Below are 230,686 nucleotides of genomic sequence, written 5' to 3' on the forward strand. Positions count from 1 at the left end.
TTTGAGCGGTAAGCCAATTGAAAAATATTAACTGGAATACATAAAAGTGGTCGGTGATAGAGGATTCGAACCTCTGACCCTCTCGTCCCAAACGAGATGCGCTACCGGGCTGCGCTAATCACCGAAAATAAAGCTGTAAATTGAATGGGGTGACTGATGGGGCTCGAACCCACGACAACCGGAATCACAATCCGGGACTCTACCAACTGAGCTACAATCACCACTGACTTTCAATTCTACTAACCAATACGACAGAAACAGTACATGCCGAATGGTGCGCCCAGAAGGATTCGAACCTTCGGCCTTACCCTCCGGAGGGGTACGCTCTATCCAGCTGAGCTATGGGCGCTCGCCTTGGTTAGCGACGCATATATTAGGGATAAAACACCGCCACGTCTAGCCCTGATTTGCTTTTTTTAACTGACTGATTAACTTTTGACTCATTTTCGCTAACTATTTGCTCACTTCTTACTTATTCACACTCATTTACGAGACTTCTTAACTTTATACTGACATTAATTTAGCTTGGATCACATTTGTATTTATGGTAATTATAATGGTTGTTCAACAATAATTTGTTCGCATAATTAATAGGATAACGGTCAACAAGGGTATGGATACTGCAATAAGTCACTCAATAGCTTCTCCACGAGTCGAGCATCTGCAAAAAAGGATAGCTCGCTTAAAGCGTTTGGCTAAAAAATATAAGCGTTCTGAAATTATTCAAAATGCTTTACTGGGTATATCCAATATTGCGACCCAGGTCACTTCTCTTGATGATTTTTATCAGCGAGTACACTTACATCTGCAGCAACTTATCCCTGCGGAGAACTTTTTTATTGCCTCTCAAGACCCTAAAACCGGACTGACAAGTTTACCTTTTTTTGCCGACCAACAAGATTCTCACCCAACGGAACTCTACCCAGACCAAGAAATATCGGCATTACTCAATAGTGGCTTAACAGGTTATGTGCTCCGTAATGGCACACCTTTATTATGCGACGATATTAAGTTTAATGAATTGATCGCAAGTGGCGATATTAAAAGCCTAGGCTCTCCAAGTCACCAATGGCTCGGCGTACCCATCAAGAACCAGGAAATCGTCAGTGGTGTACTTGTTGTGCAAAGCTATAACGAAGCCAATACTTACGGTGAACTTGAATTAGAATTAATGGGTTTCATTTGTCATCATATTTCTGGGGTTATGGAACGGCTTGAGCATCATGAACAGCTAGAACAAGCTATTGTTGAACGTACTAAAGAACTCAGCCAGGCTTATGAAAAAGTCAAAAAAGAAATAACTGAGCGCGTTAAAGCCGAAAAATTACAAAAAGCTTTATTCGAAATTGCCGATCTATCTGCATCAAATGTACTCCAACAAGACTTCTATTTACGACTTCACACTATTATGAGTCAATTAATACCGGCTGATAACTGCTTTATCTCATTAATAAACGATAACAATATGTTGTCATTTCCTTTTTATGTTTCGCAGATGACAACCGAATATCCAGCCTCTCGTCCTATGCAGGACGGGCTAACAGAATACATTCTAGAACATAAGTTGCCTCGGCTCTTATCCTCTAAAGATATCGCTGATATGGTTGCTAATGGCGAAATATATGCAAAATCACCAGAATTGAACAAAACCGATAGAATGCATCAATGGATAGGCATTCCGCTGATCATTAATGGTGATATTGCTGGTGCGTTAACGATTTATAGCTTGGATGACGCTCATATTTATCAATTGAAAGATCTAGAGCTACTGACATTCGTATCCCAACATATGGCCAACGCTATTGAGCGTAAATTGGCGACTGAATCGCTCAAAAACAGCCATGAGCAGCTAGAAGATAAGGTGGTTAAACGCACTAAAGCACTCGCTGAACTGAACAACAATCTTCAACAAGAAATCAATCAGCGCCGTAAGATTGAAAATCAGCTCTTACACGATGCTCAGCATGATGGGCTGACTGGTTTACCCAATCGCAGCTATTTAATGGAACGATTATCACAAGCATTAAAACACTTGCGCCGGCATGGATTAGATCAGTTTGCATTATTATTTATCGATCTTGATCGGTTCAAAGTGATCAATGATTCTTTTGGTCATCTCGAAGGCGATCGCTTTTTAATTGAAACCGCACAACGTATCAAGTCATGTGTACGAGAAAACGACACACTAGCAAGAATGGGCGGTGATGAATTTGTTATTTTGCTGGATTCTATTAACGCCACGGAAGATGCTATCGAGGTAAGTGATCGTATTTTACAAGCGTTGTCGATGCCCTATCAGCTCGCCAAACAAGAGTTCATCTCAGGTGCCAGTATCGGAATTGCATTTAGTGGACGCAATAAATTAGTCACCAGTGAGTCACTACTACGCGATGCTGACGCTGCCATGTATCAAGCTAAAGCCAATGGTAAAGGTTGTTATGTTATTTTTGACGACAAACTCAGCGCACAATCTAAGCTACAACATGAATTGGAAATTGATTTTAAAAAGGCCTTAGACCAACAAGAATTTGAAATTAACTACGTTGAAGTGGTCGATTTTACTACTGGTGAAATCATTGCCATTGAACCTCACATTGAGTGGCATCATCCCGAGCAAGGCTTAATTGAACATGGCAAGATGAAGCAGCTTGCCGCACAATACCAGCTCACACTTAATATAGACGGTTATATATTTTCTCACTTAAGTGAGCAATATCAATTTCTTAAATCAAAATATGGACCGTCTGTATACTTACATCTATCCATTAGCAGCCAGCACATCAAAAATAAATTCGTATTACGCAATCTCAAGCAAACCATTAAAAGTAGTCACATCCATCTTGAGAAATTAATATTATTCTTTAACGAAAAAGCACTAGTGCAAGACACTGAAAATCACATCAATGGCTTCGAGCTTATCTCGCAACTGGGCGTGCAAATCGGTATCGATGGCTATGGCACAGGTTACAGCTCACTCAGTTGCCTGAGTTTTTTACCGATTAAGGCATTAAAGCTAGATGATGACATCAGTAAGCATTTACTCAATGACAAACAGTTACAATTAGTCAAAGCTTACCAACTGACGGCACAAACACTTAATTTCGATATGTACGCCACCACAGTAGACACACAACAACAAGTAAGGCAGTTTTTAGAACTTGGCTATGTACGTGGCCAAGGCCGAGCAATCAGTAAATTATTTAACGAAAAAAAAAAGCCACATAAGGCCTGTGCCTAATCAATAAGACCAACCCAATTAGCACTATTTTTTAAACATATCGCGTATGTTGGCGATGTGACTTTTACTGGTTTCGACACGCTGCTCTTCTGTTTGAACAGGCTTACGGTTTTCCCAAATTAAATCATCTTGAGGCAACTCAAGTAAAAAACGGCTCGGCTCACATCGCATCGTTTCACCAAACTGGCGACGTTCACGGCATATTACAAACCACAATTCACGTTGTGCACGGGTAATACCCACGTACGCCAGACGTCGTTCTTCATCAACATTGTCTTCGTCAATACTCGACTGATGCGGCAAAATGCGCTCTTCAACGCCCACCATAAATACAAAGGGATATTCCAGTCCTTTAGAGGCATGTAACGTCATTAACTGAACTTGATCGCCACCCTCATCCTCGCTGTTGCGTTCCATCATGTCGCGCAGGGTTAATCGAGTAACCACTTCTGGCAAGGTCATAGGTTCATCTAACTCATCACCTTCGAGCATTTCGGTAACCCAGCGGTATAATTCCGAAATATTCTTCATCCTCATTTCAGCCGCTTTAGCGCTGGTACTCGTTTCGTACAGATAATCTTCGTAATTAATTTTACGAATAAGCTGTTTAATCGCTTCAACAGGCTCACCCCGCGAGGCGACTTCACCGGTATCAACAATAAACTTACCAAACTGATATAAAGAGTTAACCGCTGCAGGCGCTAAATGATGATTGAGTTCAACATCAAAAATAGCTTCAAATAATGATATATGCTTTTGATTGGCAAAATTACCTAAACGCTCCAGCGACGCAGGGCCAATACCACGCTTAGGTAAGTTAACCACCCGCAAAAAAGCATTGTCATCGTCCGGGTTAACCACTAAACGCAAATACCCCATGATATCTTTAATTTCTGCACGAGAGAAAAATGAAGTACCGCCACTAAGCTTATAAGGAATACGGTTGGTCATAAGCGATCGTTCGAGTAAACGAGATTGATGATTACCTCGATATAAAATGGCGTAATCACCAAACTTAGTTCGGCCAACAAACTTATGTCGAATTATCTCCGCCACCACTCGCTCAGCTTCTTGCTCTTCGTTAGCGGCAATTAATACTCTTAATGGCTCACCATAAGCTAACTCACTAAATAACGCTTTGTCGTACACGTGAGGGTTGTTAGCAATCAGAATATTGGCTGCTCGGAGAATTCGTTGGCTTGAACGATAGTTTTGCTCTAATTTGATCAGTTTAAGTCTTGGAAAATCAGTTCCTAATAACACTAGGTTCTGTGGCTTTGCACCACGCCAAGAGTAAATGGACTGATCATCATCACCTACCACCGTAAAACGTGCACGCTCACCCACCAGTAACTTAACTAACTCATATTGGCTGGTATTGGTATCTTGATACTCATCCACCAGCAAGTACTGAATTTTAGTTTGCCAACGGGTGCGCACTTCTTCATTCATTCGCAACAATAATGTTGGAATTAAGATTAGGTCATCAAAATCGAGCGCATTATAGGACTTCATATGCTGAGCATACCTGGCATATAACATGGCAAATAATTGGCTTTGCTCGTCTTTTGCCATACTTTTTGCTTGCTGAGGGATCACTAATCCCCCTTTCCAATTCGATATCGCTGATGCCAAAGATTTAATCAGGTCTTTATCATCATCTAACTCATCTTCGGTCAGTTCTTTTAATAACGCGAAAGTGTCTTGATCATCAAACAATGAAAAACCCGCTTTAAGCCCAAGCACTTTATGTTCGCGCTTAATAATTTCGAGCCCTAATGTATGAAAAGTAGAAATCCATAATCCGCGCGCTTCTTTGCGGCCCATCGACTGAGCAACACGTTCTTTCATTTCACGGGCGGCTTTGTTGGTAAAGGTTACTGCGGCAATATTGCGAGCTTTATAGCCACATTTTTCAACTAAGTAAGCAATTTTATTAATGATTACACGTGTTTTACCACTCCCCGCGCCAGCGAGCACTAAGCATGGACCCGATACATAATGTACGGCTTCATTTTGCCCTGGATTGAGTTTCATTAATCATTACACCTTGCTTAGCCTTAAACGAAGGCGGATCATAGCAGAATCAACTGGTGACGGTTAACGAAAAATCACAGTTAGGGTTTGGAAAAGCGCTTACCTCGGTTACAATTAAATCAATGTCTCAGTAGGGAATCATCATGATTAATCCAAAGAAAATAGAAGAACTCGCTAAGCAGCTAAGCGATAACTTACCCAGCGGTGTTAAGCAATTTGCCGGTGAGTTTGAAGAACGCAGCAAGCAGATATTACAAAACCAATTGATGAAACTGGACGTGGTATCGCGCGAAGAGTTTGAGGTGCAGCAACACGTGTTGCTTAAAACTCGCGAAAAGCTTGAAGTATTGCAAGCGCAAGTGAATGAGTTAGAAAAAAAGTTTGCTGAGTAACTAACCTGAACGAGGGATAACGATTGATACTTTTGACTCTATAATCGTTTTTACTCAGTTTACAGACATAAAAAATGACGCTATTAGCGTCATTTTTTTTACATCCACTAAGTTTGTTAACCTCAGTTCTGGTTAAGAGACTCTTCTAGTGCATGTAAGCAAAGGGAGACGTTTTCACGACGGGCACCATAGCCCATTAAGCCGATGCGCCATGCTTTACCCGCTAAAGCGCCTAAGCCTGCACCAATTTCTAAATTATATTCTTCCAATAAATGCTTACGCACTGCAGCGTCATCAACACCATCTGGAATATAAACGGTATTAAGTTGCGGTAAACGAGACGCTTCTTCAACCACAAATTTCAATCCAAGTTTGGTTAATCCATCGCGTAATAACAGATGCATTTTACGGTGTCTTGCCCAGGCATTTTCGAGCCCTTCATTGGCTAACAAACGTAAAGACTCATGTAAGGCATATAATGCATTAACTGGTGCAGTATGATGATAGCTGCGCTTAGCGCCATTGCCATTACCCCAATAACCCATCACTAAGGTTTGATCTAAAAACCAACTTTGCACCTGGGTGGTACGAGCTTTTAGTTTAGCAACGGCTTTAGGCGAAAATGACACCGGAGATAAACCAGGTACACAAGATAAGCACTTTTGGCTGCCTGAATAAATGGCATCAATGCCCCACTCATCCACCAGCAATTCAACGCCACCCAATGAAGTCACCGCATCAACAATACTGATACAGTCATGTAATTGCGCCAAGGTGCATAATGTTTTGGCATCCGACAGCGCACCCGTTGAGGTTTCTGCATGTACAAAGGCTAAAAATTTGGCATCAGGATGTGCGACAAGTGCAGCTTCAACTTTATCTGGGCATACAGGTTCGCCCCATTCATTGTCGACGACTACCGCAACACCGCCAACGCGCTCAACGTTTTGGCGCATGCGCTCACCAAATACCCCATTACGACACACGATTACCTTTTCACCAGGTTCAACTAAATTGACAAAACAGGTTTCCATGCCAGCACTGCCTGGAGCAGATACAGCTAAGGTCATTTCGTTTTTGGTTTGAAAAGCATATTGAATTAAGCTTTTTAGCTCATCCATCATGCCAACAAATAATGGGTCAAGGTGGCCAATAGTCGGCCTTGATTGTGCCGCAAGCACTTCGGGATACACGTCAGATGGGCCTGGACCCATTAAGATTCGGCGCGGTGGCATAAAAGCTTGAATTGTTGGTACGGGTAACATCAAAGTCTCCTTAAAATGAGGTCGAAAATTCATAACTATGTATGAATTTGGAAAAATTTACCCTACATATAAAGCAAACTATACCAATCAGTTGCTGCAAAATACATTAACATCAACTTATTAGTGGTCGTTGGTAATAGTTTCTACAAACCCACGAATATTTTTTCGTTTTAGGCGAACTGACAATACCACATTGAGGCACTAAATCACCTCAGAATGGTAGTCAACCTGAACTCGGGATAACAAACGCCTCTCAAACAGCTCTTTGTCTTACTAACGGTGTTGAATTAACTTGCAATAGACCCGCTATTGACGCGTCAATTCGCCTTGTTAGTAAAACAAATGACAAGTTTGATAGTGATAAACGTCTAAGTCTATGATCTTTATTATCATATCTTCGTCTCTTACCCCTAGTTCAGGTCAGTTAAAAATGACTTACGATTTTGCTTTAGCGCTATTTAAAAAGAGCTTATATGCCGGACTGTGGGTTTCTTCTTGATAAACGAAACCTAGCTCCGTTAAAAACTGTGCGAACGCCACATCGTCTTTAAACGGAACTTCAAACCCCGTTAACACCCTACCAAAGGCTGCACCATGGTTACGGTAGTGAAATAAACTGATATTCCATTTACTCTGTAAAGTGGTTAAAAACTTCAATAATGCCCCAGGATGTTCAGGAAATTCAAAACTAAACAAGCGCTCCTCTAGTGGTTCAAGTGGGTGACCGCCGACCATATAACGCACATGTAATTTAGCCGTTTCATCTTGGGATAAATCTTGAACTTCAAAGCCTTCCGACTCAAGTTTAGCAATAATCTCGCTTAGCTCTGCTTGGCCACCGGTAAGACGAATGCCGGCAAACACCACTGCAATGTCACGGCTACTAAAGCGATAGTTAAATTCGGTCATCACCCGTTTATCTAATAACTCGCAAAAACGTAAAAAACTGCCAGGCTTTTCAGGGATTTTCACCGCTAAAACCGCTTCTTTTTGCTCCGCTAATTCACAGCGTTCAGACACATAACGTAAACTATGAAAATTCACATTGGCGCCACTCAATATAGCTGCGACTTTTTTCGGCGCGTCGATGGAGTCACCTTGTTGCGCCATGTACTTTTTAAGCCCAGCAATTGACAAGGCCCCTGCAGGTTCTGCTATTGCACGGGTATCTTCAAAAATATCTTTAACCGCTGCGCAAATTTCATCAGAAGTAACCGTAATCACTTCATCAACATATTCACGCGCTAACCTAAATGGCTCAGTACCAATGCGTTTAACCGCTACGCCGTCAGCAAACAAACCGACTTGGGCCAGCGTCACAGGTTCATCGGCTTCTAATGCCGCCTTTAAACAAGCAGCGTCTTCGGGTTCAACCCCAATGATCTTAACTTGTGGCATCACCGCTTTGTAATAGGCCGCAATACCGGCAATTAAGCCTCCACCGCCAACAGGCACAAACACGATTTCAATATCGCGTTGTTGTTGTACCATTTCTTGAGCAATAGTGCCTTGTCCGGCAATAACCGCTTCGTCATCAAATGGGGCGATATACACCCGTCCTTCTGTTGCCGAGAGGTTTTTGGCATAGTCATTGGCTTGATCAAACGCCTGCCCATGAAGGACCACATTGCCACCTAAGCGTTTCACCGCATCAATCTTAATATCTGGCGTGGTACTAGGCATTACAATTACGGCATCAATACCGCGACTGGCAGCAGACATCGCTACTCCTTGAGCGTGATTGCCCGCAGATGCGCACACCACACCTCTATCGCACTCATCTTGAGTTAACGCTGCGATACGGTTGTAGGCACCACGTATTTTAAACGAATGCACTGGCTGCATATCTTCACGCTTTAAATACACCTGACAACCAAAGCGAGCAGACAATTTATTCATGCTCGACAATGGCGTCACTTTAGCCACATCATAAACAGACGACAGCAAAATTTTCTGTAAATAATAATGCGCTAAATCTAATTGAGTTTGAGACGCCAAAGCCAACATATTACCCCTCCAGCTTAGCGCGATCGCGAACGGCACCTTTATCAGCACTGGTGGCCAATAATGCATACGCCTTAAGCGCTAATGACACATAACGTTCACGAGCAACCGGCTTCCAACCTAGCGGACCTTTGGCATCCATCGCAGTGCGACGCTGAGCAAGCTCTTTATCGCTGACATTAAGTTGAATGCTACGCTTGGGAATGTCGATGGCAATTTGATCGCCGTTCTCGATAAGTGCAATGGTGCCACCTGACGCCGCTTCTGGTGACACATGACCAATCGATAAACCTGAAGTACCACCGGAAAAACGCCCATCAGTAATTAACGCACATTTAGTGCCTAAACCACGTGATTTTAAGTAGGTTGTTGGATAGAGCATTTCTTGCATACCCGGACCACCTTTAGGGCCTTCGTAGCGAATAACCACTACATCACCTTCAACGACTTCGCCACCGAGAATACCGGCTACCGCATCGTCTTGGCTTTCATATACTCGAGCGCTACCAACAAAGGTTAAGTTAGACTCGTCTACCCCTGCGGTTTTCACAATACAACCATCAACGGCCACATTACCTGACAATACGGCTAAGCCCCCTTCTTGGCTAAAGGCAAACTCACGCGAACGAATACAGCCATTTTCACGATCATCATCAACACTGTCCCAACGACAATTTTGGCTGAATGCTTTCGTGGTGGGAATACCAGCAGGGCCGGCACTAAAAAAGCGGATTACATCTGGATCGTTAGTTTGTTTAATGTCGTACTTAGCTAAGACTGATTTTAAATCGCCACCATTGTCTGCGGCCACATGCGGTACATCGTTATGGATTAAACCTGCTCTATCTAACTCGCCTAAAATCCCCATTACCCCACCAGCACGGTGAACATCTTCCATATGATATTTAGGCGTTGATGGTGCAACCTTACATAGATGAGGCACTAAGCGCGATATGCGATCAATGTCCGCCATGGTAAAGTCAATTTCCGCCTCTTGCGCTGCGGCGACTAAATGCAACACAGTATTAGATGAACCTCCCATGGCAACATCGAGTACCATGGCATTTTCAAATGATTTAAATGACGCAATATTACGTGGCAAGGCAGTTTCATCGTCATGCTTGTAATAACGTTCTGCCAACATCATTACACGGCGACCGGCTTCTAAAAATAATTCACGACGGTCTTCATGAGTTGCAAGCATTGAACCGTTACCTGGTAATGACAATCCTAAGGCTTCGGTTAAACAATTCATTGAATTAGCAGTAAACATACCCGAGCACGACCCACAAGTAGGACAAGCACTGCGTTCGATTTGCTTGCTGTCTTCATCACTGACATTAGAGTCTGCACCGGCAATCATGGCATCGACTAAATCAAGTTTAATAATTTGATCAGATAACTTGGTTTTACCTGCTTCCATTGGGCCACCAGACACAAATACCACAGGGATATTTAATCGTAGCGCTGCCATTAACATGCCTGGGGTAATTTTATCGCAGTTAGAAATGCACACTAATGCATCGGCACAATGAGCGTTGACCATATATTCAACACTGTCTGCAATTAACTCGCGCGACGGTAAGCTGTACAACATGCCGCCATGACCCATGGCGATACCATCATCAACGGCAATAGTATTGAACTCTTTGGCAATACCGCCCGCCTCTTCAATCGCGCCGGCAACCAATGAACCCATATTCTTTAAATGCACATGACCCGGTACAAACTGGGTGAACGAATTGGCAATGGCAATAATGGGCTTACCAAAATCATTTTCTTTTACGCCAGTGGCACGCCATAGTGCGCGGGCGCCTGCCATGTTGCGGCCTTCGGTACTGGTTGCTGAACGTAATTTTGGCATTGCAAATATCCTTGTTTAATGTGGAGCTCGTTACCGATTTGATCACGGATAACGTTCTAATAATGAGTGATAAAAAAGCTTAACTGTTTGCTGCTTGATCCAGTGACACTGCTGGCAAAACTTTACAATGCATCACATCAATGAGTTTATCTAACTGGGTACTTAACAATTCAATGGCGCGTTCGGCCTCAACCCATAAGTCGACCGCCATACTGGTGTCGTCGTTGATGCGCACCTGCATTTGAGTGACTTTAAATCCACGATGGCGAGTCACACGGAGCACGCGTTCAAGTACCTCGGGGCGTTGCTGAACGGTTATTTCTAATGCATGCATCATGTTTGCTTCTCCATTTGGTCCATCATGTCACTATTACTCGCACCTGGCGGTACTAAAGGCCATACGTTAAAAATATCATCAATCGATACATGCAGCATGTAAGGACCGCTACTGTTCAACATCTCGTCTAATCCTTGCTCAACTTGATCTGCTCGCGTTATCGTTCGACCTGGAATATCAAATGCTGATGCCATCAGGACAAAGTTAGGATTGTCAGATAAGTCTGTTTCACTGTAACGCTCTTCAAAAAATAACTGTTGCCATTGCTTAACCATACCCAGTTTTTGATTATCAATCAGTAAGATTTTTACCGGCAATTTACGACGCTTAATGGTGGTCAATTCTTGAACATTCATCATAAACGAACCATCACCAGAGACCGTGACCACCGTCGCATCAGGTCGGGCAACTTGTGCGCCAATAGCGGCAGGTAAGCCGAAACCCATAGTACCTAAGCCAGCACTGGATAAATGATCTTCAGGACGGCGGAACCACATGTGCTGCGCCACCCACATTTGATGCTGGCCAACATCACAAGCAACAACACTGTCTTCAGGAAGTTTATTGGCTAAACGGCGTAACATCGCTGGCGCATAAATTAAATCGCCCGGGTGTTGGTAATTCCATTGGTGCTTACGGGATAACTCCTCCACATCAACTTGCCATTGAGCAATATCCAGTTTTCCAGCAACGGCGGCCGTTAGTGCGGGTAAAACAATGCTAAGTTCAGCAGCTATCGCCACGTCAGCTTGACGTAATTTACCAATTTCGGCGGCATCGATATCTAAATGCAACACTTTGGCATTACTAGCAAAACTCGCTAGCCGACCGGTAACGCGGTCATCAAAACGTGCGCCAACCACCATCAATAAATCACATTCTTGCACTGCAAGGTTTGCCCCTTTGCCACCGTGCATACCCAACATGCCTAAATAACCTTTAGTGCCATGTGCAATACTGCCCAAACCTTTTAACGTTGCCACTGATGGAATGCCTGTGGTGTCGATAAACTGACGTAAATGCGCAACGGCGCCAGCCATACCCACACCACCACCAACATACAACATAGGCTTCTTAGCGTGTTTAATTAACTCTGCGGCGGCATCTAAGTCAGCCACCAGAGGCTGTAATTCATCATTAACACTTTGAAGGGGGGTTTTGTATTCTAATGCTGCAAGTTGAATGTCTTTGGGAATATCAACTAAAACCGGACCAGGACGTCCTTCTGCTGCAATTTCAAAAGCGCGATATAAGGTGGGAATAAGCTCATTGATGTCGGTGACCATAAAACTGTGTTTGGTGCATGACAACGACATACCTAATACATCTATCTCTTGGAATGCATCGGTACCGATAACACTAGTAGACACTTGGCCCGTTATGGCAACTAGTGGAACCGAGTCAAGTAAAGCGTCGGCAAGTGAGGTGATTAAGTTAGTGGCCCCTGGGCCTGATGTTGCAAAGCACACCCCGGTTTTACCACTAGCACGGGCATATCCTACGGCAGCAAACGCGGCACCTTGTTCATGACGGCTAAGCAAGTGCTCTACAGGACCGCCATAAAGGGCATCATAGATTGGCATAATCGCCCCACCAGGATAACCAAATACGGTTGTCACACCATGTGCTGCTAGTACTTTGATTACTGCATCCGCGCCGCGCATTTTCTGTCCTGCTTCCATATGTTGCTCTCTACTTCGTCAATGGTTCTGCTGCTCTACTGTGTAATATTGGGTCTGTGGTTTTACTTAAGCCTAAAACTAAAAAACCCCCGGTCCTTTCGGAGCGGGGGTTTTTGCAATCTGTTTGACTCTTAGGTCAGTCTAGTTGCCAAAACGCCACCCCCGCTGTGACTTAATAATCACTACGGTAATAATTTCGAGAATGAGAATGGCTGTGTGGTTTAACATGTTTTAGACAGTATCCTAAGTTTCTAAATAATTCGTTTGGTTATGTTCAAATAACGTTACGGTATAACTAACAAGTACCATAAAAGATTTACCGAACACAACTAAAAAATTGCCTTTGTAAAAAAAATTCAGCTTCCCTGCCGAGACAATGCAAACAACAACAAAAACTTAACCCATGAGTTCTACTAATAATTAATTAGAACTCAATCTAATATTTGTTTTTTCAGCGTCCCAATCAATAAGATTAGGACGTTTCGATTGATGCCTGTCCGACAACGGCAACATAAACATGCTGCAAAAAACACTGAACAGGTACTTCACCAGTGACCTTATACGTTAGCTCGCTTCAACAATACTTTTCATATCGGTCATGTAACCACGTAACTCAGCGCCGATATACTCAACCTCTGTATTACGAATTTGTTCATTGACGTCGATTAAGCGAAGGTTATCAACACCTGTTGCTTGCTCTTTAAGCCCAGCACCTAAATACTCAGATGGCATAGCGTTAACATAATCACGTAACATAGGTACCGCTGCATGGTTGAATAAGTAACAACCGTATTCAGCCGTATCTGAAATAACCACGTTCATTTCATATAAACGCTTACGTGCAATTGTATTGGCAATCAACGGTGTTTCATGTAGCGATTCATAATAAGCCGACTCTTCAACAATGCCTGCTGCAACCATGGTATCAAATGCAAGTTCAACACCCGCTTTGATCATTGCCACTAAGAAAATACCTTTGTCGAAATAGGTTTGTTCATCGATATGTTCAGATGACACAGGCGCATTTTCAAATGCGGTTTCGTTGGTTTCAGCTCTCCAACGCAACAAGTTAGTGTCATCATTAGCCCAATCTTCCATCATAGTGCGAGAGAACTCACCGCTGATAATGTCGTCCATGTGCTTTTCAAATAATGGCTTAAGGATAACTTTCAACTCTTCAGCCATATCAAATGCTTTGATTTTAGCTGGGTTTGATAAGCGGTCCATCATGTTGGTAATGCCGCCGTGCTTAAGCGCTTCGGTAACGGTTTCCCAACCTTGTTGAATTAACTTGCCGGCATAACCAGGCTCAACACCATCAGCGACCATTTTCTCGTAACCTAAAATGGCACCCGTTTGTAACATGCCACATAAAATGGTCTGCTCGCCCATCAAATCTGACTTAACTTCAGCCACAAACGATGACATTAATACACCGGCGCGGTCGCCACCGGTAGCACTGGCATAAGCTTTAGCAATCGCTAAGCCATCACCATTTGGATCATTTTCTGGATGCACTGCAATCAATGTTGGCACACCAAATCCACGCTTGTATTCTTCACGGACTTCCGTAGCAGGGCATTTTGGCGCAACCATAACCACAGTAATGTCTGGACGAACTTGCATGCCTTCTTCAACGATATTGAAACCATGTGAATAAGATAACGTAGCACCTTGCTTCATTAATGGCATAACCGCATTTACAACATTAGTATGTTGCTTGTCTGGTGTAAGGTTTAACACTAAATCAGCTGCAGGAATAAGTTCTTCAAAGGTGCCGACTTTAAAGCCGTTATCGGTGGCTTTTTGCCATGAAGCACGCTTTTCAGCAATGGCTTGTGGACGTAAGGCAAAAGAAATGTTTAGGCCTGAGTCACGCATGTTTAAACCTTGGTTAAGGCCTTGGGCGCCACAACCTAAAATCACGACATTCCAATCTTTAATATATTGGCAACCGTCACTGAATTCAGTACGGTCCATAAAGCGGCATTGTGCTAATTGAGCTAATTGTTGACGTAAATTCAGAGAGTTAAAATAGTTAGCCATCTGATACCACCTATAAAATTTAGTAATTTGGGACTCAACATCTTATAAGTCAGCGACCTTAAGCGTTGTGATTGAAGTCACTATAGCGCATGCATATGATTGCTTAAAATGATATATTCGGGACATGACGTTGCAATTAATGCAACATGGAATGCTTAACCTAATATTTAACTTACACTCAACTTAATGCGTACTTGAAGGTGCTGTGATGGATATCCGTTCACTTAAAATGTATTTACACTTATGCGATAGCCTGCATTTTGCCAAAACGGCGGAGCAATCGCATGTCAGCCCATCAACCTTAAGCCGTGCGTTGCAGCGTTTAGAAGAAGAAGTGGGCAGTAAATTATTTGACCGTGACAATCGAAGCGTCACTATTACCCACGCGGGCGTTGAATTTAAACGTTTTGCAGAACAGACATTATCTGAATGGACCCAGCTGCGCAGTCGTATTGACCCAAGCCAGCAATTTTTACGCGGCAATATTAATTTGTACTGCTCAGTTACCGCAGCTTATAGCCATTTACCGGCACTGTTAGATCGGTTTAGACGTGAGCATCCCCATGTCGATATTAATCTCAACACCGGAGATCCAGCTAATGCGGTAAACCAAATTCAAAAAAATCGCGCCGATATCGCGATTATTGCATTGCCGGAAGCTTTCCCTGCCAGTCTGCATTTTACCCCGATTGATAAAGTACCGATTTCCGTCATTGCGCCCACAATACAATGCCAAGTTCAGCAATGGGTAAGCCAAGCAAAAATTGACTGGGCTAAACTGCCCTATATCGTACCGGACCATGGTCCCGGCAGAAAAAGGATTGATTTGTGGTTTAAGCAAATGGGCATAAAACCCAATATTTATGCCCAAGTCTCCGGTCAGGAAGCGATTGTCTCCATGGTCGCGCTCGGCTGTGGTGTTGGTATAAGCCCAGAAGCGGTGATCCACAATAGTCCGGTACGCGATCGTATCCAAACTCTAGCTTCGCCAATCCCGATCCCACCATTTGAATTAGGTTGTTGCTGTAAAGAAAAACGCACCAATGATCCTATCATTCGTGCGTTCTTAGACATCATTTAATGGTGTCGGTTAGATTTTTTATGCTAATTGACTTAAGGCAGAGGCGGCATCTCAATGTCTAGCCGAGTAACCAGTAGTTGGTCGACTTTGTATGAATCAATATCGACTACCTCAAATTTGTAACCCGCATAATTGACAAAATCAGTACGTTTAGGAATTTTGCGCAACATATACATCATAAAACCTGCAATGGTTTCGTAGTTTTGATTATGCGGAAACACTTCAATATTAAATGCTCGCATTACATCAGTAATCGGCGTCACTCCATCGACTAACCAGGAATTACCATCACGGGCAACAATTTGTTCTTCACTTTCATGTAATGACCACGCGCCCATAACGGCACTTTGTAAATCGTTGGTGGTCACAATGCCGACAACCAATGCATATTCGTTCATCACCACCGCAAAGTCGGAACGATTATTCTTAAAATATTCCATCGATTCTGACAGAGTCAACGTATCAGGAATAATAAGGCAGTTATGTACTAACGTACTGCCTTTTAAGGTGATGTTCTCGCCGTTAATCACCCTAATCAGCAACTCTTTCGCATCAACAAAACCTTTGATCATGTCCAGTTGGCCATCACAAACGAGAAACTTATTATGCGGATTTTTAGCAATTTTCTGTTTAATGTCATCTTCACTGTCTTGCAGTAAAAAATACACTAAACTTTCACGCGCCGTCATTGCAGAGGTTACCGAAACAGACTGCATTTCAAACACGTTTTCCATCATTTGTTGTTCGCCTTTATCCATCACCCCAGCTTCAGTACCTGCTGTCATCATGGCGTAAATATCATCATGGGTGACTTGGTCGTTACGTGCTGTAGGAACTTGCAACAATTTAAAAATTGCATTGGCCAAGCCATTAAAAATCCACACAAACGGCTTTAACACTTTAATACACAAAATAATTGGCATTACAAAAGTGACCGCGACTTGCTCTGGGATCACCATCGCAATTCGTTTAGGCATCAAATCAGCAAATAAAATAAACAACGAGGTAACCGTCACAAATGAACAAATAAAACTCAGCTGTAAACCCCACTCATTGCCCAATAAAGGCAACAGTAACTGCTCAAAATGGGGTCTAAAGGCCGATTCACCCACAATACCGCCCATAATCGCGACCGCATTGAGTCCGATTTGTACCACGGTAAAAAAGCTGCCTGGATGGGCCTGAAGTTTAAGCACTTTTGCGGCGCGCAAATCGCCCTCATCAGCCATTAATTGCAAACGCATTTTTCGTGATGCCGCAAGGGCAATTTCAGACATAGAAAAAAAACAACTAATGCCGATCAGGCACAAGATGATCAATAAATTATCAGAGAGGCTCATAGTTTACCTTTACCCGAATACTAGCCAAAATATCAGGAATGTATGTACATATCTTTGTTGCAAAATGGGCAAATGCAAGACCTCAGCCATTTATTAACATTCAAATTAATAAGGCTAATGATTCAATGCAGATAGAAATAACGAGTGATGGAATATCATTATAGTGTTTCACGACAACAGACCTATTTATACTTGGTCCTTGCGAACTATAAAGCGACGGTATTCTACTCAACATCAGTCATTTAAACTAGCTTACAAGCACAACTTTATCTCACTTATTTAGCCTTTATCACGCAAAAAAACACATCGCTGCTAGACTGTAACCACCCATTCATTTGTATATTATTCAAACAAAAGGAATTGTTGATGGCGATAGCCTGTGTATTTACTCGAGCAAGTTGCGGTGTAGAAGCGCCAAGAGTCACTGTTGAAGTTCATTTAAGCAACGGTTTACCCGCATTTAATCTAGTGGGGCTTCCGGAAACCTCAGTTAAAGAAGCCAAAGAGCGTGTCAGAAGTGCGTTGATTAATGCAGGATTTGAATTCCCTCAGAAAAGAATTACCGTCAACCTAGCCCCAGCAGATTTACCCAAACAAGGTGGCCGCTATGATTTGCCTATTGCAGTCGGTATTCTCGCCGCATCAAATCAAGTTCCAGCTAAAGCATTGCACCAATGCGAATTTGTGGGTGAGCTGGCTCTTTCTGGGCAAATTCGCCCTTGCAGTGGATTATTACCAGCCATTATTGCCGCGCGCAATGATCAGCACCATTTTTTTATGCCCATCGAAAACCGCCATGAAGCAGAGCTCGTTGGCTATAAGCACAGTTATTTTGTCGCCCACTTACAAAACTTAGCGGCATTTTTGCACGGCCAAGCACAATTACCGTTACTCGATACCTTGCCCGAATGGATTGAAGAAGAACCTTTGGTGCAATCATCGCTGTGCATGAGCGATGTTATTGGCCAATATCAGGCCAAACACGGGCTTGAAATCGCCGCGGCCGGAGGACATAACATGTTGTTTATTGGCCCTCCAGGGACGGGGAAAAGTATGTTAGCCAATCGAATTATTCCATTACTGCCAAAACTCACCTACGACGAAGCCATTGAAGTAGCCGCCATTCATTCTGTCGCTGGATTACATGTAAAACCGCAAAACTTCCTTAATCGCCCTTTTCGCTCGCCGCACCATACATCATCATCTATTGCACTGATTGGTGGCGGCAGCCATCCCAAACCAGGTGAGATATCATTAGCGCATCGTGGGATATTATTTCTTGATGAAATAGCAGAATTTCCTCGTAAGGTACTGGATTGTCTACGTGAGCCTATAGAAACTGGTCAAGTTGAGATTTCTCGAGCCGCAGCAAAATTGACCTTTTTAAGTCGATTTCAACTCATTGCCGCCATGAACCCAAGCCCTTGCGGTGATACGGAGCGAGCACGTTCGACCCCAGATCAAATTCAGCGTTACTTATCGCGCTTATCGGGGCCTTTTTTAGACCGCTTCGATTTAACCGTTGATGTTCCCAAACTTCCTGCAGGTACGTTAACCCAACAACACCAGCCCAGTGAGTCTAGCGTTGAAATAGCTAAGCGAGTCAAGCAAGCACGCGATCTACAACTCAGCCGTTCTGGGGTATTAAACAGTGAGTTAACCCCAAAACAACTCAAACAAGATGGCGCGATTACTCAGCCAGATCTGGCTTTTTTGGAACAAAGTGTCGTGAGCTTAGGGTTGTCAGTACGTAGTTTTCATCGTATTCAACGGGTATCACGCACCATTGCCGACTTGCAGCAATCCCCTACTACCGAGCGCAGTCACATTGCTCAAGCCCTTGGTTATCGGGCCATGGACCGATTACTGGCAAAATTGAATCAGCAATAAACGTAATTTAACCTATCGTATAGATTGAGCAAAACTGCGACTACGAGTAACATAGCCCTCCGTTTAATAGGAGAGAAAAATGTCGCTGCTTTCGAAAATCAAAGGTTCAATCGCATTCTTATGCTATTTATTTAATACCATTTTTTGGACCATCCCTATCTTGGCGTTCAGTATTGTTAAATTGATCCCGATTGGCATTTGTCAAAAAATCTGTAGCTATATTCTCGATAATTGCGCTACGGCATGGATCAGTGTCAATACGATAGTGGAATCTATTTTTCATCCAATGCGTATTCATGTCACAGGCGATCAATCTTTTTCTGAACAAGAATGGTATATGGTTATTGCTAACCATCAATCATGGGTCGACATCCTCATTTTACAGCGAGTATTTAACCGCAAAATTCCCTTTTTAAAGTTTTTCCTCAAACAAGAGCTTATTTTTGTCCCGGTACTCGGCCTCGCTTGGTGGGCATTAGATTTTCCATTTATGCGCCGTTACAGCACATCACAGTTACGAAAAAATCCCAAGTTGAAAGGTAAAGACATTGAAATTACTCGCAAAGCCTGTGAGAAATTTAAAACGAAACCTGTGAGTATTATGAACTTTGTTGAAGGTACACGTTTTACGGAAGCTAAACATGATAAACAAGGGTCACCTTTTCAGCACCTTTTAAAACCTAAGGCTGGAGGAATGGCATTCGCACTCTCCGCTATGGGAGAGCACATTAATAAACTGGTTAATGTCACCATATATTATCCTGATACCGTACCGACTTATTGGCACTATATTTGTGGTGGATTATCCGAAGTAAGAGTTGATATTAAAATCACTGATATCCCTCAGCGTATGCGTGGCGATTATCTAAAAGATCGCGAATTTAAAATTGAGTTTCAAGAGCAGCTCAATCAAATATGGCTAGAAAAAGACCTGCAATTACAGAATTTTGCTTCACAAGCAAAACAAGAGGATTAACGACATATGCTGGCTTTTTTACCTGGTCCGATACTGTTTATTATCAGCCTGTCGCTATTAATCATTAATACTGTTGTGTGGAGCACATTATTAACGATTGGTGGGGTAGCAAAATTATTACTGCCTTTCTTGCCTGCACGCCAACTACTAACTCGAATAATGAACCGTTTTATGTGGTCTTGGGCCACATGTAACGGCGGTATTTTATATTTAATATCTAATATTGAATGGGATGTAAAAGGGTTAGAGAAACTCGACCCAAACGGTTGGTATTTACTGATCAGTAATCATGTCAGCGGCTTTGATATTGCAGCCCAAACATATTTATTGCGTAACCATATCCCAATGTTGAAGTTTTTTTTGAAAAAAGAATTACTTTATGTACCAATAATGGGGCTAGGTTGCTGGGCGCTCGACATGCCGTTTATGGATCGTACTAGCGCAGCTAAGCTGAAAAAAAATCCTAAATTGAAAGGCAAAGATCTGCAAACAACCCGCAAAGCTTGCGAACGTTTTAAGCACATGCCAACCTCGATTATTAATTATGTTGAAGGCAGTCGGTTTACCGAAGAAAAACGACTGCGTCAGAATTCACCTTACCGCCATTTATTACGTCCTAAAGCCAGTGGGATAGCTTTTACACTCTCAGCAATGGGCGAACAGTTTACCGGCTTATTAAATATCACCTTGGTTTATCCTGAAACGTCGGAAAAAGTGCTGACTAATGTCATGCATGGACGCACTAAAAAAGTTGTGGTTCGTATTGAAACTCTGCCTGTGCCAAAAGTGGATTCAGAAGTTTACTTTTCAAGCCCAGAAACTCGTGTTGAATTTCAACGTTGGTTGAATCAGCTTTGGGTCGAAAAAGATCAGCAAATTGATGACATAATAAAAGCTTACCAACAGCAATAACTGCATTAAAGAGATTAAACTGTCATAAAACCGACAAATGACGATTTTCTGTTGCGTTGAAGGTATAAAACTGTCAGTTTTATAAGGAAAAAGAGTTTATCGATAACTAAATTGATAAAATGAATTAACAATTAAATGTGCAAGACTTAATGTAGCATTTTATTGTTTATATAATTGAAATTTGTCACAGCCTTCCCAATGAATTTTTTATAGGTGAAATTTGAATTTTCGTGCATTCACGCTTTTAACACACTGGCTAATTTTAGTCATAACATTGAGTTTTTCAGTGTCTGTTTCAGCGCAAAAAAATGATCCTTATGACAGCCTAACCGAAGTAAAGTTTGATCACTTCAGTACCGAGGGAGACCTTAATCAAAACTCAATTACTCGTCTGTTTATGGACAGTTCTGGCATGTTATGGATAGGAACTCAAGACGGTCTACACAGCTATAATGGTGTTGAGTTTGATTTATACTTAAAACAGTCAAAAAATATCAACTCTATCTCAGGCAATTTTATCACAGATATTTTGCAGTCACCTGACGGCGATTTATGGATAGGCACCTTCAACAATGGACTCAATAGACTCAACCTCACTACAGGGGAATTCACTGCGTTTAAACAACCTCAAGGCTTAACTGAGCTTCAGGTAACCCATCTTGCTGTGATTGGAGATACCTTATGGGTGGGAACGCGTTCGGGTCTGTACATATTATCCTTAAAAACCGAAAAAATTATTCCTGTCAGTTTAGGCAATAATATCACTCCAAATATAACCAGCATTGCCAATATTGACGATAAATATATTGTCATAGGCACTCAATCACATGGCACATTTGCCATTGATAGTAATACCATTATTCGGCTTGATATCCCGGTCAATATGACGGTAAACCAAATCAAATCCAGCTCTGTTTATTCCGTCTGGCTAGCCATCGACAACCAAATTTGGCGTTACAATCTCGATACTCATAAAAAAGAATTAATATGGTCGCATGACAATGGTTTGGGTAATAACCGTAAAATTATTGATTTTGTCGTGGTGAATGCCAATCAGATATTTGCTATTGGCAACAATACAGGCTTATTCAAACTCGATTTTATGGGTGGTAAGTGGCACAGCACGCTTTATAAGCATAATCCGCAAAAACTCAATACCATCAGTGCTAATACCCTGCAAAACCTAATGCTAGATCAAAACGGCACCCTATGGATTGGTACAGGTTATTCGGGCATCGATAAACTGAATCTCAGCCATCAATATTTTAGCCACTTTTACGACTACCAAACTAATGCTCCAGGCATGGCAAACATGATCCGCGTGATTTTGCGGGATACACAGCAACGCCTATGGATAGGTACCGATGGTGCGGGGCTTAAGTATTTGGCCCCCAATGATAACCAATATCACTATATCAACGATTTATTTGCAAAAAAATTAGCAATACCAACAGAACAATTATCGTTGATAGTGCATGATATTAAACAAGATAAACAAGGTGTACTGTGGTTTGCCACCAATGTAGGGCTGTTTACCTTAGATAAGAGTAATACCCTGCAGCAAATTAAACCGGCAAACGGACAATTTCATACCGATACCCAGATCCGCAGCTTAGCCTTTGATGACAAAGACCGTTTATGGATAGCCAGCTCACAAGGTTTGTATTTTATCTCTGAATATACAAATCGTATGATGGCTTATAACTTTGGCTTTCAGGCTGATTTCTCACCATTCAAATACCAAATTATTAGGCTCTATTTTAGCCAGGGTTATTTATGGCTCGGCACAATGGGCGGAGTGGTTAGGCTTTCAGCTGAAGAACGAAAACTAGATTTTTTAAGCCATGACTCAGAAAATCCTTACAGTCTTAGTGACAATCGTGTGAGAGACTTTTTACAGGCAGAAAATGGCGATTTTTGGGTGGCCACTCATGGTGGTATAGACAAGCTAACAGTTGAATATGGTACGTTTAAATTTGAACGAATGGACGTCAATGCTGATAACAGCAGTAATACGGTTTATGCCATTTTAGAAGACGATAAGCATGATTTGTGGCTAAGTACTAACTCGGGGGTTTCACGTTTTACTCCTAGTACTCGAAGCTTTATTTCCTATAATAAATTCGAAGGTTTGCAAGCCAATGAGTTTAATGGTGCAGCCAAGTTTAAAGAGCTTAACGGTACCTTATGGTTTGGTGGTATTCGAGGCCTTAACCAGTTTAATCCAAGCACTATTCCAAGCCAAAGAGCTGAAAACAAACTGGCACTGACAAAATACACTATTGGTGAAACCCAACACCCTATTCGCGACTTAAGCCATGCTCCGCGCATTATCATGCCTTATGAACAACAACTCATCAGCTTTGAGATTGGCTCACTCAATTTTAGTTACCCTGGATTAAGCCGTTTTAGCTACTTTTTAGACGGTTATGATAACGATTGGCGTGAACTATCCCATGGTAACGAAATCACTTATACCAACTTACCACCGGGTGAATACAAATTAGCGGTTCGCCATGCGCTAGGAACGAATAGATACAGTGAATACACCCTCAATGTGAATGTGTCAGTAGTGCCACCAATGTATATGACCAGCACAGCCTATATACTGTATGTGACAGTCGGGTTATTGATTATTATTTGGTTTTTTTATGCAAGACAGAAAAAAGTGGCCAAGCAGCGCGAATTTGATAACAGTATTCGCGCCTCTGAAGAGCGACTAAAACTGGCACTTTGGGCCTCTGGCGACGGAATGTGGGACTGGAACATTAAAGACGATAAAGTCTATCGCACCAACATGGTCGAGCCGATGAGTTTTTCGTTAAAAGATCAATTATTGATTAAAAACATTGATCCGGAAGACAGACCAAGAGTTCAAAAATTGCTTAACGATCACCTCAATGGTGAAAGTGAGTTTTTTGAAGCAGAGTATCGCGTTGAAACTAAACCCGGACAATGGGCTTGGGTGCTCGACCGTGGCCAAATTGTTGAACGTGATAGCAATAATATTCCAGTGCGAATGGCCGGAACTCATAAAGACATTACTAGCCGAAAGATCACAGAAAACGAACTTAAGCTATCATCACAAGTACTGTTTAGCATGAACGAAGCCGTTGTCGTCGGTGAACTGGACTATCAAATACGCTCAATAAATCCAGCATTTAGCCGCATTACTGGCTTTAAACACCGTGATGTTGTCGGTAAGCATTTCTTGTTTTTAACCATGGGGAAACAGTCGCGCGAGTTTTATAACTCAGTTGAAACCCAACTATTAAGACACAAACATTGGACCGGTGAAATTCACATTAGAACCCGCAACCGTCGCGGCATTCTTGCATGGCTAGAAATCAACCAAGTTATCGATAATAAAGGTGAAACAAGTCACTTTGTGGCAGTATTCACCGATATTACTGCACGTAAAAAAGCCGAAGAAGATTTACGAGTATTGGCTAACTTCGATCCACTGACAGGACTGCCTAACCGCACTTTATTCCAGGACCGGCTCAATCAAGCCGTGACTAAGGCACACCGTGCAAATAGCATCGTGGCATTGTTATTTTTAGACCTTGACCGATTTAAACATATCAATGATTCAATGGGGCACCACATCGGTGACTTACTGCTTAAAGCCGTCGCACATCGCCTGCAAAATGCAGTTCGAGATGGTGATACGGTTGCACGCTTAGGTGGGGATGAATTTACCATTATTTTAGAAGGCGTTGCCAAAACGAAAGCCGCCACCATTATTGCCGAAAAAGTGTTACATGCTTTTCAAACACCTTTTTTACTTGATGATAAAATACTGACTATCTCACCGTCTATTGGTATCAGTTTGTACCCAGAAGATGCAGATGATACCACCTCATTAATTAAGTATGCTGATACCGCCATGTATCACGCAAAATCACTGGGACGCAATAACTTCCAATTTTATACCGAGCAATTAAACCAATATGCAACACGTCATGTTCAGTTAGAGGCTGGTCTTAAAAAAGCGATTCAAGACAATGAGCTATATTTGGTTTATCAACCTAAATATGATGTAAAAACTGAAAAAATTATCGGACTGGAAGCGTTAATGCGCTGGGAAAGCCCAGAACTTGGTTTTATTTCACCGGTTGAGTTTATTCCGCTAGCAGAAGAAACAGGCATCATTAATCAGATTGGTCATTGGGCTATTCAACAAGCCTGTAACCAACTGGCGCAATGGCACCAACAAGGGTTTGAGCATATCCCTATTGCCGTTAACCTTTCAGCCAGACAATTGAAGGCCGATATCATTTCGACTATAGAAGTCGCATTAGCGGTATCTGGATTACCGGCAAGTGCTCTAGAACTCGAATTAACCGAGTCAATGATTATGGGTAACCCACAAGATTCAGTGACCGTGTTATCGCAGCTCAAAGCCTTAGGTTTGACCATTGCTATTGATGACTTTGGTACCGGATACTCAAGCTTAAGCTATTTGAAACGCTTCCCAATTGATACCTTGAAGATTGATCGTGAGTTTGTGCGTGATATAACTGAAGATCCTGACGATGCTGCCATCACTAGCGCCATTATAACCTTGGCCCACAGTTTAGAGCTTAACGTTGTGGCTGAAGGCGTTGAAACCCAAGCGCAATTGAATTTCTTACGTGAGGGAGGTTGTGATCAAGTGCAAGGCTTCTTGCTCAGTAAACCACTGAGTGCGGTTGATTGCCTGGCATTATTAACGCAAGACAAATCAGAGGTTAGCCATTCATAAGGCAAAATAAAAGCTCCATTTAGGAGCTTTTAAGTGTATTTTATTGATTAAATAAACTACGGAGCAACACGTTCAACGCGTTTTACCCAGCCTTGCGGTGCAGCAACGTTGCCTTTTTGTAGATCAGTAAACAGCTTATAAATACGCTGAATATTGGGACCTACTTTACCGTTGCCAACCGTCAAAATTCGGCCATCTTCGAAGATATATGAGCTTACAGGCGATACCACTGCAGCTGTACCAAATCCACCCGCTTCAATAATTTCACCCGCTTCAATATCAGCAATGAACTTATCTAACATCACCGTCTCTTGTCTCACCTCACAACCCAGCATATTCCCAAGTTCCATAATGGACTGAGAGGTAATGGATTTTAAAATGGTATCAGTGAACGTTGGAATAATCACAGTGCCATCTTTTAAAATGTGGAAGTGATTCATCGCGCCAGCTTCTTCAATTTGAGTATTGGTTGAATCTAAATACAATACCTGCGATGCGCCATATTCTACAGCCGCTTTACCTGCACGCAGTGAGGCTGCATAGTTACCAGCAGCTTTTGAAGCTCCAGTACCACCAGATACTGCACGGTGGTACTTAGTACTGATTAACAAGCGAATACCATTATTAACCCCAGAGGCATAATACGCTCCAGATGGGCTTAGCATTACGCAGAATGTATATTGTTGACTAGGGCTAACAGACAAACGATCTTCTGTTGCAAAAATAAAAGGTCGAATGTATAAACACGCGCCTTGTTGCTGTGGGAACCATAAACGGTCAACATCAATAAGGGCATTGATAGCCTTTACTTGCATGCTTTCATCGATATTGGGAATACACACGATATCGGCAGAACGGTTCATGCGCTCAGCATTTTTGTTTAAGCGGAAGGTGTAAATCTCGCCGTCTTCGTGCATAAAGGCTTTAGCGCCTTCAAAAATCGATTGGCCATAATGCAATGACATTGCACCTGGTGCCATTTCAAACGGACCGTAAGGGACTATGCGCGGATCGCACCATTGACCATCACGATAATCCATCAAAAACATGTGATCAGTACGAAGCTTACCGAAACCTACATCGCCTTCTGGCTTAAATGGTTCTGTGCGGCGCTCTGACGCTGATTTTAAATTATATTTTATGTCCATTGCATACCACCTTAAAAACTGAGCTTGCAGACTATGGAGGCTAGAGATTAATGTCAAGTCGCAGCCCTAGATCCTAAATCAAAATACGTCAATTGAACGTAACAAGCATCAATATATTTATTCATACTGCAACAGACAAACTGTCAGTGCATCTATCATTTTATCTCAAGCCAATCACAATGGATCAATCAAAATAAATCAGTCTATTGTCATCAGGATGATTAACCATTAATGGCTAACTTACCACTGCCGCTATTACCGATATTTCAACCAAATATTCTGGCTCGGCAATCGCTGCTTGCACACAAGCTCTTGCAGGTGCATGCCCCTTAGGCAACCAGCTGTCCCACACTTGATTCATAGCATCGTAATCGGCCATGTCTTTAAGGTAAATAGTGGCTGATAAAATATGATCGCGTCGACTACCAGATTGTGCGAGTAAGCTTTCGACCTCTTCTAGCATGGTAATAGTTTGGGTATTAATGTCGGTGAACTTGTCTTTAGCCACCTGCCCACACAGATAAACGGTATTATTGTGGATCACAATACTGCTCATACGAGTGTTAACATCGAGTCGGGTAATTGTCATAAAAAGGTCTTTTACTGTCTTGGTTAGCAGATGAAAATAGCGCGATCTCAGATAAAGCACAATATAGTACGATTTATTGAATATATTTTAGCCACTTAGTTTTAAAGGCTATTCCTATAGGCCTTGTCACTGCTAGAATCGGGATTCCATCCAGAAACGTATAGGACTCCCCATGAGCCTCGAATTATTGTCCCAACTGGAAACCAAAATCCAGGCAACTCTCGAAAATATTGAGCTACTAAAAATGGAGCTTGATGAAGAGAAGCAAAAGAACGAAGCGTTGCTTTCACAGCAACAAGAATTGACACAAAAAAACCAACAATTGCAGCAAGACCTAAACTCTTGGAGTGATAAGGTCAACGGCCTTGTTGGTTTATTGAATAACGAAATCTAAATGGATTAATGCTGTTTTGATTGTATTTCAATCAAAGCATTTAATTCGCTGATAGCCTGCTTAACTTCCGGCAGGCTTTTTTTCGTCTGCAAAAAACGCCCCTTATCAAACTCGATCAACCCTAAGTCTTTTACCCAAATAACGCCACTCAAAAAAATCCTGGCATGCTTAACTATCAGTTTAGGTGCATAAACAGGGAACATTCTCATACGACTTCCTCCAAGAAAATAACATGCACTGAGGTGCAATGAAATAACGACGATAAGCCATGTATAAATAAGAAATGTAAATGTCCAAAGCAGATATAAAACCACTATTCACTTTCTTGTTAAGCACAACTTCAATGTCATCGAATTTGACCACCCGAAGCCAAAAGAGTTTCATTAATAGGTTATTTTTATTGTTCAGATCCATCGAACAAAATAAAAATGACAGTTTAATGCCACTTGCCAATATTTTGACGCCATGTTAAGATCTTTGACGTTACTCAGGGTAAAAAAGAGTCACTTGACTCATCTCCGTATTGTCTTTTATAGACATACGGTTTTTTTTTGCCTGCGATAAACTTCCACTGCGCGCTAATCAACAATCCGCCTAAATAACAGCGTCGCCTCTTTTTCATAAGTGTCAGTACTCTTCAATACCCTTTGTTAAAATTTGGACAACAAAAAAGGAGCCGAAGCTCCTCATTTAACAAACATAAGTTGTGTAGATTACTTTTTGTTCATTGATGTTAAGTAAAATGCGATATCAATTAATTCGTCATAAGACTTAATCGAGCTGGTTTCTACGCGATATTTACCGTTAACCACTAATGTTGGTACACCAGAAATTTTAGCATTTTCAGTATCACGCTTCATTTTCGACATCTGAGCGTTCACCATAAATGAACTTGCCGCTGCATCATAAGCTTTACCATCTACGCCATTAGCGATAAATATTGCTCTGATATCGTCTGGGCGAGTAAATTGCTGACGCTTGTCGTGGATAGCAGTAAATAGAGCTGCATCCATTTTTTTCTCAACATTTAACTGCTGAGCGACCGCAAAGGCACGAGACATTTCTACGCCCATATCACGACCAATAAACTCAACGTGCGACTGATTAAATGCCACACCTTCAGGTAAGTTCGCTTCAATTTTAGGTACTACTGTTTTAGAAAAATTAAAACAATGCGGACAATAGAATGAGAAAAACTCAGTAATTTCTGGCTTGGCTGTTTCAGGGCCGTCATTAATCACAGTGTAATGTACACCTTCTTTATAATCGGCAGCCATCGCAGCCATCGGCGCTAGCAGTAGTGCAGCAGCCATCAGTAATGCTTTTTTCATTTTACTTCCTTCTAAATAGGCAAAAATATAAATACGCTGGCTCTATCATAGTCTAGCGTTAGCCTGTAACTCAATCGCTAGCCAATTGTATTTGTAACTAAATACGATTAGGTAGTGATTATGAAATAATGTTAATTAAAACTAGGTAAACTCAATGGCGGCTCATTAAGCGCAGATAACTGCTCTTTAAACGCCAGTGTTTGTTGCTCCCAATACTTAATATCGCCAAACCATGGGAAATTCATCGGGAATGCAGGGTCATCCCAGCGCTTGGCTAACCACGCATTATAGTGCACCATCCTGAATGCCCTTAACGGCTCAATGAGTGCCAACTGTTTCGCATCAAAATCACAAAACTCTTGATATCCCTCTAATAAAATATCAATTTGTAATAATTGCTGCTGACGATCGCCAGTCAACATCATCCATAAATCTTGTACTGCGGGCCCTTGCCTGGCATCGTCTAAGTCAACAAATCCAGGTCCGTCTGGTGTCCATAAAATATTACTAGGGTGTAAGTCTCCGTGCAGGCGTATAGAGGTAAAATTGTGCTGTTGCCATATCTGCTTGGCTTTCTCTAAAACTTGCTCTACAACGGTAAAAAAAGCCGTTTGCATCGAACTGGCAACAATACCACTTTCACGTAAATAGCGATAAGACTCATCTCCCAAAATGGCAGGGGTCAGCGATTCACGATATTTAAAAGGCTGCATTGCGCCATATTGATGAATTCGGCCAATAAAGCGGCCAACCGATTCAAGTTGTTCAAGATTGTCTACTTCAAATGCCCGCCCGCCAATAGACGGAAAAAGACCAAAACGATAACCTTGATACTCAAATAAGGTTTTACCTTCAATAACCACAGGAACAGCAATAGGAATATCTTCTGCCGCCAATGCCAAGGCATAATCGTGCTCTTCTTGGATTTGTTCATTACTCCAACGATGTGGTCGATAAAACTTCACCACATAACGAATGCCTTGATCGCAGCGGAATTGGTACACCCGATTTTCGTAACTGTTTAATGCTAATAGCCCTGTCTCAGGGAAGACGCCGATGCTTTCGATGGCATCTAAAATGAGATCGGGTCTCAATGCCTGAAAATGAAACTCTGCGCCTGTACCGTTGTCCATGTATACCTTCTTAAGCAGTTTGAATATGTGGGGCAAGTAGCGTTAATAAAAACGCTAATACGTCTAACTCGTTTGCGCTATCGGTGGAAATCCAACAAATATCACCATAAAACTCATAATGTAACCATAAAGGGCTGCCTTCAAAATTCAGTAACCATTGGTGACGATCTGCGCCCCATTGGCGCTCACGAATGTCACAATCAAGTGCAGCCGCTAGCGGTTCTGCAAATTGTTCAAATTGCTCAAAATCCACTTCAGCTTGAATAACAATACTTAATGCTGCTGGATCTAATTTGGCTGACAATAATTTCATAATCGACTCAGATAAAATACATCAATTAACTGCTACAAGACATAATTAAGCCTTGTCCCCATTGGGGTGGGCGTTTGGCAAAATCTTCCATCTCGGGTTGTTCGTCAAAAGGACGACGTAAAAGTTGTTGAAGTTGCAATAATTTGCTGTTGTCGCCATTTTCTTCAATCGCGATAATGGCTTCTTGGGCGAGGTAATTGCGCAAAATATATTTAGGGTTGGCACTATTACGCTCACATTGCCATGCATTCACATCCGCCACTTCACCTACTCGGCTTTGATAAGCTTGATACCAAGTATCAAAACCAGCAAGGTCGACCATATCGTCCCGTAAACTAGAATGCGCACTACTCGGGTCCAGCTGGCCAAAACGGCGTAAACTATTGGTATAATCAAGCTGATTAGTTTCAAGTAATCCGGTTAATTGCCCCACAAGCTGCAAATCTTTATTACCGAGCTCAGCCTGTTCCTCTGCGTTAATAGCATTTGGGCTTTGATTAGGTTGAGAAAGCCCTAACTTAGCGCGCATGAGTAATAAATACTGCTGAACTAATTCAAATTGATACGTATTTAGCGCTGCGATTAAATCGTCAGACTCGATAATAGGCGTTAATGTTTGTGCCAAACGCTTGAGGTTCCATAATCCAATGCCCGGTTGCTGGCCAAATGCATAACGCCCCTCGTGATCGGAGTGATTACAGATAAAGCCTTCTTTAAAAGTGTCTAAGAAAGCAAATGGGCCAAAATCGAAAGTATCACCGAGTATCGACATATTGTCGGTATTCATCACCCCGTGAGCAAAACCAACAGACTGCCAATGGGCAATCATTTTAGCGGTAGACTGCACTACCTCATAAAACCATTGTTTGTAACCTGCGGCATCGGTTGATAAATGTGGAAAATGCTGTTGAATGGTAAAATTAACTAATTGAGTCAGTTTGGCTGCATCACCTTGCTCGCTATGAAAAAAATATTCAAAATGGCCAAACCGAATGTGGCTTTTAGCCAAGCGTACCGTTATAGCGGCAGTTTCTTGGCTTTCGCGCCATACGGGCAAATCGGAACCAATAACCGCTAACGCACGGCTAGTAGGTACATTTAGCGCAGCAAGCGCTTCGGATACTAAAAACTCCCGTACAGCTGAGCGCATTACCGCCCGACCATCACCTTGGCGAGAATACGGTGTTGGGCCGCCGCCTTTTAACGCGACATCCCAAGCCCCATTTGGACCAATAGCTTCACCTAATATAATTGAACGACCATCGCCCAATCTTGGTGTATAGCCACCAAATTGATGGCCACTATAAACTTGAGCGTAATAACTGGCTCCAGGAGCCGCATAGTTGGCCGATAATTGCATCAACAATTCAGTATTGGGTTTTTCTAATCCAATTAATTGAGCCGCGTCATCACTCCAACCCAGCCAATGAGGATTACTGATGGGTAAAGGATAAACTTGCGAATAAAAGCCTTCTAATTGTTCAAAGAAATCTTGCTTAAACTGCATTATGTTTTATACCCACAACCTGAGTTTTACACTGCAATTTTTGCTTTTCATCTATCTGACACAACTCTCCACATACAAATGCTTGTTCTGCTGGCACTGACGAGGCTTGTAAACGTAACATTCCGGCGCCTTTAGCTTGGCATTGCTCCAATGAATCGTAATAACCAGAAATGTGGTCTTGCAGTACTATTATCGTCGGTATAGGCGTTCTGTCTGCAACATAAAATAAGGTCCATTCAGGTGTACGAATACAACCGGCCAGTAAAACCGCAGTGGCAGTAAACAGCAATGTTTTTGTTAATGTACGAGTCATTAATGTCATTTTAAACCTTGAAAGCATTGGATTTGAAGCAACAAAAAAGCGAACCAAGGTCCGCTTTCCTTTTGAATATCATACCTGATATCCATCCAACAGTATTGATTAGCCTGTTAGTTCGCTTTGGCTTTGGCCTTTTCGATCCGCTTTATGCGTCCTTCAAAGCCAGTGACAGTACCGTCGGTTAGCTGATATTCAAGCGCTTGCTCGCACACCTTAATAGCTTCATCAAACTGACCTACATCATTTAACAATGTCGATAACTGCATAAACGCTGGCGATTTGATTTCATCAGTGCTTTTTTGAGAAACATATTGTTGATGTAATGAGCGATATAAATCTAAATAGGTCAACTGTAACGCCGCACCATATTGGCAATAATCGGCCTGTTTACGCATTTTATAGCAATGATTAATCACACTGGCTAAGCCATTATGCTGGCTTTGAAGATCGTTAGCGTTGTTGGCAGCATCAATCTGTTGCAGAAAACTTTCGCTGGCCCAATCGCCTTCAACACGGTTTAGGTTCAAGGACAAGCCTTGATCACTTGGCGCATCAACGGCTGTTGTTGTAGACACTTCAGGCTCGACATCTGCCTTGCTAACGCTCGCTTTGCTCACGTCAGCCACCGCGGCAACATCCTTGGGGACAACTTCAGGCTCAGAAACCACGTCAGTTACTTTACTTTCGGATTCAAGAATCGCTTCAGGAGCAATTTCGACAACATCAACAGGCTCACTAACCTGCTCCGCTGGCGTTTTCGATTTTTCGCTGGACTCGTTAACAGGATCAACAAGATCTACATCAACAGAAACAAGTTCATCGGTCTTCAGGGTAGCCTCAGTTAATACCTCATCTGCTGCCGACTTATCCATACCGACATGCTCAGATTCTGCCATAGTCGTATCGTCTGCTGCCGTTGAAGGTTGAGCAACCTCACTAGATGAATGCGATGTGGCATTACGATCGGTTTTATCACGTTCTTGTTTTGCCACAGCTTGAGTACGTCTATATAAATACAGAGCAATTGCAATCAATATGACAGTTAAAATTACCTTCATTAGGCTTCCACCTTGCTGATTATGTGCCAGAGCACATTATTTTATCTCACTCACAACTGCATTCATTGTGAGGCAATGTAATGGTTTTAATGATACCGCGCTGTTTTTTTAAGCACTAGCCATTATTATTTCAATGTACACTATAAAATCAAGTATTTATCTATTTTAATCTGTAACAAGTCGTAGACCAGTCACCATTTCACATCAGTTTTAATCATTTTTGCGATCCCAACCTCAAAAAAAGGACATTTTGAGCCTAAGATCAAAGTTAAATAAACGGAGTTTGTCTGCTACTACTGGCAAGCTTACACTATTAAATATCCGACTGTTTTACTAAGGTATTTAATAAGAGATAACGCTATGGCTGATACAGAACTATTAAGTGGCAAGTTACTCTACGAATTTCGAACCATGCAAGCAATGGTCGAAATCTACTGTAAAGCGCACCATCCTCTTAAACCCTCCCAAGGTGTATGCCTGCAATGTAGCGAATTTTTAAGCTATGCCAATACTCGACTCGATCGTTGCCCCTACGGCCAAGATAAACCCACGTGTAATAAATGCCCTGTACATTGCTACAAACCTCATATGAAACAAAGAGCACGAGAAATCATGATGTATGCAGGACCTAGAATGTTATTGCCTCATCCAATTTTTGCCATTAAGCATTTATTGGCAGAACGCAAACCGACACCAGGTCTACCACCAGAAAGAGTCTCAAACAGACATTTACGTAAATTAAAGCAAAGTTAATAACCGAGAACTACTCGGTTTACACAAAGTAGGTTAGTATTCACTATCGTCAAAGAGAGTGAAAATGAACCAATTTAACGATTTATTCATTCAAACATACTGGTGGCTCTCCTTGCTCGGAGGCATTCATTGTCTTGGAGTCGGCTTGTATGTTCATTATATTTACCAAAGTGCCACCCGCAGCCATAGCCTGCTGGCTGGGATCTTTTTACTTATCGGCTGTTATTTTTTAACGGGTTTGTTGACCCCAGAAACCACCCCTATCCCGATACATTTAACCCTTACGCTGTTTATTCCAATCTATTTTCTGCTAATGCCAATGCTGTATTTATATTGTAAAAGCAGCCTAACAGCACAAGATTATCAACCACTGTTAATCAAACATTTTGGCTTTGCCATCATCATTGCATTAGTCACCAGTTCAACCATATTATTTCATATTGGTATCGATCCCAAAAACTCAAATAACAGCATTGGAACTCTGGGGGAAATAAGCAGTATTAATCTATTAGCCATGGTTTTACCCATCCTATTAATGCTACAAACCTTTGGCTATTTCTGGGCTATTTATCGTTTATTATCCCGTTATCGCCCACAATATTTGGCCAATAGGCAGCCTAACTTACAAGTGATTCGATTTCGCTGGCTAAGTGTATTAACCATCGGCATTCTCATTAATTGGGTATTGCGTATCGTGTTGGTCTACTTACCGTTTTACTTAGGCGACTCAGTTTTATTATTAACCCAAGCGGTAACGCGTTTAAGCCTATTACTGACCGTATATGTGTTTGCATTATATGGCATCCAACAAGTCACCCGTTCGGCCTATTTGCGCGGTTCGCTCAATGCCACCAGTCAAGCTACGCCACCAACCAAAGAGCCGCACACGGATCCGCTTCTTGATGAGGAGGAAATAACTTATTTGCACCATCTAATGGGCGATGAAGATGAGATCGACCCAAACGATAACTCAGTTATAGATAGGGATAAAAAAAAGGATTAGCTAGGCAGAAAACAGACTGATTTTCCCGTGCTCATCACCCTAAAAATAATGATCACTGTTTACCAATGCTCGCCAAGTATAAATGTTTATTAACTCGCGCCAATTAAGGGTTATGCTACTCTAAGGTGAGTTTTACCATGACAATTTAGTCACCGAGGTTATTTATGAAACGTTCAATTAGCTTAGTTGTTTCCAGTTTACTCGTGTTATTAAGCTTCGCGTTTTCAGCTCCTAGTTTTGCAGACGAAGATGCTTATAACGATGCCATCACTAATTTTAAAAAGGCCAATGAAAGCCGACATTTATTTGATACAGCTTATGGTTATGCCGTCTTCCCTACCGTAGCCAAAGGCGGCATCGGGATTGGTGCCGCATATGGTAATGGTCTTGTATACCAAAGCGATGCTTATATGGGGGATTCCACATTAACCCAGCTATCCATTGGTTTTCAGTTAGGTGGACAAGCCTATAGTGAAATTATCTTCTTTAAAGATGCCAAAGCTTATAATGAGTTCACCAGCGGTAGCTTTGAATTTAGTGCGCAAGCGTCAGCAGTGGCAATTAACGTTGGTGCCAATGCGCAAGTAGGTACCACAGGTAATTCAGCAGGCGCAGGACAAGCAGGCAGTAATCATGCCGCTGCAGCAGCCTATATTAATGGTATGGCGATATTTACCGCCGCAAAGGGTGGGTTAATGTTTGAAGCCGCTCTTGCAGGTCAGTCGTTTACCTTTGATGGCAAGTAACCACTGCGAGTCTTAACACTCGTTAAGTACATAACATTCAGGCTGCCATTGGCAGCCTGAATTATTTGGAATAATTGGTTTATTATCGCAGAGCCCAAACAATGGAATTAGCATATGCACAGTGGTCAAATTAACCTTGCTGATATATTTGTGGATAACCTTCTCGTCATCCCGGTAATGCTTGTAGCCGGGATCTAGGTTTATTCTTTTATGTTTGGTATTGATGGCCTGCGGCCACTAACGTCGTGGCGCTTCGCCCACACCAGACCAAGAGTAAACCAACGGCTGTTCCCTCTTTACTTTTTTTAAAAGAATTAGCCCAACCGCCCCGCAACATTTTCGCTATTAACCAAAACAACAGTAGCGAAAAGGTCGCCATGGGGATTGATCCAGCTTTTGACCGCACTTGGCTTCGGCCTCAGCCTTATTCGAAAATGCTAACGCTTCCGATGGTACATCCTGTACCGCGAAAGCTAGCCTGACGCCCTGTCAGGCTCACGCATTCTTTTATAAAGAGTCTTCAACGGTCTCAAGTTCAGAGTTGAATTTAGGAATTTTGAATCAAGACTTCTAAGTCATTTATGGAAAAAAGTGAGTTAGTTTATAGATCTATCCTATGATTCTTTGATTTTGAAGTTAACAGGGTAAAACGATGCTTTTCTTGGTTGGGTATATTTAGGCACTTTAGCCTCCTCAGTGTTATGAGGAGGTGCCCACTAAACTGGGAAGAAGATTACTTCAACACCATATTGATCACTGTGATTTTACAGGTTTTCTGTAAACCATTTGGTAATCTCGTTGTGAACTTTTGCGGTGTTAGATGAAATGAAGTGATTGTCATCATAAATTACTAATTTATGCTCAATCTCAGTTTCTTTTAGTGCTTTTGCAAATGTTTTAGAGTGAAAAACCGAGACTCGGACATCATTTTCGCCATGAATTAATAAAATTGGAACATTAGAAGGGAGTTTATCCACCCAATTGATAACTGACCTTTCAGCGAGTTTTTTGTTTTCGTTTCCTTTGTAATCTGGAATTCGGTGTTCATACACTTTTTCCATTTCAGGTCTCATTGTTAGATCTACATTTAGATCGGCATTTAGTGCAATCGTTGCAACTGCTTTTATATTATTAAGTTGTTTTAGTGCAAGAAATGATTGCATGCCACCTCGACTAGCTCCAAGCATACCTATTTTACTTGTATCAGCTCCGTCAAACTCTCCAATCAGATTAACTAGTTCAACAACATCTTGGACATCAGAACCACCAAATTGATCTTGTTCACCTTTATCTGGTGAGCCAAATGTGCCTCGATACTGGCTACCTACAATCACAAAACCCTTATTGGCTATAGGAAAAAGATTGTTCATCATTGCACCAAATACAACTCCACCGAAATTACCATTCCCGCCCCTATTGTAGACTATTACAGGTAGGTCAGTAGTTGACTCTTTAGGTTTTATGACAAAACCAAGCACATCAGTCCCGTCGACATTGTATGTAAAATTAGTACATGAAAGGTTGTTGCTGTAGGTATTAAATTCATCCTTATCAAATTGCTTCTTGAAGCCATCCATTTTATTTTTTAATAACTCGGGAGTTTTAATCTTTCTAGAAAATTTTCTCTCCATGAAATTTATCCAATTATCATAACTGCTAAATGGTCCTAAGAAACAATCCCTCTCATTGTATATCTTGCCATTTTTCTCAACTTCGTTGGCGCTAAGGGTTGTGCTTATAATTGATAAAAATATCAATGCTAAATATTTCATAAATTTCCTTATATCATGATTATATTCTTAATTTATAGACTCTATCCAATCGCTGTATACCCAACTAATCCAAGTGTTAATTTTGTCTATGAGAATTAAACTTGGACTCCAGTTTTAAAGCTGTACGCTTACTGTGTTTAAGTGGGGGAGTAGTGCGGTAATCTCTTCAATTGAATCTTTTCTGGGTAATCGTAATACCATTTAATTACGGTGCCTCTTCCTAAGACCTCGTAAACTAAAATATATTGCTCTAGCTTGAATTTTCTTACCTCTTCTTGTAGTGGTCAATAAAATCCGGCCACTATATTAGCCTACCTAACCCATTTATGGACATAAATGAGTTAGTTTTCTTTACTTGGATATAGACGGGTTCAACTCTGAACTAGAGGACATTGAAGACTCTTTATAAAAGAATGCGTGAGCCTGACAGGACGTCAGGCTAGCTTTCGCGGTACAGGATGTACCATCGGAAGCGTTAGCATTTTCGAATAAGGCCGAAGCAGACTACAAGCGAAATTAAAAGCTGGATCAATCCCCATGGCGACCTTTTCGCTGTTTGAAAATGTTGCGGGGCGGCTGGGAGTTCCAAGAGGGAACAGCCGTTGGTTTCCTCTTGGTCTGGTGTGGGTGAAGCGCCACGACGTTAGTGGCCGCAGGCCATAAATACAAAAGTACAAAAGTACAAAAGTACAAAAGAATAAACCTGGATCCCGGCTCACGAGCATTACCGGGATGACGATTAAATTAGCCTGGGTAAGTAGACAACCTACTACCTTACCTAGTATTGACGAAACGCTACGACGTTAATGGCCGCAGGCCATACACTCAGACTACAAATGACCGCAGACTACATCTAAAAATCACAATGGATAATATTATCAAAAAGCTATTTATATCCCCAAGGCGCTGGCGGTAATGCCACTGGTTGAGATAAATCAAACTCAACTTTAAAATCGCGATTCTCTCTGGTTAAACGATAAGTAAAAGTATGCGCTTCAATCATCATCTGCCACTCATTAGTGACCGATTGTGTTAAGCCATGTTGCTTGAAGTTGGCAATAGACTCATCGTCCACAGGAAACGTTTGTAAGTTGGCAGTGCCAGTATCGCGGGTCTCTCCACCATACATAGTCACTTTATCATCGGTGCCATCTTTATGACGATGATCATGCTTTAAGCGCAATCCGGTATCGGTTTGAGTTATCACCCAAGTGCGAGAGTGATCATCGCCAACATGAAATGGAATACGTAACTGATGATTGGTGCAATCTCTTACATGCATAACTAATGGTTTGCCACTAAAACCATCTCCTTCACTACCAGCAGTGATCTTACCGGCAAAAGCTTTGCCACACAGAGCGCTAATAGCTTCAAAAAATTGCTGTTGTTGTACCGAGTTTGCGGCATAAGCAGGATTAACCAACAAAGCGCTACCACACAGCAATACACCACTGAGATATGCGCTAAGCCTAATTAACGTTGGCATAATGATCGTTCCTTGTTTATCAAACCATTGGGTAATTTAATCAATAAGTACAGTAGTATAACAAAACGACTACTGAGCAGACTAAATTAAAAGACGTAAGTATCGAAGCAGATTACCTTGTTATTTAATTTATTGCTGCTAGAAAAACAAAACCCGCAACGTTAATGCGGGTTTTTATGACAACAAGTTAACGTGTTAGCTTACTTGGCGTATTTAGACTTAGTCGCCCAAGTGGTCGCTTTAGCTGGACGCTTAGCGCCTTGGCTTTTAGGCGCTTGCCCTTTTGCCACTTGGCCCGAAGCCGTCGCTGGAGACTTGGTTTTTTGCCCTACAGGCTTAGCACTGCCCTTATCCGCTTTAGTGTTACCTTTACGGTCTTCAAACTGATCGGCAGAAAAACGAGTCATAGCTTTTTGGCCGCTTTGTTCTTTCGCTTTAGCCGATGGCTTTTGGCCCCACTTCACTTTAGTTTGCTCGTTACGCGTTTCGGGCGGCACCAAATGATTGGGACCATTACCAATTAACGACTCTTTACCCATCGCAACTAAGGCTTCACGGATCATCGGCCAACCCATTGGGTCGTGGTAACGCAATAAGAATTTATGCAATTTACGCTGACGACCTTTTTTAGGCACTGTCACTTGTTCACTATCATGCTTAATGTTTTTCAGTGAGTTAAGTTCGGTATGATAAATCGTGGTCGCATTTGCCATCGGAGATGGATAAAAGTTTTGCACCTGGTCGAGCTTAAATTTCTGCCCTTTTAACCATAATGCCAAATTAACCATGTCTTCATCGGTAGTACCAGGATGCGCCGAAATAAAGTACGGAATTAAAAACTGTTCTTTACCCGCTTCTTTAGAAAACTTATCAAACAGTTCTTTAAACTTGTCATAGGTTCCCATACCTGGCTTCATCATTTTACTGAGCGGACCTTCTTCGGTATGTTCAGGAGCAATTTTTAAATAACCACCCACATGATGTTTAGCTAACTCTCTAATATATTCTGGGTTTTCGATCGCCAAATCGTAACGAACACCCGAAGCAATTAACACCTTTTTAATACCAGGTACTTCACGCGCCGCTTTGTATAAGTCGATGGTGTGTTTATGGTCGGTGCCTAAATGGCCGCAAATAGACGGGAACACACATGATAAACGTCGACAGGTTTTCTCGGCTTTCTCACTGGTACAACCTAAACGGTACATGTTCGCCGTTGGGCCACCCAAGTCAGAAATGACGCCGGTAAAACCAGGCACTTTTTCTTGAATATCTTTAATTTCTTTGATGATCGACTCTTGCGAGCGACTTTGAATAATGCGTCCTTCATGCTCGGTAATCGAACAGAATGAACAACCACCAAAACAACCGCGCATGATATTGATAGATGTCTTAATCATATCGTAGGCAGGAATTTTTTCTTTGCCGTACATCGGATGCGGGATGCGTTGATAAGGTAAATCGAATACCGCATCCATTTCGTCGGTGTTTAATGGCCACGCAGGTGGGTTTACCCATACACCACGGTTGGCATCGTGTGGTTGAAACAACGCACGGGCACAACCCGGGTTTTGCTCTTGGTGCAAAATACGCGAGGCATGGGCATACAAATACTTGTCTTCGCTGACCTTGTTATAGGCAGGAAGTAGCACATAGGTTTTTTCCCATGGCTTTGGACGAGGCGGTTGAACGCTAATGGCCTTAGGAGCCTCGTTATCAAAAATCTTTTCGTCTGTTGGACCTGACAAATTACTGCAACCAACATCATCAGCACCATAAGGGCTAGGTAATGGCTCAATTTTATGTAATTGGTCAATTTTCCGTGAATCCATGCCGCGCCAGCCTGGCATAGGCTCTTTACGCATTGTTGCGGTACCACGAACATCGTCAATATCGCCAATGGCTTCACCCGCAGCAATACGGCGTGCAACTTCCATTAATGGCCGTTCAGCATTGCCGTAGATTAAAATGTCGGCTTTGGCGTCAAAAATCACACTGCGACGCACTTTATCTGACCAATAATCGTAATGGGCAATACGGCGAAGACTGGCTTCAATTCCACCAATAACAACCGGTACGTCTTTAAAAGCTTCTTTACAACGCTGGGTATACACGGTCACGGCACGATCGGGGCGTTTGCCACCAATATCACCGGCAGTGTAAGCATCATCATGACGTAACTTACGGTCAGCGGTGTAACGGTTAATCATCGAGTCCATGTTACCAGCGGTTACCCCAAAAAATAGATTTGGGCGACCTAGTTGCATAAAGTCTTCTTTGTTTGACCAATCAGGCTGCGAAATAATACCCACACGATAACCTTGGGCTTCTAACATTCGCCCAATCACCGCCATACCAAAACTTGGGTGATCTACATACGCGTCGCCAGTCACGACAATAATATCGCAACTATCCCAACCTAAAATATCCATCTCTTTACGAGACATGGGTAAAAAAGGTGCCGTTCCGTAGCATTCAGCCCAAAACTTTGGATAATTAAATAACGTTGACTCAACTTGCATGTATATGACCTACATAAATGGGGAAAACCAGCCTAGCTGATCCGATGACAACATCAGCCTATGGCTGAATTTAACGGACGCGGAGTATAGCAGTACAGCGACACTAAGTGTGACTAAAAAAACATCAAAAGTGAAATATTTTTATCCCTTTATAACCTTATAAAACACGCGGGAATATTGCTATTCCCGCATACTTTCAATGCTATAACCCTAGAAAGAAGCCAATATTAGCGACCGCTAAAACCAATAGCACAATCCAAGTGGTTAACACGCCCCAAAAACGACCGAAGTGATGGCCGCCTTGACCTTGATTTAATCCAATAGCATGTAATAAACGCGCAACAATCCAAGCCGTGCCCAAACTGTGAATCAAGTAAACCGGCATACCATTCAGTTCAGCCAGTGCTAACAAAATTAGTGCTATGGGCGCATTTTCAATTAAGTTGCCATGAGCTCTTATTGCAATGGATAATCCTTGATGGCCACCATCACCGATACCAATTTTATTTGCTCGACGAAATTTAACCACTTTATAAGATAATGCTAAAACCAACAGCGCCGTTAAGCCCGCATATAAACCCGATACCATCAATGTCATGTGTTATTCCTTAAGTCGTCTATATTATTGTTATTATACTAATCTTTGATTTGTTGATGTTATCACTACATTTTGAATCAGTTTGGCTGTAAACACACGCCTTAATCGGTTAATATTCGCGCCAAAATAAGCTCAATACCTTAACAAGAGTGACTACTGCCCAGTGGATAATCAGGATTTTTTAGAAAAACGTAGATTTATCATTAAATTAGGTAAGTACCTGCACAAATTTGGTACTCCTGCGTATCGCTTAGAATCCCATTTGCAAACGGTATGTAATACCCTTGGTATTGAAGGATATTTTTTAATATCGCCAACATCGATGACATTTGTACTCCAACATGACACTGAGCAAGAATACAATCACGTTGCACGCGTTAAACCTGGCGACTTAGATTTAGGCTCGTTAGCTCGTACCTTTGAGTTGGTTGAAGAGCTCAGTTCTGGACAGCGAACCTTACAAGAAGCGTTAGAACGCTTAGAAGAAATCGCCAATAAACCCAATCCTTATGGCCATAAACTGACGCTGTTAGCTTTTGGTTCAAGCGCGGGTGCCTTCGCCATGTTAATGGGTACCGGTTGGCATGACGTTTTTTGGTCAGCTATTTTTGGTTTACTGGTATACAGCTTGGTTTTTTGGGCCGAACGCTCAAAACGTATCGCAGAAATGCTCGAACCGATGGCGGCGGTAGTGTGCGCTATCTTGGCATCGGGGATTGCGCAATTAGACCCGAGTATCAATTTACCTGTGACCATTTTATCGGGGATTATTATATTTGTTCCCGGTCTTGCACTCACTCTCGGCTTAGCAGAACTTGCCGCCCGAGATTTAATCTCTGGTACGGCACGTATTATGGATGCGGTGATGCAGTTATTTAAACTGTATTTTGGTGCCGTGCTTGGCATGACCATTGGTAAAGCTATCTTTGGTGAAACTATATATGTCGAACCAATACCATTACCTCGTTGGGCTATTTGGTCTGCGGTGCCGTTACTGTCCATGTCGTTGGTTATTATCTTTAAAGCACGCTTAAAAGACTCTCCTTGGGGCATATTTGCTGGCATTGTGGCATTTTTCTCTGCCATGCTAGGTGGGATTTATCTAGGCGAGTCTATTGGTATTTTTGTCGGTGCACTAGCCGTAGGTATCTATTCAAATCTGTATGCGCGTTGGATGAAAGCACCTGTGTCGATTGCGTTACTGCAAGGTATCGTTATTCTCGTTCCTGGTAGCAAAACCTATATTGGTCTCAATGCATTAATTTCGGGCGAAACCATGCTCAATCAAGCCCATTTAGGCTCACAAATATTCTTAATTTTTATGTCCTTAATCGCTGGGCTTATTTTTGCTAACGTTATCGTGCCCCCTCGCCGTTCGTTATAAATCTTACAAGTTAACATTACCTTCCTATCGATATTAAAGGGCAGCTATAAATGCTGCCCTTATTTTTTAACAACTCAAATACCCACACAATTTAAATGGATTAATGAAATTTTTATTCAAGCTAAATGCTTGACTATTATGTTATTCAGGTATGATATGAAACAAAGAGGCAACATAAAAAGTTCATATTGAAAACAATAGTTCATTCTTACAGACCTCTCAAAAAACATAACAATAAAAATAAGGACGAAGCTATGCCAATCATATTTATGGCAGTATTTTTTTTCGTCATCCTGCTTTCTTCGCCTGCTGTTCAAGCAACTATTGCTGACAGTGCGGCACAGTTAAAAGCCAACGATGACTCTGTCACTACGCCCTCTAGTCCATCGACAATCAATAAGCATGATGTCGAAAAAGTCGCGAACATTGTAATTGTTAGTCATCCTATTTTTGATGAGTCAGCTCCGGACGCTATTTTCCTTCACCGTTGGGCAAACTATCTGCATATTAATACCAAAGAGTCGACCATCCTCAATAGCTTAAGCTTTGAAAAAGGCGAAAAAATTACTCAAAAAGATCTTGAAGAAGCGCAGCGCTTATTGCGCTATGAACCTTACATTCGCGATGCAGATATCAACATTGCCAGAAAAGATCCACTCGCCGACGACAACGTTGAAGACGTGGTATTAGTCGAAACCTGGGATAACTGGTCATTACTGCCAACAGTCAGTTTGAGTAAAAATGGCGGCGACACTAAATACTCGTTTGGTATGAAGGAAGATAACTTACTGGGTTTAGGGGTTAAAACTAAAATAAAATACCAATCGAGTGCCGACCGCACCGGATATAAGTTTGCCTTTGATGCTCCAGTAAGATGGATTAAACACGGTAATGTGTCGGTCGATTTTTACGACAACAGTGACGGCCAAGCATCTGCTATCGCCTTTAATAAGCCCTTTTATACTCTAGACACTCAAAACATGTACGCCCTGTCATGGTTAACAGATACCCGCATCGACACCATAAGACAAAATGGCCAAGACATTAACGAATTTGAACATGTTATTGATTATGCTAACGTTGGATTTGGTTGGTTAGTCGATAAAACGCCAGATCAATTGCACCGTATTAGCCTAGGGATAACCCAAGACCAACATCAATTCAATAACATCGACGATTACCCTATTTCACCATTACCGTTTGATCGTGAGTTTGTTTACCCTTGGATCAGCTACGAATACCTGCAAGACCAATACACAGTGCTGAACAATATTCATCTAATTAATAATAACGAAGACTTTAACTTAGGTTGGCACCACACTGTAAGTTTAGGATTGGAAACCAATGACGTTGCCGACAGTGCTGCTGTGGGTTATCACGTAACGGCTTCAAGCAGTCGCGGTTGGCAGGAAGACAATCAATTATTGCTAATGACCATTAATGCTCGAACGGATATTCAAACTGGTCAACAAGATTTTTATAATGTCGGTTTAGCCGCTGAATTTTTCCACCAAATCAGCCCTAAGTGGACAGCCTATTCCAAGGCGCGTATCGCAACCTCACATAATAACTATCTTGATCAAACGTTTGCTCTTGGCGACGAAACCGGTGTACGGGGATATCCTAACGACTACCAACATGGTGACAATCAATGGTTGCTCACGAGTGAAATCCGATACTATCCAAACATCAATTTATATCAACTGGCCGAGTTAGGTTGGGCTGTTTTTGCCGATATAGGTCAAGCAAGCGGTGGCCCAGATGAGCAAAACGAAGTTGATGGCCCTATTGGTAGTATTGGTATTGGCGCACGGATTTACTCTTCTAAATCCAGTTACGGTAACGTAGCCCATGTTGATATTGCCGTCCCGATCACTACGGGCAACGACATCAACGCTTGGGAGTTCAGATTCCAAGTTAAAGACCATTTTTAATCCGGCAAACCGTTCGATTGCTATCGTATCTAACGAGAACAGCTAGTACTAACGTGTGAAAAATTTAGGCTAAACGCTTAAAACGCACCAGGTGCTACTGATCTTTGGCGGTTATGATCCGCCCAACAAAACGATTTACTTTATACAACCATGTACAGCAAGGTTATATCGTCATTATGCACGAATCACTTGTTGCAAACATTTTACGATAAAATAAGCAAGACTGCTTAACAGGTCTCTTCTAACTGAACTTATGGTTTCAGTTTTCTGCATTATCGCTTACTCCTACAGAGCAACGACATATCACGCGGTCAGATTTTTATACAATGACGACAAGCAGCAGTGAAATTCATCATGAAGATCTGCGGCCCTTAGTTAAATGAATTATTAATATCTAACTGATTTAATGCAAAAAAGTAAAAAATGTAAATAATGTGTACTAGTTAATGATAATGAATATCATTAACTACCTTTCATTATTTGTTAATCGGTATACCTATGTTATTTAAGCCTAGCCAATTGGCTATTGCGACACATTGTGCATTATTTTTATTAGTACTCCCCGTAACTCATGCCAATGCAGAATCTTCAACACAAGCCACAGAAAACCAAACTTCAATGGAGCGAATGATTATTACTGGTAGTCGCTCTGCTGAACGGATAGAGGAAGTCCCTTCTTCAGTCACGCTTATTGAGCAACAAACCCTCGCACAAGACATGTTAATGACTTCGCAGTTACAAAACTTACTCGCATTTCGCGTTCCTGGATTAGCGCCAAGCACTGGCACATCAAGTAACTCGGGACAAAACTTACGCGGTCGTGCCGCACTAGTCATGATTGACGGCGTGCCACAATCTACCCCATTACGAAATGGAAAATTAGGCATAAGCTCTATCGATGCAGGGGTCATTGAGCGTATTGAAGTGATTAAAGGAGCGACCTCAATTTATGGCAATGGCGCTTCAGGCGGCATCATCAACTACATCACTAAACGAGCCAGTGAAGATAAAGCACGAGTGAAGGTTGGGGCTTCCAGTAAATTTAGTGCGGTAAAATTACAAGACAGTGCCGGTTATCGAGTGGATACATCAATAGACGGCACGGTTGATAATTTCAGTTACGTATTTAGTGCCATTACCGAAAAAACAGGTGTTGAACATGATTCAGAAGGTGACGCTATCGGATTAGTCTATGGTTTATCAGAAACTAAATCGAATAATTATTTTACCAAACTCGGCTATCAACTCGACGACGATAAGTCGATTCAACTGACGTATAATTACTACGAAGCCCAACAAGAATCTGACTACATAGATGTTGTTGGCAATGCTAACACAGGCGAAAAAACTTACTCGATAGACAATACTACTGGGATTGTAAAGCTGGGCGTACCTCAAGGGCCGCGTGGCAATCATAACCTAATGTTAAAATACGTCGACCAAGAGATATTCACTAACACCCAATTAACCGTTGATGGTTATCTGCAAAAAATTGAAAACATGTTTTTCTTTTCAACTGCACTCGCTAATCAAAGTGAAGGTTACGAAGGGGGTCAGTCGTTCATCAAGTCAGAAAAGAAAGGCCTACGCGTTAACTTTGCTACCCAAGTTGATTGGGATAATGTTGAATCAACCTTCATTTATGGTATTGATGCGCTGCAAGACATCAGTTCACAACCATTAGAAGACGGCCGAATTTGGGTGCCTGAAATGGACATGCGTAACTTAGCGGTTTATTTACAAACTAAGTTTGTTATTGCCGATGATTGGGTTATTAAAGCCGGTATCCGCCAAGACAGTGTAGATTTAACGGTCGATGATTATCAAACTTTAAAACTTTGCCGAACGCCAAGTACTTGCTCAATACCTTTTGATGTCACAGGCGGAGAATTAACATATAACTCAACCACCTATAATATTGGCTTGCGTTACAATATGAACGAGTTATTTAACCCGTTCATGAGCTTTTCCCAAGGTGCAGATATTTCAGATATTGGTCGTCTTTTACGAACCGCCACTGTCGATGATATTGCGTTAATCCGCACAGAATCATCGATTGTTGATAACTATGAAATCGGCTTTTCTGGCCAACTTGGTGATCTGAATTATGAAATTGCCGCCTACCAAAGTAAGTCAGAATTAGGCACAAGTAACAGCTTTGATGCAACAACAGGCATTTACTTACCTGTACGCGCACCACAAAAAATTTGGGGTTACGAAGCACAAGTTGACTATCGAGTGTTAGATAATCTCAATACAGGTTTAAGCTATAGCTGGGTTGAAGGTAAAGACACTGAAACGGATACTTATATAGATGGTGGCACCATATCCCCTCCTAAATTAACAGCTTATATTAGTTGGCAGCCCGTTGAAGAAGCGAGTATTGGTATTAACTACATGTATGTTGGTGACCGTGACCGATTTGAGCCGGTTGATGGCGCATATATTGGTTCTCAAGGCCCTATAGAAAATTATAACGTTGTGAACCTAACCAGTAGTTATCAACTCAATAATTGGCAGCTCTCATTAGGTGTAGAAAACTTACTTAATGAAGATTATTTTTCTGCTCGCTCACAAGCTTCTACTAACGCGAGTTACTACACTCAAGCACTGGGTACCACTATCAATGTAGGTATAAAAGCCAGCTTTTAACCTTCAGCAAGATAGCAAAAAGGGAGTAAACAATAAATTGTTTACTCCCTTTTTATTCAAGAAGACCTTATGGTCTTACGGTATTAGTCTTAAGTTAAAAGTGATGCGATACCTGTAATACCATTTCTCTTGGCGCACCAGGAAAATGACCATTACGCTCAGAAAAACCACTCACGGCATATTCTTTATCAAACAAGTTTTTCACGTTTAATTGAAATTGTGTCTCTTGCCATGTCGTGGTCCAGCTCATATCAAATACGGTAAATGGCTTAACACGTTGCGCACCGCCACTCATTTGCTCACTGACATAATCGGCCCCAAACGCAATGGCTGAGTTCAAACTGTCAATATCGTAACGAGTCCACAAACCTGCTTGATGGCGCGGCGCATTGATAAACTTACTGCCGTCGGCATAAGTGTCACCCACATCGCCTTCAGTAACTCGGGTATCGTTATAAGCATAGTTGGCCATAACGGTCCAATTTTGGGTAATATCCCCTGTTAGCGTAAATTCAGCACCGTTACTTTCAACTTGCCCAAGACTGACCAACGCTGGAGCACCATTGCTGCCATCGGTATAATTGGGATTGTTCATTGCAACATCTTTTTTATCAATTTGATAAACCGCTACTGTGGTCATTACGCTGCCATCAAACCACTGACTTTTAACCCCAAGTTCTATCTGTTTACCAACTTCAGGTAATAAGCCACCATCAGCACTTGCCGTATCTTGGTCGCCAATCGATGTCGGGTTAAAGCTTTCGGCATAATTAATATAAAACGACTGATCTGGTGAAAACTTATACACAATACCTGCGCGTGGCGATACGTGATTATCGCTATATTCAAAACCGGTTTCTTTATCAAAATCATCAAAATGGTCGTAACGTAATCCCACCATTAACAACCATTGTTCAGTTAATGCTATTTGGTCCTGAGCATATAAACCAAGGTGTTCGGTTTTTGCACCATCACGATTTTGGTCTGTAAGTGAATAAGTTGAAGGATCGGTTTCACCATAATTAAGATCAAAAATATTCAAATTTTTAATCCCATCAGCTTCATAACGTGCAAACCAATAATCGTAGTCAGAATCAACATGATGATAATCAGCACCAAATAACAAAGTTTGATCAATGCTGCCAGAAGGTAAACGATAGACAAAATCAGATGTTGCGCTTATCTCTTTGTTGGCACGGTATTGTTTGCGATATTCACGCTTAATGGTTTTATCGTCAATATTGGCCACACCGTCACCATTAACATCAACCCAACTTCTGGACTCATGGTAGGCTTGCTCGCGTTCATTATCGAGATAGCGAACCGTGGTATTCACGCTCAAATCATCATTAAAAAAGTGTTTTAATTCCGCTTCAAGCACAGTTGCCTCTAAGTTTTGATAGTCGGATTTTTCATTTGCGTTATAGCTTGGATCAACCAAAAAATTACCATCATCGTCAACGGGTACACCCCGTAAACGATTACCACCTAAGTCTTGTTTGATGTAATCAATCGTTGTTGTGAGCGTGGTGTCATCGCCAAGTTGAAATAATAATCCACCTGTTAACTCGGTATTTTCAGAGTCGGCATTATTTCGAAAACTGTCTTTTTGTTCATAAAAACCGCCTAAACGATAAGCAATTGAATCCGTTAAACCACCTTTAGAATCAATTGACCCGCCCATACGGTCGTTATCACCTGTGGTTAATGTCACTTCAGTATCTTGGACAAAACTCGGCTTTTTACTGACATAATTAATCATCCCGCCAGGCTCACCACCACCATATAATGCAGCAGCAGGACCTTTTAACACTTCAACTCGCTCAATATTAAATAACTGTGGTACACCAAAACCAGAAAAAGGGTCGCCTCTTACACCGTCATAAAACACATTGCTGTCATCACGAAAACCACGAAAGGTCACACCTGAATAACTGTAAATGCTCACACCTGCTATAGAGCGGTATAAGTCAGTAATTTCACGTGCGGCTTGGTCAACTATCAATTGTTCATTCAACACCTGCACCGATTGCGGTAAATCCATAATATCGGTTTCAACTTTGGCACCCACGGACGTAGAAGATTCACGATAAAAGGTTTGAGCCCGACCCATTACGGTTATTTTCTCAATCGACTCAGTCAAATCAACGTCGGCCGCTTTCTCGTTCGCACTGACACTCAGTACAGGTAACAGCAGGCTTAATATCCCAAGATTAATCACGTTCAAATGCATAACAGCTTACTCATCGGCAACAGTAAAATTTGGCCGCAATATAACACCAAACGCTAATAGAAACTATTCTCATTTAATAATTTACATTTGTGCTTGTTTGTTAACTGATAGTGTTAATGGTTAGAGACTTTGTGGTTTGAGAGGGTATTTATTATGGGCTACAGCCACTAAGATAGAGGTCACAACAGAGCAAGATCATTCGTGTTAATAAATCAGCCTTTGTAAACCCCTCAGTGTTCCGGCAACGTTTACTGAACGGATGCAGTCAACTCAAACGTTAGATCATGAGGCGAAAATAATGGATAACACTGAAGTTAAAATATAGAGAAACAATAACCAACATCTACTCGGGTTGACTATATAAGGTTAAGACACCAATATTTTCGTGTTAACGAAAAAAAGGCCTCGCATTGCTGCGAGGCCTTTTTTTATAAAGAGGTGAGTTGGCCGATAAGCCGGGTCCTGTCGTGGACAGTTATTCATCTAGGCCTGCAATCGCTCACAGGCTCAAGCAACCTACCCGGTTCCAACGCGAGCAGCGCCATGCGGAACCCTATTTGGTCTTGCTTCGGGTAGAGTTTACCTTGCTACGGACTATTGCTAGCCGCACGGTGCGCTCTTACCGCACCCTTTCACCCTTACCATCTTAGCCTAAGCCAAAATGGCGGTTTCCTCTCTGTTGCACTTGTCGTCGGTTCACACCGCCCAGGCGTTACCTGGTACCCCGCTCTTTGAAGCCCGGACTTTCCTCCCCGTACTTGCGTACGCGGCAACTGTCTGGCCAACTCGGCGCGGATTATAGCCTAAGCTGCGCAACAAACCAATGCCAAAGCGACTGCCTTTTTATAAATCCAGTTCTAAACCGTATTTATATAGGGCATTTCTCTTTAAACCATGGATTTGCCCTGCTATAGCGGCGGCTTTTTTAAGCGGTAATTCTTCACAAAGTAACTTTAGCGTAGCAACTGCAACTGCTGGAATGCCTTCTTCATCAGATAATGTAAAGCCATGGCACATAATGACCATTTCGCCTTTTTGCTGATTATCATCAGCCTCAACCAACGCCAATACTTCAGCAGCGGTACCAGATAAGAAGGTTTCAAAAGTTTTAGTCACTTCACGTGCCATTACCACTTGCCTATCGGCGCCTAAAACGTCAACAATAGCGGCAAGGCTATAAAGTATGCGGTGAGGAGATTCGTAAAATATCAAAGTACGAGGATCTTCTTTAAGAAATTCAAGTTTATCGATACGGGCTTTTTCTTTTGAGGGTAAAAAACCTTCAAAACTAAAGCGATCCGACGGTAATCCTGATGCACTTAAGGCCGTTATCGCAGCGCAAGCCCCTGGTAAAGGTACTACTCTGTGGCCAGCTTGACGAACATGATTCACTAAATGGTAGCCAGGGTCAGAAATGAGCGGCGTACCAGCGTCAGAAATGAGCGCGATTGATTTGCCTTCATTTAATTTTTCAACTATCCATTGTGCTCGGTCACGTTCATTGTGATCATGTAATGCCGTTTTACGGGTTTCAATACCAAAGTGACTTAGCAGCCTTCCGCTGTGGCGTGTGTCTTCACAGGCGATTAAATCAACCTGTTGCAGCACCTCTATTGCCCGAGCGCTGATGTCGCCAAAATTACCAATTGGGGTGGGAACAATATACAGCGCGACCATTTGGTCCATAATTACCTCGATAATGAATCTACCTGATACTTTCGCCAAGCGTAAGAGCAGGTTAAACTAGTGACAGCATCTTACCAGAGTGAAGCCAAGTGTTAAAAAGACTGAATACTACAAAATTCGTGTGCGCGTTGATTTTCTCTGTATTGGTGGTCGGTTGTGCCACCAAAAAACAGCAAGATAATGTTGACGCTAGCGCATCGCTCGTTGCCGCTGAACATCCGGCTAAAATTTATTTAGCCGAGGCAACGAATAGCAGTTTACCAGAAAAGCGTGATCGTTATTTATTACTCGCCGCTCATGCTTATATTAATGATGGTAACTTTAATTCTGCCGTTAATGTATTAACGTCAATGCAAAAGTCGATGGTGAACGTGCCCTCGCTTCAAGCGGAGCATATTTATTTGCGCGCTCGTATTGCTGAAAAAACCAATAGCAGCCAGGCCGCATTAGATATTTTACAGTATCCACCACATTGGCAGCTCCCACGCTGGCAAATGGCAAGTTATCACCAATTTAAAGCCAAATTGTACAAAAATACTCAACAGCCAATTGACCAAGTTAAGCAATTAAGCCTATTAAGCAATTACTTGCCAAAGTCTGAAACCACGGCGATCAATAATGTTATTTGGAAGCTACTGCAACCACTACATGAAGAAACCGTGCAGTCGTTTATGCGCGATCAATCAAATCCGATTTTTGCTGGTTGGTTACAATTGACCTTTATTGCTAAACATTATGCGGTTGAGCCGACACAATTGGTGCGTTATTTAGGTGAGTGGCAGCGTAACAACCCTTATCATCCAGGTGCAGTGAAATTACCTGCTGATTTAGAAAAAGCCCTCAATGCCAAACCGTTTAGGCCGCAAAATATAGCAGTATTATTACCGTTAAGTGGCCCACGCGCTGTGGTTGCTGAACCTATTCGTCAAGGTCTTATGTCGAGCTATCTGTCTGACTATGATGCAAATGTGTCAATTAACTTTTATGACACGCAGCAAGGGGTTGCTGCCGCTTATCAACAAGCTGTAGCCAAAGGCGCAGAGTTTATCATTGGGCCATTGTTACCCAATGAAGTTGAAGAACTACAGAAAATCAACGATAAACAAAAGACCACAGTGCCGCAGCTGTATTTGAACCAAACGGATACGTTTACGCCACAACCAAACCTGTTTTACTTTTCACTGTCACCGGCGCAAGAAGCCAGTGATGCAGCACATAAGCTGTATAGCGATGGCGTAAAGCTGCCACTACTGTTGGCAAGTAACGATCCCATCGGCAAACGTATGGCCGACAGTTTTAAGCAAACGTGGCTAACCTTAACCAGCAATGATGCCGAAGTGTATTTTTATGATGCTGGCGATCAAATGAAGGTTACAGTTCAAGAAGCATTAGGTGTGAAAGATAGTCAAGCACGTATTAGCAGAATGCGTGATTTATTGGGTAGCCGCTTAGAATCAGATTTTCGTTCTCGCCAAGATATTGATGCTATTTACATGATTTCGGGTTCACAAGATTTAGCCCTGCTAAAACCCTTTTTAGACGTTAACTTTAGTGTGTTCTCTGAACCCGTAACCTTGTATACCACTAGCCGTAGCCGTCTTGAAAATGAGTCAGCGCAGTCGGCACAAGAGTTAAATAACTTGATCATTAGCGATGTACCATGGCTAATGCAACCTAGCAGCGAAACCCAACTGGTGTCAGAGCTATGGAGTGGTTGGAATAACAGCCAAAAACGCCTATATGTAATGGGTTATGATGCGCTTGAATTGGTTAATCGTTTAGCGCAAATGCGCGCTTTCCCGGGATATCAATTTATTGGCCGCAGTGGTGCATTATCGGTGAAGCCTAATGGGGTGATTGATCGTCAACTGTCTTGGGGCAAATATAGCCAAGGACAATTAACACCATTATGAACAGCGGACAATTAGCTGAGCAACAAGCGCGAACTTACCTTGAACAACAAGGTCTAACGTTTGTAGATGCTAATGTTCGATATCCATTTGGTGAAATAGATTTAATTATGCGCCAGCAAGATGTCTGGGTGTTTGTTGAAGTAAAATTTAGGTCGTCAAATCAGTTTGGCGGCGCCTTAAATGCGTTAACAAGTAAGCAAATTACCCGGATAAGATTAGCCGCTGAACATTATTTACAGCGACAAAAATTAAATCCACCTTGTCGCTTTGATGTCATTGCGATGAATATTGATGAAATAAACTGGCTACAAGGCTGTTTTTAAGCGGCAATTGATTACCATAACCTTGATTTATGGCATCATATAGTCAAATTACCGAGTCTAACTGATGAGCAATGATAAAAAAGCTAATCAGAGACATACGTAGACATAATTTAGCGTAAGGATTGTTGCATGTTAGAACGTATTAGAGATAGTTTCACCGAATCGATTCAGACTAAAATTGATGCTGCAGAGGCATTACCTGAGTCTATTGAAAAAGCTGCAGAGATGATGGTGCAATGTCTACTTGGCGGTAATAAAATTCTGTCATGTGGTAATGGTGGCAGTGCTGGCGATGCTCAACACTTCTCAGCTGAATTATTAAACCGTTACGAAATTGAACGTCCACCGCTGCCTGCTATTGCATTAAGCTGTGACACTTCAACGATTACCGCTATCGCCAACGATTATAGCTACGATGAAATCTTCTCGAAGCAGATTTTTGCACTGGGTCAACCAGGCGATATTTTATTGGCTATCTCAACCAGCGGTAACTCTGGCAACATTATTAAAGCCATGGAAGCGGCGTTAAGCCGCGACATGACTATTGTAGCCCTAACCGGTAAAGATGGCGGCGCAATGGCTGGCTTGATGAGCGCAGGAGATGTCGAAATCCGCGTACCGTCAAACGTAACTGCACGTATTCAAGAAGTTCACTTACTGGTTATTCACTGTTTATGCGATAACATCGACCGCACCTTGTTCCCACAGGATGAACAAGCATGATAAGAAGGTTACTCATCATCTCAGTCCTGGCGATGCTGCAGGGGTGTGCTGGTGCAGTCATGGTTGGTGCCGTTAGCGGTGCCAAGATGGTAAATGATGAGCGCAGCATGGGCACTCAAATCAGCGACACTAATGCTGACTTTGTTATTGCTAGCGCGCTATCAAAACATGACGACCTTAATAATCAAACCAATATCGCCGCGGTTGTGATGAACAACAATGTATTGATGATAGGCCAAGCACCTAACTCAATGCTGCGCGATAAAGCGATTAAAGTGGTGCAAGATTTACAAATTGGCGGCAAGATACATAACCAAATTCGTATTGGCACGCCAACGTCATTTACCACACGCAGCAACGACACTTGGGTAACAACCAAAGTGAAAGGCCGCATGTTAAATGAAAAATCACTCGATATTACTCGAGTAAAAGTGATTACCGAAAACGGCGAAGTCTTCTTACTTGGGTTAATTGACCGCAAGCAAGCTGATTTGGCGGTTGATATCGCGCGAAATACTGCAGGCGTTCGCAAAGTGATTAAGGTTTTTGAATACACTGAATCTTAATCCTGCAGTACATTTTTATTATCGCGATTTAGAAATTCATCCTGCATTTTGCTCGATGAATTTTTTTTGGGATCTTTTGGCTTGTATCCACGGGATAATCAGCGACGGCAACACAATAAACCCAGCCCCAACCCAACTTAAGCCATCAAGCCATTCATCAAAAAACAACCAACCAAAAAAGACACAAAATAATAGTCCTGTGTATTCTGCCACCACAATTTGACTGGCTTGTGCTTGGCGATAAGCCAACGCGCAAAACCACTGATACGCCAATAAAAACACATTACTCGACACCGCAATAGCCACTAAAGACCAACTGATTGCCTCTATGCCTTGCACCAATGCCATGACCAACACCAAAGGAATACTGAGTAAGTTATATAGCATTAACGTTACAACAGGGCTTTCTGTACTGGGGAGTTTGCGCAATGCCAACTGGTTTATCGCAAACATAAATGCAGAGATGAGTACTGCAATTCCAAACCAGTTAATTTCACTTGGTCGTAGCAAAATAATGATGCCCAGAAATCCTAAAATAGCTGCCAGCCAATGTGTAGCGGTGACGCTCTCTTTTAAAAATAGAAATCCCATTAATACAATCATTAATGGCGCCGAATAAAACAACGAGCTTACAGTGGCGATAGGTAGCGCAATTAACCCCATAATTAAGCATACAGCTCCAATAGCGCCAGTATTAGCTCGCACTAAGTGCACCTTTATATGGCGACTGATTGGTTTTTTAGCTGCAAACCACAATGGCAGTAACATTAATACTGATGTTAACTGTCTGATTAACAGAAATGTTGCAGCGCTACTGCCCTCTGGAAGCCATTTTATAGACACATCATACATAGCACTAAAAAGGTTACCGACAACTAATAACATCATGCCAATCGCTATTGTGGATTTCATTACACTTACAACCTTAGAACCAATAATTGGCTGCATCATATAGTTATCAATTAATATCGAATAATGATGTTTTTAATCCATGCATGAGTTAAATTCATACCTAATAAATTTTAATAAAATAAATTCATATTTGAGGTGTATATGCGCAAACTGCCACCACTGCGGGCACTACAAATTTTTGAAGCGGCCGCAAGGCATGCTCACTTTTCTCGGGCGGCAACTGAGCTGTGCATTACTCAAAGTGCGGTATCGCACCAAGTGAGACTGCTTGAAGCACATTTTGGCGAACGATTATTTATCCGCGAAGGTAGACTGCTCTGCTTAACCAGTAAAGGCAATGTGCTTTACCATGAACTGGAGCGAATATTTAATGAGTTGAATGATTTAAGCATGCAAATCACTGGCGATTGTAATGATCAGCTCCGCTTAGCGGTATACAGTTCATTTGCCATTAAGTGGCTGATTCCTCGCTTAAGCGATTTCCATCGTTTACATCCACAGATTAAAATTCGCCTAGATATGATCACCGACGACCCACAGATGAGTGATAGTGTTGCTGATATGTTTATTACTGGTCAAAGTGGCCAACCGGGTTATGTGCATCGCATGTTACACCAAGAGAGACTGATCCCAGTGATCTGCCCGGGGCTATTAAATACCGACCACTCGGCGCTGAGTGTATTACGGCAACATGCATTACTCACTGTAGATGAAGGGCCAATAGGCTTTGATTGGGAGCGCTGGTTAAAGGTTAACAACATCAGCATAGCGGCTACGCAACAACAGCATGTATTTAGCCATGTGTTGTTAGCTATTGAAGCGGCAATTGCTGGTCAGGGGATCGCGCTAGCGTCAGATTTTATGGTAGAACGAGATATTAGTAAGGGAGCATTAGTCGCACTTGATTTACCCGCTATGTTGACTGGATTTGAATTCAATTTTAGTTGTAAACAGCGACGTTTAAAGGAGCCCGCTATCGCTGCATTTGTACAATGGTTAACCAAAAAATAAGCCAGCAAGTTGCTGGCTTATAGATAACATTAGCTGAAATAATACTTACACAATAAGACCAATTTTTTCATACACTTTTTTAATGGTGACTTCTGCACGAGCTTGAGCTTTTTCAGCACCTTCCGCCATCACTTGGCTTAAGTAAGAATGGTCGGCGCGGTACTCTTTAAAGCGAGCTTGTAATGGCTCAAGCATTCCTACGACAGCTTCACCAGTAGCCACTTTTAAATGACCGTACATTTTGCCTTCAAACTCTGCTTCTAAAGACGCAATCGACTGACCAGTACAACCTGACATTAAGCTGAGTAGATTCGACACACCTGGCTTTTGTTCCATATCAAAACGCACTACAGGTGGCTCTTCGCTGTCGGTCATGGCTTTTTTAACTTTCTTTAAAATCACTTTAGGATCTTCGAGTAAACCAATAACGTTATTACGATTATCGTCAGACTTCGACATTTTCTTAAGCGGGTCTTGCAACGACATGACCTTAGCACCGTGTTCAGGAATAAACGGTTCTGGGATAGTAAATGTGTCGCCGTAAGCATTATTAAAACGGGTTGCGATATCGCGGGTAAGCTCTAAATGTTGCTTTTGGTCTTGCCCAACAGGGATCTCATTGGCTTGATAAAGCAAAATATCTGCCGCCATTAGAACAGGATAACCATATAAGCCCACGTTAATGTTATTGGCATGCTTTAACGATTTATCTTTAAACTGGGTCATGCGGTTTAACTCACCCATTTGGGTGTAACAGTTTAATACCCATCCGAGTTGAGTATGCTGTGGTACTTGCGACTGAATAAACACGGTGCTTTTTTTAGGGTCAACACCACAAGCAAGGTATAAGGCTAGCGTATCTAAACAAGCTTCACGCAGTGCTTTAGGATCTTGACGCACCGTAATCGCATGTAAATCAACAACACAATATAGGCAATCATGGCTATCTTGCATGGCAACCCATTGACGAAGTGCGCCCATATAATTACCTATGGTTAATTCGCCTGATGGCTGCGCACCGCTAAGAACTATGGGTTTGGTCATGTGTTTATTGCTCCAGATTATCTATATAAAATTCAAATTATTATGAAAGTAAGTATTGCTCTATATCAGCAAAGTTTTCGCATATCGCATGCGGAAGGCTAAGACCGATATCTTCGCCGTAGTTGTATCCGTAGGTCAAGCCAATAGACATAACATTCGCAGCTTTAGCCGCTAAAATATCATTCTTTGAATCACCTATCATCAGTAATTGCGATTCATCTAACTGCCATTGTTTAAGCAAATGTTGTAATGGCATTGGGTCTGGTTTCATTTTTGCCAATGAATCGCCACCGAGAACTTCAGAAAATAGGTCATCAAGACCAAAAGCGGTTAGTAACGGCACAGTAAAACGATATGGTTTATTGGTAACGATAGCCAGTTTAAAACCTGCTTGTTTTAACAGCTGTAACGTGTCGACAACTCCCGGATACAAACGGCTATGTTTTTGTAAGTGTTCACCATAATGATGCATAAATTGCGGCATAATTTGCTCAAGCATTACCTGCAGCTCAGGAGCATCTTCTGGCATAGCAGACACATAACTTAACGCTCGTTGCATTAGTACTTGGGCACCATTACCTACCCAGCTGCGAACCAATGCTTCTGTCACTGGTTGGTATTGGTTCTGTGCTAATGTGGCATTTGTGGCCGCGGCCAAATCAGGCACACTGTCGATCAGCGTACCATCTAAATCAAAGGCGATTGCGCGAATATTTGACCATTGCATCATGTAGAGTCCCACTGGATATGGAAAAAGAAATTATGATATCGAAGCGAGTTCTGCACGCATTTGATCAATAACAACTTTATAATCAGGTTGATTGAAAATTGCCGAACCTGCCACAAACATATCTGCACCCGCAGCCGCTATTTCAGCAATATTATCGACCTTAACACCACCATCCACTTGTAAGCGAATATCAAAACCACTGGCATCAATAATCGCGCGAACTTGGCGAAGTTTTTCTAGCGTATGCGGAATAAAAGACTGACCACCAAAACCAGGATTAACTGACATCAATAAAATAACATCGAGCTTGTCCATTACATGATCTAAATAGTGCAGTGGTGTGCCAGGATTAAAGACTAATCCGGCCTTACAGCCAGATTCTTTAATCAACTGCAGTGTACGATCGATATGTTCTGATGCTTCTGGATGAAAAGTGATAATTGAAGCACCGGCTTTGGCAAAATCAGGAATAATGCGATCAACGGGTTTAACCATTAAATGCACATCAATATCAGCGGTGATCCCATAATTGCGCAACGCGGTGCATACCATAGGGCCTATTGTTAAATTTGGTACGTAGTGATTATCCATAACGTCAAAATGAACAACATCCGAACCCGCATCTAATACGGCTTTCACATCGTCACCTAAACGGGCAAAATCAGCAGACAAAATCGATGGTGCAATTAAAAATGGGCGCATAATCTTCTCTATTGGCAGATCAAAGTGACGACATTTTACCCTTTGCAGCCGCAAGCCTCTAGTCTAACAAGGGAAATAACCACTATCCTCAATAGAATTTAGTTAAAAACTAGACAATAAGTCGGATTTGCTATTTTTTATACAGAAACCAGTGTTCAATAACTAAGCTATTTTGCTATAATGTAAAAAGTTGTTATCTTAGTTGTCCAACTGAAGATTTAAAACCTGTTGTAGCATCATTCGAGTTTACACCATGGATAGGGCACACTTTATGGTAAAGCACTTACTACGCAAGCTTTCTGGTCGTGATGGCAAATTATTGTCAGCACCGGTTTTTGCTGTATTTGCAACGTCTGCATTGGCGTTATTGTTAAGCCAAGTATTGATGGCAACCGAAAGTAATTCGGCTAATAGTAAGGCCTGTGTCTGTAATAGCACCACCAACTACAATGCCAGTTTACCCAGTAGTCACCCTACAAATCGTTGTGCAGAACAATCAAATGATGTCAGTTGGGGGAATTGGATTACAGGTAATAGCCGCTCTAGTCAGTTTCACTTTATTGATTTACTTGAGTTAATCCACGGTCACAAAGACAAACCTTTAAATGATATGCCTACCTCAGGCAACCCAACTCAGATATCGCGTTAATGTCTATTTGGCGAGTGTTTAGTAGCACTGTAGCAGCCTTCTTCGGCGTACAGACAGAGCAAAATCGCCAAAAAGATTTTCAAACTCAATCCCCATTACCATTTATCATTATGGGTATTATCTTAGCCATAGCCTTAGTCATTTCATTAATGCTAATCGTAAACCAAGTCTTAAGTTAACCGCTAGTTTTCGTTATCCACGCTTTGCAGCATTACTCTTCTTCACGATAATGATGATCATATAGCGCCATAATTTCATCCACTTTATTGCGTGAACCGCCTTTAGGGCTAATATTACGCTGCACCGAAATCGTTGAACAAGATGCACCACGATATAACTCTCGCGTTAACGGAATATCATGATTACTGATCAATACCGGAATATTTCTCTCATGGGCAATGAGCCGTGAATGACGAGCAAGTAATGCTTGATCATCTAAGCTAAAACCCGGACCTGCATAAGTGGTAAAACTGGCTGTGGTTGATAACGGCGCATAAGGCGGATCACAATAAATTACATCACCACTGTTTGCCATATCAAAGGCTTGTTCGTAACTGATACATTTAAAGGTCGCTTTTTGCGCTTTTAATGAAAAGTAACGAATTTCAGCTTCAGGGAAATACGGTTTTTTGTACGAACCAAACGGTACATTAAAACCACCTTTGCGATTATATCGACATAAGCCATTAAAACCATGGCGATTCATGTACAGGAAGTAAACCGAACGAATGAAAGGATCGCTACAGAGATTAAATTCAGCACGAACACGATAATAAGCATCTTTGTCATTCATCTCATCGACAAACATGGCCTTGGCCGCTTTAATGTATTTATCTGGCTGTTGCTGAACAATTTTGTATAAATTGATTAAGTCTTGATTGATGTCACACAATAAATAATCATCAAACTGTGTATTGAGGAATACCGAACCCGCCCCAACAAAAGGCTCGATCAGTCTATTTCCAGCTGGAAGGTGTTTTGCTAGCTCATCAACGAGCTTATATTTACCGCCTGCCCACTTTAGAAAGGCTCTATGCTTTTTTATCATGAATAGGAATTATGCCAGCAAAATTAAAGCTGATGATTGTACTCTGTTTAACGATAATTATCATCGGATAAAGCAGTTTTATTAGTTGATTTTTCATCCTATTGACTTGGATGCTGCGGAATATGAAGATTGTTAATCTTGTCGCTTATAATCACTTAAGTCTGCCCACTTTCTTACCCATGGAGCCGCTAAACTATATTTTTTCTGAAGACTTTTCGCTTTTGAGCTAGCTGCCGAGGCGGTATCAAAATCACCCAGTAATATAACGTGGCGTTGTTTGTATTTCATTATGTAAACTTGCGGCTCTTGTGCCAGTTTAACTAAAATGGGTGTAAGTGAGTCTTTGTCATTCACGCTAGCAAGTTGCAGCGTAAAACCTTTCACCTTTAGGTTAGGGGTATTATCAAGCTCAACAATATCATTCGGCTTATTTACCGTGTTAACTTGCGCTTTGGGTAACTTACCTTGGAAAGACAAACCTTTTAATGATGAATTAACCACTACGTCAATGTGATTATCTGCAGGAACCTCTTCTATGAGGTTAGTCTCACCTTGCTCTACTAGTGAACTATCAGCAGTCATTTGCTGCTCGATGATAAAATGTGCTTGCTCATTGGCACTCGACTTAGCTAAGACCAATTGCCTATGGGCAAAATAAGCGCTTAATGAACTGTCGGCATAATCAATGACATATTGAGCTGCTTTTACACGTACAGCGGATTGCTCGGCTGTTAATACTGGCGACAATGATGCTGAAATCGGAGGAGGTAATTGTGTACTAACCCCCCACCACATCGCCACGCCAGCTAATATGGTGACAGAAGCAATCATCATTTTAATAGACGCAGACCAAGATGAACGCACTGTTTGTGGCTCTTCTAATGCTAATGCTAATAATTGAACTACTTCAGCTGGCGTACCGCGTTGCTTCTCTAATTGCTTATGAATAATTTCACGCGGGATAAACGGTGTTTGCTGGCTACGGAGTAATAAACTTTGATAAAGACCATCACGCTCAGGTACAGATAAAGGCTCAATCGTCACAGGCAGTAATCTAGCACGAGTCTCATCAGTTAACTCCGCCACTAAAGTATGCCAAAAGCTAGGAGTGACGGTCACAGTTACTGCAACAGGTTTACCTGCACAGTGAATTTGGCTCAGCAGAATGCACTCAGCCCAAATATCTTTAGGCAATAAATCTGCATCATCAATAATGATATGTAACGGTTTTTTTAAACTAGATTGGATTCTCAGTACAGTGTCCATTAAAGGACGCTCATCATCAAAAATTGGCGCGGATATTAATTGAACCAGAATTTTTCGACGAATTTCAGCGCTATCAGCGTGTTGAGGACAAATGACCAATGCTGAATTATAATCATCTAGCTCACTAGCTAATGCAGCCGTCAGTGTTGACTTGCCTGAACCATTATCACCACAAATGACTAACAACTGCTCGCTATAACTAGCAATATGCTGTAAACGCTGAATGAGCGCTTCTTGGGTAGGGAGTAGTAATAGTCCTGGAGTAGTCGTCAATGATTCACCACACTATAATTTATAGCTAGCATAGATATCTGCGGAATAATTTATACGCTGCTAATAACCTGTTTCAATAAGTCTTCACTCACATCACTAAAGACATCAGCTTTGCCTATTTCTGTAGGTAATACCAAGCGGATTTTACCACCTAATACTTTTTTATCTCGACGCATATGCTTGATAAACTGTTCAAAACCCATCGACTCTGGAGCCGTTATAGGTAAATCAAACGCTTGCATCAATCGGCAAATACGCTCGACACTTTGCTCATCTAATAGATTTAGCTTATATGCTGTTTGAGCCGCAAGAACAGTACCAGCAGAGACTGCTTCGCCATGTAACCAAACACCGTAGCCCATTTCAGCTTCGATAGCATGCCCAAAAGTATGCCCAAGGTTTAATAACGCTCTTACACCTTGTTCCGTTTCATCTTGTGCGACAACATCAGCTTTAATCTGACAACATTTCGCAATGGCATAGTTTAACGCATCTGTTTGAAGCGATTTTAACGCATCAACATTTGCTTCAAGCCACTGAAAAAAGTCAGCATCCCAAATAATACCGTACTTAATCACTTCAGCCATACCTGCAGCAAACTCATTTGCGGGTAATGTCTGTAAGCAAAACGTATCAATAATCACTGATTTAGGCTGATAAAATGCACCAATCATATTTTTCCCAAGCGGATGATTGACTGCCGTTTTACCACCAACAGAAGAATCAACTTGGGACAGTAATGTAGTTGGCACTTGAATAAACTCAATACCACGCTGATAACACGCAGCCGCGAAACCAGTCATATCACCAACAACACCACCACCTAGTGCAACTAATACTGAATCTCGGGCAAAATTATGCTCAAGTAACTCAGTAAAAATATAATCTAGATGTTGTAAGTCTTTAAATTTTTCGCCATCCGGCAAAATAACCGTTTCAATGCGCGCGCAAGCGCTCATCGCTTGTTGTATCTGTTGAAGATACAACGGAGCAATGGTGTCATTTGAAACAATTAAGGCTTTTTTGTTTGTTAGGTAGCGAGCAAATAGCTCGCTATCATTCATCAAATCCTGGCCAATATAAATGGGGTAACTTCTATCACCTAATTGAACCTGAATTTGTTGCATGTTGTTACCTAAAAGCCAAGTTGCTCGATAATTTGGTTTGCGACGATCTTCGCGCTTTGCTCATCTGTCTTAACGATAACATCCGCAATTTCCTCATATAAAGGATTGCGAATTTCCGCTAAGCTTTCAAGCACTTCACGTGGATCATCTACTTGTAACAACGGACGACGCTTATCACGCTGAGTGCGCGCGACTTGCTTGTCTATAGTTGTTTCTAAGTAAACTACTATACCTCGAGCAGAAAGATAGTTGCGGATATCTTTACTCTGAACAGAACCACCACCTGTCGCGAGAACGATACCTTGCCTTTCTGAAAGATCACCGATGACTTGAGCTTCACGTCTACGGAAGCCTTCCTCACCTTCAACATCAAACACCCAGGCAATATCTGCACCGGTACGTTGTTCAATCTCGTGATCTGAATCGTGGAAATCTAAATGCAGCATTTGCGCCAGATGGCGACCAATTGTGCTTTTACCTGCGCCCATAGGGCCTACCAGAAAAATATTGCGTTTTTCAGCCATTTCGTATACGTCTGAATCTTATATGGAAGAATGCCTTATCGACTTAAACTCAAGCCGACCTATAATTTAACCTTGCTCTAATGAGACTTGACGGAGGATTATCTCAGTTAAGGGCTACCGCTTGCAAGTCATCACAGCTATTTATCATGATTTTATTATGTCACTGATGTTTAAAACCTCAAATAAAAGGTAACTTTTTCGATTAAGTCTTTGTTAATGCAAAGACTATAGGTCGATTAGCACTGCGCTATCTAATTAAAGTTAATACCTTAAAACTTTAAGGAAGTTACTATTATTACCACTAAAACGATAATTTGTTCAATTGGAGTAACATTTAGTGATGCGCCATTTAACGCGTTTGGTCATTACTTCCCATAAATAACCGTCATAAAAAAGCCAGCAAGAAAGTCGCTGGCTTTTTACTATTACTTTAGCGTGTAAAAAATTAACGTTTGTCAGCCACAATCTTAGGGGTTACAAAAATTAACAGTTCTTGACGCTCATTTGTGTCGGTTGAATTTCTAAATAAGAAACCAACTAACGGAATATCACCCAGTACCGGAACTTTGCTTACTCGGCTAATGAGATTTTGTTGGTAAATACCACCTAACACAATTGTTTCGCCATTATCGACTAGTACCTGAGTACCAATACGCTGAGTATCAATAGCAACCGCTTCACCCGTTGCTGTAGCAACAGTTGTTCCCTGAGAATCTTGGGTTATTTCAAGATCTAGGATCACCCTATCATCCGGAGTGATTTGCGGAGTTACACGTAGCGATAACACGGCCTTCTTAAAGGTTACTGTTGTAGCACCGCTAGATGCAGACTCTACGTAAGGGATTTCAACACCCTGTTCAATGTATGCCGACTTCTGGTTAGATGTGGTAATACGTGGGCTGGCAATGATCTCACCTTTGTTTTCTTGCTCTAATGCACTTAACTCTAAATCGAGTACTGTACCGTCTGCCAATTTAGCCACATGGAAAGCGATACTGGTCGCTGAACTTGCTGCTGCCGGTAAATTAACATTGAGGCGATCATCGATGCTTGGAATAGTACCGTTAGCAATACTCGTTGCTCCTCCAATGGTGCCAGATGTGCCTTTAGAACCTTGTTGATCAGTTATGCCCCAACGAATACCGAGATCTTCAGATACATCGTCTTTCACTGTCACCATACGCGCTTCAATTAGTACTTGTTTAATAGGAATGTCTAATACTTCTATTAAGCGGTGTACATTTTCTAAAATCTCAGCGGTATCTTTTACCAGTAACGTATTTGTACGCTCATCAACAGCGACACTGCCGCGAGATGATAATAACGTTGAATCCGTAGTTTTAAGTAACTCGGCAATATCTATAGCTTTAGCATAGTTTATTTGTAAATATTCAGAATAGAGCGGTGCTAATTCTTTTACTTCTTGGCGATTTTTCAGGTCATTGCTTTCGCGAATGGCAAGTTCTTCACTCGGTGCCACCATTAAAATATTACCTTCAATACGCTTGTCGAGACCTTTAGTTTGCAAGATAAGATCTAAAGCTTGATCCCAAGGCACATCATCTAAACGTAAGGTAATCTCACCTTCAACAGTATCGCTCGTCACCAGGTTAAAGTTGTTATAATCAGCAATAATTTGCAACACAGTACGAACTGAAATGTTTTGGAAGTTTAGTGACAATGAACGACCATTATATTTTTTAGCCTCTTTAGCTACAGAGACACGCTCAACTTTATCTACGCTAACTTTAAACACATTGCCATCTTGGCGATAGTTATAGTCATAGTTGCCGTCAACATCAACCAAAATACGGGCAGTTAAATCATCTTTAAAAGTTTCAAAACTATTCACTGGTGTAGCAAAGTCTTGTACGTCCATAACGTAAAGTAAGTCATTACCAATATCGGTGTTATAGAGTTTTATCTCAAGCTTTGAACCAACTTGTTCCACATTCGCTGCTACAGAACGATTGCTAAGATTAAATAATATTTCTCCACCACCGGTTTTATTGCGACGAAAATCAATACTGCTAATACCATTAACAAATGGATTGTTTGCCTCAACCGGACCAGACACATCATCATTAATAGTTAATCGATAACTATTACCAACAATTTTACCTTGATATGGTTTTACTTTTGTCATTGCAACAATGATTTGTAAATCGCCACCTTGTTGTTGTGTGGTTAACTCTTTTACACCAACAGCATTTACCGGAATTTTACTTTTACTTAAATTAGAAATAGTGTCTGAGAAATTCAACATAATTTCAGCTGGGTCTGCTGATAAATCAACAGACGGTGACATAATTGATGATTCAAAAATCAACTCTAATTCTAATTGGTGATCAACCATTGAATGATATTTGACGTCCATAAGACGATTAGCAGCTATCGCACTAGGTATTAAACCCATTAATAATACTGCGCCTAAAAACGCTCTAAAAAATAATAACTTTGTTATTGCTTTTTTTATCGCGGCAGAAGATTCCATTATTCTCTCATCCTTCGCACGTTATTTTCCTGATAATTCTAAATTGCTGGATCTTTCTGCCCAACAACCTGAACCATCAGGGATTAATTCTATAATTTCGATAAATTGCGGCGTTACTTTAGCAATTCGGCCATGATAAAGCCCTAAATACTCACCTACACCCATGCGATAAACATTGGCATCACTAGATTCGACTAAAGCCCATATAGTACTATCTTCACTCAATGTTCCGCGCATTCTTAAATTGTCTAATGCATAAGTTTCTAAGCGACCTTTGCGACGTTTCAAGTCTGGCTGTAAACAATCTCTAGATGTATCAACCACCTCTTCTGTCAATTCCCTTGATGGTGGAACAAACGGACTGCGCATTAATTCAGCTTGATAAGCAAAATGTTCGAACTTCGGTGTTTGTTTCAATGGTGGTATACGGGCAACGTGTTGCGCTTTTGTAGTAGTAACAAATAGCTCTAAATCGCTGCGTTCGCCAATACAACCACTCAATAAAAACACCATTGATAACAATAAAGGCAAAAATTTCATTATTTCTGCCCCTTATTGGCCTGTTGTGTTAATTCAGCCCCTTCTTTAAAACGATACGTTTTAGCAAGAATATCCATCGATAATCCACCGGCATCATTCTGCTTGATACTAAAATCATGCAGACTGACAATTCGGGGTAACTTGGCAACGCCACTGACCATATTACCCATTTGATGGTAATCACCTACTACTGACATTTTTATTGGAAATTCAATATAAAAATCACGTTCGATTTCATCATCCCAATCTAGGCTATTAATTCTGAGGCCTGCGTCAGTTGCAACAAACGTTAAATCATCTAATAAACCAGGCATTTCATTTTCGGAGGGTAGCATTTTAAGCAATTCGGCAAACTGCACTTCCATCACGTCTAATTGTTCACGGTATAACTTAAGATTAGCTGCTAAACGATATTTAGTTTCAAAATCTTCACGTAATTGAATTTCTTTGTGCTGTTCAGCTTCCATTTGATCGATAGAATCTGAAATAAATAAATAATAACTCGCACCGATAACACACAAAGACAAAAATACAGCAAATACAATTTTTACCAGTTTGGGCCAACCACCGATATTTTCAAAATCAATATCGTTAAATTGATCTAGGTCGAGATTCATTTTCTCGCTCCTTGGTTCGGATCAACATTAGTGACTTGTGAATCATCACGGATAGTGACACGTAATTTAAACCGCTGTAACTGCCTTAATTCTTCATTTTGGGTCACAATCGATTGCATACTCGGATCGTTAAGATAAGAAGATGTTTTAACCTTTCTCATCATATTCGCGACGTTATTATTTGATTCACTACGCCCTTCGATTAATAACACGCTACCTTTTTTCTCTATACTTGAAAGATAAATACCAGGTGGCACGATTCGGACTAATTCATCTAAAACATGAGTAGGTAAATTACGCGACTGCTGTAAATTGAGAATAATCTCAGTTCGACGTTCGATATCTTTTTTACGTTCGGTAATTTTTCTAATTTCTGCTATCTGGGTATCAAGTAATGTAATTTCTGAGACCAAATATGCATTACGCTCACGCTGATCATCAGTGACAACCTCTAGAAAACCCAAAAATAAATATACAACGAGTGATGTGACTAAAAAAACTAACGCTAAAATGCCGATAAAATCGCGTTTTTGCTTTTCTCTAGCTTCTTCACGCCAAGGTAATAAGTTTATGTTCGCCATTGAGCATAACTCCTTAGCGCAAGACCACATGCCACCATATATTTGCTTATATTCGGTTGAAGTTGACCTTTCATAACATCATCTGCATGCAAACACCCCTGAAAAGGATCAGCAACAATGGTATGAGTACCTAACTCGTTTGTTAGTAATTCAACCATTCCTTCTAACTTAGCTGTACCACCACACAAAACAATATAGTCAACTTTTTCACGCCCACTGGCAGTACAATATATTTGTAAGGTTCGTTTAATTTGTTGTAACAGTTGCATTTGAAACGGAGATAAAACTTCGAACATATAATTACGCGGTAATTGTCCAGAAATCTTAGCTCGCTCAGCCTCATCATGGGGCATACCATAAAATGACACAATTGATTGAGTAAATAACTCACCGCCAAAGGCTTGCTCACGTATAAAGGTAGTGTCACCATTTTCAACCACAGAAAATGTGGTCATATTGGCACCAATATCAACCATGGCGATTGATTTAGCTTTAGCGCCGTCAGGTAACTGAGCATAAATTAATTCTGCAGAGCGCCCTAGTGCATAAGCTTCCACATCAACAACTTTAACATCCAGCTCAATAGCATCCAAAGAGTCAACACGCGAATCAATATTCTCTGTGCGGCATGCGCTCAGTAATACGTTAACTTTGGTTGGGTCGGTAATATTCGGATTAAGCCTTTCAAAATCAATGCTGACTTCATCAAGTGAATAAGGAATAAGGTTGTCAGCTTCAATTTCAATTTGAGCCTCCATTTCCTCTTCATTTAACGCCGCATCCATATAAATGACTTTTGTCATAACGGCAGAGCCAGAAACCGCGACAGCTGCGAACTTTAGCGATTTAGGTAAACCCCGCCGAATCTGTCTTAGTGACTCAATTACCGCTTCAGTATCACGAATATCATGATCGACTACAGCTCCCTTTCTAACAGGAACTGACGCATGATTTTGAATTTTATATCCATCCGCAGTCTTGCTCAACAAAATGGCTTTTATTTCATGAGACCCAATATCAATCCCAACCATCTGAGGTGCTTGACGCTTCCATAATTTAGAAAGCATAGTCCGTCATCACAATTCTATTTTTATTTTCTAAGAGATTAGCACATAATCAACTCGTTATAAGTATTTGTATAAAATGTTTCAGCATTTTACAAATACTATTTAGTTATTTCATGTTTTACTTCACCAAAAACTCTCCCGCTTATATACTACCGCTACTATTTGTGATTTTCTGGAATTATCGAGTGAAGTGGTTTAAACGTTTATTAATTGCATTTTTTAGCCTATCACTACTTGGCATTGCTGCTATAGCTGCCGCTTACTTTTATGTGCTACCTGATTTACCCGATGTTAATTCGCTAAAGACGGTCCAATTACAAACTCCGCTGCGTATTTATAGCCGCGATGGCAAACTGATTTCTCAATTTGGTGAGAAACGTCGTATACCTGTCGAGTATGAAGAGGTGCCAGCTCAGTTAATTAATGCGGTACTCGACACTGAAGATGCGCGCTTTTTTGAACATAACGGTATTGATCCGATTGGTATTATCCGCGCGGCACTTATTTTAGTCACAACAGGTAAGAAAAGCCAAGGTGCGAGTACAATTACGCAACAGGTTGCTCGAGGCTTTTTCTTATCTAACGAAAAAACATATATTCGTAAAGTGAAAGAAATCTTTCTTGCGCTAAAAATTGAAAAAGCATTATCGAAAAAGGAAATTTTAGCCCTTTATTTAAATCGTTCATTCCTCGGAAATCGCGCTTATGGTGTCGGTGCGGCGGCTCAAGTTTATTATGGTAAAGAACTTAGCCAATTGACACTGCCAGAAATGGCGATGATAGCTGGCCTACCGCAAGCTCCGTCTGCAGCGAATCCAATTAGAAACCAATCACGTGCGATAGCTCGTCGTAACTGGGTATTGAGTCGTATGCTAGAGAAACGAAATATTACTCAAGCAGAATATCAAGAGGCTATTAGTAGTCCGTCGACCGCGAAATACCATGGCGCTGAAATTGATTTATACGCTCCGTATGTTTCGGAAATGGCGCGTGATTACATGATCCAGAAATACGGTGAAGAAGCAGCCTATACTAACGGTTACAATGTCTACACCACGATATCATCCGATCTCCAATTGATGGCGCAGGAGTCTTTAAGAGATAACGTTTTTGCTTATGACCAGCGTCATGGCTTCCGTGGGCCTGTCGCTGAATTATGGACTGATACTCCGCTAGAACATGATGAAATCATCGCAATTTTAAAACGAACTTCTTCAATGCAGGGCATTATGCCGGCCGCGGTTATCAGTGTAAAAGATCAGCAAGCACAAGTCATTGATGACAAAGGCGAACTGATTACACTGGAATGGAAAGGCCTAAAATGGGCTCGTAAGTTTATAAGCGATAAACGCCAAAGCTTACCTCCGAAGCAAGCCAGCGATATATTGACCGCCGGCCAACAAGTGTGGATCCGTCATAATGGTAAACATTGGCAGTTGTCTCAAATACCGCAAGTGTCTAGTGCGACAGTGTCACTTGAACCTCATGACGGTGCCATTAAAACCCTCGTCGGTGGATTTAGCTTTAGTCAAAGTCAATTCAATCGTGTGACTCAAGCTAAACGCCAATTAGGTTCCAATATTAAGCCTTTTATTTATGCCGCAGCATTAGAAAAAGACTACACATTGGCTACGCTTATCAATAACGCTCCGATTAATAAACCAGACACCCGCCAGGGCACAGCGTGGCGTCCTAAAAATTCACCAGACATCTATGGTGGCCCAACACGCTTACGAGTCGGTTTAGCGCAATCTATTAACGTTATGTCAGTGAGAGCCATGCGTCACACTGGTTTAGATGACACCATCAAAAAATTAATCCAATTTGGTTTTGACCCGAATGATTTACCTCGAAATGAATCGTTAGCATTGGGTTCACCTTCAGTGACACCGTTACAGGTCGCCACTGCATTTAATAGCTTTGCAAATGGTGGTTATTTAGTTGAACCTTACTTTATCGATCACGTGACCGACTCATACGACAACACGATTGAACAAACCATTCCCGCTATTGCATGTAGCAAACCAGCACCCTCTGTTGAAGATGATGTGGTTATTGAAGATCCATTTGCTGCGATGGCTGAAGAATTCTCTCAGCAAACTCCTGAAGCATCAGTAGATACATTAGATGGAGAGGTTGAAGCAACGTCCATTACCGCTGAACAAAACATTTGCAGTAATCCACAAGCTCGCTTTGCTAAGCGAGTCGTTTCAGAACAAACTGCATTTTTGATCACTGAAGCGCTAAAGAGCGTAATTTGGGGTGGCGGCGATTGGAGCAAAGGTACAGGTTGGAATGGTACCGCTTGGCGTGCATCTAAATTAATTAAGCGTCATGACATTGCGGGTAAAACAGGTACAACTAACGAATCTCGAGACACTTGGTTCAGTGGTTTTAACCCTACACTTACAGCAACGTTCTGGGTTGGCTTTGATGACCATGGACGTCAACTAGGACGCTCAAGCTGGAGAGCTAACGGCGAACCAGATCAAATATCAGGTGCTGAGGCGGGTGCTAAAACGGCAGGTCCTGGTTGGAATGACTATATGAATAAAGCTCTGTCTGGTACCCCTGAAGCTTCAGTTATCCCGCCAAAAGGAATTGTATCTGCGCGTATTGATTTAGCCACTGGTAAATTGACTCGCAAGACAGACCACACTACCGAGTTTGAGTATTTTGTTGAAGGTACAGAACCCAAAGAATATGTTACTGAAACACAGCAAAGTGGCGATATTTTTATCGACAATGTTGCTGAAGATTTATTTCAATAATAGGGTTTAAAATAAATTGATTAAAAAAGCCATTCGACTGAATGGCTTTTTTATTACTGATTTTATAGCTTATTTAATCTTAGACCACTGTGTGTGGCATCAGTAATTGATGCAGCTCAGTTAAATTACCAACCTGATAACTTGGAGAAATATCATCACTTATGGGTTCGCCATGATGATTTAACCAACAAGTGTCGATACCTGCATTGATACCGCCTAATATATCAGAATGTAAGTTATCGCCAACCATAAGTACTTGATGCTTCTCAGGCTCTCCCATCAAGCTAAAAGCGTGATGAAAAATTGCAACATCAGGTTTTGCTTTGCCAAGTTGTTCAGAGATTACCACCGGATTGAAAGCATCTTGAAAGCCAGTACGGCTCAAACGGATATTTTGCAACTCAGTAAAACCATTGGTAATAATCCCAAGGTTAACTTTTCCGCTTAGAGAATCAATCAGTTCCCGGGCGCCAGGCAACGGCAAACAAATATCGGCCATTGCAGCAAGAAACTGACTGTTTAAATGTTGCGGAGTAACAGACAGTTTATTAGCCCAGTGATGGAAGCGGGTATGTTGTAAATGCGTAGCACTAATTAAACCGTTTTGGTATTCGACCCACAAGGGTTTATTCACTTGCTGATAAACAGTAAAGTCATCAATATTAAAATCAACTTCAAAGCGCGAAAACATTAATTTCAATCCAGAAAAAGCATCGAAATGAAATAGCGTTTCATCGGCATCAAATAAAATCCATTTATATTTATTGAGCAAATTCGACATCTATGAAGTCCTTATTTTGTTTAAATAAATAACTAGCCTCAGTTAACAATAGCGTCCAATGATTAAACAGCTCTTTGTTCTGCTATTTATTACAATCGTTATGATACCAAGCTGAAGTTAGTTAACCGTGGTGACTACGAGTTAAATAGTGGCATTAACTGTGCTTCTTGCTGCAGTAGGCTTTGATAAATAGTTAACTGATTTATAGCGCGATCAAGGTTGTGAGTTTGATACTTAACCCCGAAATAAGTATCGCCATTTAAATAATCAGTTAAAAACCGTACACCAAGCATTAATGACATCACTTTAGTCCCTAGCCATAAACTGCGTTTTTCTAGCGGAGTAATAATGTCACCTAGAGATTCCATGTACGATGTTGCTGCTGCAATAACAATCTCAGGTCGGGCATATACATTGGTTAAATTGGTTGAATCTTCTGTCTCTGGAGAGCAAAAAGCGCGTACCATATCACCAAAATCATACATCAAATATCCTTTCATGCAGGTATCTAAGTCAATAATGGCCATGCTGGACATGTCTCGGTTATCAAATAGCATATTATTGATTTTTGTATCGTTATGACATATTCGAATCGGTAATTCGGCTTCGTATTGTACCAATGTTGCCAATAAATCTGTTTGTGACAAACACAAACCGACCCAATCTATACAATGACTGAATCGATTATGAGTGTCACCAGCCTTTGCCTCACGCAATTGAGCCATTCGTTGAGGTAAATTCAAAAAATTAGGGATAACATCGGCAATGCAACTAGGGGACAAATCACTTAACGCTTCAGCAAAATGCCCAAAAGCCTCAGCCGCCAACTTAGCTTGATTTAGTGTATCAACAACTTCAATCGTAGTGCTATGAGGTAAGTAATCTATTGCTCGCCAAAAGCCTTGTTCGCCTAAATCCAAGTAAAGTGCACCTGCTACAGTGGCTATTGGGCTAACCACTTGTAATGGATAATGCTGCTGTTGGCGTTTAATCAGTAAGTGCTGGCTAATATTGGCAGCATTTTGAATGACCACTTTGGGGTCGGTAAATATTTGGATATTAATACGCTGCAACACCAACGATTTTGATTCATCACTCACCAAGAAGGTTTGATTAATATGGCCATTACCCAATGGATAAAGCGTACTATGCTCACTACTAAAACCAAACTGAGGCAATACATTTTTACGGATAAAATTGACCAATCAAAAACTCCAAATCATGTTCATCAAAGCCAGAGATAACCAACGTTTTCTTCTCTTTGGTTATCTGACTAATGGTTACTGGCTTAGTATCATTTCAAATTGAGGGTTTTGCATTAATGTTGCTTGGCTGCCCTTTAAACTAAATTCATAACCACACAACTTAAAGTTACCTCTAAGTGCTACATGATTAACAATGGCATCTTTATCCAGTGGGGTAAATCTAGCTTCACTGGCACCATCGTCTAGTAAATCAACCGTTATTGGTCGGTAACGGCTACCGTCATTAAATTCAAGGTTGGCACAGGTTTTATCGCCTATTGCTGTCGCTAAACGCCATAAATTTTGTTTATCGCCACTTTCACCTAGCCAGCGCACGATAAGGATTTCACCCTCTAAAGCGAGCCAAAATCCATCAGGCAATTTGACCATTTGTCGAATGCTGGCTTGTTGTTGATTGCTCATATCATCAACATGCTCAGTTTGTTCTGTGCCGTCGCCAGAAAATACACTAATTAAAGTAAAAACCAAATACACCACTATACCAACTGCAATAATAGCCGCAGTGATTTTACCGATAAAAATCAGCTTTTTTTGGTGTAACTTAGCTACATTCAGCCAAGATTTTGCAAGTTCAGTAATCGACCCTGATTGCAACGCATCTTGATCTACATAAAGAGGCTGATGACTACGTTCAGACGACGTAGAAAATGAATTGACCGGATCATATTCTGTTGCCGTATCAAACTCTTGCTCGAAACTTGTTTGCGGCTCCACATCATCATTAAATTGCTGCTTGTGTCTCTCAGCAGAATTCGAATGAGTTGAACCTGTAAAGACGACTTCATCAGCCGACTCTATCGGTGGGAAAGTGTTCTCAGGCTGATCATGAACAGGCATAACCTGCCCTTTCATTACCGGTTCTTGTCGATGATAAACCGAGCCCGAAATGGATATTGGTACCATGCTTGGTCCGTAATATCCTTGCACATAGTTAATAGAATTTTTAGCTGGTAAGAATGCTAGATAGCCACCACAAGCCAGGCCAAACAAAAACACTCCTGCTAGTGCGCCAAAAGGCGCCATAAAGTAGCTCAATATGCCAAAAATCAATACAGGAACAACACAAATCGCAGCCAATTTAATCGACTTATTGGCATCATTTAAGCGACGCACAGCCGACAAACCCACGGCAGGCATTACTGCTAGCGTCACAATCCAATTAATTACACTTGCCGGAAATACAACAGCAGCGACTATTAGCAACAAAAATGCAGCTAAAATAATTCCCATTAACCTTAAGCCTGTGTCACGACCATCTCGGCACAGTAGGGTTTTTACAGACATCAATCATTCCTATTCATTTACAAAAAAATCCAAAAACAGCTGGCTACATAACAGAATGAGTCGGTGATTATCGTGCGTTATTACTACACAAATGGATTGTTTTCATCATCAAAATCGACACCCGCTATTAATAGCGCAAAGCCTACAGAATTTATCTTATAAAGCCATACCCAACCTAGCTTTTGCGTTACTTTTTTATTCATTATTGCTTAAGTCACTTTTAAGCAATCCAAGAGTTGATTTCATTAATCTAATAGCTATTTGAGCATTTTAGACCTAACACCAATATCTATCATTGCGCTAGCATAACCCCACAGTTAACGAGTATAATATTAAGCTTTCTTAATGAATAATCGGATGAGAAACCCTTTTTATGAGCACTCGTGGAAATCTTTTTATTGTGTCAGCCCCTAGTGGCGCAGGTAAATCATCACTTATATCAGCACTATTAAAAGATAAACCCAGCGATAAACAGGTTTCAGTGTCACATACGACCCGCAAACCTCGTCCAGGCGAAGTCGATGGACAACATTATCATTTTATTACTGTTGAACAATTTAAAGCACTAATTGCCCAAAATGCCTTTATTGAATGGGCCGAAGTTTTTGGCAATTTTTATGGCACTTCCAAGCTCGTCATCGAACAAACCTTAGATAAAGGTATCGATGTATTTCTTGATATTGATTGGCAGGGCGCAGAACAAGTAAAAAAATTAATGGAAACGGCTATTGGAGTGTTTATTTTACCGCCGTCTAAAGCTGAGCTTGAACGTCGTTTAACTGGCCGAGGTCAGGATAGTCAGCAAGTGATTGATTCGCGCATGGCACAAGCCGTTTCGGAAATGTCACATTATGCGCAATACGAATTTATAATTGTAAATGATGATTTTGATAACGCGCTAGCCGATTTAAGCGCCATTATTCGCAGTCAAAGGCTAACCTGTGCTAGTCAGCAGCATGCGCAAAATGATATGATTGTTGATCTCTTGGCAGATTAATTGTCATAGTGTACAATTTTGCGTCATTTTTTCCCATAGATAACACTGGAGTTTCAACACATGGCTCGCGTAACTGTAGAAGACGCCGTAAATAAAATCGGCAACCGTTTTGATATGATCCTGGTTGCAGCGCGTCGTGCACGCCAAATCGCCGTCCAAGGTAAAGAACCTATGGTTGATGAGATGAATGATAAACCAACGGTTGTCGCTTTACGTGAAATCGAATTAGGTTTAGTCACCTCAAACACTTTAGATGCTGATGAGCGCCAAACTGTTCGTGAACGTGAAGCTGCTGAAATTGCCGCTGTCGCAGCCATTGCAGAAGGCCGCGTTTTATAAGGAGTAGCGCCACTTGTATCTGTTTGAAGGTCTAAAAGAGTCAGCATCCAGCTATTTAGAGCCGGATCAAGTAGAATTACTCAAGCAGGCCTATTTGGTTGCGCGTGATGCCCACGAAGGGCAAATGCGCACAAGTGGCGAGCCTTACATTACCCATCCGGTTGCGGTTAGCCGCATCTTGGCAGACATGCGTCTCGATCACGAGTCGCTTATGGCTGCCTTGCTTCATGACACCATCGAAGATACTCCTGTCACCAAAGAAGAACTCACAGAGTTATTTGGGGTGGCGGTTGCAGAACTGGTGGAAGGTGTTTCAAAACTTGATAAAATCAAGTTTCGTGATAGAAAAGAAGCCCAAGCGGAAAATTTCCGTAAAATGATGATGGCAATGACTCAAGATATTCGAGTTATCCTCATCAAGTTGGCTGACCGAACTCACAACATGCGCACACTGGGCTCACTTCGCCCTGATAAACGTCGTCGTATTGCTCGCGAAACCCTAGAAATCTACGCCCCAATTGCTAACCGATTAGGTATTCACAATATCAAAATCGAACTTGAAGACTTAGGTTTTCAAGCCTATTACCCTATGCGACATAGAGTGATACGTGATGTTGTCAAAGCAGCTCGTGGTAATCGTAAAGAATTAATTAACAGTATTGAAGTAGCCATTGAAACACGCCTTGAAGAAGCTGGGATCCCCACTAAAGTCAAAGGTCGTGAAAAAAACCTCTATTCGATTTATCGAAAAATGCGCAGTAAAGAACTGCAATTTCAAGAGGTCATGGATATCTATGCGTTCCGAGTTATCGTTGACTCTATTGATACCTGCTATCGCGTGCTCGGCGCTATGCACGGATTATACAAGCCGCGACCAGGACGTTTTAAAGATTATATCGCTATTCCCAAAGCCAACGGTTATCAATCATTACACACATCATTATTTGGCCCTCATGCGGTTCCTGTTGAAGTGCAAATTCGCACTGAAGAAATGGATCAAATGGCCGACAAAGGTGTTGCTGCGCATTGGATGTATAAAAACAATACCGATACGGCTCAACAAAGCACTTCTCAAGTTCGTGCTCATAAATGGATGCAAAGTTTGCTTGAGTTACAGCAAAGTGCAAGCAGTTCATTTGAATTTGTTGAAAACGTTAAAACTGAATTATTCCCTGAAGAAATCTACGTATTTACGCCAGAAGGTCGCATCTTAGAATTACCGGTCAATGCCACTGCCGTCGATTTTGCCTACGAAGTACATACTGATGTTGGCAATACCTGTGTTGGCGCACGCGTTAATCGTCAAGCATACCCGTTGAGCCAACCATTAATTTCTGGGCAAACAGTTGAAATTATTACCGCCAAAGGTGCTCGTCCTAATGCAGCATGGTTAAACTTTGTCGTAACGGGTAAAGCTCGTGGTAAAATTCGTCAGGTATTAAAGAGTCTTAAAGGCGATAACGCTATCGCATTAGGTAAGCGTTTATTAAACCATGCCTTAGGTGATACAAAGCTTGAAACCATTCCTGCCGAATTACTTGAGAAAGTGATCAAAGAAACCAAACACACATCTTTAGACTCGCTGCTAGCAGATATTGGCTTAGGCAATGCCATGAGCATTGTGATTGCCCAGCGCTTGGTAGGTGAGCAGTTTGATTCGCAAGATAGCAATAAAGAAAAACCACAAATGCCAATTCGTGGTGCTGAAGGTATGTTGGTCACTTACGCCAATTGTTGTCGCCCAATCCCTGGCGATGCTGTCATCGCCCATGTAAGCCCAGGCAAAGGCCTGGTAGTGCACATGGAAAGTTGTGCCAATATTCGCGGCTATCAAGGCGAGCCTGATAAGTATATTTCAGTACACTGGGACAACGTAGAAGGCGCAGAATACCAAGCAAATCTACGGGTTGAAATTGTAAACCATCAGGGTGCGTTAGCTAAAATCACGTCTATCATCGCATCAGCTGGATCTAATATCCACAATCTCAGTACCGAAGAACGTGATGGCCGTGTGTATTTGATTAATTTACGTATTTCAGTTAAAGATCGTGTTCATCTTGCAAACGTTATGCGCAGAATACGTGTTTTACCTGAAGTATTACGCACATCGCGTAACCGCTAGTCACTGATAACAATAAAGAGAGCACACACTATGGCTGAAAAAATTATCATCGCAACCGACAAAGCTCCACAAGCTATTGGCACTTACTCACAAGCAGTTAAAGTCGGTAGTACCGTTTATCTTTCAGGTCAAATTCCGTTAGATCCAAAAACCATGACCATGGTAAGCGATGATTTTGCAGAACAAGTCGTACAAGTGTTCGAAAATTTAACCGCGGTATGTGAAGCTGCTGGCGGAAGAATGAGTGACATCGTTAAACTCAATATCTTCCTGACCGATTTATCTCATTTTGCCACTGTAAACGAAATAATGAGCCGTTATTTCCAACAACCTTACCCTGCTCGTGCCGCCATTGGCGTCAAAGAGTTACCAAAAGGATCATTGGTTGAAATGGACGGAATCATGGAAATATAAGTACAGCTGTACGATATTTTCTTAAGGTGCCTAGGGCGCCTTTTTTATTGCCTATGGTTTCCCCACAGTAGAGTATTTGCTCAATATATATTGTTTATTCAGTAAATTCTGCTAACGTGTTGATTGTGTTACCTAGCACACATATTGTGCAATTGTTTGCGCCAGCGCACAAAAATGGCCATACTAAGTTTACGTAATACGATAGGTATTAGACCCACAATAACAATAAAGAACATGGAAGCGTCGATGGAAAATTTAATTAAAACTCCTGTTGAGATGTTGTCTCATTGGGTAGATACGCAAGGTGACAAAGTTTACCTTCGCCAGCCAATTGGCGGTAAATATGTTGATTTCACATGGCGTGAAGTGCAGCAGAAGATGCAACAAATTGCAGGTTCACTGCGTCATTTGGGTTTAGAGCGGGGCGACAAAATTGCTGTATTGTCGAAAAACTGTGCTGAGTGGTTTATTGTAGATTTAGCATTGATGTACGGTGGTTACATTAGTGTGCCTGTTTATCCAACTGCGAATGCCGAAACCATTCGTTATGTGCTTGAACATAGTGGTGCTAAAGCTATCTTTACCGGTAAGCTCGATCACTGGGCTGAACAAGAAGCCGCGGTTGGCGGTGAAATTCTCCGTTTAGCCATGCCATATGAAACAATGCCGGCTCAATACCATTGGGAACAGCTATTGAAGTTAGGACAACCGCTTGTTGATGAGCAGTTCCCAACTGCAGATCAAGTCATGACCCTGATTTACACCTCGGGTTCAACTGGCAAACCCAAAGGCGCGATTCAAACCTTTACCAGCTATGGTTGGGCGTGTGAAGCGGTTGTTCGTGATTTACAAACTAACACTACTGACCGGCTACTATCTTACTTACCTCTGGCACACATTACCGAACGTGTGGCCATTGAAGGTTCGTCATTTTACTCTGGGGCAACGGTTTCTTTTGTGGAAAGCCTCGATTCATTTGTTGATGATATTCAACGCTGTCGTCCAACGGTGTTTTTCTCGGTACCGCGTTTATGGACAGTATTCCAATTAAATATCATCAACAAAATTGGTGAGAAAAAACTCAAAACCTTACTCAAGTTACCTATTATTAGCACTATTGTTAAACGTAAAATTAAGAGCGGTTTAGGACTCGATCAATCTCGCTTAAACGGTTCTGGCTCTGCACCAATCCCACCATCTTTGATTGAATGGTATAACAACATTGGCATTGATATTTGTGAAGCATGGGGCATGACCGAAAACTGTGCTTACTCGATAATCAATTACCCATTCAATGCCAAGAAGATAGGCACAGTTGGCCGTCCAGTTGAAGGATGCTTAGTCCGTCAAACTGAAGCAGGCGAATTATTAGTTAAAAGCCCTGGCTTGATGAGCGGCTATTACTTACAAGACGAAGCCACAGCAGCGGCATTTACTGAAGATGGTTTTTTCCACACTGGCGATTTGTGCGAAATTGACGCAGACGGTTACATCGACATTACCGGACGCGTTAAAGACAACTTCAAAACCTCAAAAGGTAAGTATGTGGCTCCAGTGCCGATTGAACGTAAATTGGCTCAAGACACTCATGTAGATTTAATTTGTGTTATCGGTTCAGGTTTACCACATCCCATCGCGTTAGTGCAGCTTTCAGAAGGTTCAAAACTTCAGCCACGCGAAGAAGTAAGAACATCATTAAAAGAGACTCTCGATGGTGTTAATCCACATTTAGAGTCACACGAACATGTTGATGCCATCATCGTCGTCAATGATGAGTGGACCATTGAGAATGATGTGTTAACTCCGACGTTAAAAATTAAACGTCATGTACTGGAAAAAGCTTTTACCGCCAAAGTAGACGGTGTTCGCGGCGCCAAAGTACGTTGGGAAGACGAGTTGTAATAATCAGCTAACGATTATCTATCTTCAAAAAATACACGCAATATGCGTGTATTTTTTTGACATATTCTGTCAATATACCCGCCATTAACTATGCAGCGTTAACAATATCGTTGTACACCATTTATTAGGCAGAAACTCGAATGTTCATTGCGTTATCCATTATCGGCGGTTTTATTATTTTAACCATTGGCGCTGAAGCACTTGTGCGCGGAGCCAGTGCCGTAGCGCTGCGATTGGGCATTGCCCCACTTATTATTGGCTTAACCATTGTGGCATTTGGTACCAGCGCCCCTGAATTAGCCGTTAGCGTTAAATCAGCATTAGCAGGCAATCCAGGTATAGCCTTAGGTAATGTCGTCGGCTCCAACATTGTCAACATTGGTTTAATTCTAGCTATCACCGCTCTTATTCGCCCTATTACAGTGCAATCTCAAATGGTGAAACGCGACATCCCTATAATGATTGCTGCTTCGGTATTAATGTGGTTTTTGCTGCTTGATGGTGAAGTGAGCTTTATCGACGGTGCCATTTTATTCAGCGCGCTTGTTGGCTATTTAGTTTTTAGTTATGTCAGTGCCAAAAATAATCCAGAAGACCTGGATGTTGATGCCAGCCCGCAGCACCCTGGCTTATCCATCGCATTAATTATTGCAGGTATCGCGATGTTAGTTGGTGGTGGCATATTATTTGTTGATGGTGCAGTCGATTTAGCCAAACAGTTTGGCATTAGCGAAGTCATTATCGGCTTAACCATTGTGGCTATTGGCACCAGTATGCCAGAGCTTGTCACCTCGGTGATGGCAGCTCTTAAAGGGCAAAGCGACATTGCCATCGGTAACGTTGTAGGTTCAAATATTTTCAACGTACTCGGTATTTTAGGCGCAACAGCATTAATCCACCCTGTTTCCGCAGCCGGATTTAACGAAATCGATTTTATCGCCATGTTGATCTTCGCGTTCATGGTATTACCGTTTGCTTGGAGTGGCTTACGTATTGGTCGTCGTGAAGGTAGTGTTCTGTTAGCTGGTTACCTTGGCTACACCAGTTACTTGGTGATGCAAGTGGTTTAAGTTAACGACAATATTACTCATACTAAGGCCGAATATTGATTCGGTCTTTTATTAACAAGTTCTGAAACTGCACTCACATTTAAGATGTGCTGCTGAAAATAAATGACATTTGTCATCTTCAATTGATGACCTTTGTGTCTAAGAATATCCTCCGTCTATCGCCATACTACACCTATCCCAACAACATATTGATTGGGGAAAACGTAAATGGAGATAGCCATGAAAACTTTACTACTGATCACCAGCTTAACCTTAGTCAGCCACACTAGCTTTGCTAACATTAGCGATATTGATGCTGCAGCCAACACAATGAACATCACTGAACTTAGTCAATACAGTGAACAGGCTATTGATTATGAAAAAGCCTATGCTGATTATCGCCTAGCCATTACAGCCAACATCATCGGCCAACGTCAACTCGCTACAGATTCATTAAACAATGCCCAGCACACACTAGAATCCCTTTTAGTCCAAGGTCCATCTGCAGACCAGCAAGCTCTACTTGCTGCGGTATACGGAATGCAAATCTCGTTTGATAATAGTAAAGGTACCGTATTAGGAATGAAAACGGCGCAATTACTGCAACAAGCAAACGATCTCGAACCTAATAATCCGCGAGTCAGCTTAGTGCGAGCAATTAATGCATTTTATACCCCAAGCCTATTTGGTGGCGGCCTCGACAAGTCGCAAACATTAGCAACCCAAGCAATTAGTCAATTTGAGCAGCCTTGTAACGAAATCTGTTGGGGACATGCAGAAGCCTATACTTGGCGCGGACTAGCGAAACAAGAACAAGGCGACTTAAAAGGGGCTTTACAAGATTGGCAAACCGCCATTGAGGTTGACCCTCAATATGGTTGGGCAACATATCTGTTAAACCAACAAACAGTAAAGCAGTAATCGACCAGTTTATTATTACTCGCATAGGTTTTAGTTAGCGCGCAGTTACTCTATGATTAACTGCGCTAGGAGGCACAATGACATCTTGTTTATCATCTGATAATGAAAAAAGTTACGAGCAAAGAACCGCTTGGGTTTACCTCATAAACTTAGGTTTTTATTTTATTCCCTTGTATTTTATGGCCGGTCAATGGTTAAAGATTTCGATCGCGATCGGATTATTAGTGCCCTTTATTATTGGTTATTTCTGGGCTTATAACAGTAGCAAAGAGCAAGCTCTCAAACCCATTGGGTTAATGTTTCTGTCAGCCATAGCGTCGTCATTCGTCACCAGTGGTGCAATATCACTATTCAGCTTTTGCTGTTTTTTTATTGGTTTTTTCTACTCGCTTCGCACTGCAATATTGAGTTTTATCGGACTGAGCATTTTGCTTTTAGTCATCGATATTAGCATGGGTTACTCAGGCTACTTTTTTACTTTTTATGGTATGGGAATTTGTTTAGGGGTGGGAGTGTTTGGTGTGATTGAACAAAATCGCCAACGAATAAAACGCCAGCAACAACAATCAAAAGATGAAGTCGCCAATTTAGCCACCGCATTAGAGCGCGAGCGTATTGGTCGCGATTTACATGATGTTATGGGACATCACTTAGCCGCAATCGCCTTAAAAGCTGAACTGGCAGACAAGCTCATTGCCTCAGGTAAAATCGACCAAGCGCAACAGCAAATTCATCAAGTGAGCGTGATAACTCGAGACTGTTTAAGCCAAATTCGCCACACGGTATCGGGCTATAAACATCAAGGGTTAACCCAAATGTTAAACACCTTAGCCAATACGTTAAGAGATAACGCTATTGCTGTCAGCATAGAAGGCACATTCCCTAAACTCAGTGAACTCATGGAATCGCAAATCAGCTTGCTGCTAACTGAGTTGATTAATAACACCATAAAACACAGCCAAGCGACACATTGCACCTTGTGTATTGAAACAAGTCAAGACTGGCTCAAACTCAACTTTATCGAGAATGTGCCGGTTAAAACCATCACCAAAGGCAACGGATTAACAGGCATTCAAGAGCGAATAACCTTGTTACATGGCACAATCGACTATCAATTGATTCCCCATTATAAAGTGAGTATCAAATTGCCACTAAGTGAGTCCGTTAGATGAAAATTCTATTAGCCGAAGATCAAGCTATGGTAAGAGGCGCCCTCGCCGCGTTGCTCACATTAGCGTGTGATAGCCTAAATGAAATAGAGATTGTCGAAGTCGAAGACGGCGATAAAGCGATGCAACAACTTAAAACAGATTCATTTGACCTGTTACTTACCGACATTGAAATGCCGGGTAAATCAGGTTTAGAGCTGAGCCAATGGTTACAACAACAGCGCAGCCAGACCAAAGTGATTATTTTGACCACCTTTGGCCGAGCCGGTTATATCAAACGAGCATTAGAATACGGTGTCGGTGGTTTTTTATTAAAAGACGCACCGTCTGAAGACTTAATTAATGCGATTAAACAAGTGATGGCGGGTAAACGAGTTATCGATCCAGAATTAGCGTTCACCGCTATTGGTGAAATAGATCCTCTCAACGACAAAGAAAGACGTGCATTGCGCCTAGCAAGCGAAGGCTTATCAACTAGCGATATTGCCAGTCAGTTGTTTATTGCAGAAGGCACAGTACGAAACTATTTGTCAGAAGCCATTAGTAAACTCAATGCCAGTAACCGAATTGATGCAGCCAGAATAGCCAAGCAAAAGGGTTGGTTGTAATTAGTGGCTTAATATTGCCTTGTATTCAAAGTCTGCTAAGATACCTTAAACATCTGTATATAATTACAGTGATTTGAGATTGATAGCTTGAAATCACTATGGTTTTTACATCTTTGACAATCAATTTAGGTGAGCACAATTTGCTACCACTGGATCTTGTTCCGATCACCGACCTTAAAGGCGTTGCTAAAAAGGTTGCGGAAAAACTGGCTAAGTTAGGTATTAAAACAGTACAAGACGTACTGTTTCATTTACCGCTGCGTTATGAAGACCGTACGCAAATCCATCCTATTGCCGCATTACCTCCTGGCAGTTATGGCACCATCGAAGCAGAAATTCAGTCGACTCAAATCATGCAAGGTCGGCGGCGCATGTTAGTGTGTAATGTGCACGATCACAGCGGAATGATGAGCCTGCGATTTTTTAATTTTTCTATGGCACAACGTAACGCCATGGAAAATGGAGCCAGCATTCGGGCTTACGGTGAAATACGCCGCGGCAATCATCATAAAGAAATTGTTCACCCGGAATATCAAATTATTCATCCTGGTGAATCCGTCACATTAAGCGACACGCTGACGCCTATTTACCCGACAACTGAAGGGGTAAAACAAGCCAGTTGGATAAAATTGACCGAGCAAGCCTTGGCAATGTTAGACCAAGGTGGATTACCCGAGTTACTTCCCAGTGCATTACAACCAAACAATATTAGCCTGCGTGATGCGCTGCATATTTTGCACCGTCCCCATAGCTCGGTGTCTCCTTTTGAATTAGAGCAAGGTCAACACCCTGCACAGCAAAGATTAATCCAAGAAGAACTACTGGCTCATAATTTGAGCATGTTGCAACTGCGCCAGCGCAGTAATCAAGATGCCGCAGTGCCAATGCCTGCTACAGGACAATTGTTAAGCCCTTTTTTAGCGCAACTGCCGTTTAAGCCAACGGGAGCACAACAAAGAGTTGTCGCCGAAATCAACCAAGATCTTCAGCATCCAACCCCCATGATGCGTTTAGTTCAAGGCGACGTAGGTTCAGGTAAAACCTTGGTGGCGGCACTGGCGGCATTACAAGCAATTGAAAACGGTTACCAAGTAGCCATGATGGCCCCTACTGAATTATTGGCTGAACAGCACGCAGCTAATTTTGCTACTTGGTTTGAACCACTTGGGCTAAAAGTCGGCTGGCTGGCTGGTAAACTAAAAGGCAAAGCGCGAGTTCAATCACTCGAAGATATCGCTTCTGGCGCAGCACAAATGGTCATTGGTACTCATGCGATATTTCAACAGGCGGTAGTGTTTAACAAGCTGGCTTTAATCATTATTGACGAACAACATCGTTTTGGTGTTCATCAACGCTTAGGGTTACGAGAAAAAGGCGTCAGCCAAGGTTTTCATCCACACCAGTTAATCATGACAGCCACTCCTATCCCACGAACTTTAGCCATGACAGCTTATGCCGATTTAGACACCTCTGTCATTGACGAGCTTCCTCCAGGACGTACACCGGTCACAACGGTTGCGATTGCCGATACCCGTCGTGAGCAAGTTATTGAGCGAGTTAAACAAGCAGCTTTACATGATAATCGCCAAGCTTATTGGGTATGTACCTTAATTGAAGAATCTGAGGTGCTTGAATGCCAAGCAGCTGAAGACACCGCAGCAGAACTCACCATAGCACTACCCGAGCTCAAAATTGGCTTAATCCATGGGCGAATGAAAAGCGCTGAAAAACAGACGATTATGGCGCAATTTAAAGCGGGAGAGTTGAACTTATTAGTCGCGACTACCGTCATAGAAGTCGGTGTAGACGTACCCAATGCCAGTTTAATGATAATCGAAAACCCTGAACGATTAGGCCTTGCACAGTTGCACCAATTAAGAGGCCGAGTCGGCCGAGGTGCTGTTGCGAGCCATTGTGTATTACTTTATAAAGCGCCATTGTCACAAACTGCCACAAAACGTTTAGGTGTGCTGCGCAACAGCAATGATGGCTTTGTAATTGCTCAGAAAGACTTAGAAATTAGAGGACCAGGCGAAGTGCTTGGCACCAAGCAAACCGGTTTGGCAGATCTTAAAATCGCTGATCTTATCCGTGATCAACATTTAATTGCACCAACCCAAAAATTGGCATCACACGTTTACCAGCAAGTGCCTCAAAACGTAGATGCTATCATTCAACGCTGGATAGGTGATAGACAGCAATATGTCCAAGCTTAAATAGATCTTAATATATTGTTCATTATCATCAGTTATCACTAGACAAGTCTGCTGAATATTGCAGAATGGATGTAGCAGAATTTTTCGACTCCACCAAGATATTAGTATCGATTAGCAATAACCCCAAGGAATTGAAATGCAAGTTAATGAAGAAGACCGAATTACCCCACAAGCCGCTGAAAAACCAGGGTCTAACATGTTATTAATCGCTATCGCGGTAATAGCCCTCTTAGGCGCAAGCAGTTATTTCTATTTTACCAGTGATGACGCTGAAGAATTTGAACCGGTTGTTATCACTCCAGTTGAGCTGCCAGAGTCAGTTCCTGAGACGCCAATAGAGCAAACGCCTATTGAAGAACCGCAAAACGTTACCACAACAGATGTAGTCCCCACTGGCGAATCCGAGACAGCTACGGAAGCTGTAGTTGCAGAACCACTTCCTGCATTAGCTGAGTCTGATGATTTTGTTGAAGCAAAAACATTAGCTATAGCCAACGGTATGAAAATAGCGCCGATGATCTTGAAAAAAGACATTGCCCGCCAATTTGTGGTGTTTGTCGATAACCTAGCCCAAGGCGATATTGTGCGTAAAGCTAGCCCGTTAAAAGGCCCTGACACGCAATTTACCGTGAGTGAAATAACCAACAAAACATATCTTAATCCAGATGGTTATCATCGATATGATTTGTATGCCAATTTTATAGCAGGCTTGAGCGATAAAGATTTAGTCGCGACTTACACTGAGTTAAAACCACTATTTGCCGAAGCCTTTACTGAACTTGGTTACAGTGATATTGATTTTGATAAGCGTATGCAACAGGCTTTTAGCATGGTTGCTAGCGCGCCCATTATTGAAGACCCTATTGAGTTATCGTCAATCAGTGTTAACTATAAATATGTCGATCCTAACCTTGAAGCATTACCTAATGCCCAAAAGTTGTTGATCCGTATGGGGCCAGACAACACTCGAAAAATTAAAGAAGCTGTCAAAAAATTGCAGCAAAGCTTTGCGAACAAATAAGCTTTACATCAAACGGTAAAGCTATTTTATTAAGCTAACAGCAATCAGCGCGACGTTTACCGTCGCGCTTTTTTATTTAATAGTCACTTTGTTGAATTAACCCTCAGCTATTAGGCTTTTTCGTCCACACGGCTTCTTATCGACATTCACTTCGGTGTACAATTGGCAAGGTTAACGAATCGTCATTATGTAGATGATAATTGTTAACAATTAGATAAGGATAGCTAGGCAATTATAGAGGGAATGTAGTGCATTTAGAATTTGAGCTTCTATCATGGGGCGCATGGTCGCCGGACTTTCAGACACCTGAAAGTTGGCTACAATGGCAACAGCCTAATGGCAATTTGGCGCCTAAGCCAGACTCACCGCCATTGGCTCACATTCCTGCCATGCAACGCCGTCGCTTTAGTCGCTTAACTAAAATGATGCTCACGGCCGCCTACCAATGCCAACCTGAGAATAATTGCCGCAGTATTTTTTCATCTCGCCATGGAGAGCTCACGCGCACCTTGGGCTTACTCAAAGATATCACCCAACAACAAGCGTTATCGCCAATGGCTTTTAGTCAATCAGTGCACAATACTGCCAGTGGCATTTTCGGTATTGTTAATAACAATACCGCTTCGTCTACATCGATTGCCGCTGGTGAACAAACTCTCACTCAGGCACTTATTGAAGCCTACGCGCAATTAGCGCAATCGCCACAACCTGTATTGGTTGTATTTGGTGATGACCCGGTTCCACCGGTATACAGTGAGTTTACTCACGAAGTCGAACTACCTTTGGCGTTAGGTTTGTACCTAGCACCATTTAATAGCAGTGCCCCACAAGCCAAAAATCAGCTTGCAGACACCACTTTACAACACGATTCGGCTCAGCGAATGACCCTTAGCGTGTCCGATCATCCGCCCGAGCATCACAGTCAAAACAACATCTGCATGAGCGAGTTAATACACCATATTGCCAGTGCAAAACATATCCAAGGTAAATTGTGCCATTGGTATTGGTCGCTTGAACATCATGCCTAATCAACACCATACAAGACAGCATACTGACGCTATTGTGCAAAAAAAAGCCACAGCGCCAAAACTCAGCGGTTTACGTTATATACCTCGCTGGGTTGGTGGTGTGTGTTGTTATATTGCTTTTGGTTTAGGCGGCTTGTTGAGTTCATTGACTATTTTACCGCTATTACGATTTTGGCCTGGCGAGAAAACAGTGCGCGTAGCTCGGGCCCAAAAAGCCGTCAGTTGGATGTTTAAAGCATTTGTTGCCATGCTCAGTTTTGCTGGAGTAATAGCTGTGAGCACCAAAAATATTGAGGCACTACAGCAAACTAAAGGAAAAGTGGTCATCGCTAATCATCCGACATTAGTGGACGTGGTGGTATTGATTAGTCTTATGCCGAATGCGGGCTGTATTGTAAAACAAAGCTTATGGCGTAATCCGTTTATTCGCGGCGTACTCGCCAGTGCAGGTTATATCCCTAATCGCGGCGCAGACTGGCTTTTACATGACTGCCAGCAAGTGCTGCGTACCGATACTAATTTGATTATTTTCCCCGAGGGTACCCGTACTTTAACCGGTAATATTGTTAACCCCTTTGCGCGTGGCGCGGCCAATATTGCCTTGCGCACCCAAACCGATATTTTACCCGTGGTGTTACGTACTGATGTTGCAGGCTTAACTAAGCAACAATCTTGGTACCAAATTCCACGGCAAACCATCAATATGTCAGTAGAAATTGGCACAAGCATGTCATACCTGCTGTATGATGCTAAACGAGGTAATGAAGCCAAAAGGGCTCGACAGCTAACGCGCGACTTACAGCAGTTTTACCTTGATACACTTAAACAGCCTATCAAGTCACATTGATAGCCATACTTATAAGAAAGACAAAAAAATGAACTTACACAATCAAATAAAACAACTGATCATTGATTGCTTAGATCTCGAAGATGTCACTGTCGATGATATCGAAACCGATGCGGCCTTATTTGGCGACGGTCTGGGCTTAGACTCGATCGACGCACTTGAATTAGGCTTGGCAATTAAGAAAGAGTTTGATGTCAAAATTGAAGCCAATTCTGATGCGACTAAAGCACACTTTTTCAGTGTTGCTAGCTTAGCTAGCTTTATTGAATCTCAACGTGTTTAGGAGTCAGCATGCAAAATCGTGAACAAATCCTTGAGATGCTAAGTGGCATTTTAATTGATGAATTTGAAATAGAAGCAGCTGATATCACGCTTGAAGCTTCTTTGTATGAAGATCTGGATTTAGACAGCATTGATGCGGTAGATTTGGTGATTAAATTGCAACAACTGACGGGTAAAAAAATCCAGCCAGAGGCATTTAAAACCGTCCGTACAGTCAATGATGTCGTTAATTCCATTGAAGGCTTAATAAAAAGCTAATGCGGTTAATCCTGCAGATTATGACGACCTTGGTGATTATTGCTTATCCTGTTGCGGTGTACTTTGGTTTGCAGTATTTACCACCTGGCACAATCGCTTTGCTGCTGTGTTTGTTATTATTGCTACGGTTTGTGGTCACTAAGCAGCAAGTAAAATCCATGACATTGCCAATACTGGTGGGCATAGGATTGACCGCGGCCAGTTTCATTACTCAACGTAACGACTGGTTACTGTTTTATCCGGTGGTGATAAACCTGAGCATGTTGGGGTTATTCAGTTACTCACTGATTAATGGTCCAAGCATGATTGAGCGCTTAGCACGCTTAAAAGAGCCTGATTTACCAGACTCAGCTATACCTTACTTACAAACCGTCACTAAACTTTGGTGTGGGTTATTTATTGTAAATGGTGCTGTGGCAACCTATACCGCCATAGCAACAAGTATTGAAATATGGACGCTTTACAACGGACTGATCGCCTACCTGTTTATGGGGTTGCTGCTCAGTGGTGAATGGATTTATCGTCGCTTTTGGTTGAAAAAACATGAATAAGCTTTTACTCAATTGGTTATCTACAGGGCCTGCCTCGCAGCAGCTAATCAGCTTTGACCATCATGACATCATGACGGGATCGTTGTTTTGCGCGCAAGTGGCCCACTTACATGCTCAGCTGATTCAAAGTGATGCTCAGCGTTGGCTGCTTGCAGCCAAGCACAGTGATTTATTTGCCGCTGGTTTATGTGCAGCCTTGTTAGCCGGTAAACAAGTGATATTGCCTGCCAACACCCAACGAGGCACCTTGAGCGAGCTCAACCATGAATTTGATGCCATTATTGCCGACACGCCATTATGTGAAGTGCGTGAGTATATCGCGCTCAAAAAAGAACTCAGTTTGCCCGCTGCAACTTGGCCTAAAACCAAGCTATTAGGTGAATTAGTACTATTCACCTCCGGCAGTAGCGGTCAGCCCAAAGCAATCAAAAAAACACTGCAACAATTAGATGCCGAAGTCAGTATTCTTGAGCAAACATTTGCCGAACATTTGCCTCATTGTTCAGTGGTATCGACAGTTTCACATCAGCATATTTATGGTTTATTGTTTAAAATTTTGTGGCCTTTAGCCGCGAGCCGAGCATTCTTAAGTGAACAAATCGACTTTCCTGAAACCTTAAGCTACTACTTGGCCATTATGCCAAATTTGTGTTTAATCAGTAGTCCAGCTCAATTGACCCGCTTGCCTGATGCTCTAGAAAATCAAAAACAACAACGTATCCCAAGCTTAATTTTCAGCTCTGGTGGTCCGTTAAATTTTGATGCCGCCCAAGCGGTTAAACAATGCTTTAATCAGTTGCCCATTGAAATATTTGGCAGCACTGAAACCGGCGGTATTGGATATCGACGCCAACAGCAACCCATGCAACCATGGCAAGCATTTACCCAAGTGAATGTCGATATGGACCCGCAAGATGGTGCGCTGATGCTGCAGTCTGTTTATTTAGACAATCCAACTCAATGGTTAAAATGTGATGACAAAATTGAATTGTTAACAGATGGCCAGTTCCGTTTATTGCATCGCCTTGATCGCATTGTCAAAATTGAAGAAAAACGCTTGTCGTTAGCGCAAGTGGAACATTTACTGCAAACTCATCCTTTTGTCAGCGAAGCGGCCGTCACAGTTTTAGAGCAACCGCGCACCATGCTAGGTGCTGCAGTCTGTTTAAGTGAATTAGGCCAGCAAACACTCAAAGCGGAAGGAAAATTAGCGGTTAATAATGCCTTAAAAAACCATTTATTGAGCCAGTTTGAACGTATCACCCTACCACGACGCTGGCGTTATCCTGCACACTTGCCACTCAATAGCCAAGGCAAGCGTACTCAATCAGAAATTGTAGCCTTATTTAGTCATGATTAAGTCAGAATTACCGCATATTGTTAGCCATGAAGGCGATAATAATCTCTATCAATGGCGTTTATTTGTCAGTGCAGATTTAGCCTTTTTCGATGGCCATTTTCCTCAGCAAGCCGTATTACCAGGTGTCACCCAATTGGATTGGGCGGTTAAACTTGGCTGTGGGGCATTTGGTTATTCAGCCCAAGTGGCCACATTAGAAGTGCTTAAATTTCAGCAACTCATTTTGCCCGATACCTATGTTGATTTGATCATTGAACATCAACCTCAAAAAGCAAAACTGATCTTTAGTTATCGAGATCAAGATAAACGGTTTGCCTCTGGCCGTATTGCGCTTAAGCCTGCAGTAGTCACTCCTGCGCCGATTGCCAATGAGATTGCCTCATGAAGCTAGCCTTGGTTATCCCCAATTACAATCATCATATTGCCATTGAACAAACCTTAACTAACTTAGCAAAATTCAATCTGCCATGTTATTTGGTTGATGATGGTAGCCAAGATGAAACCCGTTATATTTTGCAAGCCATGGCAGAAAAGTTTAGCTGGGTAACGCTCATTAACCATCCGTTTAATCGCGGTAAAGGCGCGGCAGTGACCAGCGGCCTACGCCAAGCATACCGCGATGGTTTTAGCCATGTATTACAGGTTGATGCTGATGGACAACATAATTTAGACGATATTCCGTTAATGATATCGACTGCAGAACAACAGCCACAGTCATTAATATCTGGCCAACCCATTTATGATGACTCGGTGCCTAAAGGGCGTTTATACGGACGTTACATCACCCATTTCTGGGTATGGATTGAAACCTTAAGTCTCGAGATTCAAGATTCTATGTGTGGCTTTCGGGTTTATCCATTAGAGGCTACCGAGCAGTTATTAAGCCAGCAAGCACTGGGTGAACGGATGGACTTTGATATTGAAATCATGGTCAAACTACACTGGCAAGGCACTCCGGTGGTTCATGTTCCGACCAAAGTAATCTACCCGGAAGACGGTATTAGCCACTTTCAAGGCTTGCAAGACAATGTGCGCATTAGCTGGATGCACACTACATTATTTTTTGCTATGTTGACTCGTTTGCCACAAATTCTGAATAAAAATACCCCGCATCAACATTGGTCATCAATGGGAGAGCGTGGCAGTTATTGGGGCATAAAATTACTGGCTGAATGTTATCGCTTAGGTGGCCACTGGTTATGCCGAGCGATTATGTATCCGGTGATTGGTTACTTTTTTCTAACCGGTGCTTCAGCTCGTCAAGCGTCGATGAATTTTCTAGCCCGAGTGCAGCAACAAGTTCCAGATCATCCAGATTTACATCAACCCACCCAGTGGCGCGACAGCTTAAATCACTTTATTGCTTTTGGTAATGCAGCTCTGGATAGGATCGATGCCTGGTGCGACCGCATCAAACTCAATCAAGTCGATTTTAACGATCGTCATATTCTGGCAAACCAAGTGGCTTCTGGTCGAGGAGCCGTACTGATTGTGTCGCATTTAGGTAATTTAGAGCTATGTCGTGCGATTTCAATCCACCAGCAGAAAGTGAAAGTCAACGTTATGGTGTTGACTCAACACGCCGAAAACTTTAACAAAGTATTACAACAGCTGAACCCACAAAGTAGTCTGAACCTTATTCATGTTAATGAACTTGATCCCAGTACTTCTATGCTGTTACAGCAAAAAATTGATATGGGCGAAATAGTGGTTATTGCAGCCGACCGCACCTCATCAAACAGCCAAGGTCGGGTGGTTTACCTACCCTTTCTCGGTCATGAAGCGCCGTTTCCGCAAGGACCATTTATTCTTGCAAGCTTGTTAAATTGTCCGGTATACACCATGTTCTGCATTCGCCAACAAGGCCGCTATAAAGTACATGTTGAACACTTAAGCGATAGCTTAAAAGGCCCGCGGGCGGGGCGCATTGCACGCTTAACTGATGCAATGAAATTGTACAGTCAGCGCTTAGAGTACTTTGCCAAACAGGCACCATTGCAGTGGTTTAATTTTTACGATTTTTGGCATAAAGACGAATTGATTGATCGTCCGCTTTCGCGCCCCGCTACTGCTGTCAATACGGGTAGTGCACTTAATACCGGAAGTGCACTTAATACAAGTGCTGCGTCAAATACAAATACTGCACCCGCTAACAGCACCACTTCACCTAGTCAGGATAACTAATTCAATGAGCAACACTTCTTCACCGTCATCATCTGCCGAAAACACGGTGCATTTAGGCCAAAGCTACCTGAGCCTTGAACAAGTGGTCGCTGTCGCCAAAGGCGCAACGGTCAAACTAGCAGATGCTGCAGACTATGTTGAATATATTCAAAAAGGCGCCCGTTTCATCGACAGTTTGCTGCATGAAGAAGGCGTAGTATATGGCGTCACCACAGGTTACGGCGACTCCTGCACAGTCAATGTCAGCTTAGACTTAGTCCATGAATTGCCACTACATTTAACCCGTTTTCATGGTTGTGGTTTAGGTGATGTATTTAGCCCAATGCAAGCCCGCGCGATTATGGCTTGCCGCTTAAACTCATTGGCTGTGGGTAAGTCAGGGGTCAGCTATCTGCTGCTACAGCGCATCGAATGGCTATTAAATAACGATATCACCCCGGTTATTCCTCAAGAAGGTTCGGTTGGCGCCAGCGGCGATTTAACCCCACTATCTTATCTTGCCGCTGTATTAGTTGGCGAACGTGAGGTGATATACCAAGGTAAACGCCAAGCGACCAAAGATGTTTATCTGAAATTCGGCATGATGCCATTAACTCTGCGCCCTAAAGAAGGCCTCGCGTTAATGAATGGCACAGCAGTGATGACCGCACTGGCCTGTTTAGCCTATGACCGATCGCAGTACTTAACTCGCTTATCAAGCCGTATTACTGCCATGGCATCGTTAACGCTTAAAGGCAACGCAAATCATTTTGATGAAATTTTGTTTGCCGCCAAACCCCATCCAGGACAAAACCAAATTGCCAGTTGGATCCGCGAAGACTTAAATCATCATGCGCATCCACGTAATTCTGACCGTTTACAAGACCGCTATTCCATTCGCTGTGCACCGCACATCATTGGCGTACTGCAAGATGCTTTACCTTTTATGCGTCAGTTTATTGAAACCGAACTCAATAGCGCTAACGACAACCCGATTGTCGATGCCGAGGGCGAACATATCCTCCATGGCGGTCACTTTTATGGCGGCCACATTGCCTTTGCCATGGATGCGATGAAAAATGCGGTGGCCAATATCGCCGACTTAATTGATCGTCAAATGGCCTTAGTCATGGACCCTAAATTCAACAATGGTTTACCGGCTAATTTATCTGCCGCAGAAGGCGAACGTCGCGCCATTAACCATGGTTTTAAAGCGGTACAAATCGGTGTTTCGGCTTGGACTGCAGAAGCATTAAAAAACACCATGCCTGCCAGTGTGTTTTCTCGCTCAACGGAATGCCACAATCAAGACAAAGTGAGCATGGGCACCATTGCCGCCCGCGATTGCATGCGGATATTGCAACTGACAGAGCAAGTGGCTGCCGCCGCATTATTGGCCATGAGCCAAGGCATTCAACTACGGGTGATACAGAAAGAGTTAGATCCAAATTCACTAACACCATCACTTGCCACCACATTGGCTCAAGTCAGTGAAGATTTTGAACTGCTTACCGAAGACCGTCCATTAGAATCAGTACTACGCCAAACAGTCGACAAAATTCAACTAGGCCTGTGGGAGGTGTGTTAAATGAAAGGTTTATTACTCACAGAAATGGAAATGGTGATCCCGTTTCACGATGTCGACTCGATGGGCATTACTTGGCACGGTAATTACTTACGCTACTTTGAGGTTGTGCGGTGCCAATTACTGGATAAGCTCGGTTACAACTATCGCACTATGCTTGAATCTGGCTACGCTTGGCCGATTGTGGATGTGCAAATTAAGTACGTTAAAAGCAGCACCTTTGACCAAAAAATCAAGGTTATCGCCGCTATTGTTGAATGGGAAAACCGCTTACGCATTAACTATCAAATTGTTGATGCCGACACCAACGCACGCATTACTAAGGGCTATACCATACAAGCTGCAGTTGAGATTGCTACCCAAGAATTATGCTTTGTTACCCCTGAGATATTTCAACAAAAAATTCGCCCATTACTCGATGCGAGCCAAGTGTAATGAGTGCCCGCAGCAGAGTATTTTTGAGCTTATTTACTAGCGTATTTACTAGCATACTGGCGCGAGTAAGCAGCATCATTATGCTGTGTTGCCTGTGTATTGCGGCCACCTCGGCGAACGAACATCCACCAGCAAGCAATAATGAACCTCTTACTCAAGCGCAATTGGCAGATATTCAGGCGTTGTATACTCAACCAGCCAGCACAGAAGCCCTCAGTGCGCTAGCGCAGCAACTGAATCTACAACTTGACACTCGTGGGCAGTTTGTTCAATTACGCCATTTACAGGTGCTTAAAAAGCCCTTACTCAGCCAAGGACAGTTTATATTTAGTCCAACGCAAGGGTTGGTATGGCAGCAGCAGCGTCCGTTCAATACCTTGATGGTGCTTAAAGATCAGCAGTTGATCCAACAAAACAGCCAAGGCGAAATTCAACACTTTAGCGCTGAGGCTAATGGCAACCCGATTGCACAGCAATTACCGCGTTTATTACAAGCCATTATGGCGGGCGATATTGATGCCTTAAGCGCCGATTTCAACTTATTTATGCCTACTGCTCAATTCGCAACTCAGTCCGTAATTCAGCCTGCAACTAAGCCCGCAGATAAGTCATGGCAACTGGGCTTACAAGCTAAAGACCCACAAGTGCAATCGTCTATGGGTAACATTACCCTCAGCGGCGATACCCTTATACGTTCATTAATCATGACCAGTAACCAAGCGAATGTTCGCGACTATACCCAAATTCAATTTACCCAGACCCAACAAGGGCCACTGAGTGAAACTGAGCTGGCGCTTTTTAGTCTTGGCAATGAGTCAGCTAAATAATGCAGCCCATATCGCTAACCGCGTTGCTATCTCCCATTGGGCGTTTTGTCTTATGGGTAATCTTGCTGCTGACAATGTTAGCCACTGGCTTAATACAATGGCAACAGGGCGCGCATATTCAAACTGATATTTTGGCGATGTTGCCACATTTACAGCAAGACAAACTCACTGAAACAGCATTAAACAGAGTTGAACAGCAACTCGCAAACCAAGTGTATATTGCAGTAAAAGCCGATAATGACAACCAAGCTATCAGTGCCGCACAGCAACTGATGGATGTGCTAGATAAACAGCCTCAACAGCCCTTTATTCGCATTCGTAGCGGCGCGGATGATCATCTGCAAGACTTGGCTAAAGTGTATTTCGAACATCGCTTTACCCTACTCACCGCCGAGCAAGCTAAAGCGATTGAAACAGATAATTGGCGCCAACTGCTTAATGTGGCCCAAAATCAACTTTATAGCGCATTTGGTTTTGCCAACAGCCAATTGCTCAGCAATGACCCATTACTGATGTTTCCGGCCAACTTACTGGCGTTATCACCTAATAGTGCGCTGCGAAGCCAACAAGGCATTTTACTCACCGATACTAATCAGGGTGTGGCTGCAATTGTCATGGCCAAAGGCCGCGACAGTGCGTTTAGCCCGACCGCTCAGCAACAGCAAATACAAGCATTAAAGTCTGCGTTTAGCCAAGTGACGCAGCACTACCCTGATGTCAGTTTTCTTAAGGCTGGTGCGCTTTTTCATGCGATCGCCGCCACTGAGTCGGCCAAACAAGAAATCAGCCGAATTGGATTCATTTCCATGTTGGGGATTATCTTATTAGTCTGGTTGGCCTTTCGGTCGATTATGCCGTTATTTGCCGCACTACTGACGTTAACAACTGGTGTGGTATTTGCGTTTGTCGCCACCTTAAGTATTTTCGGTGAGTTGCACTTACTGACACTAGTGTTTGGTACCAGCTTAATTGGTGTCGCCATAGATTACAGCTTTCACTTTTATTGCGAAAAACAAGCTCATCCCAATAACAACGCAACAGACACCTTAAAGCAGATTTTTCCGGCGCTCACTCTCGCCCTTGCAACCAGTGCCAGTGCCTTTATCGCCATTGGCTTTACGCCATTTCCGGGAATGCAACAAGTGGCCGTCTTTTGTGCTGCTGGATTAATTGGTACCTACCTAACGTTGTTATTGGTGTTTCCATTACTGGGTAACCATGCGCTTAAATCGACGCCTGGATTAACCCTTGCCCAAGGTTATTTGGCGCTATTACAACGTATTTTCACCCCGAATAAATTGTGGCAAAAAATAGCTATAGCGGCTTTGCTCATTGGTTTGGCAACAATATTGTTTTTCGGTTTGTCACAAACGGATTCCAACGATGATATACGTCAGCTGCAACAAAGCCCTGAAGCCATCACCACCGAAGAGAACCAACTAAGGCAACTGCTCAGCGGCGGCACCGACAACCAATTTATTTTAGTCAGTGGTCCCAGTGAACAAGCTTTATTACAAACATTAGAGCAATTGACACCAGTACTGGATAAAGCCATAACTGATGCTGAATTAGACCAAGCAATCAGTCTCAGCCGCTTTATACCTAGCATTGCCAAACAACAACAACACTATCAGTTACAGCAGCAGCTTTATGGGCAACATTTAGACGAGATCATCAGCGAAATGGGCCTTGATGACAGCATAAGCACCAGTATGATTGCACAACTTAATCACGCCGAATCAAAATGGTTAACCCCAACCATGGTACTAGCCAAAGCTAATGATGATTTACAAACCTTATGGCTTGGTGCGATTCCAACAACAGACAAACCCCAGCAATTTGGCGCCATAGTGTTACTCGGTGGCATACATTCGTTAGCCTCTCTTGAGCAACGGCTGACTGAACATAAATGGCCTTTAGGGCAAGTGAGGTTAATCGATAAGGTCGGTGATATATCCCATTTAATGGGCAAGTATCGCCAACTAACATTACAACTATTAATGTGGGTATTTGCCTTAGCTAGCCTAATTTTTAGCATTAAATACGGTATTAAGTTGGCATTCGCTATCGTCGCAGTCCCCGCTTTATCAGTACTGCTCACGCTAGCCTGTTTAGGCCTTGTCGGCTCGAGCATTAGCTTGTTTCACGCCTTAGCGCTTATTTTAGTGTTAGGCATTGGTATCGATTACAGCCTATTTTTTGCCGAGGCCAAGCACACTAGCCGCGGAGTGATGATGGCAATCTTTATGTCAGCCTGTTCAACACTATTGGCTTTTGGGTTGTTGGCGCTGAGTCAAACCCATGCCATTCACTTTTTTGGTTTAACGCTTCTTTTTGGGATCAGTTTTTCATTTTTACTGGCACCGTTTATTTCATTTATTACTAGGAAAACTGTAAATGCCATTTAGTCATTCACATACAGTCAGCAACATGGACGTTGACGTTGCCATCATTGGCGCAGGCCCTTCTGGTGCCATTGCCGCAAGCCTTTTACGCCAACAAGGTCATCAGGTTGTTGTTATTGAAAAACAGCATTTTCCACGTTTTTCCATTGGCGAAAGTTTACTACCTTGTTGTATGCAATTTCTCGAACAAGCAGGCATGCTTGACGCCGTTAATCAGGCTGGATTTCAATTTAAAAATGGTGCAGCATTTCAGCACCAAGGGCGCTACACCACCTTTGACTTTACCGATAAATTTACCCCAGGCCCTGGGACTACGTTTCAAGTTCAACGGGCAGATTTTGATAAACTCCTAGCCGACACAGCTATCAGTCAAGGGGTTGAGATCCATTTTGGTCATCAAGTTGATGCGATTGATTTGACTCATAATCCTCGCTTAACGGTAACGAATGACCGAGGTGCACAATATCAAGTGAATGCTAAATTTGTGCTCGATGCCAGCGGCTTTGGCCGAGTATTACCGCGGTTACTGAACTTAGAGCAGCCATCAAACTTAGCGCCACGCAGCGCCATTTTCACCCATATTGAAGACAACATCAGCGATGCCCATTTTGATCGTAATAAGATCTTAATCAGTGTTCATCCTCAACATAAGGATATCTGGTACTGGTTAATCCCTTTTAGCAATAACCGTTGCTCAATTGGCGTGGTGGCTGAGCCGCATTTACTCGAGCATTTATCCGGTAGCCTTGAACAACAATTGTTAGCGGTGATTAATGAAGAGCCAGAGCTACAGCAGTTACTGAGTAATGCCAATATTGTTCAGCCTTGTGCCACTCTCAAAGGTTATTCGGCTAATGTAACCACCTTAGCAACCAATAAGTTTGCTTTACTGGGTAATGCTGGCGAGTTCCTTGACCCAGTATTTTCATCCGGGGTGACGATTGCAATGCAGTCAGCATCAATGGCGGTTGCCTGTTTGAATAAGCAACTTAATGGCCAAACGGTTGATTGGAATAGCGAATACTCTGCGCCATTAATGCAAGGGGTTAACACCTTTAGAACCTATGTCCAAGCTTGGTATGACGGACGCTTTCAAGATGTCATTTTCTATCAGCAAGCTGACAACAAGATTAAACAAATGATCTGCTCAATTTTAGCAGGCTACGCTTGGGACATGAGCAACCCATTTGTAAAAGAGTCCGAACGACGCCTCAATACCATTGTTGAATTATGTCAGGAGCCAAAGCCCAATGTTGCTTAATCTGCTGGGGCGTTCTGCGGGGATAATATTGCTTCGCGTGGTGGCGCTATTACTGCTAAGCCTATTAAGTGCTTGTAGCCAACAAATCGAGCGGCAAACTTGTGTCCCACTCGCCAGTGAAGCACAATATTGCCTAAGCTCAGCCGCTGCGCTGTTAACAACGTCACCGCAGCAAGACATCAGCTTAAGCCAAATGGTCAGCTTTACCCATGGGCAAGAAAATCATGAGTTATTAACCCAGCTGGAGCTTAATTCCCTACAGATGACGTTAGTGGGATTAGCGCCACTTGGGCAAGCATTATTCACGTTAGTGTACGATGGCCAAACCCTGCAAAGTCAGCAAAGCCTGTTATTAGGTGAGCAATTTAAAGCAGAGTATTTAATGGCAATAATGCAGTTGATTTACTGGCCAACGGAGCAAGTTAATCAACATTTAACCGGCGGTGAATTAGTCACTATGGCATGTGATATGCCGTTATGTAAGCAACTTATTGATGCCAGTGGAGCCTTAATCACGATAACGTATAGCGATATCGACCCGTGGTTAGCGCAAGTGAATGTCGACATCGATGCCGCCGATATTCATATGCAAATAAACCCAATTGACTAACTAATTAACTAACTGATTGAATAACAGATTAATAAACAAGTGCTCCAGCATAATCCAATAAACCGAGATAAATAGGCCATCAAACTAAACATGAACAGTCGCATAGCAATAACTCACATCGGATTGTGTACACCTCTGGGCAACTCGCCAGAAGAGGTGCTGCCGCGTCTCATTAGCGGTGATATCAGTGCTATGCAATGGCGCGATAATTTATTGTTCGATGCGCCTACATTAGTCGGTTGCGTCGATGACAAACGGTTAATAGAAATTGCCGATCATCTGAGTTTATTTGCTTGCCGTAATAATCGTTTATTAAACACTGCCGCCCAGCAACTTGTGCCCGCAATAGAGCAAGCTAAGCAGCGTTTTGGATCGGAGAGGATAGGGGTGGTATTAGGCACCAGCACCTCTGGCATTTCCAAAGGCGAAGCGGCATTAAAATATCAGCTTGAACATGGCAATTTTCCCCCGAGTTACCATTACTCGCAGCAGGAACTGGGTAGCCCCAGTGATTATTTAAAACAGTTGTTTGAACTGTCAGGCCCTTGTTATACCGTATCTACAGCGTGTTCATCGAGTGCCAAAGTATTTGCCAGTGCCCAGCGGTTACTCAATGCGAATATGTGCGATATGGTAATTGTGGGGGGGGTAGACAGCTTGTGTCAGTTAACCGTTAATGGCTTTGCCGCATTAGAATCGGTATCCAAAGGCCATTGCAATCCGTTTAGTCGCCATCGTGATGGGATTAATATTGGTGAAGGGGCAGCCTTATTTACCTTAGAACGTGGCCAAAGTGACGTCATGTTGGCTGGGATCGGCGAGTCTGCCGATGCACACCATATTTCAGCACCACACCCGCAAGGATTAGGCGCTATTGCCGCCATACAACAAGCCCTAACAGAAGCCAACATTACTGCCGAACAAATCGATTATCTCAACCTCCACGGCACAGCCACACCCAAAAATGATGCCATGGAATCACGTGCGGTCACTGCAGTGTTTGGCCATTCACTACCAGCCTGCAGCTCAACCAAACCGCTCACAGGCCATACTTTAGGTGCTGCAGGGGCGATTGAAGCTGCCTTTTGCTATTTATTATTAAGCCCACTTAACCATGATAAGCGTTTGCCACCGCATATCTGGGATGGGCAGCAAGATGCTAATGACCCTAATATCGCTCTCATTAGCGCCAACAATAATTCTAGCCTTAATCAGCTCAATTTTATTATGAGTAATTCATTTGCCTTTGGCGGCAGTAATGCCAGCCTGATTTTTTGTCGAAAGGATGCCTAGTTTCATGTCAATAGCCACTGCAACGCCGGCGATGTTAGCGCAAGATATAAGTACTTTTATTCCACACCGTGCACCAATGATCTTAATTGATAATGTCTTAGAACATCGCCCAGACTGCTTAATCACCGCAACCCATATTAGCCCTAATAGTGCCTATTTCGACGTCCAACTCAATGGCGTGCCAAATTACGTTGGCATCGAGTATATGGCCCAAAGTATTGCTGCGTTAGCGGGTGTTGAAGCCTTACTGCGCGACGATGATATCCGAGTCGGTTTTTTACTCGGCACCCGCAAACTGCAAATGCATATCGACACATTTACCTTGGGTGAGTCTTATCGCACTCAGGTCACTCGGCTGTATCAGGAAGAGTCTGGATTAGCGGTATTTGATTGCCAAATTTATCATCACCAGACGTTAGTGGCTGCGGCCAATGTCAATGTATTCCAACCACAAGACACCCAAGCCTATATTGATGAAAGCCAAGCCGACGGTTAAGCATGATCAACAAACCTTTTGACACCCCATTGGAGTTCCTCGAATCAATCACGGAGAGACATTTTGAATAATAGAGTATTAGTTACCGGTTCCAGCCGAGGAATAGGCAAAGCCATCGCAATTAAATTAGCCGAGAATGGTTTTGATATTGCACTGCATTTTCACAGCAATTATGCTGCCGCAGCCCAAGTACAAAAAACCTTATTAGATCTTGGTGTGCAAGTTAGTTTACTGCAATTTGATATTGCCGATCGCCAAGCGGTTAAGCTTGCTATCGAAACGGACATTGCCGAAAATGGTGCCTATTATGGCGTGATTCTTAATGCGGGTATTAATCGCGATACCGCCTTCCCTGCGATGACCGAAGATGAATGGGACAGTGTGATCCACACTAACCTTGATGGTTTTTATAATGTTATCCACCCTACAGTTATGCCAATGGTACAAGCACGTAAAGGTGGACGTATTATCACCCTAGCCTCGGTGTCAGGCATTGCAGGTAATCGTGGCCAGGTGAACTACAGCGCCTCAAAAGCGGGAATTATTGGCGCCACTAAAGCATTGTCGCTTGAGTTAGCTAAGCGAAAAATCACCGTCAATTGTATCGCACCGGGGTTAATTGAAACCGATATGGTCACCGATATTTCAACCGATATTGTCAATCAAATAGTACCGATGAAACGCATGGGCAAACCCAGTGAAATTGCAGGTCTTGCAAATTTCTTATTATCAGACGATGCCGCCTACATAACTCGCCAAGTGATCTCCGTTAACGGAGGCATGATATGAAGCGTGTAGTCGTTACCGGCATGGGCGGAATTTCCGCATTAGGCCAAGACTGGCAACAAATTAAAGCTAGACTATTAGCCAAACATAACTGCGTTATTCGCATGGATGAATGGGATCGCTACCCAGGTCTAAATACTCGACTGGCAGCTCCAGTGACTGATTTTTCTCTGCCCACCCATTATTCACGTAAAAAGATCCGCTCTATGGGGCGAGTATCCATGATGGCGACACGTGCCAGTGAATTAGCGCTTGAAGATGCAGGTTTGTTGAACGATCCCATCCTAAACTCCGGTCTAGCTGGCGTGGCCTACGGCTCATCTACAGGCAGTACCGATCCGATTATGGGCTTTGGCGACATGTTAAAAACTGGCGAAATGTCGGGGTTAACCGCCACCAGTTATATCCGTATGATGGCCCACACTACCGCAGTTAATATTGGGGTGTTCTTTGGCCTACAAGGCCGTATTCACACCACAAGCAGTGCGTGCACTTCTGCTAGTCAAGGCATTGGCTATGCTTATGAAGCGATTAAATATGGCATGCAAACCATTATGCTCGCGGGCGGCGGTGAAGAGCTTTGCCCTACCGAGGCGGTTGTGTTTGATACTTTGTATGCCACCAGCACCAAAAATGATACTCCAGAGCTAACGCCGCGCCCATTTGACAAGAACCGCGATGGTTTGGTTATCGGTGAAGGTGCTTGTACTTTGATATTAGAAGAGCTTGAACATGCTCAAGCCCGTGGTGCTAATATTTATGCTGAGTTGGTTGGTTTTGGCACCAATTCAGATGGCCAACACGTCACTCAACCCAATGCTAACACCATGGAAGTGGCGATTCGTTTAGCCTTAAAAGATGCCCAATTATCGGCGCAAGACATCGGTTATATCAGTGCTCATGGCACCGCAACCGATCGCGGTGATATAGCAGAAACTGCCGCGACTCACGCAGTATTTGGTGCAGAAACGCCCATCTCTTCATTAAAGAGTTATACCGGTCATACCCTAGGCGCTTGTGGTTCATTGGAAGCATGGAGCAGTATTAACATGATGAATGAAGGCTGGTTTGTACCAACACTCAATCTTAATGATGTTGACCCTGAATGCGCCCCGCTGGATTATATTAAAGACGATATTCGTCATATCGACACCGACTACATTATGAGTAACAACTTTGCCTTTGGTGGCATTAATACTTCATTAATTTTTAAACGTTGGCGTTAATTGCATAAGAGCATCGTCCCAACTTAGCAGCCAAATAAAACAGGCGAAAGCGATGCTTTCGCCTGTATTTTTTTACACCTTGTAAGCCGCAGCTTTGGTTTGATAGTCTTGAGTAATCTGTTTCATTTCTACCGCGCCACCAGCCAGCTTTTGAACTTGTGCCGATAACAGTACAACTGCTTGAGCGTTGTCCAAAATCTCCGATCCTATTTGAGTCAATCTATCTGCTTGTTGTTGTGTACCATTTGCCACATTGTGGCTCAAGGTCGCCACTTGACCAATTTGGGCTGAACGTTGCTCAAGCCCTTTGGCTATGCCACTGGTATGAAATACATTTTGCGTCGTACGCTGTTTGCCTTGATCCATTGATTCAACGGTTTTTAGCATGCTGATATTCAAACGACTCAATACTTTTTCAATGCCATCGGTCGATTGACTGGTACGCTTTGCTAAAGTGCGAACTTCATCTGCCACCACCGCAAAACCTCGACCACTCTCACCCGCTCTAGCCGCTTCAATCGCCGCATTTAACGCCAGTAAGTTAGTTTGATCTGAAATACTACGAATAGCCTGTAGCAATGTGGTGATAGCACTAATATCCGTGGTTAAATCGGTCATTGATTCTGCCACTTCTATCATATTAGTTTCTAGCGCCTGCATGTCTTTCATAATGCTTAGTGCGCTTTGGCTATCACCAAGACTTGAGGTAGCCCCTTCTTTGGCCTGATCCGCTGATATTTGAGTGTCATGGGCCATTTGTTGAAAATTGTCGATCACATCTTGAGTCGACTCGGCAATCATTCTAGCTTGATCATTTTGCTGTTGTACTGCTTGCTGGGTTTGATCGCTCAGGCTCATTAAATTGTCGGAAGTACTTGCCATTTTCACAGCAATATCGCGATAGTCGTTAAACAATTGCGACAACTCTTCCAGCATCAAATTAAAGGACATTTCTGCCTGAGTATCGGCTGAAGGTAACCGAATCGATAAATCTTTATGCTGTGAAATATGTTGAATTGCACCAGCAATACGTTGATTGGCCAGTGAATCAGTACGCATAAACAAGGCAATACGAATAAGAATAAAGGTTTCAATCGCAGCAAACAAAGCATGAACTAACATTATGGTCCAGTTACAATTACCGGCAAAAATCATTAACTGTGTACCTAATACTTCAATATCTTGCAATTGAATATAGGTCATAAGAATATGGTGTATTGCCACCGTCAACAAAGCAGCCAATAACGGCTGCCAGCGTAAATAAATAAGAAATACGCCCATGGTGGCAAAGATATGAAAGTGCATTTCAATCATACCCATTTGGCTTTGAATCAGTAATCCTGACACCGTCATCATAATTACTGCACCAACTATCGCAAATAACTCAGTCCCTTTCAGCAAGCTGTAACTCAACTGTACTATAACTAAAATAGCTATCGCTGCAGTAATACTAAATGTCAGCATTTGGGCACCAAAAAATCCACTGACGACTAATAATGGGGCCTGCAACATCAACAACCGATAGATATATAAATCATGTTTTTTGAGTAATGTTACAGTTTGAGCATCATTCATATATTTAAACCTAAAGTTGAGATGAAATAATATGGTTAAGATCAATCAACATCTTGGATATTGAAAGTTGTTTAGCCGTATAAATACGTTCGATTTGTCCATTTGGGTTCAACAAAAATAGATTGCCAACATGATTGATGGTGGCGAGTTGCCGATTGATATTGTCCGATAAGCGCAATTCAAGTTGATGTAAACCTGACTTGGACAATGACGCACTGACAAAACGCGTAGAGCGTGCATCGATCACCGCTTGGCGCAAGGCTAATGTGTCGTTATCAGGGTCAATAGTCACAAATAGAAATTGAACCTCAGCTTTATTAAACGAAGCATCCTGCTCTATGCGTTGTTCAAGTTGATTTAATTGCTCAATACGTATTGGACAAATTTCTGAGCACGACAAAAAGCCCAAAAATAAATAGGTATACGTTCCCGCGGACGCAGGGTACTGGTGAACTTGTTGATTAACGTCTTGCCACCGAAAATGAATCTGTTGGCTATCACTAGTGGTAATTCCATAGCTCTGCGAACCTGAATCCCATTGATTAATCAACATCAATATAGGAACAAGACTCACAGCGAGCAGAATTAAAGCTGACGCGATGACAATTTTGTTTATTTTCATAAAATAGAAACAACAATATGACGGCTTTTCAACGATAAGCTTGAGGGCTTTTGGTAATGAATCTACATTTTGAAAAGTAAAGTTGGCATCAAACTAGATACTGATAATGAGGTTTATACGTGGCAAATTATGTTGTTGATCAACAAAATGACAAAAAATCACAAAATAAAAAACGCTTAATGCTCCTTTAAATATCAAAGGTGCATTAAACGTTTAGTTTTCAAACCAGCGACTTAACTTAAGCCGCTGTATTTATTAAAGTGTTATTGCATCGATAGCAAGCTTAGCTTGGCTAATGCCTGTTTCTGCTGCATCAGGACCCATATTTAATGCTTCTGCATAAATGGTTTCAACGTCGTTAATCCCAATAAAGCCCAACACAGTTGTTAAGTAAGGTACCACATGGTCTGTAGGGCCTCCTTTATGCGCTCCACCACGAGTAGTCACAATAATGGCACGCTTACCTTCGATTAAACCAACCGCTCCGATATCGGTGTAAGTAAACGTCACACCGGCACGGGCGATCAAATCGATCCAATTTTTTAACGTTGTCGGTATACCAAAGTTGTACATCGGCGCAGCGATAATAATGGTGTCATGAGCTTTAATTTCAGCGACTAATTCATCCGATAGCGCGAGTGCAGATAATTGACGTTCAGAAAGATTATCACCGCCGCGTAAACCTGAAGCTAGCTCACCATCTAACATTGGTAATGTATTTTCACCTAAATCACGCACTGTAATTTGCGCAACTTTACTGCTCCATTGTTGATGTAAATAATCAACTAATGCTGAAGACTGTGAATAACTGCCTAGAATGCTTGATTTTAAAATTAGTACTTTTGCCATTGTTAAGTCTCACCCATATGTTTGTTGGGTCATATGCTATGTGCCTGACCAATGCAGTTAGTATATTTGCCTATAAAAAAGAATAATAGCGCAATAATTTTGCAATTATATTCGATAAAATCGAAATATATTTACTTGTTCAACGCGCATATTTTAATCAACGCTAATATTTTTTGGCGGTAAAGACACAAATTGCCCGGTAAACGTAGCACACATAATGTCATCACAATATAACGCCACTTCTAAAGTGATTTTTACTCGTCGGCCTCGGTTTAATGGATTCAAATCAGTATAGGGCCAAATAACTTTGGCATAAGGCTGTTTAGTCACCGGTTTTAAATATCTGACTTTTGCATCAGCTAACACGATATCACCGTGAGCCTGTGACAATTGCTGTTGTAACCACACCATTCCCCAGCCGGTTAACGTCATTAAAGTATAAATGCTGCCAGCAAACATGGTGTGATGTAAATTAACGTTGGGCCCTAAAGGTGCTGTGACTTGTAGGCTATCGCCATTAAACAACACTGGTTTAATGTTCATAAATTGACTAACAGGAATCGTACTGTGCCAAGTTTCACACAAGGTCTGCAGTAAAGCTGTTACCTTGGCATCTGATTGCGCTTCTGTGAATGAAATATCAAGCATAACGGCATCCCTCCGATGATGACTGGTTAACCTCAGCTGACAATAGCCTTATACCTGCAAATTAAAGGTCACAGGGCCATCATTAACCAACTCAACCTGCATATCTGCACCAAATTGCCCCGTCTGTGTCATAACCCCTTGTTGGCGACAATACTCGACAAAAGCCAGATAAAGACGATCGGCTTGTTCTGGGGTTGCTGCGCACGAAAAACTGGGTCTTAAGCCTTTGCCAGTATCTGCAGCTAAGGTAAATTGTGACACCACCAATAATTGCCCACCGACTTGAGCCAGATTAAGATTCATTTTGCCATCTTCATCACTAAACACCCGATAATTAATGACTTTTGTAGCTAACTTAACCATTTTCTCAATATTATCTTCGCGCTCTATGCCTAGTAATACTAACAAGCCTTGGTCAATTTTGCCGACTATTGTATTGTCTACGGACACTGATGCACGTTTAACTCGTTGAATTAATGCAATCATAACTGCCTTAAAATATGTTTTTGAGTAGTCGTTATTCGATCCACAATATTGGTCGCCAATACATGGCGACCTTGTTTAGCTAAGGTTATTGGCGCGCACTCCTGTGGAACAGGCAGTAACGGAATCAATTAAATACATTCGTAATAGTTATGATTTATCAGACGGAACCGATTTATCAACCACGATAGGATCATGCACATTGTTGACATGCTCGTCTTCCATCTCAGCAAATATTTCCGCTTTTAGATCTTCCGCTATAACAGCCAAACTCTCCAGATACTCTGGTAAAGCGGCAGTAATTTCTGCCCCTAACAACACAATCATCCACGATAAATATACCCATACAAACAAAATGGGCACCACTGCCAGAGCGCCATAAATAGCTTCATAACTCGGAAACTGAGTGACATAAAACGCAAAACCTTTTTTACCTGCTTCAAATAATACCGCAGCAACAATTGCGCCTAATAAAGCATGCAAGAAATGCACTTTCTTATTTGGTACTACCATGTACAACAGTAATATCGATGCTGCAGAAAATATCAACGGCAAACGTTCAACAATCCATGGGACTAATCCAGATAATTCAGTACCTGCCACAACCTCTAATGACACAACATAGGACGTTGCTACTAAGCTTGCACCTATGAGAACAGGTCCCAGAGTCAACACCATCCAGTACATCGAAAATGACACCACGTATGAGCGTTTTTCGGTAATCCGCCAAATATTATTCAATGCTTTGTCGATAGCTGAAATCAGCATAATGGCAACAAATACTAAGGCGATAATACCGACAAAAGTGCCTTTAGATGCATTAGCGACAAATTCGTTAATATGCACTTGTACCGTATCACCCGCCGCAGGTATAAAATTATTATAAATAAAGCCTTCGATATTGCCGCGAATACCTTTAAACACCGGAAAGGCCGATAACATCGACATAGTGACAGCCAACATAGGCACCAGTGACAACAAGGTCACATAGGCCAAATGACCTGCTCGTATATTGATTTGGTCTTCAGCAAGCCGCTGTTTGAGATGGAGTAGAAACTGCCAAATCCCACTAAAAAAAGCCGTAATAGGGCTGTAATCAAACTTTTTGGGCATAATAATCCTTATTTCATACCACGTTAGTGGAGATAACATTTGTATTCAGTCACTAACTTCGTACAATGTTATAACATAATAGTCATCGAATAATGGAGCAAATTGATGTCACAACAAGGTTCGGCGGGTAATGTACTCGCAGCTGTCGCGAGCTTATTTTTCCCAGGCCTAGGCCAGCTTTTGCAAGGGCGTATATTAGCGGCTTTGTTATTCTTCTGCATTACTGCCGTTTGTTATTTCTTTTTTGTGTTGGTCATCCCAGCCATTATCGGTGGTTTATTCCATTTATGGAGCATTATCGATGCAGCAAAATTTAAATCAGGCAGTTAACTCACAAGGTAGTTAACTTCAACGAGGTACCTTTCGCCTCACACAATAAAAGAGACACATTGATGAAAAAATGGATATCACTGGCACTATTAAGTAGCAGTTTACTGTTGAGCGGTTGTCAAAGCGCCTATTACGGTGCAATGGAAAAAGTCGGCTATCACAAACGCGACATTATGGTCGATAGAGTGCAACAAGCAAAAGAGTCGCAAGAAGAAGCTCAAGAGCAATTTAGCTCTGCATTGGAAGAAATGCAGGCGCTTTTGGCATTTGATGGTGGCGATTTAGAAGATGCTTATAACAAAGCTAAAGATGAATATGAGTCTGCTCAATCTGCTGCTGATGAAGTTAGTCACCGCATCGAAAAAGTCGAAGATGTCGCGGATGCTTTATTTGATGAATGGCAAACTGAAATCGAAGAAATCAGCAAAGCCAGTTTACGCCGTAACAGCACCAGCAAGCTCAATGAAACCAAACGTTCATATAAAACGCTAGTCAGAAGTATGCGCCGTGCAGAAGCTAAAATGCCACCCATTTTAACCGCAATGAAAGATAATATGCTGTATTTAAAACATAACCTAAATGCGCAGGCTATTGGTGCCATTAAAGGTGAGTTTGCCAATTTACAGACAGATATCTCTAGCTTGATTAAAGAAATGAACAAATCGATTGCCGAATCGAACAAGTTTATAGCCTCAATGGAACAAGGTTAAACCTTACCTCCCCATGTCAACTAACGCCCTTAGCGGTAACCTATGCAGTCATAGTCTATGACGGCCTAGGTGCTGCTTTTGGGTATTTATATGTGCCTATTCTGTGTATTTATGCTTAGTCGATCGGCGACTGGTCCACAGGTAAAGCCGTACGGCTAAAGATTGGCTTCAAGACCACAGTGGTTTCAATGCTGGCGACAAACTTAAGGTTGCCAAGCGATTTCTTGATAAATTGTTCATAAGAAACCAAGTCTTTGGCGACGATTTTGAGCATGTAGTCATAAGCTCCGGTTACCACAGCGCATTCCATCACTTGAGGTAATTGTGCCATGGTTGATTCAAATAACGCGGTCGATTGATCAGTATGTTCCGTTAAACGTATCGATGTATAAACAACAACATTTAAGCCCACTTTAAAGGGATCAACTTGTGCACCATAGCCTAAAATCACTTTATCTTGTTCAAGCTTTTTAACTCGTCGTAAACAAGGAGTATCCGACATATTAACCTTATCGGCTAATTCAGAAACAGCCATCCGGCCCTGACGTTGTAAAATTTCTAATAGCTTGAGGTCTTTTTTATCCATTAAACAAATCGCTTTTTAGTGAGTGATTAACGGTATAAATATCATATTCCTGAGTGAATTCCTCTACAAATTTACGTTAATCACAAATATTTCAAGCAAATGGGCGCCGCAAAACAATAAAGGCCATAAAGTTAACATGGCATTTATCTAAAGAGGGTAACTTGAGGTGATGCTAGCGAAGAATAACAATACTTAACACTCGTCAATATCGACAACAACTAACGGTGACTCTCCTGCTGCCTGTGGTTGCGAATATCTAATTTCGCATTTATTGGCAGCATAATCTGCATTGGGACGAATACGTAATCCGCTTCGATTATTAACATCATAGGTTGTGATGTTAAATTCACCACCGCCACTGTTGTCGGCAATGTTAATCATTCTAACGATACCAGCTGAAGTATGACGCGGATATCCGTAAGCTAACGTTACTGATTGGCCTTGTACCATAATACTATTGCCCAAACCATTACTGGTCCCAGGGGCTGTTTCATCGCAACCTGCACTTATCACGCAAGCAGAATAAACCAAGATTTTACCGCTATTAATTGCTGCTGCAACGCCCTGCATACTACTCGCGCAAGCATTACTTTTTAAACCGATAAATTTTGGAGCAACCACAACAGCAAGGATGCCTAAAATAATAATCACTACCACAAGTTCTATTAAGCTAAAACCTTGCTGCTTACGCCACGACAAACGACCATGATTAAATGAGCTTGTATGTATCAATTTAGATATCCTGCAGCCGAATAAAAAATAACATTATTCCCTATTTTTAAATGTTAATCAGCCAGTATCACCTGAGATTTTCCGGCATGTTTAGCCTGATACATCGCAACATCTGCACGATGGATTAAGCTATCTGTATCGCTATCAACACCTTTATAAATGGCTGCACCAATACATGCACTAATGGTTAAAGAATATGTGCCTATTTGAAAGGGTTGTTTGATCAGTTCAAGAATACTGCTGGCAGTCGCCATAACAGTATCACCGTCTATATCATTAGGTAAAAGTAACACAAACTCATCACCACCATAACGGGCAAAAATTTCACTCGGGAACAAACGATGACTTACCTGTTGACCAATTTTGACTAACAAAGCATCGCCAATGCCGTGCCCGTAAGTATCATTAATGACTTTGAACCCATCAAGATCGATGAATAGGATAGAAAATGGCTGCTTCTTATCAAGTAAACGCTCAATAGCCTGCCTGATTGACAACCGATTAGCGAGTCCAGTAACCACATCATGATTAGCTAAATGTAACGCTTTAGTTTTGGCTATCACTAAATCAGCTGTACGATCTCTGACACGTTGAGATAACTCTTCACGGCTGTTGATCACCTCTTCTGACATTTGCTGAAAACTATCAAATAAGGCGACAAATTCTGTAGTTTCAATAGTTTGTTTGGGCAAATATTGCGGATAATGCTGTTGTTGCGGTAAACCTCGGGTCTTGTCGGTTAATATCGCAATAGGTCGTGTAATAAGGCCTGTCATCCACCAACTCAGCAACAAACACACTAGAAAAGACAAAAATGCGACCGAATAAATCATCTCAATCTCAGATTCAGCTCGCTCCACCAGCTCACTTAAGGGTTGTGGGATCATGACCCCCCAACCCGTTGTTGCTACCGTTGCATAAGCTGCAATCATATTTTGTAGTACTGCGGGTGAATAAAACTCCATCACACCACTGTGACCCGTCATCATTTGCTGGACTATGTTTAACTGACTTAAATTTTTGCTAGTTAATTGCCATTGTTGGTTAGGATGAGCCAGCACATTACCCTGGTGATCAACAATCGCGGCATGGCCTTGCTTACCAAACTTAACCGCGCTTTGAAGCTGAGAAATATACTCAGGGTTCATCACTGCCAGCCAAATACGCTGCAGGTGGTCTTGGCGAATGATATATAACGTGGGTTTGGCTAAGCCTTGTTTATGCACTTTGGTGAACTGACTCACCGCCAGTTGACTTAAATTAAAGGGATTTTCAGTCGTAACAAGCGACAATGGCTGGCGATTTTTCGGACCAAATAATACATTAACTAACTGACCATCAGTGTTGTACTCACCAATTGATTCAACATCAACATCTTTCAATAGCTCGACAAACTGCGGCGCTATTTGCTGCTGAACCACAGAGTCTGTTGCGCGAGTAAATATAGCTAATGCATCAATGCTGTAACGATCTAATGCTTGTGAAAGATTTTTAGCGAGCAACAGGTGCTTATCGTGAACGTTACGGTACTCATTATCTATCGCATTATTGCTGGTCCAAATCGCCAAACTAATAATCGGTACTAAAGCTACCAACGTCATTGCTATTAACAATAAATAGCGAAAAGACAATTTCATGTCGTTATAAGTCTCGTAATAATAGGTGTCTTCCGACCATTGGTAATAACTGAACAGATAATCATTTAGTCTTACAAATGGTACTTATTTTTCTGTGGGCAACACATTAGGCACATCTGTTTACAAAAGCAACAACGATGACAACTTAGTAACAATTTTATCTCTTTGGGATCAAAAAAAACCCGATAATCAATTATCGGGTTTTCTATTGGCTTGCTTGTTTAAGCAATTACGCTCAAGAATTACAAGCTGTAATACATTTCAAACTCAAGTGGGTGAGTAGTACGTGCAACACGTTCTGCTTCTGCCGTTTTAAGTTGGATATAAGACTGAATAAAGTCTTCGCTGAATACACCGCCTTTAGTTAAGAACTCATGGTCAGCCTGTAAATTTTCAAGTGCGTTTTCTAATGACGTCGCAACCTGTGGAATTTCAGCAGCTTCTTCAGCTGGTAAGTCATATAGATCTTTATCCATTGCTTCACCTGGGTGGATCTTGTTTTGAATACCATCAAGACCAGCCATTAGTAATGCAGCAAAACCTAAATATGGGTTTGCATGTGGATCAGGGAAACGCGCTTCGATACGACGGCCTTTAGGGCTTGGTACCACTGGAATACGAATTGAAGCACTGCGGTTACGTGCAGAATATGCAAGCATTACTGGCGCTTCAAAATGTGGCACTAAACGCTTGTAAGAGTTTGTGCTTGGGTTAGTGAACGCATTCAATGCACGGGCATGCTTAATAATGCCGCCAATGTAGTAAAGCGCTAGGTCACTTAAACCTGCATACTTGTCACCTGCGAATAAGTTAACGCCGTCTTTAGCTAAAGACTGATGCACGTGCATGCCGCTACCGTTGTCACCAACGATTGGTTTTGGCATAAATGTCGCTGTTTTACCATAAGCATGTGCCATGTTATGAACAACGTATTTTAGAATTTGAATTTCATCAGCTTTCTTAGTCAACGTATTGAAACGTGTTGCGATTTCGTTTTGACCCGCTGTTGCTACTTCGTGGTGATGCGCTTCAACTACTTGACCCATTTCTTCAAGTACTAAACACATTGCCGAACGTAAATCTTGTGAAGAATCAACTGGTGCAACTGGGAAATAACCACCTTTCACCATTGGACGGTGACCAGTGTTACCTTCTTCATAGCTCTTAGCTGAGTTCCATGATGCTTCTTTTGCGTCAATCTTCACGAAACAACCTGACATGTCAGTACCAAAACGGACATCGTCAAATAAGAAGAACTCTGGCTCTGGACCAATCAATACTGTGTCAGCAATACCAGTAGAAATTAGGTAAGCTTCAGCTTTCTTAGCAATAGAACGTGGGTCACGGTCATAACCTGTCATAGTACCAGGCTCTAAAATGTCACAACGAATAAGTGCTGTTGTTTCTTCAGTGAAAGGGTCTAACACGAAAGTGGTTGGATCTGGCATTAGCACCATGTCAGATTCATTAATGCCTTTCCAACCCACAATTGAAGAACCGTCAAACATTTTGCCGTCTTCAAAGAAATCTTCATCTACTTGATGAGAAGGAATAGAAACATGCTGCTCTTTACCTTTAGTGTCGGTAAAGCGTAAGTCTACAAACTTAACTTCTAACTCTACAAGTTGTTTTAAAACTGATTCAACTGACATTCTCAAGCCTCCGGTAGGGTAAAGGGTTGTCCCTTAAATAATCTTGCTATTCGCCAGATGATGCACCTGGAAAACGAATCTTTACATAATTATCAGCAGTAAAGCGATATTCATGCCAGATCGCTAACTAATTGATTTTATGAAGATGAGAAAGTTTCCAAATCTTCTAAATCATAACCTTGCACCAACCTCGTGCATCACTATGTTTCATCATGGTGCAAAAGTCCATAATGGTGCGTCATGTTAATGTTGCTGTTTTAGCCAATGTCACATTTTTGTCTTACATCATGGTTATGCTTAATATATATACGTTTTATGCTGTTTTTTAACGCATAGCAAGCAATAGATTTACAAGTGTTCAAAAATAATCCTATCTACAAAAGCTGCTGTGAAGTAGAATGGCACGCTTTTTTACAGTAGCTATAATCTATAACTACTGTTAGATCCTTTTTTTTTATTTGCTGGTTTAGAGGTTTATCCGTGCTAGAGAATTTACGTAACATCGCCATTATTGCCCACGTTGACCATGGCAAAACAACCCTGGTTGACAAAATGTTGGCGCAGTCAGGAACCCTTGCATCTCGTGGAGAAGCTACTGAGCGGGTTATGGATTCTAACGATCTTGAAAAAGAACGTGGGATCACCATTCTGGCAAAGAACACTGCCATCCAGTGGAACGACTACCGTATTAATATCGTAGATACTCCTGGCCACGCCGATTTCGGTGGTGAAGTTGAACGCGTTCTATCTATGGTTGACTCAGTATTACTATTGGTTGATGCAGTTGATGGCCCAATGCCACAAACTCGCTTTGTAACCAAGAAAGCATTCGCTCAAGGCCTTAAGCCAATTGTTGTTATCAACAAAATTGACCGTCCAAGTGCTCGTCCAGATTGGGTTATTGACCAAGTATTCGATTTATTCGTTAACTTAGGTGCCACTGACGAACAACTAGATTTCCCAATCGTTTACGCTTCGGCATTAAATGGTTTTGCAACGTTAGATCCAGATGTAGCGAGCGATGATATGACGCCGCTATTCCAAACTATCGTTGAGAAAGTTGCTTTCCCAGACGCTGATGCTGAAGCGCCATTCCAAATGCAAATCTCTCAAATCGATTATAACTCATACGTGGGTGTTATCGGTATTGGCCGTATTACCCGTGGTAGCGTTAAAACTAACCAACAAGTGACTATTATTGGCGCTGACGGTAAGACTCGTAACGGAAAAATGGGCCAAGTATTAGGTTACATGGGTCTTGACCGTACAGAAGTGCCAATTGCAAATGCTGGTGATATCGTTGCTATTACAGGTTTAGGCGAGCTTAAAATCTCTGACACTATCTGTGCAGTGAATGCAGTAGAAGCTATGCCACCGTTAACTGTTGATGAACCAACGCTAACGATGACATTCCAAGTAAACACTTCTCCGTTCGCGGGTAAAGAAGGTAAGTACGTTACTTCACGTAACATTCTTGAACGTTTACAGACTGAATTAGTTCACAACGTAGCACTTCGCGTTGAAGAAACAGAAAGTCCAGACCGTTTCCGCGTATCAGGTCGTGGTGAATTACACTTATCGATTTTAATTGAAAACATGCGTCGTGAAGGTTATGAATTAGCCGTATCTCGTCCAGAAGTTATTCTAAAAACAATCGATGGTGAGCTACATGAACCATACGAAACTGTAACAGTTGACGTTGAAGAAGAGCATCAAGGTACCGTAATTGAAAAATTAGGTGTTCGTAAAGGCGAAATGAAAGACATGCAGCTTGATGGTAAAGGTCGAGTACGTATCGACTTCGTTATCCCGAGCCGTGGCTTAATTGGTTTCCAAACCGAATTCTTAACTGCTACATCTGGTACTGGTCTAATTTATCATTCATTTGATCACTACGGTCCACACAAAGGTGGCGATATTGGTCAACGTGCTAACGGCGTATTGATTTCAAACGCAACAGGTAAAGCACTAACATTCGCTCTATTTGCTTTGCAAGACCGTGGTCGTATGTTTATTGGTCACGCTGCTGAAGTGTATGAAGGTCAAGTAGTGGGTATTCATGCTCGCTCTAACGATTTGACAGTAAACTGTTTGAAAGGTAAACAGCTAACTAACATGCGCGCATCTGGTACTGATGAAGCACAAGTATTGACTACACCAATTAACTTAACGCTTGAGCAAGCTCTTGAATTCATCGATGATGATGAATTAGTTGAAGTAACTCCTAAGAACATCCGTGTTCGTAAGAGATTCTTAACTGAAAACGAACGTAAGCGTAATAACCGCGGTTAATTACCATCAATGAGTGGCAAATTACATTTGCGACTCATTGAGACCTAAAAAGCCCAGATGCATGCATCTGGGCTTTTTGTTGCCTTGTCTATACAGGCTAAAAGCGAAAGGCCTAGTACGCTCCGCGGCTAGAGGCTATAAAGTCAACAGCTTAGCAGCGAAGCTGTCTCTATCCCTGAGATGCAAGCGGTGACGAGCGATAACAAGCCAAGAGCCTAGGTGCTAGACTGCACGCAGCGTTCGCTTATTATCGTTTCTGAAGCTGTCTCTAGCAGCGAAGCGATGCTAGTGATACAACATGAAAACATTTAACTAGATATTTTACGTAAACGCAGATAGATTCATGCCAAGATCATTTTTAGGGAGAATATATGAGTATGTTACAACAGGTAAGCGTCGCTAAAAAAGCCAATGTGTATTTTAACGGTAAAGTGATAAGCAGAAGCGTAGTATTAGCTGATGGTAGTAAACAAACTTTTGGCGTTGTATTGCCTGGTGAATATGAGTTCTCAACGGCTCAAGGTGAAATAATGCAGGTTATTTCCGGCAAATTTGACGTGTTATTACCGGGTAAAACAGAGTGGGTTGCATATGCTGAAGCAAGCCAATTTGAACTTGCACCAAATGTGAGCTTTAGTATTCGAACAGATCAAATTTCAGAATACTGCTGCCAATACATATAGTTTTCTTGCACCTTAATAAACAATAGCGACCTAACAGTGCCGCTTCAATTCAGCTTAACTAAATCAGTTTAAGCTGATTTTTTTTATAAAAACGTCTACTCTATTAAAACTGTCGTTTTATGGAGTGCATCATGCGCCTTATCATACTTATTAGTTTGCTATTATTGAGCGCCCAAAGTGTTGCTACCGTATACCGTTGGGTAGATGAAAATGGCAAAGTTCATTACTCGGATGAACAAAAAAATAATGCCGAAGCTGTTGAATTAAATGAAAACACCCAAAATAACATGACGATTAACACCCCAACAAAAATCAATGTTACTCCAACAACAGAAGCATCAATTAATTACACGATTTCGATAACCTCTCCACAAGAAGAAGCTACTGTGCGTGACAATAACGGCGCATTTACCGTGTCAGTGAGCGTCAGCCCTCAACTACCTCGTGGCGTGCTAATGACATTATTAGTCGATGGAGTTATCACAGCCCCTGCTCAAGTATCGAATATATTCCAATTAACAGGCATTAATAGAGGTGAACACTCACTGGTTGTTAACGCTGTAACACAAAGCGGCAAAGTCCTTGCATCAAGCTCTCCTAGAAAGATATTCCTTCACCAAGCATCTGTATTTGGACCAGCAAAAAAGTCTAAATAATTAAGATAAAAACTATTTTATTCATTCACTTATAAATTTGTAGGTGATCTTTTATCTTATAAAGAGCTTGTGTGTTCCGGGTTGTGATATGCACCAAATTGGTGCATTATAATGGTGCAACCCAATACTAGGACGGCTAATGGACACAAATAACCTTCTCAATCACTTAGTCACCGCAGTGCTCGTTATTAATAACGAGCTCAAGCCGAGCTATGCTAATGCCGCGGCCGCACAATTATTGGGAGTAGGTAACTATAAGCTGCTTGAACAAACGCTTCCCGAGCTCTATCAACTGATGGGAGTTGAGCCACAATTACTCCGCGATGCGATTAATGCTGGCCAAGGACTTACAGTGAATACCGCAGCATTAATTACCCTAGACGGCCAACATCACACCATTGATATTACCTTGGTGCCTATTGAAAATGACAATAACCTCAGCATCTTAGAATTACGCCAAGTAGACCAACAACGCCGTATTCATCAGCAGCTTAATATGGACGCCCAACAGCAAGCAGCACAGTTTTTGGTGCGTAACTTAGCTCATGAAATTAAAAACCCACTGGGCGGGCTTCGAGGCGCTGCGCAATTGTTATCTCGAGAACTCGACTCACCTGAGTTAAAAGAATTTACCAGCCTGATTATCGAACAGGCTGATAGATTACGAAATTTAGTCGACCGCTTGCTTGGCCCACAACGACCAACGCAACATACTGAACACAATATTCATCAAGTGATTCAAAAAGTGCTTAAGCTCGTTGAAATGGCACTGCCAGACAATATCAGCTTAAAACGAGATTACGATCCATCGATTCCTGATATTCAGATGGATCCAGATCAAATGCAGCAGGCCGTATTGAATATTGTACAAAATGCGATACAAGCTTTAGAACATTGTGGTGGCGATATTGTCATTCGCACTCGCACTCAACATCAAGTCACCATTGGAACACAGCGCTATAAAGTGGTACTCGCCTTATCCATTATTGATAACGGCCCCGGTATTCCTGCTGAGTTAATGGATACCCTTTTCTACCCTATGGTCACCGGTCGTGACGAAGGCTCAGGGTTAGGATTATCCATTGCACATAACATTGCCCGATTACACGGCGGTCGCATTGATTGTGTTTCGGCACCAGGGCATACCGAATTTATTATTAACCTGCCATTACAATAACTAGCATGCCCTTTGTAGGCAGAATGAGGTAGTAACATGAACATTAGTGAACAAGTTTGGATCCTCGATGATGATAGTTCAATCCGTTGGGTACTCGAAAAAGCCCTTAAAGGCGCATCACTGTCAACGGCTAGTTTTGCTGCTGCAGAATCCTTGTGGCAAGCTTTAGAAGCATCACAACCTCAAGTCATCGTGTCTGACATCCGCATGCCTGGGACTGACGGCTTAACCTTACTAGATCGCTTACAACTGCATTATCCGCATATTCCAGTGATCATCATGACCGCCCACTCAGACTTAGACAGTGCGGTGAGCGCATATCAAGCAGGTGCATTTGAATACCTACCAAAACCATTTGATATTGATGAAGCGATTAATTTAGTTGAACGCGCACTCACACATGCAACAGAGCAAGCACCACAACCTGTGATTGATACCACCATAAAAACCCCTGAAATTATTGGTGAAGCCCCGGCAATGCAAGAAGTGTTTCGTGCCATTGGTCGATTATCTCGCTCATCAATTAGTGTGCTTATCAATGGTCAATCTGGTACCGGTAAAGAATTAGTCGCTGGCGCATTGCACAAACACAGCCCTCGTAAGGACAAGCCCTTTATTGCATTAAATATGGCTGCTATCCCAAAAGATTTGATTGAATCTGAACTCTTTGGCCATGAAAAAGGCGCCTTTACTGGTGCCGCCAATGTGCGCCAAGGCCGTTTTGAACAAGCCAATGGTGGCACGCTATTTTTAGATGAAATTGGTGATATGCCAATCGATGTGCAAACGCGATTATTACGAGTACTTGCCGACGGTCAGTTCTATCGTGTCGGCGGTCATCAAGCTGTGCAAGTTGATGTACGAATTATTGCTGCGACGCATCAAAATCTTGAGGTGCAGGTGCAAAAAGGCACCTTCCGCGAAGATTTATTTCATCGCCTCAATGTGATCAGAGTGCACTTACCGCCGTTATCGCAACGCCGTGAAGACATTGCCCAACTCGCCAACCACTTTTTAAACACGGCTGCGAAAGAGATTGGCGTTGAACCCAAAATACTCACCAAAGAAACAGCCGTAAAGTTGGCTAATTTACCTTGGCCGGGCAATGTTCGCCAACTTGAGAATACTTGTCGTTGGTTAACAGTGATGGCGTCCGGACAAGAAATTTTACCGCAAGATTTACCACCAGAATTGCTTAAAGACCCAGTTGCAACCCAGCAGAAAAAGGCTGGAGCAAGTGACTGGCAAACCGCACTCACTGATTGGATTGATGAAAAGCTGGCTGCAGGTGAAAGTGATTTGCTCACTGAAGTGCAACCTGAATTTGAACGTATTTTACTTGAAACAGCACTAAGACATACTCAAGGCCATAAACAAGAAGCCGCTAAACGCCTAGGTTGGGGCCGCAACACCCTAACGCGTAAATTGAAAGAACTGTCGATGGATTAACCATTAACATTAGCCATCAACTTTAGTCATCATATTGGCAGTAATGCTTGTGTTGGATTAAGGTTTGTTATGTTTTATTCACTTAACAAAACCTTAATCCAACACAGAATAAACCTTGAATCTCAAACAGCCATTTTTCATCAGGCTATACTGAATTATCAACTAATAAATTAAGTGTCATCACACAAATACATATCCGACATCCACTCAATAATCATCATAATTCTCGTAATCATGGCCCATTAACTTCGCCACTCAATTACTATGAACAAAGCCAAACACACGACTCAAACAATACCCTCAAACAGTATTTTCTCTACACATTACCTTCCAATAGTGAGTGGTTTTAATATCCCAGCCATATTCTGTCCCCAGTTATATTCTTAATTATGTTCAGAGCTATTTCAGAGTGATGCTCAACGTAATCCCCAAAATGATGCCAATAACATACCTGTTCAAATATTAACCAAAGTTGATGCGGATCAAATTTTATTCGCAGTACAGGAATATACTGATACTTGTGTGCTGAGATTCTCCTTTAATTAGGAAGGTAGAAATCATGGACTTGCCGCAAACAGTTATTTCCCCTAAAACCGTCGGGGATCCGCTCTATTACGAAGCTATCGTCTTCGGTCGCTTTACGCGTCAACTTTGCGCGTTAGATGACAAAAAAAGCTATATGTCCTCTAGCAACATGACCCACACCATTTCAGTATCCACATTGAGTGACCAAGCATGGAAAAAGATGACATCAACGTCAACTTTGAACACATCATGCTACGCGTTGAGGTTACAACGTCATCACAGGCAAGGGAAACAACATGGTGTATGCCATATTATTCAATTCATTATGGTAAATACACTCGCCCTTTCATCCTTTGAAAAAATGTCATCCCTTACGGACTTAATACGGCATTTAAAGACGACGTTCTTCCTCTCAACATTCCGAACCAGAAAGCCGCTAAAGAAATGACCCGTACTGCGATTAAGTGAGGCTTCACGGTAGATATGTAGCACTTTCACTGCCTACCTGAATGACTGTTTTACTTGTTTTGACCAGCACTAAATGGACTTCTTAGCCTTCTGTGGTTTTTATTTTGGAGGAAAGACAAATGCATATTGATCGCGAACAATTACTGGAAGCGTACCGACAAATGCGCACCATACGAGAATTTGAAGAGCGTCTGCACAAAGAATTCACCACAGGACAAATACCTGGATTTGTTCACCTATATGCTGGTGAAGAAACCTCAGCTGTAGCCGTGTGTCAGCAATTAAATAATGAAGACCACATTGCCAGTACCCATCGCGGCCATGGCCATTGCATTGCAAAAGGTTGTGATGTGATGGGGATGATGAAAGAAATCTACGGCCGCGCAGAGGGGTTATGCGCAGGCAAAGGCGGCTCCATGCACATTGCTGATTTAGACAAAGGCATGCTTGGTGCTAATGGGATTGTCGGTGGTGGTGGCCCATTAGCCTGTGGCGCAGCCTTGTCTTCTAAGGTACGTGGCACCGATGGGGTTGCAGTCGCCTTTTTTGGCGACGGCGCGTTTAATCAAGGCACCATACTTGAATCGATGAACTTTGCTTCGGTTAATCAATTACCAGTGCTATTTGTATTGGAAGATAACGGTTATGCCGAATCCACCGCCAGTGCTTGGTCCATGGGAGGCCATGATCCTGTTGCTAGAGCCGCGGGATTTGGGATAAAAGGAAAAAAGGTCGACGGACATGATTACTTTGCCGTTTACCGCGCAGCCAAAGAAGCCGTTGATGCGATGCGATCAGGCCTTGGTCCACGCTTTATTGCCATTGAATTTACTCGTTATTACGGACACTTTGAAGGTGACGCCACCACCTATCGCCCTCCAGGTGAAGTCCGCGACGAACGTACTTACCTCGATGCGTTAAAATTTTTCCGCGCTAGGGTCACGGGTGGTGAAATGCTAACCGTAGTTGAGCTAGATGCCATCGATGATGAGGTCAAAACACTCATTGATGCTGCCGTCGATGAAGCTAAAGCCGCTGAAATACCTAATATCGACCAACTCACCACTGACGTTTACGCCAATTACTCATTATGATTTGGGGGAAGTTATGTCTATAAAATCTTTTAGAGAAGCACTCAACGAAGGCATGCGTGACGCCATGCTAGAAGATCCGTCAGTCATACTATTAGGCGAAGATATTGCCGGTGGCTTAGGTGCAGCTGGACAACAAGATGCTTGGGGCGGTGTACTAGGCGCAACTCATGGCTTAATGACGGAGTTTGGTCGTGACCGTGTATTTGATACTCCCATCAGCGAAAGCGCATTTATTGGTGCCGCTGCTGGTGCTGCTGCAACGGGATTAAGGCCTGTTGCTCAGCTTATGTTTGTTGATTTTTTTGGCGTTTGTGGAGATCAAATCATCAACCAAATGGCTAAATTTCGCTATATGTTCGGCGGAAAAGCAACAACACCAGTGGTTGTAAGAACCTTATATGGGGCTGGCACAGGAGCCGCAAGCCAACATAGTCAATGTCTGTATCCTATTTTCACCCATATTCCCGGCTTAAAAGTGGTTATTCCATCTTCACCCTATGAAGCCAAAGGGCTGATGTTACAAGCCATTCGTGATGATGACCCGGTGATATTTTTTGAACATAAAGCCATGTTCAACGATAAGGGCGAAGTGCCAGATGAACCCTACGTCATTCCATTTGGTCAAGCCCGTACTGTGCGTGAAGGTCGTGATGTCACCATCGTAGCCATTGGTCGTATGGTTGGTTTTGCTAGCAAAGCAGCTGATGCATTAGCCCAAGCTGGTATCGAATGTACCATTATCGATCCTCGCACCACGTCACCGCTTGATGAGAAGGCAATATTAGCGTCGGTTGAACAGACTGGCCGGCTAGTAGTAGTTGATGAAGCCAGCCCTCGTTGTGGGATGGCAGCAGATATCAGTTCAATTGTGGCTGAATACGCATTCTCAGCGCTAAAAGCCCCGATTAAACGGGTTATGCCACCACACTCTCCGGTGCCGTTTGCACCGAATCTTGAACAAGCTTACATCCCTAGCGTTGCAGATATTGAAATTGCAGTGCAAGCAGTAATGAGGAAACACTAATGGCCAACAATATTAATGCCATCACAATGCCAAAATTTGGTCTCACGATGGAAAAAGGCAGCGTCTCAGCTTGGCATGTTGAGGTTGGCAAAACGGTCGCAGTGGGTGATGAGATTGCCGATATTGAAACCGAAAAGGTCACCTCAGCATACGAATCACCGATAGCCGGAACATGGCGGCGTAGTGTTGCCTCTGTCGGTGATGAGCTTCCAATTGGCTCACTTATTGGTGTGATGGCATCTCCCGAGGTTGATGATGCACAAATAGACAGTTTCATTGCCAAATTCACACCAACTTAATAGGACAACACCATGAAATTAAAAGCAGCTTTTATGTTTTTATCACCCGATGCTAGCCATGAAAAAAGTGTTGTCTCGACCCCGAGTGTCGAACTCACAGTGATCGCAACACGCAATTACGACGATGCAGTATCGGTTGCCACTGAGCTGGCTGATTTAGGCATTAAATCTATCGAACTCTGTGGTGGCTTTGGCCACATTGGTACGGCTCGTATTGCTAACGCTGTCGAGGGTAAAGCCACTGTAGGTGTTGTAAGGTTTGATATTCATCCAGGGTTGGATGGCGCGAGTGGTGATAGCATTTTCACCAAATAATAGGATTATTTATCATGGAAACTCTACAAGATAAAGGTGCTAAGTACCATTTGTTTGGCGATGTCACCACTGAACCATTAACTAAGATAAGGCGAATAATCGCTAATAATGTGCTTGAGAGCTGGACGCATATACCCCATGTGACCCATCATGATGAGGTAGATATCGGTGCCATCGAAGCATTACGCCATAAGCTTAATATCGAACATTCGGCTGACGTTTTGGGTGTGACTGAAGAGGAACAGATACATTTCACATTATTGCCGTTCATTTTAAAAGCCACGATTGAAGCATTGAAGCTTTTCCCTGAATTTAATGCTTCGCTCAGTGACGACGGCGAAACACTGATGCTTAAGCACTATTACAACCTTGGGATTGCGGTAGACACCTCAAATGGTCTTCTCGTTCCGGTAATTAAAAACGTAGACTCACTCACACTAGAGGAGCTAGCCATAGTATCACAACAATTAGCTGAGCGAACTCGCGCAGGTAAACTGACCTTTGCCGACACTGAAGGAGGCTCATTCACGGTAACCAGTTTAGGCCCAATGGGAGGAACGAGTTTTACGCCCATTATTAACATGCCCGAGGTTGCCATTTTAGGAGTATCAAGAGAAATAACCAAGGTTGTGGCGCAAAATGGCCAAATTGTTATTCGCCCTATGTTGCCATTATCGCTGTCCTATGATCATCGTGTTATCGATGGCGCTATGGCAACACGCTTCATGGCACAGCTAAAGCAAAATCTGTCACAAGCGGAGACTTTCTGCTAATTGCATATGACATTAGTGTTAGATCAATAATGGCAGTGCATTAACCTAATGATAAGGGGTTAATGAGCTGCCATTATTCAATTAAAAGTCTTAGTTTCTACACATCATTGATTAAACCGGATCTTGGTGAATTATCACTTCTGCATCATCAAACGCCGCTTTAATCGTCAAACCCGCTTTATCTGCTATTGCATGAGCTTCAAGCAGAGATAAGTCACCAGCCAATTCCATGTGCAATTGAATGAACGTGGTTTTGCCCGCTTGACGAGTGCGTAAATCATGAATCCCCTTAACGCGAGGGTCTTGCTTGGCTAACGCTTTAATTTTGTCGCGAGTCTCATTGTCTAACTCGCGGTCAAGTAAGCTCTGAATTGAACGATAACCTAAACCGAGCGCTTGATTACCAATAAACAATGCAATAAACACCGCAAACAGACCATCGGCCCACCACCAGCCATATTGCGCCAATATTAGCGCAAACAACACCGCAGCATTCAATAACAAGTCAGACTTATAATGTAGTGAATCGGCTTCAACCAAAGAGCTATTGGTTTTTTTCAAAGCATGTCGTTGCAGCAAAACGAGTGCAAATGTCAGTACTATCGCAATAATAGACACCACGATGCCACTCATAGCATTGGTGACCGCCACTGGATGAATTAACTTTTCGCCGCCATACAATAATAACAACGACGCCGAACCTAAAATAAAGGCCGCTTGAGCTAACGTTGCTAACGGCTCAGCTTTACCATGGCCATAACGATGATCTTTATCAGCGGGAACGATGGCATACCGAATAGCAATAAAGTTAACAATCGAAGCAAGTGCATCTGCAAATGAATCCGTTAATGAGCCCAACATACTGGCCGAGCCCGAATACATCCAAGCGATCAACTTAATCACAATAAGACACAGCGCTGTGGCCACTGACGCGCGGCTAGCTAATTTGACCCAAAAGTCATATTCAGAAGAGGTACTCATATAAGAATTGTCGGCTCATTTAACTGATGATTTATCTGCTATTACTATAGCAAGTTCATTGCTCGATTAGGATAAAGTTTACTAAAGTAACCGCTCGCCTTAAGCAAAGTGTGACCATTAGCAAACTTGCATAAATAAAAAAGCCACTACCCAAAGGTAACGGCTTTTATCGATTTAATTCGACGATGTGCCAGTAATCATTAACGGCGCGGTTTGTGGCCTTTGCCTAGCTTAAATTTATCTTGAAACGTTTGTTGCTGTTCAGGCGTTAATAATTGATAAATTTCGTTTTGCATTTTCAAATGCGTCAGCATCTTTTGTAAATGCTTTTGTTGCTGTGCTTCTGCCATTTCAGTTGCTTTTGCTTCATCAAAACCAGCGGTAGTGATTAACGCTAACATTTCTGTACGGTGCTCAGCGCGCTGCTCTTTAGTTGGACGCTCAGGGCGGTTAGCTTGATACTTATCAAAGATGGCTTTTACTTGAACTTTTTGGGCATCAGTTAAGTCCAGCTTACGAAGCATTTTATGCATGCCACCTTTGTGACCATGATGTCGGTCACCTTTAGCGGTAACATTTTCAGTTTTTACAGTATTATCAGCTGCATCAACTGCATATAACTGGCCAGCTAATAAAGCCGAGCTTGCCACTAAGGCAACTAAACTCGTTTTGATGATTGATGATGTTTTCATTGTTAAGTACCTCGGTATGAATGGGATTTATTTTCTGCCTTTGCAGATTTGATACTCAGTTTACCGAATGCAATGTCAATGAGGGTTAAGACTGAGTAAACCTATGTAAAGAACGTTTTCATAGCACTTTAGTGCCAGTAATTCATGATCAAGTTGGCATATTGAATGATAAATATCGCAGTAATGCGAGCCAGTTAACGTAATTCAGTCTTGATCCTTACAGTAATCATATTAGGGCATAAAATCTAACTATTAGCGCTTTAATGGAATACATTATGAACCGATTGATTGGCCAATTACTGTTACTTCTTTGTGTACTGATATTGGCACCCAGCTCAATAGCCAGTACCGCGGCCTCAACTGACAACTCACTTTGGTATACTCAGCAAAACCAGCAGCCAGTAGTTAAACTGCATTTCTTTTGGTCTAAAACCTGCCCTCATTGTCGTGAAGCCCATCCTTTTATTGATGCTCTAGGCGAACGTTTTGACTGGATAGAACTACACGACTACGCCATTAGCGAACCCGGTAATGTCGATAAACTTATGGAAATGGGCCAACACACTGGTGTTGAACCTAAATCAGTACCCTACTTTGCCATTTGTGGTGAGGCCGTTGTTGGCTATAACAGCCATGATGTCACAGGCCGTTTTATCCTAGAACGCTTAGTTAACTGTTACCAACGCCAAGGTGGTAAAGCAGATATTGGTAATAAGCTCGATGATTACTTAGGCGCATCGCCAGTAGTAAGCGCACCATTATTTGAAACCTGTGGTGACACGAGTGACGACCCACAAGCCGAAAGTTCGTGTGGTATGTCATTTGACCAAGCCAGTGACATTACTCCTATACCGACTGTTCAGCCTGTCGACATCCCACTCATTGGTGCTGTGCACCCTGAAGAAATGTCATTGCCAGTGCTCACCTTAGTACTCGCTGGTGTCGATGCCTTTAATCCCTGCGCATTTTTCGTGTTGCTGTTTTTACTGAGCATTATGGTTAATGCAGGCAGCCGCAAACGTATGTTATTGGTAGGCGGTATTTTTGTATTCTTCTCAGGCTTTATCTACTTTATATTTATGAGCGCCTGGCTTAACTTATTCCAACTACTTGGTGGCGGTGATGGCGGTATCATTATCACTTGTGCGGGGGTATTGGCATTGATTGCGGCCATAGTGAATATAAAAGATTACTTTTACGGCCGTGGCGACGTCAGTCTATCAATGTCAGTTGAAAATCGTGGCTCGCTTATTAAACGTATGGGCAAATTATCCAAAGCCAGCTCGTTACCAACAATGATTTTAGGCTCAACGATTCTGGCTATTTTAGCTAACACCTATGAACTGCTTTGCACCGCAGGTTTCCCAATGATTTACACCTCTGTGTTGTCATTATCAGATCTCGATACCATGCAGCGATACTTATACCTCATCGCTTATAATGTGGTTTACGTTATTCCACTTGCTGCTATTGTGATTGTATTCTCAATGACCTTAGGTAAACGCAAGCTCACCGAAAAAGAAGGCGAAGTGCTTAAACTGATGTCAGGTATTATGATGTTAGGGTTAGGCAGCATGTTAGTGTTTAACCCTAACTCACTGCAAAATGCAGTCTTTTCAGTAGGCCTGATATTTGGGTCTATTGTACTGACCTTTATTATTGCAAGAATTAAACGCTACATAGTGCAAAATAAAGCAGGGTAAATGTAAAACTGTGCAATGTTGATATGATTTAATCTTGGCATAAGATAAGCTTAATTGATCGAAAAATCTGTATGTTAGCTTCAACATACAGATTTTCTTTGTGCCAGAGGAAAGTTATGAATCGCATTTTACTGATCGACGATGATATTGGTTTATCCGATCTACTCAGCCAATTACTTGAGTTGGAAGGCTTCGTATTAACCCAAGCTTATGATGGTGAGCAAGGGCTGATGATGGCGCAACAGCAAGACTTCGATTTAATCCTTCTTGACGTGATGCTGCCTAAACTCAATGGTTTTGAAGTCTTGCGTGCTTTACGCCAACGCAAGCAAACACCGGTATTAATGCTAACCGCTCGCGGTGATGAAATTGATCGGGTTGTCGGCCTTGAAATAGGTGCCGATGACTATTTGCCAAAACCCTTTAATGACCGTGAGTTAGTGGCACGAATTAGGGCCATATTACGTCGAGCACAAACGACACAACAAGATAGCCAAGCCAATGAAATGATGCAGTTTGGTGATTTACGTCTCGACCCTACCCGCCAAGAAACCTATTGCAATGAGCAACTAATCATTCTCACTGGCACCGAGTTTTCACTGCTATTTCATTTGATCGAAAAATCAGGCGAGCTGGTTACCAAAGAATCATTAAGCGAAAACGTATTAGGCAAAAAGTTAATGCCATTTGATCGTAGCTTAGATATGCATTTGTCTAACTTACGCAAAAAATTACCAGAGCGTCAAGATGGCCGTCCACGCGTCAAAACCCTACGCGGTAAAGGCTATATTTGGATACCGTAATGCTAAAAAACAATCCATTTAACGGGCTATTTTTTAAATTATTGTTAGGCTTTTGGCTATGCAGTTCATTGATTATTGCACTGGTGTCTTTATTGCCATTACTGCAACAAAACCATGATCGTTCACCATTACCTCCCAGTCTTGAGCGAGTACTTAAAAGCGTTGCAAAACGAATACAAGAGCAACCTCAATTACTCGAAGGTAAAAATCTTCAACGTCTGCACCGTAGCCGCAATAAACAAGGCGATAGAAACCATAATGCTGGTCCATTGCGCTTATATTTAACCGATGGCGAAGGCCAAGTATTAAATACCAAACGAGTATCGCGAGGATTTAGACGCTTTCAACTCATGGCAGAAGAAGCAGACCATCCGATCAGCCATCAATTTAGAGATGAACTTATTTTCGGCCCCTATTCTTTTGTGGTCAATGGCAAGCCGTATCAATTATTTGGCCGCTTCCCCGATAATCATCCACGGCCGTGGTTCTTTTTCTTTGCCGACAATAAATTACTTACTGCAGGCTTAGCCATTTTACTGTCTGGCTTATTATGCGGTTTGCTCGCATGGTATTTGGGTAAACCATTACGTTCGCTAAAGCACAGTGCCAATGCCCTCGCTAGAGGTGATTTATCTAGCAGAGTCGATGCCGCTACCGCAAATCGTCGTGATGAAATGGGCCAATTGGCACAGGCTTTTAATGGAATGGCCGATGCAGTGCAGGCCATGATTAACAACCAGCAACGATTAATGGGCGATATTTCTCATGAACTGCGCACACCACTCACTAGGCTGCAATTAGCCTTAGCTTTAGGCCGTAAAAAAGGGCAGCAAAGTGAAGAGCTAGAACGTATCGGCTATGAAGCCTTACAACTTGAAGCGCTAATAAGCGAGTTACTCACTCTATCTCGGGTAAGCTTAGCCAGCCATGAAAATAAAGTCGTACTCGAATTAGCAGAATCTTTAAGCCAAGTGTTAGATGACGCCGAATTTGAAGCCGAGCAGCAAGGCAAACTATTACAAATTGATATACCAGAGGCACTGCAATTGCCTCTTCACCCAAAGACACTCTCGCGCGCCATAGAAAATCTGCTGCGTAATGCAATTTGCTATGCCAATAGCCAGATAACCATTAGTGCAGCCCAAGTTGGCAAACACATATTAATTACAGTGGAAGACGACGGTCCAGGTATAGATCAAAAAGAGCTCGAAGCTATTTTTAAGCCTTTCTATCGCCCCGATACAGCCAGAGACAGGCAAAGTGGTGGGTGGGGTTTAGGGTTGGCTATAACTCAAGCTGCTATTACGTTACATCAAGGCAGTATTGTGGCAGAAAACCTTATCGGCCCAACAGGAAAGCGCGAAGGCCTTAAGCTCAGCATCAGTTTACCGGTTAGCTAGTCGATATAAAAAATAAACTTCAACCACTTATATTCTAATCGGCCTTAATAATGGCATTAACTAATATTCCCTGCACACGCAGGGAATAAGCACGTATCAATAATAGCTAGCTCGCCTTCATAGACGACACAGCTGAATTAACCCTGTAATCAATAGCATGTCATTGCTAGGTAAAAATTACCCCTAACTGGCAACATTTTCCGATTGATGCAAGCGGCCTGAGCCGCTTCACCATTAGACATAATCATCTTTGCAGCCACTAGCGCTTAGCAATCACCCATACCGCGTGCACTATCCCTGGAATGTAGCCTAGCAAGGTTAAAATTATATTTAATAATAAGGTCTTACTTAGGCCTACTTGTAGAAAAACCCCAAGTGGTGGCAGTAAGATTGCGATTAAAATACGTAATAAATCCATGATATTCTCCATTTTGAATGTGCTGAGGTTAACAGTTGCCTCAACGTATATTAGCTGACTTGCATTTATTGTCATAAAGAACAAAGCAATTATCTGACCACTATTTCAAGTGTTGCTATTATTCCCCTCAATGAACATCGTTTTTAAGCAACTACATAACCTCATATACTGACTTATTAGTATGTATTTAGAAGTGAAAAAAAGCCCTTTTTGCATACTCTAAAAACATTAGAGGATAACGCTCACAACCTTTGGTGCCTGTGAAGATTGTTTGCTAATATTGAGTAATGACAGGCTAGTACCTTGCGGATAATCTTATGATTTGTCGATTTTTGTTAAACAACTTTCCTCGCAGCAACCAGCGATCATCCTCAAGGTTAAATCGATGGATTCTACTATGGAGTTTAGTTATTGCTGTTGTTGGCCTTACCAGCTTTGTGCCTACTGATGCCCAGGCTGCGCCCTCGCCTGATACTGTGAAACAACTCATACAGATTAACGACCCAAGCAGCGTCATAGACATTGAAATACAAGGCTCTGTCGTTCACCTAAACGGCTCCGTCACTGAGCAAGCGAGTAAAGAGCGCATACTGCAAACCATAGCCGCTTTACCTGATGTGACTCAGGTTGTGGATAATATTCACTTGCAACCTATTGAGCCCTTATCTTTAGCTCCCCTGAAGCAAGATGCTGAGCAATTTTGGGACAAAGCCTTACTCTATTTACCGCGCTTGGCTTTAGGGCTGTCGATATTCTTGCTTCTATTTTGGCTTTCTCATCCTTTAGCACGCTTATTGATTAGTCCCTTAGCTTGGGTAACAAAAAGCGAGTTGATTCGATTAGTGATGCAGCGCAGCATCAGTGTATTGATCATCTTATTGGGACTATATATATTTTTGCGCCTCGCCGGCCTAACGCAGTTTGCAGTCGCGATTATTAGCAGCACTGGTGTAATCGGTCTGATTTTAGGTTTTGCCTTTAAAGACATCGCCGAAAACTTTATTTCCAGCTTACTACTCAGTGTGCAGCGTCCGTTCAAATTAGGTGATGTAATATCCGTTGAAGGGAATTTGGGGGTGGTAAAGCAAGTCACAGCAAGGGCTACCACGTTAGTCGACTACGACGGAAATCATATCCAAATCCCCAATGCCACTATCTATAAAAACGTGATTAAAAATCTTACCGCCAACCCGAGAATGCGTGGCCACTTTGTCATTGGCATTGGCTATGATGCAAGTATCCGTAAGGCTCAGGATATTGCTATGGAGATTATGAGCGGTCATCACGGCGTACTTGCAGATCCCGAGCCACAGGTATTAATAAAAAACCTTGGTCCATCGACGATTAATCTGCAAGTGTATTTTTGGGTCAATGCTGAAACTCACAGTGTTCCAAAAGTGGCTTCAATTTTAATGCGCTTGCTGGTGCGCGCTTATGAAGCAAATCAAATTAGCTTGCCTGACGATGCCCGCGAACGTATTTTCCCTCAAGGGATACAATTAGTCACCAATGGACATCAGCAAAGTGAAACACCTCTGAATACGATACAGAGCACTGAGCACAACAGCACAAAAGCCCAAGAGTCATTAGAAGATACCCATAATGAGACTAGCGATGACATCAGCAGCGATACCGATGATATACGTCAGCAAGCGGCACAATCACGAGATCCTGAAAGTGGCGCCAATATTATCTAAGCTCTTATGTTGGTAGAGGAATAAGCATCGAATTTTTATTTCTCGATATGCGAACTATAGCGCGAAGGCATCAATAAAATAGCCAGTATTTTATGAGGCTTTTATTGCCTATGTGTCAGCGCCCAACCAGCAATTATCATCAGGGCTGTATCGCTCACTTTGATAACGTCAGCGTTTATAACGCCTCGCAGTCAAACCTTGCTTAGGGTATAATTTGCCACTCTTTTTATGCTTCGTACCTAAGGTTGCCATGTTTCATATTGCCCTTTATGAACCCGAAATCGCTCCAAATACCGGAAACATCATTCGTCTATGTGCCAACAATGGCTCGCAGTTACATTTGATTGAGCCGTTAGGTTTTGATCTCGAAGAAAAGAAATTACGTCGCGCGGGACTCGATTATTCGGATCTGACCAGTGTGACTCGCCATAAAAACTATGCCGCTTTTTTAGAGGCCATGGCAGGAAAGCGTATTATTGCCTGCACCACTAAAGGTAGCCGTCCTCATACCCAAATTGCTTTCCAAGAAAATGATGTATTGTTATTTGGCCCCGAAACCCGCGGATTACCAATGGATATTATTGATGCGACGCCACTGGCACAGCGCTTACGTATCCCTATGACTGCCAATAGCCGTAGCTTAAACTTATCCAATTCAGTTGCCATTATTAGTTATGAAGCATGGCGTCAGCTGGGTTTTGCAGGCGCTGAGTAATGAAAAAAACGTTATCACCTGAAACCCAACAAGATGCTTTAGCCATTGCCAAAGCAACCCAAAAACCTGGGCAAGTTAAAGAACAAACCAAGCTGATTGCTGCGGGCGTTGAAAAGGGGATTGCTGAATACAAAAAACGTGAGAAGGCTAAGGCTCGTGAACGAGATAAAGCCCGTAAACAGCAGCAAAAATCTAAAAGCGCGACAAGCTCAAATGATGACGATTCCGATATGTCTTACATTGAACCAGAGAGTCGATTTAACTCTTTAACATGGTCGTTACTGGGATTACTTATCTTAAGTTGGGCATTGTTTGCCGCTTATTTGTTTTATCGATAAGCCCTGTGAGTGTTGAGATACACTCACGTTATTCTGTCGGCAGAGTATTATTTGCCGATGGTTTAAGCAGACTAATGGCTCTAATGACTTGATACTGCTCACTGTCGTCATCCAAATAGTGCGCGCTTTGCTGCCATTGCCATCCTGCTGTTGACGGTTTGGCATCACTCATCATGGGATCGAACTGCAATTGTACTAAGGCCGGACGTTGATTAATGTCCCTTTTGCCTAAAAATGAGTAACTGCCCGCTTGCTCATAAAGCGTTAACTGTTGCGATATATCATCGGTAATCCCATTAGCATACACCAATAAAATATGATCTTGTTGTTGCCTAAACCACCAAGTTTCACTGTTCGAAAAGCGACCACCACGGCTAACACTAATGTATAAATTACGTTTATCTGCCGAGCACATCACAGAAGTGCTTACCTGCTTAGGCGCAACATTAGGATTGGCTGCACTGCCCTGCCACTCACCCGCTAGTTGGCTACAAAAAGCATCTAAGGTCACTTTCGCAGCATAAGATGACGTTGAATGTGCCAGTAACAACATCGCCGTTAGCAGTAATATTGATCGGCATTTATGTATCATTAACCATCCTCTTATCAAAATAGCGTTTAACACTTAACGGATCACAAGCTCAACATAGCCAATGTTGCCTGCACCATCTTGCCCTAGAAACCGAATAGAATCACTCAGTGACACCATGATATCTAGCCATAAAAAATGGCCCACTTATGTGAGCCATCATACGATACTACAGTGCAATTAACAGACTAAATCATTAACTGAATAAGCCATTAATTGAATAAGTCATTAACCCACTAATAACTACTGACCAAAACCCGTCGCAGTGATATCAACTTTAGTCACTTCACCGTATTGCGCCGCAATATCAGCAATTTTTTCAGCGTTACCAATCAACACAAACTGTAAGTTTTGTTGTGGGAAATATTGCTTAATCAAACGCTGAGTTTCTGCGAGGGTAAGTCCATCCACTTTAGCCTGAAATTGATTAATAAAATCATCATTAAAGCCATACAGATACATGTCAGACAATAAACCAGCTAATTGCCCACTAGTTTCATACTTAGGTGGGAACTGGCCTTTAACATAGGCTTTGGCAGAATCTAAAGTGGTTTGATCAATGCCCTTTTCCCATAAACGAGCATAGGTTTTTAAGGCTAAATCAATGGCTTCTTTAGTTGTCGATGACTTAGTAAAAGTACTGATTTGGAATACCCCAGATTGAGCATAAGGGCTAAAACCAGAACGGGCACCGTAAGTTAATCCGGCATTGACGCGTAATTCATCATTTAACCATGAAGTAAAACGACCGCCTAGAATGGTGTTCACTACGGTTAACCCAACATAGTCTGGATTGTCGTAACGGATCCCCACGCCACCAATTAAAAAGGTGGTTTCGATTGCGTCAGGCTTGTCGACCAACAGTACATGAGGTTGGGTCAATGTTGGTAAATGTTGGCTTAAATCTGGCTGAACCACGGTTTCAGTGGTCTGCCAATCACCAAAGGCTTTATTCAGTTTAGCGGTCATGTCGGCAACATCAAAATCGCCCACCACGTTAATGGTCATATTGTTTGGTTGATAATAGCCTTTATGAAAAGCGCGTAACTCCTCAACTGAAAGTTTACCAATGGTGTCACTATTGCCTGATACCGGATTGGCATAAGGATGATCACCAAATACTAACTTATTGAAGTAGCGACCAATCACTGCACGAGGACTTTCTTTTTGCTGTGATAAACCAACAATTTCGCGCTGTTTTAGTTTATCAAATTCAGCGCTATCAAAGTCTGGCTGGCGCAATACGTGGCTAAAAATATCGAGTACGGTATCAACATCTTTGCTCATCATATTGGCACGAATATAACTGCCTTCTAAATCAGCGTTGGTGTCTATGCTGGCGCCGATAAAATCTAGCTGCTGCTCGATGTCGGCCTTTGATTGACCCGCGGCACCCAACATTAAACTTTGTGAGGTAATGTAAGCCATACCAGAGGTAATATCATTGACTGCTCCCGCTCTCACTACGGCATCAATGGTCACTAATGGCACTTTTTTTTGCACCATCAGCTTGACCTTTAAGCCATTGTCTAAGGTAACAGATTGGTAGCGTGGCATAACAAAGCTAGCGGTAACAGGGTTGGCGGAGTCGGCAGTGGTTTTCTGGGTCGTCGCACAACCACTTATTCCAATGCTACACGCTAATGCAATTGCTGATAACGATATCTTAATACGTGTGTGAGTTACGGTTTTCATTTGTCTGACTCCTCAGTAGCAGCGAGCACACCGACAGTTCGATTCGCTTTAATTAAATAGGTTTGCGCCACACGTTGAATATCAGCAGGAGTGACCTTGTTATAGGCTTCTGGGGCGTTAAACAGTTTTGCATAGTCGCCAAAATACAGCTCGTATGTGCCTAAAGTATTGGCTTTACCATTAATGGTTTCCATAGTGCGGTAAAAGTCCATTAACTTGATATTTTTAACTTTTTCAAGTTCTTGCTGAGTCACGCCTTTGTTGGCAATAAGATCAATCTGCTCAATAAGGGCTTTTTCTAAAGTCTCGGCGCTGACTCCCGCATTCGCTACACCCAAAATATAGAATAAGTTAGGGTCGAACGACATTGGCATATACGTGTCTGCAGCCACGGCCAATTGCTTATCAACTAAGGCCTGATAAAAGCGTGAGCTATTGCCTTCACTTAACATCGACGTTAATAAATCCAATGCATAGTAATCGGCATGACTAGTTGCAGGTACATGATAAGCCAACATAATGTTTGGCGTGCTTACCGATTCTTTTTTAACAAATACCCGACGTTCACCATTTTGTTGCGGTTCAACTGTACGTACGGCTTTTGGTGGAGCTTGAGCTGGAATTGGTGCAAAATACTGATTAGCCAAGGCTTTCACTTCGGCTAGCTTCACATCACCGGTAATCACCACTAGCGCATTGTTAGGGGCGTAGTAGGTTTTATGGTATTGCTGTAAGTCTGCTAATGTCCAAGCGGCAATGTCCGACTCATAACCAATCACCGACCAGCTATATGGATGCGCCGCAAAGGCGACACTTTTAAGCGCTTCTTGAATCGTACGCCAGTTGGAGTTTTCAAGCCCTGTGGTGCGCTCTGACTGCACCACGCCGCGCTCACTTTCAACCATTTCAGGGTTGATGTCTAAATTGGCGATGCGGTCTGCTTCTAAATCAAAAATAGTTTCTAGACCATTGGCTGGAAACCAGTCGGTATATACCGTTAAATCTTCACTGGTATAAGCGTTGTTGGCGCCACCAGCAGCTTCCATCGTACGGTCAAACATTTTAGGGCCAAACTTTTTAGAACCATTAAACATCATGTGTTCAAAAAAGTGCGAAATACCGGTAATACCAGGTACTTCATTGCGCGAACCCACTTTCCAAAAAATGTACATATTGGCATTAGGGATAGAACTATCCTCCAACACCATAATCTTCATGCCATTATCTAAGGTAAAACTATTAATATCTTCAGCTTGTGTCGCTGACACGTTAGGTGCACTCAGTACACCTAACGTCATCAACAACGCCATTATCTTGCGGGTCATATCTCGCTCCTTTTGAGCTATCGTCCAATGGTTTATTAAAATGGTTTATTAAAAATGGATTATTAAAATTGGTTTTTAAATAGGGCTATTGCGCCGCGCTTAATGCTGTTAAGGCAATTTGGGTCATGGTTTGCACGCCAACCTTAAGGGCACTTTCATCAACATAAAATGCCGGAGAGTGATTACTGGCGACATTATTGATATCTTGGTCAGCAGGTGTCACGCCCAAGAAAAAGAACATCCCTAGTGTTTCTAATGCGTAATAAGAAAAGTCTTCCGCACCGGTAATCAGTCCTGGCTCAATTAACATATTGTCACCCACTACAGAGGCGATAACCGAGCGCATTTTACTGACTAATTCTGGGTTGTTAACCGTAACCGGATAACCAGGTTGGATCACGGTTACTGCAGTGGCGCCAACTGTTTTAGCGGCATTAGCTGCCACTTGGGCCAATTTAACCTTAATGTCGGCGCGCATATCTTGATCGAAAGTTCGGATAGTACCAATAAGTTCTACTTCGTCAGGAATAATATTCGATCGAATACCACCATTAATGGCCCCAAAACTCACTACGGCGGGTGCTTTGGTAATATCCACCTGACGACTAATAATGGTTTGTACACTATTAATAATTTGTGCCGAGGCCACGATAGGATCAACACCACTCCAAGGACGTGAGCCATGGGTTTGCTTACCTGTGACCTTAATCGTAAATGAGTCTTCACTCGCCATTGCAGGGCCGGAACGTAGACCAATCATACCTGTAGGCATGCTTGATGTGACATGCATGCCAAACACTTGCTCAGGCTTGCGCTTAGCAAATAAGCCTTGTTTGAGCATTAATTCCGCACCGCCTTGCTCACCTTCTGGCGCGCCTTCTTCGGCTGGCTGAAAGATAAACATTACGTCACCAGCTAGGCTGTCTTTTACTTTTACGAGGTTTTCAGCCACGCCCATCAGCATAGCCACATGGGTATCATGACCGCAGGCGTGCATCACACCCACGGTTTGATTTCGATAAGTGTCCGTCGCTTTAGAGGCAAAAGGTAAATCAACCACTTCGGTAACGGGCAGCGCATCCATATCAGCGCGTAAACCAATTAACGGCCCAGGCTTACCACCTGTTAATATCGCCACCACACCCGTGTGGGCGATACCCGTTTGTACTTCAAGCCCTAAGGATTTAAGGTGTTTTTCAATCACTTTACTGGTGCGAAATTCGCGATTAGATAATTCAGGGTGTTGATGTAAATCGCGGCGCCATGCAATGACTTTGCTTTCAACTTGAGCGGTTAGTTCTGCAGCATTGGGCACGCTAGCCACGGTAGTCGTGCTGTAAACACTGGCGGCAAATACACTTGAAAGCAGTAAAGCAACAGACGTCAGGCGCATGTTCATTCCATTTATTATAATAATTAGTGCAACAAAACTACCTTGAAATGAGAATTTTGTTAAATCTTTTACCGATTTGCTAACAAGTCAATTGTATCTATTTATTAACACCCAACACTCACGACTAAGCTGGCGACGTTGGAAGGTGAAAAAACACCACGTCACTGTCGATAATTTCAAGCTGCCAACCTTGTTGTAATGCTACCCATTGGAAGGTCTCTATAGAGTAGAAATTGATATGAGTCGGGTCGATTTTATAGTACCAATTGTTAAACTTATCTAAACTGGGTATGTGTTTGGTCATTACCGCTAATATGCCTCCAGGCAACAATAATGTGCTTAATTGCGCCATCAACGCCTGCGCATTGGCAATGTGCTCTATCACTTCAGTTAAGCAGACAAAATCATATTTTTGAGAGAGAGCTAGAGTATCTGGGTGATAAAATAAATCATAATTAACCACCTTAATGCCTTGCGCTACAGCCATTTGGCTTAATACAGCACCTTCTCCGCAGCCAAAATCTAACCCTATTGCACCGGGTTTAATACGCGCGATTAATGGCGTTAAAGTACGGGATAAAAATTGTTGGTAACCTAGATCGGCAACGTCATTATTGTGACAATCATAATGGGCTTTTTCTGCTATTTCATCTAAATAAAATGCTGCAGGAACCGATACCAAAAAACATTGCGGACAACGGACATAGGAACGACTTTTATCTTGAGAAAAAACAACTGTTTCATAGTGACACAAAGGACAAGACGACAAAGCGAACTCCAAAATAAACCGAGGGGATCAATCAACAGTATGACTAGTCAGATTGAACTGGCTCTATACTGGTGTCTTTAGGAATTTTACGGGTTTGAGTGGCGGCTTCTTGCGCCTGTTGTAAATACTTTTGCTGACGGGTTAAACGTTCATCAGATTGAGCACGGGCTTTTTCGAGCTGCTGTGCTTCCCAATCGTTTGACTGTGATTTAGCTAATATTTCTTGCTCACGATCCGAGGTAGTCTTGGCTGCATCTCGCGCTTTTTGTAATTGCGTTTGCTCAAATTCGGCCGACTCTTGACGCGCTTGTTCACCTTTTTCAGCTAAGGTCATTTTTTTATGTGGCTTATCATTAGCTACTGTAAAAAATGCCAATGTACTCGCCGTAACGAGCAAAATAACTGAGCTTATCAGCCGATGTTTCATGTTGCCTATCCTTTGATTTTATCACCATTATAACGCTCACGAACCAGAGCAGGCATAGCCGTTAACTTATGTTGCACCATTGCGTTAAACACTGCAAATATTGGCGCGATATCAGCCGCTGGATTTAACGCAATCAACGTGTGGGCAACCGCTTCCAGAGTCGACAAGCTGTCGCTACGTTTCGCTTTACGAATGATATATTGCGACTCATCTTCACATTCTAGATGCAGTGACGGGTAATTAAGTAACCACGGATTGAGCTGCAACATTCGGTATGCTTTACGCCAAGTACCGTCAACTAAAATAATTATCGCAGCCTCACTCGCTCCAGCCTCGGCTACAGTTTGACTGTGCTCATTTGGATAAACCACATAAATCGGCTTCGTTTGCGCAGCTAAATAATGTTGCAGTTCAATAAAGTCCGCGGCAGATTCACCCACGTAAATTTTCATCTGCGGCATCACCAGTTTCAATAACCTCACGGTGTTCTTAGCATGATCCACTTCAGATGGATGCTGCATCACCACCACCTCGGTATTTGACGTCACCGGTTTGAGCGCATGACACACGCAAGCCGACTGTGGGTATTGGCAATGGATACAATAACTTCTGCTCATTTTTTGTCTTATATTGTTGCAAATATGTAAAGTTGAGTTCAATATGCTTCGCTCTACACCATAATACCTCAAGGAAGAACCATTACTATGACTAGAACAAAGATGTCTGTGGCATTAATGCTCGCATTGGCCACAATCCCTGCATATGCAGCTCAAGATAATGCCTATCACCACGAAGCAGAACTAAGCTTTCTAGATTCTGACGATGGCGGTGATGGCCTATTTAATGCTAACTATCGTTATTACTTTAAAGCGGTTGAACAGGCAGATAAGCCATATGTGCTAGCCGATTTTTTTCACCAAGGTTCAACTGTTGCAGCTCGTTACTCTACTTCTAGTTTCGATGATATATATGAACTGTCAGGCCAGTATGTTTTCGACTCTAACTGGTTCGTCGGTGCAAAAGTAAGCCGAGTCAATTTTGATACTGGTTCAGATAGCTCTACCATTTATTCAGCAAACTTAGGTTATTTTTTCACGGAGCATTCGGCATTAACCCTGAATTACAGCAGAATTTCTGAGTCTGAATCAAACACCTTTACATCAACAAACTATAATTCTGAGCGTTATGATAGTAATGACGTTGATGTTTTCGGCCTAACATATGAACACTTTATTCCATTGCAATCAACTGCAGGAGTTATGCTCACAGGTGCATTTACCTATAGTGATCAGCAAAATACGAGTAATGCTTCCAGCACCTCGGTCGATGATTTAGGTCAAGTAACAAACACAGATTCTAAAATGTACTTTGGGCACAACAACTATAACGTTGCAATCAATGCCGATTGGTATATCAATAATGCATGGTCTGTAGGGGCTGCGGCTGAACAGAGTTATACCGAAACTAATTATGACATCAACGGTACTACTTACGACAACCAGGGTAATAATGACCGAACAGACACTTTGACAGGCATAAACACACGCTACGTCTGGCGTTTTGCCGATGTGTTTTCGGCTAAGTTTTCACTTGACCATTCATATTACAATGGCGAATATGATAGCGAATCACAAACCAGCTTTAGTGTAGGTATCAACGCCCGCTTTTAAGTCTCACCATATTGAGGCAAAAAAATACCCGCGGAATGTGGTTAGCATTCTGCGGGTTAAAGGTGATATTACTAAAGCTAATTAGTCATGTTGTAACTGTTCTTGATGCAGATGGCTTAAACGGTTCATTGCCATAATGATCAGCAATACGGCACTAAAGCCCCCCATCACAACAGCTATCGCATAGGGTGCTGGTATATCTGTTAGCTGGATCAACGCTGTCAGTATTGATGCCCCACTCATTTGAATGCAACCTAACATCGCCGTCGCGGTACCTGCGCGCTCACCGAAAGCCGACAACGCCATACTGGTTGCAGGGCCAAGTAAAACAGCAAAGCCAACACACAAAATCATCATCGGAGCCATAAACGCTATTGCGGCTGCTAATCCTTCTTGGGGGCCAGCAAAGTACATCGCGGCTTCGATAACAGCAGCAAGCAACATCAACGATAATGCCACGACCACTCCCGGACGGTTACCAATACGCTTAACCAACACTGGAGCAGCAAAACACGCTGCAATATTTACCGCAGCATTAAGGCCAAATAAACCGCTGAAAGTTAATTCTGAAATGCCTAAATGACCAATTAACCATACTGGCGAATAAGACACGTAACATAAAATTGATGCCATCGCGATCATGCAACAACTGGCATAAAACATAAAATGAGGGTCGCCAATAACCGGCTTATAGCGGCTCCAACGGTATAAAGGCCCTGTACTGTCGGTATTTAATGGACGCGTTTCCGGAAAACGGAACCCTACCAAAAACAATACAAAAATGGCATACAAAGCCATAAAAATGAAGGTAGAACGCCAACCAAACTGTAATGCTAATAAGCCACCAAATGTTGGAGCCAGTGCCGGAACCACACAAATTGCACCATTTAGATAACTGTACATCGACACACTTTCTTTGCGGGAATAGCAGTCACGTACCGCACTAAATACCACTATAGAGGTTGAACATGCCGCTAAGCCTTGAAAAACGCGAGCAATCTGCAACCATTCAAACTCAACCGCGTAAGCACCTAATAAACTGCTAATGCCATAAAGTACAATTCCGAATAACGCGACAGGTTTACGGCCAAAACGGTCAGCTAACGGGCCAATTAGAATTTGTCCTACGCCCATTGCAAATAAAAATAACACTAAGGTGGACTGTACTTCACTGTTAGATACACCGTACTCCAACGCCATTGCAGGCATAGACGGCAGATAAATATCAATAGCTAATGGGCTCAAAAGCACCATAAACATTAACAATGGCAATAAGTTACGACGCATAAACTTCTTTCTCTCAAATTTTTAATACACAAAGGTCACCCTTAATAGGGCGCTATAATAAGTCAAATGGAGGTATGAATGAAAATGATATAAAATCCGAAGTGAATTTCCATTTGAGAATATCACATGAATTTAGACAACCTTGCTCGAATCGATCTTAATCTATTAGTCATTCTACAGGTATTACTTGAGGAGCAAAGCGTCACTCGGGCTGCCCATCGCTTGCATGTGAGTCAATCTGCTGTCAGTAAAAGCTTAAATCGGTTGCGAGAAACACTAGACGATCCACTGTTTCAACGCACAGCACACGGCTTAAAACCAACCGCACATGCTGATGCATTAAGACAACAACTGCCGTTAGTATTACAAAACTTGTATAAGCTCACGCAACCGCCAAATTTTCATCCGGCGACGAGTAACCGCCAATTTTCATTCTCGATGGTCGAAAGTGCTTATGAAACCTTAATACCCTATTTTATCGGACCATTATTACAACAGGCACCGTTAATAAAATTAGATTCCTATGTTTGGACCGAAAAATCCATGCAAGACCTACAGCAAGGACAAATAGATTTTGGCATTGCAGGTCGAGATATTCTGCCTCAAACCGATGTCAATATTGACAAAGTACCTGAAGGTATCGAATCGCAAATATTATTTAACGACCATCAAGTTTGCTTAGTGCGTAAAAATCATCCTATTTTACAGGCTGTAAAAGATGGTCGCTGGGATCAAGCTCACTACCTTAACATGTCTCATGTACAGGTAAGATGTGAAGGTAACGATTGGTGGGCACTAGATTACCACTTAGCCAACTTAGGCTTACACCGTAACCTATCGACAACTGTGCCAGATTTTTATGGTGCTGCCAGCGTTTGTGCCCATACCGATTTAATTTTTACCTTGCCCTCTAGCTTTGCTAACCATGCACAAAAATTATATTCGCTGGTGTCCATTCCCTTACCTTTTGAATTTATGCCGATGGCGTATGTTTTCTTATGGCATGAACGAAATAATCAAGAACCTGGGCATCAATGGTTTCGCAATATTATTTTCAGCAGCGTCGATAAAGCCATCGCGAACCAACATATTAGTAAACCCAATAACTGACATTGAACTTTTAGCTTACTCAACACTCAAATAAAACGACTAAATAATAGATAGTCCATCAAACCAACCTGATGGACTATGTCATAGAGTAAACCCTCGGAGATCAGAGGATGTTCAGTTCAATTTACACTCACAAAATAATTCAACGTCTGCAAAAAATGCGACCATTGGCTGCATTAACAACGGTTGTCACCGTCTTGATCGGCGGCTTGCTATTATTACCGTTAATATTACTGTTTGTGTTTGTAGGTTTCATCGGTATGACACTGTTAAGCCGCCAATACATGCGCCAGCATCATGCTGCATCATCACCTCTTTCAACAGCTAATCCTAAGGATAATATTTATCATCAACATCCAAATATTGAACGAGAAAACTCGAATCAGCAATCTTGTTTAAGTCATGCCAAATCTGCAGAACTATCATAGCTAAAGCAGGGCTACCATAACTAAAGTTGAAAAATAACAGGTTAGTATTGACTCACCTATTGGCCATCATAACAGCCGTTAAAACATGACCGCGAAAGTAACTAATCACTAAAAGTATTTTATACACAGTATTCCTACACCTAGTGTCGATTTACTCTTTTGTATTATCCGTGTGATGAATAAACTTCATTCGGGCTCACAAATGCAATGTATTACATACAACTCAAATCCAAACTGATTTAACTCAATAGACTTTCGCTCTCAAACTTAAAACATTAACTAGGTTTAACGTGACATATTATGTCCAAACGTTGCAAGCTGTACATTAAGTCATCGTTACTGATTTATAGATAACGTTTTTTAGACACCTATTTTCAGACTAAGCGCATTCAGGAGCCATTATGAAATTTAATCAATCATTCCACACTGCCAATTTGAAAAGTCGATTCTCGGCTATGAATCCAATTTTGGCATTACTGATGTTTTTTAGCATCGCATTCACCACGATTGTGCTATTGCCCTTTATATTGTTATTGGGCTTTTTAAGCTTTATTACTTTGCAGCTATTAGGTAAAAAAATATTGCAGAGAAACCAGTCGCAAGCTCAACAAGGTGATATCTACCAAGACAGCGCTGATGTTCAGCGCGAACAAGCAGCGCCTTACGCAGATATGTTTAGCCGACCTAAATCGAATCAAACTGAACACACTGGTCGCACATTTGAGCATCAGGCAGATTAACTAATCGTTAGATGCGTTTAGTGACAACCTTACCGATTCTAGCCATTTGTCCAAATTGGTATTGGCTATGTTTATCTTAAGATTACCGTCATTAGTCGTCATTCCTGCAAGCTATTAACGATATCTAAGCCGGTAAAACCTTAAATATTCGCCAAAAATATCGGCTGGCTATGTTTATTATTTATGTAAAACATAAAGAGCGGCTAAACACTAGTCACCTCTTAGGCATTGAATCGCGCAGATCAAACCCCAATGTCATTAGAAGGCGGGCAAATAGAGTAGCAAACGATGCTGCCACATTTGCCAGTAATATAAGCCAAAAATTCGATACTGAGGAGAAGATAAAATGAACAAGATACTCATTTTAGGCGCAAGCGGACAGATCGGTAACATGGCGACAAAGCAGCTATTAGCAGATGGCCAATCAGTCATAGCATTAGTGCGAGATAAAAATAAATTGGCTGATATCGCCAGCGATAAGAAGCTAGACATAGTTGAAGCGGATTTAGAACAGGACTTTAGCCAAGCATTTAACGATTGCGATCAGGTCATTTTCAGCGCTGGATCAGGTGGCAAAACAGGTGCAGACAAAACCATGCTCATTGATTTATGGGCAGCCTGTAAAGCCATTGATTACGCAAAAGCGGCTAATGTGTCACATTTCATTATGGTTAGCTCTATCGGCGCTGACGATCCCGACCAAGGCTCAGAACAAATGAAGCCTTACTTAGTTGCCAAACACATGGCCGACGAATACTTGATCAGCAGTGGGCTTAACTACACTATATTTAGACCGGGTTCATTAACCGATGATCGTGCCACAGGTAAAGTCCAAACCCAACGGCCGAGCAGCAAAGAAAAAATGACCATTCACAGAGAAGATGTTGCTCGCGCACTGACTTACGCTGTAGGAAAGCCACAGCTAGGCGGCAAAGTCTTTGAATTATTTAATGGCAGTAAATCCCTCACTGATGTCCTAAATTAATCCATTCAGTAGGCATTCGCCTAACAACGCCATAAACACTTAAACAACATTAATGCCAGCACAACGCTGGCCGTTTTTTAGTATTTTTTTCATAGCCTTAGATAAAACAAATCAGCTATATTCCGTGGTTAGGTGCACCACTATTTAGCCCTGAACTTTAAGCCTGAAATGACATTTTTAACCATCGCACACTGCTAGATTACCGAACTGACTGGCGATTATCTAGGTGTGGAAGAGTGACCATTGTGCAAATGATAAAAGCTAATACGCTTGCTGATTTTTGGACAAAAGTGTATTTAAGATATGGCCTGCGGCCACTAACGTCGTGGCGCTTCACCCACACCAGACCAAGAGGAAACCAACGGCAGTTCCCTCTTGGAACTCCCAGCCGCCCCGCAACATTTTCTGAACAGCGAAAAAATTGCCATGGGGATTGATCCAGCTTTTGACTTCGTCTGTAACCGTCTTGTAATAAAGAATGAAAATGCTAACGCTTCCGATGGTACATCCTGTACCGCGGAAGCTAGCTCGCCATCCTTGGCTAGCTCACGTCATTTTCTTCAACGGCCTCAAGTTCAGAGGTGAATTTATCCATTATCAAGCTAAGGCTAGCTCGTTTTTGGACATTTCCGAGTTAGAACATTAATTCTAATTCGTGAGTTTCAGGTTAAAATCCCTATGGGTAACGCCCGCATTTGCGGCGACTGAAGTGAAGCGTAAGGAGTCCGGCCGCGATAGCGGCGAACAACATGCGCTTGTTAGTGCTTTGTTGAATAGTATTGATAGATACCTCCGCCTAATAACGAAAAAACTGCTAAAGCTGCTGGAACTTTCATTGCTGCTAGGCCCCAAGTGGAAAAATCTATACCAGGGCCTAGAAAAATCAAATACACAGTAAGGAGGATGTATGTGGTGATGGCGAAAAACCCGGCAAACCACCATTTTTTTACATTAGAAATTTTAACGCAGATGTAGCCCGCTATCACGATTAAAAGCGGCTGTACTATATTTGCCAAATAGCTATCAATAGCTGATTTTTCCTCACTCCAATAGTGCAGCGAAATAAGGACATGAGCCAATGCGAGCACGCCAAAGAATAGAGTGGATATAAATACTGCAATTATGTTTTTCATATAGTATTGAGCACTAACGCTTTGCATATGGGGATTTTAGGAGCGCTTTACCAGCGAGTAAAATTCCCACCATGATGCACTTGTTATATAGCATTTCTCAACGCCTTGAGTATTCCATTGTATATATCAAGAGACTCACCGACGAGTAAGTTGTCTGCCGCCTCTAACTTTACAACCATTTCAGCGGCAGCGTGGCCTTCAAGAATTTCCGAATCATCAAAATATACTTTTTCGAAATCTTCTTCTGGGTCTCTACTCATTAAAAGGGTAAAACCTGAATCTTCAGTTTCAATAATTGCTAAGTCTGGGCCTAAATCCGAAGTTTCTGTGTCACAGGATACTATTTTCACTACTGCTCCTTGCCATATAACGTTTTAGTATTTGTGCGTTGCGCTGTTTGCATGGCACAAACCGCTTGTTGGACTTGGCCGTTGCCGAGTCCAGGTTAATTGGTACGCTTATGCTATAGGAATTTGCTTTTTTTGATGCTGGCTCTGAGCTGTAGAGCAGTTTTGAACGGGTAATATGGCTTGGTTTGTACGTATTTCATTGAAATTCCCTTGTCATTATGGTGTTCCATCACATCTTTTTTAAATCTAACTGATTCGATGAGGTTAATACACTCGATTGAGTCAGCATTTGGCTCCGCGCAGCGGCTTAGTTCAACGCCCTGTTAACGGGCTAAAATTAGTTGGCTAAAATGTTGAGGAACGAAAACAGCCAACTGATTTTTGTCCTGTTAAACAGCTTGTTAGGTGATTATTCTAATTTATTTTTAACCGACAAACCATTTTCTTTAGACACAATAATATACTTATGTTTTGCTATGCCAGAAGTGAACCCCATAAATAATTTAATATAAACAGTTTCACCTCCTAAGCTTGGGTAACCCGCTTCACCAGATATTTGAATGCCATTAATTAAAAGGCCATCAAGCTTAGCTAGCTGTCCTTTACTTAATTGATGAGTATTACCAAATGCTGTTACGATTAACAAATTGATTAAATTATCACTACTCTCTCCTTTAACAGAAACAGCAGCGGTACTTATTGAAAACGTTTGAAACACTTCAGCACCTTCTTGTGATGCGAAAACCAGATTAGTAAAAGCTATTGCTAATAATGTGCAAATTACTCGACGGATACTCATAATCACCTAACGCCCACTTAAGCGGACAAAAATTGTTTGTTATAACGTGAATCGAAGCGGAACCTAACTAACTGTTTTTGTTCCGTTTGAAGTGCTTGTTAGTACTCTACTCGCCATCGCTAATATCGTAACATGAAAAACAAAACTCTAGTTTAAGAGCTGCAATTGCCGTGATCTCGGATTTTGTGAGAGTTAAGTTGCACTGGTCTTTATAGAAATAACCAATGTAAATATGTGGTTCATCCGATCCAAGTTTGCGGAGAACATCAATTTTTCCACTTAACGCCTCAGTTAACCATAAAATACGGTTATGCATATTTATATCTTTCGATACTTTAAGCGTACCCGAACCATATGGTACAGGTTTACCTTTATACTTTCCTCGAACCCCAATATCACCAAATTCAATTTTATCGGAAAAAATAAGGCCTGTGATATTCTCTCCTTTTGTCGGGGAAAATTTATCACCAGAAAAATTAATACTTACAGATATATCGTCAATCATAATTAGAGTACTAACGCCCCATTCAGGGGCTGATAATAGCTTGCTAAAATGTGCAGCGAAGCGGAACCGAGCAAGCTGTTAGCAGTCCCATTACTGTAATGGCTTGTTATGTGGCTGAACTACGAGAACCTACAATAGCAAACCAGAATAAGCCAATGCCTACAAGTACAACACCTAAAGCTGAACGCTCTTCTTGAATGCTACTAACGTAAATAAATGGTAATGCAGCCATAGCAATTGAGACTAATACATATAGACCTCTTCGCTTGCTATTTGAATAATAAATACGTTTTCGCCACTTATTTAATAAAAGTGTACCAATGGGCAAATACGCCAACATAAAGATTTCAAAAATGCCCATCTCTCCTAGACACATAACAGCGTATTAGCGAGAATTCCGATAAACATCCTGAGAAGCTCACCAAAACTCAACATCCATACTACTTTAATTATTAATAATTTTAGTAACTTATCAGCTTAAATAACCCAAATCAATCACCTTTTAGTCTAGGCAAAAGCGAGAATTTAGATAATCGAGAATAATACAAACTCGTTATGCAGAGCAGATATATTAATAAAAATCAGCTAATTCAGTCAGATATAATTATCCTTTAGGTAAAACCAAGAATTTTCGCAATTACATAACGAGAAACAACACTGTTGTTTTAACACAAATGAATTATAACTGTGTAAAAACACAGTGTGCTGTCGCAAAGATTTTATGATGTTAATCGTAGATAAATTTATATCAAAATGGTGCTTTCATAAATTAGCGATAACTATGTTCGAGCAAAGTTTAAATTGGATGTTCTCTAACAAGGAACGGGGCATAAACGTGTCAGATATACTGACTTTAAAAGGGACAAATTCAACTCTGAACTTGAGGCCGTTGAAGAAAATAGCGTGAGTCCTGACATGGATGTCAGGCTAGCTTTCGAGGTACAGGATGTACCATCGAAAGAGTTAGCATTTTCGAATAAGGACGAAGCAGCATACAAATGAAGTTAAATGCTGGATCAATCCCCATGGCGACCTTTTCGCTGTTTGAAAATGTTGCGGGGCGGCTGGGTGATCCAAGAGGGAATAGCCGTTGATTTCCTCTTGGTCTGGTGTGGGTGAAGCGCCACGACGTTAGTGGCCGCAGGCCATAGTCTAAACACATAGTGGGGCAGAAATCAGTTAGTTCTACTGACTTTAAAAGGACCGATTCAACTCTGAAATTGAGGCCGTTGAAGACTCTTTACAACAGAATGTGTGAGCCTGATAGGTCTTCCTCGAACATATCCATGTAGGCTTAACCAAAACCAAATGAATGACCGGTTAGTCGACTTTTACACCGTAGGTTTATGCTTACTTTGAGCAAATATAAGCAGAAAGACACCAAACATTATTGCTATGTCTGCGACATTAAAAATGCCTGTTCGAATCGAGCCTATACCGATATTTAGAAAATCGATAACGGCCCCATTATTGACGACACGGTCGTAGAAATTGCTCATACCACCAGAAAACACTAACGATAATGCAATTAAAGGGACAAGGTGCTGTTTGGCATAAGAAATTAAATAAACCAGTAAAGCCAATAAAAATGTACCGACCAAAACAACAAAAAACCAAAACCTAGCTTGTTCAGATAGATTATTACCTAATCCTAGAAATGCACCAATATTTTCTGTGTAACCCACTCTAAGATAGTCATTAAGGTAGCTCGTCATTTGAAATTTAGGAAGATGTTCTGCCGCTAATAACTTCGTACCTTGATCACAACCTACGCATGACAGCGTCACTAAAAAAATAACCAATAATCTTTTCCAAACGTCCATATTTACTTTACACCTTTTCTGGCTACTTACGTTTTAGTATTTGTGCATTGAATTGTTTATAAAGCACAAATCTCTTGTTAGACCTAAACGATTGCTAGCTTAGGTTAATTAGTTTGATTTGCTAATAGGAATTTAATTGTTGATGTGGACTCTGGGTTACCGAGTAAATTTGCAGTAACTGATACTGAGTTGTCAGTAAGTTTCTTATTAAAATCCATCGTTATCATTGTGCTCCATCACATCGGTCTAACGCTAGCGGATACAATGAGCATAATACACTCAACTACATTCTCATATTGCTCTGCGTTGCTACTTAATTCAACAACTAATTGAACGGTTCACTCAATAAAGTCGACCATTTAAGTTATTGGTCAATATGCATCATCGCCTGATATCTTATTGATATAAAATTATTTATGTACAATGAATCATAGATTGATAAATAATTACGCCACTTCAAAGATTACCAGCTAAGCGAATACATGACTGGCAGTAATAGCGATAAACTCAGCCAAACGATAATCGTTAGTGGAACGCCCACTCGGACAAAATCGGTAAATTTATAGCCGCCCGCATGCATTACCAGCAGGTTAGTCTTATAAGCCATAGGGGTGGCATAACTCATATTTGCACCAAATAGCACCGCAATAACAAAAGGTTCAGGGTTAACCTGCAGTTGCTGCGCAATGCTGATAGCAATAGGTGTGCCTATGACTGCCGCAGCATTATTGGACACAATATTGGTCATAATGGCCATTAGCAACATCAGTCCAGATACAATAACCGCCGGAGAAGCCCCTGCGGTTAACGCGACAAAGACTTGTGCTAAATACTCCGCACCACCGGTTTTTAATAATGCCGCTCCCATAGCCAAACTCGCCGCCACAATCAAAATGACCTGAGTGCTTAGCGCCATAGAAGCATGGCGCCAGGTTAAGCAGCGTGTGACCAGCATAAGCAGCACACCCCCTACGGCACTTATCGCAATGGGAACATCCCCAAATGCAGACACAAGAATAATTGCCGCCATAATCAGTAAAGCCGTTACCGCTTTATCCGTGTACGGAAGATCTGCGGTGGCATCGAGCACTAATAGCTCACCAGCACGTTTAATTTCGCCAATGGTATCTTGACCTCCCTGCACTAAAAGAACATCACCAATGCGCAAACGGGCCTGTGCTATTTTTTCACGCAGCGTCTCTACTGAGTTTCCCTCTCGATGTATTGCCAGCACCATTAATTGATAACGATCATAAAAGTTAAGTTGCCTCAAGGTCATACCAAGCAAAGGTGAACCTTGCATGACGACTATTTCGGCAATCTGCTGCCCCTCACCGGATAATGGATGTTCTTCATCAACAGGCGTATCTCCGACATAGAGCATGGCATCCAGAGCGCTTTCCAGTTCCTTCAAATTTTCCGGAGTGTCATTCACCATCAACCGATCCCCAGCCTGAATTTGCGCATCGGGCAACGGTACAACATAGGTTCCAGTGCCACGCATAATGCGTGATACTTCCAGCAAACCTGAGCTCTTTTCAATCAGTTCGGTTAATGTCTTACCGACTGCAAAACCGTCTTCCAATATAACCAGTTGGGCAGTAAATATTCTTGGGGAGGTATCGCTGAGTATGGCCTTACGAGTAGGCAGTAAGCGTGGCGCAATCAACCATAAATAAACAATAGCAATAGCGGCAACGATTGCTGCCGGTACAAAAAAATCAAACATCTGCAGTCTTCTTAAGCCCATATCTGCAGCAACTGAAACAACTAACAAATTAGTCGAGGTGCCAATACTGGTACTCATGCCTCCCACCAGGGTGGCAAATCCCATTGGCATTAACATCCCCGAAGCTGGCTCTCCGGTTCGCAGCGATACACTGATTAGAATAGGAAGCAGCAGTACGACTATCGGCACATTATTAACAAATGCACTCAGAAAAGCGCCAACCAGCAAGGTCAGCAACATACTCAATGCTGGGCTAACAAGCCATAAGCGCGCCAGAATTCGGCCAAGAGGTACTAGCGCTCCGGTGCGCACTAAACCATTTCCGGCAATCATTAAGGCACACACAGCCACCAGCGCTTCATGGCCAAAACCACTGAAAAACTGCAACGCCTCAAGATGTTGCCCCTGCGAATTAACGTAAGGAAAAACTGTAAAACCGATGCTCAGCATTGCCAGAATAAACAGACTCGAGGTCTCAATGGCAATAGATTCTCTGGTAAATAGAAACAGGGCAAGCAACACAAGCAATAACACAGCCAGTGCATGCGCATCAGGAAGCGGTGGCAAAGTCGTTATATTAATTGCTGTCACCTGTCGTTAACCTTTTCTATTGGTATGAGCATGGTAAGGCTAGGCTTGCTGTGAAGTTTTTCCACAAAGCGCTTCAAAGCAGGTTGAGATATGTTGAATATATATCAGTTAAATATTAGGCATTGTTTCTAACTAAAGCGAATTGAAGGGACGCGCTACACACTTATCTAGCGTGAGTCATCACTGAGTAACAACCCCAGCTTAAACACAACCATAACAAAGCAAATGTCATTTACGCGAGTAAGCACTTTGCCTGCTGCAAGGTAGCTAACTCATCTTCCGTTGGATTAAGCGCAATCACACTGTCAATTTGCATCAGTAACGACTGCCAAAGCGGCTCGATGACCTGGCGCTGAATCTCGTTGGCGTGCAAATTAGCTTGTTGTAGTAAATATGCTGCTTGTACCACATCGATACGGCCTAAAATTCCGTCGGCTAAGGCGACACTCAGTTCAATCATCGCGGTGACATTACGGCCGTATTTAATCACTTCATGCAAATAGTGTTCAGCAATATTAAGTTGCTCTTGGCTAGCGTCATCATCGTGCAAGATATCACTGCAGCAACGTAACATCGCATCCAACTGGCCTTGTTCTGCGGCTTCTTGCATCCATTGTTGGCTCGTAGCGATATCAACTTGGCATCCTTCACCTTGTTCAAGCATCAGTGCCAAATGATATTGTGCATGCGGGTAACCGGTTTGCGCTGCTTTATTTACCCATAAGTAAGCTTGTTCAAATTGTTGGTTTTGATAAAACAGCACCCCAAGGTTTGACATTGCTTCAGCATCTTCTGCATTAGCGGCTAATGTCAGCAATGTTTCGGCTTGATTAATATCCACTTCAAATTGATCACTGCCCACCAGATAAAAGAAACCTAACAAGGCCTGCGCATTAACAATACCTTGTGCTGCAGCTTGCGCAATAAACGCCTCGCCCGTCGCAGGATTTTCCGCACCACTATAGCCGTGCAATAAGCTCACACCATGCTCAAACAATGCCGCTTGATGATGAGCTGATGCAATATGAAACCAATGTGCTGCTTGGGCAAATACATCCGCTGACGTTTGTTCAACCGTGGTTGATATTAGGCTTGGAGTGTTTGATTCAGCTGAATTTGAACTTGAGGATGTTGAGCTTGATGATGCTGAACTTGAATTTGAACTTGCTAAGAGTGAATCGTCAGTGGTTTGTGCCAACGCGCGCTCTTGCTCTTGTAGCATTAATCCTTTGGCTTTAAGTGACATCCCCACTAAATACTGTGCTTCAGGATCATTTTTCATCACTGCGCGATAACATAAATCGCGGCCAGCAAATGAATCAAATGCTTCAAATTGATAATGCGGAGCAACACCTGGATGCAGAGAGGGATATAGCTTTTCAATTACCTGCAGAATTTGATGGATCGACTTTTCCGCGATGTTAACAAGCTGAGTTTGAGTTAAATGATATTTTTCAGGATGTGCGCCGCGATTACCATCACTGCGTAATCGGTGTAACGCCCGCACTGCGGCAACATCAATAACACGTCGCTGATTCAGCTGCTCGATACGATCATATAAGTTTGCTGAGGTAAACGTTACTCCATGCTGCACCGCTAATTGAGCGGCGAGTTTATGGGTAAAGCTTCGAATGTAGACTAACGCTTGGGTAGGAATATCGCGTACATAACTTTTAGCTAAACGATAATCGTCGCTTAACTCAGTAGAGAAACCATTAATAAACTCAATATCATTTAACAATGGTTTCTCCTTTTAGCGAGTTGATTGAATATTTATCCCTCTGCTTTATCTGCATCCGGTGTTTTACGATTAACCATATACAATCTAAATAACGCAATATTAACAAACAAACCTAAGAACGAAAATGTAGCTTCTACCACCAGTTGTAGTGGAAAACCAACTTGCATCGCGACTTGTGAAAACATGCCAGCTAAAAGAGACAATGGCACGTACAGCAATAATACCGCAATGGTTTTAATTGTTATTGGGCCACTGAATTTAAAGCTACTCTTAATTGCTTCTAAAGGTGTTAAACGTTCAACCACCACCATAAAGTTCACATAGGCTAGGCGAGAAAACAAGTACAAGCTCACGATTAAGCCAATCAACCATAGTGGGCCAAACGCAGCAAAGATCATCACTGGCGCTAAAATAGCTAAACCAGAAAATACTCCAGCCAGTAATAATGGCGGTACAAACGGTAAACTAGCCTTTAATATTTGTGCCGGCGCAAGATCGTGACCTTGGGAGCGCAGCTCTAAATATAAGGTTAATGCGGCAATTAAAAATGAAAAAACCAACAATAGCACCATCATTGCTGCAGCATGAACAGCACCGAATTGAGGGTTTTCAGCATCTGCCTGCAACATTTCATTACCTAGCCAAAGTTGAATAGCGACTTGGATTAACAGTAATGGCAGAGTCAGTACGGCAAGCTGACGGATGTGGTTTCGAAAAAAGTTAAATGCTTCAGTCAAAATTGCAAACAATGACATGTGGGTTCCAGTAATCTATTAACAACAAATATTGCGCTTAGGATACCCAAAAAAAATGCATTTTGCACAAGTCTAATGAGCAAAAATCGCGATCATCTGTCGCATTTATGTAAATCAGGGTAAAATGATGCCTAAGTTTAGACATTGAGCCACATTAAAGGACACTCATTATGAAATTAGCATCCGCATTACCGGTACTGTTTACCGTCTTCGCATTCTCAGCACCAGCATCTGCGGGCTGGTTAGACAACGTGGCCGAAATAACTAAAAAACCAGTAACAGAACAAGCCAAAACCATTGCACAGTCTGAAACAATAGAACAATCGGAAACAACAGAGCAGTCAAGTGCTTTAGTCGGTAACGTTATGTCACAACTGGGGTTATCTCAAACCCAAGCTGAAGGCGGATTAGGCTCGCTACTTAGCTTGGCTCAAACCAATTTAGGTGAAAATGATTTTAGCCAATTAAGCGACAGCATCCCTAATGCAGACGGTCTACTGGCTGCAGTTCCGGCATTATCATCAGACAGTGGTATGTCAGGATTATTATCACAAGCAGGTAATTTAGGTTCTGCGTTACAAGGTAGCGCAATGGTATATGATGCTTTTGAAAAGCTTGGTATCTCAAAAGAATATATTACCCCTATGGTTGATATCGCTAAAAACTATCTCCAACAGAGTGGTGGTGACGGTACAGTTGATTTATTAATGAAAGGCTTAGGTTCAGTCTTATAATCAAACTGTAAGACGGCATATCACCAGCCATAACATCTTGCGTTAACATTATTTAATCCCAAGCCATTCGCTTGGGATTAGCATTTTTGCTAGCATAAAAAATGAATAGTAACATTGGACAGAATAATTATGATCGCCAAACTAAAGCAATTTCTCCAATCTCATACTCAAGAAAGTAGCCCTGAAGATAAACAGCAAAACCTCAACCTTGCTGCGGCAACCCTATTGCAAGAGGTTGTGTACGCCGACGAAAATTTGGCTGCTGCTGAAGCTGCTTTACTGCCTGAAATGCTCATAAACACGTTAGGCATTAACTCAGAAGAAGCGATAACCCTTATAGAAGAGGCAAAACAAAGCCGTAAAAATGCCACATCTCTATTTGAGTTTACCGCCGAAATTAATGCTCAATTTAGTATTGATGATAAACAAAAATTACTACTTTCAATGTGGCAATTAGCTTATTCCGATGGTGAATTGTCGCAATATGAAGACCAAATTATTCGTCGCACAGCTGATTTACTGCACTTAAAGCACAGTGAGCTGATTCAAATGCGCAATATCGCCATGGAAACGCGCTAAATAATAGCCAATTAGCCTTGGCTATTATTGAGTAAATACTTACGCGTTAGGTGGGCTTTTTGCCACCACATAAAAGGGGCGACAACCAACACCAATACAATGGCGTAAATCATATTACTGCCCAGTGCGATGCCCAAACCAACACAAAATAAACAACCTGCAATCACTAATGGTAGATACCGCTTGCTGAGTAACTTAGCCGCAGACAACATCGCTAATAAGTAAATAATCACAAACACGCCATTACTCCAAGCGATTAAGTCTTCTAATTCTTGAGTGCTATAAAAGGTCACGATAATCACCACCGCCATGGCACCCAAAATGGCAAACAAGGCTCTAAACGGCACACCGTGTGGGTTTAATTTATCAAAATAGCGCGGCAAAATGCCCTCTTTACTGAAGCTCCACAATAAACGTGCGGCACTAGCAGCATACACATTCACTGTTGCTAACCCGCTGGCGATGCCCAATACTCCGATGATATACGCGCCATATCCGCCCAAAAAAGTATTCGATAATAAATAATCAAACGCCGATATCATCGCTAAGCCATCACCTTCTGTTGGTACCATTAGCAATAAAAAAGTACAGGCTAAATAAATAACGCCCACTAATACGGTGCCCATCATCATTGCAGGCAACAAATCTTTATCGGGTTGGCGAAAGTCGCTGGCAAGATGTGTCATGGCTTCAATACCCAGAAAACTCCAAAAACCAATACCCATTGCCAACATCACGCCACTAAATTGCGGATGGCTACTGTGTGCAAAGGTTTCTAACTGATCGACGTTTAATCCGCTGGCACCAAATAATATTGCTACTACCGATACAATCAATAAGGTTAATGCAAACTGTAATTTTGCCGACACCTGAATACCTTTAATATTCAGCAGCAATAACACAGCCACAATCAATAACTCTGCAACTAATTGACCTAGCCCAGAAATTGATATCAATGCTTCTAAAAATTGAAAGGTCATTAAAATTGCAGCAGGCGCGCCGATGGGGATCACTAATAAAAAGATCAGCCCGATAGTTCGACCCGCTGTAGCACCAAATGCTTTTTCTATAAAATAAGCAGGACCAGCAGCATGTGGGAATCGACTCGCTAACAAGCCAAATACTAATGCGACCGGGATAATTGCTACCGTTAATAATAACCATGCTAATAGTGAACCAGAGCCCGCTACCTCAATGGTCATTTGCGGTAAAATAAATACCCCTGTGCCTAGCAATGTGGTGGCCATTAAGCCAGCACCTTGCCAGCGTCCTATTGTTGCGGTCATTTGATTCATTATCTTATTCTTGCTGTGATATATTACGATATTATAAGGCCAAACAGTAAAACATTCTGCGGGTTAGTGAGCTCAAGCTGCCTTACTAAACCGACAATATGACGGATTAAAGGCAACTTTCCGTCATAATGACAGAACGTAGCTGTGACACACAATTATCGGGATATAAATCATTGGATAAATTTGATAAAGCGATTATAAACGAATTACGCCACAATGCTCGACAGAGTATTTCGTTTATTGCTGAGCAAGTGAGTTTGTCGCGTAGTGCTGTAACCGAACGAATTAAGAAATTAGAACAAACGGGTGTTATCCGTGGTTATCAGGTTTTACTGAGTGAGTCGCAAAAACAAGGTGTGTCGGCATACTTTGAAATTCAACATCGTTGCGCCCGCTGCGCCGAAGTCATCCATATTTTCACCACCATACCGGAAGTGATAACTTGCCAAGGCATTACTGGCGACATGGACTTATTGGTTTATGTGCATGCAAATTCAATGCAACGATTGCATGAGATCCGTGAATTTATTGATGCTCAAGCTGACATCGTCAAAATTAAAACTCATGTGGTCATGAGCGAATGGATTAACAATCAAGCCTAAAAAAGCTCTGTATAGACAGAGCTTAATGGTTAAGAGTGTTAACTGTAACTAGGCTAATTGCTTACCTATTTCTAGCCCTTTACCTCTTAACTCAAGGAGCTTCTCGCCTAGCCCAGCCATATCCATTTTGATCATACCCGCTTTGTTATTAGTGATGGCTGCCAACCAAGCGGTAAAAGATTCATCATCTCGTTGATCATTCCAATGTGCAAATACCTCGTGCGACAAATAGATAACGGCAGCCAACTTAGAAGCTGGCTTAGCATTAAGCGGTTCACGTTGATATTCGATCCCTTGTACTAGAGCCGGAGTAAATTTCCATGTTTTAGCAAGTAAGGCACCAACAGAGGGTGAGTCAAAACCTAACAAGCTCGTTTCAAGCTTTTGCTTATCAGCCCCTTCAGCGACAGCAGCTCTAATTTGTGCTGAAATCGAAGGCTCAACAAAAGCGATTAGCAAATCACCAATATTGTGTAAAATTGCGCATGTAAAAGCTTCATCTGGTGCGACGCCACAACGTTTGGCTACTTCTTGCGCATACAGGGCGACTTCAAAAGTTTCACCCCAGAATTCGGCTAAATCGATACCTTCTACATCAGGAATAGCACCAATAACCGCAGAAGCAATCACCAACGTTCGCAACGTTTGCATACCTAAACGAATCACAGCTTCGTCAATCGAACCTACTTCACGACTGCGACCAAAATGAGCTGAATTAGCTAATCTCAATACTCTAGCGCTGATAAGGGGATCTTGGGCCACTTTGGCAGAAATGCTCTTAACGGTGGTATTTTCATTATTAACCGCATCTAACAATTCACTAACGGCTTTGGGTAAACGAGGTAACTCATCAACTCTTTTTAATAATGCAGCAGATTCCATATTCCGAAGGTCCTTGTTATTGTTTTTAATACTATAAATAAATCATATTAACAACATTAGCACAACATAAATAAAACAAGAGAGAATAAGGCTGATATTTGATTGTAACCTTAACAGCTTATTTCGCAGGTTTCGGATAAAAATCTGCGCTAAATCTTAGATATAACGCTAACTTGGCGTTACACTAATATTCGTTTATTTATTTGTAATATGAGCCAATATGCAACAACAGACCAGCGCCGATATGAATTTGTTATGGGGTCAATTGATCTTGGAAGAGCTTGCACGCTTAGGGGTTAAGCATGTGTGTATGGCACCAGGTTCTCGCTCAACTCCGCTAACATTGGCCGCTGCTAGTCAAACCCAGCTCACTCGTCATATTCATTTTGACGAGCGTGGTTTAGGGTTTATGGCCCTTGGACTGGCAAAAGCCAGCAATGCGCCAGTCGCCATCATTACCACTTCAGGCACAGCCGTGGCCAATCTTTATCCGGCCATTGTTGAGGCGTGGCTAACCCATGTGCCACTGATTATTCTATCTGGTGACAGACCACCAGAGCTGATTGATTGTGGCGCGAATCAAGCGATTATTCAGCCCGCTATTTTTGCTCAATATGCTAAGCAAGTTAATTTACCAACGCCTGATCTTGGTTATCCGGCTAATGCATTATTGAGTACTATCGATCATGCTTTAGCTAATCAACATCAGCCGGTACACATAAACTGCATGTACCGTGAGCCGCTATACCCTACAGAATTGGTGACATTGGCTCACGTAAAAAAAACCGCGAGCTTTACAACTGCAACCTATCTTGCGCCATTAAACCAATGGTTTGAAAACACTAAACCACTGACACGCTATGCTAGCCTAACGAGTGCTGAGTTACCGACTACAGACACCTTAATGCGCTTTGTTCATGGTAAAGGTGTGATAGTGGTTGGCACCTTAGCTCCTGAAGATAATCCACAGCAAATCGTCGCGTTAGCGCAAAAACTTGGCTGGCCAGTATTGGTTGATGCACAATCACAGTTGCGTCAGCATCCAGGCGTAATCGGCCACGTTGACCAATTATTATTAAACCCGAAAGCCAACAAACAACTCGAACAAGCTGAGCGGATATTAGTCTTTGGTGGTCGTTTCATTTCCAAACGATTACTTCAATATATTGCCCAACAATCCTGGCATAGCTACTGGCATGTCGTTAAACACGGGGATCGTTTAGACCCGACCCATCAGTCTAAAGAGTTTTATCAAGCAAGTGTTCAAGCGGTATGCCAATTACCTTGGCCGCGATCATCACAAGCCAACTGGGCATTACAGTTATTACCGTTAAATGAGTCATTAGAGTCGCTGTTTAAGCAACAAATCGACAATACAACCTTTGGTGAAGCCCAAGTCGTGCGCGCCATAGCATTGGCTCAATCAGATCAACATATACTGTTTATCGGTAATAGTTTACCTATTAGGCTCTACGATATGTATGCGCCAATTGCGACCAACACACCGGCAATTTATACCAACCGAGGGGCATCGGGCATCGATGGATTAATTGCCACAGCTTGTGGCGTAGCCGCAGATAAAAATGCACCTACAACCCTAGTGATGGGCGACCTATCCTGTTTGCATGATTTCAATTCTCTGGCACTGCTAAAACAAATGACTCAACCATTTGTGCTAGTTATTATTAACAATGATGGCGGTAATATTTTTAATTTGTTGCCTGTACCCAATGAAAGCCTACGCAATGACTTTTATCGATTAAGCCACGGTCTAGAGTTTGGCTATGGCGCCGCCATGTTTGGTTTAGCCTATCGGCAAGCAGATGATATTGAGTCGTTTAATCAGGCCTACCAAGAAGCATTTGAGTTTAATTGTGCCTCAGTGATTGAAGTCAATGTCAGCCCAACTCAAGCCAGCGATCAAATAACACAAATCAGTCAATGGGTGAAACAACACTAATGGTAATGATCCGTCGCTTTGGCCAACCACAGTTACCGGCATTATTAATGCTACATGGTTTTTTGGGCAGCAAAGACGACTGGTCTATTTTAATGCCGCGCTTAAGCCAATATTTCCATTGTATTTGCATTGATTTACCGGGCCATGGCGCTAACGAAGACACCTTAGATTCACCAGGGTTACACCAAGCGGCCGAACTTATTGTCAGAAGAATGCATAGCATGGGTTATATGCAGTTTCATTTATTGGGTTACTCACTAGGCGGACGAATAGCGCTGCATATTGCAGATGGTTATGCTGATTCACTCTTGAGCTTAACGCTCGAATCCGCTCATCCAGGCTTGCAAGATGCTCAGCAACAAGCCGCGCGAGCCAAAAGCGATAATATCTGGGCGAAAAAACTACAGCATTTACCCATAGCGGACTTTCTCGCTCTTTGGTATCAACAAGCAGTTTTTAACGACTTGAGCGAAGCTCAAAAACAACAACTCATTGCCATACGCCGTAGCAATGATCCACAACGCCTCGCCAATTGTTACATAACAACGTCTCTTAGTTTGCAGCAAGACTGCCGCACCGTACTTGAGCCGCTAAAGTGTCCATGTCATTTTATGTATGGGGTTGATGACAAAAAGTTTGCTCAGGTGGCTATAGATTGGCAGGCGACACTGGCAGAGTCTGGTTTAGGCACTTTGCAGTTACATCCTTTGCACGCCGCGGGACATAATATTCACAGCCTGCATCCTCAATTGTTTACCGACACCTTACTGGCGTTATTGTGCCTAGATCCGCTAACGGATCCAAAGGAGTAACAATGTCATCAGATAACTTAACGATAATCAGCTGTACTCTGTATCAATATCAAATTGAACTCAATCCTAGTTTACCAGTAGGTATACAACGAATCGATATTCGTAAAGGGCTAGTGCTTGCTACCCAGCTCAATAATCAACAAACGGCTTGGGTTGAAATAGCCCCATTATCAGGCCTCGATATTGATAACCAACCGATAACAGGGTTTAGCCAAGAGTCGCTTGATGAGGTGACATCACAACTGCTGCAAGTATTACCGAATTTTATCGATCAACCCTTAGTGATTTTAGCCAATATTGCCGAGCAGATATCGCTGCCATCATTGGCATTTTCATTAAGCTTATTGCATGCAAAACTAACCGATAAATTACCTGTTCGCATCGAAAACCCACAGACTCAGTTAGCAGTGGTGCCATTACTTTATGATGGAATGTCAGCACACGTTATTACTCAAAAGTTACAGACACTGACCAGCATCAACAGCGTAAAAATTAAAGTCGCTCAAACCAGTATGGCGAGCGAAATTCAATTTATTTATCAAGTGTTGGCAATAGCACCGCATGTAACATTACGCTTAGATGCTAATCGTGGTTTTAGCATTGAACAGGCTATCGACTTTTTAGCTTGTTTACCAAAACACAAAATTGAATACATTGAAGAGCCATGTATTAACCCCAGTGACAATGCCCAAATATACCGGCAATTGGGAATAAAATATGCCTTAGATGAGTCATTGAATTCATCTCAATTTGATCTCGATTTAGCATTACAGCAACCCGGTTTAGGCGCATTTATTATCAAACCCATGTTATTGGGTTCTCTGGAAAAATTGCAAAATATGATTAGCCAAGCTCATCTTGCTGGTGTGCGTTGTATTTTAAGTTCAAGCTTAGAAGCTGACCTCGGTATCAGCGACTTACGCATAGTGAGCCAGGCACTCACGCCAGATGAATCACCAGGCTTAGATACTTTGAGCGCTTTTAGCAAACCCGTGTTGTTAGCAACCTCTGAGTTTTCTCCGCGGCTAAATCATCAAGTGTTGCAATTACTGACTCACATCGGCCAGCCACAAGACTCTGGCGAGGCAGGTATATAATGATGTCACCTTTACATCAAGCAGCATTAAATCATCCAGATGCTATTGCTATTGAAGGTCGCCATGAAGCCATCGATCCAAGCATCACTACTTGCAACAATACATGCACCACTACTCGCGTCAGTTATATTCAGTTAAGTTGTTTAGTTCACTGTGTAGTGCAACAATTACAATCTCAAGGTGTTAAGCATGGCGATATTGTGGCTTGTTTGTCACACAATAATCTTGAAATGATTTACCTATATTGGGCATGCATTGATGCAGGATGGATATTTTTACCTTTGTCACCTCGATTGGCTGATGTGCAAATTAATCAGCTTATCAAACGCTTTGATCTCCAATGGTTATGGACCGATAACGTTAGCAGAAAAACCGCGATTGAGATTGCCAACTGGCTCGATATTGAACTGCCTCAAAAAGTAGATCAACTAATCAGCCAAGCTGTTGAGGTATCACCGCATCAAGCTTCCAATATTATTCTCACATCTGGTTCAAGTGGAACCCCCAAAGCTGCGGTACATTGCTTAACGAACCATTTGAGCAGCGCAAAAGGGGCTGCAACGTTTATTGCTTTAGCACCTTCTGATGCTTGGCTATTATCGTTACCACTGTTTCATATTGGTGGCTTGGCCATTATTCATCGTTGCACTTTGGCTGGAGCCTGCATTGTATTGCGAGATCCCGCATTAACACTGGCCGAACAACTTACAAGTAGCCATATCACCCATGTGTCATTAGTGCCAACCCAAGCGATACAGATACTCCGGCAACATCCCGCAGCGTTTACCAATATAAGTGCATTACTGTTGGGCGGTGGCGTTATAGAGCCCACACTTATTGATGCACTACAACATCTACATATTAACGCTTACACCAGCTATGGTATGACAGAGATGAGCTCGCAAATTACCACCGCTAAAGCCAATTTATTAGGCCATCATGGTTGTCCTTTGCCTTCAAGACAACTGAGGTTGAAAGACGGGGTTATTTGGGTAAAAGGTGAGTGTTTATTTTTAGGCTATTTAACCGACCAGGGGTTAAGCTTGCCATTAGATGATCAAGGCTGGTTTTGTACCCACGACAAAGGACAACTAGATCTAGAGGGGCAACTGAGTATTTTAGGTCGTATGGATAACATGTTTATTTGTGGCGGTGAGAACATTCATCCAGAACAACTTGAAGCGGTGTTATTAACCCATCCTAATGTCGCACAAGCAATTGTATTTGCCATAGACGATATAATTTTCGGTCACTTACCTGCTGCCATTATTGATTATTGTGTCGCAGATAATAATACTAATGCAATTGGACTCGAAACCGTTAATGCCAAAGCTGCTGATTTAAATGGTGTTAATATCGATAACATCAACTTGCAGCTGAGTCAGTTAGTTGAATCAACTTTGGCGCGTTTCAAGCGACCAAGACAATTTTTTGGTTGGCCAAAAGACATCGTCTCCAGTGGCTTAAAAGTGCCAAGAAAAAGCATCATCAACGCAATTCAAACCCAGATAGACGCCACAAAAACAGCCTCATAATGACTGTGCTCAATAACGATTAACCTATGAATTACTTCGGTTCATTTGATTATGCTAAATTCGCTTATTCGAAATTGGCCTACACGAAATTGGCTAGCTCTAAATTGAATGGACGTAAATTGGAACACTCTAAGTTAAAAATCAATTAATTAATGCTCATAAAATTGCGTCGCCAAATCATCAAATTTAAGCCATAAAAAAACCTGCCGTAGCAGGTTTTAATCTATCAGAATCGAATGCGCTGGAGAGTTACTCCATACAAGATTTAAGCTTGTTCATGGCATTCTTTTCTAGTTGTCTGATTCGCTCAGCAGAGACTTCATAAGTCGATGCAAGTTCCTGCAAAGTCACTTTAGTATCATCTAACCAACGCGCACGTAATATATGCTGACTACGTTCGTCTAAGGTTTTAATTGCCGATAATAAGCGTGTTTGAGAGTCTGCTTCCCAATTGGCGTGTTCAACCTGATCTGCCACATCTGAAGAATGATCTTCTAAATATAATGCAGGGGCAAAATCATGATGGTCGTCATCGCTGTCATTGGTTAAGTCGAAGGCCGGATCTTGAGCTGCCATTCGTGATTCCATTTCGGTCACGTCTGCTTTCGATACACCTAAATTCTCTGCAACCATTGTCACTTCAGCGTCACTAAACCAACCTAAACGCTTTTTAGACTTACGAATATTAAAGAATAATTTACGTTGAGCTTTAGTGGTCGCTACTTTCACGATACGCCAGTTTTTCAACACGTATTCATGAATTTCAGCTTTAATCCAATGCACCGCAAAAGACACAAGGCGAACACCAACATCTGGATCGAAGCGTTTAACCGCTTTCATCAAACCAATGTTACCTTCTTGAATAAGATCTGCCTGTGGTAAGCCATATCCTGAATAACCTTTCGCAACATGCACAACAAAACGAAGATGCGACATAATTAATTGTTTTGCCGCTTGTAGGTCGCCATTTTCTTGTAAACGCTTGGCGATGTCGTACTCTGTATCCGCGTCCAACATATTGATGCTGGTCACAGACTGGATGTACGCTTCTAGGCTACTAGCATTGTGTGGAACCGCCAGCGCCATTGATTGCGTTTGATAAGTCATTCGCTCTCCTACTACATTCAAAAATATATTTCAGCTAACTTCAGTACGATGAACAAGCTCTCTTGGTTCACTACACAACAGAGTTCACTCGATTTAGCCGATAAACTATCAACTATATGACATCATATGTCAAATAAGGTTCTACTAGATGAACATTTTTACCGCAAGATCATCACAATGCAAGTGAACAAACGTTCATTATTGTGGCTCAACTTTAATTATACGCCTGCTATTATGACGGTTCAATGCTACGTAAGTGTTGTCGTACAGATAAATATGAGCCCAACCAGCCTAAAAATGATGCCAATAACATCAGTTTAATCAATTCTGAAAATGATAATGACTGAATGGTTAATTCACTGCCGTATAACCCCAGCAACTCAGCTAAGGCGCCATCGAGATACCACACTAACACATTAATAATGAGCCAAGCCAAAATGCCACCGATGACCCCATACCAAATTCCAGTGTATAAAAACGGACGTTGAATAAAGGCTTCGGTTGCGCCGACTAGCTTCATTACTTCAATTTCGGTTCGACGGTTCATAATAGCTAGTCGAATCGTATTGCCTATCACTAATACCACCGCAAGAACCAGCAAGGCAGCAATCGCCAACACGGTTTTTTCAAGTAGTTTAAGCAATGCTTGCAGACGTTCTAACCATTCAATGTCTAAACGACCAAAATTAACTTCTGATTCACGTTCTAATTTTACCAGTAACTCACGCGCCCCAGCAGGGCTAGAATATTTAAGTGAAGGCGTTACGGTTACCACTGCGGGTAATGGGTTTTCATCTAAGTATGACAACGCCTCACCAAAACCAGATAAGCGTTGAAACTCTTCTAATGCTTGATCGCGACTGATATAGGTCACCGATTCAACTTCACGGAAAGCTTTAATACGCGACAACAAACTTTGAATAGATTGTTCACTGCGGCCTTTGTTAATAAATAACGAAATTTCAGCGGCACTGTTCCAAGATTGGGTGATGTTTTCAGCATTTTTTACCAGTACCTGCAATGCCGCCGGTAAACTTAAACTCACGCCCAATACTGCCATAGTCATAATTGATGAAACAGGGCTGCGCCATAGTTCGCCCATACTCGACATGCCTTGTTGCACATGGCGAATAAAAAACATCACAATGCGACCGCTTAAAGGTAATTTACTCTGAGTAATATTCACTTTTTTACTCATCGTATTGTCTCCCCACCAGCAGTAGAACTTTCTCCACCGAGCATACGTCCTTCACGCAGAGTAAAAGTGCGATATTTCATGCGCGCAATAAGGCCTAAATCATGGGTGGCAATTAGCACGCTAGTACCCGAGTCATTAAAGGCTTCGAATAAGCGTAAAATATCCATCGATAATTTAGGGTCTAAGTTACCCGTAGGTTCATCGGCCAACAACAGTGGTGGCTTGTTAACAATAGCGCGGGCAATGCCGACTCGTTGTTGTTCACCACCCGACAGCATTATCGGCAAATGCCGTTCTTTGCCATATAAACCCACCATGTCGAGTGCGCCAGCAACACGCTTACGAATTTCGCCATGGGTGAAACCTTCGATCACTAACGGCAAGGCAATATTGTCAAATACGGTTTTATCCATCAACAAGTGATGATTTTGGAAGATCACACCAATATTACGACGTAAATAGGGCACATGTTTTGGCCCTACATTGGCAATGTTATGCCCATTAATAGATACCTTACCTGCCGTAGCACGTTCAATAACCGTAATGAGTTTGAGCAAGGTACTTTTACCCGCACCAGAATGGCCGGTTAAAAAAGCCATTTCACCTTGTCGGAGGTGAAAATTGACATCCATAAGGGCCTTTTGGCCTCCAGCATAGATTTTACTGACCTGCTCAAATTGGATCATAAATTATTGGTCCGTTTTATCCTGGCTAAATAATGCTTCAATAAAATCATTGGAGTTAAAAGTACGCAAATCATCAATTTGCTCACCGACACCAATATGACGAATAGGAATAGAAAACTTATCGGCAATCGCAAAAATCACCCCGCCTTTGGCGGTACCATCTAATTTACTGATGGTAATCCCCGTCACGCCAACCGCTTCTTTAAACAACTGTGCTTGGCTAATAGCATTCTGACCAGTGCTAGCATCTAGCGTTAGCATGACTTCATGAGGCGAATCTGGGTCGAGTTTTTTCATCACTCGCACGACTTTCTTCAACTCTTCCATTAAGTGACTTTTGTTTTGCAAACGTCCCGCTGTATCTGCAATTAATACGTCTACTTTACGCGCTTTAGCGGCTTGTAAGGCATCGAATATAACTGAAGCACTGTCTGCGCCAGTATGCTGGGCCACTACCGGAATGTTATTGCGTTGTCCCCACACTTGTAACTGCTCAACTGCCGCTGCGCGGAAGGTATCGCCGGCAGCTAACATGACAGATTTACCTTGGCTTTGGTACTGTTTAGCCAGTTTACCAATCGTGGTGGTTTTACCTACACCATTGACACCAATCATAAGAATGACAAATGGGCCATTGGCGTTATCGGGAACTAAAGGAATAGCTACCGGATCGAGCATTTTTTGCATTTCTTCACGCATTAAATCATAAAGCGCTTCAGCATCTTTAAGCTGCTTACGAGATGCATGCTCGGTCAGGCTTTTAATTAATTTATTCGTGGTTTCAACACCCACATCAGCGATTAACAATTGTTCTTCGAGTTCTTCAAATAACTCTTCATTAATTTTTTTACCGCGGAATAAGCCAATGAAGCCAGAACCAATATTCTCACTGGTGCGCATTAAGCCACGTTTTAAGCGGGCAAACATACCCTCTTTTTGTGGTTTAGCTTGCGGTTCATCTTGTTGTGCTAACTCAATAGACTCTATCGGTGCTTGTTGCTCGGCTGCCTGTTGTTCTGCTAATTGTTGTTCTGCTAATTGCTGTGCGGCTAGTTCTGCAGCTAAGGCTTCAGTTGCTAACGTTTCTGCTGCAGTACGCTCAGCATCGACACGGGCTTGTTCTACTCGTTCATTGTCGACACGCTCTTGCTCAAGACGCTTCTTTTCTAAATTAAGCTGCTCGAGACGCAGTTGTTCAACACGTTCGGCTTCTAAGCGTTCAGTTTCTAAACGCTGAGTCTCTTGTGCTTGCTTTTGTTGCTCAGCCTGCTCAGTGGCTAGCTTTTCTGCAGTAATACGCTCAGCATCGATACGGGCGAGTTCTGCTCGTTCATTGTCGACACGCTCTTGCTCAAGACGCTTATTTTCTAGATCAAGCTGTTCAAGACGAAGTTGTTCAACACGTTCAGCTTCTAAACGTTCAGTCTCTAGTGCTTGCTTTTGTTGCTCTGCCTGCTCAGTAGCTAGCTTTTCTGCGGCGAGCTTTTCTGAGGTTAAAACATCAGCGGCCAACTTATCTGCAGCAATACGCTCAGCGTCGATACGGGCTTGTTCTGCAAGCTCAGTTTCAAGACGTTCTTGCTCAAGACGTTCAACGTCTAGGTGCGCTGTTGCTTCAGTTTGCTCTAGCTGCTCAGCTTGTTGAGGTTGCTCTGCAGTCTCTGTTACAACTTCATTCTCCGCATCAACATCGAGTTGCTGCTGTTCTTCAACTTCAGGGACGGGCTTATCTTTACGAAACCAGGAAAAAAAACCTTTCTTTGCCATGTTTGCTACCAGTATTTATATGCTTAAAAATTCAGTTGAAGCCGTTTGTTGCATCTCTCACCAGTAAAATGATGAATACTCACATTTAATCACAAGTTTGATATAAAATAACGACGGTTCAGATTGTGGCATAGTCTACCACTTTCTTTTTTCTTTGTTCAGGCAAATCACGAGGATGAGATGGCTAAAAAAAATACCAGCAGCGGTCAGGTGCGGATTATTTCAGGTCAATGGCGATCTCGTAAGCTACCGATCCATGATCTTGAAGGTCTACGCCCGACAACAGATCGCGTTCGCGAGACCTTATTCAATTGGCTTGCTAATGATATCCGTGGTGCCAAAGTGCTCGATTGCTTTGCCGGCAGCGGTGCATTATGCCTTGAGGCTTTATCCCGTTATGCAAGCTTTGCAACCATAATTGAACTGCAAAAAAATGCTGCTAATCAGCTAAAACAAAATCTTGCCACCCTGCAATGTCAAAATGCAGAGGTTATTAATGCCGACTGCTTGCAAGTGCTTGCTAAAGGTACACCTGGTGGGTTTGATATTGTGTTTATCGATCCACCGTTTCGTAAAGATTTAGTAAACAAAACCATTGAGTTATTGATGCAACATCAATGGTTAAACCCCAATGCACAAATTTATCTCGAAACCGAATCAGAATTAACCTCAGTCAATGTGCCAGCAACCTGGGTTGCCTTAAAAGAAAAAAAGGCAGGTCAAGTATGTTATCGACTGTACCAATACCAGCCGAACGATAACCTGTTATCGGCCGATTAAGTTAATGCCGATGTCTATAAACGATATTGTACTGATTGGTAAAACGGCCACTTTGTCGATGTGGTGTTTGGTGGCTTACGGCTTTTTTATTTTCAGCCCAGATGTCTCACTATTTTTAAATGTGTTCGCCAGTATCACCGCGGCAATGCACATGATACTTGTACTACTCACACGCTTAAAAAATCTTCGTAACAATAAGCCTGCAGTACATTATCGAGAGATTTTGCTGTGGGGAGTATTTGCACTATTTGAGCAATATCATTCACGGCATTCTAGCCCGCTTGTTAACGGCATCAACAAATATTAAAAATGGCGATTATCTGAGGCATTGGCATAAAAAAACCTCGTTATTTAACGAGGTTTTTTAGTTAACAACATCGGCACATTACTTTTTAGGGTAAGGATGCGCGACACCTTTATGACAATCGACACAGGTCTTTCTGTCTTCTGGTGCTTTTTTAAAATTCATACTGTGCATTCTTACGGCCATTTTCTTCATCGTATCAGGCTGATCTTCATAAATACGAGTGTGGCAATGCTGACAGTTAGCAGAATCATTACTGCGGAAGTATTTTAAGGCTAGGTCCGCTTGTTCTTTACGGTTTTCATCTAACCATTCTTGCGTCATAAAGCCATCAATGGTCATCAAGCCGATTAAATCTTTAGAAACAATAATTTTCTTAACTAAATAATCAAATGGGCCATGTGGTAAGTGACAATCTTGACATTGCACGGTGACACCTGCTCTACCACCACCATGAGCTGACGCCATAACTTCATCTCTTAACGAATGGTCACGGTGACATGTCATACAAAAAGCATCGCTACTTGTTGCATGTAAAGTTTGTTGTGTTGCGAAATAACCCACGACACCCACAATTACACCAACCACAATAAGGGCAATAATCGAGTACTTCGCGCTTGGTTTAAATAGTGCACGCCAGTTCATTGTTCAATCTCCGTAATAGCAAAAAAGTAATTTCTAATATTTATAAGTCTAGTTTAGGATTATTCGAAATTATAAAATTGATTTTAGTCGCTATTTTGAGAATTGCTTATCTAAAATATGTCTAAAATGCGAGCTAGATCTCGACTTTTACTCGTGCCGTACCAAAACAAACACCGATTACCGAATCAAACTACCGAAGTGGTTAATGAGGATAACGTTGAACCACAAGATTAGCTTAGTAGTCACCGAACTTGAGTTATAAGTTTGAGTTTTGCCTTCGTCCTTGGCTAGTGGGTAATAATACTTAAGGCAAAAAATTAACCACAGAAATTTAGATAAATGCATCATATTTGGTAAAGGGCATGAGATAAAATTTATAAATTCAGATTTTATTCCATGTCCAATGCTAGCTTAACAATCACTTGTTGCCCGCTCGTTTATTCACCGTTAGCAATGACAACTAATGATAAGTGTGATGCTATTCCATTACATGCTGCTCATTGTTAACCATTAATTGCATGCTGGTAATGCAAGTACGGTTATTGTGATCTGTTGACAGCACTTCTTTAGCTTCACGATTAACATAAATTGCTGCAAACTATGAGTCACTTAACAGATAATGCTATTCCGATGGTCATTTACAGCCTGATTTACTAGCGTAAAACGCTTTTTAACCAAACCAATAATAAAAATAATAAGGTTAATTTGAATGCACAAAGCAGCAAGAACACTCCATAAATGGCTGATGCTGTTTCTCGGGCTACAGTTTGTGATTTGGTCAGTGACAGGAACATATATGGTGTTTATGCATATTGACTATATTCATGGTGATTCGCTAATCAGTAACCCTCAAACAAAAATCAACCCCGATAAACTGCAGTATTCATTAGCAAAACTGTTACAAACTTATCCTGAAGCAGAGCAAATAAACGTCGGTAAACTGATGCAACAAGACGTATACCGCTTCTCTATTCCGGCCATAAATACGACCATAATCACGACTCAGCAAGTAATGCTAAATGCGCAAACAGGTGAACGTTTATCGCCACTTAACCAAACGGCAGCCATAGCATTAGCGCAATATTATTACCTGGGTAATGAATCCATTACCAACGTGAGTTTACTGAACGACAATCCACCTTTTGAACTCAGTGCTCGTCACTTACCGGCTTGGCGAATTAATTTCGACCATTTTTCCGCCCCTTCACTTTACATCTCGGCTGACAGCGGATTAGTAGTAGGTAAGCGCCATGCATTTTGGCGTTTATTCGACTGGATGTTTCGCTTTCATGTGATGGATTATGGCGATGCTGAAGAAATCGATAACCAATTATTATTCTGGATAGCGTTGTTCTCGACTTTAGCTACCGTTAGCGGGTTAATATTAGTGTATTTCAGGGTATTACGTCGTACTAAAAACAAACGTAAGCCTATGTTGAGCAAGCGTAAACACAGTGGGGTTGCCTAATGTTTTGGGTCAGAAAGCTGCATAAATGGGCATCAGTCATTGTAGGGATTCAGTTACTCCTATGGTTAATTAGCGGGCTGTATTTTAATCTTATGGATCACGATAAGGCTCAAGGGCTTACTCACCTTAACGATACTCACGCTGAAGTGGCAATAGAGACTCATCGTTTACTTGAACCTGGTACTATTTTGGCCGCCTTTAAGCCTAGCGTATCGCTTAGTATCATTACTTTATTAGATAAACCTTACTACTTATTAACCCATGAAAAGGGTTTATACAATAATCTTAACAATGACTACAGCTTGGTTGATGCTTATGACGGTAACCAAGTAATAATTGATACCACAATGGCACAACAGTTGGCCAAAGCATCTTATTCTGGAGAGGCTACAATAAGTTCAACTCTCTTACTCACTCCGCCGTTAGACGACTTTCCTAAACAGCACAATGACACTTGGCAGATAAACTTTGCTGATAACATTGGCACCAGCGTTTATATTGAAGCGCAGTCGGGTCGACTTGTCGGCCACAGTGATGAGCATACACGTTTAGCCGATATATTTTTTATGCTGCACTTTATGGATTACACCTGTGAAGGCAGTTTTAATAACATCCCTATCATGATTTTTGCATTTATCACTTTATGGTTAACTTTTAGTGGGTTAATTTGGGTGATTGATATGCTCAAGCGCAACAGGTATCGACCCAAATTAAAACGTAGATAATGGCGATTTTAACGTAAGTCGCCCCTAAATTAATGAAATGGAATGTGTATCACACGAAAATGATCATAAAAACGTTATTATTATCTTCTGATTAATGAATATAATCTGTTATTACTTGAAAGATGTTTACTGAAGTAAAGGTCTGTTAAGCTAACCCCTAATAAACGACTTGGTTAAAGCTAAATGAGAGCAAAGCAGTCAAACTATTGGATCATCGCCATCACTTTGTTCGCACTTGTCGGACAGGGGTTGTTGACTAATGACAGTTTGATGGTGCCGATGGCCCATGCAGAAATGGCTCAAACAATGTCCGCTCAAACCGATAAAACAACCAACACCACATCAGCCATGTCACACAAGGCAATGAAGAACTGCCACGATGATATGCAAAATGCCGTCAATGATGTGGACGAACCTATTGCCACAAAGTTACCGCAAAACAGCTGTTGTAATGGTTCCGGATTTTGCAGCTTGGATTGTAACCACTGTTTAACTATTTCGTTTACCGCCAACCTAATTGATATTCCATTGGCCACGACCAGTATTCCCGTTTACTCTGCACCGCTTGCGATGGTTGTTAACCATGTGTCAATCGCTTTCCCTCCCGCGTTCCGCCCTCCTATCGCTTAATTCAATTGATCATTCTTGTGCGTTGAGCACATTCAATATTATTGTTTTTAGCGTTTATCATCATGGCTATCATGATGAATATCGAGGTTATTATGAAAAAGTTCCCATTTTTTAATGTGCTATTAAGTGCATTCGTTGGGGTCATCATCCCCGCAGCTCTCACATCAACTGTTGCTTATGGTGCAGAGCACGATCATGCCCAGCATCAGTCGCAAGCCAGTAAAACCTATACCTGCCCGATGCATCCTGAAGTGATCAGCGATAAAGAGGGGCGCTGTCCCATCTGTAATATGTTTCTCGTTGTCAAAGATGATCAACAAGAGACCAGCGCTGGCGACACTCAACATCCGATGGCTAACATGCATGGCGCTATTCCAAAAGAACCAAGCCTAGCAGACAAGTTTAACTGATCATTCTTGTGTGTTGAGCACATTCAACATTATTGTTTTTAGCGTTTATCATCATGGCAATCTTCAGTATTGCCATGATGAATATCGAGGTTGTTATGAAGAGATTCCCACTTTCTAGTGTGCTATTAGGCGCGTTTGTTGGGGTAATGATCCCCGCGGCTTTCACATCACCTGTCGCTTATGGCGCAGAGCACGATCATGCCCAGCATCAGTCGCAAGCCAGTAAAACTTATACTTGCCCGATGCACCCTGAAGTGATCAGTGATAAAGAGGGAACCTGCCCCATCTGTAATATGTTTCTCGTCGTCAAAGAAGAGGAAGAAGAGTCCACCATTGACGACACTCAAGATCCAATGGCAAACATGCAAAGTGCGACTCCTGTAAAACAAAGCCAAGCAGATAAGGTGTTTAGCCAACCTAAACCTACATTAGTGCCGGCAGCAAATCAGAGCGACAGCACCAATGTAAAATATGTTTGTCCAATGCATCCACATGTGGTGTCCGATGCTCCTGGAACCTGCCCTATTTGCGGGATGAATTTAGAGAAAGTCACCGTTACCGATGCAAGCCAAGAAATTGTTGTCGGTGTTTCTGGCGGGATGCAACAAGCTTTGGGTATGCGAAGCCATGTAGTTGAAAAAACCAGTTTGTCGCGCCAAGTGAATACCATAGGCACGGTGCAATATAATGAAAATGCGATTGGCCATGTGCATACACGCGCAACCGGATGGATAGAAACGCTCACGGTACATAACGTGGGACAACAGATAAAAAAAGGCCAACTTTTATATGAGCTTTATTCACCCGAGCTCGTCAATGCCCAAGACGACTATTCCCAAGCTCAAGACTACCTTTTGCAAGATAAAAAACGAGGTAGCAGTTTATTACTTAAAGCACGTAAACGCTTAGAGCTGCTTGGCGTCGATACCTCGATAATTGATCGTTTAGAAAAAACCGGTGAAACCATTTTTAAAGTGCCTTTTTATGCCCCACAAGATGGCTTTATCAGTAAGCTAACCGTGCGTCATGGCATGTATATTCAGCCTGGAGATACCTTGTTTGAAATCGTTAATTTAGACAGTGTATGGGTCATTGCTGATGTATTTGAAAATGAACAAAGCTGGCTACAACAAGGCCGTAAAGTCAGTGTTAGCGCTGCAGCACAAGGGCTGTTTGATATTGACTCGACAATTGACTATATCTACCCAGAATTAGACCCTGTCACCCGAGCGATGCGAGTGCGGATCAAGCTTAACAATCATAACGATAAACTCAGACCTGGCAGTTTAGTTGATGTGACCTTATTTGGCCTGCCAAAAGATAATGTGCTCACTGTACCAACTGAAGCACTGATCCTTACCGGACGTGAAAACCGTGTGGTGGTGCAACGCAGTGATACCAGCTTTGCTTCCGTGCCAGTCAAAATTGGTATGATGGCAGACGGTAGAGCTGAAATCTTAGAAGGACTGAATGAACATGACAAAGTGGTTATTTCAGGGCAGTTCTTATTGGACTCAGAAGCCAGTATTCAAGGCAGTTTACAGCGTTTAAGTAATGCGCCAACGACCAAAGAATCAACCACTACCGATGCTCACCAGCACTAAGGAGCACGACAATGTTAGCAAAAATTATCAGTGCTTCAATAAAGCAACGCGTTATGGTGTTGATACTCACGGCCGTTATCGCGTTAGTGGGTTATCAAGCCATGCGCATGACCCCACTGGACGCGCTACCTGATTTATCAGACGTACAAGTTATTGTAAAAACCTCTTACCCAGGCCAAGCACCGCAATTAGTTGAAGACCAAATTACCTATCCATTGTCATCGGCCATGCTGGCCGTGCCAGGAGCCAAAACAGTACGTGGTTTTTCAATGTTTGGTGACTCGTTTGTGTATGTCATATTTGAAGATGGCACCGACATCTATTGGGCACGTTCACGCGTGCTTGAATACTTATCGCAAACCCAAGACCAACTGCCAGCTGGTGTCACACCCAGTATTGGCCCAGATGCATCGGGAGTGGGTTGGATTTTCCAATATGCCTTAGTCGATCGTAACGGACAGTATGATTTAGCCCAACTGCGTTCATTACAAGATTGGTTTTTAAAACTTGAATTACAAAGTGTTGCCGGAGTATCCGAAGTTGCGACTGTTGGCGGTATGGAACAAACATATCAAGTGGTCGTCGACCCACATAAGCTAGCACTGTATAAAATCGACTTAATGACCATTAAAAACGCCTTAGATAACTCCAATAGCTCGACAGGCGGCTCGGTGATTGAAATGGCCGAAGCAGAATACATGATCACTTCAAGTGGTTATCGCCAAACCATTGCCGACTTTGCAGAAATTCCACTGGGAATTTTATCTGAAACTGGCACACCAGTATTAATGAAAGACGTTGCCCAACTACGAACCGGCCCTGCGGCGCGTCGTGGTATTGCCGAACTCGATGGCAAAGGTGAAGTTGTCGGCGGTATTGTGGTGATGCGCTATGGTGAAAATGCTCTTGAAACCATTAATAATGTTAAGCAAAAACTAAAGGAGATCAGTAATGGATTACCTGATGGGGTCGAATTAGTCACCACTTATGATCGCTCAGAGTTAATCTTACGCTCAGTCGATAACCTTAAGCATAAAGTGCTAGAAGAAATGCTGGTTGTCGGACTTATTTGCCTACTATTTTTACTGCATGCACGCTCAACGTTAGTCGCGATAATCACCTTACCTATTTCGATTTTAGTCAGCTTTATCGCCATGAATATCATTGGTGTCAATGCCAATATTATGAGCTTAGGCGGTATTGCCATTGCCATTGGAGCTGTGGTTGATGCGTCAATTGTGATGGTCGAAAATACCCATAAACATTTAGAACACTATCGCCAAAAACACGGTAAAGCTCCTGAGGGGGATGACCATTGGCAACTAGTTAAAGAAGCTTCAATTGAGGTTGGCCCTGCATTATTTTTCAGCTTATTGATTATCACCCTAAGCTTTACGCCGGTCTTTGCCCTTGAAGCGCAAGAAGGACGTTTATTTCACCCGCTAGCCTTTACCAAAACCTTCGCTATGGCGGCTTCTGCCATTTTAGCAATTACCTTAATTCCGGTGTTAATGGGTTATTTTGTCCGCGGTAAAATCCCTGATGAGCGTAAAAACCCCATTAGCCGAGTATTAATTGCCATATATCAACCATTGTTAAAATGGGTACTGCATTTCCCTAAAATCACCATCGGATTAGCCATTATTGTGCTATTCAGTGCTTACTACCCATTAAGCCAAATGGGTTCAGAGTTTATGCCCACCTTAGAAGAAGGTGACCTACTTTACATGCCCACCACGCTACCCAGTGTAAGTGCAGGCAAAGCAGCAGAAATATTGCAGCAAACTGACCGACTGATAAAAACAGTACCCGAAGTTAAACGCGTGTTTGGCAAAGTGGGCCGAGCCATTACAGCAACAGACCCAGCGCCGCTAACAATGCTAGAAACCACCATCATGCTCAAACCGCCTGGCGAATGGCGTGAAGGCGTAACCTTAGAGAGCATTATTGCTGAACTGCAAAAAACCGTGCGTATACCAGGGATGACCAATGCTTGGGTGCAACCGATTAAAACCCGTATCGATATGCTATCTACCGGCGTGAGAACCCCTGTCGGCATAAAAATATCGGGCGCAAATGTTGAAGAACTACAACGTATTGGTGCAGAAATTGAAGCGGTAGTAAACCAATTACCGGGAACTGAATCGGCATTTTCACAACGCAGTAGCGGCGGCCGTTATATCGATATCACACCAGATCTTAAAAATGCCGCACGTTATGGCATGACCTTAAAAGACATCCAAGATGTGGTAAAAATTGCCATTGGTGGCATGACAATAGGTGAATCAATACAAGGTCAAGAACGCTATCCAATCAATATCCGTTACCCACGAGAGCTACGTGACAACATCGAGAAGCTCAGAAATTTACCCGTTCTGACTAAAACGGGTAAGTACTTACCGTTAAGTTATCTCGCCGAGCTGAAAATTACCGATGGTGCGCCTATGCTAGCCAGTGAAAACGGTCGCCTTATCTCGTGGGTGTTTGTCGATCTGAAAGACATTTCTATCGGTGAATATATCGTTGCAGCAGAAAAGGCACTTAAACAACAAATTACCCTTCCTCCACGCTACAACTATAGCTTTGCTGGGCAATACGAGTACATGCAACGCGTAGACGCCAAAATGAAAATGGTGATCCCATTAATGATCGCGGTGATTTTTATGTTATTGATGATGACTTTCAACTCAGTAATACAAGCATCGGTGATCATGTTAAGTTTACCTTTTTCATTGGTGGGTAGTGCATGGCTATTATATGGTCTGGACTTTAATTTTTCAGTTGCTGTATCTGTCGGCATGATTGCCTTAGCAGGGGTCGCTGCAGAGTTTGGCGTGGTGATGCAGGTGTACCTTAATAATAGTATTAAGGCCTATAAAGAAGCCGACAACTACCACAGCAAAGCGGATTTAACGGCTGCATTAATTGAAGGTGCAGTGATGCGCATTCGCCCTAAAGCCATGACCGTCGCCACCATCTTTTTTGGTTTACTACCGATCATGTGGGGAAGCGGTACGGGTAATGAAGTGATGCAAAAAATTGCTGCGCCTATGGTCGGAGGAATGGTCACAGCGCCGCTACTGTCGCTATTTGTTATCCCAGCAATTTACTTGCTGATATATGGCCGTAAGTTACCCAAGCAATCATTATCTTAAATTTATTTAACCAGAGTTGAGGTTATTACTTTTACCCCTATAAATAAAAATCCCAAACGATTAATCGCTTGGGATTTTTTATATGCTAATCAAAGTGTTATTTACGCTTAAGTGATTCATTAAGTTGGTCGGCTTCATCTTGTTTCTTTTTACGACACGCCGCAATATCGTCAGGATGCCCATATTTGCATGGATCGCTGGCTAAAATTGCCCTAGGGACATTCAGTATCATGTAATCTGTGTCATTTTTATTGTCATCTGCATTGCCACTATTACCAATATTGATGATATCGGTACCACGGCATCCCGTGAGTATCACTAAGCTAGATAACAAGCTTAATTGGATTATCCGTTTTTTCATTGTTGTAATATTCCTTGTTTTTGACGCGCAAGCAGCATCATGCGGATAATCCCCCATAGCATAATAATCGCACCGATAATCAACATAATAATAATGATCAAAGGGTTGGCTAACATAGGCAAGAAATCTTGGTCAAACCCTACAAGGATACCGTAGAGCCCAAGACCAAATAATATCGTGCCAGGAAAATCGATCAGTGCCACTAACAACATACTGCGATGAATACTGGCTAATGTGATTTGGGTGTTTTCCTGTGTCATTCACTCATCCTTGTTTAAATACACTAACTCTTACCAACAACTAATAGTAACACTCTACTAACAGTAACATTTTACCAACAACTCAATATGACATCACTTAATAATCAAGGTTCAATCGGCACTCTACATTAAATGATACTCTAGCTTTAATCGGCAACACACGAATATAAATAATCAACATTCATTATGTAAAAATATAATTTTCAGATCTAATTATTCCGCAGCGAATAACGCAATAATTGAAAAAACCCCACCTTGTGGATCATTGAGTACTGAAAAACGGCCTACGTTAGGAATATCGGTTGCTGGCACACAAACAGTAGCTCCCAAGGTTTGTGCTTTAGTAACTGATACATCACAGTCATCAACGGCAAAGTAACTCATCCAGTGGGCAAGAGTATCACCCCATTCTGCAGTCATTTCCATCATTCCGCCAATGGCTTGTTCATCCGCATACCATTCGGTGTATTCAAAATCAGCCACATCATTAAGCTTAGTTTGGTAACCTAATACTTGGCTATAAAACTGTTTCGCCGCAGCGGTATCACGACAAGCAAGCTCAACCCAACATAGGGTATTTGATTCTTGCGATCGCTTAATGCCAATATGGTCTTGGCCTTGCCATAATGCAAATCGACAGCCTTCTGGATCTGTGCATAGCGCCATACGGCCAGCATCTCCAACAGAATGAGGCCCCGCAATAATCTCACCTCCAGCTTGAGTCACAGCCTTAGAGGTAGCATCAACATCATCGACCGCAAAATAAATTGTCCAATGAGTTGGTAAGGCCTCCATTTCTGCTGGCATTGGGTACATTGCCGCAATATCATCACCGTCGATTTGCAGCATAGTATAATGCCCTTCTGGCATAGGCATATCATCTGCTCCCCAGCCAAATAGCGCCTGATAAAATGCTTTACCTGCCGCCCAATCATGAGTTGCTAATTCAATCCAGCAAGGCTGTCCTTGTTGATACTGTTGTACCTTCATTATCCTAATCCTTTATAAAAATAGTTGCCTTGATATAGCCAACATGAAACTTGTCTTATAAGTTAAGTCGATATCAGCAGAAAAGCAAAAAGCCTTCAAACGAAGGCTTTTTGGCTAAAAGTTGTTTCACCGGAATTTTTTGCGTCTATTTAAACACCGGCAATATATCGGCCATGGCCAGCAAATGACACGTGGCAGTGATAACCCCAAACAACACCACAATAGCAATTAACGGGGTTCCACCAGGGACTTTAAATCCCTTTGAGTCAGGATATTGTTGTCTTACTTTATAGGCTAATAATGCTGGTACAATAACAGCCCAAATAGTGGCAGCTAGCGCAGCAAAACCAATCGCTAAAATAAATCCATTCGGAAATAACAAACCAAGGACTGTTGGTGGCACAAACGTGACCGCTGCCGTTTTAATTCGTCCTGATCGCGAGTCGTCAAACCCAAATAAATCAGCAAGGTAATCGAACAAGCCTAGTGTCACACCTAAAAATGATGAGGCGACGGCAAGATTAGCAAATAGGGTTAACATGTTATCCAGCCATTGGCTGGCAATAACCCCAGACAACGCACCCACTAACACACCTATATTGCCACCTTGAGCAATAATATCGGCAAACTGGCTTCGTTGAATATTACCCATCGTTGCCACTAACCAACATATATAAATCACCAATGCGATAGTAGTTCCGGTAATAATCGCCTTAACGATGGTTTTGGCATCTTTACCGTAATATTTGACTAAACTTGGCACATTGCCGTGATAACCAAAACTGGCTAAGCCAAATGGAATCGCGGCAAGTAAATAAGGCAGGTAACGCGATTCACCATCAGGCGACGCTAGCTTTATGGTATCGATATCGATTAATAAGTTACCAATAGCCAAAAAGAAAGTAATCACCATACCGCCAAGCATGATTGTGGTGATACGGTCGACCGCTTTAGTACTAATAAATACCACCAGAGCCAACACTACCGCAAACACTAATCCGGCTACGCTCTGCGGTAGGCTTACGCCCAATGCAGACAGACTGTGATTCACAATCGAACCACCACCGCTGATGTAAGCATAGGTTAAAATATATAACACAAACGCAATCGAAACGCCGTTAATCACCCGCCAGAACTGCCCCAGAGTCACCCGAGTTAAGGTGTCAAAACTGTCACCTGGTTCAAAATGCAAATTGGCTTCTAATAACAATAAACCCGACATTAGCATGCAAAACCAAACGCCGAGTAACATCGCGATAGAATAGCCAAACCACATTCCAGCACCAACAACAGGTAACGAAAACATCCCCGCACCCACAGTGGTTCCGGCAATAATCATCGCCCCACCCAATACAGATTTACCGCTGGTACGATGCTTAGCAGCATTCATATGATTAGCCATTATTGTCCGTGCTCCGCTTCCACACTATCAACAATGGTTTGTCTTACTAAAGAGCTGAGTAATTTATTAGCGTTATCACGAATTCTGATCACTTCTGCACGATGTTCGTCACTGCATAAATAGCCCAATTCTTTCAGTTTCACACTCAGGGTGTTATATAATTTTTTGTCATAAAATTCTGGTGCGGTAATACCGTGCAGCGCGCCTAATCGTTGTGCTAACAAATGGCTATCGCGTTCCAGTTCTGAGCGCTCAAGATCAGGTTTTATTGCCAGTAAATTAAAAATAATCGCATAACGTTGCAACGTTTCACTGATAGTTTCGGCTAACAATAACACTTGGGTAATATGACGAGGCGTTATCTCAAATTGATCGCTACCTGTCAGTAAACCTTGTTCAACCATGAAATCTAAAATGCAATCTACATGTTTAGGCACATCATCAATGCCCATAAAGAGTTCAGCTTTAAGCAATGGATAAAAGTCCATTACAATGGCATGAATTCGCTGACGGTCGCACACATCATAATGCACTAAACAACTGGCAATTAATGACGGAAGCGCCATTAAGTGAATAATATTGTTACGGTAATAACTCATGGTGATGGCAATTTTTTCATCAACAGAAATGATTTCGCCAATAAGGTCTTTGGTACTCACAAACTTATTTAACGACAAACAATGATCAACAATTGACTTGCCATTACCTTCTGCCACTGAGGCGTATTCGGTATAAGGCACTGTTTTAAGTAAGGCTAAATACAAATCAAGCTGACGCTCTAACTGGCTTCTTTCTAACGCATTTTGCTCTGACGCTAGTAACACTAAACTGGTCAATGTTACTGAGCTGGCTGCGGCAGCGCCATTGATATTAGTCATTACACGGTTAGCCAATAAATTAACTGATGGCGTAAACCAAGACGGTTTTTGATCAGGATCTTTAGCTAGCTCATCACGCCACTCTGGCGCCTGCTGATTTAAGAACTGTTGTAAATTAATCGGCTCACCAAAATTCACATAACCTTGGCCAAAATTGCCTAACTTACGAATAGCACCAAATACCTGCCAAACTGATTCTTTTTTCTTTTTCTTACCGCTTAATTCTTTGTGATACGTCGCCACTTCCATCACATGGTCATAACCTAAATACACGGGTACTAAGGTCACTGGGCGCTCTATCCCACGTAGCACACTATTAATTGTCATAGCCAACATACCGGTTTTAGGCGCTAACAAACGTCCGGTACGCGAACGGCCGCCTTCAGTGAAATACTCGACCGCATAACCCTTAGCAAATAACTGATCTAAATATTCACGAAATACTGCGGTATAAAGTTTATTACCATTAAAACTACGACGGATAAAGAATGCACCACCACGGCGGAACATCGGCCCTGCTGGCCAAAAATTAAGGTTAATACCGGCAGCAATGTGCGGCGGAACCATGCCCTGATAATACAAAATATACGACAGTAGCAAGTAATCCATATGACTACGATGGCATGGAACGTAAACAATTTCATGGCCATCATGATGTAACTGTCTTACTTGTTCGGCACCTTTGATATTGATACCACTGTATAATTTGTTCCATAACCAAGTAAGGAAACGTTCGGCAATACGCACCAAACTGTCAGAATAGTCGGCGGCAATTTCATCAAGGTATTCAATGGCGGTTTCACGCGCTTTCTCGACCGTTACTTTCTTATTCGCAGACTCTTCTTCAATGGCTTTTTTGATAGATTCTGATTTTAATAAAGAGGCAAACAACGCTTGTCGATTAGGTAATTGTGGCCCTGTCATCACTTTGCGTTGACGGCGGAAATGCACTCGGGCGACTCGGGTTAATTTGTGAGCAATTCTTTTATCAGTACCATGTTCATCGGCCATATGACGAAGCGATAGTGCATTAGAAAACTGGACGAAATTATGGCGCCCTAAAAATAAAATCATTAACCATTTACGTAACCACGTAGGGTTTTCACGTTCAAATACTGCAGCTTTCATGCTGTCTTCTTCTTTACCGGGGGTACGTCCCCAATAAAGGCAAACAGGAACCAACTGTATATCTAATTCAGGACTCTCACTGTGAAGTGACAATAAGCTGGTAAAATAATTAAGGAATTTGTCACCACTTTCACGTTTACCAAACAGTGGTTTGCGGCCCTCTAAACAGACCACACGAGGCACGGTTAAGCCATCAAGCTGTAATGGCTCATAAGGACTGGGCAGACCAAAGCCCTCGGTGATTTCGCTCAACGCGGCAATATCGCTAATAGATTCCGTTTTCATTAAATAAACCAAAGGTTTAGTTGGATCTATATTGAGGTCATCAAAAGGATCGTGAGGTACCACAATGGTCTGTACCATCCACTTTTGAATCCATCTTAATGCTTGTAAAAATATTGAATCTGGTTTTGACATGGTTATTTTCGCAACATAAGCCACTGTAATATTGATGTATAGGATACCAGAAACCACCCTGCTTACACTATCAGACCGATCTATCTTTACGCTTAAGCTCTCACTATCAGAAATAACATAAGACAGAACATTAGTAATAGTTAACTAAAACATATTGTTGAGTGATACTTAATCAACAAAATACAAAAAATAGTTGGTTAATACTTGCGCGAACACAAACACTGTATATAATGACAGTCACTGTATAAAAAGACAGGAATCATCATGAGACCGTTAACGCCGCGCCAAGCAGAAATTTTAGACTTAATTAAAAACAATATCGCCGAAACAGGTATGCCACCCACTCGTGCTGAAATTGCGAATCGTCTTGGCTTTAAAAGTGCTAATGCCGCCGAAGAGCATTTAAAAGCATTAGCCAAAAAAGGCTTTATCGAGATCATGCCTGGTACCTCAAGAGGCATTCGTTTACCTCATGAAGAACAGGTTGAAACCGGTCTGCCACTGATTGGGCAGGTTGCTGCTGGTGAACCAATTTTGGCTCAAGAGCATGTAGAGCAATACTATCAAGTCGATCCAAACATGTTTAAGCCCGCCGCAGATTTTTTGCTGCGAGTGCGTGGTGACAGCATGAAAAACATCGGAATTTTAGAAGGCGACTTACTCGCTGTACATAAAATGCAGCAAGCACGTAATGGCCAGGTTGTTGTGGCACGTGTTGATGATGACGTCACCGTAAAACGATTTGAACAAAAAGGTAATGTGATTTATCTGCATGCCGAAAATGAAGATTACAATCCGATAAAAGTAGATTTAAGTTGCCAAAGCCTAACTATCGAAGGGCTTGCCGTTGGCGTTATCCGTAATGGAGATTGGTTATGAACAAACTAATGGGCATCGCGCCACGCCACCCGGGCTTATGGGTAGATTTAACTGAAACAGAACTGCATGGCACCCAAACCATTCAAACATTACAAACTGTCACTCAAGGTGAAGCTGAACTGAGCCAATTGTGCAGCCAGTTAGCGATATTGAGCCAGCAAGGCAGATGGATTGTATTAATTAGCCCGCCCCATATTGGCTATAAACATATGCTGGCAAGTGCTGGTGTAAGAATGGATCGCATTTTACTGGTGCACACCAAAGATGAAGTCGAAACATTATGGGCCATGGAGAAAGCGCTCACTAGCGGTACATCGAGCGCAGTAGTGACTTGGACAAGCTCACTTGATGCTCGTGATAGTCGCCGTTTAGAAATTGTCGCTAAAAGTGCACGTGCATTAGGGGTGGTAATTGAAGATGTGAATGCTCACTTACCTCACAAACATCAACTTGTTAGCCCTACTTTAACAAATGGAACAAGTAATTTTTGCTCATTTCACTAAGCACGAACCCTTCATTACCAAGCCCTGTATTGAATTCAGGGTTTTTTTTCATCTTTTTTCAGCCTATTAGCCAACAAAGTGATCTTGATCAATGTTTAATCTACAAGTAATGTGGTTAACAAGGATGAAACATTTTTTATCTTTAATTGGACGTGAATGACAGTAATCAAGATTACTTTCAGACAAATGAGCCAAATCAAAATTGATAAGTTCAGTCGTAGGTACAAGCGTGGTGCACAGCTAACAATAAACCGTAGACCGTCTGTTTACAGCCACCAAAGTACTTTGAGGTCATCAAACTTTTTTCGGGAACCGAAGAGTTTGCATAGAGCAGAGAATTACTGTGTGACTCTTCTTTGTAGTTGCTATTTGCAATTAGCAGAGGAGTAGTCTTGTGAAGCAATGGTTGTATTGTTTACTGGTTGTGTTTGTAGCACTTCCGCTTGGGGCAACAGAAATGCCCCTCAACATGACTCAAGGCGTGACAGATATCAGTGGCAAGGTTTACGACCTCCATATGACAATTCTTTATATCTGTTGTGTAATTGGGTTAGTGGTGTTTGGGATCATGATTTACTCAATTATTTATCACCGCAAATCAAAAGGCGCTGTCGCGGCCAATTTTCACGAAAGTACCAAAGTGGAAATTGCTTGGACCGTCATCCCTTTCATCATCTTAATCGGCATGGCTATTCCAGCCACCAAAACCTTGATTGCTATGGAAGATCCCAGTGATGCTGATCTCACCATAAAAATTACTGGGTCGCAGTGGAAGTGGCATTACAGCTATTTTGATAAAGACATCGAATTTTACAGCACATTATCCACCCCCAGAGCTCAAATTGATGGCAGTGAGGCCAAAGGAGAACATTACCTCCTCGAAGTCGATAAGCCATTAGTACTGCCTATTAATCAAAAAGTGCGCTTCTTGATGACATCTGATGATGTTATTCATTCATGGTGGGTGCCGGCGTTTGCCGTTAAAAAAGATGCCAATCCAGGCTTTATTAACGAATCGTGGACCCGCATTGATAAACCCGGTATTTACCGCGGCCAATGTGCCGAATTATGCGGTAAAGACCATGGTTTCATGCCGATTGTGGTGCAAGCATTATCGGAGGCCGATTTTGATAATTGGTTAGTGGAGCAAAAACAACTAGCAAGCAATGCTGCTGCAGCCGCTGCGGCATCAATGTCTAAAACCTTGTCTCTTGAGGAGCTAACCTCACAAGGTGAGCAAATCTATATTGCTAGGTGCGCCGCTTGTCATCAACCCAATGGCGCGGGTCTTCCTGGTGTATTCCCATCATTAATTGGCAGCCCAATCATAAAAGGGCCTGTTGAAGATCACCTGAATATCGTCTTAAACGGTAAACCAGGAACCGCAATGCAAGCCTTTGCAAAACAACTTAGCGCCCAAGAAATTGCCGCAGTAATTACCTTTGAGCGTAATGCCTGGGGCAATAATAGCGGTGATGTAGTGCAAGCAGTTGATATAGGCAACTTTTTAGGCAGTAACGAGGCAAGCACCGAACCAAGTAAAGCAGTAACCGATGCAGCAAGTACTATTGCAGCCACGGCAACTGACATTACCGATGCGGTTACCGACAAAGCCAATCAAGTTGTCGAAGCCGTAGCAGAAACTGTTGTACCAGAGGATCTGCCCACTTTAACCTTGGAGCAATTAATTGCTGAAGGTGAGCAGGTTTATGCTACGACATGTGCTGCGTGTCACCAAGCCACTGGCGCAGGTTTACCTGGCGCTTTCCCTTCACTTATTGGCAGCCCTGTTGTTACCGGACCGGTTAGCGGACATATCGATATCGTTATGCACGGTAAACCAGGAACCGCAATGCAGGCATTTAGTGGTCAACTTAGCCCTCGCAAGATGGCGGCGGTGATTACGTATGAGCGCAATGCGTGGGGCAATAATTCTGGCGAGGCGGTGCAACCTGCCGATGTCGCTAGCCATGGACAGTAGGGGAAAACAATGAGCACAACAACGCACGATACACTGGCTACCGCTCATGATGATCATCATCACGGGGCTCCGAAGGGGCTAATGCGCTGGCTACTCACCACTAACCATAAAGATATTGGATCGCTATATTTATGGTTTAGTTTCATTATGTTTCTTACTGGCGGCGCCATGGCAATGGTCATTCGAGCTGAATTGTTTCAGCCTGGATTACAGCTAGTAGAGCCTAACTTTTTTAATCAGATGACCACAGTTCATGGTCTCATCATGGTATTTGGGGCGGTGATGCCCGCTTTTACCGGATTAGCTAACTGGTTAATTCCAATGATGATTGGTGCGCCAGATATGGCACTACCGCGAATGAACAACTGGAGCTTTTGGATTTTACCCTTCGCCTTTGCCATGTTATTAGGTTCGCTATTTATGGAAGGCGGCGGTCCTAACTTTGGTTGGACATTCTATGCCCCGCTCTCAACCACCTATAGCCCTGACAGTACCGCCCTATTTGTTTTCTCCATTCACATCATGGGAATAAGTTCGATAATGGGCGCAATTAACGTCATTGTAACCATTGTAAACTTGCGAGCTCCTGGCATGACATGGATGAAGTTACCTTTATTTGTGTGGACCTGGCTTATTACCGCATTTTTACTGATTGCGGTAATGCCAGTGCTCGCAGGTGCGGTCACCATGGTATTAACCGATAAGTTTTTTGGTACTAGCTTTTTTGATGCAGCAGGTGGTGGCGATCCGGTGATGTTCCAGCATATTTTCTGGTTCTTTGGTCATCCCGAAGTTTACATCATGATTTTACCGTCCTTCGGTATTATCTCCGCGATAGTACCAACCTTTAGCCGTAAAAAGCTGTTTGGTTATTCCTCAATGGTTTACGCCACTGCCAGTATTGCCATTCTGTCATTTTTGGTATGGGCACATCACATGTTTACCACTGGTATGCCTGTTTTTGCCGAATTGTTTTTCATGTATTGCACCATGTTGATTGCCATTCCAACCGGGGTGAAAGTGTTTAATTGGGTCGCAACTATGTGGCGCGGTTCTATGACATTTGAAACCCCAATGCTGTTTGCTGTGGCATTCATAATCCTGTTCACCATTGGTGGCTTTTCGGGTTTGATGCTGGCAATTACCCCTGCGGACTTCCAATACCACGACACTTACTTTGTCGTAGCTCACTTCCATTATGTACTGGTTACTGGGGCGATATTCTCCATTATGGCGGCGGCTTATTATTGGCTGCCTAAATGGACCGGCCATATGTATAACGAGACCTTAGGCAAGTGGCACTTTTGGTGTTCGGTAATATCCGTCAACGTGTTGTTTTTCCCAATGCACTTTCTAGGTTTAGCGGGTATGCCACGTAGGATCCCCGACTACGCTGTACAGTTTGCCGATGTGAATCAAATTGTGTCGATTGGTGGCTTTGCATTTGGTTTATCTCAGCTAATTTTCCTTGTTGTGGTACTCAAATGTATCAAGGGTGGCAAACCCGCTGGAGATAATCCTTGGGAAGCAGCCGAAGGCTTGGAATGGTCGATTGCCAGCCCAGCGCCATATCACTCATTTACCACTCCACCGGAGATTAAATGAGATGACACAGCCAACAAAATCAAATCGTAAGCTATTAATCATCCTGATTGCCGGGTCAATTGGTATGTTTGGGTTTGGTTTTGCGCTGGTACCGCTTTATGACGTGCTCTGCGATACATTGGGGATTAATGGCAAAACCCAAAATAGCGCCAGTAGTTATGAAGCGGTGGTGGTTGATAAAAATCGGACCGTAACCATTGAATTTGTGACTCAAGTTCAGTCAGGTATGCCATGGGAATTTAGCCCTAAAGTTAACCAAATAAGCGTGCATCCTGGGGAGCTCACTCACGCACAATTTTTGGTTAAAAACCTGTCGACACGTGACACTGTAGGCCAAGCAATTCCTTCAGTATCACCAGGCCAAGGTGCGGCATACTTTAATAAAACGGAATGTTTTTGCTTTAATCAACAACCTTTGGCTGCAGCAGCAACAGCAGAACTGCCACTGATTTTTTACGTGGACCCTGATTTACCAGCGTCCATTAACACATTGACTCTCTCTTATACCCTTTACGACATCACCGATAGACAGACGATAGTCATAGAGCAAGGAGCATCAAAATGACAACAAAGTATCAAACTTATTATGTGCCAGCCCAAAGTGCTTGGCCAATAATCGGTGCTATAGGTTTATTTTTAATTGCGTTTGGCGCGGGTAATTATGTACAACAATTAACCACTGAAAAAACCTCTGGCGGTTACATTTTAATAACTGGCTTGGCCGTGATTATCTTTATGATTTTTGGTTGGTTTAAGACCGTTATTGATGAATCAATGGCTGGACTGTATTCACCGCAAATGGATCGTTCATTTAGACAGGGAATGAGTTGGTTTATTTTTTCAGAGATTATGTTTTTTGGGGCATTTTTCGGCGCGCTATTTTATGCCCGCATGATTTCAGTACCTTGGCTTGGTGGCGCATCTAACAATGCCATGACCCATGAAGTGTTATGGCCTGCATTTGAAGCTATGTGGCCATTGGTTATAACACCTGATGGCACTGCAACTGAAGCTATGCCATGGACGGGATTACCATTAATTAACACCATTATATTGCTAACCTCGTCAGTTACTTTGCACTTTGCTCATACCAACCTTGAAAAGGCCAATCGTAAGCCCTTGATAATCTGGTTAGCGTTAACGGTAATTTTGGGGATTGCGTTTCTCTGTTTACAGGTTGAAGAATATAGCCATGCTTACCAAGAAATGGGGCTAACGCTCTCTTCTGGTGTCTACGGCAACACCTTCTTTTTGTTAACTGGTTTTCACGGCATGCACGTCACTATCGGTACCCTGTTCTTGATTATTTTATTACTCAGAATTGTGAAGGGTCATTTTACGCCCGACAAGCATTTCGCTTTTCAAGCTGGGAGTTGGTATTGGCACTTCGTTGATGTGGTGTGGTTATGCTTATTCATTTTCGTATACGTACTATAAAACAACGTATTAACGACTAATAAGGTCTGGGGTTAGGTTGAATGTAACCAAGCCCCAAAGCCACCAGCAATACCATTATAACGACAACAGACAACAATACGCGCCGGCCGAGAAAACGACTCATGGATTGTTGATGCTCGCCCTTAACCATAATAAATAAGGCCCTACCTAAGTTAAATAATATGAATACAAGCAACGAGACTAAAACTAACTTAACGATGAAAGGTGTTGTCACAGGCAATCCTTTTAAAAGTGTGGGTGTGTCTCGGGTGTTATTCGTAATCATTACTTTGGTCGTGTTTAGCCTGTTGGTCAAGTTAGGATTATGGCAGTTATCACGAGCAACCTTTAAACAAGAGTGGCAAAACACGCTACTTCAGCGTCAACAGCAACAAGCTGTCACTTATGAGGAAATGTTGGCAATAGTTGAATTGTCAGAAACCTCAACAAACTCACAACCGGAGACGAGATTACTCACGGGTTACCGTCTATCTATCTCCGCCAAACCAGTTAATAACATGATGCTGCTATTAGACAATCAAGTGTATCAAGGCCAAGTGGGATATTTAGCGTATCAAATTTTTGAAATAACCCCTGAACAACCTTGGATATTGGTCGAGCTAGGCTTTGTACCTGCAAACAAGGACCGCCGAATTTTACCTGAACTAACCCCGTTAAAAACAAATTACTACACACTGGTTGGCCGAGTTTATCAAAAACAACCCAACCCATTAAGTGACCGACTCGATGCAGAGCAATTAGCAGATGCTCATGCTCCAGTACGTTTTCAAAATATCAATATACCCGCACTCACTGACATGCTTGGCCATACGCTGACGTCTGTGGTGCTGCAACCCGACAGTGTTCCAAATTATCACCTACCTCAACCTTGGATACCCATTCCATTGTCGGCACAGAAACATCAAGGGTATGCCTTGCAATGGTTCACTATGGCAGCAGTATTTTTAGGACTAATGAGTTGGATAGCATTTCGACAATTTCGACGCTAAGCATCGTCGTTCATAATTAACTTAACAATAATATCAAAATGATAAAGAGGAGATGGAATGAACTCCCTACCGAAAAAAAGTAATAAAGCACTACTGGTCTTACTGCTGGTATTTATTTTACCGGTTGCCTTAGCCAAATTAGTGTTAAGCCTAGAGCTGTATAACGGAGCGGCAACCAACAAAGGGGCATTAATCGCTCCCGACATAAACTACGCTAACTTAGCCATGGAGAATCCTAAACCTCATGCATGGCAAGTACTGTTTTTTTTACCCGAAACCTGCAATGATCAATGCCAGGAACGGCTGTATATTTTACACCAGAGCTATATTGCCCTCGGCAAAGATAGGGATCGTGTTACCCCAATCATTGTAGTAAACAGCCACAGTGACACCAAAATCCTCAAGCAATTAAATATCTCTTTTGACCAAGCAAATGCCAATGACGCACTTGCTGCACTATTGACCAATCAACAGCTTATTATTGTCGACCCTCTAGGTAGCTTAGTCATGCAATATGACAACGTAATAGGTCACGACGCCAATATTGCTCAGGGCAAAGCCATGATTGCCGATTTGCGCAAAATGCTTAAGTTGTCGAGGGTTGGCTAATGGCAATACAGCGATTAATCAAATTCACATTAGTGTTTACCTTGGCAGTTATTCTAATGGGCGCCTATACACGTCTGTCTGATGCTGGATTAGGTTGTCCTGACTGGCCGGGCTGTTACGGCCATCTAGCGGTGCCGAGTGCAAGCCATGATTTAGCCAACATTGAAAGTCGATTTCCTGATGCTCAAATTGAGCCAGAAAAAGCTTGGCTTGAAATGATCCATCGCTATATCGCTGGTACTTTAGGGTTAATGGTTTTAGCCATTCTGATTATGTGCCTTAAACAGCCGCAAGCACCCAAAAAACTGCCTGTATTTATTGCGGTACTCATTGTGTTTCAAGCCGCATTGGGAATGTGGACTGTCACCATGAAATTAATGCCTGTTGTCGTTATGGCGCATCTTATAGGCGGTTTTAGTTTATTCGCCTTGTTACTGCTGTTATATCTGCGGCTTAAACCATTAAGGATCCCCGGAGGTGATACCTATGCGCGTAAGCTCATTCCGTTAGCATTAGCCAGTTTGGGTGTATTAGTCATTCAAATTATACTTGGTGGCTGGACCTCATCAAATTACGCAGCGCTTGCCTGTACCACCTTGCCCATCTGTGAAGGCAATTGGGTCGATAACTTACGTTTTGCCGATGCTTTTTCACCATTTCAAGGCGATCACCCCAGTTTTGAATTTGGCGTTTTAGACTATGCCACTCGCATGACCATTCATGTCAGTCACCGAATTTGGGCTGTGGTAACCGCCATAACCCTAATCGTACTCGCACTAAAATTACGCTATGCACAATCACACATAATGCGTAACAGTGGTTACTTATTACTGTTACTCGTCATCGCTCAAGTCGGACTGGGTATAAGTAATGTGGTGATGAATTTACCTTTAGGCATCGCGGTATCACACAATGGAGGCGCAGCCTTATTGCTGCTTACCTTAGTCTTTATTAATTACGCCTTGTGGCGTAAAGCATAAGTGAGGATCAACCATGACAAAACCTCTTACTATTAGTCAGGTTCAACCCAAGATAACTCTACAATGGCGCGCCTATTTTGAAATGACCAAACCCAAAGTCGTAGCACTTATGTTGCTTACGGTATTGGTCGGCATGTGTTTATCTGTGCCTGGCATTGTACCGTTACAACCTTTGGTTGCGGGAATGGCTGGTATTGCGATGATGGCAGGCTCTGCGGCGGCGTTTAATCACTTAATTGATCGTAAAATCGATGGTTTGATGGCTCGAACTTATAATCGTCCCCTGCCTAAAGGTAAAATCTCCACCACTAAAGCGGTAACCTTTGCGGTGTCGCTTGGAGCACTCGGCTTTGTGGTGTTATATACCTTAGTAAATCCTCTCACTGCTTGGTTAACCTTTGCCAGTTTGATTGGTTATGCCTTGGTGTATACAGCCTACCTTAAGCGGGCGACCTCACAAAACATTGTCATTGGTGGCTTAGCCGGCGCTATGCCGCCATTATTAGGCTGGACCGCAATAACCAATGAACTGCATGGCTATGCCTTACTACTGGTTATTATTATATTTACCTGGACTCCACCGCATTTTTGGGCATTAGCCATTCATCGCCGTAAAGAATATGCCAAGGTTGATATTCCAATGTTACCGGTTACACATGGGGTCGAATTTACCAAAACCTGTATTTTGCTTTACACCATTCTATTAGCCATAGCCTGCCTACTACCCGTTTTAGTCGGCATGTGTGGTCCAATATATTTGGTGGGTTCAACGGTACTCAGTTGTGGTTTTATTTATAAAGCGTGGCAGTTAAAGTTTCATGACTATCCAGAACTGTCTATGCAAGTATTTAAATTCTCGATTTATCATTTAATGGTGTTGTTTATTGTATTATTAGTTGACCATTACTTTTGGGTAAACGCTTAAATTAGAAAGGAAAATATATTGAAAATAATGATAGCGGTAGGGCTAATGTTATTAGCCCTAGTGGGTGGTGTCGTTTATCAACAGACGCAAACAGAGCCTATGCCATTGGCGACCAGTTATGTATTTGAGCAGCAGCGCCCATTAGCACCATTTACATTAGCAGACCAATACGGCAATGCGTTTACTAACCAAACGGTGCAAGGTAAATGGAGTTTGTTCTTTATTGGTTACACCGCTTGCCCAGATGTATGCCCTACCACTCTGAACAAACTTGCAGCGGCTTATCCACAACTGCAAAAAATAGCCAGCAATGTACAAGTGGTGTTTGTGTCAGCAGACCCCAAACGCGACACTCAAGCTAAACGTTTAGATTACATAAATTTTTTCAATAAAGACTTTAAAGCGGTCAGCGCAGAACACACCGACTTATTTCCGTTTAGTCGTGACTTAGGCTTTGTGTATGCCATGGTGGGAGAGGACAGTGACTACCAAGTAGACCATAGCGCATCGTATGTGTTGGTTTCGCCAAGAGGGGAAAAAATAGCAGTATTTAAACCCAAACCACAACCTGGGCAGCTCACACAAATTCTTAATGCTGAGCTAATTTCTGACTTTAGCCAAATCGTTCAATCTTGGCGTTAGTGATTCACGCTACTGTCGTTATTCTTCGAGCCACTGACCATTATCTTGCGGGCGGATCCACGCTTGTGAGAACCAATAATAGCCCGTTTTAGTTTTGCTGGGTGCTGTACAGTTATAACGTGAACGCCCTGGAGCTAAATCTGATGATGCTTGAATCGATAAGCGATTTTCACTTAACCAAATAGGTTTCTTCGGTCCTTGGCCTTGAATAAAACACATCACTTGATGTGGATAAATATCCTGCGTATCAATAGTTAACTCTAATTTAGGTCGCCACTTACCTGATACCAATAATGGATCGCTGATGTTCTGCTTAATCACCGGCATCGGTAAACTGGAAAACTTAACCGTTAAACTCGCTAAATCAGCATAAGCATTGGCAACCGGAAAGCGCGGTAATGCCGTTAGTGAAGCATATTCCCCTGCAGCACCAGATTGCTGACCAAAGCCAACAAAGCCCTGTTTCGCCAAAATTGCTTCTAATTTGTTAGTGTATTCACCATACGGGTAGGCAAACATTTTTACACTTTGGCCAGTACGTTTTAATATTTCAGCTTCTGTCGATAAGATATTATCTTCGACACGGGCTTGCCATTGGGCTTGGGTTTCTTTGCCTTGACGACGAATTAAATGTTCGTGTCCCCAACTGTGGTTGGCAATCGTCACGCCTTGCTCGGATAAGGCAGTAATGTCTTTCCAACTCATCATGCCCTTGAAACCGGCATCGATGGGGGCAACAGAAATAAACACAGTGTACGGAAATTGATGTGAGGCTAGAATGGGCGCAGCATTGTTGATAATGCTGTCATAACCGTCATCGAAAGTAATCACAATACGTCTATCGGCTATTGGCGTGTTATGCTTTATTGAATCAACAGCTTCAGCTAATGAAATCACAGTAAAATCATTATCAGCCAAGTACTGCATCTGTTCAGCAAACTGACTTGGCGTGACACTTGTGCTTTTCGGGGTATCGTCCGACACGTGGTGATATTGTAAAATGACCACTGCATTGGCATCAAAATGCAATACACTCAAGCTGAACACCGCCAACAATAAAGCTATTTTTTTAACCATGATTATCCATACCTATGTCAATTAGCGCATTACTATTAAACCGCCAAAAAAATCGTCAATTATTGGCTTTAGCGACACCAATGATACTGTCGAATATCACTATTCCACTATTAGGATTAGTTGATACTGCGGTGATTGGTCATCTTGGACAAGCTTACTATCTTGGTGGCGTAGCGCTAGGCAGTACCATTATCACCTTGATGATTTGGTTACTGGGCTTTTTACGCATGTCCACCACCGGGCTAGTCGCACAAGCCTACGGTGCTAATGATACCTCAACTCAACAACAATTACTGATACAAGGTTGCAGCCTAGCATTAACGTTGGGAATAGCTTGTGTAATATTACACTCTCCCATACTCGATTTAGCATTAAGCCTGAGTGATGCCAGCGAACAAGTAATGTACTACTGCCGCCAATACGTCGAAATTCGAATTTGGTCACTGCCTTTTGCCCTTATCAACTTAGTGTTATTAGGCTGGTTACTCGGACGCCAGGCGCCAAAAGCTGCTATGTGGCAATTAATTATCGCTAACAGCGTTAATATTATTCTCGATATTGTGTTTGTCATCATCTTTAAATGGAATGTCCAAGGTGCAGCATTGGCATCGGTTATTGCTGATATTAGTGCTTTTTCAGTGGCATTGATTATGGTCAAGCGCCAACTGGTGCACACTGGTGGGCTTAATTTAAGCCAGGTTATCGCGCATTTATCATGGCGCGGATATGCTCGTTTACTCACCTTAAACCGTGATATTTTTATCCGCAGTTTGTGCTTGCAAGCCGCCTTTAGTTTTATGACCTTTTATGGTGCCGGTTTAGGCGACAATACTATTGCTGCCAACGCAGTACTGCTTAATTTACTGATGCTGATCTCTTATGCGTTAGATGGTATAGCCTATTATGCTGAAGCCGAAGTCGGCCGCGCATTTGGTCAAAAAAATCCAACACTACTGCATGACAGTGTTGTATTGGCTTTTTGCTGGTCGGCAATGGTTGCGGTGTTATTTAGCCTGCTTTTTTGGTCGGTAGGACCATGGATAATTCAGCTATTAACCAATATTGAAGCGGTACAAAACACCGCAAACATCTACTTAATCTGGCTCATTTTTATGCCTATCTTGGCATTTGGCTGTTATCTGTTCGATGGCGTGTATATTGGTGCTGCACACGGGAGTATTATGCGTAACAGCATGATAATTGCTACCTTTGGCGTTTACTTTCCGAGTTGGTATCTATTGCAAGATTGGGGCAACCACAGCCTTTGGGCTGCGATGTCAATATTCATGCTATGCCGAAGCGTGACTCTTGGCTGGCACTATTACTACAAACTCAGATATCAACTGGCGGCCGCATAATATATTGAAGACCTTGATATAAAAATGTAACATCCAAATAACATTTTTATATCGCATTACATGGACCTTTAATGAAACGGATTTTATGGCTTGTTGTTATTAGTTTATGTCTATTTTCGCTTAGCTCATTTGCCAAACCTCTGCCTATAGAAGCCTTTGCCAGCATCCCAGATGTCCGCTTTGTTAGCTTATCTCCAGACGGTAAAAAAATTGCGTCTCTTGTACGAGTCAGTACTAATGAGCTTGAGGGCCAAGTACTCACTATTCGCGATATTCAAACCAATAAAGATATTTACCCATTACAGACTGACAATCAGAAATTTGTCATTTTATCGTTAACGTGGGCAAATAATGATGTCATCTTAATCGAGTCTAAATATCCCGCCATCCGTCGAGGTGTTCCCACAACCGAAACACGGTTAATAAAATACTCACTGAGCGACAATAAAACCTCAAGTGTGTTTTCTAATCGTTCTCTATCGCGTTTTGTCGATTTACCGCAATTACAAGCATCGGTTATTGATTATCTTGACACCGATCCAAACCACATCCTTATGCAAATTCAAGGTTTAGGTTCTAAACCGCAATATGAAAGCGTCGTTAAAGTCAGTTTAAAAACAGGCGGTATCAAGACTTTACAACCAGCACGTATGCACATTGGAAACTGGTTAACCGATAGGCAGCACAATGTGCGTATTGGTATTTATCGCGATGACACAACCTACCGTATTTACGAACAAAAAGGAGCGGGTGAAGATCTCCGCAAATTATGGGAGTTCGAGGCTTTAGCAGAAGACGTAATTTGGCCTATCGGTTTTGACCATGATCCTAATATCTTATATATCAGCGCCTATCATCAAGGTTTTAAAGCCATCTTTAAAGTCAATTTAACTGACCCAACATTGACTAAAGAACTAGTTTCTCACAATGAAAATTACGATATTGAAGGCTGGCTCGTGTATTCCGCGCTAAAACAAAAGGTCATTGGTTTAAGCACCGACATTGAAGGTGAATATCTGTTCTGGGACCAAGATTATATCAAGTTGAACAATGGTCTTACAACTGCATTACCAGAGTCACATAATGTGATCACTCAGTTCAGTGATGATGAACGTCGTTACATCGTTTATGCAACTGGCCCTATAGAATCTGGTGCGTATTACTTTGGTAATAGAGACCAAAAGGCACTTTACCCTATAGCTTACCGTTACAGCCAATTGCCACCAGAAGTGTTATCTCAACCGCAAACAGTCCATTATAATGCTCGTGATGGTTTAGCCATTGAAGCCTTCCTCACCACTCCAAAAGACATTGTCGCCAAAAACTTACCGACCATAATTTTCCCCCATGGCGGACCTATTAGCTACGACTCAACCACGTTTGATTATTGGGCGCAGTTTTTAGCTAATCGTGGTTATGCTGTGCTACAAATGAACTTTCGCGGCTCGTCAGGCTATGGATTCAATTTCATGAATTCGGGTCTTAAAAACTGGGGCCTAGAAATGCAAACCGACATTGAGGATGGTACTCACTGGCTTATCGAACAAGGTATTAGCGATCCAAAACGCGTGTGTATTGTCGGTGCGAGTTACGGCGGTTATGCCGCATTAATGGGCGTAGCTATCACCCCAGATCTGTATCAATGTGCCATTAGTGTTGCGGGCGTGACAGACCTTGAATATTTAGTTAAATCATCGCGTCGGTACGACAACAGTAAAATTGTTAAAAAACAAATTGGTGATAATTACGACGATTTATATCAGCGCTCACCTATTAGCAAAGTGGCTAATATTAACGTGCCGGTGTTATTAATCCACGGCACTAAAGATCGCGTGGTGCGAGTACAACACAGTGAAGAAATGTATGATGCGCTTAAGGATTTACATAAACCCGTAAAGTATATCGAACTGGAAAATGGCGATCATTACTTAAGTAGTAATGAACATCGTCTTACAACATTCATTGCTATAGAACACTTCTTAGCGACCAATCTTGGGGTAAAATAACCTTAAATAGACCAAGTCTTCACACACGAGAACACTATGACTCAAGAATTGATTATCACCGACATTGAAGTTGGCAGCGGCAAAACCGCAGTTAAAGGCGCGCTAATTACCACTCGTTATAGCGGTCGATTAGCCGACGGGAGCCAGTTTGATGCTTCTGATGCATTTCAGTGTGTCATTGGTACCGGCAGAGTCATTAAAGGCTGGGATCAGGGCATTATTGGCATGAATGTAGGTGGCAAGCGTCAGCTATCTGTCCCGGCTCATTTAGCCTATGGAGAACGCCAGATTGGTGAGCGTATTCCAGCAAACTCTGATTTGTTTTTTGATATTGAATTACTCGAAGTACTCACTCGAGACGACTAAAACCACGAGCTGACGAAAACCTAATCGACACCAACAAAAACGCGACCCATAATAAAGTCGCGTTTTTATTTTTTAGCTTTGTTTATTAGCAGTAATTCATCACGCGATTAAGCGTAAGAATGTTCGCCATGCTGATGTTCTGTTACATCACGCACACCAGTTAATTCCGTTGGGAACATATCTAATAATTGCTTCTCAATACCATCTTTTAAAGTGATATCAACTTGTGAGCAACCGTTACATCCACCACCAAACTGCAATACTGCAACACCCGCGTCAGTAATTTCTACTAACATGATGTTACCGCCATGGCTGGCAAGTTGTGGATTAATTTCTGATTGAATAACATATTCAATACGTTCAACTAATGGTGCATCACCAGACACTTTACGCATTTTTGCGTTAGGTGCTTTTAATGTCAGTTGTGAACCAAGCTGGTCGGTCACAAAATCAATGCTGGCATCATCTAAGAACGGTGCGCTCTTTTCATCAACCATTGCACTAAAGCCATTAAATGGAAGTTCTACATCATCAGCTTCAGCGGCATCAGGTGGACAATAAGACACACCACACTCTGCTTGTGCAGTACCTGGGCTGATAACAAACACACGAATGTGCGTACCTTCCGGCTGGTCGGCCAACAATTTGACGAAATGGGCCTGAGCTGTATCGGTAATGGTGATCATAAAAACCTGCTCCGTCAGGGAATACCTGAGTAAATTAGTAAGAATTAGACATATGATACTCTGTGTTGCATTGGCTTTGTAGTGTCCGTGGGATTTGATCTCGAAAAAATGATCCAGTTCAACTTTTTTTAACCCTAAAAAAACGGCAATGCCTCACATACCATGGGCTACAAGAAATATTAATTAATTGTTTTTATTTACAAAAAATCTTGTTATTACTCAAATCGAATTAATCTAACCTAAACCTAGGTTAATCTACCCTTAAAAAGATTTAATCTAATAATCCCGGCGCTTCAGCACGCGCAAGGCACCAAGTCTGCACATGGATAAACTGTAGACTAAATAAACCTGCAATTTCATCTACGGTTGTTCCAGTCGTGACCACATCATCAATCAACGCAACACGCTGATATGTCATGTTTGGTTGTAATGCAAATGCACCATGGCAGTTTTTACGCCTCTGCTTACCCGCTAGTCCCGTTTGTGGCAAAGTATCAACAATTCGAATTAAGCAACGGTCATCTAGAGGAATATTCGTTAAAAGGCTTAACTCTTTAGCAATGAGCCAAGCTTGATTAAAACCTCGCTGACGTAAACGATTTGGATGTAATGGAACGGGGATTAACACTTGTGGACGCCTAATAATGCCGTGCTTAATTAACAATGCGATTCGACAGGCTAATTGCTGAGTTATCGCGTTGAGCGGTGCACATTGCTGTTGGTATTTAATGGCGGCAATAACAGGTCCCAGTCCTTGATGATAACTACAAGGTGCAACCACATAATTGGGCTCTTGTTTCAAACACTTTCCACAATAAGCCTGTAACAGAGCTATTTCGCGACCACAACCTAAGCACACTTCATGCTGATACAAACTCGCCGCTAAACACACTTGGCAAACACCTGTGAGGACTTGATTAGGAAACAATTGCTGATAACCCGTTTGATCTATCCTTTGCTGGCACAGCAAGCAACGGTTGGGTAAACTGCCTAGTAAAATCACCCTAGCATGCTGAATGTGCTTGAGGCATAAGCCTAGTATGTGGGTGATGTCGATTGAAATATTGATTGGCGGCATTGGCTATTCATTCCATTAAATAGACTCAAAAGAGGTGTTAACCGTGAGTTTTCCTGCATTGCATATTGATACCGTAGGCTCACAAGGCCAAGACATAGTGCTATTACACGGTTGGGGGGTGAATAACCAAGTCTTTAGTCCATTAAAAAACGCATTGCACCAGTATAGAGTGCATTATGTGGATTTGCCGGGTTTTGGGTTAAGTCCTAATATCGACGGAGGCATAACGCAATGGTCACAAGCACTTGCAGAACAACTTCCACAGCAGGCGATTTGGATTGGTTGGTCGCTAGGTGGGTTAATCGCTAGCCAAATTGCCATCGATTACCCAGAGTCAGTGGCTGCATTAGTCACTATTGCCTCATCCCCATGTTTTATGGCCCGCGAAAGTGTTATGACTCGTGGAATAGATGATATCAGGCCCGCCTGGCCTGGTATTCAGCCTGATGTATTGGCACAATTTTCAAGCCAATTAAGTCGCGATGTGTCTCGTACTGTTGAACGATTTCTGGCGATTCAAGCCATGGGAAGTGATAACCCCAAAGCTGACATCCAACAAATAAAAAGCTTAGTGTTAAGCAAGCCATTGCCGACACAACAAGGTTTATCCCAAGGATTGGATATGTTAGCGCAGGTGGATTTACGTGCCACGATCACTCAAATACAGCGGCCATGGTTACGAATTTGGGGAAAGTTAGATAGTTTGGTGCCGAGAAAGATTATCTCGTCATTACCAAGCAGTGACAACATTGAAGATGTGCTGCTCCATAAAGCATCCCATGCGCCGTTTATTTCGCATCCTGATGCATTTTTAGACCATTTATTACCGTGGATCACAAAATACCGCTAAAAATATCTTAATAGCACTTTAGCCTTAGCCAAATGTTGTCTATAATTTAGTCAAGGCGTCGTATTGACAAGGTCAACATGATAATTACCACTCATTATCCACAAATACCGTTAGCAACTTCAAATGTTGCGACGGATCTTGCGCGAGTGGACAATCAACAAAAACCGCCGATTATCCCGCCACAAGAACCGACAAAAGAGCATGCAGAACGTCCATTAAATCAACAAAATGAACGTGCTACGTCTTACACTGTCGCAGAGAAAAAACAGCAGCAAGAGCAAGCTAAACGACAACAGCAAAGTGCCACTCAACAAGCGGTAGAGTCTAAAGCAATTGCTTCGCCAGTCATTCGGCCTCAAGTCATTAGAATCATGGCTAGCCAAACCCCGGCGCTGCAACGTAAAGATATTCAACTAAAAACACAATCTACAAACGCTAAAACAACACCAGAACCCCGTCAACGCCAAGCGCTAGACACTGGAGTATCCAAAGCTACCTACCAACAATTTGGTCAACGGATTGGTCAATTTTATCAACAGCAATCCGCTCCAAATAATGAGTCTCAACTACAAATATTAGCGTGATACTTCCGTAGTAATATCAGACAGTGTCGGTTTTGCCTCTGAATTAGCCGTACGGTACAACATTTTGTTGTATGCTAAACTGCCCCATAATGCCCAGCCTAATGCTGCTTCTGCTTGAGGTTCATTCAATGTTGTCGGGGTCAGTTTTTCAGTAACAAAATCATAAGTAACACTTTCAGGAGGTAATTCAGGTTGTAAAATAGTCATTTTATCTCCCTCCAGTAAACCAAAGTTTTTGTCATATTGCATCATCGCTCGACCCGGCCATGAGTCTGGCATTTTAGTTAAATCACGGCCTAGCATTGGATAACTATCCGAAATACCCAGCAACGAAATTAACGTCGGTGACATATCAATTTGGCTCACAACACGTGGATCGCGCTTCGCATCAATCCCGTCACCTAAAATAAGCCCAGGAATACGGAAACGAGACACTGGTACTAGTGCAGCGCCACCCACTCGACTGTCATGATCTGCAACAATCAGGAATAAGGTATCCTTCCAGTAATCTGATTTTTTAGCTTTTTTGAAAAACTCACCCACTGCATAATCGGCATATTTCACCGCGTTATGCATGGTGTATTGTGGTTGTTCATACAACTCAATACGGTCATCAGGGAACTCATATGGGTCATGATTACTTGAGCTAAACACTAAGCTAAAGAATGGTTTACCCTCTTTGTGCATCCGCGAAAACTCTTCGTCTGCTCTAAACAACAAATCCTCATCAGACACCCCCCAAGACGCCACAAACGCTGGGTCTTTATAGTCACCTTGATCAACAATATCAGTAAAACCATTGCCTAAAAAGAAGCTGCGCATATTATCAAAATGGCTTTCACCACCATAAATGAACTGCGTGGTATAGCCATGTTGCTTCAATAAATCAGCGATGGTAAAAAAGCCTGTTTGACTCTTACCGAGTTTCACAACTGCACGTGCTGGCGTAGGTGTAAAACCGGTTGTCACCGCTTCTATACCTCTTACTGAACGTGTACCAGTAGCGTATAAATTTTCAAAAAACCACCCTTGTTGAGAAAGCTCATCAATATTAGGCGTTAACGGTAAGCCACCTAAACTTCCCACAAAACGTGCACCTAAGCTTTCTTGTAAAATGATCACAAGGTTCTTTGGTTTACCGGTATAGCTGGCTTGATTAAATGACAACGTCGGTATGGTCGATGAGGTAAATGCACTCAGTGGTCGGCCACTTTCACGGCGCACAATGTCGATCACTTTTTCGTCGGCTAACTTGCCATACACTTTCGATGCATCTTCTTCGTTACTCATTTGCTTAATTGCAAAGATTAATGAGAAAGAGGAATTTAACACTAAAGAATTAACTAAAGGATCGTCAGAAAATGCCACCAATGAAGGATTAAGAGGTCGATGCCCCAATGATGACCGCGCACCTAGCACCGTAATAGCAATGACGATAACCGCAAGCACTGGACGCCAATACCATTTAGGAAAACGAATATATTGCGTTAATTTTCCACTTAACCACCAGCCACCCCATAAGGTACCCACGGTGATCAGCGCCGATAAAATAAGCTCGCCTTTACGCCCTGCCCATAACATCGATAACACTTCTTTTGGATAAACCAGATATTCAACATACAAACGGTTAGGTCTAAAACCATATTCAGCAATAAATGACGGCGATGATGCCTCAAGAAAAACCACTACCCATAAACCTAGTGTGAGCCATACGCGTAATATCATCAGCCAAACACGGCCAACTAAATGCTCACCAGCAAATACTACGGTTCCGAGTGCTGCAATACCCCACAGCCAACATAAAGAGGCAAAATCGACCCGTAAACCTTGCAGTAAAATGTAGCCCCAACCTTGGGCATCGGATACCCGTTCAGCTTGCCATAAAGACAAGCCAATACGGCTCAAACTCATTATAAGAAGAGAGATAACACTAAATATAACAATTGCTTGAAATAAATTATTCGAAGTCTTTTTTGTACTAAACTCACTTGAATTGGTACCAAGACTAAAGAAATTTACAGCCATTTATTGCTCCAAAATTATTATTATTTTTAGGCTTCATGTGCAATTAAATTCGCAACAAGCTATCCCAAATGTAATAACATTATTACTGGGTAATAGACTAGTATGCTTATCTTAAGGGCAACTTAAGCTTATCGTGTTACTGAAAACCTTGTTTACTCAGCGATTTAAAACAGGATTTTTTGCAAATTTTTCAATATCTTTATCGTAACTGAACGACTAAAAGACACAGTAACAAAAACCATCTGAGCCTAAGACCTTAGCAAGGGCATTAAGTTCAGGGCGTAATAACATATATTAACATCTTATTTACAGTCAGTTAAATTCTGTTTTTTTGAAGGTTTTTTGCATAGATTTACACCATTGCCGCATGACCATTCGGAATCAACACAGCAAACATAATTTTGTCATCCGAAACTAATTCAAAGCTAAACTCAAATCCATTCACTTTGGCAATGTTTTCAACAATGGCCAATCCCAATCCATGCCTCTCGCTGTTTGAACGCGATTGCTCCGCCTGGAATAATGGTAGAGTAAGCCTCTCTAAATCATTCGCGTTGATACTGGTGACTAATTGATTTTCAATGCTGAATCTTAAGCCTTTATTATCAGCAACTAACCTTATTTTAATCGATGACTTCGGCGGACTGTAATACAGTGCATTATCAAATAAATTGGTCAAAATGAGATGCAAAGAAAACTCATCGGCAAGGCAGCTTGGATCCAAAACACTATTTTCAATATTCAAACGAGAGTGAATAGTCGAATACTTAAATGCTAACTCATTAATAACCTGATCCATCACGGTTTTGATATTGATATGTTGGCGATGCAGATTAATATTTTCTGATGTGGCTTGCTGCAATAGTAATAAATTATTGACGATTGTTTTCATCCGTAAACTAATACTGAGTACATCTTGCTTATAGCTCACGCCAATACGCTGATCATCCGGATAACGAATATAAATTTCACTCAAGCTAATCAATTCACTGATGGGCGTTTTCAGTTCATGAGCGATATCGGCAGTAATGCGCTTTTCTGTTTGTAGGTATTGTTGGCTAATTTTGACAAACTTATTCAACTCATTACGTATAGGTTCAATTTCAAGATAACGTTCTGATTCGCTAGACAGTGGGATGTATTTTTTAGTGACATCGACGCTTTTTAGCGACATGTTTAATTCGTTCAACGGGGTCAAACCACGATGAATAACCTTCACTACGGCCCAACGGATCAACACAATCACCAGTAGTAAGCCAATGGCTAAACTAGAATCGATGATCACCAAAATTTGCGATAAATCTTCTGTGGTAATGGCTATGGTTAACCACATGGGTTCGACTTGATCCATCATTGACCGATTAGTTTTAGGCACTTGCGGCTCAAAATACGACACCATCGCCCTGCCGTCTCGACCATCTGGTAGCACAACATCTGCAAAAAAAGCACTGTTGAGTGGAATGTCTTTTTTAAGTAAATCTACACCCTCGAAATTACGCAACGACTCAGAACGTTCAAACACGCTTGAGCCTTGCCACAATTGAAAAAAGCTTGCTTTAGTCGAGATGCCAAATTCAGGCATAAACTCGCCAGCAAAATCAAACTCGGTGCCTTCTGGAGTCACTTTAACTAAGGTCTTTAGGTAGTTAGACTTGTCTGTTAACGCGCTATCAAACTCAACATCGACCCAATTATCGATACTGATATCAATCGCCAAAAACACCAAAATCAACATGGTTGATACCACATAGGTCATGGTATTGACTAAATTGGTGGTTAACGATCTCATTAATGTTCACCCACAAAATAGCCAAAACCACGTTTGTTTTTTATCGGTAGCGTCACCCCTACGGCTTTAGCTTTTTTACGCACGGACGATAAATGAGCCTCGATGGTGTTTTTTGATAAATGATTAAATGAACCCACGACTGCTTCACTGATTTGTTCAGGATTAAGTACTTGCTTAGGGTTACTAAATAAATATTCAACAATTTTAAATTCGTTTTTAGTCAGATCGATATAATGGCCATCTGCATGAAGTGATTTGTTACTTGTGTCTAAAACAAAATTAGCAATACAAATAGTTTTAACTTGTTGATTGAGTTCACCACGGCGACCAAGAGTCACGAGTCGGGCTTGTAATTCGTCAAACGAAAATGGTTTACACAGATAATCATCGGCACCCGCCAATAAGCCAGTAACACGATCTTCAGCTTGTGATTTAGCCGATAAAATAATGACCTTAGATTGATTACCTAATTTACGAATACTCTTAAGTAAACTCAGACCATCTACATTAGGCAGCATGAGATCCAAAATAATGAAATCATAAGAATTAGTGAGCGCCATACTTAAGCCCTCAGAACCATCACCGGTTTCATCAACGGTATAACCTAAATGATCCAAACCAACTCTAATGCCGCGACGCAGCGCTTCAGAGTCTTCAATTAACAACACTTTCATTGAGTGTCCTTTATCATAATTGCGCCTATATCCATATTACGAGTGATGCAGTCCAAACGGAAAAATAATCTAAACTCGGGATAACAAACTACCATTAGCAAACTTATCTCTATGCTATCCATAGCGATAAGTTAACAGCCGACACGTTGCGGGCAGATTAACCGTTTACGAGTCAATTATGCCCATAAAACAACCCACCAAACAATCGCTGCCATCAGCATGCTGAGAAACACAAATGCAGAAGCAATATCTTTGGCGAGCCCAGATAACTCATTAAACTCCAGGCCAATACGGTCAACCACCACTTCAACAGCAGTGTTAACCAGTTCAGCAAACAATACAAATAGTAACGCCAGCACTAACATGGCAGATTGCGGCGCACTAATATTTGCCATACAAGCAAATACAGTTAATGGAATAAACAGCATTAACTCTTGCTGAAATGCCGCTTCATTACGGCACATCCACTTTAAACCATTAAAGGTATGTTTACAGGTATACAGCAAGCGCATAATGCCATGGCGTTTCACCACAATTTTTGGCTGTTTAGTTGCTGCACTCTTTGCCGTATTCTTTGTTACATTATCATCAGACGTAGATGATGAAGCTGAAATTGTCATGAGTATATTCCTAGTTCATTTTACAATCGGTGGTGATATCTAACTTAGGATCACGTACCGAACTGCTAACACCGTAAAGCCCTAACAATGTATGGAACAAGTTGTCATGTGAGTACGAGCCACTTAATGCATGCTCGGCAACACATTCACGGTCAATTTCTTTAGCTTGTGTGTAGTCTTGTGGTAACCACATAAACCAAGGCACATGAGTTTGTTGGCTCGGCGCAATGCTGTAAGGCGTACCGTGTAAATACATACCACTTTCACCCAACGACTCACCATGGTCAGATAAATACACCAGCGCGACGTTATATTTGTCTTGATACTGCTTAAGTACATTAATCGTTTCTGCCAACACAAAATCGGTATAGGCAATAGTATTGTCGTAAACATTAACAATCTCTTGGTCGCTACAGTTTTCAATATCGCTGCGGCTACAAGCTGGCGTAAATAACGCTTTATCGGCTGGGTAACGCTGCCAATATGTTGGTCCGTGACTGCCAATAGTATGCAAAGCGATAAATTGATTATCTAAGCCTTTACCCGACAGTGCACTGGCTTCACTGTCTTGTTGTAATTTTTGGCTAAGTTTTTCAACTAAAATCTCGTCATAACAACTTAAACCATCACATAATGGATTTGGCTCGCTCGGCGAAATATCAATCTTATTAATGCGGGCTCCTACGTCTTTATCGCCGCCATCGTTTTCAAACCATGTCACGTTAACACCAGCCGCCTTAACTACATCAAGCACATTATTTCGTGCATCAGCAACTTCACGATTGTAATTGTCATGGATTAGATTTGAGAACATGCACGGTAACGAATGCGCGGTAGCCGTGCCACACGACGACACATTCTGTAAGGCAATCATGCCTAGGTTTTCTGTGTATGGGTTGGTGTTACGTTGGTAACCGTTATACGCCATATTTTCTGCACGGGCAGTTTCGCCTACAACAAGTACCATAAGGGTCGGTTTGCCATTCACGCTTGGGGTTAGCTGTGCATCTTGACCAATAGGGTCAAAGGTTAACTTTTCGGTAAAGTAACGGTTGTTTAGGTATTTAACCGTATTATAAATATGTGCAGGAATAATCATCTTATTCAGATAATTATTATTGCGCCCCACTGACGCATAGTCTTTGTAAAAAAACAGCACCATCAACCCGACTAACACCACGCTGAATATTGTAAAGCCAGCGCGACGAAGCACTATTTTGGCCAGTGACGGACCACTCGATAATTTAGTGCGGTATAACAAAACAGAAGGTATTACCCCTAACACCATCACATAGCTAATTGAAGGTAAGCTTATATATGAAAAAGCTTCACCAGAATTGGTTTCAAAAATATTTTCAATCATGCCGTAATCAAACATCACGTTGTACTGCAACATGGCATACATGGCCGCTGACGATGTCAGTAACAACACAATCATCACGGGTTTAAAAACAAATTTAAAAGCAAATAAGCTAAAAATAAGCATAAAACAACTGCTTAATAACAATGCAGGTGACAAAGAAAACAGCACATGACCATCTGCTGATAACTGATAGATTTTACGGATTATCGGAAAATTTAATACCAAGCCAAAATAGACAGCGATAATGCAGGTCATCGCCTCGTAACTGATGCTCTTTGGGGTGATACTGGATAATGTTTTCGTTAGTAATTTCAATTTTGCCACTCGCAATAAACTCGACTGGCGCTGATATTCAACTAAAACACTTAAGATCCACTGAATAAAAACTGAATTATTGCTGTGTGGTTATATTCAGTTTCAAAATATAAAAATGAGCTAAAAAAAAGCCCTTACACATCAGTGCAAAGGCTTTATAATCAATACATTAGCTAAATGTGTTTTACCACACCGTATAATTGATTATTTTTTTATCTTGGCAAAGGCATCAGCAAACGCATTACCCATAGCCGCATTTTGTGGTGCTTTAACAGGTTTACTGGCTGGTTTATTATTACCAGAACTCTTGGTATTGACTGAAGATTTACCCGCAGCAGGCTTTTTCTGGTAATTATTTTGTGGCTTACCCTGCGACTGTCTGGTTGCCTTTTCGGTATCAATTTTTTCATCAAGACGCATACTTAACGCAATACGACGACGCTCAATATCCACTTCCATCACTTTCACTTTAACCACATCACCGGCTTTAACCACTGTATGTGGGTCACTAACAAACTTGTCGGTTAACGATGAAATATGCACTAAACCATCTTGATGCACACCCACATCAACAAAGGCACCAAAGTTGGTCACGTTGGTGACTACACCTTCTAAAATCATCTCGACTTTAAGGTGCTTCAATTCTTCTATGCCGTCTTTAAACGTAGCCGTTTTAAACTCACCACGAGGGTCGCGTCCTGGTTTGTCTAGTTCGGCTAAAATATCATTAATGGTCGGCACACCAAATGCGTCGGTAACAAAATCGGCAGCATTAATCTGTTTTAACAAATCGCTATTACCAATCAGTTCAGTTAATGGCAATTGCTTAGCACCAGCAATCGACTCAACTAGGCTGTAAGCTTCTGGATGAACAGATGATGAATCCAATGGATTATCACCATTACGGATACGTAAAAAACCCGCTGCTTGCTCATAAGCTTTAGGCCCTAAACGAGCCACACTCAATAACTGCTTACGATTGGTAAATTGACCATTAGCGTCACGAAAATCAACCACGTTTTTAGCTAAGGTTTTGGTTAAGCCAGCAACTTGAGCTAATAACGGCGCTGATGCCATATTTAAATCAACACCTACAGCGTTAACACAGTCTTCAACGACGGCATCAAGCGACTGCGATAACTGGCTTTGGCTTACATCATGCTGATATTGTCCTACGCCAATTGCTTTGGGTTCAATTTTTACTAGCTCTGCTAGCGGATCTTGTAAACGACGCGCAATTGATACCGCACCACGAATTGACACATCAAGATTAGGAAACTCATTAGCGGCAAACTCAGAGGCCGAATATACCGATGCGCCCGCTTCACTCACAATCACTTTGGTCAGCGTCGGATGCGTTTCTTTCACGGCAGCGATTAACTCGCCAGTTAGCTTGTCGGTCTCACGCGAGCCAGTACCATTACCAATCGCAATAATTTCAACTTTATGCATGGTCACTAAATTACTTAAGGTACGAATCGATTTGTCCCATAAGTTTTGTGGCGCATGCGGGAAAATAGTGGTGTGGGCCACCAGCTTACCGGTGTTATCAACAATCGCGACTTTCACACCAGTACGGATTCCAGGATCGAGTCCCATAGTTGCTTTAGCACCAGCAGGAGCCGCCATTAATAAATCGCCCAGGTTACGGGCAAACACTCTAATGGCCTCTTCTTCCGCGCTTTCACGCATCTTAGCGATAAACTCTGTTTCCATTTGCAAGGCAACTTTAATGCGCCAAGTCGAGGTCACTACCGTTTTCAACCATTCATCAACGCTAGAGTTAGTCAGTTCTAACTTAAAGTGATCGCTAATAATCACTTCACAATAACTGCCTTCTGTCGCTTGAGTATCGGGATCGGCGTTCATCGACAGGCTTAACATGCCTTCGTTACGGCCGCGCAACATGGCTAAAGCACGGTGAGATGGGATTTTACTCATCAGCTCATTATGTTCAAAGTAGTCGCGGAATTTAGCGCCTTCTTTTTCTTTACCTTTTACCATGCGGCTTTCAAGCACAGCTTGCTGTAATAAATGCTGGCGCACTTTACGCAGCAACTCTGCATCTTCAGCAAAACGCTCCATTAAAATAAAACGCGCACCATCTAGTACCGCTTTAGAGTCGGCAAAACCCGCATCAGGATTAGTAAACTCAGTTGCTTTACTTTCTATATCTAATTGACGATTGGCTAGCACTGCATCTACAAGCGGCTCAATACCCGCTTCGATGGCTATTTGGCCCTTAGTACGACGCTTTGGTTTGAATGGCAGATATAAATCTTCAAGGCGGGTTTTACTGTCGGCGTCATTAATCGCTTGAGTTAACGCTGGGGTTAACTTTCCTTGCGCATCAATGCTCGACAACACCACTTGGCGGCGGTCGTGTAACTCACGTAAATAACCTAAACGAGAAAACAAGTTACGCAACTGAGTGTCATCTAAACCACCGGTAGCTTCTTTACGATAGCGCGCAATAAACGGCACGGTGGCGCCATCATCTAATAGCGCAATGGTCGCTGTGACCTGTTGTTCACGGACATTAAGTTCTTGAGCGATAATCTGGGCAATATTATGCATAATCAATCGAATTCGACATGGTTTAAAATAAAATTATGCCAAAGATACCATAAAGACCACCAGTTCGCTGCTAGTACGAAAGGCTTTATGATGTCTTTATAGATAATCGATAAAAAGAATGCATCATCGGGCATGAAGTGCTAAAACACAGATGATAATATTACGGCTTATATAAAACCTCACCGTTCTTCGACCACATTAAGAGTAAACCGCGTGAAAACTAAGTTAATCACTTTAGAAGGCTACAATAAACTCAGAATTGAGCACGATTACTTGTGGAAAGAACAACGTCCTGAAGTCACTAAGATTGTCACTTGGGCGGCTGGTTTGGGTGATCGCTCCGAGAATGCTGATTTATGATTAGCACCATATTTAAAATACTAATAACTTTAAGTCGTTATTAAAAAAAGACTTATAAATAGTATGTATACTATTTCTTGTACTATGTTTCTAATTGTTAATGCACCGATTTATTGTTATATGTACCTTACGGCGCTGTTTAGATTAATGTAAGAAAATCTCCACGGTTTAGTAAATCTTGTAGTTGTTTTTCCACTAAATTTACTTATAGAAATTTTGTTAGGAAATGTATGAATATCAAAAGCGCGGTGATTTTACTCAATAAAGTTAGGATATAAACTAGATAACCTAAGACCCAACCCTTTGATATTTTAAGCTTTTAAATCCATGTTTTTTTCCATACCCTTAGCTTCTTTCTTTGTCGAAAATAAGGTGTTTGATGCCTATATAACTCTTAAATTACTTGCATAGGATTTTTTATCATGCCTTCAGAACTCCAATTGTTTGTAGTTGTTTTGTTAGCTCAATAGTTTCAATTTCAATTGGCTCGTTTCCATCAAATTTGTAGTACCTAGTTCTTTTATGTGTAGAAATAACAAAGTACGTTTCTGTTCCCTTATATTCAATATCACTCAGCTTTAGAGGGATCTGATTTCAGATCCGATGGAAATTTATCAGGGCTCGGTACTATAGGCATCCATTTATGATGAGTTTGAAGGGTCAGTTTAGCTACATTTTGGGCTAGTAATTTATTTGTGTCGTCACTACTGTCATAATCTCCAAAACGGTAGTTAAACTGAGTTAATTGATCCTCAAGTTCTCGTTGTGTAGTCCGGTAAAGAGTCCATAACTCCTGTGGTTTTCTTAGTTGTATCCAGGCTGTACAAAAAGCTGCGAGCCCTGACAAGAACGAAGGGACACCTTTCGATATCCAGACCTCGGTTCCTAATCCAACAAACAATGGAACTAACAAAGTGCTAATCATTATTAGGCGAAAGCACCATAATGTTTCGGCTTTATTGTGAGCAGCTTTTGCTTTGAAGTGTTCAATCTTTTCTTGACAGTAACTGGTCGCTTCTTTCTCTTCTGAGCTCATTTTATTCTCTATTTTTAGTTAATTGATGACGAAGTCATCTCATTTATTAGTTATATTTAGGGGTTAATAAACTATTTTTTTAAATTAAACACGAGAGAAAGTAAATATAACGTCTGACTTTTAAACTCCAGCAGCTATTAATTGACACACTGTTTTTGCTGATAGAATACAAGCAACCCGATGGTAATGATCGCTTTTTAACTCATCTCCGTTGTCAACAACAGATTTGGCACTAAAATACCTTAAGTTCTGATTTGAAGACTGTCTTGCTGCTTCATATAAGGCATAAGCTTCCATTTCAAAAGAAGAGTTCTTCCTATGTTGCGCCGTAATATTTTCTAAGATTGTAGCTGACGCAATGACTGAGCTTCCACTAGATGTTGGACCAATAACTATTTCGAAACTAAGTTCATCTATATCAGTAGGGTACTCACTACGTTTTAGGACCACACCATCTTTTATACTTTCTAGAAAGCTAGAATTTCTTATTAATTGGTTGATAGCAATGTGAGTAGAGTGAAGAATCTGCACCGTATTTACTTCTGGTACGAATCCATCTGATGTCCATTTTCCTGCATCATGTTGATGGCACATTTCTGAAATAATTACGTCATAGATATTGGCTTTCCCTTCAATTCCAGCACAAATTCCACTCATACATATCAATTCTGGGTTGAAAATATCTATAGCCCTTGCGCATGTTATTGCAGCATTAACTAAGCCCATTCTCGGAGGGACAATAATCCCCCCTTTTTTACCATTAATTTCTAAAGTTCTGCAATTCAGGTTCTGTATGCACTGGGGGGGGCCGAGATTACAATCCAGATTTTTGTATGCCTCAGCTTCTTGTTCTAATGCGCAAAAAATTACAAAGTCATATTTAGGCGCAGGGATGCTATTTTTAGCTTTTAAAATGAATGCGTTTACCCAGTCAGTAGAATCCTCTGCATAAAAGACTATGTTTATATCTAAGCGGTTGAATTTTTCATAACTTTGTTCTGCTACATCATTAAAAGCTGTTATTGCAATAACTGGTGTGGAAAAGTTAGGAGATTCGGTATCTCGAATTGTATCGATAATTTCTTGAGTCACTTCAAACGCTTCAGTAGCATCTTTTTGCATAGGCACTAACAAATCAGTTACGACTAAATCAAATTTCTCTTTGCTAGAATCAATTACAAATTTTGAAAAGTATTCACAACGTTTAACGGTACAATCAGGAACATTTGACTTTAATGTAGCTTCTATGTGGTTATATTTATTATCGTTATCTTCCAGTATTAAGACATTCATTTTAATTTCAAAGCCTTTTCTAAATCTTCACCCCATCTAGGGTCGTCTACAACGTAATATATACAAGCTAAAACATCACAATTAAGAAGGGATTTAAATTTTTCAGGAGCTTTTTCTAAAGGGTAGTGTTCACCAGATATTTCAACACTTGGATATTGTGTTATAACAATACAAACATCTGTTCTTTCCATTTCCGAAAGCTCTAAAAGGATATCAACCCCACCAGTGAGTAGAGACATAGGCGCCCCTTCTCCTTGTTCTGCTGTATGACTAGGGATTGCCATATCAATGAAAATTAAATCAAATGTATAATTATCAATGTAGTCAATGGCTTCAGCTAAGCTGACTGCAACTTTGATATTTGCCCCCGAATATTTTTCTTTCGTATAACTAGTTAAGTCATTGGCTTTGTAATCATCGTCTTCAATTATGAGCACTTTCATTATTAATATCCTAATTCATAAGAAAATTCTGTTACAACATGTCTATATCTACAATTAACAACTTCAACTCGGAATTTTTTATCCATGAGCTGAAGGTTATGTAGTTTTTTTATACCACTTCTGTTTTCTGTAACTTGAGCATTCTCTAAGTCATCATTGGGAAGTACTTGAAGCTGCTTAGTTACATAGCTTTCTGTATGCGTATCATTTATTTCTGAAAGTATTTTACAATAAAGTAATTTTTTGTCACTTGATTCGACAATATCAAATTCTCGAGTAAGGTTACCTTCTGGTTTTCCATGTTTTGCAGCATTAAAAATTATCACATATAAAGCATCATAAAAAATATGATACACACCACCATAAAGTTCAATATCATCCGCTTCCTCAAAGTCTGTATTCGGATTGAAATTGTCGAAAGTTTGTTGAACTTCGGAGACCACTGCTTTATATAGCAAATTTAATGAAGCTTTAGGGGATGCACTTTGAGGTTTCTTAAACCATGTACATATAATATTAAGTTTTTCTGTGATTAAGCTAGGTAACTCTCTTTCGAACTCTCTAGCTTGCTTCAAGCTATCGCGTTCTAAGTTAAGATTATTGATGTTATTAATAACAGAACCATTAATAAGATATGGTTTTTGACCTTTAATATACGAATTGAATTTTTTGAGGTCAACTTCTGCGAATCTCCAGCAAAACTCTATAACAATAGCCTCTGCACCTACAATATTGCCTGCAACTTTGAAATGCTCAACTAGAGTTGAGAGGCATTTTTGGACTATGACTCTTTTCGCTGAGCCACGAAGGTTAGGGTAAAGGAATCCTAATTTTTTCTGCGGCGCATTAATGTATAACTTGTCATTGATAATGCCCATTACACGTTTTTCATAATCACTTTTCCACTCTGGCCACTTTGTATCTATTTGAGGTATCTGGATTAAATCCTCATATTTTTTTTCAATATTATTAACTACACTAGAATAAAGATGGCCCCTAAAAGTTCCGTGTCTGATTCTTCTTCCTAAATATGAAGCAATGCCAAAAAAACTATTTGTACAGAATTCATTAAAGCAGTTCTCAATTAAATCTGTTAACTGAGGGTTTTCAATTTGGTCTAGGCCATCACTATTATCTAAAATCAATAGAATAGAGCCCATTTGAGAAGATATATTGTCAACAAACCACTCTGAAAATCGAGTTGTATCTACATAAATACGATTGTCATCAATTTCACCACGAATCTTATTTATTTGGCTATTTATATTTAGGTTTCGAGCACGATCTAAATAGAGACTTTCTCCTGAATACTCACCTCTCCATGAGTGCAAAGCTGCTCGAGTTTCAGTTATTTGTTTGGTAGTTTTTATAACTCGTGTCATTCTCGCTATAAAGTCCTCATTGCATGTTTCGTATAAATAAAATGCTAAGGCCTCTGATTTTTTTGACATTTTGTCTATAAATTTGACTAAACTTCCTTCGTAGTTAGCTTTAAGGACTTTTTCTGTCAGGCTTTTTAAAGATACTTGATCTATTTCACTTCTACTTTTTTTGGCAATAAGCAGTCTAAGAACCAATTTAGCTTCTTGAGAGGGAAGCATTGGAAGGATAAATTTCATCGACTGAACATGGATTGTTCTATCCAGCGCGCTGGTCTGACTCATGAGAAGGTATAACTGCTCCTCCGAAATAACCAATTCACTTTTTTGGGTGAATACTAAATAGTTAAAAATAGCTGAACGTGTGACTCCACCTTTTTGCTGTGCGCTATGAAGCTTTATACTAACCAAATCTAATAATTTTTTATCAGACAGCAAGCTAGTTATATCTTTAACGTCAATAATTTTACCTAGTTGTTCGATAAGATCTGGTGTTAATTCAAAATAATCCGAATCTGGAGAATCGTAGAAGTGGTCAATTAAGTACCTGTACTCTATTATTTTTTTACTTTCTAACCAAGCTGAAGACTGTTTGATAAACAGATATTCTGTATTTTCATCATTTCCATTTAAACCAACCATCTCGTCTAATGTTGGAACAGTCTGTTCGAGTTCAACTATGAATTTTTCTATGTGTGTGTATTTAGAAAGATCCAGAAGTCTAGTGTTGACTTTAGTAATTATTAGGGCATCTAAAAGAGAAGACTGCATATTGCTCTGTACTAATTCATTAAGATCATCGTTATCTTTTGCATGTGAATGGAAAGCTAACCTAGCTATATCTCTTGTATATTTATTAGAATTACCTTTATTTGGTAGCCCCATTATTGAACGCTTTATACCAAGATAATCTTGTTCTTCTTGGTAGCAATGTATCAAGCTCGCAGTAATTACCTTAGAGTTTTTTACTGCATCATTTTGGAGTGCTAATAAATAATCATCTTTATTATCATCTTGATAAAGTTCATTAACTAGAATGATCTTTCTTAACAGACAATGACTAAAGCCAAATTGCTCTACTATCGACTTAATCGCATTTGATGCTTCTGAAAACCTACTACTGACAATAGCTTGGTTTAGTCGACCTATAGATTGTATGTAAGCAACCATCATTTTTTCATTTTCGCGCAACACTGCATTCAACATGGACATTTGTTTATGCAAAGGTAGAGAGTCTAAACGTATGTATGATTCTTGGGTTTGGAATGATTTTGGGAAATTTGGGGGAAGTATTGAGTCATCATTATGGAATGCAGATATTGCTTTTTCGACGTTCAGTAACTTTCTAACCGATAGATTCTGCCGCATTTTATTAAGTATTTTTACTGCATCGGCTTCTGATGAAGTATATATCGCTCTGACTTTATTTCTTGTTGTTATATCAAGCTTTTCTAAACTAGGTAGTAAGTTATGATTATATAGTTTACTAAGTATCTGCTTCGAAATTATGTCTTTCATAATATAGTCTTTGAATTGTTATGATTTATAAGACGTACCGACTCTTTTCGCCAGTAGATCAACTATTAAATTAACCAATAGATAGGGAGGTATTGGGCTTCCAAAGTGTGTTATGTTCTACAAAAACTCAATCATTTTTTTATGTATTTGTGTAAAAACCATACTCCCGCTTTTGTGATTATAGGTCAAGTCATTAATTAATTGGATATTTTATAGTATGATGCTTGATTTAGACGTAAGTCACATTATTGGTAAACTTAAATTTTCTGCACCTGTTGTTGACTGGTATATATTTCACTTTGAACAGACCCCTTTTAGTGATTTTCCACTAAATCAATAGACACACCTTTTATCTAAAACCACCTAAACCCTCAAAAGATGGCAACTTTGTACTAGTGAGATCTGGATTGTTAGCTAGTTTAAAATGGGGAAATGTGGTTCATTTATATGTTGTGTACTAAACCTCACTTGATGCCCTTTTTGAGTTGGGCTACTAGATTGTATTATTTATCTTCCCTCCCGCTCTAAGGAAGCCGAAAAGAAAAATCGAGCCACCCATTATTTGAACAAGTAACATAACTCGTTTTCATTGCTTTGGCGAGGGTTACGCTTGATGTACTCAACTCATCAATTTCTATCGATATGACTAAAATATTATCGTTAAATTAGTGATTTATGGTCATCTGAGAAATTCAGCACAGCAGAGAATCTTGATATCAATCAAGTATAAGCAAGATCGTGGTTTTTCAGAAATTAATCCTTAAGCGCACAGCCAACGCTGGCAGTTTTCAGCGCCTTGTCGTCGTTTTCGGTCTAAATGCTTACAGTATTCGGTTAAGGCAGGTAATGCCCAACAGCACCTTTAAATAATGCACCAAATTCAGTGGTGATTTTAAGCCAATTCTCTGCAGGGATGTTTAGTCTATTCAGTATGTCCTGGCTGCTTGAACTAATGGCGCCACGTTTATCTTCTCGAATAATCCGACCGGTATCTTCAACCAGTAAATGTAGTCTTTCACGCTGAACATGAGCCCGTTAGGCATATTGAGTCGCTCATTACCTACAAACGGTAATAGCTCTGGTGGTTGCTCGCCTTTCATCGCTGAATTTATACGTCGTTGAATACTGGTGTAATCTGAGGTTTCTGGGGTGGCGGCCATATTGGCTCTGACTGGGTTTAAATCTACATAGCCATACAGGCTAATACTGCGCCTTCATCAAGCAGTGCTTGAGATTTGAAACGACCTTCCCAGAATCTGCCTGTGCACTTATCTTCTTTATTGGCCATTCTGGCGATGGGCTCACTGAGTGAGCGTATAAACCAACTGATATCAATTAAGCGTTTACGGTATTCGGTAATGCATTCATTAACCGTTTGAAGTTCAAACTGGTTAAGGTCTTCCTCTTTAAGGTATTTGTGCGTGAGTAACGTACCTTTAAAGCCCTTGTGCCATTGAATTAGCACTTCTTTATCTGACCACTTTTTGCTTTGTCAGCATCGACTTTTATAACCACATGTAAGTGATTACTCATCACGGCATAAGCACAAATATCAATGGCAAAGATGGTCGCTAACTCTAGAATGCGTGAATCAACCCACTCACGCCGATGCTCAAAGTTATCACCAGTAGATTTATCGATTCCACACAAAAAAGCCTTACGCGCCACTCAAGAGCAGCAGTGATAGTAAGGCGTATCTTCCATGCTAACGATTGTCTGTCTTGGTCTGGCCATCTTTAATTACCGTTTGGAAAGGGTAAATAAAGCGTAGTTCAGCGCTCAATATTTAGCCAACAATCTTGGGTATCTTAATTATTAAGCAAACGATAACGAGCTGGCTGCTTAGGCCAGAAACAATAAAGCCCGCGGTGCGGGCTTTATATTCACTTTAACTGACGGACTCAATATTGTTAACTATGGGTGTCTCGCTAAATCTCAATTCGATTGTTTATAAATGCTACTCGATATTAAGCCACCTTTATTCGGGTTCATCTTCTAATAGGGTGCTTTGCAGGTCTCCATTTAGTATCTCTCCATCAGTATTAGTGAGATTAAAGCCTACACCTGAGCCATCAAAGTATGATGAGCCATCTAAAATACCGAAGACTTGTGATACAGCATCAAGACTAACTTCCCGAACCATCCTTAGTAATACTAGTTGCTGTTCTTTGTTGAGGTCGTTGTATAGCGTTAGCACTTGACGCCAGTATTCATCCTTAGTGCTCGCAATATCGGTGTTCGTTAGTAACGAACGATACTCTTCTGTAGCATCTTCTACTACAAGCCCTTTTACCTTGGTTACAAAATATTCTGCTTTCATTGTTATTTTCCCCCCATCTGCGGGTACATTTCTTTATTCATTCTAATTAACTTTTGAAGCTGGCTATTGGGTACATCAGGATAAACTCGCCTTAGCTCTTTAATGTCTCTGGCCACAACTTGCCTAACGTTTTCAAAACCGGTCGTTTTAGTTGATAAGCGGCCATTGGGCCCACGACTAGTATGCCCCCTACTAGGAACTAAAATCGCCGGCGCGTTTCTTCTGTTATAGTCAGGTATGAATTGCTCCATAACCTTTGCTTGGCCAACATGGTGCGAATCCAGCCCTTCCACTTTACTTTGTAGATGCTTATGAAGACCCACGTCAAATTTCTCATAAGCCTTTGCAGGCTTAAATAGCACCATGCCCATACTTAGCATGGCGCCACCATATTCACCATCAGAAAATTGGTTGAAAGCATTTATGCCGTCTTCGGCGAAGAAGTTCCATACTTTACCTCGCCAACCATCATCCTGACTCAGTTGGTCGTTTGAGTGATTTGCAAGCCAATCAACGAAGTTGACAACCTCACTATACGCACCACTTAAACCCCCACCTACATTGGTACCACTCTTCGACGCCGGAGTCTGCAACCCTACATCTTTACTTTCTTGTTTACCTGCGCCTCCACTTTGAGCCATCTGTAACTTATTTGCTTGACCACTAGATGTCTTCGACGTTGAGTTATTTAACGTTTGAGAGACCATGTTGGTTAACTTCATGCTCTCCGTAACAATACCATTGTCCTTGTAATAGCTATCACAGACACTTTCGAGATTTGAACCTGCACAGCTATACCCGGTCGGATCTGTCCCTGACATCGGGTTATTCAAAATATACGAATACGGGTTAGCGCTCTGGCTATTCTCTGGGAACTGCAAAAACGGGTCAACACTTAAAAAACGGCCGATGTTGAAATCGTATATCCGCCCGTTCATATGAATGAGCTCTTGGTCAATCAAATGCTCGTGATTTGTATAGCCCTTAGTGACACCTTGCCAATTAGTACCAGATAATAATGTATTACCAGATGCAATGTCTCTTGGGCGACCAAACACATCATAACCACGGTGCTGTAATACGGCACCGGTTTTGGCATCCATCAAGGTATCGACACTGCCTAAGTGGTCTCGCAGTACGTGCTGGAACGGTGATTGATTACCTAAGCTGCCCACATGGGCTTTCATCTTAATAGTGTGGTCACCAATGTAGGTTTTATCTACCGTACGGCTTAAGGTCACTTCACGCTCAAAACTGCCCACATAATACGTGGTCGATACCACACTACCGCTTTGCTGTTTAACCTGTTTATAGCGGTTACCATTCGCATCGTAACTGAATATACTTTTTACATTATTGCGGTCTACCGTTAACGGCTTGTTTTGGTCGTTATAGCTTAACGTTACGCCATCACCCATGAGCCTGTTACCGTTATTGTCATAGGTGAAGGTTTTTGTACCACCACGGATAAACTGCCTAATGGCGTTAGGGCCTGCATTACCGCCAGCACCTTTTCCTACACTACCGTAGAGATACTGACTACCATAATCGCCTTTGACAAGAATGTTACCTGCCGCGTCATAATCATAATTAACCGCAGTATAGGTGATACCTTTGTACGTTTTAGTTGAGTCATCAACCCGCATGAGCTCGTCATAGTTGTAGCTTTCTTTGAACTGGGTAATCACGTTGTGTTGAAAGGCTAAGTTACCCATTCCATCATAATCATAATTTAAGTATTGCACCCCGATAGTACTGCACCCTCCAGAAGAACTGGTACAAATACTCGTCGGTGAACCGGCTAAATTACGGCTAAACTGTTGAACATAATGGTTACTGAACGTTTGTTGGTTAATACTGCCAAAGGCGCTGTACTCATCGATTATGCGCAGTGATTGCTCGGAACCATCAGTAAAACGTTGGTAATCTTCGACTAAATAACCATTGTCGTCAAAACGATAGGCTACATGCTCGCCGCTAGGGTACAGCATGGCTTTAATACGGCCAAATTGCGTGTCATAGGCATATTTTTCAGTGAAATTTAAGCTACCAATAGCCGTAACAGTTTGCTTAATGCGCCCAGCGGTATCATAGCTATGAGTTTGAATATTATCATAGACTTGAGCCCGATAGAGCTTACCGTTACCCACGACAGTATCGTATACCCAACTTCTGGCTTGCTGACCAGCCTGACTCGTTTGGCGGCCTGCTTTGTCATAGCTAAATGTGGTTGTAATATTGCGCGCATCTTTTTGGGTTATAAGCTCGCCATATTGATTATAAGTAAAGTTCCAGACCCCCATGTTCGGGTCGTTAAACCATGCCTTGCGGCCTAAATCATCATAGCGGGCGGTGATTTGGCTGCCCAGCACATCTTGGATTAATACAGGCAAGCCTGCGGCATTATATGCAAAGTAACTTTTATTACCTTTTGCATCTGTAGTGCTTAATAGCTGACCAAGGCTGTTATAACTGCGACTCATCGACGCATTTAACCCGCCAGAAACACTAATATTCGTCGTAACGCCATCAGCATAGTCATATTCTGATTGGTAGCTGACCATGCCATCATCGTAAATCTTACGAGCGGGGCGCCCTAATGCATCATAACCTTCAAATTGTGTCGTAATTTGGGTGCCGTAATCTTCTGTTGGCTTGGTTTCACTAACAATATTGCCTCTTGCGTCGTACGCGGTTTCGCTAGTGATTTCGCCTTCAAAACTATCTGATACCTGCTTTACAGGACGACCAAGACTATCGAAATAGGTAACGGCTTGTGGTTGACCATCTGCTTGCATGGTTTGCTTATAGGCATAGTTACCCGTTTCCCACTGTAGAGAAAGATAACTTGTGGGTTGAATAACAATATTGCCTTTGGTGACAGATGAGCTTTGCGGTGCGCCAATAAAGTTAACCTGATTGGTTGTCGTCACCCCATTCATATCAACAGATGTCAACACCTGACCGGTTAGCGGGTCGTAGGTATTGGTTGTCACTGCAACGCCCGGCCACTGGGCATTAAAGGTTTTGTAGGCAAAATAACCATCATTAGTCATAGCGACCTGATTGTACCTATCACCCACACTCACTTTGTTTGCATTACCGTACTGGTCATAGTTGCTATAGGTCGTAGTGGTGGCGACGCCTTGTAATGTACCCGTGCCTTCAATACGACTGCTAAGCAATGCTTTGACGCTTTGTTCATTACTGCCATACGTGTGCGTTGTTTTTTGGCTTGTTGCGGTATTAGCAGGGTTTAACACGACACTACCGTGAGCTGCTTTGTAGATAACCGATTGATTGGCGGTTGAGATTGTCGGCACTGACCAGCCTGCGTTATCAGTATAAGTTTGTGTACTGCTTTTATTATGCTCAATGGTGCTATCAACTGTTTTAGTTGATGATGAAGTGGTTTGGCAGAAACGATTTTTAACTTGTGTGTTTGTCACTGTAGACACGATAGTGTTTGGATAGATAGATCTCGTTTCGCTCGTTGTCTTTTTGGGATAGAAACACCAACTACGACCAACAACTGCAGTATATTCCGATTGGCTCGGGGACAGTTCGTCAACTCGGTATTCATTAAGAGTATTTTGTTGACCGTCTTTAACGGTTTTTTTCATAACGGTCCCTGACCAAGGGAAGGTTTGTGAAAAAACGGTTTGAGTCGTTAATGTATGTAGGTTTTGAGCATCAGTATTGGTTTCAATAATGTCACTAAAACCTTGATAGCCTCGACCCGCGACATGGAAGCGAGCATTTTTATAATTATATTCCGTTTTGTTAACCCCATTTAGGCCATTATCTTCTTTTAACGTGGCAACAACTCGCATGGTGTTAGTGAAGTTAACATAAGGATATTGAGTCCCTACAGGGGAGCTATACCGATTTTTAAGTTGTGTGTAGCCAAGCTGTAATTTTTCCCCCATACCCGTTTTGATACTCTTAATTACAGTATCTTGAGTATCCACATGTGCAAAAAGGGTAAATCCGACGGGATAAGAGCTAGGCTTACCGCCTTGTTTAGAGCCGTAAAACCAAGTGCGTTTTGTGGCGTCTGACTCAACCCCCATTCCGGTGACAAAATCAACTCTGCCGTCGCCAGTTAAATCGATAGGCGACAATGTAGCCAACGCCCCATAAATAGGTAACTGAACATTAGTAAAAGATTTGCCATCAGGATTGGTGAGTAAAACATTCCAGTACCAGACATCATAGTCATAAAATCTGGGAGCATCAGCTCCGTCCACAGCACCACAGGCTTCGTTAGTACTCCAGCTCCAACAGTCATACAGGTACTTTTTACGAGATACATCCGGATAAAGGATATCTTGACGTCCGTCACCATTATAATCGATAAATTGAATATAGTTTTCATAGACGTAACCGCTCGGGCCACCATAAACAGGGTCTTTAGAAAAATTACCACCACTGACAGTCCATGCGAGTTCTTTTATCCCTGTATTAACAGGTGCTTCAAATAATCCATTGCCTTTATTGAAAATAATATAACGGGTGTAAAAACGGTCATTGCTGTTTACTTTGTTCAACGTCAAAATATCGCTGAGCCCATCGCCATTTAAATCAACCCAACGGCTCGGTTTAGAACGATGAACAGCGTCGACGTTAATGTTAAATGTGGTGTTTTTCTCCGTAAATGTGACAGCATTTGATGAGTTGAAGCCAATTTTGTACCATTTTAATGATTTATGGAATTGACTTGGCGCCAAATCCAATACACCGTCACCATCCACATCCATCGGAATAAGCGGTTCTTTGGCCTGTGCAGTAAAGCTGCCTTTGTAACTAAAACCAGCACCTGAGGCATTTCGCAGATAAGCTTTATAAGTAACAATATAGTTGCTAGAACCAGTCTGTTTATTCGTCGCGAGTAAGATATCTTTACGGCCGTCGCCATTGATATCAACCGCATGGCTTGAACAAAATTTATCGCCAATATCACGATAAATAGTGGTGTAACATGTCGCGCTAATAGCTGAATTGTAAGTGCTCTTAACACTACCGTTAATGTTAAAGCTGGTAAAAACTAATTGCGAAGCACTGTTAGTGTAGACAAAATCATCAGAGCCATCTAAATCGTAATCTATAGTGCCCGTAATAACGTTTGAACTTTTCTCATTTTCAGAAAGGACACCATCGCCATTGGCGTTTCCAGCCCATTGACGACTACTGATACCAGGCAGGCTTTGGTAAGTGATTTTGCTCCCAGTACGTGACAAATAAATACCATCCAATGGAATAGATAAATCAGCAACACCATCACCATCATAGTCAGCATCCTGTATCGCTTTTAATCCTACGGTATAGTTATCCGTAATACTTGATAGGGAGTGACTGGTTCGTAAGCTGTGTTGATATTGACGGTAAAACCAAGTGAATTCCGTTTTTAAACAATCGTTATTACTTGCATCACAATATTCCAAATTATCTAACACAACAGCATCATTTAAAGATGAGGTCGGAGCCTGGTAATTTAACAACCACATGGCTTTTTCTTGCCCTTCAATGTTCATTGAAATGTTCATTAATTGCCTATCATGAACACTATATCCACCCCATTGATAACTTTTAGAGCCAGGAATTGTCTTGTAGTCAAAGTGAATATGACGAGTCCCTAAAACACCTTTATGACCGGTATAATAGATATCAAGAAGATAACGATTTCCTGCAGATGCTTCATCATATTGATAACTGACTTCATTGCCGTGACTGTCACGGGTGGTATCTTGCAACCACGTTGAAGCTAAACTTAAACCAGCAGGAACAATGCGACTATTTGTGGATTGGCCAAAGATGTGTTGAGTGCCATTCACTTCAGAAGCGACAAAGTAAACACCACTGCTATTTAATGTTCCACCTAATTGCTGCACAATAACGGAGCCATCACGCTCGGTTTGATAGAAGGTGCCAGAGGAGCCATAGTTTCCAA

Annotated in this window: 203 protein-coding genes, 3 tRNA genes, 1 other RNA gene and 2 pseudogenes (1 of these 209 cut by a window edge); 106 read left to right on the forward strand and 103 right to left on the reverse strand. The window is 42.0% G+C overall.

The annotated features are described in order from the left end of the window. Positions 1-47: 47 nt before the first annotated feature. The 3 genes from EGC86_RS17220 to EGC86_RS17230 form a co-directional block, all read right to left on the reverse strand. Positions 48-124: transfer RNA gene (locus tag EGC86_RS17220), tRNA-Pro, on the reverse strand. A gap of 21 nt (positions 125-145) precedes the next feature. After that, a tRNA-His gene (locus EGC86_RS17225) sits at positions 146-221 on the reverse strand. Between the two features lie 51 nt (positions 222-272). After that, positions 273-349 (reverse strand) — tRNA-Arg (locus EGC86_RS17230). Between the two features lie 264 nt (positions 350-613). Between EGC86_RS17230 and EGC86_RS17235 the strand changes: the two genes are divergently transcribed. Continuing rightward, positions 614-3,238 (forward strand): sensor domain-containing phosphodiesterase, encoded by a 2,625-nt coding sequence (locus EGC86_RS17235; RefSeq protein WP_123778367.1) that lies wholly within the window; start codon positions 614-616, stop codon positions 3,236-3,238. 24 nt (positions 3,239-3,262) lie between these two features. Here the strand turns inward: EGC86_RS17235 and rep are convergent, their stop codons facing one another. Next, positions 3,263-5,275, reverse strand: a complete 2,013-nt coding sequence (gene rep / locus EGC86_RS17240; protein WP_011635917.1) for a DNA helicase Rep — start codon at positions 5,273-5,275, stop codon at positions 3,263-3,265. A 143-nt stretch (positions 5,276-5,418) separates the two neighbouring features. Here rep and ubiK point away from each other — a divergent pair, with 143 nt between their 5' ends. Beyond that, a complete protein-coding gene (ubiK, locus tag EGC86_RS17245) occupies positions 5,419-5,667 on the forward strand; it encodes a ubiquinone biosynthesis accessory factor UbiK (RefSeq protein ID WP_123778368.1) in 249 nt (82 codons plus the stop codon). A gap of 122 nt (positions 5,668-5,789) precedes the next feature. Here ubiK and EGC86_RS17250 read toward each other — a convergent pair whose 3' ends face one another. The 6 genes from EGC86_RS17250 to ilvC form a co-directional block, all read right to left on the reverse strand. Beyond that, entirely contained in the window at positions 5,790-6,932 is a 1,143-nt protein-coding gene (locus EGC86_RS17250) for a pyridoxal-phosphate-dependent aminotransferase family protein (RefSeq protein WP_011635915.1), read from the reverse strand. A gap of 435 nt (positions 6,933-7,367) precedes the next feature. Continuing rightward, entirely contained in the window at positions 7,368-8,939 is a 1,572-nt protein-coding gene (gene ilvA / locus EGC86_RS17255) for a threonine ammonia-lyase, biosynthetic (RefSeq protein ID WP_123778369.1), read from the reverse strand. 1 nt (position 8,940) lies between these two features. Further along, the gene (ilvD, locus tag EGC86_RS17260; RefSeq protein WP_123778370.1) at positions 8,941-10,800 is read right to left on the reverse strand and encodes a dihydroxy-acid dehydratase; all 1,860 of its coding nucleotides are present in this window, start codon (positions 10,798-10,800) and stop codon (positions 8,941-8,943) included. Between the two features lie 79 nt (positions 10,801-10,879). Beyond that, positions 10,880-11,137, reverse strand: coding sequence for an acetolactate synthase 2 small subunit (gene ilvM, locus EGC86_RS17265; protein WP_123778371.1), 258 nt, complete (start codon positions 11,135-11,137; stop codon positions 10,880-10,882). Next, positions 11,134-12,819, reverse strand: coding sequence for an acetolactate synthase 2 catalytic subunit (gene ilvG, locus EGC86_RS17270; RefSeq protein WP_123778372.1), 1,686 nt, complete (start codon positions 12,817-12,819; stop codon positions 11,134-11,136). Before ilvG ends, ilvM begins: the two co-directional genes overlap by 4 nt. A 564-nt stretch (positions 12,820-13,383) precedes the next feature. Beyond that, on the reverse strand, positions 13,384-14,865 hold the full coding sequence (gene ilvC / locus EGC86_RS17280; protein WP_123778373.1) for a ketol-acid reductoisomerase: 1,482 nt from the start codon (positions 14,863-14,865) through the stop codon (positions 13,384-13,386). 208 nt (positions 14,866-15,073) lie between these two features. Here ilvC and ilvY point away from each other — a divergent pair, with 208 nt between their 5' ends. Next, positions 15,074-15,946, forward strand: a complete 873-nt coding sequence (gene ilvY, locus EGC86_RS17285) for an HTH-type transcriptional activator IlvY (protein WP_123778374.1) — start codon at positions 15,074-15,076, stop codon at positions 15,944-15,946. Between the two features lie 32 nt (positions 15,947-15,978). Here ilvY and paeA read toward each other — a convergent pair whose 3' ends face one another. Then, a complete protein-coding gene (gene paeA / locus EGC86_RS17290; protein WP_123778375.1) occupies positions 15,979-17,286 on the reverse strand; it encodes a polyamine export protein PaeA in 1,308 nt (435 codons plus the stop codon). A 366-nt stretch (positions 17,287-17,652) separates the two neighbouring features. On the opposite strand from paeA, the gene EGC86_RS17295 reads away from it, so the two are divergent. From EGC86_RS17295 to EGC86_RS17310, 4 genes are all read left to right on the forward strand, one after another. Beyond that, positions 17,653-19,176, forward strand: coding sequence for a YifB family Mg chelatase-like AAA ATPase (locus tag EGC86_RS17295; RefSeq protein ID WP_123778376.1), 1,524 nt, complete (start codon positions 17,653-17,655; stop codon positions 19,174-19,176). Between the two features lie 79 nt (positions 19,177-19,255). Next, on the forward strand, positions 19,256-20,152 hold the full coding sequence (locus EGC86_RS17300; RefSeq protein ID WP_011635906.1) for an acyltransferase: 897 nt from the start codon (positions 19,256-19,258) through the stop codon (positions 20,150-20,152). Between the two features lie 6 nt (positions 20,153-20,158). Continuing rightward, complete coding sequence (locus EGC86_RS17305) at positions 20,159-21,064, forward strand: acyltransferase (protein ID WP_011635905.1); 906 nt, start codon at positions 20,159-20,161, stop codon at positions 21,062-21,064. A 286-nt stretch (positions 21,065-21,350) separates the two neighbouring features. Further along, positions 21,351-25,811 carry an EAL domain-containing protein gene (locus EGC86_RS17310; protein WP_123778377.1) on the forward strand — a complete coding sequence of 1,487 codons (4,461 nt, stop codon included), beginning with the start codon at positions 21,351-21,353 and terminating at the stop codon, positions 25,809-25,811. 56 nt (positions 25,812-25,867) lie between these two features. On the opposite strand, the gene EGC86_RS17315 is transcribed toward EGC86_RS17310, so the two are convergent. Both EGC86_RS17315 and EGC86_RS17320 read right to left on the reverse strand, forming a co-directional pair. Then, positions 25,868-26,959 carry a branched-chain amino acid aminotransferase gene (locus EGC86_RS17315; RefSeq protein ID WP_123778378.1) on the reverse strand — a complete coding sequence of 364 codons (1,092 nt, stop codon included), beginning with the start codon at positions 26,957-26,959 and terminating at the stop codon, positions 25,868-25,870. Positions 26,960-27,194: 235 nt separating this feature from the next. Then, positions 27,195-27,548, reverse strand: a complete 354-nt coding sequence (locus EGC86_RS17320) for a RidA family protein (RefSeq protein WP_011635902.1) — start codon at positions 27,546-27,548, stop codon at positions 27,195-27,197. Positions 27,549-27,720: 172 nt separating this feature from the next. Here EGC86_RS17320 and EGC86_RS17325 point away from each other — a divergent pair, with 172 nt between their 5' ends. Beyond that, on the forward strand, positions 27,721-27,942 hold the full coding sequence (locus EGC86_RS17325; protein ID WP_011635901.1) for a cell division protein ZapB: 222 nt from the start codon (positions 27,721-27,723) through the stop codon (positions 27,940-27,942). A 5-nt stretch (positions 27,943-27,947) separates the two neighbouring features. Here EGC86_RS17325 and EGC86_RS17330 read toward each other — a convergent pair whose 3' ends face one another. The 7 genes from EGC86_RS17330 to EGC86_RS17360 all read right to left on the reverse strand — a co-directional run bounded on the left by EGC86_RS17330 (position 27,948) and on the right by EGC86_RS17360 (position 33,603). Then, on the reverse strand, positions 27,948-28,151 hold the full coding sequence (locus tag EGC86_RS17330) for a DUF1107 domain-containing protein (RefSeq protein ID WP_011635900.1): 204 nt from the start codon (positions 28,149-28,151) through the stop codon (positions 27,948-27,950). 504 nt (positions 28,152-28,655) lie between these two features. Beyond that, positions 28,656-29,273 carry a thiol:disulfide interchange protein DsbA/DsbL gene (locus EGC86_RS17335; RefSeq protein ID WP_011635899.1) on the reverse strand — a complete coding sequence of 206 codons (618 nt, stop codon included), beginning with the start codon at positions 29,271-29,273 and terminating at the stop codon, positions 28,656-28,658. A 131-nt stretch (positions 29,274-29,404) separates the two neighbouring features. Continuing rightward, on the reverse strand, positions 29,405-30,406 hold the full coding sequence (locus tag EGC86_RS17340) for a serine/threonine protein kinase (protein WP_059746325.1): 1,002 nt from the start codon (positions 30,404-30,406) through the stop codon (positions 29,405-29,407). A 10-nt stretch (positions 30,407-30,416) separates the two neighbouring features. Further along, positions 30,417-30,719: a DUF3630 family protein gene (locus tag EGC86_RS17345; RefSeq protein ID WP_011635897.1), complete on the reverse strand. Its 303-nt coding sequence runs from the start codon at positions 30,717-30,719 to the stop codon at positions 30,417-30,419. A gap of 25 nt (positions 30,720-30,744) precedes the next feature. After that, positions 30,745-32,226: a protein adenylyltransferase SelO gene (locus tag EGC86_RS17350; RefSeq protein ID WP_123778379.1), complete on the reverse strand. Its 1,482-nt coding sequence runs from the start codon at positions 32,224-32,226 to the stop codon at positions 30,745-30,747. Next, the gene (locus EGC86_RS17355) at positions 32,216-32,548 is read right to left on the reverse strand and encodes a hypothetical protein (RefSeq protein ID WP_245423178.1); all 333 of its coding nucleotides are present in this window, start codon (positions 32,546-32,548) and stop codon (positions 32,216-32,218) included. Before EGC86_RS17355 ends, EGC86_RS17350 begins: the two co-directional genes overlap by 11 nt. Before the next feature lie 107 nt (positions 32,549-32,655). Then, a complete protein-coding gene (locus EGC86_RS17360) occupies positions 32,656-33,603 on the reverse strand; it encodes a hypothetical protein (RefSeq protein ID WP_123778380.1) in 948 nt (315 codons plus the stop codon). 360 nt (positions 33,604-33,963) lie between these two features. Here EGC86_RS17360 and EGC86_RS17365 point away from each other — a divergent pair, with 360 nt between their 5' ends. The 3 genes from EGC86_RS17365 to EGC86_RS17375 all read left to right on the forward strand — a co-directional run bounded on the left by EGC86_RS17365 (position 33,964) and on the right by EGC86_RS17375 (position 36,105). Then, complete coding sequence (locus tag EGC86_RS17365; RefSeq protein ID WP_123778381.1) at positions 33,964-34,356, forward strand: nitrous oxide-stimulated promoter family protein; 393 nt, start codon at positions 33,964-33,966, stop codon at positions 34,354-34,356. A 64-nt stretch (positions 34,357-34,420) separates the two neighbouring features. Next, entirely contained in the window at positions 34,421-35,359 is a 939-nt protein-coding gene (locus tag EGC86_RS17370; protein WP_123778382.1) for a hypothetical protein, read from the forward strand. Positions 35,360-35,523: 164 nt separating this feature from the next. Then, positions 35,524-36,105, forward strand: a complete 582-nt coding sequence (locus EGC86_RS17375) for a YSC84-related protein (RefSeq protein WP_123778383.1) — start codon at positions 35,524-35,526, stop codon at positions 36,103-36,105. Positions 36,106-36,313: 208 nt separating this feature from the next. Here EGC86_RS17375 and EGC86_RS20905 read toward each other — a convergent pair whose 3' ends face one another. The 5 genes from EGC86_RS20905 to EGC86_RS17395 all read right to left on the reverse strand — a co-directional run bounded on the left by EGC86_RS20905 (position 36,314) and on the right by EGC86_RS17395 (position 42,483). Further along, positions 36,314-36,484: a hypothetical protein gene (locus tag EGC86_RS20905; protein ID WP_165872447.1), complete on the reverse strand. Its 171-nt coding sequence runs from the start codon at positions 36,482-36,484 to the stop codon at positions 36,314-36,316. Positions 36,485-36,869: 385 nt separating this feature from the next. After that, positions 36,870-37,877, reverse strand: coding sequence for an alpha/beta hydrolase family protein (locus EGC86_RS17380; protein WP_123778384.1), 1,008 nt, complete (start codon positions 37,875-37,877; stop codon positions 36,870-36,872). Between the two features lie 886 nt (positions 37,878-38,763). Then, positions 38,764-39,363: a hypothetical protein gene (locus EGC86_RS17385; RefSeq protein ID WP_123778385.1), complete on the reverse strand. Its 600-nt coding sequence runs from the start codon at positions 39,361-39,363 to the stop codon at positions 38,764-38,766. Between the two features lie 200 nt (positions 39,364-39,563). Then, positions 39,564-41,885, reverse strand: a complete 2,322-nt coding sequence (locus EGC86_RS17390) for a YgiQ family radical SAM protein (RefSeq protein ID WP_123778386.1) — start codon at positions 41,883-41,885, stop codon at positions 39,564-39,566. A gap of 202 nt (positions 41,886-42,087) precedes the next feature. After that, positions 42,088-42,483, reverse strand: a complete 396-nt coding sequence (locus EGC86_RS17395) for an MAPEG family protein (RefSeq protein ID WP_011635885.1) — start codon at positions 42,481-42,483, stop codon at positions 42,088-42,090. Between the two features lie 163 nt (positions 42,484-42,646). On the opposite strand from EGC86_RS17395, the gene EGC86_RS17400 reads away from it, so the two are divergent. The 3 genes from EGC86_RS17400 (at position 42,647) to EGC86_RS17410 (ending at position 48,453) form a co-directional block, all read left to right on the forward strand. Beyond that, positions 42,647-43,867: a threonine/serine exporter family protein gene (locus EGC86_RS17400; RefSeq protein ID WP_011635884.1), complete on the forward strand. Its 1,221-nt coding sequence runs from the start codon at positions 42,647-42,649 to the stop codon at positions 43,865-43,867. Positions 43,868-44,121: 254 nt separating this feature from the next. Further along, positions 44,122-45,801, forward strand: coding sequence for a ShlB/FhaC/HecB family hemolysin secretion/activation protein (locus tag EGC86_RS17405; RefSeq protein ID WP_123778387.1), 1,680 nt, complete (start codon positions 44,122-44,124; stop codon positions 45,799-45,801). Between the two features lie 498 nt (positions 45,802-46,299). Further along, positions 46,300-48,453 (forward strand): TonB-dependent receptor, encoded by a 2,154-nt coding sequence (locus EGC86_RS17410; RefSeq protein WP_123778388.1) that lies wholly within the window; start codon positions 46,300-46,302, stop codon positions 48,451-48,453. A 94-nt stretch (positions 48,454-48,547) separates the two neighbouring features. Here EGC86_RS17410 and EGC86_RS17415 read toward each other — a convergent pair whose 3' ends face one another. The 3 genes from EGC86_RS17415 to rsmI form a co-directional block, all read right to left on the reverse strand. Further along, on the reverse strand, positions 48,548-50,686 hold the full coding sequence (locus EGC86_RS17415) for a TonB-dependent siderophore receptor (RefSeq protein ID WP_123778389.1): 2,139 nt from the start codon (positions 50,684-50,686) through the stop codon (positions 48,548-48,550). 435 nt (positions 50,687-51,121) lie between these two features. Beyond that, positions 51,122-51,475: RNase P RNA component class A (gene rnpB, locus EGC86_RS17420), an RNA gene on the reverse strand. A gap of 54 nt (positions 51,476-51,529) precedes the next feature. Beyond that, positions 51,530-52,372, reverse strand: a complete 843-nt coding sequence (gene rsmI / locus EGC86_RS17425; protein WP_123778390.1) for a 16S rRNA (cytidine(1402)-2'-O)-methyltransferase — start codon at positions 52,370-52,372, stop codon at positions 51,530-51,532. An 89-nt stretch (positions 52,373-52,461) separates the two neighbouring features. Between rsmI and EGC86_RS17430 the strand changes: the two genes are divergently transcribed. The 4 genes from EGC86_RS17430 to EGC86_RS17445 all read left to right on the forward strand — a co-directional run bounded on the left by EGC86_RS17430 (position 52,462) and on the right by EGC86_RS17445 (position 55,897). Beyond that, positions 52,462-54,285, forward strand: coding sequence for a penicillin-binding protein activator (locus EGC86_RS17430; protein WP_123778391.1), 1,824 nt, complete (start codon positions 52,462-52,464; stop codon positions 54,283-54,285). Continuing rightward, positions 54,282-54,608 (forward strand): YraN family protein, encoded by a 327-nt coding sequence (locus tag EGC86_RS17435; protein WP_059745781.1) that lies wholly within the window; start codon positions 54,282-54,284, stop codon positions 54,606-54,608. The genes EGC86_RS17430 and EGC86_RS17435 overlap by 4 nt, the downstream gene beginning before the upstream one ends. Before the next feature lie 129 nt (positions 54,609-54,737). Next, complete coding sequence (locus tag EGC86_RS17440) at positions 54,738-55,331, forward strand: phosphoheptose isomerase (RefSeq protein WP_011635877.1); 594 nt, start codon at positions 54,738-54,740, stop codon at positions 55,329-55,331. Next, positions 55,328-55,897: a BON domain-containing protein gene (locus tag EGC86_RS17445; RefSeq protein WP_059745782.1), complete on the forward strand. Its 570-nt coding sequence runs from the start codon at positions 55,328-55,330 to the stop codon at positions 55,895-55,897. Before EGC86_RS17440 ends, EGC86_RS17445 begins: the two co-directional genes overlap by 4 nt. A gap of 36 nt (positions 55,898-55,933) precedes the next feature. On the opposite strand, the gene EGC86_RS17450 is transcribed toward EGC86_RS17445, so the two are convergent. After that, positions 55,934-56,809, reverse strand: a complete 876-nt coding sequence (locus tag EGC86_RS17450) for a DMT family transporter (protein ID WP_123778392.1) — start codon at positions 56,807-56,809, stop codon at positions 55,934-55,936. A 141-nt stretch (positions 56,810-56,950) separates the two neighbouring features. On the opposite strand from EGC86_RS17450, the gene EGC86_RS17455 reads away from it, so the two are divergent. Continuing rightward, on the forward strand, positions 56,951-57,820 hold the full coding sequence (locus tag EGC86_RS17455; RefSeq protein WP_123778393.1) for a LysR substrate-binding domain-containing protein: 870 nt from the start codon (positions 56,951-56,953) through the stop codon (positions 57,818-57,820). Between the two features lie 45 nt (positions 57,821-57,865). On the opposite strand, the gene trpS is transcribed toward EGC86_RS17455, so the two are convergent. The 3 genes from trpS to rpe are packed head-to-tail and all read right to left on the reverse strand — an operon-like array spanning position 57,866 to position 60,296. Then, the gene (gene trpS, locus EGC86_RS17460) at positions 57,866-58,864 is read right to left on the reverse strand and encodes a tryptophan--tRNA ligase (protein WP_123778394.1); all 999 of its coding nucleotides are present in this window, start codon (positions 58,862-58,864) and stop codon (positions 57,866-57,868) included. A gap of 40 nt (positions 58,865-58,904) precedes the next feature. Beyond that, positions 58,905-59,594, reverse strand: a complete 690-nt coding sequence (locus EGC86_RS17465; protein WP_011635872.1) for a phosphoglycolate phosphatase — start codon at positions 59,592-59,594, stop codon at positions 58,905-58,907. Positions 59,595-59,624: 30 nt separating this feature from the next. Continuing rightward, entirely contained in the window at positions 59,625-60,296 is a 672-nt protein-coding gene (gene rpe, locus EGC86_RS17470) for a ribulose-phosphate 3-epimerase (RefSeq protein ID WP_011635871.1), read from the reverse strand. A 271-nt stretch (positions 60,297-60,567) separates the two neighbouring features. Here rpe and EGC86_RS17475 point away from each other — a divergent pair, with 271 nt between their 5' ends. Both EGC86_RS17475 and EGC86_RS17480 read left to right on the forward strand, forming a co-directional pair. Beyond that, a complete protein-coding gene (locus EGC86_RS17475) occupies positions 60,568-60,945 on the forward strand; it encodes a hypothetical protein (RefSeq protein ID WP_244262852.1) in 378 nt (125 codons plus the stop codon). Beyond that, entirely contained in the window at positions 60,945-61,124 is a 180-nt protein-coding gene (locus EGC86_RS17480) for a DUF2970 domain-containing protein (protein WP_011635869.1), read from the forward strand. Before EGC86_RS17475 ends, EGC86_RS17480 begins: the two co-directional genes overlap by 1 nt. 32 nt (positions 61,125-61,156) lie before the next feature. Here the strand turns inward: EGC86_RS17480 and EGC86_RS17485 are convergent, their stop codons facing one another. From EGC86_RS17485 to EGC86_RS17525, 9 genes are all read right to left on the reverse strand, one after another. Further along, positions 61,157-61,993: a Dam family site-specific DNA-(adenine-N6)-methyltransferase gene (locus EGC86_RS17485; protein ID WP_123778395.1), complete on the reverse strand. Its 837-nt coding sequence runs from the start codon at positions 61,991-61,993 to the stop codon at positions 61,157-61,159. A 132-nt stretch (positions 61,994-62,125) separates the two neighbouring features. Next, complete coding sequence (locus EGC86_RS17490) at positions 62,126-63,532, reverse strand: ATP-binding protein (protein ID WP_123778396.1); 1,407 nt, start codon at positions 63,530-63,532, stop codon at positions 62,126-62,128. Positions 63,533-63,582: 50 nt separating this feature from the next. Beyond that, positions 63,583-64,659, reverse strand: a complete 1,077-nt coding sequence (gene aroB / locus EGC86_RS17495) for a 3-dehydroquinate synthase (protein WP_123778397.1) — start codon at positions 64,657-64,659, stop codon at positions 63,583-63,585. Positions 64,660-64,667: 8 nt separating this feature from the next. Further along, positions 64,668-65,183 carry a shikimate kinase AroK gene (gene aroK / locus EGC86_RS17500; protein ID WP_011635865.1) on the reverse strand — a complete coding sequence of 172 codons (516 nt, stop codon included), beginning with the start codon at positions 65,181-65,183 and terminating at the stop codon, positions 64,668-64,670. Positions 65,184-65,628: 445 nt separating this feature from the next. After that, positions 65,629-67,677: a type IV pilus secretin PilQ gene (locus EGC86_RS17505; RefSeq protein WP_011635864.1), complete on the reverse strand. Its 2,049-nt coding sequence runs from the start codon at positions 67,675-67,677 to the stop codon at positions 65,629-65,631. A 21-nt stretch (positions 67,678-67,698) separates the two neighbouring features. Continuing rightward, on the reverse strand, positions 67,699-68,217 hold the full coding sequence (locus EGC86_RS17510; protein ID WP_011635863.1) for a pilus assembly protein PilP: 519 nt from the start codon (positions 68,215-68,217) through the stop codon (positions 67,699-67,701). Further along, positions 68,217-68,834 (reverse strand): type IV pilus inner membrane component PilO, encoded by a 618-nt coding sequence (locus tag EGC86_RS17515; protein WP_011635862.1) that lies wholly within the window; start codon positions 68,832-68,834, stop codon positions 68,217-68,219. Before EGC86_RS17515 ends, EGC86_RS17510 begins: the two co-directional genes overlap by 1 nt. Beyond that, on the reverse strand, positions 68,831-69,415 hold the full coding sequence (locus EGC86_RS17520) for a PilN domain-containing protein (protein ID WP_011635861.1): 585 nt from the start codon (positions 69,413-69,415) through the stop codon (positions 68,831-68,833). Before EGC86_RS17520 ends, EGC86_RS17515 begins: the two co-directional genes overlap by 4 nt. Next, on the reverse strand, positions 69,403-70,482 hold the full coding sequence (locus EGC86_RS17525; RefSeq protein WP_011635860.1) for a pilus assembly protein PilM: 1,080 nt from the start codon (positions 70,480-70,482) through the stop codon (positions 69,403-69,405). Before EGC86_RS17525 ends, EGC86_RS17520 begins: the two co-directional genes overlap by 13 nt. A 185-nt stretch (positions 70,483-70,667) precedes the next feature. On the opposite strand from EGC86_RS17525, the gene EGC86_RS17530 reads away from it, so the two are divergent. After that, a complete protein-coding gene (locus tag EGC86_RS17530) occupies positions 70,668-73,253 on the forward strand; it encodes a penicillin-binding protein 1A (protein ID WP_041412737.1) in 2,586 nt (861 codons plus the stop codon). Between the two features lie 79 nt (positions 73,254-73,332). Here EGC86_RS17530 and yjjG read toward each other — a convergent pair whose 3' ends face one another. From yjjG to EGC86_RS17545, 3 genes are all read right to left on the reverse strand, one after another. Next, positions 73,333-74,034: a pyrimidine 5'-nucleotidase gene (gene yjjG / locus EGC86_RS17535; protein ID WP_123778398.1), complete on the reverse strand. Its 702-nt coding sequence runs from the start codon at positions 74,032-74,034 to the stop codon at positions 73,333-73,335. A 134-nt stretch (positions 74,035-74,168) separates the two neighbouring features. Beyond that, a complete protein-coding gene (locus EGC86_RS17540; RefSeq protein WP_123778399.1) occupies positions 74,169-75,239 on the reverse strand; it encodes a phosphotransferase enzyme family protein in 1,071 nt (356 codons plus the stop codon). Positions 75,240-75,314: 75 nt separating this feature from the next. Next, positions 75,315-76,583, reverse strand: coding sequence for a DUF805 domain-containing protein (locus tag EGC86_RS17545; protein WP_123778400.1), 1,269 nt, complete (start codon positions 76,581-76,583; stop codon positions 75,315-75,317). 373 nt (positions 76,584-76,956) lie between these two features. On the opposite strand from EGC86_RS17545, the gene gmk reads away from it, so the two are divergent. The 29 genes from gmk to EGC86_RS17690 all read left to right on the forward strand — a co-directional run bounded on the left by gmk (position 76,957) and on the right by EGC86_RS17690 (position 106,754). Continuing rightward, a complete protein-coding gene (gene gmk / locus EGC86_RS17550; protein WP_102036136.1) occupies positions 76,957-77,580 on the forward strand; it encodes a guanylate kinase in 624 nt (207 codons plus the stop codon). A 60-nt stretch (positions 77,581-77,640) separates the two neighbouring features. Further along, a complete protein-coding gene (gene rpoZ, locus EGC86_RS17555; RefSeq protein ID WP_011635854.1) occupies positions 77,641-77,919 on the forward strand; it encodes a DNA-directed RNA polymerase subunit omega in 279 nt (92 codons plus the stop codon). 13 nt (positions 77,920-77,932) lie between these two features. Continuing rightward, positions 77,933-80,041: a bifunctional GTP diphosphokinase/guanosine-3',5'-bis pyrophosphate 3'-pyrophosphohydrolase gene (gene spoT / locus EGC86_RS17560; RefSeq protein ID WP_011635853.1), complete on the forward strand. Its 2,109-nt coding sequence runs from the start codon at positions 77,933-77,935 to the stop codon at positions 80,039-80,041. 30 nt (positions 80,042-80,071) lie between these two features. Further along, positions 80,072-80,455: a RidA family protein gene (locus EGC86_RS17565; protein ID WP_011635852.1), complete on the forward strand. Its 384-nt coding sequence runs from the start codon at positions 80,072-80,074 to the stop codon at positions 80,453-80,455. Positions 80,456-80,701: 246 nt separating this feature from the next. Next, complete coding sequence (locus EGC86_RS17570; protein ID WP_123778401.1) at positions 80,702-82,357, forward strand: AMP-binding protein; 1,656 nt, start codon at positions 80,702-80,704, stop codon at positions 82,355-82,357. Between the two features lie 140 nt (positions 82,358-82,497). Further along, entirely contained in the window at positions 82,498-83,427 is a 930-nt protein-coding gene (locus tag EGC86_RS17575) for a calcium/sodium antiporter (protein WP_102036133.1), read from the forward strand. 219 nt (positions 83,428-83,646) lie between these two features. Then, positions 83,647-84,327 carry a tetratricopeptide repeat protein gene (locus tag EGC86_RS17580; protein WP_165872448.1) on the forward strand — a complete coding sequence of 227 codons (681 nt, stop codon included), beginning with the start codon at positions 83,647-83,649 and terminating at the stop codon, positions 84,325-84,327. 77 nt (positions 84,328-84,404) lie between these two features. Further along, positions 84,405-85,499, forward strand: coding sequence for a sensor histidine kinase (locus EGC86_RS17585; protein ID WP_123778403.1), 1,095 nt, complete (start codon positions 84,405-84,407; stop codon positions 85,497-85,499). After that, entirely contained in the window at positions 85,496-86,104 is a 609-nt protein-coding gene (locus EGC86_RS17590; RefSeq protein ID WP_011635847.1) for a response regulator transcription factor, read from the forward strand. Before EGC86_RS17585 ends, EGC86_RS17590 begins: the two co-directional genes overlap by 4 nt. 98 nt (positions 86,105-86,202) lie before the next feature. Then, positions 86,203-88,320: an ATP-dependent DNA helicase RecG gene (recG, locus tag EGC86_RS17595; protein WP_425376051.1), complete on the forward strand. Its 2,118-nt coding sequence runs from the start codon at positions 86,203-86,205 to the stop codon at positions 88,318-88,320. A 136-nt stretch (positions 88,321-88,456) separates the two neighbouring features. Further along, positions 88,457-89,341, forward strand: coding sequence for a DUF3014 domain-containing protein (locus EGC86_RS17600; protein WP_123778404.1), 885 nt, complete (start codon positions 88,457-88,459; stop codon positions 89,339-89,341). A 248-nt stretch (positions 89,342-89,589) separates the two neighbouring features. Further along, positions 89,590-90,369: a beta-ketoacyl synthase chain length factor gene (locus tag EGC86_RS17605; RefSeq protein WP_011635844.1), complete on the forward strand. Its 780-nt coding sequence runs from the start codon at positions 89,590-89,592 to the stop codon at positions 90,367-90,369. Beyond that, entirely contained in the window at positions 90,362-91,216 is an 855-nt protein-coding gene (locus EGC86_RS17610) for a lysophospholipid acyltransferase family protein (protein ID WP_123778405.1), read from the forward strand. The genes EGC86_RS17605 and EGC86_RS17610 overlap by 8 nt, the downstream gene beginning before the upstream one ends. Before the next feature lie 28 nt (positions 91,217-91,244). Beyond that, entirely contained in the window at positions 91,245-91,499 is a 255-nt protein-coding gene (locus tag EGC86_RS17615; protein ID WP_011635842.1) for a phosphopantetheine-binding protein, read from the forward strand. An 8-nt stretch (positions 91,500-91,507) separates the two neighbouring features. Continuing rightward, positions 91,508-91,756, forward strand: coding sequence for an acyl carrier protein (locus EGC86_RS17620; RefSeq protein WP_102035870.1), 249 nt, complete (start codon positions 91,508-91,510; stop codon positions 91,754-91,756). Continuing rightward, positions 91,756-92,307 carry a COG4648 family protein gene (locus tag EGC86_RS17625; RefSeq protein WP_123778406.1) on the forward strand — a complete coding sequence of 184 codons (552 nt, stop codon included), beginning with the start codon at positions 91,756-91,758 and terminating at the stop codon, positions 92,305-92,307. The genes EGC86_RS17620 and EGC86_RS17625 overlap by 1 nt, the downstream gene beginning before the upstream one ends. Then, complete coding sequence (locus EGC86_RS17630) at positions 92,300-93,667, forward strand: AMP-binding protein (RefSeq protein ID WP_102035872.1); 1,368 nt, start codon at positions 92,300-92,302, stop codon at positions 93,665-93,667. The genes EGC86_RS17625 and EGC86_RS17630 overlap by 8 nt, the downstream gene beginning before the upstream one ends. Further along, positions 93,660-94,052: an ApeI family dehydratase gene (locus tag EGC86_RS17635; RefSeq protein ID WP_123778407.1), complete on the forward strand. Its 393-nt coding sequence runs from the start codon at positions 93,660-93,662 to the stop codon at positions 94,050-94,052. The genes EGC86_RS17630 and EGC86_RS17635 overlap by 8 nt, the downstream gene beginning before the upstream one ends. Continuing rightward, complete coding sequence (locus EGC86_RS17640; protein ID WP_123778408.1) at positions 94,049-95,851, forward strand: glycosyltransferase family 2 protein; 1,803 nt, start codon at positions 94,049-94,051, stop codon at positions 95,849-95,851. Before EGC86_RS17635 ends, EGC86_RS17640 begins: the two co-directional genes overlap by 4 nt. Before the next feature lie 4 nt (positions 95,852-95,855). Beyond that, positions 95,856-97,418: an HAL/PAL/TAL family ammonia-lyase gene (locus EGC86_RS17645; RefSeq protein ID WP_123778409.1), complete on the forward strand. Its 1,563-nt coding sequence runs from the start codon at positions 95,856-95,858 to the stop codon at positions 97,416-97,418. Continuing rightward, entirely contained in the window at positions 97,419-97,850 is a 432-nt protein-coding gene (locus EGC86_RS17650; RefSeq protein ID WP_123778410.1) for an acyl-CoA thioesterase, read from the forward strand. Next, complete coding sequence (locus tag EGC86_RS17655) at positions 97,850-98,677, forward strand: outer membrane lipoprotein carrier protein LolA (RefSeq protein WP_123778411.1); 828 nt, start codon at positions 97,850-97,852, stop codon at positions 98,675-98,677. Before EGC86_RS17650 ends, EGC86_RS17655 begins: the two co-directional genes overlap by 1 nt. After that, the gene (locus tag EGC86_RS17660) at positions 98,677-101,085 is read left to right on the forward strand and encodes an MMPL family transporter (protein WP_123778412.1); all 2,409 of its coding nucleotides are present in this window, start codon (positions 98,677-98,679) and stop codon (positions 101,083-101,085) included. The genes EGC86_RS17655 and EGC86_RS17660 overlap by 1 nt, the downstream gene beginning before the upstream one ends. Beyond that, positions 101,075-102,343 carry an NAD(P)/FAD-dependent oxidoreductase gene (locus EGC86_RS17665; protein ID WP_123778413.1) on the forward strand — a complete coding sequence of 423 codons (1,269 nt, stop codon included), beginning with the start codon at positions 101,075-101,077 and terminating at the stop codon, positions 102,341-102,343. Before EGC86_RS17660 ends, EGC86_RS17665 begins: the two co-directional genes overlap by 11 nt. Next, positions 102,333-102,953, forward strand: a complete 621-nt coding sequence (locus tag EGC86_RS17670) for a DUF3261 domain-containing protein (RefSeq protein WP_123778414.1) — start codon at positions 102,333-102,335, stop codon at positions 102,951-102,953. The genes EGC86_RS17665 and EGC86_RS17670 overlap by 11 nt, the downstream gene beginning before the upstream one ends. 90 nt (positions 102,954-103,043) lie before the next feature. Further along, complete coding sequence (locus tag EGC86_RS17675) at positions 103,044-104,246, forward strand: beta-ketoacyl-[acyl-carrier-protein] synthase family protein (protein WP_123778415.1); 1,203 nt, start codon at positions 103,044-103,046, stop codon at positions 104,244-104,246. A gap of 4 nt (positions 104,247-104,250) precedes the next feature. Further along, the gene (locus EGC86_RS17680) at positions 104,251-104,742 is read left to right on the forward strand and encodes a hotdog family protein (protein WP_123778416.1); all 492 of its coding nucleotides are present in this window, start codon (positions 104,251-104,253) and stop codon (positions 104,740-104,742) included. 63 nt (positions 104,743-104,805) lie between these two features. Further along, positions 104,806-105,531, forward strand: coding sequence for a 3-ketoacyl-ACP reductase FabG2 (locus EGC86_RS17685; protein WP_123778417.1), 726 nt, complete (start codon positions 104,806-104,808; stop codon positions 105,529-105,531). Continuing rightward, on the forward strand, positions 105,528-106,754 hold the full coding sequence (locus EGC86_RS17690) for a beta-ketoacyl-ACP synthase (RefSeq protein WP_123778418.1): 1,227 nt from the start codon (positions 105,528-105,530) through the stop codon (positions 106,752-106,754). Before EGC86_RS17685 ends, EGC86_RS17690 begins: the two co-directional genes overlap by 4 nt. 72 nt (positions 106,755-106,826) lie before the next feature. On the opposite strand, the gene EGC86_RS17695 is transcribed toward EGC86_RS17690, so the two are convergent. From EGC86_RS17695 to EGC86_RS17720, 6 genes are all read right to left on the reverse strand, one after another. After that, positions 106,827-108,329, reverse strand: coding sequence for a methyl-accepting chemotaxis protein (locus EGC86_RS17695; protein ID WP_123778419.1), 1,503 nt, complete (start codon positions 108,327-108,329; stop codon positions 106,827-106,829). A 10-nt stretch (positions 108,330-108,339) separates the two neighbouring features. Beyond that, positions 108,340-108,951 (reverse strand): SCO family protein, encoded by a 612-nt coding sequence (locus EGC86_RS17700; RefSeq protein WP_123778420.1) that lies wholly within the window; start codon positions 108,949-108,951, stop codon positions 108,340-108,342. A gap of 255 nt (positions 108,952-109,206) precedes the next feature. Further along, entirely contained in the window at positions 109,207-109,800 is a 594-nt protein-coding gene (locus EGC86_RS17705) for an FMN-dependent NADH-azoreductase (protein WP_123778421.1), read from the reverse strand. A 153-nt stretch (positions 109,801-109,953) separates the two neighbouring features. Continuing rightward, a complete protein-coding gene (locus EGC86_RS17710; RefSeq protein WP_123778422.1) occupies positions 109,954-110,448 on the reverse strand; it encodes a thioesterase domain-containing protein in 495 nt (164 codons plus the stop codon). 48 nt (positions 110,449-110,496) lie between these two features. Beyond that, positions 110,497-110,934 (reverse strand): D-aminoacyl-tRNA deacylase, encoded by a 438-nt coding sequence (gene dtd, locus EGC86_RS17715; protein ID WP_011635822.1) that lies wholly within the window; start codon positions 110,932-110,934, stop codon positions 110,497-110,499. Between the two features lie 147 nt (positions 110,935-111,081). Further along, positions 111,082-112,044 carry a virulence factor BrkB family protein gene (locus tag EGC86_RS17720; protein ID WP_123778423.1) on the reverse strand — a complete coding sequence of 321 codons (963 nt, stop codon included), beginning with the start codon at positions 112,042-112,044 and terminating at the stop codon, positions 111,082-111,084. 105 nt (positions 112,045-112,149) lie between these two features. On the opposite strand from EGC86_RS17720, the gene EGC86_RS17725 reads away from it, so the two are divergent. Both EGC86_RS17725 and EGC86_RS17730 read left to right on the forward strand, forming a co-directional pair. After that, the gene (locus EGC86_RS17725) at positions 112,150-112,374 is read left to right on the forward strand and encodes a hypothetical protein (RefSeq protein WP_011635820.1); all 225 of its coding nucleotides are present in this window, start codon (positions 112,150-112,152) and stop codon (positions 112,372-112,374) included. 62 nt (positions 112,375-112,436) lie between these two features. Next, a complete protein-coding gene (locus EGC86_RS17730; RefSeq protein ID WP_123778424.1) occupies positions 112,437-113,084 on the forward strand; it encodes a DUF2959 domain-containing protein in 648 nt (215 codons plus the stop codon). 115 nt (positions 113,085-113,199) lie between these two features. On the opposite strand, the gene EGC86_RS17735 is transcribed toward EGC86_RS17730, so the two are convergent. From EGC86_RS17735 to glnA, 4 genes are all read right to left on the reverse strand, one after another. Continuing rightward, positions 113,200-113,670: an Lrp/AsnC family transcriptional regulator gene (locus EGC86_RS17735; protein ID WP_011635818.1), complete on the reverse strand. Its 471-nt coding sequence runs from the start codon at positions 113,668-113,670 to the stop codon at positions 113,200-113,202. Between the two features lie 192 nt (positions 113,671-113,862). Further along, positions 113,863-114,402: a type II secretion system protein gene (locus tag EGC86_RS21170; RefSeq protein WP_165872449.1), complete on the reverse strand. Its 540-nt coding sequence runs from the start codon at positions 114,400-114,402 to the stop codon at positions 113,863-113,865. A 53-nt stretch (positions 114,403-114,455) separates the two neighbouring features. Continuing rightward, the gene (locus EGC86_RS17745; protein WP_123778426.1) at positions 114,456-116,039 is read right to left on the reverse strand and encodes a sensor domain-containing diguanylate cyclase; all 1,584 of its coding nucleotides are present in this window, start codon (positions 116,037-116,039) and stop codon (positions 114,456-114,458) included. A 242-nt stretch (positions 116,040-116,281) separates the two neighbouring features. After that, positions 116,282-117,691: a glutamate--ammonia ligase gene (gene glnA / locus EGC86_RS17750; protein WP_011635815.1), complete on the reverse strand. Its 1,410-nt coding sequence runs from the start codon at positions 117,689-117,691 to the stop codon at positions 116,282-116,284. Between the two features lie 480 nt (positions 117,692-118,171). Between glnA and typA the strand changes: the two genes are divergently transcribed. The 10 genes from typA to EGC86_RS17800 all read left to right on the forward strand — a co-directional run bounded on the left by typA (position 118,172) and on the right by EGC86_RS17800 (position 128,446). Continuing rightward, positions 118,172-119,983, forward strand: coding sequence for a translational GTPase TypA (gene typA, locus EGC86_RS17755; RefSeq protein ID WP_011635814.1), 1,812 nt, complete (start codon positions 118,172-118,174; stop codon positions 119,981-119,983). 371 nt (positions 119,984-120,354) lie between these two features. Continuing rightward, positions 120,355-120,666, forward strand: coding sequence for a pyrimidine/purine nucleoside phosphorylase (gene ppnP, locus EGC86_RS17760; protein ID WP_011635813.1), 312 nt, complete (start codon positions 120,355-120,357; stop codon positions 120,664-120,666). 131 nt (positions 120,667-120,797) lie between these two features. Next, complete coding sequence (locus tag EGC86_RS17765) at positions 120,798-121,322, forward strand: DUF4124 domain-containing protein (protein WP_123778427.1); 525 nt, start codon at positions 120,798-120,800, stop codon at positions 121,320-121,322. 139 nt (positions 121,323-121,461) lie between these two features. Next, positions 121,462-122,499, forward strand: a complete 1,038-nt coding sequence (gene glnL / locus EGC86_RS17770; protein ID WP_123778428.1) for a nitrogen regulation protein NR(II) — start codon at positions 121,462-121,464, stop codon at positions 122,497-122,499. 36 nt (positions 122,500-122,535) lie between these two features. Beyond that, positions 122,536-123,948 carry a nitrogen regulation protein NR(I) gene (gene glnG / locus EGC86_RS17775; RefSeq protein WP_123778429.1) on the forward strand — a complete coding sequence of 471 codons (1,413 nt, stop codon included), beginning with the start codon at positions 122,536-122,538 and terminating at the stop codon, positions 123,946-123,948. Between the two features lie 1,112 nt (positions 123,949-125,060). Then, complete coding sequence (locus EGC86_RS17780; RefSeq protein ID WP_123778430.1) at positions 125,061-126,035, forward strand: thiamine pyrophosphate-dependent dehydrogenase E1 component subunit alpha; 975 nt, start codon at positions 125,061-125,063, stop codon at positions 126,033-126,035. A 13-nt stretch (positions 126,036-126,048) separates the two neighbouring features. Then, positions 126,049-127,059, forward strand: a complete 1,011-nt coding sequence (locus EGC86_RS17785) for an alpha-ketoacid dehydrogenase subunit beta (protein ID WP_011635808.1) — start codon at positions 126,049-126,051, stop codon at positions 127,057-127,059. After that, entirely contained in the window at positions 127,059-127,358 is a 300-nt protein-coding gene (locus EGC86_RS17790) for a biotin/lipoyl-containing protein (RefSeq protein WP_123778431.1), read from the forward strand. Before EGC86_RS17785 ends, EGC86_RS17790 begins: the two co-directional genes overlap by 1 nt. A gap of 12 nt (positions 127,359-127,370) precedes the next feature. Continuing rightward, complete coding sequence (locus EGC86_RS17795) at positions 127,371-127,673, forward strand: DUF6506 family protein (protein ID WP_011635806.1); 303 nt, start codon at positions 127,371-127,373, stop codon at positions 127,671-127,673. 14 nt (positions 127,674-127,687) lie between these two features. Beyond that, complete coding sequence (locus EGC86_RS17800) at positions 127,688-128,446, forward strand: 2-oxo acid dehydrogenase subunit E2 (RefSeq protein ID WP_123778432.1); 759 nt, start codon at positions 127,688-127,690, stop codon at positions 128,444-128,446. Between the two features lie 111 nt (positions 128,447-128,557). On the opposite strand, the gene fieF is transcribed toward EGC86_RS17800, so the two are convergent. Further along, complete coding sequence (gene fieF, locus EGC86_RS17805; RefSeq protein WP_123778433.1) at positions 128,558-129,427, reverse strand: cation efflux pump FieF; 870 nt, start codon at positions 129,425-129,427, stop codon at positions 128,558-128,560. A gap of 200 nt (positions 129,428-129,627) precedes the next feature. Next, positions 129,628-130,119 (reverse strand): Spy/CpxP family protein refolding chaperone, encoded by a 492-nt coding sequence (locus EGC86_RS17810; RefSeq protein WP_123778434.1) that lies wholly within the window; start codon positions 130,117-130,119, stop codon positions 129,628-129,630. Between the two features lie 275 nt (positions 130,120-130,394). Here EGC86_RS17810 and EGC86_RS17815 point away from each other — a divergent pair, with 275 nt between their 5' ends. The 3 genes from EGC86_RS17815 to EGC86_RS17825 all read left to right on the forward strand — a co-directional run bounded on the left by EGC86_RS17815 (position 130,395) and on the right by EGC86_RS17825 (position 134,025). Continuing rightward, positions 130,395-131,822 carry a thioredoxin family protein gene (locus tag EGC86_RS17815; RefSeq protein ID WP_165872450.1) on the forward strand — a complete coding sequence of 476 codons (1,428 nt, stop codon included), beginning with the start codon at positions 130,395-130,397 and terminating at the stop codon, positions 131,820-131,822. 116 nt (positions 131,823-131,938) lie between these two features. After that, a complete protein-coding gene (locus tag EGC86_RS17820) occupies positions 131,939-132,625 on the forward strand; it encodes a response regulator (protein ID WP_059745835.1) in 687 nt (228 codons plus the stop codon). Then, the gene (locus EGC86_RS17825) at positions 132,625-134,025 is read left to right on the forward strand and encodes an ATP-binding protein (RefSeq protein ID WP_123778435.1); all 1,401 of its coding nucleotides are present in this window, start codon (positions 132,625-132,627) and stop codon (positions 134,023-134,025) included. Before EGC86_RS17820 ends, EGC86_RS17825 begins: the two co-directional genes overlap by 1 nt. A gap of 259 nt (positions 134,026-134,284) precedes the next feature. Here the strand turns inward: EGC86_RS17825 and EGC86_RS17830 are convergent, their stop codons facing one another. Beyond that, positions 134,285-134,443 carry a YqaE/Pmp3 family membrane protein gene (locus EGC86_RS17830; RefSeq protein WP_011635799.1) on the reverse strand — a complete coding sequence of 53 codons (159 nt, stop codon included), beginning with the start codon at positions 134,441-134,443 and terminating at the stop codon, positions 134,285-134,287. Positions 134,444-134,880: 437 nt separating this feature from the next. Between EGC86_RS17830 and EGC86_RS17835 the strand changes: the two genes are divergently transcribed. The 3 genes from EGC86_RS17835 (at position 134,881) to EGC86_RS17845 (ending at position 137,193) form a co-directional block, all read left to right on the forward strand. After that, complete coding sequence (locus tag EGC86_RS17835; RefSeq protein WP_425376052.1) at positions 134,881-136,140, forward strand: mechanosensitive ion channel domain-containing protein; 1,260 nt, start codon at positions 134,881-134,883, stop codon at positions 136,138-136,140. 250 nt (positions 136,141-136,390) lie between these two features. Next, positions 136,391-136,855, forward strand: coding sequence for a tRNA (uridine(34)/cytosine(34)/5-carboxymethylaminomethyluridine(34)-2'-O)-methyltransferase TrmL (trmL, locus tag EGC86_RS17840; protein WP_059745837.1), 465 nt, complete (start codon positions 136,391-136,393; stop codon positions 136,853-136,855). Further along, a complete protein-coding gene (locus tag EGC86_RS17845) occupies positions 136,855-137,193 on the forward strand; it encodes a DUF2956 domain-containing protein (RefSeq protein ID WP_123778437.1) in 339 nt (112 codons plus the stop codon). Before trmL ends, EGC86_RS17845 begins: the two co-directional genes overlap by 1 nt. A 28-nt stretch (positions 137,194-137,221) precedes the next feature. Here EGC86_RS17845 and EGC86_RS17850 read toward each other — a convergent pair whose 3' ends face one another. The 7 genes from EGC86_RS17850 to EGC86_RS17880 all read right to left on the reverse strand — a co-directional run bounded on the left by EGC86_RS17850 (position 137,222) and on the right by EGC86_RS17880 (position 144,008). Next, the gene (locus tag EGC86_RS17850) at positions 137,222-137,785 is read right to left on the reverse strand and encodes a hypothetical protein (protein WP_123778438.1); all 564 of its coding nucleotides are present in this window, start codon (positions 137,783-137,785) and stop codon (positions 137,222-137,224) included. Positions 137,786-138,025: 240 nt separating this feature from the next. After that, positions 138,026-139,477 carry a M16 family metallopeptidase gene (locus tag EGC86_RS17855; RefSeq protein ID WP_123778439.1) on the reverse strand — a complete coding sequence of 484 codons (1,452 nt, stop codon included), beginning with the start codon at positions 139,475-139,477 and terminating at the stop codon, positions 138,026-138,028. Next, positions 139,474-140,787, reverse strand: a complete 1,314-nt coding sequence (locus tag EGC86_RS17860; protein ID WP_424540187.1) for a M16 family metallopeptidase — start codon at positions 140,785-140,787, stop codon at positions 139,474-139,476. The genes EGC86_RS17855 and EGC86_RS17860 overlap by 4 nt, the downstream gene beginning before the upstream one ends. Before the next feature lie 100 nt (positions 140,788-140,887). Continuing rightward, entirely contained in the window at positions 140,888-142,201 is a 1,314-nt protein-coding gene (locus EGC86_RS17865) for an amidohydrolase (protein ID WP_123778440.1), read from the reverse strand. A gap of 118 nt (positions 142,202-142,319) precedes the next feature. Next, positions 142,320-142,964 (reverse strand): class I SAM-dependent methyltransferase, encoded by a 645-nt coding sequence (locus tag EGC86_RS17870; RefSeq protein WP_123778441.1) that lies wholly within the window; start codon positions 142,962-142,964, stop codon positions 142,320-142,322. A gap of 43 nt (positions 142,965-143,007) precedes the next feature. Next, on the reverse strand, positions 143,008-143,391 hold the full coding sequence (locus EGC86_RS17875) for a hypothetical protein (RefSeq protein WP_123778442.1): 384 nt from the start codon (positions 143,389-143,391) through the stop codon (positions 143,008-143,010). A gap of 5 nt (positions 143,392-143,396) precedes the next feature. Then, positions 143,397-144,008, reverse strand: a complete 612-nt coding sequence (locus EGC86_RS17880) for a tRNA-uridine aminocarboxypropyltransferase (protein ID WP_123778443.1) — start codon at positions 144,006-144,008, stop codon at positions 143,397-143,399. Between the two features lie 87 nt (positions 144,009-144,095). Here EGC86_RS17880 and EGC86_RS17885 point away from each other — a divergent pair, with 87 nt between their 5' ends. Then, positions 144,096-145,061: a hypothetical protein gene (locus tag EGC86_RS17885; protein ID WP_123778444.1), complete on the forward strand. Its 966-nt coding sequence runs from the start codon at positions 144,096-144,098 to the stop codon at positions 145,059-145,061. An 81-nt stretch (positions 145,062-145,142) separates the two neighbouring features. Here the strand turns inward: EGC86_RS17885 and EGC86_RS17890 are convergent, their stop codons facing one another. After that, a complete protein-coding gene (locus EGC86_RS17890) occupies positions 145,143-146,348 on the reverse strand; it encodes a multidrug effflux MFS transporter (protein ID WP_102035996.1) in 1,206 nt (401 codons plus the stop codon). A gap of 126 nt (positions 146,349-146,474) precedes the next feature. Between EGC86_RS17890 and EGC86_RS17895 the strand changes: the two genes are divergently transcribed. The 4 genes from EGC86_RS17895 (at position 146,475) to EGC86_RS17910 (ending at position 149,611) form a co-directional block, all read left to right on the forward strand. Then, positions 146,475-147,458, forward strand: a complete 984-nt coding sequence (locus tag EGC86_RS17895; RefSeq protein WP_011635786.1) for a LysR family transcriptional regulator — start codon at positions 146,475-146,477, stop codon at positions 147,456-147,458. A gap of 110 nt (positions 147,459-147,568) precedes the next feature. Further along, on the forward strand, positions 147,569-147,886 hold the full coding sequence (locus EGC86_RS17900) for a hypothetical protein (protein ID WP_102035997.1): 318 nt from the start codon (positions 147,569-147,571) through the stop codon (positions 147,884-147,886). Between the two features lie 401 nt (positions 147,887-148,287). Beyond that, entirely contained in the window at positions 148,288-148,626 is a 339-nt protein-coding gene (locus EGC86_RS17905; RefSeq protein ID WP_123778445.1) for a hypothetical protein, read from the forward strand. A gap of 346 nt (positions 148,627-148,972) precedes the next feature. Beyond that, on the forward strand, positions 148,973-149,611 hold the full coding sequence (locus tag EGC86_RS17910) for an SDR family oxidoreductase (protein WP_123778446.1): 639 nt from the start codon (positions 148,973-148,975) through the stop codon (positions 149,609-149,611). A 758-nt stretch (positions 149,612-150,369) separates the two neighbouring features. Here the strand turns inward: EGC86_RS17910 and EGC86_RS17915 are convergent. The 9 genes from EGC86_RS17915 to EGC86_RS17955 all read right to left on the reverse strand — a co-directional run bounded on the left by EGC86_RS17915 (position 150,370) and on the right by EGC86_RS17955 (position 159,037). Then, positions 150,370-150,744 (reverse strand): hypothetical protein, encoded by a 375-nt coding sequence (locus EGC86_RS17915; protein ID WP_123778447.1) that lies wholly within the window; start codon positions 150,742-150,744, stop codon positions 150,370-150,372. A gap of 83 nt (positions 150,745-150,827) precedes the next feature. Further along, on the reverse strand, positions 150,828-151,094 hold the full coding sequence (locus tag EGC86_RS17920) for a hypothetical protein (protein ID WP_123778448.1): 267 nt from the start codon (positions 151,092-151,094) through the stop codon (positions 150,828-150,830). Between the two features lie 409 nt (positions 151,095-151,503). Continuing rightward, positions 151,504-151,893, reverse strand: a complete 390-nt coding sequence (locus EGC86_RS17925; RefSeq protein ID WP_123778449.1) for a hypothetical protein — start codon at positions 151,891-151,893, stop codon at positions 151,504-151,506. 106 nt (positions 151,894-151,999) lie between these two features. Next, the gene (locus tag EGC86_RS17930) at positions 152,000-152,398 is read right to left on the reverse strand and encodes a hypothetical protein (protein WP_123778450.1); all 399 of its coding nucleotides are present in this window, start codon (positions 152,396-152,398) and stop codon (positions 152,000-152,002) included. 106 nt (positions 152,399-152,504) lie between these two features. Continuing rightward, entirely contained in the window at positions 152,505-152,759 is a 255-nt protein-coding gene (locus EGC86_RS17935; protein ID WP_123778451.1) for a hypothetical protein, read from the reverse strand. A gap of 970 nt (positions 152,760-153,729) precedes the next feature. Then, complete coding sequence (gene lspA / locus EGC86_RS17940) at positions 153,730-154,221, reverse strand: signal peptidase II (RefSeq protein WP_123778452.1); 492 nt, start codon at positions 154,219-154,221, stop codon at positions 153,730-153,732. Between the two features lie 463 nt (positions 154,222-154,684). Further along, positions 154,685-156,541 carry an SLC13 family permease gene (locus EGC86_RS17945; RefSeq protein WP_123778453.1) on the reverse strand — a complete coding sequence of 619 codons (1,857 nt, stop codon included), beginning with the start codon at positions 156,539-156,541 and terminating at the stop codon, positions 154,685-154,687. Positions 156,542-156,773: 232 nt separating this feature from the next. Then, a complete protein-coding gene (locus EGC86_RS17950; protein ID WP_123778454.1) occupies positions 156,774-158,282 on the reverse strand; it encodes a DUF4145 domain-containing protein in 1,509 nt (502 codons plus the stop codon). 32 nt (positions 158,283-158,314) lie between these two features. Then, complete coding sequence (locus tag EGC86_RS17955; protein ID WP_011635778.1) at positions 158,315-159,037, reverse strand: hypothetical protein; 723 nt, start codon at positions 159,035-159,037, stop codon at positions 158,315-158,317. A gap of 170 nt (positions 159,038-159,207) precedes the next feature. Here EGC86_RS17955 and EGC86_RS17960 point away from each other — a divergent pair, with 170 nt between their 5' ends. Then, on the forward strand, positions 159,208-159,771 hold the full coding sequence (locus tag EGC86_RS17960; RefSeq protein WP_123778455.1) for a DUF2780 domain-containing protein: 564 nt from the start codon (positions 159,208-159,210) through the stop codon (positions 159,769-159,771). A gap of 129 nt (positions 159,772-159,900) precedes the next feature. Continuing rightward, positions 159,901-160,350 carry a tellurite resistance TerB family protein gene (locus tag EGC86_RS17965; RefSeq protein WP_059745852.1) on the forward strand — a complete coding sequence of 150 codons (450 nt, stop codon included), beginning with the start codon at positions 159,901-159,903 and terminating at the stop codon, positions 160,348-160,350. 11 nt (positions 160,351-160,361) lie between these two features. Here the strand turns inward: EGC86_RS17965 and yjeH are convergent, their stop codons facing one another. Then, positions 160,362-161,645: an L-methionine/branched-chain amino acid transporter gene (gene yjeH / locus EGC86_RS17970; protein ID WP_011635775.1), complete on the reverse strand. Its 1,284-nt coding sequence runs from the start codon at positions 161,643-161,645 to the stop codon at positions 160,362-160,364. A 173-nt stretch (positions 161,646-161,818) separates the two neighbouring features. Between yjeH and EGC86_RS17975 the strand changes: the two genes are divergently transcribed. Continuing rightward, positions 161,819-162,247, forward strand: a complete 429-nt coding sequence (locus EGC86_RS17975; RefSeq protein WP_041413293.1) for an Lrp/AsnC family transcriptional regulator — start codon at positions 161,819-161,821, stop codon at positions 162,245-162,247. 48 nt (positions 162,248-162,295) lie between these two features. On the opposite strand, the gene EGC86_RS17980 is transcribed toward EGC86_RS17975, so the two are convergent. Next, positions 162,296-163,129, reverse strand: a complete 834-nt coding sequence (locus tag EGC86_RS17980) for an HDOD domain-containing protein (RefSeq protein WP_011635773.1) — start codon at positions 163,127-163,129, stop codon at positions 162,296-162,298. Positions 163,130-163,349: 220 nt separating this feature from the next. On the opposite strand from EGC86_RS17980, the gene menD reads away from it, so the two are divergent. From menD to menE, 4 genes are read left to right on the forward strand one after another with little or no spacing between them, the layout of a single operon-like run. Further along, positions 163,350-165,089 carry a 2-succinyl-5-enolpyruvyl-6-hydroxy-3-cyclohexene-1-carboxylic-acid synthase gene (menD, locus tag EGC86_RS17985; protein WP_123778456.1) on the forward strand — a complete coding sequence of 580 codons (1,740 nt, stop codon included), beginning with the start codon at positions 163,350-163,352 and terminating at the stop codon, positions 165,087-165,089. Then, a complete protein-coding gene (gene menH / locus EGC86_RS17990) occupies positions 165,089-165,901 on the forward strand; it encodes a 2-succinyl-6-hydroxy-2,4-cyclohexadiene-1-carboxylate synthase (RefSeq protein WP_123778457.1) in 813 nt (270 codons plus the stop codon). The genes menD and menH overlap by 1 nt, the downstream gene beginning before the upstream one ends. Before the next feature lie 2 nt (positions 165,902-165,903). Continuing rightward, on the forward strand, positions 165,904-166,998 hold the full coding sequence (gene menC / locus EGC86_RS17995) for an o-succinylbenzoate synthase (protein ID WP_123778458.1): 1,095 nt from the start codon (positions 165,904-165,906) through the stop codon (positions 166,996-166,998). Continuing rightward, positions 166,998-168,533, forward strand: coding sequence for an o-succinylbenzoate--CoA ligase (gene menE / locus EGC86_RS18000; RefSeq protein WP_123778459.1), 1,536 nt, complete (start codon positions 166,998-167,000; stop codon positions 168,531-168,533). The genes menC and menE overlap by 1 nt, the downstream gene beginning before the upstream one ends. A gap of 249 nt (positions 168,534-168,782) precedes the next feature. On the opposite strand, the gene rpoH is transcribed toward menE, so the two are convergent. From rpoH to ftsY, 4 genes are all read right to left on the reverse strand, one after another. Further along, the gene (rpoH, locus tag EGC86_RS18005) at positions 168,783-169,640 is read right to left on the reverse strand and encodes an RNA polymerase sigma factor RpoH (protein WP_011635768.1); all 858 of its coding nucleotides are present in this window, start codon (positions 169,638-169,640) and stop codon (positions 168,783-168,785) included. 232 nt (positions 169,641-169,872) lie between these two features. Continuing rightward, positions 169,873-170,838: a permease-like cell division protein FtsX gene (gene ftsX / locus EGC86_RS18010; protein WP_123778460.1), complete on the reverse strand. Its 966-nt coding sequence runs from the start codon at positions 170,836-170,838 to the stop codon at positions 169,873-169,875. Continuing rightward, entirely contained in the window at positions 170,835-171,524 is a 690-nt protein-coding gene (gene ftsE, locus EGC86_RS18015; protein ID WP_011635766.1) for a cell division ATP-binding protein FtsE, read from the reverse strand. Before ftsE ends, ftsX begins: the two co-directional genes overlap by 4 nt. A gap of 3 nt (positions 171,525-171,527) precedes the next feature. After that, the gene (gene ftsY / locus EGC86_RS18020; protein WP_123778461.1) at positions 171,528-173,291 is read right to left on the reverse strand and encodes a signal recognition particle-docking protein FtsY; all 1,764 of its coding nucleotides are present in this window, start codon (positions 173,289-173,291) and stop codon (positions 171,528-171,530) included. Between the two features lie 180 nt (positions 173,292-173,471). Between ftsY and rsmD the strand changes: the two genes are divergently transcribed. Both rsmD and EGC86_RS18030 read left to right on the forward strand, forming a co-directional pair. Continuing rightward, complete coding sequence (gene rsmD / locus EGC86_RS18025; RefSeq protein ID WP_123778462.1) at positions 173,472-174,071, forward strand: 16S rRNA (guanine(966)-N(2))-methyltransferase RsmD; 600 nt, start codon at positions 173,472-173,474, stop codon at positions 174,069-174,071. Positions 174,072-174,081: 10 nt separating this feature from the next. Further along, positions 174,082-174,378, forward strand: a complete 297-nt coding sequence (locus tag EGC86_RS18030; RefSeq protein ID WP_102037341.1) for a DUF1145 domain-containing protein — start codon at positions 174,082-174,084, stop codon at positions 174,376-174,378. Positions 174,379-174,456: 78 nt separating this feature from the next. Here EGC86_RS18030 and EGC86_RS18035 read toward each other — a convergent pair whose 3' ends face one another. Continuing rightward, the gene (locus EGC86_RS18035) at positions 174,457-175,020 is read right to left on the reverse strand and encodes a NapC/NirT family cytochrome c (protein WP_123778464.1); all 564 of its coding nucleotides are present in this window, start codon (positions 175,018-175,020) and stop codon (positions 174,457-174,459) included. A gap of 709 nt (positions 175,021-175,729) precedes the next feature. On the opposite strand from EGC86_RS18035, the gene EGC86_RS18040 reads away from it, so the two are divergent. The 6 genes from EGC86_RS18040 to EGC86_RS18065 all read left to right on the forward strand — a co-directional run bounded on the left by EGC86_RS18040 (position 175,730) and on the right by EGC86_RS18065 (position 183,012). Further along, positions 175,730-176,488 carry a PepSY domain-containing protein gene (locus tag EGC86_RS18040; RefSeq protein WP_123778465.1) on the forward strand — a complete coding sequence of 253 codons (759 nt, stop codon included), beginning with the start codon at positions 175,730-175,732 and terminating at the stop codon, positions 176,486-176,488. Next, on the forward strand, positions 176,488-177,213 hold the full coding sequence (locus EGC86_RS18045; RefSeq protein ID WP_123778466.1) for a PepSY domain-containing protein: 726 nt from the start codon (positions 176,488-176,490) through the stop codon (positions 177,211-177,213). Before EGC86_RS18040 ends, EGC86_RS18045 begins: the two co-directional genes overlap by 1 nt. 183 nt (positions 177,214-177,396) lie before the next feature. After that, positions 177,397-177,843 (forward strand): CopL family metal-binding regulatory protein, encoded by a 447-nt coding sequence (locus EGC86_RS18050; protein ID WP_123778467.1) that lies wholly within the window; start codon positions 177,397-177,399, stop codon positions 177,841-177,843. 92 nt (positions 177,844-177,935) lie between these two features. Continuing rightward, complete coding sequence (locus EGC86_RS18055; RefSeq protein WP_123778468.1) at positions 177,936-178,253, forward strand: heavy metal-binding domain-containing protein; 318 nt, start codon at positions 177,936-177,938, stop codon at positions 178,251-178,253. A 95-nt stretch (positions 178,254-178,348) separates the two neighbouring features. Next, on the forward strand, positions 178,349-179,857 hold the full coding sequence (locus EGC86_RS18060; protein ID WP_123778469.1) for an efflux RND transporter periplasmic adaptor subunit: 1,509 nt from the start codon (positions 178,349-178,351) through the stop codon (positions 179,855-179,857). Positions 179,858-179,868: 11 nt separating this feature from the next. Further along, complete coding sequence (locus EGC86_RS18065) at positions 179,869-183,012, forward strand: efflux RND transporter permease subunit (RefSeq protein WP_123778470.1); 3,144 nt, start codon at positions 179,869-179,871, stop codon at positions 183,010-183,012. 97 nt (positions 183,013-183,109) lie between these two features. On the opposite strand, the gene EGC86_RS18070 is transcribed toward EGC86_RS18065, so the two are convergent. From EGC86_RS18070 to plsB, 5 genes are all read right to left on the reverse strand, one after another. Next, the gene (locus tag EGC86_RS18070) at positions 183,110-183,373 is read right to left on the reverse strand and encodes a hypothetical protein (protein ID WP_059745864.1); all 264 of its coding nucleotides are present in this window, start codon (positions 183,371-183,373) and stop codon (positions 183,110-183,112) included. Beyond that, the gene (locus EGC86_RS18075) at positions 183,370-183,633 is read right to left on the reverse strand and encodes a hypothetical protein (protein ID WP_059745865.1); all 264 of its coding nucleotides are present in this window, start codon (positions 183,631-183,633) and stop codon (positions 183,370-183,372) included. Before EGC86_RS18075 ends, EGC86_RS18070 begins: the two co-directional genes overlap by 4 nt. A 213-nt stretch (positions 183,634-183,846) precedes the next feature. After that, positions 183,847-184,623 carry a VOC family protein gene (locus EGC86_RS18080; protein ID WP_123778471.1) on the reverse strand — a complete coding sequence of 259 codons (777 nt, stop codon included), beginning with the start codon at positions 184,621-184,623 and terminating at the stop codon, positions 183,847-183,849. Between the two features lie 145 nt (positions 184,624-184,768). Beyond that, on the reverse strand, positions 184,769-186,025 hold the full coding sequence (gene mtr, locus EGC86_RS18085) for a tryptophan permease (protein ID WP_123778472.1): 1,257 nt from the start codon (positions 186,023-186,025) through the stop codon (positions 184,769-184,771). Further along, positions 186,025-188,448, reverse strand: a complete 2,424-nt coding sequence (gene plsB / locus EGC86_RS18090; protein ID WP_123778473.1) for a glycerol-3-phosphate 1-O-acyltransferase PlsB — start codon at positions 188,446-188,448, stop codon at positions 186,025-186,027. Before plsB ends, mtr begins: the two co-directional genes overlap by 1 nt. A 264-nt stretch (positions 188,449-188,712) precedes the next feature. Here plsB and lexA point away from each other — a divergent pair, with 264 nt between their 5' ends. The 6 genes from lexA to EGC86_RS18120 all read left to right on the forward strand — a co-directional run bounded on the left by lexA (position 188,713) and on the right by EGC86_RS18120 (position 194,853). Further along, positions 188,713-189,327 carry a transcriptional repressor LexA gene (gene lexA / locus EGC86_RS18095; RefSeq protein WP_059745867.1) on the forward strand — a complete coding sequence of 205 codons (615 nt, stop codon included), beginning with the start codon at positions 188,713-188,715 and terminating at the stop codon, positions 189,325-189,327. Next, on the forward strand, positions 189,324-189,830 hold the full coding sequence (locus tag EGC86_RS18100) for a cell division inhibitor SulA (protein WP_059745868.1): 507 nt from the start codon (positions 189,324-189,326) through the stop codon (positions 189,828-189,830). Before lexA ends, EGC86_RS18100 begins: the two co-directional genes overlap by 4 nt. Before the next feature lie 394 nt (positions 189,831-190,224). Continuing rightward, a complete protein-coding gene (coxB, locus tag EGC86_RS18105; protein ID WP_123778474.1) occupies positions 190,225-191,811 on the forward strand; it encodes a cytochrome c oxidase subunit II in 1,587 nt (528 codons plus the stop codon). A gap of 9 nt (positions 191,812-191,820) precedes the next feature. After that, positions 191,821-193,416, forward strand: a complete 1,596-nt coding sequence (ctaD, locus tag EGC86_RS18110; RefSeq protein ID WP_011635747.1) for a cytochrome c oxidase subunit I — start codon at positions 191,821-191,823, stop codon at positions 193,414-193,416. 1 nt (position 193,417) lies between these two features. After that, positions 193,418-193,981, forward strand: a complete 564-nt coding sequence (locus tag EGC86_RS18115; RefSeq protein ID WP_059745870.1) for a cytochrome c oxidase assembly protein — start codon at positions 193,418-193,420, stop codon at positions 193,979-193,981. Next, positions 193,978-194,853, forward strand: a complete 876-nt coding sequence (locus tag EGC86_RS18120; protein ID WP_123778475.1) for a cytochrome c oxidase subunit 3 — start codon at positions 193,978-193,980, stop codon at positions 194,851-194,853. The genes EGC86_RS18115 and EGC86_RS18120 overlap by 4 nt, the downstream gene beginning before the upstream one ends. Positions 194,854-194,869: 16 nt before the next feature. On the opposite strand, the gene EGC86_RS18125 is transcribed toward EGC86_RS18120, so the two are convergent. Beyond that, positions 194,870-195,088, reverse strand: a complete 219-nt coding sequence (locus EGC86_RS18125; RefSeq protein ID WP_123778476.1) for a DUF2909 domain-containing protein — start codon at positions 195,086-195,088, stop codon at positions 194,870-194,872. On the opposite strand from EGC86_RS18125, the gene EGC86_RS18130 reads away from it, so the two are divergent. Genes EGC86_RS18130 through EGC86_RS18150 form a run of 5 tightly spaced genes read left to right on the forward strand, consistent with a single transcriptional unit; the run spans position 195,036 to position 199,019 of the window. Further along, on the forward strand, positions 195,036-195,863 hold the full coding sequence (locus tag EGC86_RS18130; RefSeq protein ID WP_123778477.1) for an SURF1 family protein: 828 nt from the start codon (positions 195,036-195,038) through the stop codon (positions 195,861-195,863). The two genes, EGC86_RS18125 and EGC86_RS18130, sit on opposite strands and share 53 nt — an antisense overlap. 57 nt (positions 195,864-195,920) lie before the next feature. After that, positions 195,921-196,472, forward strand: coding sequence for a hypothetical protein (locus EGC86_RS18135; RefSeq protein ID WP_123778478.1), 552 nt, complete (start codon positions 195,921-195,923; stop codon positions 196,470-196,472). Next, positions 196,472-197,452 (forward strand): COX15/CtaA family protein, encoded by a 981-nt coding sequence (locus EGC86_RS18140; RefSeq protein WP_011635741.1) that lies wholly within the window; start codon positions 196,472-196,474, stop codon positions 197,450-197,452. Before EGC86_RS18135 ends, EGC86_RS18140 begins: the two co-directional genes overlap by 1 nt. Positions 197,453-197,465: 13 nt before the next feature. Then, positions 197,466-198,377, forward strand: a complete 912-nt coding sequence (gene cyoE, locus EGC86_RS18145; RefSeq protein ID WP_102036307.1) for a heme o synthase — start codon at positions 197,466-197,468, stop codon at positions 198,375-198,377. Between the two features lie 27 nt (positions 198,378-198,404). Continuing rightward, positions 198,405-199,019, forward strand: a complete 615-nt coding sequence (locus tag EGC86_RS18150) for an SCO family protein (protein WP_123778511.1) — start codon at positions 198,405-198,407, stop codon at positions 199,017-199,019. An 18-nt stretch (positions 199,020-199,037) separates the two neighbouring features. Here EGC86_RS18150 and EGC86_RS18155 read toward each other — a convergent pair whose 3' ends face one another. Further along, complete coding sequence (locus EGC86_RS18155) at positions 199,038-200,096, reverse strand: polysaccharide deacetylase family protein (RefSeq protein ID WP_123778479.1); 1,059 nt, start codon at positions 200,094-200,096, stop codon at positions 199,038-199,040. Positions 200,097-200,110: 14 nt separating this feature from the next. Between EGC86_RS18155 and EGC86_RS18160 the strand changes: the two genes are divergently transcribed. From EGC86_RS18160 to EGC86_RS18170, 3 genes are all read left to right on the forward strand, one after another. Continuing rightward, positions 200,111-201,454 carry an MATE family efflux transporter gene (locus EGC86_RS18160; RefSeq protein ID WP_123778480.1) on the forward strand — a complete coding sequence of 448 codons (1,344 nt, stop codon included), beginning with the start codon at positions 200,111-200,113 and terminating at the stop codon, positions 201,452-201,454. Positions 201,455-201,525: 71 nt separating this feature from the next. Further along, positions 201,526-203,460, forward strand: coding sequence for an alpha/beta hydrolase family protein (locus EGC86_RS18165; RefSeq protein ID WP_123778481.1), 1,935 nt, complete (start codon positions 201,526-201,528; stop codon positions 203,458-203,460). 36 nt (positions 203,461-203,496) lie between these two features. Further along, positions 203,497-203,826 (forward strand): FKBP-type peptidyl-prolyl cis-trans isomerase, encoded by a 330-nt coding sequence (locus tag EGC86_RS18170; protein WP_059745879.1) that lies wholly within the window; start codon positions 203,497-203,499, stop codon positions 203,824-203,826. A gap of 107 nt (positions 203,827-203,933) precedes the next feature. Here the strand turns inward: EGC86_RS18170 and nfuA are convergent, their stop codons facing one another. Together nfuA and EGC86_RS18180 are read right to left on the reverse strand one after the other, a co-directional pair. Further along, the gene (nfuA, locus tag EGC86_RS18175) at positions 203,934-204,512 is read right to left on the reverse strand and encodes a Fe-S biogenesis protein NfuA (RefSeq protein WP_123778482.1); all 579 of its coding nucleotides are present in this window, start codon (positions 204,510-204,512) and stop codon (positions 203,934-203,936) included. A gap of 271 nt (positions 204,513-204,783) precedes the next feature. Next, positions 204,784-205,590 carry a ComF family protein gene (locus EGC86_RS18180; protein WP_123778483.1) on the reverse strand — a complete coding sequence of 269 codons (807 nt, stop codon included), beginning with the start codon at positions 205,588-205,590 and terminating at the stop codon, positions 204,784-204,786. Positions 205,591-205,633: 43 nt separating this feature from the next. Here EGC86_RS18180 and bioH point away from each other — a divergent pair, with 43 nt between their 5' ends. Beyond that, positions 205,634-206,440: a pimeloyl-ACP methyl ester esterase BioH gene (gene bioH, locus EGC86_RS18185; protein ID WP_123778484.1), complete on the forward strand. Its 807-nt coding sequence runs from the start codon at positions 205,634-205,636 to the stop codon at positions 206,438-206,440. Positions 206,441-206,517: 77 nt separating this feature from the next. Then, positions 206,518-207,024, forward strand: coding sequence for a hypothetical protein (locus tag EGC86_RS18190; RefSeq protein ID WP_123778485.1), 507 nt, complete (start codon positions 206,518-206,520; stop codon positions 207,022-207,024). On the opposite strand, the gene EGC86_RS18195 is transcribed toward EGC86_RS18190, so the two are convergent. The 6 genes from EGC86_RS18195 to EGC86_RS18220 all read right to left on the reverse strand — a co-directional run bounded on the left by EGC86_RS18195 (position 207,016) and on the right by EGC86_RS18220 (position 216,387). After that, positions 207,016-209,049 (reverse strand): LTA synthase family protein, encoded by a 2,034-nt coding sequence (locus EGC86_RS18195; protein WP_245423179.1) that lies wholly within the window; start codon positions 209,047-209,049, stop codon positions 207,016-207,018. The genes EGC86_RS18190 and EGC86_RS18195 overlap by 9 nt on opposite strands. Positions 209,050-209,401: 352 nt before the next feature. Beyond that, complete coding sequence (locus EGC86_RS18200; protein ID WP_123778486.1) at positions 209,402-210,838, reverse strand: sensor histidine kinase; 1,437 nt, start codon at positions 210,836-210,838, stop codon at positions 209,402-209,404. Beyond that, on the reverse strand, positions 210,838-211,512 hold the full coding sequence (locus tag EGC86_RS18205) for a response regulator transcription factor (protein WP_101084868.1): 675 nt from the start codon (positions 211,510-211,512) through the stop codon (positions 210,838-210,840). The genes EGC86_RS18200 and EGC86_RS18205 overlap by 1 nt, the downstream gene beginning before the upstream one ends. Positions 211,513-211,688: 176 nt before the next feature. Then, positions 211,689-212,132 carry a diacylglycerol kinase gene (locus EGC86_RS18210; RefSeq protein WP_243756311.1) on the reverse strand — a complete coding sequence of 148 codons (444 nt, stop codon included), beginning with the start codon at positions 212,130-212,132 and terminating at the stop codon, positions 211,689-211,691. Positions 212,133-212,142: 10 nt separating this feature from the next. Beyond that, the gene (locus EGC86_RS18215) at positions 212,143-213,810 is read right to left on the reverse strand and encodes a phosphoethanolamine transferase (protein ID WP_245423180.1); all 1,668 of its coding nucleotides are present in this window, start codon (positions 213,808-213,810) and stop codon (positions 212,143-212,145) included. 204 nt (positions 213,811-214,014) lie between these two features. Further along, complete coding sequence (locus EGC86_RS18220) at positions 214,015-216,387, reverse strand: Tex family protein (protein WP_123778487.1); 2,373 nt, start codon at positions 216,385-216,387, stop codon at positions 214,015-214,017. Positions 216,388-216,600: 213 nt separating this feature from the next. On the opposite strand from EGC86_RS18220, the pseudogene EGC86_RS18225 reads away from it, so the two are divergent. Continuing rightward, a pseudogene (locus EGC86_RS18225) lies at positions 216,601-216,741 on the forward strand (transcription elongation factor GreB); the annotation flags it as partial. A 574-nt stretch (positions 216,742-217,315) separates the two neighbouring features. Here EGC86_RS18225 and EGC86_RS18230 read toward each other — a convergent pair. The 7 genes and pseudogenes from EGC86_RS18230 to EGC86_RS18270 form a co-directional block, all read right to left on the reverse strand. Continuing rightward, entirely contained in the window at positions 217,316-217,783 is a 468-nt protein-coding gene (locus tag EGC86_RS18230) for a DUF4231 domain-containing protein (protein ID WP_123778488.1), read from the reverse strand. Positions 217,784-217,903: 120 nt separating this feature from the next. Further along, positions 217,904-219,076 carry a 5'-methylthioadenosine/S-adenosylhomocysteine nucleosidase family protein gene (locus EGC86_RS18235; protein WP_123778489.1) on the reverse strand — a complete coding sequence of 391 codons (1,173 nt, stop codon included), beginning with the start codon at positions 219,074-219,076 and terminating at the stop codon, positions 217,904-217,906. Next, positions 219,073-219,519 carry a response regulator gene (locus tag EGC86_RS18240; RefSeq protein ID WP_207893057.1) on the reverse strand — a complete coding sequence of 149 codons (447 nt, stop codon included), beginning with the start codon at positions 219,517-219,519 and terminating at the stop codon, positions 219,073-219,075. The genes EGC86_RS18235 and EGC86_RS18240 overlap by 4 nt, the downstream gene beginning before the upstream one ends. 2 nt (positions 219,520-219,521) lie before the next feature. Then, positions 219,522-222,416 (reverse strand): hypothetical protein, encoded by a 2,895-nt coding sequence (locus tag EGC86_RS18245; protein ID WP_123778491.1) that lies wholly within the window; start codon positions 222,414-222,416, stop codon positions 219,522-219,524. A gap of 760 nt (positions 222,417-223,176) precedes the next feature. Next, positions 223,177-224,150, reverse strand: a pseudogene (locus EGC86_RS20985) (transposase). Between the two features lie 244 nt (positions 224,151-224,394). Further along, on the reverse strand, positions 224,395-224,736 hold the full coding sequence (locus tag EGC86_RS18265) for a hypothetical protein (RefSeq protein ID WP_123778493.1): 342 nt from the start codon (positions 224,734-224,736) through the stop codon (positions 224,395-224,397). Positions 224,737-224,738: 2 nt separating this feature from the next. Further along, on the reverse strand, positions 224,739-230,686 hold the 3' portion of the coding sequence (locus EGC86_RS18270; RefSeq protein WP_123778494.1) for a SpvB/TcaC N-terminal domain-containing protein. It continues 883 nt past the right edge of the window; the window shows 5,948 of its 6,831 coding nt (coding positions 884-6,831); its start codon lies off the right edge, out of view; its stop codon occupies positions 224,739-224,741.

This window comes from Shewanella frigidimarina, from assembly GCF_003797125.1.
Lineage (GTDB): Bacteria > Pseudomonadota > Gammaproteobacteria > Enterobacterales > Shewanellaceae > Shewanella > Shewanella frigidimarina.

Excerpts from the sequence above, each read along its gene's own strand:
- EGC86_RS17935 (WP_123778451.1), bottom strand. The coding sequence starts at position 152,759 with ATGGGCATTTTTGAAATCTTTATGTTGGCGTATTTGCCCATTGGTACA.
- aroB (WP_123778397.1), bottom strand. The coding sequence starts at position 64,659 with ATGCAACAAATTCAGGTTCAATTAGGTGATAGAAGTTACCCCATTTAT.
- EGC86_RS18210 (WP_243756311.1), bottom strand. The coding sequence starts at position 212,132 with ATGACAATTTCAGCTTCATCATCTACGTCTGATGATAATGTAACAAAG.
- EGC86_RS17665 (WP_123778413.1), top strand. The coding sequence starts at position 101,075 with ATGCCATTTAGTCATTCACATACAGTCAGCAACATGGACGTTGACGTT.
- EGC86_RS17885 (WP_123778444.1), top strand. The coding sequence starts at position 144,096 with ATGACTAGAACAAAGATGTCTGTGGCATTAATGCTCGCATTGGCCACA.
- EGC86_RS18035 (WP_123778464.1), bottom strand. The coding sequence starts at position 175,020 with ATGAACTGGCGTGCACTATTTAAACCAAGCGCGAAGTACTCGATTATT.
- trmL (WP_059745837.1), top strand. The coding sequence starts at position 136,391 with ATGTTTCATATTGCCCTTTATGAACCCGAAATCGCTCCAAATACCGGA.
- yjeH (WP_011635775.1), bottom strand. The coding sequence starts at position 161,645 with ATGAATCAAATGACCGCAACAATAGGACGCTGGCAAGGTGCTGGCTTA.
- EGC86_RS18050 (WP_123778467.1), top strand. The coding sequence starts at position 177,397 with ATGAGAGCAAAGCAGTCAAACTATTGGATCATCGCCATCACTTTGTTC.
- EGC86_RS17575 (WP_102036133.1), top strand. The coding sequence starts at position 82,498 with ATGTTCATTGCGTTATCCATTATCGGCGGTTTTATTATTTTAACCATT.
- EGC86_RS17235 (WP_123778367.1), top strand. The coding sequence starts at position 614 with ATGGATACTGCAATAAGTCACTCAATAGCTTCTCCACGAGTCGAGCAT.
- EGC86_RS17965 (WP_059745852.1), top strand. The coding sequence starts at position 159,901 with ATGATCGCCAAACTAAAGCAATTTCTCCAATCTCATACTCAAGAAAGT.
- EGC86_RS17795 (WP_011635806.1), top strand. The coding sequence starts at position 127,371 with ATGAAATTAAAAGCAGCTTTTATGTTTTTATCACCCGATGCTAGCCAT.
- EGC86_RS17790 (WP_123778431.1), top strand. The coding sequence starts at position 127,059 with ATGGCCAACAATATTAATGCCATCACAATGCCAAAATTTGGTCTCACG.
- EGC86_RS17720 (WP_123778423.1), bottom strand. The coding sequence starts at position 112,044 with ATGCCCAAAAAGTTTGATTACAGCCCTATTACGGCTTTTTTTAGTGGG.
- EGC86_RS18200 (WP_123778486.1), bottom strand. The coding sequence starts at position 210,838 with ATGAGATCGTTAACCACCAATTTAGTCAATACCATGACCTATGTGGTA.
- EGC86_RS17405 (WP_123778387.1), top strand. The coding sequence starts at position 44,122 with ATGCCAATCATATTTATGGCAGTATTTTTTTTCGTCATCCTGCTTTCT.
- EGC86_RS17510 (WP_011635863.1), bottom strand. The coding sequence starts at position 68,217 with ATGAAATTTTTGCCTTTATTGTTATCAATGGTGTTTTTATTGAGTGGT.
- cyoE (WP_102036307.1), top strand. The coding sequence starts at position 197,466 with ATGACAAAACCTCTTACTATTAGTCAGGTTCAACCCAAGATAACTCTA.
- glnL (WP_123778428.1), top strand. The coding sequence starts at position 121,462 with ATGGACACAAATAACCTTCTCAATCACTTAGTCACCGCAGTGCTCGTT.
- EGC86_RS18265 (WP_123778493.1), bottom strand. The coding sequence starts at position 224,736 with ATGAAAGCAGAATATTTTGTAACCAAGGTAAAAGGGCTTGTAGTAGAA.
- EGC86_RS17585 (WP_123778403.1), top strand. The coding sequence starts at position 84,405 with ATGACATCTTGTTTATCATCTGATAATGAAAAAAGTTACGAGCAAAGA.
- rsmI (WP_123778390.1), bottom strand. The coding sequence starts at position 52,372 with ATGGACCAAATGGTCGCGCTGTATATTGTTCCCACCCCAATTGGTAAT.
- EGC86_RS17505 (WP_011635864.1), bottom strand. The coding sequence starts at position 67,677 with ATGGAATCTTCTGCCGCGATAAAAAAAGCAATAACAAAGTTATTATTT.
- glnA (WP_011635815.1), bottom strand. The coding sequence starts at position 117,691 with ATGTCAGTTGAATCAGTTTTAAAACAACTTGTAGAGTTAGAAGTTAAG.
- EGC86_RS17980 (WP_011635773.1), bottom strand. The coding sequence starts at position 163,129 with ATGGAATCTGCTGCATTATTAAAAAGAGTTGATGAGTTACCTCGTTTA.
- EGC86_RS18045 (WP_123778466.1), top strand. The coding sequence starts at position 176,488 with ATGTTTTGGGTCAGAAAGCTGCATAAATGGGCATCAGTCATTGTAGGG.
- EGC86_RS17445 (WP_059745782.1), top strand. The coding sequence starts at position 55,328 with ATGATAAGAAGGTTACTCATCATCTCAGTCCTGGCGATGCTGCAGGGG.
- EGC86_RS18100 (WP_059745868.1), top strand. The coding sequence starts at position 189,324 with ATGAACAAACTAATGGGCATCGCGCCACGCCACCCGGGCTTATGGGTA.
- rpe (WP_011635871.1), bottom strand. The coding sequence starts at position 60,296 with ATGCGCCCATTTTTAATTGCACCATCGATTTTGTCTGCTGATTTTGCC.
- EGC86_RS17960 (WP_123778455.1), top strand. The coding sequence starts at position 159,208 with ATGAAATTAGCATCCGCATTACCGGTACTGTTTACCGTCTTCGCATTC.
- nfuA (WP_123778482.1), bottom strand. The coding sequence starts at position 204,512 with ATGATCACCATTACCGATACAGCTCAGGCCCATTTCGTCAAATTGTTG.
- EGC86_RS18205 (WP_101084868.1), bottom strand. The coding sequence starts at position 211,512 with ATGAAAGTGTTGTTAATTGAAGACTCTGAAGCGCTGCGTCGCGGCATT.
- EGC86_RS18240 (WP_207893057.1), bottom strand. The coding sequence starts at position 219,519 with ATGAAAGTGCTCATAATTGAAGACGATGATTACAAAGCCAATGACTTA.
- ubiK (WP_123778368.1), top strand. The coding sequence starts at position 5,419 with ATGATTAATCCAAAGAAAATAGAAGAACTCGCTAAGCAGCTAAGCGAT.
- EGC86_RS17330 (WP_011635900.1), bottom strand. The coding sequence starts at position 28,151 with ATGAGAATGTTCCCTGTTTATGCACCTAAACTGATAGTTAAGCATGCC.
- EGC86_RS17655 (WP_123778411.1), top strand. The coding sequence starts at position 97,850 with ATGAGTGCCCGCAGCAGAGTATTTTTGAGCTTATTTACTAGCGTATTT.
- EGC86_RS17890 (WP_102035996.1), bottom strand. The coding sequence starts at position 146,348 with ATGCGTCGTAACTTATTGCCATTGTTAATGTTTATGGTGCTTTTGAGC.
- EGC86_RS18115 (WP_059745870.1), top strand. The coding sequence starts at position 193,418 with ATGACACAGCCAACAAAATCAAATCGTAAGCTATTAATCATCCTGATT.
- EGC86_RS18180 (WP_123778483.1), bottom strand. The coding sequence starts at position 205,590 with ATGCCGCCAATCAATATTTCAATCGACATCACCCACATACTAGGCTTA.
- menE (WP_123778459.1), top strand. The coding sequence starts at position 166,998 with ATGATGTCACCTTTACATCAAGCAGCATTAAATCATCCAGATGCTATT.
- EGC86_RS17680 (WP_123778416.1), top strand. The coding sequence starts at position 104,251 with ATGTCAATAGCCACTGCAACGCCGGCGATGTTAGCGCAAGATATAAGT.
- EGC86_RS17640 (WP_123778408.1), top strand. The coding sequence starts at position 94,049 with ATGAAGCTAGCCTTGGTTATCCCCAATTACAATCATCATATTGCCATT.
- menH (WP_123778457.1), top strand. The coding sequence starts at position 165,089 with ATGGTAATGATCCGTCGCTTTGGCCAACCACAGTTACCGGCATTATTA.
- EGC86_RS18220 (WP_123778487.1), bottom strand. The coding sequence starts at position 216,387 with ATGCATAATATTGCCCAGATTATCGCTCAAGAACTTAATGTCCGTGAA.
- EGC86_RS17325 (WP_011635901.1), top strand. The coding sequence starts at position 27,721 with ATGAGCCTCGAATTATTGTCCCAACTGGAAACCAAAATCCAGGCAACT.
- EGC86_RS17520 (WP_011635861.1), bottom strand. The coding sequence starts at position 69,415 with ATGGCGAACATAAACTTATTACCTTGGCGTGAAGAAGCTAGAGAAAAG.
- EGC86_RS17410 (WP_123778388.1), top strand. The coding sequence starts at position 46,300 with ATGTTATTTAAGCCTAGCCAATTGGCTATTGCGACACATTGTGCATTA.
- EGC86_RS18135 (WP_123778478.1), top strand. The coding sequence starts at position 195,921 with ATGAACTCCCTACCGAAAAAAAGTAATAAAGCACTACTGGTCTTACTG.
- EGC86_RS17360 (WP_123778380.1), bottom strand. The coding sequence starts at position 33,603 with ATGAAGGTAATTTTAACTGTCATATTGATTGCAATTGCTCTGTATTTA.
- EGC86_RS17355 (WP_245423178.1), bottom strand. The coding sequence starts at position 32,548 with ATGACATTAATGACTCGTACATTAACAAAAACATTGCTGTTTACTGCC.
- EGC86_RS17625 (WP_123778406.1), top strand. The coding sequence starts at position 91,756 with ATGCGGTTAATCCTGCAGATTATGACGACCTTGGTGATTATTGCTTAT.
- EGC86_RS18140 (WP_011635741.1), top strand. The coding sequence starts at position 196,472 with ATGGCAATACAGCGATTAATCAAATTCACATTAGTGTTTACCTTGGCA.
- EGC86_RS17875 (WP_123778442.1), bottom strand. The coding sequence starts at position 143,391 with ATGAAACATCGGCTGATAAGCTCAGTTATTTTGCTCGTTACGGCGAGT.
- EGC86_RS17845 (WP_123778437.1), top strand. The coding sequence starts at position 136,855 with ATGAAAAAAACGTTATCACCTGAAACCCAACAAGATGCTTTAGCCATT.
- trpS (WP_123778394.1), bottom strand. The coding sequence starts at position 58,864 with ATGACCAAACCCATAGTTCTTAGCGGTGCGCAGCCATCAGGCGAATTA.
- paeA (WP_123778375.1), bottom strand. The coding sequence starts at position 17,286 with ATGAGCCTCTCTGATAATTTATTGATCATCTTGTGCCTGATCGGCATT.
- ilvG (WP_123778372.1), bottom strand. The coding sequence starts at position 12,819 with ATGGAAGCAGGACAGAAAATGCGCGGCGCGGATGCAGTAATCAAAGTA.
- EGC86_RS17725 (WP_011635820.1), top strand. The coding sequence starts at position 112,150 with ATGTCACAACAAGGTTCGGCGGGTAATGTACTCGCAGCTGTCGCGAGC.
- EGC86_RS17955 (WP_011635778.1), bottom strand. The coding sequence starts at position 159,037 with ATGTCATTGTTTGCAATTTTGACTGAAGCATTTAACTTTTTTCGAAAC.
- ilvM (WP_123778371.1), bottom strand. The coding sequence starts at position 11,137 with ATGATGCATGCATTAGAAATAACCGTTCAGCAACGCCCCGAGGTACTT.
- EGC86_RS17365 (WP_123778381.1), top strand. The coding sequence starts at position 33,964 with ATGGCTGATACAGAACTATTAAGTGGCAAGTTACTCTACGAATTTCGA.
- EGC86_RS17435 (WP_059745781.1), top strand. The coding sequence starts at position 54,282 with ATGAACAGCGGACAATTAGCTGAGCAACAAGCGCGAACTTACCTTGAA.
- plsB (WP_123778473.1), bottom strand. The coding sequence starts at position 188,448 with ATGTCAAAACCAGATTCAATATTTTTACAAGCATTAAGATGGATTCAA.
- EGC86_RS18150 (WP_123778511.1), top strand. The coding sequence starts at position 198,405 with ATGATAGCGGTAGGGCTAATGTTATTAGCCCTAGTGGGTGGTGTCGTT.
- EGC86_RS17730 (WP_123778424.1), top strand. The coding sequence starts at position 112,437 with ATGAAAAAATGGATATCACTGGCACTATTAAGTAGCAGTTTACTGTTG.
- EGC86_RS17345 (WP_011635897.1), bottom strand. The coding sequence starts at position 30,719 with ATGAAATTATTGTCAGCCAAATTAGATCCAGCAGCATTAAGTATTGTT.
- EGC86_RS17830 (WP_011635799.1), bottom strand. The coding sequence starts at position 134,443 with ATGGATTTATTACGTATTTTAATCGCAATCTTACTGCCACCACTTGGG.
- EGC86_RS17615 (WP_011635842.1), top strand. The coding sequence starts at position 91,245 with ATGAACTTACACAATCAAATAAAACAACTGATCATTGATTGCTTAGAT.
- EGC86_RS17650 (WP_123778410.1), top strand. The coding sequence starts at position 97,419 with ATGAAAGGTTTATTACTCACAGAAATGGAAATGGTGATCCCGTTTCAC.
- EGC86_RS17855 (WP_123778439.1), bottom strand. The coding sequence starts at position 139,477 with ATGAAAACCGTAACTCACACACGTATTAAGATATCGTTATCAGCAATT.
- EGC86_RS17590 (WP_011635847.1), top strand. The coding sequence starts at position 85,496 with ATGAAAATTCTATTAGCCGAAGATCAAGCTATGGTAAGAGGCGCCCTC.
- EGC86_RS17315 (WP_123778378.1), bottom strand. The coding sequence starts at position 26,959 with ATGGACATAAAATATAATTTAAAATCAGCGTCAGAGCGCCGCACAGAA.
- EGC86_RS17370 (WP_123778382.1), top strand. The coding sequence starts at position 34,421 with ATGAACCAATTTAACGATTTATTCATTCAAACATACTGGTGGCTCTCC.
- EGC86_RS17415 (WP_123778389.1), bottom strand. The coding sequence starts at position 50,686 with ATGCATTTGAACGTGATTAATCTTGGGATATTAAGCCTGCTGTTACCT.
- EGC86_RS17485 (WP_123778395.1), bottom strand. The coding sequence starts at position 61,993 with ATGATAAAAAAGCATAGAGCCTTTCTAAAGTGGGCAGGCGGTAAATAT.
- ftsX (WP_123778460.1), bottom strand. The coding sequence starts at position 170,838 with ATGAGTAAAAAAGTGAATATTACTCAGAGTAAATTACCTTTAAGCGGT.
- EGC86_RS17440 (WP_011635877.1), top strand. The coding sequence starts at position 54,738 with ATGTTAGAACGTATTAGAGATAGTTTCACCGAATCGATTCAGACTAAA.
- EGC86_RS17515 (WP_011635862.1), bottom strand. The coding sequence starts at position 68,834 with ATGAATCTCGACCTAGATCAATTTAACGATATTGATTTTGAAAATATC.
- EGC86_RS17765 (WP_123778427.1), top strand. The coding sequence starts at position 120,798 with ATGCGCCTTATCATACTTATTAGTTTGCTATTATTGAGCGCCCAAAGT.
- EGC86_RS17880 (WP_123778443.1), bottom strand. The coding sequence starts at position 144,008 with ATGAGCAGAAGTTATTGTATCCATTGCCAATACCCACAGTCGGCTTGC.
- EGC86_RS18245 (WP_123778491.1), bottom strand. The coding sequence starts at position 222,416 with ATGAAAGACATAATTTCGAAGCAGATACTTAGTAAACTATATAATCAT.
- lexA (WP_059745867.1), top strand. The coding sequence starts at position 188,713 with ATGAGACCGTTAACGCCGCGCCAAGCAGAAATTTTAGACTTAATTAAA.
- EGC86_RS17670 (WP_123778414.1), top strand. The coding sequence starts at position 102,333 with ATGTTGCTTAATCTGCTGGGGCGTTCTGCGGGGATAATATTGCTTCGC.
- EGC86_RS17800 (WP_123778432.1), top strand. The coding sequence starts at position 127,688 with ATGGAAACTCTACAAGATAAAGGTGCTAAGTACCATTTGTTTGGCGAT.
- EGC86_RS17350 (WP_123778379.1), bottom strand. The coding sequence starts at position 32,226 with ATGCAGTTTAAGCAAGATTTCTTTGAACAATTAGAAGGCTTTTATTCG.
- EGC86_RS17690 (WP_123778418.1), top strand. The coding sequence starts at position 105,528 with ATGAAGCGTGTAGTCGTTACCGGCATGGGCGGAATTTCCGCATTAGGC.
- EGC86_RS17630 (WP_102035872.1), top strand. The coding sequence starts at position 92,300 with ATGAATAAGCTTTTACTCAATTGGTTATCTACAGGGCCTGCCTCGCAG.
- EGC86_RS18065 (WP_123778470.1), top strand. The coding sequence starts at position 179,869 with ATGTTAGCAAAAATTATCAGTGCTTCAATAAAGCAACGCGTTATGGTG.
- EGC86_RS17385 (WP_123778385.1), bottom strand. The coding sequence starts at position 39,363 with ATGCCAACGTTAATTAGGCTTAGCGCATATCTCAGTGGTGTATTGCTG.
- EGC86_RS18165 (WP_123778481.1), top strand. The coding sequence starts at position 201,526 with ATGAAACGGATTTTATGGCTTGTTGTTATTAGTTTATGTCTATTTTCG.
- EGC86_RS17300 (WP_011635906.1), top strand. The coding sequence starts at position 19,256 with ATGTCGCTGCTTTCGAAAATCAAAGGTTCAATCGCATTCTTATGCTAT.
- EGC86_RS17545 (WP_123778400.1), bottom strand. The coding sequence starts at position 76,583 with ATGTCTGTAAAAACCCTACTGTGCCGAGATGGTCGTGACACAGGCTTA.
- dtd (WP_011635822.1), bottom strand. The coding sequence starts at position 110,934 with ATGATTGCATTAATTCAACGAGTTAAACGTGCATCAGTGTCCGTAGAC.
- EGC86_RS18120 (WP_123778475.1), top strand. The coding sequence starts at position 193,978 with ATGACAACAAAGTATCAAACTTATTATGTGCCAGCCCAAAGTGCTTGG.
- EGC86_RS18055 (WP_123778468.1), top strand. The coding sequence starts at position 177,936 with ATGAAAAAGTTCCCATTTTTTAATGTGCTATTAAGTGCATTCGTTGGG.
- EGC86_RS18190 (WP_123778485.1), top strand. The coding sequence starts at position 206,518 with ATGATAATTACCACTCATTATCCACAAATACCGTTAGCAACTTCAAAT.
- EGC86_RS17600 (WP_123778404.1), top strand. The coding sequence starts at position 88,457 with ATGCAAGTTAATGAAGAAGACCGAATTACCCCACAAGCCGCTGAAAAA.
- fieF (WP_123778433.1), bottom strand. The coding sequence starts at position 129,427 with ATGAGTACCTCTTCTGAATATGACTTTTGGGTCAAATTAGCTAGCCGC.
- EGC86_RS17780 (WP_123778430.1), top strand. The coding sequence starts at position 125,061 with ATGCATATTGATCGCGAACAATTACTGGAAGCGTACCGACAAATGCGC.
- EGC86_RS17695 (WP_123778419.1), bottom strand. The coding sequence starts at position 108,329 with ATGAATGATGCTCAAACTGTAACATTACTCAAAAAACATGATTTATAT.
- EGC86_RS17455 (WP_123778393.1), top strand. The coding sequence starts at position 56,951 with ATGCGCAAACTGCCACCACTGCGGGCACTACAAATTTTTGAAGCGGCC.
- EGC86_RS18170 (WP_059745879.1), top strand. The coding sequence starts at position 203,497 with ATGACTCAAGAATTGATTATCACCGACATTGAAGTTGGCAGCGGCAAA.
- EGC86_RS17900 (WP_102035997.1), top strand. The coding sequence starts at position 147,569 with ATGTTCAGTTCAATTTACACTCACAAAATAATTCAACGTCTGCAAAAA.
- EGC86_RS17525 (WP_011635860.1), bottom strand. The coding sequence starts at position 70,482 with ATGCTTTCTAAATTATGGAAGCGTCAAGCACCTCAGATGGTTGGGATT.
- menD (WP_123778456.1), top strand. The coding sequence starts at position 163,350 with ATGCAACAACAGACCAGCGCCGATATGAATTTGTTATGGGGTCAATTG.
- EGC86_RS17660 (WP_123778412.1), top strand. The coding sequence starts at position 98,677 with ATGCAGCCCATATCGCTAACCGCGTTGCTATCTCCCATTGGGCGTTTT.
- EGC86_RS17570 (WP_123778401.1), top strand. The coding sequence starts at position 80,702 with ATGGAAAATTTAATTAAAACTCCTGTTGAGATGTTGTCTCATTGGGTA.
- EGC86_RS18235 (WP_123778489.1), bottom strand. The coding sequence starts at position 219,076 with ATGAATGTCTTAATACTGGAAGATAACGATAATAAATATAACCACATA.
- lspA (WP_123778452.1), bottom strand. The coding sequence starts at position 154,221 with ATGGACGTTTGGAAAAGATTATTGGTTATTTTTTTAGTGACGCTGTCA.
- yjjG (WP_123778398.1), bottom strand. The coding sequence starts at position 74,034 with ATGTCGAATTTGCTCAATAAATATAAATGGATTTTATTTGATGCCGAT.
- EGC86_RS17810 (WP_123778434.1), bottom strand. The coding sequence starts at position 130,119 with ATGAAAACATCATCAATCATCAAAACGAGTTTAGTTGCCTTAGTGGCA.
- EGC86_RS17580 (WP_165872448.1), top strand. The coding sequence starts at position 83,647 with ATGAAAACTTTACTACTGATCACCAGCTTAACCTTAGTCAGCCACACT.
- EGC86_RS17815 (WP_165872450.1), top strand. The coding sequence starts at position 130,395 with ATGAACCGATTGATTGGCCAATTACTGTTACTTCTTTGTGTACTGATA.
- menC (WP_123778458.1), top strand. The coding sequence starts at position 165,904 with ATGTCATCAGATAACTTAACGATAATCAGCTGTACTCTGTATCAATAT.
- EGC86_RS17910 (WP_123778446.1), top strand. The coding sequence starts at position 148,973 with ATGAACAAGATACTCATTTTAGGCGCAAGCGGACAGATCGGTAACATG.
- EGC86_RS17320 (WP_011635902.1), bottom strand. The coding sequence starts at position 27,548 with ATGACAATTACCCGACTCGATGTTAACACTCGTATGAGCAGTATTGTG.
- EGC86_RS17925 (WP_123778449.1), bottom strand. The coding sequence starts at position 151,893 with ATGAGTATCCGTCGAGTAATTTGCACATTATTAGCAATAGCTTTTACT.
- EGC86_RS18130 (WP_123778477.1), top strand. The coding sequence starts at position 195,036 with ATGAATACAAGCAACGAGACTAAAACTAACTTAACGATGAAAGGTGTT.
- EGC86_RS17675 (WP_123778415.1), top strand. The coding sequence starts at position 103,044 with ATGAACAGTCGCATAGCAATAACTCACATCGGATTGTGTACACCTCTG.
- EGC86_RS17635 (WP_123778407.1), top strand. The coding sequence starts at position 93,660 with ATGATTAAGTCAGAATTACCGCATATTGTTAGCCATGAAGGCGATAAT.
- EGC86_RS18075 (WP_059745865.1), bottom strand. The coding sequence starts at position 183,633 with ATGACACAGGAAAACACCCAAATCACATTAGCCAGTATTCATCGCAGT.
- EGC86_RS17930 (WP_123778450.1), bottom strand. The coding sequence starts at position 152,398 with ATGATTGACGATATATCTGTAAGTATTAATTTTTCTGGTGATAAATTT.
- EGC86_RS17295 (WP_123778376.1), top strand. The coding sequence starts at position 17,653 with ATGGCGATAGCCTGTGTATTTACTCGAGCAAGTTGCGGTGTAGAAGCG.
- EGC86_RS17380 (WP_123778384.1), bottom strand. The coding sequence starts at position 37,877 with ATGAAATATTTAGCATTGATATTTTTATCAATTATAAGCACAACCCTT.
- EGC86_RS17865 (WP_123778440.1), bottom strand. The coding sequence starts at position 142,201 with ATGAACATGCGCCTGACGTCTGTTGCTTTACTGCTTTCAAGTGTATTT.
- EGC86_RS17850 (WP_123778438.1), bottom strand. The coding sequence starts at position 137,785 with ATGATACATAAATGCCGATCAATATTACTGCTAACGGCGATGTTGTTA.
- EGC86_RS17785 (WP_011635808.1), top strand. The coding sequence starts at position 126,049 with ATGTCTATAAAATCTTTTAGAGAAGCACTCAACGAAGGCATGCGTGAC.
- rpoH (WP_011635768.1), bottom strand. The coding sequence starts at position 169,640 with ATGACTTATCAAACGCAATCAATGGCGCTGGCGGTTCCACACAATGCT.
- EGC86_RS17895 (WP_011635786.1), top strand. The coding sequence starts at position 146,475 with ATGAATTTAGACAACCTTGCTCGAATCGATCTTAATCTATTAGTCATT.
- EGC86_RS18060 (WP_123778469.1), top strand. The coding sequence starts at position 178,349 with ATGAAGAGATTCCCACTTTCTAGTGTGCTATTAGGCGCGTTTGTTGGG.
- ilvA (WP_123778369.1), bottom strand. The coding sequence starts at position 8,939 with ATGTTGGCTTTGGCGTCTCAAACTCAATTAGATTTAGCGCATTATTAT.
- ilvD (WP_123778370.1), bottom strand. The coding sequence starts at position 10,800 with ATGCCAAAATTACGTTCAGCAACCAGTACCGAAGGCCGCAACATGGCA.
- EGC86_RS17340 (WP_059746325.1), bottom strand. The coding sequence starts at position 30,406 with ATGGACAACGGTACAGGCGCAGAGTTTCATTTTCAGGCATTGAGACCC.
- EGC86_RS17820 (WP_059745835.1), top strand. The coding sequence starts at position 131,939 with ATGAATCGCATTTTACTGATCGACGATGATATTGGTTTATCCGATCTA.
- rep (WP_011635917.1), bottom strand. The coding sequence starts at position 5,275 with ATGAAACTCAATCCAGGGCAAAATGAAGCCGTACATTATGTATCGGGT.
- EGC86_RS17465 (WP_011635872.1), bottom strand. The coding sequence starts at position 59,594 with ATGATGCAATGGTCAAATATTCGCGCAATCGCCTTTGATTTAGATGGT.
- ftsE (WP_011635766.1), bottom strand. The coding sequence starts at position 171,524 with ATGATCCAATTTGAGCAGGTCAGTAAAATCTATGCTGGAGGCCAAAAG.
- EGC86_RS17710 (WP_123778422.1), bottom strand. The coding sequence starts at position 110,448 with ATGCTTGATATTTCATTCACAGAAGCGCAATCAGATGCCAAGGTAACA.
- aroK (WP_011635865.1), bottom strand. The coding sequence starts at position 65,183 with ATGGCTGAAAAACGCAATATTTTTCTGGTAGGCCCTATGGGCGCAGGT.
- EGC86_RS17335 (WP_011635899.1), bottom strand. The coding sequence starts at position 29,273 with ATGAAAAAAGCATTACTGATGGCTGCTGCACTACTGCTAGCGCCGATG.
- rpoZ (WP_011635854.1), top strand. The coding sequence starts at position 77,641 with ATGGCTCGCGTAACTGTAGAAGACGCCGTAAATAAAATCGGCAACCGT.
- EGC86_RS18030 (WP_102037341.1), top strand. The coding sequence starts at position 174,082 with ATGTCTATAAACGATATTGTACTGATTGGTAAAACGGCCACTTTGTCG.
- EGC86_RS18230 (WP_123778488.1), bottom strand. The coding sequence starts at position 217,783 with ATGAGCTCAGAAGAGAAAGAAGCGACCAGTTACTGTCAAGAAAAGATT.
- gmk (WP_102036136.1), top strand. The coding sequence starts at position 76,957 with ATGAGCACTCGTGGAAATCTTTTTATTGTGTCAGCCCCTAGTGGCGCA.
- EGC86_RS17700 (WP_123778420.1), bottom strand. The coding sequence starts at position 108,951 with ATGAAAATAAACAAAATTGTCATCGCGTCAGCTTTAATTCTGCTCGCT.
- EGC86_RS17565 (WP_011635852.1), top strand. The coding sequence starts at position 80,072 with ATGGCTGAAAAAATTATCATCGCAACCGACAAAGCTCCACAAGCTATT.
- EGC86_RS17735 (WP_011635818.1), bottom strand. The coding sequence starts at position 113,670 with ATGGATAAAAAAGACCTCAAGCTATTAGAAATTTTACAACGTCAGGGC.
- EGC86_RS17705 (WP_123778421.1), bottom strand. The coding sequence starts at position 109,800 with ATGGCAAAAGTACTAATTTTAAAATCAAGCATTCTAGGCAGTTATTCA.
- EGC86_RS18040 (WP_123778465.1), top strand. The coding sequence starts at position 175,730 with ATGCACAAAGCAGCAAGAACACTCCATAAATGGCTGATGCTGTTTCTC.
- ftsY (WP_123778461.1), bottom strand. The coding sequence starts at position 173,291 with ATGGCAAAGAAAGGTTTTTTTTCCTGGTTTCGTAAAGATAAGCCCGTC.
- EGC86_RS17375 (WP_123778383.1), top strand. The coding sequence starts at position 35,524 with ATGAAACGTTCAATTAGCTTAGTTGTTTCCAGTTTACTCGTGTTATTA.
- ctaD (WP_011635747.1), top strand. The coding sequence starts at position 191,821 with ATGAGCACAACAACGCACGATACACTGGCTACCGCTCATGATGATCAT.
- EGC86_RS17620 (WP_102035870.1), top strand. The coding sequence starts at position 91,508 with ATGCAAAATCGTGAACAAATCCTTGAGATGCTAAGTGGCATTTTAATT.
- mtr (WP_123778472.1), bottom strand. The coding sequence starts at position 186,025 with ATGGCTAATCATATGAATGCTGCTAAGCATCGTACCAGCGGTAAATCT.
- EGC86_RS17450 (WP_123778392.1), bottom strand. The coding sequence starts at position 56,809 with ATGAAATCCACAATAGCGATTGGCATGATGTTATTAGTTGTCGGTAAC.
- EGC86_RS17825 (WP_123778435.1), top strand. The coding sequence starts at position 132,625 with ATGCTAAAAAACAATCCATTTAACGGGCTATTTTTTAAATTATTGTTA.
- EGC86_RS18160 (WP_123778480.1), top strand. The coding sequence starts at position 200,111 with ATGTCAATTAGCGCATTACTATTAAACCGCCAAAAAAATCGTCAATTA.
- EGC86_RS18070 (WP_059745864.1), bottom strand. The coding sequence starts at position 183,373 with ATGAAAAAACGGATAATCCAATTAAGCTTGTTATCTAGCTTAGTGATA.
- EGC86_RS17475 (WP_244262852.1), top strand. The coding sequence starts at position 60,568 with ATGGTAAAGCACTTACTACGCAAGCTTTCTGGTCGTGATGGCAAATTA.
- EGC86_RS17390 (WP_123778386.1), bottom strand. The coding sequence starts at position 41,885 with ATGCAAGTTGAGTCAACGTTATTTAATTATCCAAAGTTTTGGGCTGAA.
- EGC86_RS17905 (WP_123778445.1), top strand. The coding sequence starts at position 148,288 with ATGAAATTTAATCAATCATTCCACACTGCCAATTTGAAAAGTCGATTC.
- rsmD (WP_123778462.1), top strand. The coding sequence starts at position 173,472 with ATGGCTAAAAAAAATACCAGCAGCGGTCAGGTGCGGATTATTTCAGGT.
- EGC86_RS18195 (WP_245423179.1), bottom strand. The coding sequence starts at position 209,049 with ATGGCTGTAAATTTCTTTAGTCTTGGTACCAATTCAAGTGAGTTTAGT.
- ilvC (WP_123778373.1), bottom strand. The coding sequence starts at position 14,865 with ATGGCTAACTATTTTAACTCTCTGAATTTACGTCAACAATTAGCTCAA.
- EGC86_RS20905 (WP_165872447.1), bottom strand. The coding sequence starts at position 36,484 with ATGGCGACCTTTTCGCTACTGTTGTTTTGGTTAATAGCGAAAATGTTG.
- EGC86_RS17860 (WP_424540187.1), bottom strand. The coding sequence starts at position 140,787 with ATGGCGTTGTTGATGACGTTAGGTGTACTGAGTGCACCTAACGTGTCA.
- EGC86_RS17305 (WP_011635905.1), top strand. The coding sequence starts at position 20,159 with ATGCTGGCTTTTTTACCTGGTCCGATACTGTTTATTATCAGCCTGTCG.
- EGC86_RS18155 (WP_123778479.1), bottom strand. The coding sequence starts at position 200,096 with ATGGTTAAAAAAATAGCTTTATTGTTGGCGGTGTTCAGCTTGAGTGTA.
- EGC86_RS18080 (WP_123778471.1), bottom strand. The coding sequence starts at position 184,623 with ATGAAGGTACAACAGTATCAACAAGGACAGCCTTGCTGGATTGAATTA.
- EGC86_RS17915 (WP_123778447.1), bottom strand. The coding sequence starts at position 150,744 with ATGAAAAACATAATTGCAGTATTTATATCCACTCTATTCTTTGGCGTG.
- EGC86_RS17480 (WP_011635869.1), top strand. The coding sequence starts at position 60,945 with ATGTCTATTTGGCGAGTGTTTAGTAGCACTGTAGCAGCCTTCTTCGGC.
- EGC86_RS17250 (WP_011635915.1), bottom strand. The coding sequence starts at position 6,932 with ATGTTACCCGTACCAACAATTCAAGCTTTTATGCCACCGCGCCGAATC.
- glnG (WP_123778429.1), top strand. The coding sequence starts at position 122,536 with ATGAACATTAGTGAACAAGTTTGGATCCTCGATGATGATAGTTCAATC.
- recG (WP_425376051.1), top strand. The coding sequence starts at position 86,203 with ATGGTTTTTACATCTTTGACAATCAATTTAGGTGAGCACAATTTGCTA.
- EGC86_RS17745 (WP_123778426.1), bottom strand. The coding sequence starts at position 116,039 with ATGAAATTGTCTTTTCGCTATTTATTGTTAATAGCAATGACGTTGGTA.
- ilvY (WP_123778374.1), top strand. The coding sequence starts at position 15,074 with ATGGATATCCGTTCACTTAAAATGTATTTACACTTATGCGATAGCCTG.
- EGC86_RS17395 (WP_011635885.1), bottom strand. The coding sequence starts at position 42,483 with ATGACATTGATGGTATCGGGTTTATATGCGGGCTTAACGGCGCTGTTG.
- ppnP (WP_011635813.1), top strand. The coding sequence starts at position 120,355 with ATGAGTATGTTACAACAGGTAAGCGTCGCTAAAAAAGCCAATGTGTAT.
- EGC86_RS17645 (WP_123778409.1), top strand. The coding sequence starts at position 95,856 with ATGAGCAACACTTCTTCACCGTCATCATCTGCCGAAAACACGGTGCAT.
- EGC86_RS17610 (WP_123778405.1), top strand. The coding sequence starts at position 90,362 with ATGCCTAATCAACACCATACAAGACAGCATACTGACGCTATTGTGCAA.